Annotated in this window: 209 protein-coding genes, 5 tRNA genes and 1 pseudogene (1 of these 215 running past the window's edge); 100 read left to right on the top strand and 115 right to left on the bottom strand. The window is 64.2% G+C overall.

The window, feature by feature from the left end; translation table 11 throughout:
* The 3 genes in view from O9Z70_RS01075 to tcuB are tightly spaced (at most 15 nt apart) and all read left to right on the top strand, a layout consistent with a single transcriptional unit that may run on beyond the window.
* Positions 1-1,574, top strand: the 3' portion of a protein-coding gene (locus O9Z70_RS01075) for a class I adenylate-forming enzyme family protein (RefSeq protein WP_286020664.1). It extends 19 nt beyond the left edge of the window; only the last 1,574 of its 1,593 coding nucleotides appear in the window; the start codon falls outside the window, past its left edge; it ends in the stop codon at positions 1,572-1,574.
* A gap of 15 nt (positions 1,575-1,589) precedes the next feature.
* Positions 1,590-2,996, top strand: a complete 1,407-nt coding sequence (gene tcuA, locus O9Z70_RS01070) for an FAD-dependent tricarballylate dehydrogenase TcuA (protein WP_286020663.1) — start codon at positions 1,590-1,592, stop codon at positions 2,994-2,996.
* Positions 2,986-4,101 carry a tricarballylate utilization 4Fe-4S protein TcuB gene (gene tcuB / locus O9Z70_RS01065; protein ID WP_286020662.1) on the top strand — a complete coding sequence of 372 codons (1,116 nt, stop codon included), beginning with the start codon at positions 2,986-2,988 and terminating at the stop codon, positions 4,099-4,101. The genes tcuA and tcuB overlap by 11 nt, the downstream gene beginning before the upstream one ends.
* Before the next feature lie 130 nt (positions 4,102-4,231).
* On the opposite strand, the gene O9Z70_RS01060 is transcribed toward tcuB, so the two are convergent.
* The 7 genes from O9Z70_RS01060 to O9Z70_RS01030 all read right to left on the bottom strand — a co-directional run bounded on the left by O9Z70_RS01060 (position 4,232) and on the right by O9Z70_RS01030 (position 12,438).
* On the bottom strand, positions 4,232-5,221 hold the full coding sequence (locus O9Z70_RS01060) for a fumarylacetoacetate hydrolase family protein (RefSeq protein ID WP_286020661.1): 990 nt from the start codon (positions 5,219-5,221) through the stop codon (positions 4,232-4,234).
* Positions 5,218-6,093, bottom strand: a complete 876-nt coding sequence (locus O9Z70_RS01055; protein ID WP_286020660.1) for a DUF6282 family protein — start codon at positions 6,091-6,093, stop codon at positions 5,218-5,220. Before O9Z70_RS01055 ends, O9Z70_RS01060 begins: the two co-directional genes overlap by 4 nt.
* Positions 6,094-6,437: 344 nt before the next feature.
* The gene (locus tag O9Z70_RS01050; protein WP_286020659.1) at positions 6,438-8,951 is read right to left on the bottom strand and encodes a methyl-accepting chemotaxis protein; all 2,514 of its coding nucleotides are present in this window, start codon (positions 8,949-8,951) and stop codon (positions 6,438-6,440) included.
* A 209-nt stretch (positions 8,952-9,160) separates the two neighbouring features.
* Positions 9,161-9,550 (bottom strand): response regulator, encoded by a 390-nt coding sequence (locus O9Z70_RS01045; RefSeq protein WP_286020658.1) that lies wholly within the window; start codon positions 9,548-9,550, stop codon positions 9,161-9,163.
* Positions 9,551-9,663: 113 nt separating this feature from the next.
* Positions 9,664-10,716 (bottom strand): protein-glutamate methylesterase/protein-glutamine glutaminase, encoded by a 1,053-nt coding sequence (locus O9Z70_RS01040; RefSeq protein WP_286020657.1) that lies wholly within the window; start codon positions 10,714-10,716, stop codon positions 9,664-9,666.
* Positions 10,713-11,561, bottom strand: a complete 849-nt coding sequence (locus O9Z70_RS01035) for a CheR family methyltransferase (protein WP_286020656.1) — start codon at positions 11,559-11,561, stop codon at positions 10,713-10,715. Before O9Z70_RS01035 ends, O9Z70_RS01040 begins: the two co-directional genes overlap by 4 nt.
* 286 nt (positions 11,562-11,847) lie before the next feature.
* Positions 11,848-12,438, bottom strand: coding sequence for a chemotaxis protein CheD (locus O9Z70_RS01030; protein ID WP_286020655.1), 591 nt, complete (start codon positions 12,436-12,438; stop codon positions 11,848-11,850).
* 168 nt (positions 12,439-12,606) lie between these two features.
* On the opposite strand from O9Z70_RS01030, the gene O9Z70_RS01025 reads away from it, so the two are divergent.
* Positions 12,607-12,960: a hypothetical protein gene (locus O9Z70_RS01025; RefSeq protein WP_286020654.1), complete on the top strand. Its 354-nt coding sequence runs from the start codon at positions 12,607-12,609 to the stop codon at positions 12,958-12,960.
* A 129-nt stretch (positions 12,961-13,089) separates the two neighbouring features.
* Here the strand turns inward: O9Z70_RS01025 and O9Z70_RS01020 are convergent, their stop codons facing one another.
* From O9Z70_RS01020 to O9Z70_RS01005, 4 genes are all read right to left on the bottom strand, one after another.
* The gene (locus O9Z70_RS01020) at positions 13,090-13,578 is read right to left on the bottom strand and encodes a chemotaxis protein CheW (RefSeq protein WP_286020653.1); all 489 of its coding nucleotides are present in this window, start codon (positions 13,576-13,578) and stop codon (positions 13,090-13,092) included.
* Between the two features lie 92 nt (positions 13,579-13,670).
* On the bottom strand, positions 13,671-15,986 hold the full coding sequence (locus tag O9Z70_RS01015; RefSeq protein ID WP_286020652.1) for a chemotaxis protein CheA: 2,316 nt from the start codon (positions 15,984-15,986) through the stop codon (positions 13,671-13,673).
* Positions 15,987-16,022: 36 nt separating this feature from the next.
* Entirely contained in the window at positions 16,023-16,388 is a 366-nt protein-coding gene (locus O9Z70_RS01010; protein ID WP_286020651.1) for a response regulator, read from the bottom strand.
* Positions 16,385-16,675, bottom strand: a complete 291-nt coding sequence (locus O9Z70_RS01005; protein WP_286020650.1) for an STAS domain-containing protein — start codon at positions 16,673-16,675, stop codon at positions 16,385-16,387. Before O9Z70_RS01005 ends, O9Z70_RS01010 begins: the two co-directional genes overlap by 4 nt.
* A 357-nt stretch (positions 16,676-17,032) precedes the next feature.
* Here O9Z70_RS01005 and O9Z70_RS01000 point away from each other — a divergent pair, with 357 nt between their 5' ends.
* Together O9Z70_RS01000 and O9Z70_RS00995 are read left to right on the top strand one after the other, a co-directional pair.
* Positions 17,033-18,346, top strand: a complete 1,314-nt coding sequence (locus O9Z70_RS01000) for an NAD(P)H-dependent oxidoreductase (protein WP_286020649.1) — start codon at positions 17,033-17,035, stop codon at positions 18,344-18,346.
* 137 nt (positions 18,347-18,483) lie between these two features.
* Positions 18,484-19,290, top strand: coding sequence for a siderophore-interacting protein (locus tag O9Z70_RS00995; RefSeq protein ID WP_286020648.1), 807 nt, complete (start codon positions 18,484-18,486; stop codon positions 19,288-19,290).
* A gap of 156 nt (positions 19,291-19,446) precedes the next feature.
* Here the strand turns inward: O9Z70_RS00995 and O9Z70_RS00990 are convergent, their stop codons facing one another.
* Positions 19,447-20,331, bottom strand: coding sequence for a carbohydrate kinase family protein (locus tag O9Z70_RS00990; protein ID WP_286020647.1), 885 nt, complete (start codon positions 20,329-20,331; stop codon positions 19,447-19,449).
* Positions 20,328-21,251: a pseudouridine-5'-phosphate glycosidase gene (locus O9Z70_RS00985; RefSeq protein ID WP_286020646.1), complete on the bottom strand. Its 924-nt coding sequence runs from the start codon at positions 21,249-21,251 to the stop codon at positions 20,328-20,330. The genes O9Z70_RS00990 and O9Z70_RS00985 overlap by 4 nt, the downstream gene beginning before the upstream one ends.
* 438 nt (positions 21,252-21,689) lie before the next feature.
* Here O9Z70_RS00985 and O9Z70_RS00980 point away from each other — a divergent pair, with 438 nt between their 5' ends.
* The 5 genes from O9Z70_RS00980 to purU all read left to right on the top strand — a co-directional run bounded on the left by O9Z70_RS00980 (position 21,690) and on the right by purU (position 27,406).
* Complete coding sequence (locus O9Z70_RS00980) at positions 21,690-22,772, top strand: polyamine ABC transporter substrate-binding protein (RefSeq protein WP_286020645.1); 1,083 nt, start codon at positions 21,690-21,692, stop codon at positions 22,770-22,772.
* Positions 22,773-22,901: 129 nt separating this feature from the next.
* The gene (locus O9Z70_RS00975) at positions 22,902-24,053 is read left to right on the top strand and encodes an ABC transporter ATP-binding protein (RefSeq protein WP_286020644.1); all 1,152 of its coding nucleotides are present in this window, start codon (positions 22,902-22,904) and stop codon (positions 24,051-24,053) included.
* 382 nt (positions 24,054-24,435) lie between these two features.
* Positions 24,436-25,290: an ABC transporter permease subunit gene (locus O9Z70_RS00970; RefSeq protein WP_286022049.1), complete on the top strand. Its 855-nt coding sequence runs from the start codon at positions 24,436-24,438 to the stop codon at positions 25,288-25,290.
* A 1-nt stretch (position 25,291) separates the two neighbouring features.
* Positions 25,292-26,104: an ABC transporter permease subunit gene (locus O9Z70_RS00965; RefSeq protein WP_286020643.1), complete on the top strand. Its 813-nt coding sequence runs from the start codon at positions 25,292-25,294 to the stop codon at positions 26,102-26,104.
* Between the two features lie 447 nt (positions 26,105-26,551).
* Positions 26,552-27,406 carry a formyltetrahydrofolate deformylase gene (gene purU, locus O9Z70_RS00960; RefSeq protein ID WP_286020642.1) on the top strand — a complete coding sequence of 285 codons (855 nt, stop codon included), beginning with the start codon at positions 26,552-26,554 and terminating at the stop codon, positions 27,404-27,406.
* A 131-nt stretch (positions 27,407-27,537) separates the two neighbouring features.
* Here the strand turns inward: purU and O9Z70_RS00955 are convergent, their stop codons facing one another.
* The 5 genes from O9Z70_RS00955 to O9Z70_RS00935 form a co-directional block, all read right to left on the bottom strand.
* Positions 27,538-27,978: an RrF2 family transcriptional regulator gene (locus tag O9Z70_RS00955; protein ID WP_286020641.1), complete on the bottom strand. Its 441-nt coding sequence runs from the start codon at positions 27,976-27,978 to the stop codon at positions 27,538-27,540.
* Positions 27,975-29,705 carry a cation:proton antiporter domain-containing protein gene (locus O9Z70_RS00950; protein ID WP_286020640.1) on the bottom strand — a complete coding sequence of 577 codons (1,731 nt, stop codon included), beginning with the start codon at positions 29,703-29,705 and terminating at the stop codon, positions 27,975-27,977. The genes O9Z70_RS00955 and O9Z70_RS00950 overlap by 4 nt, the downstream gene beginning before the upstream one ends.
* A gap of 310 nt (positions 29,706-30,015) precedes the next feature.
* Positions 30,016-31,107 carry an ATP-dependent DNA helicase gene (locus O9Z70_RS00945; protein WP_286020639.1) on the bottom strand — a complete coding sequence of 364 codons (1,092 nt, stop codon included), beginning with the start codon at positions 31,105-31,107 and terminating at the stop codon, positions 30,016-30,018.
* Positions 31,107-31,808, bottom strand: a complete 702-nt coding sequence (locus O9Z70_RS00940; RefSeq protein WP_502870147.1) for a fumarylacetoacetate hydrolase family protein — start codon at positions 31,806-31,808, stop codon at positions 31,107-31,109. Before O9Z70_RS00940 ends, O9Z70_RS00945 begins: the two co-directional genes overlap by 1 nt.
* A complete protein-coding gene (locus O9Z70_RS00935) occupies positions 31,783-32,844 on the bottom strand; it encodes an aldo/keto reductase (RefSeq protein WP_286020638.1) in 1,062 nt (353 codons plus the stop codon). Before O9Z70_RS00935 ends, O9Z70_RS00940 begins: the two co-directional genes overlap by 26 nt.
* Before the next feature lie 176 nt (positions 32,845-33,020).
* Here O9Z70_RS00935 and O9Z70_RS00930 point away from each other — a divergent pair, with 176 nt between their 5' ends.
* Together O9Z70_RS00930 and O9Z70_RS00925 are read left to right on the top strand one after the other, a co-directional pair.
* Positions 33,021-33,887 (top strand): EamA family transporter, encoded by an 867-nt coding sequence (locus O9Z70_RS00930; protein ID WP_286020637.1) that lies wholly within the window; start codon positions 33,021-33,023, stop codon positions 33,885-33,887.
* A 43-nt stretch (positions 33,888-33,930) separates the two neighbouring features.
* Positions 33,931-34,308 carry a YciI family protein gene (locus tag O9Z70_RS00925; RefSeq protein WP_286020636.1) on the top strand — a complete coding sequence of 126 codons (378 nt, stop codon included), beginning with the start codon at positions 33,931-33,933 and terminating at the stop codon, positions 34,306-34,308.
* A 3-nt stretch (positions 34,309-34,311) separates the two neighbouring features.
* On the opposite strand, the gene panC is transcribed toward O9Z70_RS00925, so the two are convergent.
* The 7 genes from panC to O9Z70_RS00890 all read right to left on the bottom strand — a co-directional run bounded on the left by panC (position 34,312) and on the right by O9Z70_RS00890 (position 40,872).
* A complete protein-coding gene (gene panC, locus O9Z70_RS00920) occupies positions 34,312-35,196 on the bottom strand; it encodes a pantoate--beta-alanine ligase (protein ID WP_286020635.1) in 885 nt (294 codons plus the stop codon).
* On the bottom strand, positions 35,193-36,401 hold the full coding sequence (gene coaBC, locus O9Z70_RS00915; protein ID WP_286020634.1) for a bifunctional phosphopantothenoylcysteine decarboxylase/phosphopantothenate--cysteine ligase CoaBC: 1,209 nt from the start codon (positions 36,399-36,401) through the stop codon (positions 35,193-35,195). The genes panC and coaBC overlap by 4 nt, the downstream gene beginning before the upstream one ends.
* Complete coding sequence (gene panB, locus O9Z70_RS00910; protein ID WP_286020633.1) at positions 36,401-37,219, bottom strand: 3-methyl-2-oxobutanoate hydroxymethyltransferase; 819 nt, start codon at positions 37,217-37,219, stop codon at positions 36,401-36,403. Before panB ends, coaBC begins: the two co-directional genes overlap by 1 nt.
* A gap of 181 nt (positions 37,220-37,400) precedes the next feature.
* Positions 37,401-38,147 (bottom strand): SDR family NAD(P)-dependent oxidoreductase, encoded by a 747-nt coding sequence (locus O9Z70_RS00905; RefSeq protein WP_286020632.1) that lies wholly within the window; start codon positions 38,145-38,147, stop codon positions 37,401-37,403.
* A gap of 60 nt (positions 38,148-38,207) precedes the next feature.
* The gene (locus O9Z70_RS00900; protein ID WP_286020631.1) at positions 38,208-39,059 is read right to left on the bottom strand and encodes an ABC transporter ATP-binding protein; all 852 of its coding nucleotides are present in this window, start codon (positions 39,057-39,059) and stop codon (positions 38,208-38,210) included.
* Positions 39,056-40,084 carry an ABC transporter substrate-binding protein gene (locus tag O9Z70_RS00895; RefSeq protein WP_286020630.1) on the bottom strand — a complete coding sequence of 343 codons (1,029 nt, stop codon included), beginning with the start codon at positions 40,082-40,084 and terminating at the stop codon, positions 39,056-39,058. Before O9Z70_RS00895 ends, O9Z70_RS00900 begins: the two co-directional genes overlap by 4 nt.
* A 41-nt stretch (positions 40,085-40,125) precedes the next feature.
* Positions 40,126-40,872 (bottom strand): ABC transporter permease, encoded by a 747-nt coding sequence (locus O9Z70_RS00890; RefSeq protein WP_286020629.1) that lies wholly within the window; start codon positions 40,870-40,872, stop codon positions 40,126-40,128.
* A 253-nt stretch (positions 40,873-41,125) separates the two neighbouring features.
* Between O9Z70_RS00890 and O9Z70_RS00885 the strand changes: the two genes are divergently transcribed.
* From O9Z70_RS00885 to proX, 4 genes are all read left to right on the top strand, one after another.
* The gene (locus tag O9Z70_RS00885; protein ID WP_286020628.1) at positions 41,126-42,022 is read left to right on the top strand and encodes an NAD-dependent epimerase/dehydratase family protein; all 897 of its coding nucleotides are present in this window, start codon (positions 41,126-41,128) and stop codon (positions 42,020-42,022) included.
* A 567-nt stretch (positions 42,023-42,589) separates the two neighbouring features.
* On the top strand, positions 42,590-43,741 hold the full coding sequence (locus O9Z70_RS00880; protein WP_502870146.1) for a quaternary amine ABC transporter ATP-binding protein: 1,152 nt from the start codon (positions 42,590-42,592) through the stop codon (positions 43,739-43,741).
* Complete coding sequence (locus tag O9Z70_RS00875; protein WP_286020626.1) at positions 43,734-44,669, top strand: ABC transporter permease; 936 nt, start codon at positions 43,734-43,736, stop codon at positions 44,667-44,669. The genes O9Z70_RS00880 and O9Z70_RS00875 overlap by 8 nt, the downstream gene beginning before the upstream one ends.
* Before the next feature lie 133 nt (positions 44,670-44,802).
* Positions 44,803-45,825: a glycine betaine/L-proline ABC transporter substrate-binding protein ProX gene (gene proX / locus O9Z70_RS00870; protein ID WP_286020625.1), complete on the top strand. Its 1,023-nt coding sequence runs from the start codon at positions 44,803-44,805 to the stop codon at positions 45,823-45,825.
* Between the two features lie 103 nt (positions 45,826-45,928).
* Here the strand turns inward: proX and O9Z70_RS00865 are convergent, their stop codons facing one another.
* The gene (locus O9Z70_RS00865; protein ID WP_286020624.1) at positions 45,929-47,737 is read right to left on the bottom strand and encodes an ABC-F family ATP-binding cassette domain-containing protein; all 1,809 of its coding nucleotides are present in this window, start codon (positions 47,735-47,737) and stop codon (positions 45,929-45,931) included.
* A 243-nt stretch (positions 47,738-47,980) separates the two neighbouring features.
* Positions 47,981-48,457: an iron-responsive transcriptional regulator RirA gene (gene rirA / locus O9Z70_RS00860; RefSeq protein WP_286020623.1), complete on the bottom strand. Its 477-nt coding sequence runs from the start codon at positions 48,455-48,457 to the stop codon at positions 47,981-47,983.
* Positions 48,458-48,646: 189 nt separating this feature from the next.
* Here rirA and O9Z70_RS00855 point away from each other — a divergent pair, with 189 nt between their 5' ends.
* On the top strand, positions 48,647-48,961 hold the full coding sequence (locus tag O9Z70_RS00855; protein WP_286020622.1) for an HU family DNA-binding protein: 315 nt from the start codon (positions 48,647-48,649) through the stop codon (positions 48,959-48,961).
* A 100-nt stretch (positions 48,962-49,061) separates the two neighbouring features.
* Here O9Z70_RS00855 and O9Z70_RS00850 read toward each other — a convergent pair whose 3' ends face one another.
* Entirely contained in the window at positions 49,062-50,000 is a 939-nt protein-coding gene (locus tag O9Z70_RS00850) for an aldo/keto reductase (RefSeq protein ID WP_353057829.1), read from the bottom strand.
* Positions 50,001-50,338: 338 nt separating this feature from the next.
* On the opposite strand from O9Z70_RS00850, the gene O9Z70_RS00845 reads away from it, so the two are divergent.
* The 12 genes and pseudogenes from O9Z70_RS00845 to O9Z70_RS00790 all read left to right on the top strand — a co-directional run bounded on the left by O9Z70_RS00845 (position 50,339) and on the right by O9Z70_RS00790 (position 59,942).
* A complete protein-coding gene (locus O9Z70_RS00845) occupies positions 50,339-51,916 on the top strand; it encodes an ABC transporter substrate-binding protein (protein ID WP_286020620.1) in 1,578 nt (525 codons plus the stop codon).
* Positions 51,917-51,991: 75 nt separating this feature from the next.
* Positions 51,992-52,972 carry an ABC transporter permease gene (locus O9Z70_RS00840; protein ID WP_286020619.1) on the top strand — a complete coding sequence of 327 codons (981 nt, stop codon included), beginning with the start codon at positions 51,992-51,994 and terminating at the stop codon, positions 52,970-52,972.
* A gap of 42 nt (positions 52,973-53,014) precedes the next feature.
* The gene (locus O9Z70_RS00835; RefSeq protein ID WP_286022047.1) at positions 53,015-53,938 is read left to right on the top strand and encodes an ABC transporter permease; all 924 of its coding nucleotides are present in this window, start codon (positions 53,015-53,017) and stop codon (positions 53,936-53,938) included.
* Positions 53,938-55,578, top strand: coding sequence for an ABC transporter ATP-binding protein (locus O9Z70_RS00830; protein WP_286020618.1), 1,641 nt, complete (start codon positions 53,938-53,940; stop codon positions 55,576-55,578). Before O9Z70_RS00835 ends, O9Z70_RS00830 begins: the two co-directional genes overlap by 1 nt.
* A gap of 147 nt (positions 55,579-55,725) precedes the next feature.
* Positions 55,726-56,157, top strand: coding sequence for a DUF2948 family protein (locus O9Z70_RS00825; protein WP_286020617.1), 432 nt, complete (start codon positions 55,726-55,728; stop codon positions 56,155-56,157).
* An 89-nt stretch (positions 56,158-56,246) separates the two neighbouring features.
* Positions 56,247-57,539: a histidinol dehydrogenase gene (hisD, locus tag O9Z70_RS00820; protein WP_286020616.1), complete on the top strand. Its 1,293-nt coding sequence runs from the start codon at positions 56,247-56,249 to the stop codon at positions 57,537-57,539.
* Positions 57,540-57,547: 8 nt separating this feature from the next.
* Positions 57,548-58,021 (top strand): annotated as a pseudogene (locus O9Z70_RS00815) (UPF0262 family protein); the annotation flags it as partial.
* Positions 58,022-58,096: 75 nt separating this feature from the next.
* Positions 58,097-58,489: an arsenate reductase/protein-tyrosine-phosphatase family protein gene (locus O9Z70_RS00810; protein WP_502870210.1), complete on the top strand. Its 393-nt coding sequence runs from the start codon at positions 58,097-58,099 to the stop codon at positions 58,487-58,489.
* A gap of 198 nt (positions 58,490-58,687) precedes the next feature.
* Positions 58,688-58,906 carry a translation initiation factor IF-1 gene (gene infA, locus O9Z70_RS00805; protein ID WP_046103343.1) on the top strand — a complete coding sequence of 73 codons (219 nt, stop codon included), beginning with the start codon at positions 58,688-58,690 and terminating at the stop codon, positions 58,904-58,906.
* An 11-nt stretch (positions 58,907-58,917) separates the two neighbouring features.
* The gene (locus O9Z70_RS00800) at positions 58,918-59,556 is read left to right on the top strand and encodes a Maf-like protein (protein WP_286020615.1); all 639 of its coding nucleotides are present in this window, start codon (positions 58,918-58,920) and stop codon (positions 59,554-59,556) included.
* Positions 59,556-59,732, top strand: a complete 177-nt coding sequence (yacG, locus tag O9Z70_RS00795) for a DNA gyrase inhibitor YacG (RefSeq protein WP_286020614.1) — start codon at positions 59,556-59,558, stop codon at positions 59,730-59,732. The genes O9Z70_RS00800 and yacG overlap by 1 nt, the downstream gene beginning before the upstream one ends.
* Positions 59,733-59,866: 134 nt before the next feature.
* A tRNA-Phe gene (locus O9Z70_RS00790) sits at positions 59,867-59,942 on the top strand.
* A 225-nt stretch (positions 59,943-60,167) separates the two neighbouring features.
* Here O9Z70_RS00790 and O9Z70_RS00785 read toward each other — a convergent pair.
* On the bottom strand, positions 60,168-60,335 hold the full coding sequence (locus O9Z70_RS00785) for a hypothetical protein (RefSeq protein ID WP_286020613.1): 168 nt from the start codon (positions 60,333-60,335) through the stop codon (positions 60,168-60,170).
* Between the two features lie 218 nt (positions 60,336-60,553).
* Between O9Z70_RS00785 and uxaC the strand changes: the two genes are divergently transcribed.
* On the top strand, positions 60,554-61,972 hold the full coding sequence (uxaC, locus tag O9Z70_RS00780) for a glucuronate isomerase (protein ID WP_286020612.1): 1,419 nt from the start codon (positions 60,554-60,556) through the stop codon (positions 61,970-61,972).
* A 397-nt stretch (positions 61,973-62,369) separates the two neighbouring features.
* Entirely contained in the window at positions 62,370-62,723 is a 354-nt protein-coding gene (locus tag O9Z70_RS00775) for a septal ring lytic transglycosylase RlpA family protein (protein ID WP_286020611.1), read from the top strand.
* A gap of 83 nt (positions 62,724-62,806) precedes the next feature.
* On the opposite strand, the gene O9Z70_RS00770 is transcribed toward O9Z70_RS00775, so the two are convergent.
* From O9Z70_RS00770 to O9Z70_RS00745, 6 genes are all read right to left on the bottom strand, one after another.
* The gene (locus tag O9Z70_RS00770; RefSeq protein ID WP_286020610.1) at positions 62,807-63,862 is read right to left on the bottom strand and encodes an ABC transporter ATP-binding protein; all 1,056 of its coding nucleotides are present in this window, start codon (positions 63,860-63,862) and stop codon (positions 62,807-62,809) included.
* Positions 63,863-63,881: 19 nt separating this feature from the next.
* Positions 63,882-64,961: a Gfo/Idh/MocA family protein gene (locus O9Z70_RS00765; RefSeq protein WP_286020609.1), complete on the bottom strand. Its 1,080-nt coding sequence runs from the start codon at positions 64,959-64,961 to the stop codon at positions 63,882-63,884.
* Complete coding sequence (locus tag O9Z70_RS00760; RefSeq protein ID WP_286020608.1) at positions 64,958-65,974, bottom strand: Gfo/Idh/MocA family protein; 1,017 nt, start codon at positions 65,972-65,974, stop codon at positions 64,958-64,960. The genes O9Z70_RS00765 and O9Z70_RS00760 overlap by 4 nt, the downstream gene beginning before the upstream one ends.
* A 67-nt stretch (positions 65,975-66,041) precedes the next feature.
* Positions 66,042-66,929 (bottom strand): carbohydrate ABC transporter permease, encoded by an 888-nt coding sequence (locus tag O9Z70_RS00755; protein ID WP_502870145.1) that lies wholly within the window; start codon positions 66,927-66,929, stop codon positions 66,042-66,044.
* On the bottom strand, positions 66,922-67,869 hold the full coding sequence (locus O9Z70_RS00750) for a carbohydrate ABC transporter permease (RefSeq protein WP_286020607.1): 948 nt from the start codon (positions 67,867-67,869) through the stop codon (positions 66,922-66,924). The genes O9Z70_RS00755 and O9Z70_RS00750 overlap by 8 nt, the downstream gene beginning before the upstream one ends.
* Positions 67,870-67,871: 2 nt before the next feature.
* A complete protein-coding gene (locus tag O9Z70_RS00745) occupies positions 67,872-69,164 on the bottom strand; it encodes an ABC transporter substrate-binding protein (protein WP_286020606.1) in 1,293 nt (430 codons plus the stop codon).
* Positions 69,165-69,574: 410 nt separating this feature from the next.
* Here O9Z70_RS00745 and O9Z70_RS00740 point away from each other — a divergent pair, with 410 nt between their 5' ends.
* Both O9Z70_RS00740 and O9Z70_RS00735 read left to right on the top strand, forming a co-directional pair.
* Positions 69,575-70,498 carry a LysR family transcriptional regulator gene (locus tag O9Z70_RS00740; RefSeq protein WP_286020605.1) on the top strand — a complete coding sequence of 308 codons (924 nt, stop codon included), beginning with the start codon at positions 69,575-69,577 and terminating at the stop codon, positions 70,496-70,498.
* 69 nt (positions 70,499-70,567) lie between these two features.
* The gene (locus O9Z70_RS00735; RefSeq protein ID WP_286020604.1) at positions 70,568-73,483 is read left to right on the top strand and encodes an FAD-binding and (Fe-S)-binding domain-containing protein; all 2,916 of its coding nucleotides are present in this window, start codon (positions 70,568-70,570) and stop codon (positions 73,481-73,483) included.
* Positions 73,484-73,495: 12 nt separating this feature from the next.
* On the opposite strand, the gene O9Z70_RS00730 is transcribed toward O9Z70_RS00735, so the two are convergent.
* Positions 73,496-74,044, bottom strand: coding sequence for an SH3 domain-containing protein (locus O9Z70_RS00730; protein ID WP_286020603.1), 549 nt, complete (start codon positions 74,042-74,044; stop codon positions 73,496-73,498).
* A gap of 111 nt (positions 74,045-74,155) precedes the next feature.
* Here O9Z70_RS00730 and O9Z70_RS00725 point away from each other — a divergent pair, with 111 nt between their 5' ends.
* The 4 genes from O9Z70_RS00725 (at position 74,156) to truB (ending at position 77,363) form a co-directional block, all read left to right on the top strand.
* Positions 74,156-75,175, top strand: a complete 1,020-nt coding sequence (locus O9Z70_RS00725) for a 2-hydroxyacid dehydrogenase (protein ID WP_286020602.1) — start codon at positions 74,156-74,158, stop codon at positions 75,173-75,175.
* Between the two features lie 168 nt (positions 75,176-75,343).
* A complete protein-coding gene (locus O9Z70_RS00720; protein ID WP_286020601.1) occupies positions 75,344-76,006 on the top strand; it encodes a hypothetical protein in 663 nt (220 codons plus the stop codon).
* A gap of 32 nt (positions 76,007-76,038) precedes the next feature.
* Positions 76,039-76,452, top strand: coding sequence for a 30S ribosome-binding factor RbfA (gene rbfA / locus O9Z70_RS00715; protein ID WP_286020600.1), 414 nt, complete (start codon positions 76,039-76,041; stop codon positions 76,450-76,452).
* Positions 76,453-76,454: 2 nt separating this feature from the next.
* Complete coding sequence (truB, locus tag O9Z70_RS00710) at positions 76,455-77,363, top strand: tRNA pseudouridine(55) synthase TruB (RefSeq protein ID WP_286020599.1); 909 nt, start codon at positions 76,455-76,457, stop codon at positions 77,361-77,363.
* A gap of 10 nt (positions 77,364-77,373) precedes the next feature.
* Here the strand turns inward: truB and O9Z70_RS00705 are convergent, their stop codons facing one another.
* The 5 genes from O9Z70_RS00705 to O9Z70_RS00685 all read right to left on the bottom strand — a co-directional run bounded on the left by O9Z70_RS00705 (position 77,374) and on the right by O9Z70_RS00685 (position 82,204).
* A complete protein-coding gene (locus tag O9Z70_RS00705) occupies positions 77,374-77,838 on the bottom strand; it encodes an MmcB family DNA repair protein (protein WP_286020598.1) in 465 nt (154 codons plus the stop codon).
* The gene (locus O9Z70_RS00700) at positions 77,831-79,021 is read right to left on the bottom strand and encodes an MFS transporter (protein WP_286020597.1); all 1,191 of its coding nucleotides are present in this window, start codon (positions 79,019-79,021) and stop codon (positions 77,831-77,833) included. Before O9Z70_RS00700 ends, O9Z70_RS00705 begins: the two co-directional genes overlap by 8 nt.
* Complete coding sequence (locus O9Z70_RS00695; protein ID WP_286020596.1) at positions 79,018-80,190, bottom strand: MFS transporter; 1,173 nt, start codon at positions 80,188-80,190, stop codon at positions 79,018-79,020. The genes O9Z70_RS00700 and O9Z70_RS00695 overlap by 4 nt, the downstream gene beginning before the upstream one ends.
* A 167-nt stretch (positions 80,191-80,357) precedes the next feature.
* Positions 80,358-81,065, bottom strand: coding sequence for a helix-turn-helix transcriptional regulator (locus tag O9Z70_RS00690; RefSeq protein ID WP_286020595.1), 708 nt, complete (start codon positions 81,063-81,065; stop codon positions 80,358-80,360).
* Between the two features lie 128 nt (positions 81,066-81,193).
* Positions 81,194-82,204, bottom strand: coding sequence for an aldose epimerase family protein (locus O9Z70_RS00685; protein ID WP_286020594.1), 1,011 nt, complete (start codon positions 82,202-82,204; stop codon positions 81,194-81,196).
* A gap of 123 nt (positions 82,205-82,327) precedes the next feature.
* On the opposite strand from O9Z70_RS00685, the gene O9Z70_RS00680 reads away from it, so the two are divergent.
* The 13 genes from O9Z70_RS00680 to O9Z70_RS00620 all read left to right on the top strand — a co-directional run bounded on the left by O9Z70_RS00680 (position 82,328) and on the right by O9Z70_RS00620 (position 100,708).
* Complete coding sequence (locus tag O9Z70_RS00680) at positions 82,328-83,371, top strand: LacI family DNA-binding transcriptional regulator (protein ID WP_286020593.1); 1,044 nt, start codon at positions 82,328-82,330, stop codon at positions 83,369-83,371.
* 160 nt (positions 83,372-83,531) lie between these two features.
* The gene (gene xylB / locus O9Z70_RS00675) at positions 83,532-84,995 is read left to right on the top strand and encodes a xylulokinase (RefSeq protein ID WP_286020592.1); all 1,464 of its coding nucleotides are present in this window, start codon (positions 83,532-83,534) and stop codon (positions 84,993-84,995) included.
* Positions 84,992-86,299, top strand: a complete 1,308-nt coding sequence (gene xylA, locus O9Z70_RS00670) for a xylose isomerase (protein ID WP_286020591.1) — start codon at positions 84,992-84,994, stop codon at positions 86,297-86,299. Before xylB ends, xylA begins: the two co-directional genes overlap by 4 nt.
* 125 nt (positions 86,300-86,424) lie before the next feature.
* Entirely contained in the window at positions 86,425-88,047 is a 1,623-nt protein-coding gene (locus tag O9Z70_RS00665) for a glycoside hydrolase family 43 protein (protein WP_286020590.1), read from the top strand.
* Positions 88,048-88,156: 109 nt separating this feature from the next.
* Positions 88,157-89,428 (top strand): O-acetylhomoserine aminocarboxypropyltransferase/cysteine synthase family protein, encoded by a 1,272-nt coding sequence (locus O9Z70_RS00660; RefSeq protein ID WP_286020589.1) that lies wholly within the window; start codon positions 88,157-88,159, stop codon positions 89,426-89,428.
* A 138-nt stretch (positions 89,429-89,566) separates the two neighbouring features.
* Positions 89,567-90,382 (top strand): DUF2189 domain-containing protein, encoded by an 816-nt coding sequence (locus O9Z70_RS00655; protein WP_286020588.1) that lies wholly within the window; start codon positions 89,567-89,569, stop codon positions 90,380-90,382.
* A gap of 190 nt (positions 90,383-90,572) precedes the next feature.
* A complete protein-coding gene (gene mutS, locus O9Z70_RS00650; protein ID WP_286020587.1) occupies positions 90,573-93,287 on the top strand; it encodes a DNA mismatch repair protein MutS in 2,715 nt (904 codons plus the stop codon).
* The gene (locus tag O9Z70_RS00645) at positions 93,268-96,063 is read left to right on the top strand and encodes a [protein-PII] uridylyltransferase (protein WP_286020586.1); all 2,796 of its coding nucleotides are present in this window, start codon (positions 93,268-93,270) and stop codon (positions 96,061-96,063) included. Before mutS ends, O9Z70_RS00645 begins: the two co-directional genes overlap by 20 nt.
* 136 nt (positions 96,064-96,199) lie before the next feature.
* A complete protein-coding gene (murJ, locus tag O9Z70_RS00640) occupies positions 96,200-97,759 on the top strand; it encodes a murein biosynthesis integral membrane protein MurJ (RefSeq protein WP_286020585.1) in 1,560 nt (519 codons plus the stop codon).
* A 70-nt stretch (positions 97,760-97,829) separates the two neighbouring features.
* Entirely contained in the window at positions 97,830-98,867 is a 1,038-nt protein-coding gene (gene trpS, locus O9Z70_RS00635; protein ID WP_286020584.1) for a tryptophan--tRNA ligase, read from the top strand.
* A gap of 18 nt (positions 98,868-98,885) precedes the next feature.
* Positions 98,886-99,359 (top strand): universal stress protein, encoded by a 474-nt coding sequence (locus tag O9Z70_RS00630; RefSeq protein WP_286020583.1) that lies wholly within the window; start codon positions 98,886-98,888, stop codon positions 99,357-99,359.
* A 258-nt stretch (positions 99,360-99,617) separates the two neighbouring features.
* Entirely contained in the window at positions 99,618-100,193 is a 576-nt protein-coding gene (gene hpf / locus O9Z70_RS00625) for a ribosome hibernation-promoting factor, HPF/YfiA family (protein ID WP_286020582.1), read from the top strand.
* A gap of 47 nt (positions 100,194-100,240) precedes the next feature.
* The gene (locus O9Z70_RS00620; protein WP_286020581.1) at positions 100,241-100,708 is read left to right on the top strand and encodes a PTS sugar transporter subunit IIA; all 468 of its coding nucleotides are present in this window, start codon (positions 100,241-100,243) and stop codon (positions 100,706-100,708) included.
* Positions 100,709-100,842: 134 nt separating this feature from the next.
* On the opposite strand, the gene O9Z70_RS00615 is transcribed toward O9Z70_RS00620, so the two are convergent.
* From O9Z70_RS00615 to O9Z70_RS00575, 9 genes are all read right to left on the bottom strand, one after another.
* Complete coding sequence (locus tag O9Z70_RS00615; protein ID WP_286020580.1) at positions 100,843-102,132, bottom strand: bifunctional folylpolyglutamate synthase/dihydrofolate synthase; 1,290 nt, start codon at positions 102,130-102,132, stop codon at positions 100,843-100,845.
* Positions 102,133-102,302: 170 nt separating this feature from the next.
* Positions 102,303-104,726 (bottom strand): phenylalanine--tRNA ligase subunit beta, encoded by a 2,424-nt coding sequence (gene pheT / locus O9Z70_RS00610; RefSeq protein WP_286020579.1) that lies wholly within the window; start codon positions 104,724-104,726, stop codon positions 102,303-102,305.
* 11 nt (positions 104,727-104,737) lie between these two features.
* Positions 104,738-105,781 (bottom strand): ASCH domain-containing protein, encoded by a 1,044-nt coding sequence (locus O9Z70_RS16235; protein WP_353057803.1) that lies wholly within the window; start codon positions 105,779-105,781, stop codon positions 104,738-104,740.
* A 112-nt stretch (positions 105,782-105,893) separates the two neighbouring features.
* On the bottom strand, positions 105,894-106,157 hold the full coding sequence (locus O9Z70_RS00600; protein ID WP_286020578.1) for a DUF2442 domain-containing protein: 264 nt from the start codon (positions 106,155-106,157) through the stop codon (positions 105,894-105,896).
* Positions 106,138-106,374 (bottom strand): DUF4160 domain-containing protein, encoded by a 237-nt coding sequence (locus O9Z70_RS00595; RefSeq protein WP_286020577.1) that lies wholly within the window; start codon positions 106,372-106,374, stop codon positions 106,138-106,140. Before O9Z70_RS00595 ends, O9Z70_RS00600 begins: the two co-directional genes overlap by 20 nt.
* A gap of 2 nt (positions 106,375-106,376) precedes the next feature.
* Positions 106,377-107,507: a phenylalanine--tRNA ligase subunit alpha gene (gene pheS / locus O9Z70_RS00590; RefSeq protein ID WP_286020576.1), complete on the bottom strand. Its 1,131-nt coding sequence runs from the start codon at positions 107,505-107,507 to the stop codon at positions 106,377-106,379.
* A 198-nt stretch (positions 107,508-107,705) separates the two neighbouring features.
* Positions 107,706-108,107 (bottom strand): 50S ribosomal protein L20, encoded by a 402-nt coding sequence (rplT, locus tag O9Z70_RS00585; protein WP_286020575.1) that lies wholly within the window; start codon positions 108,105-108,107, stop codon positions 107,706-107,708.
* A gap of 20 nt (positions 108,108-108,127) precedes the next feature.
* Positions 108,128-108,328: a 50S ribosomal protein L35 gene (rpmI, locus tag O9Z70_RS00580; protein WP_046105910.1), complete on the bottom strand. Its 201-nt coding sequence runs from the start codon at positions 108,326-108,328 to the stop codon at positions 108,128-108,130.
* Positions 108,329-108,632: 304 nt separating this feature from the next.
* On the bottom strand, positions 108,633-109,469 hold the full coding sequence (locus O9Z70_RS00575) for a glycosyltransferase family 2 protein (RefSeq protein WP_286020574.1): 837 nt from the start codon (positions 109,467-109,469) through the stop codon (positions 108,633-108,635).
* Between the two features lie 105 nt (positions 109,470-109,574).
* Here O9Z70_RS00575 and O9Z70_RS00570 point away from each other — a divergent pair, with 105 nt between their 5' ends.
* The 4 genes from O9Z70_RS00570 (at position 109,575) to O9Z70_RS00555 (ending at position 111,879) form a co-directional block, all read left to right on the top strand.
* On the top strand, positions 109,575-109,994 hold the full coding sequence (locus tag O9Z70_RS00570) for an Hsp20 family protein (protein ID WP_286020573.1): 420 nt from the start codon (positions 109,575-109,577) through the stop codon (positions 109,992-109,994).
* Between the two features lie 26 nt (positions 109,995-110,020).
* Entirely contained in the window at positions 110,021-110,305 is a 285-nt protein-coding gene (locus O9Z70_RS00565; protein ID WP_286020572.1) for a DUF1150 family protein, read from the top strand.
* An 89-nt stretch (positions 110,306-110,394) separates the two neighbouring features.
* Positions 110,395-110,961 (top strand): NifU family protein, encoded by a 567-nt coding sequence (locus tag O9Z70_RS00560; protein ID WP_286020571.1) that lies wholly within the window; start codon positions 110,395-110,397, stop codon positions 110,959-110,961.
* Positions 110,962-111,171: 210 nt separating this feature from the next.
* Entirely contained in the window at positions 111,172-111,879 is a 708-nt protein-coding gene (locus tag O9Z70_RS00555) for a helix-turn-helix transcriptional regulator (protein WP_286020570.1), read from the top strand.
* 371 nt (positions 111,880-112,250) lie between these two features.
* On the opposite strand, the gene O9Z70_RS00550 is transcribed toward O9Z70_RS00555, so the two are convergent.
* The 4 genes from O9Z70_RS00550 to O9Z70_RS00535 form a co-directional block, all read right to left on the bottom strand.
* Complete coding sequence (locus O9Z70_RS00550; RefSeq protein WP_286020569.1) at positions 112,251-112,934, bottom strand: TetR/AcrR family transcriptional regulator; 684 nt, start codon at positions 112,932-112,934, stop codon at positions 112,251-112,253.
* Entirely contained in the window at positions 112,888-114,408 is a 1,521-nt protein-coding gene (locus O9Z70_RS00545) for a tripartite tricarboxylate transporter permease (RefSeq protein WP_286020568.1), read from the bottom strand. The genes O9Z70_RS00550 and O9Z70_RS00545 overlap by 47 nt, the downstream gene beginning before the upstream one ends.
* Positions 114,409-114,420: 12 nt before the next feature.
* Positions 114,421-114,954: a tripartite tricarboxylate transporter TctB family protein gene (locus O9Z70_RS00540; RefSeq protein ID WP_286020567.1), complete on the bottom strand. Its 534-nt coding sequence runs from the start codon at positions 114,952-114,954 to the stop codon at positions 114,421-114,423.
* A 61-nt stretch (positions 114,955-115,015) separates the two neighbouring features.
* Entirely contained in the window at positions 115,016-116,053 is a 1,038-nt protein-coding gene (locus tag O9Z70_RS00535) for a Bug family tripartite tricarboxylate transporter substrate binding protein (protein ID WP_286020566.1), read from the bottom strand.
* 214 nt (positions 116,054-116,267) lie between these two features.
* Between O9Z70_RS00535 and O9Z70_RS00530 the strand changes: the two genes are divergently transcribed.
* The 4 genes from O9Z70_RS00530 to O9Z70_RS00515 all read left to right on the top strand — a co-directional run bounded on the left by O9Z70_RS00530 (position 116,268) and on the right by O9Z70_RS00515 (position 120,472).
* Positions 116,268-117,014, top strand: a complete 747-nt coding sequence (locus tag O9Z70_RS00530) for a sulfite exporter TauE/SafE family protein (RefSeq protein ID WP_286020565.1) — start codon at positions 116,268-116,270, stop codon at positions 117,012-117,014.
* 121 nt (positions 117,015-117,135) lie between these two features.
* A complete protein-coding gene (locus O9Z70_RS00525; protein ID WP_286020564.1) occupies positions 117,136-118,287 on the top strand; it encodes a Gfo/Idh/MocA family protein in 1,152 nt (383 codons plus the stop codon).
* A 144-nt stretch (positions 118,288-118,431) separates the two neighbouring features.
* Positions 118,432-119,601: a dihydrodipicolinate synthase family protein gene (locus O9Z70_RS00520; protein ID WP_286020563.1), complete on the top strand. Its 1,170-nt coding sequence runs from the start codon at positions 118,432-118,434 to the stop codon at positions 119,599-119,601.
* 49 nt (positions 119,602-119,650) lie between these two features.
* On the top strand, positions 119,651-120,472 hold the full coding sequence (locus O9Z70_RS00515; protein ID WP_286020562.1) for a sugar phosphate isomerase/epimerase family protein: 822 nt from the start codon (positions 119,651-119,653) through the stop codon (positions 120,470-120,472).
* 156 nt (positions 120,473-120,628) lie between these two features.
* Here O9Z70_RS00515 and O9Z70_RS00510 read toward each other — a convergent pair whose 3' ends face one another.
* From O9Z70_RS00510 to O9Z70_RS00500, 3 genes are all read right to left on the bottom strand, one after another.
* Positions 120,629-121,015 (bottom strand): DUF2147 domain-containing protein, encoded by a 387-nt coding sequence (locus O9Z70_RS00510; RefSeq protein ID WP_286020561.1) that lies wholly within the window; start codon positions 121,013-121,015, stop codon positions 120,629-120,631.
* Between the two features lie 322 nt (positions 121,016-121,337).
* A complete protein-coding gene (locus O9Z70_RS00505; RefSeq protein WP_286020560.1) occupies positions 121,338-122,531 on the bottom strand; it encodes a class I SAM-dependent RNA methyltransferase in 1,194 nt (397 codons plus the stop codon).
* 73 nt (positions 122,532-122,604) lie between these two features.
* Positions 122,605-123,651, bottom strand: a complete 1,047-nt coding sequence (locus O9Z70_RS00500) for a LacI family transcriptional regulator (protein WP_286020559.1) — start codon at positions 123,649-123,651, stop codon at positions 122,605-122,607.
* A 508-nt stretch (positions 123,652-124,159) separates the two neighbouring features.
* On the opposite strand from O9Z70_RS00500, the gene O9Z70_RS00495 reads away from it, so the two are divergent.
* Entirely contained in the window at positions 124,160-124,375 is a 216-nt protein-coding gene (locus O9Z70_RS00495; RefSeq protein WP_286020558.1) for a hypothetical protein, read from the top strand.
* A gap of 23 nt (positions 124,376-124,398) precedes the next feature.
* Here the strand turns inward: O9Z70_RS00495 and O9Z70_RS00490 are convergent, their stop codons facing one another.
* From O9Z70_RS00490 to O9Z70_RS00470, 5 genes are read right to left on the bottom strand one after another with little or no spacing between them, the layout of a single operon-like run.
* Positions 124,399-124,602, bottom strand: coding sequence for a hypothetical protein (locus O9Z70_RS00490; protein WP_286020557.1), 204 nt, complete (start codon positions 124,600-124,602; stop codon positions 124,399-124,401).
* Complete coding sequence (locus O9Z70_RS00485) at positions 124,589-124,738, bottom strand: hypothetical protein (RefSeq protein ID WP_286020556.1); 150 nt, start codon at positions 124,736-124,738, stop codon at positions 124,589-124,591. The genes O9Z70_RS00490 and O9Z70_RS00485 overlap by 14 nt, the downstream gene beginning before the upstream one ends.
* A 60-nt stretch (positions 124,739-124,798) precedes the next feature.
* Positions 124,799-125,365: a phosphonate metabolism protein/1,5-bisphosphokinase (PRPP-forming) PhnN gene (gene phnN / locus O9Z70_RS00480; RefSeq protein WP_286020555.1), complete on the bottom strand. Its 567-nt coding sequence runs from the start codon at positions 125,363-125,365 to the stop codon at positions 124,799-124,801.
* Positions 125,362-126,507: an alpha-D-ribose 1-methylphosphonate 5-triphosphate diphosphatase gene (locus tag O9Z70_RS00475; RefSeq protein WP_286020554.1), complete on the bottom strand. Its 1,146-nt coding sequence runs from the start codon at positions 126,505-126,507 to the stop codon at positions 125,362-125,364. The genes phnN and O9Z70_RS00475 overlap by 4 nt, the downstream gene beginning before the upstream one ends.
* Positions 126,504-127,193, bottom strand: a complete 690-nt coding sequence (locus O9Z70_RS00470) for a DUF1045 domain-containing protein (protein WP_286020553.1) — start codon at positions 127,191-127,193, stop codon at positions 126,504-126,506. Before O9Z70_RS00470 ends, O9Z70_RS00475 begins: the two co-directional genes overlap by 4 nt.
* A gap of 159 nt (positions 127,194-127,352) precedes the next feature.
* On the opposite strand from O9Z70_RS00470, the gene O9Z70_RS00465 reads away from it, so the two are divergent.
* From O9Z70_RS00465 to O9Z70_RS00430, 8 genes are all read left to right on the top strand, one after another.
* Positions 127,353-128,606, top strand: a complete 1,254-nt coding sequence (locus tag O9Z70_RS00465) for a glycerate kinase type-2 family protein (protein ID WP_286020552.1) — start codon at positions 127,353-127,355, stop codon at positions 128,604-128,606.
* 73 nt (positions 128,607-128,679) lie between these two features.
* On the top strand, positions 128,680-129,618 hold the full coding sequence (locus tag O9Z70_RS00460) for a Gfo/Idh/MocA family protein (RefSeq protein ID WP_286020551.1): 939 nt from the start codon (positions 128,680-128,682) through the stop codon (positions 129,616-129,618).
* Positions 129,619-129,788: 170 nt separating this feature from the next.
* Positions 129,789-130,613, top strand: coding sequence for an amidohydrolase family protein (locus tag O9Z70_RS00455; RefSeq protein ID WP_286020550.1), 825 nt, complete (start codon positions 129,789-129,791; stop codon positions 130,611-130,613).
* 66 nt (positions 130,614-130,679) lie between these two features.
* On the top strand, positions 130,680-130,889 hold the full coding sequence (locus O9Z70_RS00450; RefSeq protein ID WP_286020549.1) for a hypervirulence associated TUDOR domain-containing protein: 210 nt from the start codon (positions 130,680-130,682) through the stop codon (positions 130,887-130,889).
* Entirely contained in the window at positions 130,889-131,428 is a 540-nt protein-coding gene (locus tag O9Z70_RS00445) for a DUF488 domain-containing protein (RefSeq protein WP_286020548.1), read from the top strand. The genes O9Z70_RS00450 and O9Z70_RS00445 overlap by 1 nt, the downstream gene beginning before the upstream one ends.
* Positions 131,419-131,679, top strand: coding sequence for a hypothetical protein (locus tag O9Z70_RS00440; RefSeq protein WP_286020547.1), 261 nt, complete (start codon positions 131,419-131,421; stop codon positions 131,677-131,679). Before O9Z70_RS00445 ends, O9Z70_RS00440 begins: the two co-directional genes overlap by 10 nt.
* A 167-nt stretch (positions 131,680-131,846) precedes the next feature.
* Entirely contained in the window at positions 131,847-133,070 is a 1,224-nt protein-coding gene (locus O9Z70_RS00435) for a sugar transferase (RefSeq protein WP_286020546.1), read from the top strand.
* A 288-nt stretch (positions 133,071-133,358) separates the two neighbouring features.
* Positions 133,359-133,538, top strand: a complete 180-nt coding sequence (locus tag O9Z70_RS00430; protein WP_286020545.1) for a hypothetical protein — start codon at positions 133,359-133,361, stop codon at positions 133,536-133,538.
* Between the two features lie 4 nt (positions 133,539-133,542).
* On the opposite strand, the gene O9Z70_RS00425 is transcribed toward O9Z70_RS00430, so the two are convergent.
* The 5 genes from O9Z70_RS00425 to O9Z70_RS00405 are packed head-to-tail and all read right to left on the bottom strand — an operon-like array spanning position 133,543 to position 138,689.
* Complete coding sequence (locus O9Z70_RS00425; RefSeq protein ID WP_286020544.1) at positions 133,543-134,634, bottom strand: ABC transporter ATP-binding protein; 1,092 nt, start codon at positions 134,632-134,634, stop codon at positions 133,543-133,545.
* 3 nt (positions 134,635-134,637) lie between these two features.
* Positions 134,638-135,474 (bottom strand): ABC transporter permease, encoded by an 837-nt coding sequence (locus O9Z70_RS00420; protein WP_286020543.1) that lies wholly within the window; start codon positions 135,472-135,474, stop codon positions 134,638-134,640.
* Complete coding sequence (locus tag O9Z70_RS00415; RefSeq protein WP_286020542.1) at positions 135,471-136,400, bottom strand: ABC transporter permease; 930 nt, start codon at positions 136,398-136,400, stop codon at positions 135,471-135,473. The genes O9Z70_RS00420 and O9Z70_RS00415 overlap by 4 nt, the downstream gene beginning before the upstream one ends.
* A 27-nt stretch (positions 136,401-136,427) precedes the next feature.
* The gene (locus O9Z70_RS00410) at positions 136,428-137,546 is read right to left on the bottom strand and encodes an ABC transporter substrate-binding protein (RefSeq protein ID WP_286020541.1); all 1,119 of its coding nucleotides are present in this window, start codon (positions 137,544-137,546) and stop codon (positions 136,428-136,430) included.
* A 54-nt stretch (positions 137,547-137,600) separates the two neighbouring features.
* The gene (locus O9Z70_RS00405; RefSeq protein ID WP_286020540.1) at positions 137,601-138,689 is read right to left on the bottom strand and encodes a mandelate racemase/muconate lactonizing enzyme family protein; all 1,089 of its coding nucleotides are present in this window, start codon (positions 138,687-138,689) and stop codon (positions 137,601-137,603) included.
* 249 nt (positions 138,690-138,938) lie between these two features.
* On the opposite strand from O9Z70_RS00405, the gene O9Z70_RS00400 reads away from it, so the two are divergent.
* Positions 138,939-139,898, top strand: coding sequence for a LysR family transcriptional regulator (locus O9Z70_RS00400; protein ID WP_286020539.1), 960 nt, complete (start codon positions 138,939-138,941; stop codon positions 139,896-139,898).
* Here the strand turns inward: O9Z70_RS00400 and pncB are convergent.
* From pncB to O9Z70_RS00330, 14 genes are all read right to left on the bottom strand, one after another.
* Complete coding sequence (gene pncB / locus O9Z70_RS00395; RefSeq protein ID WP_286020538.1) at positions 139,895-141,202, bottom strand: nicotinate phosphoribosyltransferase; 1,308 nt, start codon at positions 141,200-141,202, stop codon at positions 139,895-139,897. The two genes, O9Z70_RS00400 and pncB, sit on opposite strands and share 4 nt — an antisense overlap.
* A gap of 512 nt (positions 141,203-141,714) precedes the next feature.
* Positions 141,715-142,038 carry a thioredoxin gene (gene trxA / locus O9Z70_RS00390; RefSeq protein WP_286020537.1) on the bottom strand — a complete coding sequence of 108 codons (324 nt, stop codon included), beginning with the start codon at positions 142,036-142,038 and terminating at the stop codon, positions 141,715-141,717.
* Positions 142,039-142,154: 116 nt separating this feature from the next.
* The gene (gene addA / locus O9Z70_RS00385; RefSeq protein WP_286020536.1) at positions 142,155-145,631 is read right to left on the bottom strand and encodes a double-strand break repair helicase AddA; all 3,477 of its coding nucleotides are present in this window, start codon (positions 145,629-145,631) and stop codon (positions 142,155-142,157) included.
* Complete coding sequence (addB, locus tag O9Z70_RS00380) at positions 145,628-148,645, bottom strand: double-strand break repair protein AddB (protein WP_286020535.1); 3,018 nt, start codon at positions 148,643-148,645, stop codon at positions 145,628-145,630. Before addB ends, addA begins: the two co-directional genes overlap by 4 nt.
* Complete coding sequence (locus O9Z70_RS00375; protein ID WP_286020534.1) at positions 148,642-149,304, bottom strand: NTP transferase domain-containing protein; 663 nt, start codon at positions 149,302-149,304, stop codon at positions 148,642-148,644. The genes addB and O9Z70_RS00375 overlap by 4 nt, the downstream gene beginning before the upstream one ends.
* A gap of 78 nt (positions 149,305-149,382) precedes the next feature.
* Entirely contained in the window at positions 149,383-150,366 is a 984-nt protein-coding gene (accD, locus tag O9Z70_RS00370; RefSeq protein ID WP_286020533.1) for an acetyl-CoA carboxylase, carboxyltransferase subunit beta, read from the bottom strand.
* A gap of 96 nt (positions 150,367-150,462) precedes the next feature.
* The gene (gene trpA / locus O9Z70_RS00365; protein ID WP_286020532.1) at positions 150,463-151,287 is read right to left on the bottom strand and encodes a tryptophan synthase subunit alpha; all 825 of its coding nucleotides are present in this window, start codon (positions 151,285-151,287) and stop codon (positions 150,463-150,465) included.
* Positions 151,287-152,501, bottom strand: a complete 1,215-nt coding sequence (trpB, locus tag O9Z70_RS00360; protein ID WP_286020531.1) for a tryptophan synthase subunit beta — start codon at positions 152,499-152,501, stop codon at positions 151,287-151,289. The genes trpA and trpB overlap by 1 nt, the downstream gene beginning before the upstream one ends.
* Before the next feature lie 99 nt (positions 152,502-152,600).
* Entirely contained in the window at positions 152,601-153,251 is a 651-nt protein-coding gene (locus O9Z70_RS00355) for a phosphoribosylanthranilate isomerase (RefSeq protein WP_286020530.1), read from the bottom strand.
* 50 nt (positions 153,252-153,301) lie between these two features.
* The gene (locus O9Z70_RS00350; RefSeq protein WP_286020529.1) at positions 153,302-153,664 is read right to left on the bottom strand and encodes a lipopolysaccharide assembly protein LapA domain-containing protein; all 363 of its coding nucleotides are present in this window, start codon (positions 153,662-153,664) and stop codon (positions 153,302-153,304) included.
* A 37-nt stretch (positions 153,665-153,701) separates the two neighbouring features.
* The gene (locus tag O9Z70_RS00345; protein ID WP_035099264.1) at positions 153,702-153,983 is read right to left on the bottom strand and encodes an integration host factor subunit beta; all 282 of its coding nucleotides are present in this window, start codon (positions 153,981-153,983) and stop codon (positions 153,702-153,704) included.
* A gap of 103 nt (positions 153,984-154,086) precedes the next feature.
* Positions 154,087-154,590 (bottom strand): GNAT family N-acetyltransferase, encoded by a 504-nt coding sequence (locus O9Z70_RS00340; RefSeq protein ID WP_286020528.1) that lies wholly within the window; start codon positions 154,588-154,590, stop codon positions 154,087-154,089.
* A 75-nt stretch (positions 154,591-154,665) separates the two neighbouring features.
* A complete protein-coding gene (gene rpsA / locus O9Z70_RS00335) occupies positions 154,666-156,333 on the bottom strand; it encodes a 30S ribosomal protein S1 (RefSeq protein ID WP_502870209.1) in 1,668 nt (555 codons plus the stop codon).
* Positions 156,334-156,551: 218 nt separating this feature from the next.
* A complete protein-coding gene (locus O9Z70_RS00330) occupies positions 156,552-157,202 on the bottom strand; it encodes a (d)CMP kinase (RefSeq protein WP_286020526.1) in 651 nt (216 codons plus the stop codon).
* Between the two features lie 181 nt (positions 157,203-157,383).
* On the opposite strand from O9Z70_RS00330, the gene O9Z70_RS00325 reads away from it, so the two are divergent.
* Together O9Z70_RS00325 and O9Z70_RS00320 are read left to right on the top strand one after the other, a co-directional pair.
* Entirely contained in the window at positions 157,384-157,779 is a 396-nt protein-coding gene (locus tag O9Z70_RS00325) for a TIGR02300 family protein (RefSeq protein ID WP_286020525.1), read from the top strand.
* 140 nt (positions 157,780-157,919) lie between these two features.
* Positions 157,920-157,995 (top strand) — tRNA-Ala (locus tag O9Z70_RS00320).
* Positions 157,996-158,207: 212 nt separating this feature from the next.
* Here O9Z70_RS00320 and O9Z70_RS00315 read toward each other — a convergent pair.
* A tRNA-Thr gene (locus O9Z70_RS00315) sits at positions 158,208-158,282 on the bottom strand.
* Positions 158,283-158,410: 128 nt separating this feature from the next.
* Between O9Z70_RS00315 and O9Z70_RS00310 the strand changes: the two genes are divergently transcribed.
* Positions 158,411-158,584, top strand: coding sequence for a hypothetical protein (locus O9Z70_RS00310; RefSeq protein ID WP_286020524.1), 174 nt, complete (start codon positions 158,411-158,413; stop codon positions 158,582-158,584).
* Between the two features lie 131 nt (positions 158,585-158,715).
* The gene (gene murA, locus O9Z70_RS00305; protein ID WP_286020523.1) at positions 158,716-160,008 is read left to right on the top strand and encodes a UDP-N-acetylglucosamine 1-carboxyvinyltransferase; all 1,293 of its coding nucleotides are present in this window, start codon (positions 158,716-158,718) and stop codon (positions 160,006-160,008) included.
* A 70-nt stretch (positions 160,009-160,078) separates the two neighbouring features.
* Here murA and O9Z70_RS00300 read toward each other — a convergent pair whose 3' ends face one another.
* Positions 160,079-161,113 carry a Gfo/Idh/MocA family protein gene (locus O9Z70_RS00300; protein ID WP_286020522.1) on the bottom strand — a complete coding sequence of 345 codons (1,035 nt, stop codon included), beginning with the start codon at positions 161,111-161,113 and terminating at the stop codon, positions 160,079-160,081.
* 81 nt (positions 161,114-161,194) lie between these two features.
* Between O9Z70_RS00300 and O9Z70_RS00295 the strand changes: the two genes are divergently transcribed.
* Positions 161,195-161,920, top strand: a complete 726-nt coding sequence (locus O9Z70_RS00295) for an SIMPL domain-containing protein (RefSeq protein ID WP_286020521.1) — start codon at positions 161,195-161,197, stop codon at positions 161,918-161,920.
* Between the two features lie 15 nt (positions 161,921-161,935).
* Here the strand turns inward: O9Z70_RS00295 and O9Z70_RS00290 are convergent, their stop codons facing one another.
* From O9Z70_RS00290 to O9Z70_RS00270, 5 genes are all read right to left on the bottom strand, one after another.
* Positions 161,936-164,593, bottom strand: coding sequence for a bifunctional diguanylate cyclase/phosphodiesterase (locus O9Z70_RS00290; RefSeq protein WP_286020520.1), 2,658 nt, complete (start codon positions 164,591-164,593; stop codon positions 161,936-161,938).
* Positions 164,594-164,721: 128 nt separating this feature from the next.
* Positions 164,722-165,132, bottom strand: a complete 411-nt coding sequence (mce, locus tag O9Z70_RS00285; RefSeq protein ID WP_286020519.1) for a methylmalonyl-CoA epimerase — start codon at positions 165,130-165,132, stop codon at positions 164,722-164,724.
* Positions 165,129-167,243, bottom strand: coding sequence for a methylmalonyl-CoA mutase (gene scpA, locus O9Z70_RS00280; protein ID WP_286020518.1), 2,115 nt, complete (start codon positions 167,241-167,243; stop codon positions 165,129-165,131). The genes mce and scpA overlap by 4 nt, the downstream gene beginning before the upstream one ends.
* 54 nt (positions 167,244-167,297) lie before the next feature.
* The gene (locus tag O9Z70_RS00275) at positions 167,298-169,280 is read right to left on the bottom strand and encodes an acetyl-CoA carboxylase biotin carboxylase subunit (RefSeq protein WP_286020517.1); all 1,983 of its coding nucleotides are present in this window, start codon (positions 169,278-169,280) and stop codon (positions 167,298-167,300) included.
* Between the two features lie 249 nt (positions 169,281-169,529).
* Positions 169,530-171,062, bottom strand: a complete 1,533-nt coding sequence (locus O9Z70_RS00270; RefSeq protein ID WP_286020516.1) for an acyl-CoA carboxylase subunit beta — start codon at positions 171,060-171,062, stop codon at positions 169,530-169,532.
* 123 nt (positions 171,063-171,185) lie between these two features.
* Here O9Z70_RS00270 and O9Z70_RS00265 point away from each other — a divergent pair, with 123 nt between their 5' ends.
* A complete protein-coding gene (locus O9Z70_RS00265) occupies positions 171,186-172,598 on the top strand; it encodes a helix-turn-helix domain-containing protein (RefSeq protein ID WP_286020515.1) in 1,413 nt (470 codons plus the stop codon).
* 43 nt (positions 172,599-172,641) lie between these two features.
* On the opposite strand, the gene O9Z70_RS00260 is transcribed toward O9Z70_RS00265, so the two are convergent.
* Together O9Z70_RS00260 and O9Z70_RS00255 are read right to left on the bottom strand one after the other, a co-directional pair.
* Positions 172,642-173,196: a gamma carbonic anhydrase family protein gene (locus O9Z70_RS00260; RefSeq protein ID WP_286020514.1), complete on the bottom strand. Its 555-nt coding sequence runs from the start codon at positions 173,194-173,196 to the stop codon at positions 172,642-172,644.
* A 47-nt stretch (positions 173,197-173,243) separates the two neighbouring features.
* Complete coding sequence (locus O9Z70_RS00255) at positions 173,244-174,653, bottom strand: protein adenylyltransferase SelO (RefSeq protein WP_286020513.1); 1,410 nt, start codon at positions 174,651-174,653, stop codon at positions 173,244-173,246.
* 104 nt (positions 174,654-174,757) lie between these two features.
* On the opposite strand from O9Z70_RS00255, the gene O9Z70_RS00250 reads away from it, so the two are divergent.
* Both O9Z70_RS00250 and O9Z70_RS00245 read left to right on the top strand, forming a co-directional pair.
* Positions 174,758-175,441: an HAD family hydrolase gene (locus tag O9Z70_RS00250; RefSeq protein WP_286020512.1), complete on the top strand. Its 684-nt coding sequence runs from the start codon at positions 174,758-174,760 to the stop codon at positions 175,439-175,441.
* Between the two features lie 286 nt (positions 175,442-175,727).
* Positions 175,728-176,618 (top strand): cell wall hydrolase, encoded by an 891-nt coding sequence (locus O9Z70_RS00245; protein ID WP_286020511.1) that lies wholly within the window; start codon positions 175,728-175,730, stop codon positions 176,616-176,618.
* Positions 176,619-176,681: 63 nt separating this feature from the next.
* Here O9Z70_RS00245 and pckA read toward each other — a convergent pair whose 3' ends face one another.
* Positions 176,682-178,274 (bottom strand): phosphoenolpyruvate carboxykinase (ATP), encoded by a 1,593-nt coding sequence (pckA, locus tag O9Z70_RS00240; RefSeq protein WP_286020510.1) that lies wholly within the window; start codon positions 178,272-178,274, stop codon positions 176,682-176,684.
* A 252-nt stretch (positions 178,275-178,526) separates the two neighbouring features.
* On the opposite strand from pckA, the gene O9Z70_RS00235 reads away from it, so the two are divergent.
* The 9 genes from O9Z70_RS00235 to tsaE all read left to right on the top strand — a co-directional run bounded on the left by O9Z70_RS00235 (position 178,527) and on the right by tsaE (position 188,075).
* Entirely contained in the window at positions 178,527-179,243 is a 717-nt protein-coding gene (locus tag O9Z70_RS00235) for a response regulator transcription factor (protein ID WP_286020509.1), read from the top strand.
* Between the two features lie 8 nt (positions 179,244-179,251).
* Complete coding sequence (locus O9Z70_RS00230; protein ID WP_286020508.1) at positions 179,252-181,036, top strand: sensor histidine kinase; 1,785 nt, start codon at positions 179,252-179,254, stop codon at positions 181,034-181,036.
* Positions 181,037-181,045: 9 nt separating this feature from the next.
* Complete coding sequence (locus tag O9Z70_RS00225; RefSeq protein WP_286020507.1) at positions 181,046-181,513, top strand: HPr kinase/phosphorylase; 468 nt, start codon at positions 181,046-181,048, stop codon at positions 181,511-181,513.
* Positions 181,514-181,655: 142 nt separating this feature from the next.
* On the top strand, positions 181,656-182,057 hold the full coding sequence (locus O9Z70_RS00220) for a PTS sugar transporter subunit IIA (RefSeq protein ID WP_286020506.1): 402 nt from the start codon (positions 181,656-181,658) through the stop codon (positions 182,055-182,057).
* Positions 182,058-182,060: 3 nt separating this feature from the next.
* Positions 182,061-182,363, top strand: a complete 303-nt coding sequence (locus O9Z70_RS00215; protein ID WP_286020505.1) for an HPr family phosphocarrier protein — start codon at positions 182,061-182,063, stop codon at positions 182,361-182,363.
* A gap of 1 nt (position 182,364) precedes the next feature.
* On the top strand, positions 182,365-182,874 hold the full coding sequence (locus O9Z70_RS00210; protein WP_286020504.1) for a DUF2937 family protein: 510 nt from the start codon (positions 182,365-182,367) through the stop codon (positions 182,872-182,874).
* A gap of 124 nt (positions 182,875-182,998) precedes the next feature.
* On the top strand, positions 182,999-184,402 hold the full coding sequence (ahcY, locus tag O9Z70_RS00205) for an adenosylhomocysteinase (protein ID WP_286020503.1): 1,404 nt from the start codon (positions 182,999-183,001) through the stop codon (positions 184,400-184,402).
* Between the two features lie 347 nt (positions 184,403-184,749).
* Entirely contained in the window at positions 184,750-187,149 is a 2,400-nt protein-coding gene (locus O9Z70_RS00200; RefSeq protein ID WP_286020502.1) for a sensor histidine kinase, read from the top strand.
* Positions 187,150-187,649: 500 nt separating this feature from the next.
* Positions 187,650-188,075, top strand: a complete 426-nt coding sequence (gene tsaE, locus O9Z70_RS00195) for a tRNA (adenosine(37)-N6)-threonylcarbamoyltransferase complex ATPase subunit type 1 TsaE (protein ID WP_286020501.1) — start codon at positions 187,650-187,652, stop codon at positions 188,073-188,075.
* Between the two features lie 17 nt (positions 188,076-188,092).
* Here the strand turns inward: tsaE and O9Z70_RS00190 are convergent, their stop codons facing one another.
* A complete protein-coding gene (locus O9Z70_RS00190) occupies positions 188,093-188,353 on the bottom strand; it encodes a hypothetical protein (RefSeq protein WP_286020500.1) in 261 nt (86 codons plus the stop codon).
* Positions 188,354-188,484: 131 nt separating this feature from the next.
* Here O9Z70_RS00190 and O9Z70_RS00185 point away from each other — a divergent pair, with 131 nt between their 5' ends.
* The gene (locus O9Z70_RS00185) at positions 188,485-188,694 is read left to right on the top strand and encodes a hypothetical protein (RefSeq protein WP_286020499.1); all 210 of its coding nucleotides are present in this window, start codon (positions 188,485-188,487) and stop codon (positions 188,692-188,694) included.
* Positions 188,695-188,720: 26 nt separating this feature from the next.
* Here O9Z70_RS00185 and polA read toward each other — a convergent pair whose 3' ends face one another.
* On the bottom strand, positions 188,721-191,642 hold the full coding sequence (gene polA / locus O9Z70_RS00180; RefSeq protein WP_286020498.1) for a DNA polymerase I: 2,922 nt from the start codon (positions 191,640-191,642) through the stop codon (positions 188,721-188,723).
* Between the two features lie 330 nt (positions 191,643-191,972).
* On the opposite strand from polA, the gene O9Z70_RS00175 reads away from it, so the two are divergent.
* Positions 191,973-192,359 (top strand): response regulator, encoded by a 387-nt coding sequence (locus O9Z70_RS00175; RefSeq protein ID WP_286020497.1) that lies wholly within the window; start codon positions 191,973-191,975, stop codon positions 192,357-192,359.
* 203 nt (positions 192,360-192,562) lie between these two features.
* On the opposite strand, the gene O9Z70_RS16295 is transcribed toward O9Z70_RS00175, so the two are convergent.
* Positions 192,563-193,138 carry a transglycosylase SLT domain-containing protein gene (locus O9Z70_RS16295; protein WP_502870143.1) on the bottom strand — a complete coding sequence of 192 codons (576 nt, stop codon included), beginning with the start codon at positions 193,136-193,138 and terminating at the stop codon, positions 192,563-192,565.
* 308 nt (positions 193,139-193,446) lie between these two features.
* Between O9Z70_RS16295 and O9Z70_RS00165 the strand changes: the two genes are divergently transcribed.
* Positions 193,447-193,884: an FKBP-type peptidyl-prolyl cis-trans isomerase gene (locus O9Z70_RS00165; protein WP_286020496.1), complete on the top strand. Its 438-nt coding sequence runs from the start codon at positions 193,447-193,449 to the stop codon at positions 193,882-193,884.
* Positions 193,885-193,907: 23 nt separating this feature from the next.
* On the opposite strand, the gene O9Z70_RS00160 is transcribed toward O9Z70_RS00165, so the two are convergent.
* Positions 193,908-194,510 (bottom strand): DNA-3-methyladenine glycosylase I, encoded by a 603-nt coding sequence (locus O9Z70_RS00160; RefSeq protein WP_286020495.1) that lies wholly within the window; start codon positions 194,508-194,510, stop codon positions 193,908-193,910.
* Between the two features lie 182 nt (positions 194,511-194,692).
* Here O9Z70_RS00160 and O9Z70_RS00155 point away from each other — a divergent pair.
* Positions 194,693-194,769, top strand: a tRNA-Arg gene (locus O9Z70_RS00155).
* A gap of 174 nt (positions 194,770-194,943) precedes the next feature.
* Positions 194,944-195,201, top strand: a complete 258-nt coding sequence (locus O9Z70_RS00150) for a hypothetical protein (RefSeq protein ID WP_286020494.1) — start codon at positions 194,944-194,946, stop codon at positions 195,199-195,201.
* A gap of 5 nt (positions 195,202-195,206) precedes the next feature.
* On the opposite strand, the gene O9Z70_RS00145 is transcribed toward O9Z70_RS00150, so the two are convergent.
* The 4 genes from O9Z70_RS00145 to tsaB all read right to left on the bottom strand — a co-directional run bounded on the left by O9Z70_RS00145 (position 195,207) and on the right by tsaB (position 197,596).
* Positions 195,207-196,025 carry a lysophospholipid acyltransferase family protein gene (locus tag O9Z70_RS00145; protein WP_286020493.1) on the bottom strand — a complete coding sequence of 273 codons (819 nt, stop codon included), beginning with the start codon at positions 196,023-196,025 and terminating at the stop codon, positions 195,207-195,209.
* Positions 196,026-196,037: 12 nt separating this feature from the next.
* On the bottom strand, positions 196,038-196,418 hold the full coding sequence (locus tag O9Z70_RS00140) for a Fur family transcriptional regulator (protein WP_286022044.1): 381 nt from the start codon (positions 196,416-196,418) through the stop codon (positions 196,038-196,040).
* A 90-nt stretch (positions 196,419-196,508) separates the two neighbouring features.
* Complete coding sequence (rimI, locus tag O9Z70_RS00135) at positions 196,509-196,988, bottom strand: ribosomal protein S18-alanine N-acetyltransferase (protein ID WP_286020492.1); 480 nt, start codon at positions 196,986-196,988, stop codon at positions 196,509-196,511.
* The gene (tsaB, locus tag O9Z70_RS00130) at positions 196,985-197,596 is read right to left on the bottom strand and encodes a tRNA (adenosine(37)-N6)-threonylcarbamoyltransferase complex dimerization subunit type 1 TsaB (RefSeq protein WP_286020491.1); all 612 of its coding nucleotides are present in this window, start codon (positions 197,594-197,596) and stop codon (positions 196,985-196,987) included. Before tsaB ends, rimI begins: the two co-directional genes overlap by 4 nt.
* Positions 197,597-197,858: 262 nt before the next feature.
* Between tsaB and lnt the strand changes: the two genes are divergently transcribed.
* Positions 197,859-199,466, top strand: a complete 1,608-nt coding sequence (gene lnt / locus O9Z70_RS00125; RefSeq protein ID WP_286020490.1) for an apolipoprotein N-acyltransferase — start codon at positions 197,859-197,861, stop codon at positions 199,464-199,466.
* Positions 199,467-199,646: 180 nt separating this feature from the next.
* Here the strand turns inward: lnt and O9Z70_RS00120 are convergent.
* Together O9Z70_RS00120 and O9Z70_RS00115 are read right to left on the bottom strand one after the other, a co-directional pair.
* Positions 199,647-199,731, bottom strand: a tRNA-Leu gene (locus O9Z70_RS00120).
* Positions 199,732-199,788: 57 nt separating this feature from the next.
* Positions 199,789-200,142: a GFA family protein gene (locus O9Z70_RS00115; RefSeq protein ID WP_286022043.1), complete on the bottom strand. Its 354-nt coding sequence runs from the start codon at positions 200,140-200,142 to the stop codon at positions 199,789-199,791.
* A gap of 159 nt (positions 200,143-200,301) precedes the next feature.
* On the opposite strand from O9Z70_RS00115, the gene O9Z70_RS00110 reads away from it, so the two are divergent.
* Complete coding sequence (locus O9Z70_RS00110; RefSeq protein ID WP_286020489.1) at positions 200,302-201,300, top strand: complex I NDUFA9 subunit family protein; 999 nt, start codon at positions 200,302-200,304, stop codon at positions 201,298-201,300.
* Positions 201,301-201,338: 38 nt separating this feature from the next.
* Here the strand turns inward: O9Z70_RS00110 and lepA are convergent, their stop codons facing one another.
* Positions 201,339-203,144 carry a translation elongation factor 4 gene (lepA, locus tag O9Z70_RS00105; RefSeq protein ID WP_286020488.1) on the bottom strand — a complete coding sequence of 602 codons (1,806 nt, stop codon included), beginning with the start codon at positions 203,142-203,144 and terminating at the stop codon, positions 201,339-201,341.
* Between the two features lie 238 nt (positions 203,145-203,382).
* Between lepA and O9Z70_RS00100 the strand changes: the two genes are divergently transcribed.
* Entirely contained in the window at positions 203,383-204,636 is a 1,254-nt protein-coding gene (locus O9Z70_RS00100; protein WP_286020487.1) for an NAD(P)/FAD-dependent oxidoreductase, read from the top strand.
* Between the two features lie 112 nt (positions 204,637-204,748).
* Here the strand turns inward: O9Z70_RS00100 and O9Z70_RS00095 are convergent, their stop codons facing one another.
* Positions 204,749-205,297 carry a copper chaperone PCu(A)C gene (locus O9Z70_RS00095; RefSeq protein WP_286020486.1) on the bottom strand — a complete coding sequence of 183 codons (549 nt, stop codon included), beginning with the start codon at positions 205,295-205,297 and terminating at the stop codon, positions 204,749-204,751.
* A gap of 61 nt (positions 205,298-205,358) precedes the next feature.
* On the bottom strand, positions 205,359-205,790 hold the full coding sequence (locus O9Z70_RS00090; protein ID WP_286020485.1) for a hypothetical protein: 432 nt from the start codon (positions 205,788-205,790) through the stop codon (positions 205,359-205,361).
* A gap of 114 nt (positions 205,791-205,904) precedes the next feature.
* On the opposite strand from O9Z70_RS00090, the gene mbfA reads away from it, so the two are divergent.
* Positions 205,905-206,885, top strand: coding sequence for an iron exporter MbfA (mbfA, locus tag O9Z70_RS00085; protein ID WP_286020484.1), 981 nt, complete (start codon positions 205,905-205,907; stop codon positions 206,883-206,885).
* A gap of 2 nt (positions 206,886-206,887) precedes the next feature.
* Here the strand turns inward: mbfA and trhO are convergent, their stop codons facing one another.
* Positions 206,888-207,925, bottom strand: coding sequence for an oxygen-dependent tRNA uridine(34) hydroxylase TrhO (gene trhO / locus O9Z70_RS00080; RefSeq protein ID WP_286020483.1), 1,038 nt, complete (start codon positions 207,923-207,925; stop codon positions 206,888-206,890).
* A gap of 71 nt (positions 207,926-207,996) precedes the next feature.
* Between trhO and O9Z70_RS00075 the strand changes: the two genes are divergently transcribed.
* Positions 207,997-209,037, top strand: coding sequence for an aldo/keto reductase (locus tag O9Z70_RS00075; protein WP_286020482.1), 1,041 nt, complete (start codon positions 207,997-207,999; stop codon positions 209,035-209,037).
* Positions 209,038-209,073: 36 nt separating this feature from the next.
* Complete coding sequence (locus O9Z70_RS00070; protein ID WP_286020481.1) at positions 209,074-209,679, top strand: hypothetical protein; 606 nt, start codon at positions 209,074-209,076, stop codon at positions 209,677-209,679.
* Between the two features lie 15 nt (positions 209,680-209,694).
* On the opposite strand, the gene O9Z70_RS00065 is transcribed toward O9Z70_RS00070, so the two are convergent.
* From O9Z70_RS00065 to O9Z70_RS00040, 6 genes are all read right to left on the bottom strand, one after another.
* Positions 209,695-210,852 (bottom strand): iron-containing alcohol dehydrogenase, encoded by a 1,158-nt coding sequence (locus tag O9Z70_RS00065; RefSeq protein ID WP_286020480.1) that lies wholly within the window; start codon positions 210,850-210,852, stop codon positions 209,695-209,697.
* On the bottom strand, positions 210,849-212,990 hold the full coding sequence (locus O9Z70_RS00060; RefSeq protein ID WP_286020479.1) for a N,N-dimethylformamidase beta subunit family domain-containing protein: 2,142 nt from the start codon (positions 212,988-212,990) through the stop codon (positions 210,849-210,851). Before O9Z70_RS00060 ends, O9Z70_RS00065 begins: the two co-directional genes overlap by 4 nt.
* 13 nt (positions 212,991-213,003) lie before the next feature.
* Positions 213,004-213,996: an ABC transporter permease gene (locus O9Z70_RS00055; RefSeq protein WP_286020478.1), complete on the bottom strand. Its 993-nt coding sequence runs from the start codon at positions 213,994-213,996 to the stop codon at positions 213,004-213,006.
* A complete protein-coding gene (locus O9Z70_RS00050) occupies positions 213,993-215,510 on the bottom strand; it encodes a sugar ABC transporter ATP-binding protein (protein ID WP_286022042.1) in 1,518 nt (505 codons plus the stop codon). The genes O9Z70_RS00055 and O9Z70_RS00050 overlap by 4 nt, the downstream gene beginning before the upstream one ends.
* On the bottom strand, positions 215,510-216,487 hold the full coding sequence (locus O9Z70_RS00045) for a sugar ABC transporter substrate-binding protein (RefSeq protein ID WP_286020477.1): 978 nt from the start codon (positions 216,485-216,487) through the stop codon (positions 215,510-215,512). Before O9Z70_RS00045 ends, O9Z70_RS00050 begins: the two co-directional genes overlap by 1 nt.
* A 67-nt stretch (positions 216,488-216,554) precedes the next feature.
* Positions 216,555-217,817: an acyl-CoA dehydrogenase family protein gene (locus O9Z70_RS00040; protein WP_286020476.1), complete on the bottom strand. Its 1,263-nt coding sequence runs from the start codon at positions 217,815-217,817 to the stop codon at positions 216,555-216,557.
* Positions 217,818-218,026: 209 nt separating this feature from the next.
* Between O9Z70_RS00040 and O9Z70_RS00035 the strand changes: the two genes are divergently transcribed.
* The 3 genes from O9Z70_RS00035 (at position 218,027) to O9Z70_RS00025 (ending at position 219,710) form a co-directional block, all read left to right on the top strand.
* The gene (locus O9Z70_RS00035) at positions 218,027-218,725 is read left to right on the top strand and encodes a helix-turn-helix transcriptional regulator (RefSeq protein ID WP_286020475.1); all 699 of its coding nucleotides are present in this window, start codon (positions 218,027-218,029) and stop codon (positions 218,723-218,725) included.
* Between the two features lie 89 nt (positions 218,726-218,814).
* Positions 218,815-219,171 carry a RedY/HapK family protein gene (locus O9Z70_RS00030; protein WP_286020474.1) on the top strand — a complete coding sequence of 119 codons (357 nt, stop codon included), beginning with the start codon at positions 218,815-218,817 and terminating at the stop codon, positions 219,169-219,171.
* A 29-nt stretch (positions 219,172-219,200) separates the two neighbouring features.
* Positions 219,201-219,710 (top strand): flavin reductase family protein, encoded by a 510-nt coding sequence (locus O9Z70_RS00025; protein WP_286020473.1) that lies wholly within the window; start codon positions 219,201-219,203, stop codon positions 219,708-219,710.
* 169 nt (positions 219,711-219,879) lie between these two features.
* Here the strand turns inward: O9Z70_RS00025 and gyrB are convergent, their stop codons facing one another.
* The 4 genes from gyrB to dnaA form a co-directional block, all read right to left on the bottom strand.
* Positions 219,880-222,306 carry a DNA topoisomerase (ATP-hydrolyzing) subunit B gene (gene gyrB, locus O9Z70_RS00020; protein WP_286020472.1) on the bottom strand — a complete coding sequence of 809 codons (2,427 nt, stop codon included), beginning with the start codon at positions 222,304-222,306 and terminating at the stop codon, positions 219,880-219,882.
* A 157-nt stretch (positions 222,307-222,463) separates the two neighbouring features.
* Complete coding sequence (recF, locus tag O9Z70_RS00015; RefSeq protein WP_286020471.1) at positions 222,464-223,576, bottom strand: DNA replication/repair protein RecF; 1,113 nt, start codon at positions 223,574-223,576, stop codon at positions 222,464-222,466.
* Between the two features lie 66 nt (positions 223,577-223,642).
* Positions 223,643-224,767, bottom strand: coding sequence for a DNA polymerase III subunit beta (dnaN, locus tag O9Z70_RS00010; RefSeq protein WP_286020470.1), 1,125 nt, complete (start codon positions 224,765-224,767; stop codon positions 223,643-223,645).
* A 196-nt stretch (positions 224,768-224,963) separates the two neighbouring features.
* Positions 224,964-226,418 carry a chromosomal replication initiator protein DnaA gene (dnaA, locus tag O9Z70_RS00005; RefSeq protein WP_286020469.1) on the bottom strand — a complete coding sequence of 485 codons (1,455 nt, stop codon included), beginning with the start codon at positions 226,416-226,418 and terminating at the stop codon, positions 224,964-224,966.

Raw genomic sequence — 226,418 nt, 5'->3', positions numbered from 1 at the left:
TTTCGCGGCCTTATGCCGACCATTGCCACACGCTGGGCGGGCTCTTTGACAGCCGCGCCCAAGCCGATCCGGACCGACCGTTCCTTAGCTTCGACGACCGGCGCTACACGTGGCGGCAGTTCGCAGCCGAGATCGAGCGCGTCGCGGCGGTGTTGCACGGCCGGAACGTGCGCAAGGGCGACCGTGTGGCCATCTGCTCCACCAATAGCGACGCCCATGTGATCTTGCTGCTGGCCCTCGCCAGGATCGGCGCGGCGATGGTGCCGCTCAATCCCGCTTTTGGCGTCGAGGAGATGCGCTACATCCTTGCAGATGCAGACGTTTCCGGCGTCATCGGCTCGCTGGCGGTGCTGCCGATCGTGCGCCGGGCACTTCAATTGGCCGGCATGGATCGCTGGCTGATGCAGATCGATGGAGAGGCCGATGACGCGCCCGGCTTCTTTTCCGCCTCCGCCGCGAGGCCCGCACCGGCCAGCGGCGCAGCTGGCGACACCTGCGTCATTATCTATACTTCAGGCACGACGGGGATGCCCAAAGGCGTGATGCACAGCCAAAAGAACTTCGTGCTGTGCGCCGAGGTGGTGGCGGCGCGGGTGGGCCTGCGGCCGGATGACAAGGTACTGATCATCCTGCCGTTCTTTCATGTAAACGCATTGTTTTATTCGCTCGCTTCGATGCTGGCGGCGGGGGCCAGCGGCACGGTTCTGCCGCGCTTTTCGGCTGGCACGTTCTGGGACAGCGTCGTGCAATCGGAAGCCACGCAGGTCAACCTCATCGAGGCGGTCGGCAACATTCTGCAAAAACGCCCCCGCACGGAGTTCCGGCCCGAACACCGGCTTCGCGTAGTCTATGGCGTACGGCAGGCATTCGTCGAAACCTTCCACAAGACGTTCGGAATTCCCCTGCTCGTCGCCGGCTATGGCCTGACCGAATGTCCCGGCGCGTTGTGCAACCCGCTCGGCGGGCCGGAGAAGCCCGGCAGCATCGGAGTGACCGGCCGCCATCCCGATCCCGCGCAATCCTGGACGCAGGCGCGGGTCGTGGACGAGGCGGGCAACGAGGTGGCCGACGGTGAAGCGGGGGAACTCCTGCTCAAATCTCCCGCTCTCATGCAGGGCTACTTCCGCGATCCGGAGCAGACCGCCGCCGCCTTTCGCGATGGCTGGTTCGCCACCGGCGATCTCGTCCGGCGGGATCGCGATGGCTATTATTTTTTCCTCTCGCGCAAGAAGGACATCATCCGCCGCCGCGGCGAAAACATCTCGGGCGCGGAACTCGACCGCGTCATCGGCGAACACCCGGCCGTCCACGAAGCCGCGGCAATCGCCGTCCCCGCCGAACTGGGCGAGGATGACATTCTGGTGGCGATCGTGCTCAGGCCCGGCCTCACGCTCCGTGCCGAGGACGTCGCGGCTTGGTGTGTCGAACGGCTCGCGGCGATGAAGGTGCCGCGCTTCGTCACTTTCGTGGAGAAGCTTCCCCATACCCCCACGCATAAGATCGCCAAGGCGGTGCTGCGCGCCGATTCATCGCTCCTGGAGCAGGCGACCGATCTTGAACGAAAACGGATGTGAACCGGAGGCAAGAGAATGGCGCAGGCACCGGCTGAATTATCCGCCCCTTTCTGGGACCTCATCGTCGTCGGCGGCGGGAACGCGGCATTATGCGCGGCCATCGAGGCGGCCGAGGCCGGCGCGCGGGTGCTGGTGCTCGAAGGCGCCCCCAAGCCCTATCGTGGAGGAAATTCCCGGCATACGCGCAACTTTCGCTGCATGCATCAGGGTCCGATTTCGGTTCTGACCGGTGCTTATGGGGAAGAAGAATATTTCCACGACCTGATGCTGGTGACCAAGGGCAAGACCGACGAGCATCTGGCCCGCATGGCCATCCGTACGTCCGAATCCTGCCTGCCCTGGATGGAGAAGCACGGCGTGCGTTTCCAGCCCTCGCTCTCGGGAACGCTGTCGCTGTCGCGGACCAACGCGTTTTTTCTCGGCGGGGGCAAGGCGCTGGTCAATGCCTATTACAATACCGCCACCGATCTCGGCATTACTGTCGCCTACGAGGCCAAGGTCTCCCATATCCTTATCGAAGACGATACTTTTCGCGCTCTCCGCGTCACCTTCGGAGGAAAAGAACTGGAGATTTCCGGCAAGGCCGTCGTTCTCGCCTCCGGTGGCTTCCAGGCCGACCTCGAATGGCTGGCCCGCGCCTGGGGACCGGCAGCCAGAAATTTCCTCATTCGCGGCACGCCCTACAATCGGGGCGAAGTGCTCAAAAACATGCTCGATAACGGCGCCCTGAGCGTCGGCGATCCGACCCAATGCCATGCCGTGGCCATTGACGGACGCGCGCCCAAATATGATGGCGGCATCGCCACCCGGCTCGATTGCGTGCCGTTCTCAGTGGTCGTCAACAAGCATGGGCAGCGCTTCTATAATGAAGGCGAGGATGTCTGGCCCAAGCGCTATGCCATTTGGGGACGACTGGTTGCCGCCCAGCCCGACCAGGTCGCCTACGCGCTCATCGACGCCAAGAGCGCCGATCTCTTCATGCCGTCGGTTTTTCCGGCCGTCAAAGCCGATTCCATATCGGAACTCGCGCAAAAGATGGAATTGCCGGTTGAGGCGGTAGAAAGAACCGTGGCCGAATTCAACAGGGCTTGCCGCCCCGGGAATTTCCATCCGACCGAGCTCGACAGCTTGGCCACCGAGGGCCTCGAACCGGCCAAGACCAATTGGGCGCGCCCGCTCGATACGGCCCCCTATTACGGCTATTCGCTGCGCCCCGGCGTCACCTTCACCTATCTCGGCCTCAAGGTCGATGACACCGCCCGCGTCAGCGGCGCCAATGGCCGCTACACCAATGTCTGGGCAGCGGGAGAAATGATGGCCGGATCAATCCTGGGGCAAGGCTATCTCGCCGGCTTCGGCATGACCATCGGAACAGTTTTCGGACGCACAGCCGGCAGGGAGGCCGCCGCTCATGTCAATTGACGCTCTTGCAACCCTCAGCAATCGCACCGCGGTCGATTTCGATACCGACGCCACCATCGATGAGGCGCGACGACAGCTCGAAATCTGCAATGCGTGCCGGTATTGCGAAGGCTATTGCTCGGTCTTTCCGGCAATGACCCTGCACCGCGCCTTTTCGGATGGCGAGATCACCCAATTAGCCAATCTCTGCCACAATTGCCGCGGCTGTTATTACGCCTGCCAATATACCGCCCCGCATGAATTCGATCACAACCTGCCGCGCGCGCTCGCAGAAGTGCGGGTGGAAAGCTGGGAACGTTTCATCTGGCCGAGAGGCGTCGCCACGCTCTTCCAGAAGAGCGGCGTGGCGCTGGCGGGCGCCCTGGCCGCCGGCATCGTCGTCATTCTCGTCATGGCCTATGCATTACGCCCTGAAAGCGGCGAGGGCTTTTACGCCGTCATCTCCCATACCGTCATGGCTACGCTCTTTACGCTTACCTCGTTCCTGCCCCTCGCCATCATCTCGGTCGGCGTCTGGCGCTATTGGCGGCATGTGGGGGGCGATCGGGTCACGCTCAAACATTTGAGCGATGCTCTTGTCGATGCGGGCCGGCTCAAAAATCTGTCGGGCGGGGCGGCCGAAGGCTGCAATTACGAAAAGGAAGACCGCTATACGATGGCTCGCCGCTGGGCGCATCAGGCCGTCATGTGGGGCTTCGTTCTCTGTTTTGCCGCCACGGTTTCCGGAACGGTTCTGCATTATGGCTTTGGCATCGAGGCCCCTTATGGGCCGCTCACGCTGCCCAAGATTTTTGGCATACCCGGCGGCATCCTGATGACCATTGGCGGCATCGGCCTTATCGGCCTGAAGCTTCGCGCGGAAAAATCCTTGGGCGCCCCCGCCGTGTGGGGGGGAGAGATGGCTTTCGTCCTGCTGCTCACCGCCACAGCGGCCACCGGCCTTGCGCTTTATGGAGCGACAGGAACCGCCGGCGTCCGCCCCCTGCTCATCGCCCATCTGGGCGCCGTCTTCGCGCTCTACCTGACGCTGCCCTATACCAAGATGGTCCATGTCCCCTTCCGGTTCGCCGCTCTCGTGAGGGATGCCCAGACGCGGAAGGCGTAATTCGGCCGGCTCGCGAATTTCCAGGCATGGACATCACTGATCGCGCTGGACGACAGAGAACCAAAGTTTAGGGCACGGGCCGTTGAACCGGCCCGTGCCCTATAATTTTACGCCAGCGTGATGCGGTCGGTCAGGCCTCGGCGTTGCGGAAGCTGAAGACCACCTTTTCCCCGCTGGGCTCGATACGCTCGATCGGATTGCGCAATCTGCCGATCCCTTCGATCTCCGAGACCAGGTGGCCGCCGGCAAGATTGGTCTTGGCCATGGTCCAGGGGTCCACATAGGGACACGTGCCCGAAGAGATGATGTCACCGGGGGTCAGGGTATGGGCTTGCGACAGATAGGCGATAACTTCGGCGAACTTGAAGATATAATCATTCGAGTTGCCTTGCTGGATCATGTCGTCGTTGAGAAACGCCTTCATTTCCAGGGACTCGGGATCGAAGTCCGGGCTGGCGAGCCTGATATAGGGCCCCATGGGCGAAAAGGTGTCGAAGTTCTTGTAGCGGCCCGGATAGGTGAGACGCTCGCTGCTGCCGTCTTTTCTGTTGGACTGTATCCACTCGCTCTTCTTGCGCAGTGCGTGTGCGGTAATGTCGTTGTGGACGGTATAGCCAAAGACGTGGTCCATCGCCTGGCTCACCGGAATGTTCTTTCCGCCTTTGCCGATGATGATCGCGAGCTCGACTTCGCAGCCGACATCACCGATGTCGGGGATGATGATGGGGTCGTAGGGCCCAGTGATGGCCGTCTGGATCTTGATGAAATAGAGCGGAACCGGCTGTTCGGGCTTGGTTGCCCGGCGCCAGCCCTCGCCCTGGTTGATGGCCAGTGAGAAAAACTTCGGCGGATTGTGCAGAGGCGCCTTAATCCGGGTCTTTTCAGGGTCGAGCCGATATTTCCGCGCCATTTCCGGATCGGCTGCAACCAGCCGTTCGACGCCGGCAAGGGCTTCCAAGCCCTCCTCGCCCTGCTCGATCAGGTCCAGCATCAGGTTCGGCACGGCGGGCGTTCCGGGGCGTTCCTGGGTGATGAGGGCCGAGACGTTCACCAGTGTCTCGTCATCGAGCACCAGTGCCAGCAATTCCCCGCCATCGTAGTGGCATTGACAAAGTCTCATATCGTTTTCTTCCCTTCTTGCGTAAGTCCGGCGAGGCGCGCCGCATTCGAGCCGATGAGCTTTCTGATGTCGTCTTCGGCATATCCCAGCTCCCGGCACATCCGGATCACCGCCCTGAAGCCATCGATGGGGTGTGGATTTTTCTTCTGGCCCATATCCGAACTCAGGATCGTGCTGTCGATCCCGCCCGCATCGATCACCGCCTTGAGAAAGGACGGCTCGTATTGGCGGGAGGGGCAGTCGATGAACATGCAGATCGAGTGCTCGAGGACGGCGCCGAGGCCGGCAAGTTCCTTGATGTCCGCGAGGTCGGCGCCGATCACATAGGTCGGATGGGCCACCACGAGGCGCTGCACCCCCCTGCTCTTGGCTTCCTCGAAGAGCGGCCAGATTTCGGAAATATGGAGATGGCCGGCGGAGAGCACGGCATCCGCGCGTGCGATCAGATCGAGCACCTGCTTCACGTCGTCCCGGATCCGGCCGCGGCTGTCCAGCACATCGAGCCCTTCCGGCGGCAGCATTGGGGTTGCCGTCTGCAAGCGCTTTTTGCGGTGACTCTGGCGGATATGGTTGGCCGCCGAGGCAGTGGGCATCCACACGACCCGGGCGCCGAGCTTCAAGGCAATGTCCAGGGCATAAGGATTGAACCCGCCGGCGGCGTTGTTGAGAACGATACTTCCCAGCAGCGCCACGTCATCTTGGGGAAACTCGGCCTGGATCAACTTAACGGCCGGGGCGGTCGTATAATAATGATCCTTGAAGCACAGCGCCCGCATCCCGACTTCCCGGGCGGCGCGCATCATGTCGATATGACTGACGCCCCGCTCCATGACCGACGGTCCGCTATGGCAGTGCAGGTCGACGGCGCCCACCAGCAAGCTTTCGACATCAGTTTGGCTGACACCGACATTTTGGTCGGGTTCCATGAGCTTCTCCGTAGTTCGATTGACGAATGGCACTTGATGCGGTGTTAGCTCAGGGGCGCGAGCCGTGCACAGAAAAGCTGGCGCTGTTTCAGACTACGAAACAGGCCGCTCGAAAGCGGCACGCGCAGCCACTGCGACCGCCGCCGGCGCCTCTCGACCACGAACAAAAAAACCCGCCGAAATCTCGGCGGGTTCTCTTGGCAGGCCTAAGGCCCATATCGGTACTGGTCTTGTGGCGGCGCCCGCCATTCCAGGCGTCGATGAAGTCCTGAAGGTGCTGCGCTAGCGGTTCAGAACTCGCTCCAATCCGCTTCCAGGGCGGCATTGCCTTTGCTGAGATAGGACTTTGCCGCCTGGGTCAGCTTGCTCTGGAGCCCGCGCGCGCCCTCGGCAATGGCTTTGACCGGATTCTCCGGGCGTTCCGGCCGGGGCGGCGTGGCAGCCTGGCGTTCTTCCAGCGCGAAGATATCGACGATCCGGTCGAGCTGGGTCGCCTGCGCCTCGGTCTGTTCGATGGAGGCGTTCATTTCCTCCACCAGGGCGGCATTGTGCTGGGTCATCTCGTCCATGGTGCGGACGGCCATATTGACCTCCTCGATGGAGGCGGCCTGCTCGCGACTCTCCTGGGCGATGCCATTCATCAATTCGCTGGACGAGCGGGCCGATGTCAGGATTTCCTCAAGCCGCGCCGCCGCATCGGCGACGAGCCGCGAGCCGCCCTTGACCTCGTCGGCGCTCTGCTCGATCAGCGCCTTGACGTCGCTGGAGGCCTGCGCCGCCGACTGGGCCAGCCTTCGCACTTCCACCGCGACCACGGCAAAGCCCTTGCCCGCCTCGCCGGCCCGCGCCGCTTCCACCGAAGCGTTGAGCGCCAAGAGGTTGGTCTGGAAGGCGATATCGTCGATCAGCCCGATAATATTGGAAATCTTGGCCGAGGACTGGGTGATCCGGTCCATGGCCTGATTGGCATTGGCCATGACCTGCCCGCCTTCCTCGGCCGTATGGGTCACCCCGCTGGCCACGGTGCTGGCCTGCCTGGCGCGTTCGGCATTGGCCATGACGGTGGAGGCCAATTGCTCCATGGCCGCCGAGGTTTCCTCGATGGTTGCCGCCTGCTTGGTGGTGCGCTCGCTGAGGTCATTGGCGCCCGAGAGGATTTCACCGGTGGCGGTTTTCAGCGTCCGCGACGTATCGCGCAGCTGGCCGACGATTTCGGTCAGTTTCTCGGCCACGGCATTGGTGTCGGTCTTGAGCCGGGCGAAGGAGCCCTGATAGTCGCCCTGCATGCGCCGGGTCAGGTCGGTATTGGCCAGCGAGGACAGCACCGAGCCGGTTTCCGAAAGCCCCCGATCCACCGTTTCCACCAGCCCGTTGACGGAACGGGCCAGGGCATTGAGTTCGTCGTCGGGAAATTCGGCATCGACGCGCCGCGAGAAATCCCCGGCAATGGCCGCGTCCACCACCTGGCCGAAGGCGCGCTGCAGGTCCTGCATCATCGCGGCGCGTTCGGCCTGCGCCGCCACGATCCGCGCCGCTTCCGCCTCGGTCATCTCATGAACCTTGAGCGCGTTTTCGCGGAACACTTCCACCGTGCGGGCCATTGCCCCGATCTCGTCATGGCGGGCGCCGCCCTGGACCTCGACCGACAGATCGCCATCGGCCAGCGTTTCCATCATATGGGTCAGCCGCGTGATCGGCCGGCTGATCGTGCGGGCGAACAGCACCCCGACCAGGGCGGCGATGGCCAGCAATCCGCCGCCGATCAGCAGCGTCATGTTCCGCATCTGCACCACGGCGGCATAGGCTTCGTCTTCCGGCTGCACGGCGGCCACGGCCCAGGTGACATCGCCGACGCTGACCGGCTCGGCCCGCACCACCATATTCGCCCCGCGATAATCGGTGCTGATGCCTTCGCCCGCAATGCCGGCAAAGGCATTGGCGATCACCTCGCTGGTCAGCGGCGTGACCAGCACGTCCGCTTCCTCGGTGCGCGGCGATTCGGTGCGCAGCAGGCCGTCGCTGCCCACCACCACCACTTCCCCGCTCCGTCCCAGCCCCGACAGGCCGGCGACGCGGGTGCTCACCGCGTCGGGCGCGATGGACAGCACCATGACGCCGGTATTCTCGTCCTTGTCATAGACCGGCATGGCCATGAAGCTCTGCGGCTGGCCCACCGGGCCATAGACGGAGAAATCGACAAAGGCCGCTTCGCCGTCCGCCAGGTCCTTGGCGGCCGCGAAGGCCCGGCCCAGCCCCGAGGCTTCCCCGGCAATATTGGTGGCGAAATCTTTGTTTTTGGCCACCGAATAGACCACGTCTCCCGCGGCGCTGATCAGCAGCACATCGGCATAATCCCGTTCCAGCATCAGCGTGCGGAAACCGGGATGGAAACGCTTATGCGGGGCGTCATAGCTGGCGCCCTTGCCATTGGCGCTGTCCAGCGCCGAGCGGTCCGCGGGGTCGGGATTTTCGGTGATATAGGCGGTCTGGAGCTGCGGCCCGGCGCGCTCCTTGAGACCCATGCGCAATTCGTCCAGCGCCCGGGTCAGGTTCTTCATGGCCGTCACCGTGTCGGAACGCTGCACGAAGAGCCGGAGGTCGACCTCGACGCCGCTATAATAATCGCTGACCAGGGCGGCGGCGGTATTGAGCGAGGCCTGCATGGACTGTTCGCGCTGCTCCTGCACCGTGCCCAGCCCGATCATGTAACTGGCAATGCCGACGCCGGCGCTGACGACAAGGGCAGACCCGACCAGCGCCAGCGGCAATTTCTGCGCAAGCTTCAGACTTGGAAACAGTTTCATCGACGATTGTTCTCCCCCAATGGCGCCGGCCCGCATTGCCCAGGCGCCCAGCGACACAAATCCCCCGGCCGGCTGATTGGAAACGATACATTCGTGAGATTAACCACTCCTTACGGACAAATCCCGAGGCGGGATCGTCGCCCGGAACCGCAAAGCAAAGCGCCCCCGCCTGATGGCGGGGGCGCTCATATCCCTTGGGGGATCGGCGATCAGGTCAGCGCGCCGATCACCGCCTCGATGCGCTTTTTCATCGTCATCGCATCAAAGGGCTTGATGATGTAATTGTTGACGCCGAAGGAGATGGCCTCCTTGACCTGCTCCTTGTCCGAGCGCCCCGTGGCCATGATAAAGGGCATGGATTGGGTTCTGGGATGCTTGCGGATGACCTTGAGCAGCGTCAGTCCGTCGATATCGTCCATATTCCAGTCGGAAATGATCAGGTCGACATTGGATTTTTCGAGCTTGCCCAGCGCATCGCGCCCGGACTTGGCCTCGATAATGTCCTTAAAGCCCAATTGGGTGAGAATGTATTTGGCGATGCCGCGCATCGATTGCTGGTCGTCAACGATCAGGACGCTGACAGCGCTTGCTTTTGGCATGGTTGTTCTTACCTCTACGCGCCGGGGGCCGTTCTGCCCCATACTTGCGCCGAACTCTAGGAGCCAAGCGTTACAAATCTCTCAACCGCGGCAGGCGCATTGTTGCGTCCCGTTCAGGCGGCCGACCGGAGTTTCGACAGCGCGTGGGCGAGTTTGGCGGCGATCTGCTCCACGGCCGCCTGCTCGATCACCGCGCCCTCCTCGAAGGCGACGCGCGGCATGCCATAGACCAGGGCCGAGGCCTGGTTCTGGCCCAATGTATAGGCGCCGGCCTCGCGCATCAGCTTGAGCCCGCGCGCGCCGTCGCGTCCCATGCCGGTCAGGATGACGCCCACCGCCATCGGGCCGACGCTTTTCGCCACCGATGCGAACAACACGTCGACGCTGGGCCGATGGCCGCTTTCCGGCCCCTCCTGGCCCAGCCGGCATTTGAGCTGCCCTGAGGAGCGCTCGACCCGCAGGTGATAATCGCCCCGCGCCACATAGGCATGGCCGGGCTGCACCGGCATCCGGTCCTCTGCCTCCACCACTTTGAGGGCGCATAATTCGTCCAGCCGCATCGCGAAGCGCCCAGTAAAGCCGGCGGGCATGTGCTGGGCGATCAAGACCGGCGGGCAATCGGCGGGCAATTGCGACAGCACGGTGCGGATCGCCTCTACCCCGCCGGTCGAGGCGCCGATGGCGATGAGGGCCCCTTCCGGGGCGGCGGCGGTGCGCAGCGGCGTCTTCTGCACCTCGGTGCGGCTCACGGCGCGGCCGCGCACATCCGACTTGGCGGCGGCGCGAATCTTGTCGCGCAGCGCCACGCCGAACGCCTCCAGCCCGCCGGCAAATTCGGCGCTGGGCTTGGCGACGAAATCCACGGCGCCCAGTTCCAGCGCCAGCAGGGTCTCGCTCGCCCCCTTCTTGGTCAGCGTCGACACCATCACCACCGGGGTCGGCCGCAGCCGCATGAGTTTTTCGAGGAAGGCCAGCCCGTTCATATTGGGCATTTCGATATCCAGCGTCACCACGTCCGGGTCGAGCGCCTTGATCTTCTCGCGCGCCTCGATGGGATCGACGGCCGTGCCCACGACCTCGATGTCTCCATCGCGCGTCAGCATGCGGCCCAGCACCTCGCGGATAAGCGCCGAATCGTCGACGACAAGAACCTTGATGCTCATCATGCAGCTCGCTTGTTCAGTTTCTCACGGCTTTGATAGATGGTCTTGCCCACAAGGCGGAAACCTTCGCCGCCCGAGCCCAGATTTTCCGAATGGCCGATATAGAGAAAGCCTTCCGGCGCCAGCATCTGGGAGAAACGCCCGAACATCTCGCCCTGGGTGGGCTTGTCGAAATAGATGGCGACGTTGCGGCAGAAAATGGCGTCGAACGGTCCCCGCATCGGCCAGGCCCCGATCAGGTTGAGCGGCTTGAACGACACCAGGTCGCGCTCCGCCGCCGGGATGCGGATCGAGCCGTCGCCGCCCTTGGCGAACAGGCGCGCCCGCTCGGAACTGAGGCCGGCCAGCTCGCTTTCCGGATAGACGCCCGCCGCCGCCTTGGCGATTACCGCCGTGTCGATATCGGTCGCCAGAATCTTGAAGTCCCAGCGCCTGAGATCGGGAAAGGCGGCCAGCAGATCGAGCGCGATCGTATAGGGCTCCTGCCCCGTCGAGCAGCCCGCCGACCAGATGCGCAGCCGGCTGCCGCGCGGCCGCTCGGCCATCAGCGCCCGGACATGGGAGCGCAGATGCTCGAAATGATGGTCCTCGCGATAGAAGCGGGTAAGGTTGGTGGTCAGCGCATTGATGAAATCCTGCCCGTCCTCGGCCGAGCCGCCGCGCTCCAGATAATCCACATAGGCGTTAAAGCTCGGCAGCTCCAGGGCCCGCAGGATCTTCGACAGCCGCGATATCACCAGGGTGCGCTTGGCGTCCGAAAGAGAAATGCCGGCGACCGAATAGACCCTGGCCTTGATCCGCGCGAATTCCCCGGCGCTGAGGGAGAATTCCCCCTGTTCCATACCCATTCCTTATCCGCCGGCCGCTCCGGCTAGAGAGTGATCGGAAACAGTCGCGGATTGTTCCCGACCGCCCGACCAAACAAAGACGGCCTGCCGACCGCCACTATTATTCGCTGCGCCTGGAGAGAAAATCGGCTTCGATAAAGCCGTTTCTTCTTTCCGTTCGCGGGCAATACTGGAACTATCATTGCTTAGATTGCGTAAACTCTCTTGGGAGAGACGGTAATGATTTTTGCCGGCTCTCGGCCGCGATCGGGCCGCGCCCTTCGCCCCGGCCCGGACCGCTGCGGCCTCAGAACAATTCGATATCGTCCAGCCGCGCCGGCACCACCACGCGGCGGCGGGCGATGGCCAGTTCTTCCCGCGCCACATTGGCGCCGACTTCGCTGTCGAGACGCCTGACAAAGGCGCGGCCGGAATAGGGCTTGAACAGGACCCGCCTGGCATAGGCGCCGCCCAGATCCTGGCTGGTGGCCTCATAGCCTTCGTCGCGGAGGAATTGACGGACGAATTCGATATTCTTGGCCCCGACATCGTCCAGCGCCGAATTGATCTTGCCGCCGCCGAAAAGCTTGATTTCGAGATTGGCTTTCCTGCCCGTGCCCTGACTCAGCACCTTGTTGATCAATTGCTCCATGGCAAAGGCGCCATAGCGGGCCGAGGCGCCGTAGCGGTCCCTGGCGGCGCCCGATTGTTCGGCCAGCAGGAAATGGTTCATGCCGCCCACATTGGCGGCGCGGTCGCGGATACAGGCGGAAATGCAGGACCCCAACACGGTGGAGAAGGTGATATCGGGGGCATTCGACACATGGCAGTCGCCCTGATGGACATTGGTTACCACCCCGCGATCGAATTCGGGTGGCAGGGAAGTATTGAGGGCCATATGTCGCTGCTTGAACCTTTGCGGGCGAATTGACCGGATCGTAGCGACAAACTCGTTAGCCAATTGCTAACCAAAACGGGCGAGCGGGCTGGCCCACCTCGCGCCGGCAAGGAGAGCTTTAGAAATGGCGGGCTAGGGTGGCGGCAACGGGACTAGGGTAACGACAGAATGTCACTGCAGAAACTCGCACGGGAACTCGACGAGACGGCGCGCCAGACCGCTTCCATGCTGGAAGGCATTACCGAAGCGATCGAATTGCTCGCCGATGCGCCGATCGGCAAGGACAGTAGTGTGCAGCAGGCTGTTCACCTCATCGTCACCGCCTTGCAGGGCCAGGACCGCATCGAGCAGCGCTGCCACAACATGGCGCTGGCCGTGCGCCAGTTCGCCCTCCTGCCCCCTACCGCGCCCGACAGCGTCTATGACGAGATCTGGGCCAGCCTCACGCTCGACGAATTGCGCGTCCCCGCGCTGTCCGGCATCGCCGCCCATCAGGCGCATGGCGACGCCGAATTGTTCTAGCGGCCCATTTCCGTATTACGGGTGTCCCAGGCGCTGCGCCGCTCTGGGCGCGACCATGCTCAAGTCCGGTAACGCACAAACAAAAGGCCGCCGCGGCGCCCTTCCTTCATGCAATAGGCCGGCCCGAGCCTAGCCGTCCATCTTCGCCCCGGTCACCACCGCATGCAGGTCGATCAGCCCGACCATGCGATTTTCGTGGGTGACGATGCCATTGAGCAATTCGGTGTCGATGGCATTGCCCTCGGGCACATTGTGGATGTCGTCGCGATTGACGGTAAGGATGTCGCTGACCGCATCGACCAGAATGCCGACCCATTTGTCGCCGACGCTCATCACCACCACGACATGGTTCTTGGTGGGCGAGGTCTGGCCGTCGCCGAAACGGGCGCGCAGGTCGAAGATCGGCACGATGGTGCCGCGCAGATTGATGACGCCGCGTACGAATTCGCGGGTATTTGGCAAGGGAGTGGCGCCGTTCCAGGCGCGGATTTCGCGCACCGTGGTGATTTCCACGCCATAGGTCTGCTCGCCGATGGAAAAGGCGATCAATTGCAGACTGTTCTGCGCGGCCAGGGCCGTCTTGTCGCTCATGTCGTCGCGAAGGCTAAGCGCTTCCATTTCTCTGCCTTTCAAACGCCCTTCCTGGGCTTTGACATCATTCTAGCGCGCCAGATGACGCCAATTCCTTAACGGCCCGGTCGGGACCGGCTCTAGGCCGCGTTCTGGTGGATATGGGTGGTCCGCAGGCCCTGCACGTCCACGATCAGCGCCACATTGCCGTCGCCCAATATGGTGCCGCCGGCAATGCCCTCCACCCGCTCGAAATTCTCTTCGAGGCTCTTGATGACCACCTGCTGCTGGCCGATGATGTCGTCCACGACCAGCGCCACTTTCTGGCTGCCCTCGGTCTCGCACAAGACCACGAATTGATCGCCCGGCGCATTGGCCATCGCCATTTCGAAGCGCTGGCCCAGATCGATGACCTGCACATATTCCCCGCGCACCTGCAGCACCCGCCCGCCCGATGGCACGCGCTCGAAATTGGCCCGGCTGCATTGCATGGTTTCGACGATCGAGGAGAGCGGCACCACATAGGGGCTGTCCCCGACCTTGACCAGCATGACGTCCAGCACGGCCAGGGTCAGCGGCAGGCGCAGCGTCATGCGCGTGCCCTTGCCGGTCCAGCTGCGCACATGCACCGAGCCGCCGATCTTCTTGATATTGGACAGAACCACGTCCATGCCGACGCCGCGCCCGGAAATATCGCTCACCGCATCGGCGGTGGAAAAGCCGGGGGCGAAGATCAACTGGTCGATCTGCTCGTCGGTCGGGGTGATGTCGGGGGCGACGATGCCCTTGTCGCGCGCCAGTTTCAGCACGCGCTCGCGGTCGATGCCGCCGCCATCGTCCTCGACGATTATCAGGATATTGCCGCCGGCCTGTTCGGCGCTGAGCCGGATCGTGCCGGTTTCCGGCTTGCCGGCGCCGCGGCGCGATTGCGGCCCCTCGATGCCGTGATCCGCCGAATTGCGGATCATATGGGTCAGCGGATCGGACAATTGCTCGATCACCGTCTTGTCGATTTCGGTATTCTCGCCGATGGTTTCGAGCTTGATCTTCTTGCCGGTCTTGGCTGCCAGCTCGCGCACCAGGCGCGGCATGCGGCTGAACACCGATTTCACCGGCTGGGCGCGGATCGCCATCACCGAATCCTGCAAGCCCCGCGTCGTCTGGGCCAGCACTTCCAGCCCGCGCACCAGCTCGGTATAGCGGGCGCGCAAGGTCTCATCCATCTGCTGGGTCAGCATGGACTGGGTGATGACCAGTTCCCCGACCATATTGACCACGCGATCCACCTTATCGAGATCGACGCGGATCGATTGCACCCCGACGCTGCGATGCCCGTCCTCGGCCTCGGTGGCGGCCGGCAATCCCCGTGCCGCCGGCGGCACGCTCGGTTTGGCGGGCGGTGGCGGCGCGCTGGGCCTGATCTCCTCGGCCAGCGCCGCAAAGGACAGGCCCGGCGGCTCCTCGAAACTGTCCTGCTCCCCGACCGGGGCGGCGGGCGGCTCGGGCGCGAAGCTCTCGACCGATGCCAGCGGCCCGGCCGTCTCGGCCATTTCGTCCTCGGTCAGCGCCAAGAGGCTCGACAGGTCCGGCTCATCCGTTTCGGGCGGATCGGCTTCGGCGGCCATTTCCGGCTTGTCGAACGCCGCCAGCGGCGTGGATCCGGCCTGGGCGATGAGGATGTCGCAATCGCCATCGACGAATTCGAACACTTCCCTGATCGCCGCCTCGCTCAGTTCCGGCGCCGAAAGGGTGATTTCCCAGGAGCAATAGACGGCGAAGGGATCGAAATCGGCCAGCGGCGGCACCTGGCCGAGCCGGGGCACGACCCGCATTTCGCCCAGGGCCGCCAGTTCGCGGAACAGCAAGAGCGGATCGTTGGCGCGGGCATAGAGCGCCCGGTGCGGGGTGAAGCGGATTTCCCACTGCCCCTCCGCCGGCGCCATCGGCGCCGCCTCGAACACGTCGTCCACCAGCGCCTCGCCGGAAGCCGCGCCGTCGAGATCGACCATGACCGGGGTGAAGTCGATATCGAATTCCTCGACGATACCGCCGCCGAGCTCGTCTTCGATTTCGCCGCGCGCCAGCGCGTCGAAGCGCGTCTTTTCCTCGATGCCGTAATCGGAGGCCAGCGCCTCGCCCGACTGGGCGGCGTTGACATGGTCGGCGACGATGTCATTGGCGCGGATGCACAGGCTCACCACCTCGTCGGTGAGTTCCACCCGTCCATCGCGCACGTAGTCGAGCAGCGTTTCATAGGCATGGGCGAAGCCCACCAGCGCCGAGAACCCGAAAGCGCCGGCCCCGCCCTTGATCGAGTGAATGGCGCGGAACACCGCATTGAGCCGGTCGCTGTCGCGCTCGCCGGCCTCGATGGCCGCGAACTGCTCTTCGAGCTCGGTCAACAGCTCCGAACATTCATCGAAATAGGTCGCCTTGAAATCGTCGAGATCGCTCATTTACGGCTCATCCAACCCTTCTGGGCCCGGTTCTGGTCAATGCACGACGCGGTGGATCACCGAGATCAGCTTTTCGGGGTCGAACGGCTTGACGATCCAGCCCGTCCCGCCCGCCGCCTTGCCCTGGTCACGCTTGTCCTGACTGGTTTCGGTCGTCAAAATGAGGATGGGCAGGGAATTGTGCTGGCCGGTGGCGCGCACATTCTTGATGAACTCGATCCCGTCCATCACCGGCATGTTGATATCGGTGATCACCACATCCACCGGCTGGGCCTTGAGCATGTCCAGACCCTGCTTGCCGTCTTCGGCCTGCAGCACTTCGAACCCCGCATTGGACAGGGTATGGTGCAGCATGGCCAGGATGGTTCGCGAATCGTCGACCGTGAGTACACGCAGCGTCATTGTTTCATCATCCCCGAAAACTGGGCTCCCAAGCCCAGCCGCTCGATCGCGGCAATCATCGCCGCGCTCGGCGTTGCAATGGCAAAGTCAAAATGGTGCCTCCTTGCCGTCTCGGCGGCGCTGACCAGCAGCAGTAGGCCATTGGTCGACACCCGTTCGACGCCTCCCGCCTCGACGATGATCGGCCCTTCTTCGAGGGCGGCGGCGAGCTGGTCGCGGATGGCGTCTACGGCGTCGAGGTCGATGATCGCTGGCAGCTCGAAAGCTGTTCTGGTCTGCTTGGCCATCCCTGGCGTGCCCCCCGGGGTCTTCTCCAGCGGGCATATTCCAGCGCAACGGTTTAAGAAGTGCTAACTATGAGCCGCCCCGCAGGGCTGAGCGCGCCAGTGGGGCGATCAGCGGGGCAGAGGCCACGAGACCTATGGTCGAGTGGCTGGACGACGGAGCCGGCCCCGCCAATGGCGTGATCGGAGGCGAATAGGCCTTGAGAGCCATGCTCGAAAGGCTGGGCCGCCGCAGACCCGAACCCGCCAGGGACCAAACGTCCCAGTCGGACCGAAACGGCCCCGATCCCGCGCCTCCCCTCTTGCCGGGGAGGTTGGGAGGGGGGTATCGCAGGCAAGACTAGCTGATTGGAACATGCCATGCCCCCCAAAATCGCCCTGACCGGGCTCGCCCGTGATCTCGCCGCCCGCGCTGCTTCGGGCAAGACCATCCGTGTCGGCGTCATCGGCTCGGGGGAAATGGGCACCGACCTGGTCACCCAGATGAGCCTGATGCCCGGGCTCGACATGGCCGCCATCGCCACGCGCCGCCCCCATACCGCCTTCGATGCCATCAAGATCGCCTATGGCGAGGATTCCATGGGCCGGATTGCCGATAGCCCGGCCCAGGCCATTGCCGCCATCGAACAGGGCAAGATCGCCATCACCAGCGCCGAAACCCTGGTCACCACGCCCAATATCGACGTGGTCATCGACGCCACCGGCAAGCCCGGCGTCGCCGCCGATTACGATCTGCTGGCCATGGAGCACGGCAAGCATCTGGTGATGATGAATGTCGAGGCCGACGTCACCATCGGCCCCTATTTGAAGGCCCAGGCCGACAAGCTCGGCGTCGTCTATTCGGTCGGCGCCGGGGACGAGCCCTCGTCCTGCATGGAATTGATCGAATTCGTTTCGGCGCTCGGCCTCGATATCGTCGCCGCCGGCAAGGGCAAGAACAATCCGCTCAAGCACGACGCCGTCCCCGACGATTATCGGGAAGAGGCGGCCCGCCGCAACATGAACCCGCGCATGCTGGTCGAGTTCGTCGATGGCAGCAAGACCGCCGTGGAAATGACCGCCATCGCCAATGCCACCGGGCTGCTGCCCGACATTCCCGGCATGCATGGCCCGGCCACCAATCGCGAGGACATGGCCAAGGTGCTCATCCCCAAGGAAGATGGCGGCATCCTCAATTCCTCCGGCGTCGTCGATTTCACCATCGGCAAGGGCGTGGCCCCCGGCGTCTTCGTCATCGTCAAGGCCGAGCATCCCCGCATCATCGAGCGCATGGACGATCTGCATATCGGCCGGGGGCCCTATTACGCCTTCTTCCGGCCCTATCACCTGACCAGCCTGGAAGTGCCGCTCACCTGCGCCCGCATCATGATCCATGGCAAGCCCGACATGGTGCCGCTGCCCCGCCCGGTGGCCGAAGTCTGCGCCGTGGCCAAGCGCGATCTGCGGCCCGGCGACAACCTCGATGCCATCGGCGAGACTTGCTACCGCTCCTTCGCCATGACGGTGAAAGACGCGCGCGCCCAGGGCGCCGTTCCCGTCGGCCTGCTCGAAGGCGGCAAGGTCACCGCGCCGATCAAAATGGGCGAATTGCTCACTTCGGCCAATGCCCAGCCCGATACCGGCACCCGCCTCTATGCCCTGCGCCAGGCGCAGGACCGCATGCTGGGCTATTAAGAACAGTTCAGATGGGCTTCGGGAGCGATCCCGGATGAATGAAAAACCGTCCAGTTCGTCATGGCCGGCGCCGGTCCCGCCTTGCCTTCCGCCGGCCCATGGCTTATTTGCTGACTAAATCATTCAGGATTTATTGCATGTCTGAAACCGTCGATCCCCGCGCCCCGCAGCGCATCCGTCATGACACCCGCATGCGGCTGCTGACCGTCACCGCCATCACCGATATCACCCCGCTCATGCGCCGCTTCCGGCTAGAGGGCGATCTGGATGGTTTCGTCTCCCCCAGCCATGCCGATCACATCAAGGCATTCTTCTTTCCCGCCGGCACCACGCCGCTGCTGCCGGTCATCGGCCCGAAAGGCGCCGAGTTCCCGCCGGGCACGCGCCCGGAAATGCGCGATTATACGCCGCGCTATTGGGACAATGCCGCCGGCTGGATCGAGCTCGACTTCGTGCTGCATGGCGACGGCCCGGCCGCCGGCTGGGCGGCGCAGGCCACTATCGGCTCATCCCTGGCGATCGGCGGTCCGCGCGGTTCCGTCGTCGTACCCATGGCCTATGACTGGTATCTGCTTGCCGGCGATGAAACCGCCCTCCCGGCCATTGGCCGGCGCATCGAGGAATTGCCGCCAGGCGCCAAGGTGCTCGCGGTGATCGAGGTCGAGAACGCTGCCGAGGAACAAAGTTTCAAGACCCCCGCCGACCTCATTCTCACCTATGTCCATCGCAATGGCGCGCCCGCCGGCACCACCAGCCTCATCCTCGATGCCGTGGCCCGGGCCGAGTTTCCCGCTGGTGTCGCCTATGCCTATATTGCCGGGGAGGTCAGCATGGCCAAATCGGTGCGCGCCCACCTCACCGGCCAGCGCGGTTTCAATGTCGAATATGTCAAGGCCGCCGGCTATTGGCGCCTCGGCGTCGCCGACGCGAAAGAGGACCACTAGAGCGTTTCCGGCTTTGACGGACCTGCCGCAAGAGCCCTCGCGTCAAGCGCGAGGGTGACGATCCGGGAAAGCCATAGGCGATAGTCCTGCGAGGGAGAGGGCGCGAACGTCACCGCGTCCATGAAAAGCTGAAACACCCTAGCCGGGCGATCCGGCCTATTGCGGCTGGCCGCCCACCGATTGCACCGCCTTGACCCCGCCCTCAACGCCGCGTTGCAGGCAGGCTTCCGGGCTTTCGCCCCGGAGCAGCGCGGCGATGAAATGGGCGGCGAAGGCGTCGCCCGCCCCGGTCGTGTCCACCACCTTGACCAAGGGAGCCGGGTGACTATAGGCAATGCCGCCCTGGCCGCCTAGCGCGGCACCGAACTGGCCGCGCTTGATCACCACGTGCCGGAATTGCGTGCCCAGCGCGCGCATCTGCGCCTCGAAATCGGCCAGGCCGCTCAGCATTTCGGCCTCGCTCTCATTGGCGAAGATCCAGTCGGCCTTCCCCACCCATTCGCGGAAGATCTGCGGCCCCACCTCGTCGAGAAAACCGGTTGAGGCCGGATCGATGGCGATGGCGATGCCCAGCCGCCGCGCCGCCCGGAGCAGCGATTGCACCGCCTCACGCGGGCCGGCGGCGAAGAAGCTATAGCCCGAAATCACCACTATCCCGACCCCGTCGAGCAAGGTGTCGGGCAGATCGGTGGCCGCGAGCCGCAGATTGGCGCCCCGGTCGGTGAGAAAGCTGCGCTCGCCATTGGGTTCGAGCAGCGTCACCAATACGCCCGAGGGCAGGTCCGGGTCGGCGGCCAGCGCCGGCGTCACGCCACGATCGCGAAAGTAAGTCTCATACATGGCCTTGTCGGCGGCCCCGACCCGGGCCGCGAACAGCACGTCGGCGCCGGTCGCGCCCAGCCACACCGCCTGATTGGCCCCGGAGCCGCCCGGGCGGTTGCGGATTTCCGCCCGCCGGTCCGAGCCGACCACGATCGGGCCTTCGGGCCGCACGATGATGTCGGTCATCACGTCCCCGACGACCAGAACCCGAGATTTCATGCGCGCCTTCCGGCCAAGGCCACGGCGATTTCGGCGGCGACCCGGGCATTGTTGTTGACCAGGGCGATATTGGATTCCAGCGACTTGCCGCCGGTCAGTTCGAAGATGCGCTGCAACAGGAACGGCGTCGTCGCCTTGCCGGCAATGCCCCTGTCCTCCGCATCGGCCAGCGCCTGGGCGATGAAGCCTTCGATGGCGGCGGCCTCCCAGGCATCTGCCTCGGGAATGGGATTGGCGATCAGCACGCCGCCCATGCCCAGATCGGACTGGATGGCCAGCACCCGGGCGATGCTTGCCGCATCGTCGAACCGCTGGTCGAGCTTGTAGCCGCTTTCCCGCGCCCAGAAGGCGGGAAATTCGTCGGTGCCGAAACCGAGCACCGGCACCCCATTGGTTTCCAGCACTTCCAGGGTCTTGGCGATATCGAGGATCGACTTGGCCCCGGCGCAGATCACGCTGACCGGCGTACGGCCCAGCTCTTCGAGATCGGCGGAGATATCGAAGCTGGATTCGGCGCCGCGATGCACTCCGCCAATGCCGCCAGTGGCGAAAATCCTGATGCCGGCCAGGGCCGCGATCTGCATGGTGGTGGCCACAGTGGTCCCGGCCATGACGCCGCTCGCCAACAGGGCCGCCATGTCGCGCCGGCTGGCCTTGGCCGCCTTGTGGCCGTCACGGGCCAGCATTTCCAGGTCATCCCCGGAGACGCCGACCTTGAGCTGGCCGTCCATGATGGCGATGGTCGCCGGCACAGCGCCATTGGCCCGCACCACTTCCTCGACCGCCCGCGCCATGCTGAGATTTTGCGGATAGGGCATGCCATGGGTGATGATGGTCGATTCCAGCGCCACTACCGGCCGGCCATCGGCCAGTGCGGCGGCAACCTCCGGGGAGACGGACAGATAGGCTTGTGCACTCATGACATTTCGCTCCGAAAACCGCCCCGGCCCACCTTTGGCGGCCCAGGGCTCGCCTCGTTTGTGCGCCGCTGCGGCAATAGGGTCAAGTCTTGCCGGAAGATGTGCAACAATCGCTTGTCGCCCCTCATTTTTGGGGATAATTTGCCCGCCATCGAGCGGGAAAGGGCACTTCGCTGACCACGACCATTGTTGACGGCGCGTCTTCGGCGCCTCGATATGCGCCCGGCTCCGGGCAGATCGCAGCGAAGTACCCGGCCGCCTGCGGGCGCGGCGCCGTGACCCCGATCCAGATTCCGTTTTTCCCCTATCCGGGTTCTCTCAGATGAGCCCCCGGGGCTGAGCCGCGGCTCTTTCCGCGGAAGGCGCGATCGCGTCGAACCGGCCGTCCCCCGAGGACGCCAATTGCTCCACCACGGTCCCCATAGGAGACAATCCAACATGAAGAAGTCGCTCGCCATTGCCCTGGGCGCCCTGCTGGCCGCCAGCCCCGCCATCGCCCAGGAAGAACCGGTTCTCAACGTCTATAACTGGTCCGATTACATCGCCGAGGACACGATCGCCAATTTCGAGGCGGAGACCGGCATCAAGGTCAATTACGACGTCTATGACAGCAATGAAATTGTCGATGCCAAGCTGCTGGCCGGCAATTCGGGCTATGACATTGTCGTGCCCTCGGGCAATTTCGTCGAACGCCAGATCAAGTTCGGCCTGATCGCGCCGCTCGACAAGTCCAAATTGCCCAATCTGTCCAATCTCGATCCGGCGGTCATGGAGACCGCCACCGCCCAGGACCCGGACAATGCCCATGCCGTGCCCTATATGATCAACACAATCGGGCTGGGCTATAATCAGGCCAAGGTCGAGGCGGCGCTGGGCGCCGATGCCCCGATCGACAGCTGGGACCTGCTGTTCAAGCCCGAAGTGGTGGAAAAGCTCGCCTCCTGCGGCGTCTCGGTGCTCGACAGCGCCTCCGAGGTCATGGGCATCGCCCTGCATTACCTCGGCCTCGACCCCAATTCGGAAAGCCCCGAGGACCTGGCCCAGGCCGAGGAATTGCTCAATTCCATCAAGCCCTCGATCCGTTATTTCCACTCGTCCCAATATATCGACGATCTGGGCAATGGCGAAATCTGCCTGGCCCTGGGCTATTCGGGCGACGTGTTCATCGCCGCCGACAATGCCGCCGAGGGCGTCGAGGTCAATTACCTGATCCCCAAGGAAGGCGCCGCTACCCTGTTCGACTTCCTGGCCATTCCCGCCGATGCCCCGCATCCGGAAAATGCCCATAGGTTCATCAATTACATCCTCGAACCCGAAGTCGTGGCCGCCATCACCAATTACGTCTATTACGCCAATCCCAACCTGCCGGCGCTGGACTTCGTGGACGAGGAGGTCAAGTCCAATCCGGGCATCTATCCGCCCGCCGAAACCCTTGAAAAGGCCTTCGTGATGCAGGCCCATACGCCCGATTACGAAGAAATCCTGACCCGCACCTGGACCCGCATCAAAACGGGGCGTTAATTCAAGACCAGGGGGCGGCTCCAAAGCCGCCCCTTTCGAACTTTCAACACCTCTGGCTCGGAGGCATCCGTGCTTCGACCGGCCAGGACGACGTCTACTGGGATGGCGGTGATCGCCCCGGGATTTTAAATGGCTAAAAAACCGCAGCTTGCCGTCGATACCCGCCCCTGGCGCGACACGGCCAACAACACGCCCTTTGTGCGCATCAAGAACGTCACCAAGAAATTCGGCGACGTCGCGGCGGTGCAGGATGTCTCGCTCGACATCTACCGCTCCGAGCTGTTCTGCCTGCTCGGCGGCTCGGGTTCGGGCAAGTCGACGCTGCTGCGCATGCTGGCCGGCTTCGAGACCCCCAGTTCGGGCAGTATCGAGATCGACGGCCAGGACATGACCGATGTGCCGCCCTATCACCGGCCCATCAATATGATGTTCCAGTCCTATGCGCTCTTTCCGCATATGAGTGTCGAGCAGAACATTGCCTATGGCCTCAAGCGCGATCACCTGCCCAAGCCTGAAATCGCCACTCGCGTCGCCGAATTGCTGGCACTGGTGAAATTGCAGGATTATGGCAAGCGCAAGCCGCATCAGCTCTCGGGCGGCCAGCGCCAGCGCGTCGCTCTGGCCCGGGCCCTGGCCAAGCGCCCCAAACTGCTGCTGCTCGACGAGCCGCTCGGCGCGCTCGACAAGAAGCTGCGCGAGGAAACCCAGTTCGAACTGGTCAAGATCCAGGAACAGCTCGGCGTCACCTTCATCGTCGTCACCCACGACCAGGAAGAGGCCATGACGCTGGCCACCCGCATCGGGGTGATGAACCAGGGCGAGATCGCCATGATCGGCGAGCCTGCCGACATTTATGAATTCCCCAATTCTCGCTTCGTCGCCAGCTTCATCGGCTCGGTCAACATGGTGGAAGGCAGCGTCACCGAGGACGAGCCCGACCATGTCCGCATCCGCTCGGCCGAGCTGGGCTGCGACATCTATGTTGGCCACGGCGTCGATTGCGCCCCGGACCAGATCCTGTGGTGGGCCATCCGCCCCGAAAAGATGATGCTGAGCCGCGACCGGCCCGACGGCATCCAGGGCGCCAATGTCGTGCAGGGCGTGGTCGAGGAAATCGCCTATCTCGGCGACATCTCGCTCTATCAGGTGGCCCTGGAAAGCGGCAAACGCATCCGCGTCAGCCAGACCAATTCCATGCGCGGCAATCCCGACGCCATCACCTGGGAAGAACAGGTCTATGTCACCTGGCACGACAATGCCGGCTCGGTGCTGACGGTATGAGCGCGCTTGAGATCATGGCCGCAGGCCACCTCTCCGTCTCGGGGAGAGGTCGGCGCGCAGCGCCGGGTGAGGGGGGCATTCCCTCAGCCCGGCACGGCATTGTCGGCTTCTGCACTTTCCTCCCTCTCAAGGGCACGGTCGCCATGCCGGACCATGGCGTCATTCCCGCGAAAGCGGGAATCTCTGTTAACAAAACGGAGGTTCCCGCATCCGCGGGGGCGACCTCGAGGAAAAATGCAGCGGCAGCACACGCAAAAAACCGCGCTGCCAGCGACGGGGCAATTCCATGACCAGCCACGACCCCACCTATCCCCCGCCCCGGCGTCTCAAGCCCTGGAACGCCGTCGAGCGCGGCCTGGCCAAGGTCGGCATAACCGGGCGCATGCTGGTGCTGGCCGCGCCTCTGGTCTGGCTTTTCGTCTTCTTTCTCATTCCGCTCTTCGTGGTCTTCGGCATTTCGCTGACCACCAAGCAGTTCGGCCGCCCGCCCTATTCGCCGCTGCTCACCAGCGAGGAAGGCATGGTGCAGCTCACGCTGCATCTGAACAATTACATCCGCCTGTTCACCGACAATCTCTATGTCGCGGCCTATCTCTCCTCGATCCGCATCGCCTTCATCGCCACCATCATCACCCTGCTGATCGGCTATCCGATGGCCTATGCCATTGCCCGGGCGCCCGATCCCTGGCGCAATGTGCTGTTGATGCTGGTCATCCTGCCCTTCTTCACCTCGCTCCTGCTGCGCGTCTATGCGCTGACCGGCTTCATGCGCGGCAATGGCGTCATCAACCAGTTTCTTGGCCTGTTCGGCATCGAGCCCCTGGTGATGATGCAGACCGATTTCGCCGTCTATGTCGGCCTCGTCTATACCTATCTGCCCTTTATGATCCTGCCGCTCTACACGACGCTGGTGAAGCTGGATTCCTCGCTGCTCGAAGCCTCGGCCGATCTCGGCGCCAAGCCGCTGCGCACCTTCCTCACCATCACCCTGCCGCTGTCGCTGCCGGGCATCGTCGCCGGCTCCATGCTGGTCTTCATTCCCGCCATCGGCGAATTCGTCATTCCCTCGCTGCTCGGCGGCCCCGAAACCCTGATGATCGGCCGCGTGCTGTGGGATGAATTCTTCAGCGCCGCCAATTGGCCGCGCGCCGCCGCCGTCGCCGTCGCCATGCTGGTCGTGGTCGTCGTGCCGATCATGCTGTTGCAGCGCGCCCAGAGCGCCGTGGTGGAGAAGTAGCATGTTCTCTCGACGCTGGTTCCTGCCCATCGCCGCCGCCCTGGGCTTTTCCTTCCTCTATGCCCCCATTGTCAGCCTCGTCATCTTCTCGTTCAACGAGAACCGGCTGGTGACCGTGTGGTCCGGCTTCTCGTTCAAATGGTATGGCGAGCTGTTCCGCGATCCGCAAATGCTCAACGCCGCCTGGCTCAGCCTGCAAATCGCCGCGCTCAGCGCCAGTATCGCCCTGGTGCTGGGCACGCTGGCCGCCGTGGCCCTGGTGCGCTTCCGCCGCTTCCGCGGACGGACGCTGTTCGCCGGCATGGTCTCGGCGCCGCTGGTCATGCCCGATGTCATTACCGGCCTGTCGCTGCTGCTGCTCTTCGTGGCCATGGAGAGCCTGTTGGGCTGGCCGCAGGGACGGGGCATCCTCACCATCGTCATCGCCCATGCCACCTTCTGCACCGCCTATGTCGCGGTCGTGGTGCAATCGCGCCTCGCCGATTTCGACCGGAGTCTCGAGGAAGCCGCCATGGATCTCGGCGCCAGCCCGGTCCGCACCTTTTTCGACGTCACCCTGCCCATCATCGCCCCGGCTTTGGTATCGGGCTGGCTGCTCGGCTTCACCTTGTCGCTCGACGACCTGGTCATTGCCAGCTTCGTCTCCGGCCCCGGCTCCTCCACCCTGCCCATGGTGATCTTCTCCAAGGTCCGCCTCGGCGTCTCCCCCGACGTCAATGCCCTGGCCACCATCATCATCGGCATCGTCGCCCTGGGCGTCCTGGCCGCCACCATCATCCAGCTCCGAAGCCGGCCGAAGAGGGCGCGGGCATAGGTCCATGAGATCTATGAAAATGCAGCGCTCGCGTGCGGCCGCATCCTCAGCCTGTCGAAGGACGGGGCCGGAGCATCGGCCCCCGCTATCTTTCGTGGCTGGACAGTCCGGCCAAACCGGGGCACACTCCTCTCATGTTCAACCAATGCAAAGGAGGTGGTCCAGTGTCTTATGAGATTATGGCTCTTGAAGAAGGTCTGGGTTTTCGCGTGTTGACTGGGAGTGATTTCGGCTAACACACGCCTCCTGGCCCTCAAGGCCGATAACTCAGGGAAGGGCTGCCCGTCAGGGTGGCCCTTTTCTGTTTTCAGCCGCCCGTCCCCGTCATTGCCGGACCGGTTCCGCGACAATCCGCTTCCCCCTGGCGGCGCGATCCGCCGGCTCCAGGCTTGACGGAACGACCTGCGCCATTGATACCGCTGCCAAACGTTTTACAGGGAGGCTTGCGTGTCTTCGGCCAATTTCGTCCTCACCCTCAGCTGCGCCGACCGCCCCGGCATCGTCGCGGCCATCACTACCGAGCTGGCGGCGCTCAATGCCAATATCGCCGAAAGCAACCAGTTCTGGGACCGGGAGACCGGCCGCTTCTTCATGCGCCTGGCCTTCGCCGCCCCCGAACAGGTCAGCCGCGACCACATCGAGACAGCGCTGAAATCGCCCATTGCCCGCTTCGACATGCAGACGGCCCTGACCGACCGCAGCCGCAAGAAGCGCCTGGTCATCATGGTCTCCAAATTCGATCATACGCTGCTGCACCTGCTCTACCAGATTCGCGTCGGCTGGCTCGACGCCGAGGTCGCCGCCGTGATCTCCAATCATGAGGATGCCCGCAGGATCGCCGAGGATGCCGGCATTCCCTATCATTACCTGCCGGTCACCAAGGACACCAAGGCCGCCCAGGAAGCGCAGGTCCTCGACCTGGTCAAATCCAGCGGCGCCGATCTGGTGGTCCTGGCCCGTTACATGCAGGTGCTGTCGGACAATCTCTCCACCCGGCTGTTCGGCCAGGTGATCAATATCCACCATTCGTTCCTGCCCAGCTTCAAGGGCGCCAAGCCCTATCACCAGGCCCATGAGCGCGGCGTCAAGATCATCGGCGCCACCGCCCATTACGTCACGCCCGACCTCGACGAAGGCCCGATCATCGAGCAGGAAACCGCCCGCGTCACCCATGCGATGAGCCCCGAAGACCTGGTCGCCGCCGGCCGCGACATCGAAAGCCGCGTCCTCGCCCGCGCCGTCAAGCTCCACCTGGAAAGCCGCGTCATGCTCAATGGCAAGAAGACCGTGGTGTTCGGCTGACCTCCGGGGCGCGGGAGGTCTGCTTATTTACGGAATCGGCGGCTCCTTCCCGCCCTCCCCCTTGATGGGAGGGTGGCGGAGCGAGGACTGGTGCCGATTATGCAGGAATTGTAGCCGGCCGCGGCCGCCCCTCACGCCACCTCGTCGACCGGCAGGTCCTCGAGGTTCAGCGAATCGGCCAGGCTGGTGCGGTCGAGCACCGCCCGCGTGGCCAGCGTCACCCGTTCGAAGACGTGACGGATTTCGCAGGAGCTCTCGTCCTGGCAATCCTCGCATTTGCGATAGGCGATCTTGGACAGGCAGGGCAGCGGCGCGATCGGGCCGTCGATCAGCCGCAGCACTTCGCCATACGTGATGTCCTCGGGGGCCATGAGCAGCCCATAGCCGCCCATGCGGCCGCGGCGGCTGGCGACGAAGCCGGCGCGTTTCAGCTCCAAAAGAATCTGCTCGAGAAATTTCTTGGGGATCGCCTGTTCGCGCGAAATCTCACCGATCATGCGATTTTCCCCGCGCCCCGCCCGCGCCAGCGACACCAGGGCGCGCAGGGCATATTTTGCCTTCTGCGAAATCATTTCTTCCTCTTGCCGCGCCGTCCCCTTGGCTCCGGCTCAACCGGCGGCACGACGACCTCTACAGCTTCGGGCGCGTCGGCGCCATCCCCGGAGGCCGCTTCCGCACTCTCGTCGGGGACGGCCGGCGGCGCTGCGTCCGCCGCCACCGCCGGCTCCCCAACATCGCCGGCATCCTCTTCCGGCGCAACCGGCGTAACCTCGATCGGCGTCAGCTCAGCCGGCGGCACGGCCGGGGCCGGCTCCTGGTCTTCCGGCGGATCGGCCGGCGCCGCTTCCACGATTTCGGCCTCCACCACCTCGATCTCCGCCGGTTTCACCTCGATCTCCGCCGCAATCTCCGGCTCGGGCTCGGCCTCGACCGCTTTTGCCGGCTCGGATGGCGCCGCCGCGCCCACCAGCACATTTTCTCCCGGCGGCAATTGCGGCTCGACAGGGGCCGGCTCCGACGCCGCCATGCCCGGCTCGACCGGCGCCGGGATTGGCGAGGGGCCGAACCGCGCCTCCATGGCCGGCCGCAGCCCCTCCGCCAGTCGGAACACCAGCGGATTGAGCATGATGGACAAGAGCGCCCCGGCCAGGATCAGGTCCCTGCCCTCGGCCGGCAAGATGGTCAAGGCGGCGCCCATGCCGGCGAGAATGAAGGAGAATTCGCCGATCTGCGCCAATGAGGCGGCAAGGGTCAGCGCCGTGTCCACCCCGCGCCGGAACAGCATGGCCAGGGCGAATGCCGCCACCGACTTGCCGATGATGATGATGAACAGCGTCGCCAGCACCGAGAGCGGCTGCTCCACCAGGATCATCGGGTCGAACACCATGCCCAGCGACAGGAAGAACAGAACCGGAAACGCTTCGCGCAGCGGCAGCGTCCCGATGGCGGCGCGGTGGCTGAACTCGTCTTCCGCCAGGATCATGCCGGCGAAAAAAGCGCCCAGCGCCAGCGACACCCCGAACAGCGCCGCCGAGCCCAGGGCCAGGCCGAGGGCCAGCGCCAGGACCGCCAGCCGGAACAATTCGCGGCTGCCGCCACGATCGGTGAAATGCAGCAGCCAGGGGATGATCCGCCGGCCCATGACCAGCATGAAGCCGGCAAAAGCCGCCAGCTTGACCACGAGCAGCGCCAGGACGCCCCCGATGCCGATCGGTGCGCCCACCAACCGCTCGACCAGCGACACGAAAGGATCGTGCAGGCCGCTGTCGATGCCGTACAGCCCGGCAAGGGAAGGCAGCAGCACCAGGGCCAGCACCAGAACGAAATTGCCGACGATCAGCCAGCCCATGGCGAGCCGGCCCGCCTCGCTCTCGGCCAATGGCCCGTCATGCAGCGTCGCCAGCAGCACCATGGCCGAGGCCATGGACAGCGCCAGCCCGAACAGCAGCGCCCCGCCCGGACTCCAGCCCAGCGACAGCCCCAGCCCCGTACCCAGCAGCGTGGCAAATCCGATCTGCGCCACCGCCCCGACAATGGCCGGCGCCCGCACCTTCATCAGGTCCTTCAGCGAGAAACGCAGGCCCAGTCCGAACATCAGCAGGATCAGGCCCAGCTCCGCCAATTGCGGCCCCGCTGCGGGATCGGCGCCGAAGCCGGACATGAGCGGCCCCACCAGAATGCCGGCCAGCAGATATCCCACCAGCGGCGGCCAGCGGAACCGCTTGGCCACCATCCCGAAAATGCAGGCCAGCACCAGCCCCGCGACGATCGTGGCGATCAATGGGCTGTCTTGATACATGCACGCCTCCATGGCCGGCTGGATGGCCGGAATTCAGGATGGAACAACCACCGGGCCGGCGCAAGCGCCAACCCCATTGATCAGGTCAAGTATGTCTGAACTTTGGCCGGGCGGGACGGCAAGGCGGTTCGTGCGTCGACAAGCTCAGCAAGGCTCCCCATGAGGTCTATCGCGCATCGAGCCCCGATCTTCCGCAGACCTCATCCTGAGCCTGTCGAAGGACGAGGTCGGTAACACCGTGGCCGCGACCCCATGGTTCGACAAGCTCACCATGAGGTCTATGGACCGTCGCCGGAGCAGACACCGCCCCTCAGCTCACAATAGTGATCCGCTCCGCCGCCCTGGTGATCCCCGTATAGAGCCAGCGTGCCCGCTCCTCGCGGAACACGAAGCTCTCGTCGAACAGATAGACATTGTCCCATTGGCTGCCCTGCGCCTTGTGCACGGTGAGGCAATAGCCGAAGGTGAATTCGTCGAATTGCCGTCTTTCGGCCCAGCCCATCGCCTCTTCCTCGCCCGAGAAGAAGGCCTTGTGGGTCAGCACCCGCGTTTCGCCCTTGCCCTCGTCATCGGCCAGCAGCAGCGAATATTTGCCATTGGCGCGCCGCGTCACCTCGGTGACGATCCAGATCTGCCCGTTGAGCAGGCGTTTGCGCGGATTGTTCCTGAGGCACACCATGCGGTCGCCCACGACCGGCTCGTGAAAGGGCAGGCCCTTGAGCTCCCGCAGCCGGTCATTATAGGTCAGCCGCGTCTTGTTGCGCCCCACCAGCACCTGATCGGCCTCCAGCACGGCATTGCGGTCCACCGCGTCGCGCCCGACGACCAGGCTTTCCCCATAACGCCCGTGATCGAGCACGCCGCCCTCGCGCACCGCCATCGAGAGCTGGATGATCGGATTATCCGCCGCCTGGCGGTGGATTTCGGTCAGCATGATGTCGGGTTCCTCATTGATGAAGAACCCGGCCCCCTGCACCGGCGGCAATTGGAACGGATCGCCCAGCACCAGCACCTTGACCCCGAAGGACAGGAGGTCGGCGCCCAATTGCTCGTCCACCATCGACACCTCGTCGATGACGATGAGATCGGCATCGGCGGCCGGGCTTTCCGGGTCGAGCACGAAGCGCGGCTCGCCCTCCTTCTCGCTGACCAGCGTATAGATCAGGCTATGGATGGTCTGCGCGCCCTTGCAGCCGCGCTTGCGCATCACCATTGCCGCCTTGCCGGTGAAGGCGGCGTATTTGACCACCCGCACGTCCTGCGCCAGATGCACGGCCAGCGTCGATTTGCCGGTCCCCGCCCAGCCGAACAGGCGGAAGACCTGCGGCCCGTTCCTGTCCTTGAGCCATTGGGAAACGGCGATCAGGGCCGCGTCCTGCTGTGCGGACCAGACCGGCGTCATCAGGCGATGACCGTCGAGACCGTTCCGACATTGTCGATCCGGCCCTCCAACACGTCGCCGCGCACCACCGCGCCGACGCCGGCCGGCGTGCCGGTCATGATCAGGTCGCCGGCCTTGAGCGCCACGAAGCGGCTGAGAAAGGCGATGGTTTCCTTAACCGTCCAGATCTGGTCGGCCAGGTCGCCGCGCTGCCTTTCCACGCCATTGACCGCAAGCGTGATCGCGCCTTTTTCCGGATGCCCGATCTCGCTGGCGCGCGCTAATTCCCCCAGCGGCGCCGATTGATCGAAGCCCTTGGCAAAGGTCCAGGGCCGCCCGGCCTTCTTGGCCTGGGCCTGCAAGTCGCGCCGTGTCATGTCGAGGCCGGCGCCATAGCCGAACACATGGTCCGGCGCCGCCGCTGCTTCAATGTCGCTGCCGTCCCGGCCGATGGCCACCACCAGCTCGATTTCATGATGCAGGTCGGCGGTTTCGGGCGGATAGGCCATCGGCGCGCCGCCGATGACGATCGCATCGGCGGGCTTGTCGAAGAAGAATGGCGGCTCGCGCACGTCATTGCCCATTTCCCGGATATGCTCTTCATAATTCCGCCCGACGCAATAGATGCGCCGCACCGGAAAGAAACCGCCGCCGCGCACCGGCACCAGCACGGGCCGCGGCCCGGGAATAACCAGATCAGCCACGCTTGAATTCCTCCGCATAGGGTCCGATGAGATCGAGATCGATCCGGCTCAGCCGATCCTGCGCCGTGAACGATTGGTGCCAATAGGGATAGAGCAGCGGCGGCCGGCTGACGGCGTCGAGCCGCGCCCGCTCCTCGGCGCTGAGCGCGAACTGCGCCGCCGCGATATTGTCGGCGAACTGGCTTTCATTGCGCCCGCCGATAATCACCGAGGTGACGCCCGGCCGCCCCAGGAGCCAGCTCAGCGCCACCTGCGCCCCCGAGACGCCGCGCGTTTCGGCGATGGCGACAATGGTGTCGATGACGTCATAGAGCTTTTCCCGGTCATAGACCGGCGGCTCGCGGAACCCGCCGACATGCCGTCCGCTTTCCGGCCCGCCATCGCGGCGATATTTGCCCGAGAGCAGCCCGCCGGCCAGCGGCGACCACACCAGGATGCCCAGCCCCTGGTCCTGGGAAATCGGCACCAGCTCATATTCGGCGTCGCGACTATGCAGCGAATAGTGAATCTGCTGGGAAACGAAGCGCGCCGCATGGCGCCGGTCGGCAGCCATCAGCGCCTTGCTGATATGCCAGCCCGAATAATTCGAGCAGCCGATATAGCGCACCTTGCCCTGCCGCACCAAGGCGTCGAGCGCCTCCATCGTTTCCTCGATAGGCGTCAGCCCGTCCCATTCATGCACCTGATAGAGATCGATGACATCGGTCTTGAGCCGTTTCAGGCTGGCCTCGGCCTGCTGCATGATGTGGTGGCGCGACAGCCCGATCTCGTTCGGCCCGTCCCCCATCTTGAACCGCACCTTGGTGGCGATCAGCGCCCGCTGCCGCCGCCCGTTCTCGGCCAGCACCGCGCCCAGGATTTCTTCGGAAACCCCTGCATTATAGACATTGGCGCTGTCATAGAGATTGATCCCGGCTTCCAGGCACATATCCACCTGCCGGCTGGCCCCGGCCAGATCGGTATTGCCGATCTTCTCGCTGCCGCCAAACGTCATGGTTCCCATGGTCAGGACCGAGACCTTGAGCCCCGAACGGCCGAGCTGACGATATTCCATGAGATTCCTCCTTTGTTCCGGCGCCCAAGGGCTAAAGCGTTCGCGGGAGCGGGTCAATCTCATCCTGGGCTGTCGATAGACCGCGCTTGTCGAACCACGAGGTCGCTGACAGCCCCAATGACGCGGCGCTTTAACCCTGTTAAACCCGGGGCACATCATTGCTGAAAGCCGGTTCCGTGCGGCCAGATTCCGTCGTTTTTCCCGTCCTTCTCGTCACCCTCGGCATGGCCTTCACCCAGACCGGGGCCAGCTTCGCCAAAATGCTGTTTCCGCTGGTCGGCGCCAATGGCGCCACGGCGCTGCGCCTGACACTGGCCGCTTTCGTCCTGGTCGCCGTCTTCCGGCCCTGGCGCCACCGGCTCGACCGCCGGCACTGGCGCGCCGTTCTGCTCTATGGCGGCGCCATGGGGGCGATGAACCTGTTCTTCTACGCCGCGCTCGAACATATCCCGCTCGGCATCGCCGTGGCCCTCGAATTTACCGGCCCGCTGGCCGTCGCCCTGTTCGGGGCCCGCAAGCCGCTCGATTTCCTGTGGATCGTGCTGGCGCTGGCCGGCTTCGGCCTGCTCCTGCCCTGGGGCGACACGCAGGGGGACATTTCTGCCATCGGCGTGGTCTTCGCCCTGTGTGCCGGCGCCTGCTGGGCCGGCTATATCATTTTCGGCCAGCGCGCCGGCACCGGCGGCGGCCCGCATATCGCCGCCCTCGGCGTCGCCACGGCGGCTATCATCGCCCTGCCCTTCGGCGCCGCCAGCGCCGGCGCCGCCCTGCTCGATCCGGCCATCCTGCCGCTGGGCCTCGCCGTCGCCCTGCTCTCCAGCGCCATTCCCTATGCGCTCGACATGGTCGCCCTGCCCCATATCCCGGCGCGCCTTTTCGGCATATTGATGAGCGGCCAGCCCGCCTTGGCCGCGCTGTCGGGCCTCGTTATCCTGCACGAAGTCCTGGCGCCGGCCCAGCTCGCCGGCATTGCCGCCATCATCGCCGCCTCGATCGGCGCCACGATCACGATTGCCCGCCGCCAATCACCGCCGATTGCCTGAAGCGCGATCCGGTCACATAGTCTGCCCAGAAGAGGAGATGCCCATGCTCTATGCAATCCTGTGCTATAATGACGAGAACGAAGTGTCCCGCTGGACCGAGGAGGAAGACGCCGCCTGCATGGAGCGACTCGGCGCGGTCCAGGCCGGCATGAGCGCCAGGGGCAAGCTCGGCCCGGTCGTCCGGCTGTGGAATACCGACGAGGCGCGGACGCTGAAAAAGTCCTCCGGCGATCCCGTCATCGTCGATGGCCCCTTTGCCGAGACCAAGGAACAATTTCTCGGCTTCTATGTCGCCGATTGCGACTCGATGGATGAGGCGATGGAGTTTGCCAAGCAATTGGCCGTCGCCAATCCGGGCACTGGCTCCTATGAGATCAGACCGCTGCGTTATTTTGGCGATAACAAGCTGGCGTCAGCCTGAAGGTTAACAGTCTGCTAACCGATCCGCCGATGCGGCAATGGCCGGGACAAGCAAAAGATTGTCGATAAGTCTGGTCGTCCCCAATTGCGCCGCGACCGCCAGCAGCGCCCCGCGCGATCCCACCTTGGCGATGACGCCAAGGCTTTCGGGGTCCCGCACTTCCCAATATTGCGGCACGATCCGCTCCGACTTCGCCAGCTCCGCCAGCCCCAGCGCGGCCAGCTTTTCCGCATCGTGCTCGCCCGCCCGATAAGCCGCCTCGACCGCTCTAAGGCTTTGATAAATAAGCGGCGCCTCGGCCCGGTCCGCGGGCGACAGATAGATATTCCGCGAGCTCAGCGCCAGGCCATCGGCCTCGCGCACGATGGCGCCGCGCCGGATTTCCACCGGCACGTCGAGGTCCCGCACCATGCGCTCGATGACCGCACATTGCTGCGCATCCTTCTGCCCGAACAGCGCCACATGCGGCTGCACGAGATTGAACAGCTTCAGCACCACCGTCGCCACGCCGCGAAAATGCCCGGGCCGCTCCGCCCCGCACAATGGCAGCGAAACCATTGATTCATCAACGAAAGTCGACGCGCCTTCGGGATACATGTCCGCCACCGAAGGCAGGAAAAGCGCATCCACCCCCGCCGCTTCGAGCCGCGCCAGATCGGCCTCGAGCGGTCGCGGATAGCGCGACAAATCCTCGTTCGGCCCGAATTGCAGCGGGTTGACGAAGATCGAAACGATCACCAGGTCCGCCGCCTGCCGCGCCTGTTCCATCAGGCTGACATGCCCGGCATGCAGCGCCCCCATGGTCGCCACGAAAGCCAGTTTCTGTCCCGCCGGCAAAGCCGCGCGCCAGGCCCGCAGCGCCGCTTTGTCCTTTAAAATCAAAGTCATGCAATCAGGTCCCAGATTTGCCGGGCAATCTCGGCCTTGCTGCCCAGCGCCAGTTCATGCCGCTCGCCCCTGGCCGAGAACAGCAATCCGGCATTGGTGTTCACGGCAAATCCCGTCTGCCCCGCACTGCCCAGCCTGGCCACTTCATTGGCAAAGAGAAAATCCAGCCCCTTGGCTTCCAGCTTGCCCTTGCCATGCGCCTCGACATCGTCGGTCTCGGCGGCAAAGCCCAGGAACCATTGGCCTTTCGCCGCTTTCCGCAAGCTGCCCAGCACATCCACGGACGGCACGAGATCGAGCGCGATGGCTTCCGAAGCCCGCTTCAGCTTGCTCGCCGAGGGCGCGGCGACCGCATAATCCATCACCGCCGCCGTCGCCACAATTCCTTGAACCAGCGGCAGTTTTTCCAGCGCTGCCGCCGCCATCTCCTCGGCTGTCCGCACTTCGACCAGCTTAAGCCGGCCCTCGGCCCCGCGCGGCGCCACCGGCCGCACCACGCCCTTGTCGGTGCCCAATATGTAATCGACCACGGCCCCGCGCCGCAGCGCTTCCTCTGCCATGGCCGCGCCCATCCGGCCGGTCGAATGATTGGTGATATAACGCACCGCGTCGATGGCCGTCGTCGTCGGCCCGGCGGTGATGAGAATGCGCTGCCCCGCAAGGTCTGGTTTCGCCGGCGTGATCGCCCGCTCGATCGCCGTCAGGATTTCGGCGATTGGGGCCAGCTTGCCCATGCCGATTTCACCACAGGCCAGCAGGCCCGATGCCGGCTGCACCACCTGCGCGCCGCGCTGCACCAGGGTCGCAAGATGTTGCTGCACAATGGGTTTTTCCCACATCACCGTATTCATCGCCGGCGCGATCAACATTGGCGCTTCGCTGGCCAGGGCGACGGTGGATGGCAGATCGTCGGCCAGGCCCAGTGCCAGCCGCGCCAGCATATTGGCGCTGGCCGGGGCAAAAACCAGCAAATCCGCCCAGCGCGCCAGCTCGATATGCTCGGTGCCCGAGACATCGGGCCCGAATATTTCCGAGCGCGCCGGCCGTCCGCTCAGGGTTTCCAATACCAGCGGACTGACGAATTCCCTGGCGCTTGCGGTCAGCAGGCATTGCGCCTGATGCCCGGCCTTGCCGAGTTCGGACACCAGATCGGCGATCTTATAGGCCGAGATCGACCCCGAAACGGCAATGAGGATATTGGCCATTATTCGGCCCGTCGCGGCAGCGGGATCGGTTGCCGCTCCGCCTTGGTTTCGGCGACATAATCGCCCACTGCCGCCCGGATGATCGCGGCGACATCGGCGCGCGGCTTGGCAAAACTCGGCGGCGGGCTGGTATTGAGCCCGATCAGGTCGTTGATCACCAGCACCTGGCCGGCGCAATCCTTGCCCGAGCCGATGCCGATAGTGGGAATGGTCAGCGCGTGCGTGATCTCGGCCGCCAGGGCGGGGGTCACGCATTCGAGCACGATGGCGAAGGCGCCCGCCGCTTCCAGCGCCTTGGCCTCCTGGCGCAAGCGCGCCGCCGAGGCCTCGTCCTTGCCATGCATGTAATAGCCGCCCATCTGGTGCACCGCTTGCGGCGTCAAGCCGATATGGGCGATCACGGCGATGCCATGGGCCACCAGCCGCTCGACGACCGGCACCATGACCAATCCGCCTTCGACCTTCACGGCCTCGACGCCGGTTTCCTTCATCACCCGGACGGCATTGGCCAGCGCCGCATCCGGACCGGAAACCGAGCCGAAGGGCAGGTCGCAGACCAGCAAGGCCCGCGACGAGCCGCGCTTTACCGCCGCGGCATGCCGGATCATGTCGTCCAGCGTCACCGGCAGGGTGGTTTCGTGTCCCAGCACCACATTGCCGAGGCTGTCGCCGATCAGGATCATGTCCGTCCCGGCCATTTCGACCAGCCTGGCCATGGTGGCGTCATAGGCGGTGAGCATGGCGATGGCTTCGCCGCGCTGCCGCATGGCGGCGATGTCGCGGATGGTGAGACGCCTGGTGGGGGTGTGGGCCGACATTGCAAGTCCTCCAACCCGCCGGGTCCGACAGCGCCCGGCTCTTGCCGGGGAGATAGGGCATCACACCGCGCCGCGCCAGCCCTTCATTGGTGCTATGCGCTCGACGTATCGGTCCGGCCCCCTCAAAGGACGAGGGCGACAGGATAGCCTTTACGTCGAGCGGGCGTGGATTATTGCATGGCTAATATGTCGTGCGTCCGCCGGACAGGTCGAACACCGACGCGGTGGTGAAGCTATTGTCCTTGCTGACCAGCCAGGCCACCATGGCCGCAGCCTCGTCGACTTCGAGGAAGCGGCCGCGCGGGATGCGCACCAGCATGTACTGGATGAATTCCTCGGTGAGGGAATCGAGAATGCGGGTCTTGGCGGTGGCGGGCGTGATGGCATTGACGGCAATGTCATATTTGGCCAGCTCTTTGCCCAGGGACTTGGTGAGCCCGATCACCCCGGCCTTGGCGGCGGAATAGGCGGACAGGTTTGGATTGCCTTCCTTGCCGGCCACCGAGGAGATATTGACGATGCGGCCGTAATTACGGGCCTTCATCGTCGGAACCACCACCTTGTTGACGTAGAAAGTGCCGTTGAGATTGATCTCGACCACTTTGCGCCATTCCTCGGGATCGTATTCTTCCAGCGACACATTGCTGCCGGCAATGCCCGCCGAATTGACCAGGATTGAGACCGGTCCCGTTTCGGCTTCCACCTCGGCATGCGCCTGGGTGAGGCCGGCAAGATCGGCGATATCGACGGTCTTGCTCGACGCGCCGTCGCCCAAAGCCGCAATTGCCATGGCCAGGGCGTCGCTATCGCGATCCCACAGACTGACCTTGGCGCCCGATGCCAGAAGGCGCTGGGCTATGGCGAATCCCAGTCCCTGGGCGCCGCCGGTCACCACTGCGACCTGGCCGTTCAAATCAATTGCATTCATTCTTTCTGGTTCCTGATCTTGCTTTTTTGGCGACGTCCGGGCCGGGCGGCCGAGACGGTCTTAGGAGATGATATCACGCCCGAAAAATTCGGAAGCGGGATCGGCCAGGACCAATTCACGCAGGCGCTGCGAGAGATAGCTGCGCAATTCCGCATAACGCTTGCCGGCGCGGACGTCATAGGCCCAGCGCGGACGCTCGAGCCCGACCTCGACGACTTCGACCACCCGACCGGGGCGCGGGCTCATCAGCACGATCGTGTCGGACAAGACAATGGCCTCGTCGACGCTATGGGTTACGAACAGCGCCACCGAGCGCCGGCGGCTCCATAGGCGCATCAATTCAAGCTGCATCAGTTCGCGCGTCTGCGCATCGATGCTGGCAAAAGGCTCGTCCATCAGCAGGAGCCGCGGCTCGGTGGCGAAGGCACGGGCCAGTGCCACACGCTGCTTCATGCCGCCGGATAATTCGCCCGGATAGGCCCTGGCCACGCGCGACAGGCCGACCAGATCCAAGTGATGGCTGGCGCGCTCCCGGCGTTCGGCGCGGGACAAGGGCAGGCTGAGCAGCGCAAATTCGACATTGTCGATGACGCTGGCCCATGGGATCAGCCGGAACGACTGGAAGACGAATCCCACATCCGGCCCCGGACGGGGCCTGCCGCCAAAGACCGAGATGGACCCGGCATCGGGCGGGATCAGGCCATCCACCAGCCGGAGCACCGTGGTCTTGCCGCAGCCGGAAGGCCCCAGGAGCGTCACGAAGGCCTCCGGCTGCACGGCAAGCGACATAGCCTCGATGGCCAGGGTCGGCGTGCCGGCGCCCGCCGAGGGAAAGGATTTGCTGACAGCGTCGATGACGATCGCCGGCGGGACCTGGCCCGCTTCGCCGGAAGGGGGTGCGGCAGCATTCATCGGCTTGGCTGATCCGCGTTCGGATCGATGCCGATCTCGGCCAGCACCTTGTCGACGATGGAAAAATCCGTCCAGTCCGATACCTGGACCGGCGCCGCGCCAACGAAATCCTCGGTTCGGTACAGCCAATCCTGGGTATATTGCAGCTCCTGCGCATTCATGCCGCCATTGACGCTCCAGGTGCCCGTGAACCGGTCCGCCAGGGCGGCGAGTTCGTCTGGGGAGACGCTGGGGGTCAGCGCCGCCATGGCCTCGGCCCAGGCGGCGGGATTGGCGGAGAAATCGCGCGAGATATTGATCAGGGCGCGCACGACCTTCTCGACCTCGTCGCCGCGCTCGGCCAGAACCTGGTCGGAAACTACATTGACCTTGCTGACCACCGGAGCCGCCGCATAATAATCGGCCTGGTCGATCATTACGGCCAGCCCATCCTTGTCCGGCAGCGCCAGCCAGACGCCGATGGAGATGGTGGTGGCGTCGACCTGGCCGGCCGCCAGTGCCTGGGCGCGGACATTGGGCTGCCCGAGCGTGAGAATGTCGAGGCTATCCATATCCACCCCGGCGGCTTCGAGCACTTTCGCGCTGAGCGAATGGTCGAGGCTGCCGACGCGGCCGACGCCGAAACTGTGGCCGGCCAGATCGGCCGGACTGGCCAGCTCGCTGCTGGCGGCAATCAGGAATGGCAGGGATTTGTTCGGCGAGGTGACGGCCTTGAGGTCGGTGACGCCCTGGCCGCGCAGCAGCAAGAGCGCGTCGACGCCGATATTGGCCATTTCGCCTTCGCCGGCCCGCAGCGCGGCAAGCGCCGATGGCGTCTGCTGCACCCGCACCAATTCGACATCGACGCCTTCGCGCTCGAAATAGCCGAGCTCGACCGCCAGATCCATGACCGAATTGGGCACCAATGGCGGCTCCAGATGGGTGACAATCAGCCGGAACGGCGCGGCCATGGCAAAGGCGGTCGAGACCGGCAGGAGGGACGCCGCGGCCATGAAGCCGAATATGGTTCTGGATAATGCTGTCATGCTCTGCCCCGATGCTTCCCCGCCGGGGAAGCTTTATGCTGCTATGAAACGGCGCGCCACCGGCCGAGGCGGTGCTCGACATATCGCAGGATTTCCGTGACGAGGACGCCGATAAGCGCCAGCGTCAGCACGATGACGAAATATTCCGCCATGCGGAAGGTATTGCCATAGACGGCAAGCAGGCCCCCCAGCCCCTTCACGGCGGTATAGAGTTCGGCGACAACCGTATTGATGAGGCCGATCGTCGCTCCGATGCGCAGGCCGACGATGATATAGGGCACGGCGCTCGGCAAGGTGATGCGCGCGAAGATGCGCCCGGGCCCGGCACCGGACGAACGCGCCATCTCGACCAGTTCGTCATCGACCGCCAGCACGCCGGCATAGGTGTTGATGATGATCGGCATGACGGCGCCCAGGAACACGATGAAGACCTTGGCCGGCAATCCCAGTCCGAGCAGCACGATGATCAGCGGAATGAAAGCCACCCGCGGGGTCGCGGCCAGCGCATAGACGAAGATATCGATGGTCCTGCCGATCGGTTTGACGCCGCCCATCAGCACGCCGAGCGGAATGGCGGCCGCGATGGCCAGCAGATAGCCGCTCAGATAGACCGTAAGGCTGTCACCCAGGGCGATGAGCAGCCGCCCCTCCTGCACCAGCCGAATGGCGGCCTCGGCGGTCGCCATGGGGGTCGGCACCAGATTGCGGCCGGCGCCCTCGGCGGCGACACTCCACAACGCCACCAAAGCGACCAGGAAGCCGATGCGGTAGAGAGCAATCAAGGGCACAGGCCGCTCAACGACATCGAACTACATCCTTTTCCACATGCCTCTGCGACCTGGCCAGACACGACAAGCCTGGCGCCGAGTCAAATTTGTCCAATGCCGAAGACAGATAGAGGCTTGGCAAGGTTCACGCTAGCGTTTCGTCTCGGACATGCCGGGCTTTTGCTTCCGCCGCGCTCTCCGGCTACATCATCGGCCGGGAAATCGCGGCAATGCCGGCCAAGTGCCGTCGCTATCGCAATCACAAGGAGCATCCATGAGCAAGCGCATCATCTTCACCGGCGGCAGCGGCAAGGCGGGGCGCCACGCCGTGGCCTATCTGCGGGCGCAGGGCCACGCCGTTCTCAATCTTGACCTCAAACCGCTGGACCTGGATGGCGTCAACACGCTGATTACCGATCTCACCGATAGCGGCCAGGTGTTCAATGCCCTGTCCATGCATTTCGACTTCGATGGCTTCACCACCGGCAGCGGCCCGGCCCCGGTCGATGCCGTCGTGCATTTCGCCGCCGTGCCCCGCGTGCTGATCCAGCCGGACAACGAGACCTTCAAGGCCAATGTGGTCTCCACCTATAATGTGATCGAGGCGGCGACCAAGCTGGCCATTGGCAAGATCGTCATCGCTTCCAGCGAAACCACCTATGGCGTCTGTTTCGCCGAGGGTGACAAGGACTACCACGCCTTTCCGCTGGAAGAGGATTACGACATCGATCCGATGGACAGCTATGGCCTGTCCAAGCTGGTCAATGAGAAGACCGCCAGGGCCTTCGCCATGCGCAGCGGCGCCGATATCTACGCCTTGCGCATCGGCAATGTCATCGAGCCCGAAGATTATGCGAACTTCCCCGCCTTCCTTGCCGATCCGCCGTCGCGCAAGCGCAATGCCTGGAGCTATATCGATGCGCGCGATCTGGGACAGATCGTCGATCTGTGCATCGGCAAGGACGGGCTTGGCTTCCAGGTGTTCAACGCCGTCAATGACGAGATCACCGCCCGGGAACCGACCGAAGCCTTCCTGAAACAATGGGCGCCCAATTCCCCCCTCAGCCGCGCCATGGGCGAGCGGGAAGCGCCGCTTTCCAACCGCAAGATTCGTGAAGTCCTCGGCTTCAAGGAACAGCACAATTGGCGTCAATACGTGCCCGAGGCCTGATTCCGGCGGAATTGCCCCGGCTCCGGCAGATATGAGCCGCAAGGGCAATTCAAACCTGGCCCGGCGGGGCGCCGCCCCGCCAGACCCTTCTTGTTTTCCTCCAATATGCCTATCCCGCTGCGCGCGCTTCCCTGCGCCCGTCCAGCGCATCCCGGCCTTGCAAATTCTGATGAATCGCAGTCATTTCCGCACCACTGGAAATTCTTCTATCTTGGCTGTGAATTACCATCGACCGGTTTGCAGCATGGAAAAAACCCGCTGCCGGTTGATCTGCCCGGCATAACGCGGTAACATCTTCTGTTACACACCAATGATCCTATTTCGAACTAGGCTCGACTCGCGTAAATCTGCGGCATTGCCTTTTTGTGCTATCAAGAAAAGCGCGAATACATATGAATGCCTATAGTTCACTGGGAGAAATTACCAAGAAAGAGGCTCATGCCTGCCAAGTTAACAGTGCGGAACGTCTTTAAAATCTTCGGCGAGAAACCGGACGCCGCACTTCAACTGCTCGCCCAAGGACAAACCAAAGATGAAATCCTCCAAGCCACAGGCGCCACGATAGGGGTGCAGGATACGAGCTTCGATGTCGGTGAAGGTGAGATCTTCGTCGTCATGGGACTCTCGGGATCCGGCAAATCCACCCTGGTGCGGATGCTCAACGGGCTCATCGCCCCGACAGCGGGCTCCATTCTCGTCGATGGCGAGGACGTGGCCACCTGCGGCCGCAAGCAGCTCCGTGACATCAGGCGCGACAAGATCGCCATGGTGTTTCAGCATTTTGCCTTGTTTCCGCATTGGACCGTTGCCGAAAATGCCGCCTATGGGCTGCGCATCAAGGGCGTGAAACCGGACGAGCGGCGGGAAAAGGCGCTCAAGGCCCTCGATCAGGTGGGGCTGGGGGCCTGGGCGGACAGCCTGCCTTCCGAGCTGTCCGGCGGAATGCAGCAGCGCGTCGGGCTGGCCCGCGGCCTGGCCACCGAGCCGGAAGTGCTGCTCATGGACGAGCCTTTCGGCGCCCTGGACCCGCTGATCCGGCGCGAGATGCAGGACGAATTGCTCGTGCTGCAGAAATCGCTGAAGAAAACCATCGTCTTCATCACGCATGACCTCAACGAGGCCCTGCTGCTGGGCGACAAGATCGCCATCATGAAGGATGGCCGTTTCGTGCAGATCGGCACCGCCCAGGAAATCGTCTCCAATCCGGCCGACGATTACGTCGCCGCCTTCGTCGCCGATATCGACCGGGGACGCGTCTTCACCGCTGAAGACGTTTCCAACGACCCCGCCGCCATGAAGCTGGGCACTGACAATGCGGACGACGCCATGCGCGCCATGGAAGATCTCAACCGCAATGCGCTCTATGTCGTGGACGAGAAGGACAACATAGCCGGCGTGGTCACCTATCAGGACCTGGCCGCCGCCACGCTCGACCGGGCCACGCCGAATCCCGTCCTCGAAGAGGCGATGATCACCGAATATCCGACCGTCGACGCGGACACGCAGCTCCACGCCCTTTACGGCGCGGCAAGCGGCGGATTGCCCATCGCGGTGACCGATGCGCGTGACCGGCTGATCGGCGTCATCGAGCCCGAAGCGGTATTTGCCCAATTGTCCGGCGACGGCGAGGAGGCGGAGCAGGCGGCCGACGACGGCCCGCCGGCAGAAGCCGCTCAAACCGACGAAACCATTACAGCCAAGGAGAGCGCCGATGCTTAGTCCTGGTGACCTTCTCATTATCCCCTTCGATGACTGGATCAACGATTTCGTGCGTGGTTGGCTGGTGCCCAATTTCCGACCCGCCTTCCGCGCCGCGCAGGTTCCGGTCACCTTCGTTCTCAATTGGCTGGATAGTTTCTTCAACGTCCTGCCCATGCTTTTGACGACTGCGGCGTTTGCGCTGGCGGCCTGGAAATGGTCCGGCCGCACCATCGCGATCTTTACCCTGGTCGGCTTCATCTTCATCGACATGATCGGGCTGTGGCCGCAGACGATGACCACGCTGGCCATGATCATCACCTCGGTGCTGTTCTGCGCCGTGATCGGCATACCGGCGGGCATCGTGGCGGCGCGCAGCGATCTGGTCTGGAAAGTGCTGCGTCCGATTCTCGACGTCATGCAGACCATCCCCTCCTTCGTCTATCTGGTGCCGATCGTGATGCTGTTCGGGATTGGCATGGCGCCGGGAATCATCGCGACGATCATCTTCGCCCTGCCCCCGATCATCCGGCTGACCAATCTGGGCATCCGCAATGTCCGCGGCGATCTGATCGAAGCGGCCCAGGCTTTCGGCTCGACCGGCTGGCAGATGCTGATCGACCTGCAGATCCCGCTGGCCATGCGCACCATCATGGCCGGGCTGAACCAGACGCTCATGCTGGCGCTCTCGATGGTGGTGATCACCGCGCTGATCGGCGCGGGAGGGCTTGGGCTGGTGGTCAATACCGGGCTGGGCCGGCTCGATGTCGGCGGCGCCACCGCCGGCGGCGTGGGCATCGTGATCCTGGCCATCGTGCTCGACCGCATCACCCAGGGACTGGGAGAGCAGAATCAGGCCGAAACGGTCTCGCTGCGCGCCGTGGTCCTCAATCTCCTCCGGCTCAGGGGCAGCCAGCAATCCGTCGGCGAAATCCGCAAGGCAGGCTGATCCCCGCCACCACCAATGACGCGGCGGCACTCAAGCCGCCGCTTCTGTCGCCCGCGCATCATCGCGCCGGCCCTTCGCATGGCGGGCCTTGCCCGTCCATCTGAGAACCAAAAGAAAAGGAGACAAAAACATCATGTTCCGTCTCAAAAATATCCTTGCCACCCTCTCGGCCGCCGCTCTGATGAGCACCGCGCCAATCGCCGCCTTGGCCCAGGACAATCCGGGCGATGGCGTCTCGATCGTCATGGCGCAGCCGACCTGGGACACCGGATGGTTCCATACCGAAATCTACCGTCAGCTTTTCCAGGAATTGGGCTATGATGTCGCGCCGGCTATCACGCTCGACAACCCGCCCTTCTACCAGTCGGTCGCCCAGGGCGACGTGACGCTGTGGGTCGATGGCTGGTTCCCGCTGCACAACACCTATGAACCGATCTTCAGCGAAGGGGCCGAGATCGTCGGCGCGGTCGCCCGCGGCGGCGCGCTGGAAGGCTATCTCGTCGACAAGGCGGCCGTCGAGGAATTCGGCATCACCTCGCTTGAGGATTTCAAGCGCGACGACGTCAAGGCCGCCTTCGACCGCAATGGCGACGGGCTCGCCGACATGGTCGCCTGCCCGCCGGGCTGGGGCTGCGAGATCAATATCGACCACCACATGGACGCCTACGATCTGCACGACCACGTCAACCTGATCAAGGCCGGCTATTCCGCCGCAATGGCCGATGCCGTCGCCGCCTATGAGGCGGGCGAGCATATCCTGTTCTACACCTGGACCCCGAACTGGACCGTCAACGAACTGGTTCCGGGCGAGGACGTGATGTGGATCGAGGTGCCCGAGGTCGACCTGCCCGAGGACCTGATGGATCTGGCCGACGCGGCGACGCTTGAAGGCGTCGAAGGCTGCGTCAACGATCCATGCATGCTCGGCTTTCCGGCCAATGACATCGTTCCGGTGATCAATTCGGACTTCCTCAACGATAACCCGGCAGTCGGGGCGCTGCTCGAAGCCGTCGAAATCCCGCTCACCGACATCTACGCGCAGAACGCGGCGATGAACGAGGGCGACGACGATATCGAGGCCCAGGCCGCTCAGTGGATCGAGGACAACCGCGAGGCTGTCGACGCCTGGCTCGACACCGCCCGCGCCGCCTCCTGACCGGCTCTATGCACCAACGGAAAGGCCGGGCGAGTGCCCGGCCTTTCCGCCTTGACGATCCGTGAGGATGCGCCCTGGACCAGCGCGCATCACCGACACCGCGCTATGTCTCCAATTCCTCGCGCAGCATTTCCAGTTCCAGCCATTGCTCCTCGGCCGCGGATTTTTTGGCTTCGGTCGCCACCAGGATTGCGGATTTGGCGGCAAAGCCCTCGGGGTCCCTGGTGTAGAAGCCCGGATCGGACAAGGCGGCATTGAGCGCCTCGATCTCGGCGGCGAACCGGTCGATGTCCCTGGGCAGGGTTTCGAGCGCGTGCTTTTGCTTGAAGCTCAGCTTGCGCCTGGCGGGTGGCGCCGAGGCCGGTTCTGTTCTGGGCCTGCTCGCCTTGGGCGCCTTGTCGGTGGTGCGGGCGGTGACGCCCTGGCCGCGCTGGGCCACCATATCAGTATAGCCGCCGGCATATTCGGTCCAGCGTCCGTCCCCTTCCGCCATGATCACCGACGTGGCCACCCGGTCGAGGAAATCGCGGTCATGGCTGACCACGACTACCGTGCCGGCATAATCGGCGACCATTTCCTCGAGCAGGTCGAGGGTTTCGAGGTCGAGATCGTTGGTCGGCTCGTCCAGCACCAGGAAATTGGAGGGCAAGGCCAGGGCCCGGGCCAGGCCGACGCGGGCGCGTTCACCGCCGGACAGCTTGCCGATGGGCGTATTGGCCTGGTCGGGGGTGAACAGGAAATCCTGCATATAGCCGATGACGTGCTTGGGCGCGCCATTGATGTGGATCGTGTCGCTGCCGCCGCCGGTCAGCGCGTCGCGCAGCCGCGTTTCCGGTTCGAGCCGGGCGCGGCCCTGGTCGAGCATGGCCAATTCGATCGCCGAGCCGAGCTTGACCGTGCCGCTATCGGGCTCGAGCAGGCCGGTCAGCAATTTGATCAGCGTGGTCTTGCCGGCGCCATTGGGGCCGACAATGCCGACCCGGTCGCCGCGCAGCACCCGGGTGGAGAAATCGCTGACGATGGCGCGGGGCCCGAAGCTCTTGGAGACGTTTTCCGCTTCCACCACCAGCGCCCCGGAAGTGCGGCCTTCGCTCACCGCCAGGCTGACCGAGCCGGTGACGCGCCGCTGTTCGCGCCGGTCCTGACGCAGATTGGCGAGCTTTTCGAGCCGGCCGACATTGCGCTTGCGGCGGGCGGTGACGCCGTAGCGCAGCCAGTGCTCCTCGCGCAGGATCTGCCGGTCGAGCTTGTGACGGTCCCGCTCCTCCTGCTCCAGCACCTCGTCGCGCCAGGCCTCGAAGGCGGAAAAGCCCTTTTCGATGCGGCGGGTGACGCCGCGGTCGAGCCAGACGGTGGACCGCGAAAGATCGGAGAGGAAGCGCCGATCATGGCTGATCAGCACCATGGCCGAGCGCATCTGGTTGAGTTCGTCCTGCAGCCATTCGATGACCGGCAGGTCGAGATGGTTGGTGGGCTCGTCCAGGAGCAGGATGTCGGGCTGCGGCGCCAGCACCCGGGCCAGGGCGGCGCGGCGGCCCTCGCCACCCGATAGCGATAGCGGGTTCTCCTGGCCGGTAAGGCCCAGGGCATGGAGCAGATATTGGGCGCGATAAGGGTCGTCGCCCGGCGCCAATCCGGCCTCTACATAGGCCAGGATCGTGGCAAAGCCTGAAAGGTCCGGCTCCTGCGGCAGGTAGCGAATGGTGGCATTGGGCTCGGCGAAACGCCGGCCGCTGTCATGCTGCACCAGGCCGGCGGCGATCTTGAGCAGGGTGGACTTGCCCGAGCCGTTGCGACCCACCAGGGCAATGCGCTGGCCGGGCGAGACGATCAGTTCGGCCGCTTCGAGCAATTGCGCGCCGCCGAAAGTGAGCTGGATGTCCTGAAGGGAGAGAAGCGGTGGAGCGGCCATGTGAAACCCGGAAAATCTGGTCCGGATAGAGCATAGGGCGTCCGGCAGATCAATTGCGCCGGCTGATGAAAAGACCGGCCAGGACGTTGAGGATCCTGACCGGCCCGGGGAGACGGTAGCAGCAAGCCCCGTCGTTACGGCGCGGACCCACAGGCCCCAAGGGGTCGCAGCGCCATGCCCTTTATCAATCACGCCTTAACATGATTGTCAAACTCATATTTGAGTTTGCCGGTCAGATTTTAATCAGGCGACGGAGATGGCGGCGACGCTTTCGTTCACCGCCTCGGCGGCGGTGATGCCCAGCCGTTCGCGGATCGAGCGCTTCTTGCTGGCCAGATCGGCGATCGTGTGCTTCTGGAGCACGTCGAAAAAGGCGCCCAGGGCCTCGCGCAGCGCGCCATTGAGGTCGCATTCCCCGATCAGCGGGCAATCGGCGCCGTCCTCGAAACATTCGGCCAGCGCGAAACTTTCTTCGGTGAGCCGAATGGTATCGAGCAGGGTGATCTGCTCGGCCGGCTTGCCCAGTTTAATGCCGCCATGACGGCCGCGCACCGTCTGCAACAGCCCGTTTTCCACCAGCGGCTTGATCAGCTTGAACAGGAACAGCTCGGAAATGCCATAGGCCCGGGCAATTTCGGCAACCCGGCTGAGCTGCGATTCGTTAACGGCGCAATAGACCAGCGTGCGAATGGCATAATTGGATTGGCGGGTCAGTCTCACGGCGGTCTTTCCTTCACATCAAGGGCAGGCCGTAGCGGCCGTGCACTTCATATTGCACCGTCCAGCTTATAACCATTCTAAAAAATGTCAAATAATCTTGAAGTCACAAGTCATGTTTGATCCTGCAGCAGGACACTGGACAGCAATTTATGTTCCTTGTTAAGAATCTGACATCTGGAGGAAGCCCCGATGGATAAAACCGTCACGCGTGCCATGCTTTCAGAACAAGCGGCCGAGGCGAACAAGCTGGCGCGCGCCGATGTGACTGCGATCGGCCAGAGGATGTTCGAATTGATCGGTGCGGCGCTGGCGGCGGGCGAAACCGTCAAGCTGACCGGCTTCGGCTCCCTGCAAGTGCGCTCCCGCGCCGAGCGCATCGGCCGCAATCCCCGCACCGGCGAGGAACATGCCATCGCCCCGCACCAGGCGGTGATCTTCATTCCCGGCATCCGGCTGCGCACCGCGCTCCAACAGCGTTCAAACCCGGGAAAGCCTCGGAAATAACGCTTGAGGTCGCCAAGGCTTATCGAGCAGACCTCACCCCGAACTGGTCTAAGGATCGGCCCGGGACGCTCCTGCGAGTGGCAAATGCCCGGCGGCGGGCTCAGGCGCCCGCTTCGGTCAGCAGGGTCTGAAGATTTTCCGGCAGGGTCAGGCGGACGCCGCGCGCCAGACTGCGCACTTGCTCCACCGAACTGGCCGAGGCGATCGGGGCGCTTACGCCCTCCTGGGCCACGAGCCATGCCAGCGAGATTTCGGCGGGGCTGGCCTCCAGTTCCTCGGCTGCCCGGTCCAGGGCGGCGAGAATATTCTTCCCCCGCTCGTCGAGATAGCGGCCGACGCCACCGCCGCGCGGCGATTGGCCGAGATCGGCTTCGCGGCGATATTTGCCGGTGAGAAAGCCCGAGGCCAGACTGCGATAAACGATGGCGCCGACATCGTTCTCCATCAGATAGGGCCGCAACGCGTCGAATTCCGCCCGGTCATACAGATTGTAGCAGGGCTGCGTCACCTCGTAGCGCGGCAGCGATTTGATGATGGCGGTCTGCTGGGCCGCCTCCATCATCTCCCTGGAATAATTGGAAGCGCCGATACTGCGCACCTTGCCGGCCCGGATCAGCGTGTCATAGGCGGTCAGGGTTTCCTCGTGCTCGGATTCCGGATCCGGCCAATGGCTGAAATAGAGATCGATATAATCGGTCTGCAAGCGCCTGAGCGAGGCTTCGACGCTCTCGCGGATGGCGTCGGCCTTGAGCCCGCCGCCCTGCTTGGCCGAATTGACCTTGGTGATGACATGCACCTTGTCGCGATTGCCGCGCGCCTTGAGCCATTTGCCGATAATGGTCTCGCTCATGCCGGGAGGATTGTCCGGCACCCAATTGGGATAGCCTTCCGCCGTGTCGATGGCGGTGAAGCCGGCATCGATGAAGGCATCGAGAATATCGAACCCGGCCTCTTCGTCCACGGTCCAGCCAAAGACATTGCCCCCCAGAACGAGGGGTTCGATCACCAGTTCACTGCGTCCGAGGGGCCGGCGGTTCATCATTTCTCTCCTTGATCGTCCAGTTCTTCGATCGTCCGGGTCTTCGGTCATCCAGGCCTTCAACGCCCGGGCCGGTATTTTGTTCGGCGATTTTGCTGTTTGGGGCAGGATGGCACAGGCCTGGCAACCTGGCCATCGCGGTCAGCGGCAATGGCCGGCACCGAACGGATTGGTAAAAAACCGTCCATTCTTGTGGATAGCCATTAGGGAGCTCCGCCAATTGACCAAACGGTCAACGATTCTCGTTGCGCTCCCTTCCATTCTAGGCTTTTGTGTGACCAAGCCCCCGGCAAGTATCAATCGTCGAGGGGATGTAATTAAGGAACGGGAGAAACTCCATGCATTCATCACTGACCCGCATCGCGGCGGTTCTTATTGCCTCGACGATGCTCGCCGGTGTTGCTCAGGCCGAAACGATCCGTTGGGCGCGCGCATCGGACGCGCTGACCCTGGATCCGCATTCGCAGAACCAGGGCGTTACTCATACGATGTCTCACCACATCTATGAAACGCTGCTCGACCGTGACACGGACGGCAACCTGGTGCCGCGTCTGGCCACCGAATGGCACATCAAGGAAGACGATCCGACCGTGTGGGTGTTCAAGCTCCGCGAGGGCGTGAAGTTCCACAATGGCGAAGATTTCACCGCCGAAGACGTGGTGTTCTCCTTCGACCGCGCGCGTTCGGACAGCTCCAATCTCCGGCAGCTGCACGCCGAAGTGGCCGAAATCCGCGCTGTGGACGACTATACCGTCGAAGTACAGATGATCGGCCCGAGCCCGCTCTATCCCAACAACATCACCAATACTTTCGTGATGGACAAGGGCTGGTCGGAAGAGCACGACCTGCAGGATGTGCAGGACTTTGCCGCCGGCGAAAGCAATTACGCGGTATTGAACACCAATGGCACCGGCCCCTATACGCTGGTCTCGCGCGAAGTCGACGTGCGCACCGTGCTGAACGCCTTCGAGGACCATTGGGACGGCACTCCCGCCGTGACCGAGATCATCTATCTACCGATCACCGATGCGGCCACCCGTATCGCCGCGCTGCTCTCGGGCGACGTCGACATCGTCCAGGACGTTCCGGTCCAGGATATCGAGCGCCTGCGCAATTCGGCCGGCTTCAAGGTCGAGACCGGCCCGGAAAACCGCTTCATCTATTTCGGTTACCGCTTTGGCGACGAGCCGCTGAAATCCTCCAACATCACCGATTCCAACCCGATCAACGATCCGAGGGTTCGTGAGGCCATGGAGCTGGCGCTCGATCGCGATGCGATCCAGCAGGTGGTGATGCGCGGCAATTCCATCCCGACCGGCATTGCCAACCCGCCCTTCGTGAACGGCTGGACCCCCGAACTCGACGCCTATCCGGCGCCCGACGTGGAAAAGGCCAAGGCCCTGCTCGCCGAGGCCGGCTATCCGGACGGCTTCAGCATCACCCTCGACACGCCGAACGACCGCTATGTCAATGACGAAGCCATCTCGCAGGCCTATGTCGGCATGCTCGGCCAGATCGGCATCAATGTGACGCTGGCCTCGCGGCCCGTGGCCCAGCACTCCCCGATGATCCTGAACAACGAGACCGACTTCTACCTGCTCGGCTGGGGTGTGCCGACCTTCGACTCCGCCTATGTGTTCAACGATCTGGTCCATACCAAGACGTCGAGCCACGGCACCTACAATATCGGGCTCTATACCAACCCGGAACTGGACGAGAAGATCATCTCGCTGGGCACCGAAACCGATCTCGACAAGCGTGACGCGACCATCGCGGAAATCTGGGATGTGGTGAAGACCGACCGCGTCTTGCTGCCGATCCACAACCAGGTGCTGTCCTATGCCATGCGCGACGGCATCACCCTGCCGGTGCATCCGGAAGACCAGCCGCGCATGACCACGGTTGTCTTCGAGTAAAAGTCCCTTAGCCCGGAACCGCCGCGCGGAGCCTGATCAAGCTCTCGCGGCGGTTCTGCATTCTGGAGGGCGCCTATGCTGGCCTTCATTGCCCGCCGCCTGCTGCAATCGATCATCGTCATGCTCGTCGTGGCCTTCATCGCATTCCTGGTCTTTCGCTATGTGGGCGACCCCGTCTCCTCGATGCTGGGCCAGGATTCCACCATGGCCGACCATGAGGCCCTGCGCGAAAGGCTGGGCCTGAACGAGCCGTTCTACGTCCAATTCTATCATTTCATCATCAATGCCCTGCAAGGGCAGTTCGGCATCTCCTACCGCCTGCAGCAACCGGTCAGCCAACTGATCCTGGACCGCCTGCCGGCGACGATCGAACTCGCCGTCGCCTCGGTCACCGTCGCAGTGACCGTCGGGGTGTTCCTGGGCATCTACACCGCTTTGCGGCCGCGCGCTTTCTCGTCCGGCGTCATCATGACCGCCTCGCTGATCGGCGTGTCGCTGCCCACCTTTCTCATCGGCATCGGCCTGATCTACATCTTTGCGGTCGAATTGAAATGGCTGCCCTCGTTCGGGCGCGGGCAAGTGGTCGATCTGGGCTGGTGGCGCACCGGGCTGCTCACCGAATCGGGCCTGCGCTCGCTGATCCTGCCGGCCATCACCCTGTCGCTGTTCCAGCTGACCCTGATCATGCGCCTGGTGCGGGCGGAAATGCTCGAAGTGCTGCGCACCGATTACATCCGCTTCGCCAAGGCCAGGGGTCTCAGCCAGCGGGCGATCAATTTCGGCCACGCGCTCAAGAACACTATGGTGCCGGTCATTACCATAACCGGGCTGCAACTGGGTTCGGTCATCGCCTTCGCCATCATCACCGAAACGGTGTTCCAATGGCCGGGCGTCGGTTCGCTCTTCGTCAATTCCGTCGCCGTCGTCGACGTTCCGGTCATGGCCGCCTATCTCGTCTTCGTGGCGCTGGTCTTCGTGGTCATCAACCTCATCGTCGACATCCTCTATTTCATCGTCGATCCGCGCCTGCGCGACGGCGCCAAGTCCGGGAGGTAAGATCTGGTGACCGATCTGCCCCATTCGCCCGAGCAGCCAGTAATCGCCGCCAAAACCTCGCGGTGGAAGACGTTTATCGGGTCCGACATCCTGTGGTCCTACCGGCACTCGCCGGTCACCATCGTCGCCTCCATCGTGGCGGCGGTGCTGATCCTGATGGCAGTCCTGGCCCCCTGGATCGCCCCCTATAATCCGTTCAATCCGGCAACGCTGAACCTGATGGACGGCTTCACGCCACCCAATTCGTCCTCCTTCTCCGGCAAATATTTCCTGATGGGCACCGACAATCAGGGACGCGACGTGTTCTCGACCATCATGTATGGCAGCCGCGTCTCGCTTTTCGTCGGCGTGATGGCGACGCTCTTCGCCATGGTGATGGGGGTCGGCCTCGGCCTGGTCGCCGGCTATGTGGGCGGCGTGATCGATGCCGTCATCATGCGCGTCGCCGACGTGCAGCTCTCCTTCCCGGCCATTCTCATCGCCCTGCTGATCTTCGGGGTGGCGCGCGGCCTCATTCCGCCCAACCAGCAGGAAGGCGCGGCCATGTGGGTGCTGATCCTGGCCATCGGCCTGGCCAATTGGGCGCAATTCGCCCGTACCGTGCGCGGCGCCACCATGGTCGAGCGGCAGAAGGATTATGTGGCGGCCGCCCGCATCCTGGGGGTCAATCCGTTCATCATCCTGTTGCGCCACGTGCTGCCCAATGTGATGGGCCCGGTCCTGGTCATCGGCACGATCGGGCTGGCGCTGGCCATTATCGAGGAAGCCACGCTGTCCTATCTCGGCGTCGGCGTGCCCCCGACCCAGCCCTCGCTCGGCACGCTGATCCGCATCGGCCAGCAATTCCTGTTCTCGGGCGAGTGGTGGATCCTGCTCTTCCCGGCCATCACCCTTGTCCTGCTCGCCCTGTCGGTCAACCTGCTCGGTGACTGGCTCCGCGATGCCCTCAACCCGAAGTTGCGCTGATGACCGAGCCGGTTCTTTCCATCAGGGACCTCGTCGTCGAGTTCCCCTTCCGCAAAGACGTCTTCCGCGCCGTCAACGGCGTTTCCTTCGACATCATGCCCGGCGAAGTCGTCGGCGTGGTGGGGGAATCGGGCGCCGGCAAATCGATGACCGGCTCGGCCGTCATCGGCCTGATCGAGCCGCCCGGCCATATTGCCAGCGGCGAAATCCGCCTCAAGGGCGAGCGCATCGACAATCTGTCCGAGGAGCAGAAGGCGCGGCTGCGCGGCAAGCGCATCGGCATGGTGTTCCAGGACCCGCTGACCAGCCTCAATCCGCTCTATACGGTGGGCGAGCAATTGGTGGAGACCATCCGCACGCATTTGCCGCTCTCGGAGGCTGAAGCGCGCCAGAAGGCCATCGACCTGCTGGTCGAGGCCGGCATTCCCAAGGCGGCCGAGCGCATCGATTCCTATCCGCACCAGTTTTCGGGCGGCATGCGCCAGCGCGTGGTGATCGCCCTGGCCATCGCCGCCGGGCCGGAACTGATCATCGCCGACGAGCCGACCTCGGCGCTCGACGTCTCGGTGCAGGCCCAGATCATCAAGGTGCTGAAGAAGCTCTGCTCCAGCCATGGCGCGGCGGTCATGCTGATCACCCACGATATGGGCGTCATCGCCCAGACGGCCGACCGCATGGTGGTGATGCATCAGGGTACGGTGGTGGAGACCGGCACGGTGGGGGATATCATCCGCCGCCCGCGCGAGCCCTATACGATCAAGCTGATCGAATCCATTCCCACCATCCAGCGCCAGGACAATGCGCTTGCCCCCAGCGAGACCGCCAATGACGACGGCGCCTATGTGCAGGTGAAGAACCTGGTCCGCGATTTCGAGATCGGCGCGGGCAGCTTCACCAAATTGCTGCCGGGCAAGACCGAGATCTTCCGGGCCGTCAACGATGTCAGCTTCACCATTCCCCGGGGCGAGACCTTCGGCCTGGTGGGTGAATCGGGCTCGGGCAAGTCCACCTGCGCCAAGATGATCGTCGGCTTGCTGCGTCCCACTTCCGGGCACATCCTGGTCGATGGCCACGATATCTGGGCCGGCGGCAAGGGCCATCAGGAGCGCCGCAAGCGCGTGCAGATGATCTTCCAGGACCCCTATGCCAGCCTCAATCCGCGCTGGCGCGTGGCCGATATCGTCGCCGAGCCGATGCGGACCCTGGGCATTGCCCGCGGGCGCGCCGAAGTCGAGGACCGCGTGGCCGAATTGCTGCGCCGCGTGCGCCTCGATCCATCGGTCATGCGCAAGTTCCCGCATGAATTTTCCGGCGGCCAGCGCCAGCGCATCGCCATTGCGCGGGCCCTGTCCAGCCAGCCCGAATTCATCGTCTGCGACGAGCCCACCTCGGCGCTCGACGTTTCGGTGCAGGCGCAGGTGCTGGACCTGATGAGCGAATTGCAGGCCGAATTCGGGCTGACCTATCTGCTGATCAGCCATAACCTGGCGGTGGTGCGGCAGATGTCCACCGCTGTCGGCGTGCTGCACAACGGCATCCTGGTGGAAAAGGGTCCCACCGATGCCATCTTCGACAATCCGCAGGCGGATTACACCAGGATGCTGCTCGACGCCGTGCCGGACATTTCCAAAGTGGCGTGAGGGACCGCCAGCGGCGCCGATCGGCCGGTGGCGCTGGCCCATCCGGCTCCCCTTAATCACACGCGGCGCATTGCCCCGCTGCCAGCAACCTTGTAGATCGGGATCGGCTTGACCAGATAGGCTGCAATCACCAATAGGGCCTCCGCCATGACCGATCTCAAGCTCATCGCGCTTGACAGTGAAGACCTCGAAGTTGTGTCCGCCCATGTGCAGGATGCCGTCATCCGCGTGGCCGATATGGGCTATGCCCGCGGCGACCGCCGCTTCGCGCTGCTGATGAACCGCTTCGACTGGACCAGCGACAAACCCCGCACCAAGGCGCTGCGCAAGCGCGCCGCCCTGCATTTCGACGGCGTCAGCCATGTGGCCTATGCCGGTTTCGATCCGGCGGCGCCCGAAGGCGTGCTGGAACTGCTCGCCATCCATTTCGACCAAGAGGACCCGCCCGCCGGCCTGGTCGAGCTGCGCTTTGCCGGTGGCGGCACGGTGCGGCTCAGCGTCGATTATCTCGAAGCCCGCCTCGCCGATCTCGGCGCCGCCTGGGCCGCCTCCGGCAAGCCGGTGCATGCGCTGGATTAGCAATGGCCGCCCGGACGGCCTCTGCCTCCATGCCCCGGCCAGATGCCGGCCTTGTGCCCCGCTCTCCTCCCCTCGCTAGAAAGCTTTCCATGCCTCTTCGCCTCGATAGCGCCGCCGCCGATTTCGAACGGCAATTCTCCCTGCTCCTCGACGGCAAGCGCGAGGCGAGCAAGGATGTCGGCGACATCGTCGCCACCATCATCGAGGATGTGCGGACGCGCGGCGACGCGGCGCTGGTGGAGCTGACCAACAAGTTCGACAAGGCCGGGATCAGTGCCTCGACCCTCGCCTTCACCGAACAGGACATCGCCGCCGCTGCCCGGCAGGTGCCGGACCGGGTCCGCGCGGCGCTGCAAACGGCGCATGACCGCATCAAGGCGCATCACCAGAAGCAGAAGCCGGAAGATCAGCTCTATACCGATGCCCTTGGCGTCACCCTGGGCACCCGCTGGACCGCCGTGGATGCGGTCGGCATCTATGTGCCCGGCGGGCTGGCCTCCTATCCCTCCTCGGTGCTCATGAACGCCGTGCCGGCGCGCGTGGCGGGTGTGGAGCGCATCGCCATGGTCGTGCCGACGCCCAATGGCGAGATCGCTCCCGCCATTCTCGCCGCCGCCGAGATTGCCGGCGTCACCGAAATCTACCGCATTGGCGGGGCTCAGGCCGTGGCCGCCCTCGCCTATGGCACGGCGAGCATAGCGCGGGTCGACAAGGTGGTCGGTCCCGGCAATGCCTATGTGGCCAGCGCCAAGCGCCAGGTTTTCGGCCAGGTGGGCATCGACATGATCGCCGGCCCCTCCGAAATCCTGGTCATCGCCGATGGCACCGCCAATCCGGCCTGGATCGCCGCCGACCTCATCGCCCAGGCCGAGCACGGGGCCGGGGCCCAGTCCATTCTCGTCACTGTGGATGCCGGGCTGGCCGATGCCGTCGAGGCGGAAATGGACCGGCAGCTGGCGCTGCTGCCCAAGCAGGACATTGCCCGCCAGGGCTGGGAGGAATTCGGCGCCGTCATCACGGTCGGCTCGCTCGACGAAGCCGCCATGCTCGCCAACCGCATCGCTTCCGAACATGTCGAACTGGCGCTGGACGATCCGCAGGTTCTATTGCCCTCCATCCGCCATGCCGGCGCAATCTTTCTCGGCCATCACACGCCCGAGGCCATCGGCGATTATGTCGGCGGCTCCAACCACGTCCTGCCCACTGCCCGCTCGGCGCGCTTCGCTTCGGGGCTGGGCGTCTTGGACTTCATGAAGCGCACCTCGCTGCTGGGCTGCACGCCTGCGGCGCTGGCGGCCCTGGCCGAGCCGGCGGTGACCATAGCCGAGGTCGAGGGCCTCGATGGCCATGGCCGGTCGATTTCCATCCGGTTGAACGCTTGAGCATCTCGATGGGCAATGGGCAGGCCGCCGCCAGCAAGGACCGGCTGGTCATTGTCACGCTCGATCCCAATACCATCACCTCGATCGACCCCGACGAGGTGCATGAATGGCGCATCGCCATCTATGACCTGCTGGAGGACAATAGCTTCAAGCCGGCGCGGGTCGCGGCCGAAGGCCCCTATGCGCTGCACGTATCCATTGTCGGCAATTATATCCTGCTCGATGTGCGCAATCCCGAGACCTTCCAGCCCATCGCCGCCCATTATCTGTCGCTGACCCCGTTCCGCCGGCTGATCCGCGATTATTTCCGCATCCGCGACGCCTATTACGAGGCGATCCGCTCGGCCCAGCCCTTCCAGATCGAGACCGTCGACATGGCCAGGCGCGGCATGCACAACGAGGCGGCCGAATTGCTGCGCACCCGCCTCACCAACAAGATCATCATCGATCTCAACACGGCGCGGCGGCTGTTCACCCTGATCTGCGCGGTGCAGCCCTATGCCAGCCGCATCGACGAGGCGACCAGCAAATTGCCCAGCGTGCTGTTTGTCTGCTCGATGAATTCGGTGCGCTCGCCCATCGCCGCCGCCCTGGCGCGCCAGGCCTTTCCCGGCCGGCTCATCGCCCGCTCGGTCGGCGTCGATGGCGGCAAGGCCGATCAATTCGTCTATGAGGTCATGGAGGAGATCGGCATTGATATGTCGGTGCATACACCCCATATCCTGGACGAACTGGTCGCCAACCATTTCGACCTCGTCATTACCCTGTCCGAAGACGCCCCCGAGGCGGTCAGGAAGAAGGGTCTGGAGGCCGGGGCGGTCGAGCACTGGACGGTGGATGACCCATCTCTGGTGGAAGGCAGCCGCGAACTGGTGCTCAATGCCTATCGCGAACTCCGGGATTCTCTGCGCCGCCGGGTGCGCGAGCGCCTGGAGCCACTGGTTTCCTGAACGGCTACGGCTGGGGCGGACGCTGCTTGGCGGTCTGGAAACGCGACAAAACAACCACTTGTGCCCGTCCATCGCCTCCAGAAGACGGCAAATGGGGCAAGTGGTTCACAAAACAATTGATTTGAAGTAGGTTCCGCCCGATTTTGCGGCCTCAGCCAGCCAACAATGGCGCATGGCGGGGCCTTCTCAGGAGAAAGTATGGCCAAGGAAGAAGTGCTCGAATTTCCGGGCGTGGTCACCGAATTGCTTCCCAACGCGACCTTTCGCGTGAAGCTGGAAAACGACCACGAAATCATCGCCCACACTGCCGGGCGCATGCGCAAGAACCGCATCCGCGTTCTCGCCGGCGACAAGGTGCTGTGCGAAATGACCCCCTACGACCTCACCAAGGGTCGCATCACCTACCGCTTCAAGTGATCTGAGCCCCGATGGCCAGCCGCCCCGACCTGATCCTGGCTTCTGCCTCGCCGCGCCGGCTGGCTCTGCTCAACCAGATCGGCATCGAGCCGGAGCATCTGGTGCCGGCCCATGTCGACGAGACGCCCGAAAAAGGCGAATTGCCGCGCAAGCTGGCCCAGCGCCTGGCCGAGCTGAAGGCGGTCACCGCCCAGCACAAGGCGCGGGTCGCCGGTTTCGGCGCCAATTCGCTGGTGCTGGCCGCCGATACTGTGGTGGCCGTCGGCCGGCGCATCCTGCCCAAGGCCGAGACCATGGAAGAGGCGAGCGATTGCCTGCGGCTGCTCTCGGGCCGCGCCCATCGCGTCTATACCGGCCTGACGCTGATCAATCCCGCCGGCGCCAGGCGTCATCGCGTCGTCGAGACCCGCATCCGCTTCAAGCGTCTGTCGTCGCGGGAAATGGAAGCCTATCTCGCCAGCGCCGAATGGCGCGACAAGGCCGGCGGCTACGCCATCCAGGGCATTGCCGGCGCCTTCGTGGTCAAGCTGGTCGGCTCCTATTCCGGCGTTGTCGGCCTGCCGCTGCACGAAACCGCCCAATTGCTCGCCGGCGAGAATTATCCTGTCCACTTCAACTGGCTCAACCAGTCGAGCCTGTCGAGCGTCTGATGAGCCGGTCCCAGGAAAAGAAATGCCCGATCTGCGGCAAGCCGGCCGATGAGAAGCTCAAGCCCTTCTGCTCGAAACGCTGCGCCGATGTCGATCTCAATCGCTGGCTTTCGGGCAGCTATGTCATTCCCGCCCGCGACGACGAGCCGATTGCCGATACCGGTGACGATGAATGAGCGATAGGGGCGTTCAACGCTAACAATCCGTTAACCGATCGCCCTGTGTGCGAACACTGCGTTTTCGCGCTTGCGCGGCAAAAACCGATCTCCTATAAGGCCGGTGGCTCGCGGCTCACGCCATTAGGCCCGATGCCCAGATAGCTCAGTTGGTAGAGCAGCGGATTGAAAATCCGCGTGTCGCTGGTTCGATTCCGGCTCTGGGCACCACCACTTCCGGGAAATGAAAAAAGCCCGGACGCCGTGGAGGGAACGGCATCCGGGCTCGCGCTGCGACGGGAGCATTTGGCAACCGGGAGGGCGGCGCCAACGCATCGACCATGTCGAGCTTGCGGGACGGGCAATGGGGGCCTGCCGCGTCCTTATCCGGTTAGATAGTCCTGCCGCCCAGAGGTTCAAGGCCCAGAGGCGCAGCCCGCGGCAATTATTCATTTCCTATAACAGGTTTGCCAATATCGCCCCGGCAACCGACAGAATGCCCAGCGCTGCCAGGCCCGCTGCCGCCAGCATGAATTGGGCCTGTTGTAGATGGCCGCTGCGCCGCACCCGGCGACGTATGGTTGGCAGGTCGGCGGGACCATGGTTCAGATCGAGATTGGCCATATCGACCTCCGCGCAGGCCCGGCCTTTCCGCCGGTCCATCCTTGGGGCAGCCGCCTTGACCAGGGCCGTTTCTCACCCTCTCGACCGCACGATACGCGGCTCCGGCCCCGGCCTGAACCTCAGCCTGCAAAAGCGGTTAATTTGTTTCAAATGCGCTTGATTGCTATCTTGTATGGTAGACATTGAAACACCCCGATGAACGTGGCAGAACAAGCGTCATGACCCAGCCAGCCCATCTGCATCCGGACCGTCTTTTTCCCGCCTGGGAGCCGGCGCAATCCATTGCGCGCGATCTTTATCCGGCGGTGAAGGACCTGCCCATCGTCAGTCCGCACGGCCATACGGACCCCTCCTGGTTTGCGGATAATGGCCGGTTCACCACCCCCACCGCTTTGTTCCTGACGCCGGATCATTATGTGCTGCGCATGCTGCGGAGCCGCGGCATTTCCTATGATGCCCTGGGCATCCCGCGCAAGGACGGCAAGCCCGTCGAAAGCGATGGCCGCCGGGCCTGGCGGCTATTCGCCGAAAATTACCATCTCTTTGCCGGGACGCCCTCGAAAACCTGGGTGGATCATTCGCTGCATGCGGTTTTTGGCATTGGCGAGGAGCTTTCCGGCGCCACGGCCGACGGCATTTACGATGCTATCGATGCCCGGCTCGGCGCGCCCGACCTCCTGCCGCGCGCCATTCTCGACCGCTTCGACGTCGAAGTCATCGCGACCACCGAATTCGCGCTCGATCCCCTGACGCATCACCGGAAGATGGAAGGCGAGGGCTATATCGGCCGGGTCCGCACCACCTACCGGCCCGACGACGTGACCGATGCCAGCCGCCCGGCCATCGCCGAAAACCTGCACAGGTTCGGCGAGTTGACGGGCGAGGACATCGCCAGATGGGACGGGCTGATCAACGCCCATCGCCGGCGGCGCGAATATTTCCGCCGCTTCGGCGCCGTGGCCACCGATCACGGTGTGCCGACGGCCAATACCGCCGACCTGCCGGCGGTGGAGAAGCAGGCCCTGCTCGACAGAATATTGGCTGGCCGTCACGACGCCGATGATGCCGAAATGTTCCGGGCCCAGATGCTGACCGAGATGGCCCTGCTCTCGGTCGAGGACGGCATGGTCATGCAGATCCATGCCGGTTCGCGCCGCAATACCGACCCGCTGCTTTTTGCCGAGCGTGGCGCCGATCTCGGCGCCGACATTCCGGGACCCAGTGATTATGTCGGCGGGCTCCGGGCGCTGCTGTCGCGCTGCGGCAATGAGCCGAACTTGCGGCTCATCATGTTCGTGCTCGACGAAACCACCTATGCGCGCGAACTGGCGCCCATGGCCGGCTATTGGCCCAGCCTGATGATCGGGCCGCCCTGGTGGTTCCACGACAGCCCGCAGGGCATCCGCCGCTATCTCGACCAGGTGGTCGAAACCGCCGGCTTCTACAATCTCGCCGGGTTCAACGACGATACCCGGGCCCTGCTCTCCATTCCGGCCCGCCACGACGTCTGGCGCCGGGAGGTCTGCGGCTTCCTGGCGCGCTGGGTCAGCGAGAACCGGCTTGGCCGGGCCAGCGCAGAAGAGATTGCCAGGCATTTGAGCTATCAGGCCGCCAAGGATGCCTACCGCATCCCCTGACCGGCCGCGGCTTGGGCGCCAACGGCGCATTTCCTGCCACATTGCCGCCTGAAACCGGTCGCCAGGGCCGCATTTCCTGCATGTTTCTCCAGCGGAACCGAAAAATACCGGCCTGCCCGGCAAGTTTGTGGAAACCGTTGCCAATCGGCCACAATGGGCAAATCAATTCCTCGAATCCGCCCAGGGCGGCGGATATGCGGTGCTGATTCGTTCTCCTCGTGGATTCGGTTTCTACGTTTTCAAGACTCCGTCGCCGATGGTTAACAACCTGCATGCCGCCCCCCGCGGCAAAACCGCAACATCGGGCGGGCCGGGCGCAAAGTGCCGGATTTGCTCACATTGTGGCCCCGCCGCCCCCTTACTCAGCCGCCATCTACAATTACAGCGAGCTGAACTATTGACTAAGAAAGCCGTTATCGCCGCCATCTGCGCTGCATGTGTCTTGAGTTTTTCCAGTGCAGCCTATGCCCAATGCGGCGGCGCTTCCTGGTACGGTCCCGGCTTCCACGGGAAGAAGGCCGCATCGGGGGAAACCTTCAACGAGAACGCCATGACGGCGGCGCATCGTACCCTGCCCTTCGGCACCAAGGTCGAGGTTGTCGACCAGCGGACCGGCAATGCCGTGGAAGTCACCATCAATGATCGTGGCCCCTTCCATGGCAAGCGCATCATCGATCTCTCCAAAGCCGCCGCCACCGCGCTCGGCTTCCGCAATCGCGGCACCACCACGGTCTGCCTCGCCGGGAACTGAACTCCGTCTCCTCCCGAGACATGAAGGGGGCTGTCCGGATCGCCGGACAGCCCCCTTCATTCTGGCGCGCCTAAATTAATCGCCTAACGAATGACCGATCCATCGGAGTCGAAAAGGTGGGCCTTGGCCGGGTCGAGATAGGCCGGGACCATGGAGCCCAGATCGACATTGCGCTGCCCCTCGAGCACGATGGTCAGGGCCTGGCCATCGCTGGTCGTGGCATAGACCACCGTCTGGCCGCCCAGATTTTCGACCAGATCGACGCGGACATCGGCAAATTTGACGCCGGAGCCCTCGGCAATGGTGATGTGTTCGGGCCGGATGCCCAGGATCATGGCGCCGGCCACGTCGCGATCCAGCGACAAGACCGTTCCGGCGGCCTTGAGCGCGCCGTTCTCGACGCTGGCATTGAGGAAATTCATCTTGGGCGAGCCGATAAAGCCGGCGACGAAGAGATTGCGCGGATTGTTGTAGAGCTCCAGCGGCGCACCGGCCTGTTCGATGATGCCGCTGCGCAGAACCACGATCTTGTCGGCCATGGTCATGGCTTCCACCTGATCGTGGGTCACATAGATCATGGTATTTCCCAGATCGTTATGCAGCTTGGCGATCTCGACGCGCATGGCGACGCGCAATTCCGCATCGAGATTGGAGAGCGGCTCGTCGAACAGGAAAATCTTGGGTTCGCGCACGATGGCGCGGCCAATGGCGACGCGCTGGCGCTGGCCGCCGGAGAGCTGCTTGGGCTTGCGCTTCAGCAATGGCTCGATCTTGAGGATTTCCGCCGCCCGCTGCACCCGGGGCTCGATTTCCGCCTTGGGCATGCGGGCGGTTTCGAGGCCGAAAGCCAGGTTCTGATAGACGCTCATATGCGGGTAAAGCGCGTAGGACTGGAAGACCATGGCGATGCCGCGCTTGGCCGCCGGGACGTCGTTCATGCGCTGTCCATCGATGAGCAGGTCGCCGCCGGTGATCGGTTCGAGGCCGGCGATCATCCGCAAGAGCGTGGACTTGCCGCAGCCTGAGGGGCCGACAAAGACGGTGAAATCGCCCGGCTCGATGGTCAGGTCCACCCCGTGGATGACCGGCACGTCGCCATAGGCCTTCTGGATCTGCTTGAGTTCGATGCTGGTTGCCATGCGGCCTGTCTCCTCCTGCCTATCGGTATGCGGCGGGCACCCAGCTCCCATAGAGCGGGTGGTCCGGGCCGAGCGGCAGTTCAACTTCGGAATGGGTGGCGGAAGAGTGATAGAAGGCCGTCACCAATTCCAATGCCCGGCGGGAATCGGCGCTGGTGACCGGCAGCTTGCCCTTGCCGGAAATGGCGTCGTGGAAACGCGCCATCTGGGTCTGGAAGCGCGACGGCACATGCTGCCAATTGGCGAGGAGCTGGTCGATCCGGGCTTTGACCTCGTCATTGCGCGGCAGAATCTTCCAGAGTTTGCCGCCGGGATTATAGGGCGCGTGGTCGCTTTCAAAGGTGACGTTTTCGAATTGCAGGCGGATGCGGGTGATCTCGTCGACCGAACCCAGAGTGGCGGTGAAGCTGGCCAGCGCCCCGCTCCGCATTTCGAGCGATGCGGAAATGACGTCCTCGACCTCGATCGGGTTCACGCGGGTGGCGACGCGGCCGAATATGCGGGCAATGTCGCCCATGAGATAGGTGAAGATATCGTGGGGATGGATGGCGTGTCCCATGAGGACGCCGCCCAGTTCCGTCTGCCACTTGCCGCGCCAGGGCACCGCATAATAGGGCGCTTCCCGGCGCCACATGGTTTCGACCGTGCCGCAATAGGCCTTGCCGGCAATGCCGGCATCGATAATGGTCTTGGCCTGTTCGATGCCGTCGCCGAAACGATATTGGAAGACCGGCATCAACAGGCCCTTGGTGCGCTGTTCGAGCGCCATGATGGCGTCGACATCCTTGAGCGATCCGACCAGCGGTTTCTCGCAGACCACGTGCTTGCCGGCCGTCAGCGCCTCGGTGACCATGGACAGATGCACGCCGGGCGGGGTGCAGACGTCGATGATGTCGATATCGTCCATGGCCAGCAGGTCGGTGAAATTGGTCAGGCGCCGCTCGACGCCGAATTCCTCGCCGATGGCGTCGAGGCGCTCCGCGTTGAGATCGCAGAGCGCCAGCACCCTGAACTTGTCGGCATTGGGCAGATAGCCCTCGACGATATGGCTGCGGCCGATGCCGCAGCCGACCACGGCAACGTTGAGAACGCGGCTCATTGCTGCCATTCCGTGCCCCGCTCGGCCAGGGCCTGGGCGGTCAGCGCCATCTTCATGGCGTTATAGCACCGTTGCTGGGGCATGGCGGTTTCGGTGCGATTGCGCACGTCATCGAGGAATTGCCGGCCGAACGGCATGTCGACATCGGAACAGTCGATATGCCTGGTGCCCTGCTTGTCCACGAGGAACAGGTGATTTTCGCCGGGGCGGCCGGCAATGTCGACATATTTGCGTAGCTCGATATAGCCTTCGGTACCCAGAATGGTCAGGCGTCCGTCACCCCAGGTGGGCAGGCCCTCGGGCGTGAACCAATCGACGCGGATATAGCCCGTGGTCCTGTCGGTGCGGATATGGGCGTCGCCGACATCCTGGAAACCGGGGCGCTGCGGATGGTTGCGGTTATGGACATTGGCGGAAATCACCTCGCCATCCATGGCGCCGGAAAAGAACAGGAATTGTTCGAACTGGTGGCTGGCAATATCGCAGAGAATGCCGCCATAGCGATTGCGGGTGAAGAACCAGTCGGGACGCTTGTTGAGCCGCAGGGAATGGGGGCCGAGGCCCACCGTGTTGACCACCTCGCCGATGGCGCCGCTGGCGATGAGATTGCCGGCCTCGACCGCGGCCGGCACTTCGAAATGCTCCGAATAGAGCACCGAGAAGATGCGGCCGGTTTGCTGCTGCACCCGCTGCACCTCGGCCAATTGCTCGAACGAGGTCATGCCGGGCTTGTCGGTCAGCACGTCTTTGCCGTGCTGCATGGCGCTGATGCAGATGGCGGCGCGATCGCCCGGAATGGCGGCGGTGGTGACGACCGCGATCGAGCTGTCCTCGAGAATGGCGCGGGGATCGACGACGCGCCGGGTCTCGGGATATTTTTCACCGAAACTGGCGGCCAGATCGTCCTCCACCGCATGGAAGGCGACGAATTCGGCGCCGGCGCGCTTGAGGCAATCCACCTGGCCATAGATGTGGGCGTGATTGATGCCGATGGCGGCAAATTTGATAGTCATGTCAACAATGGTCCTGGTCGCATGAAACAGGGGCGCGGCATCGGCCCGGCAATATCGCGAAGGTCGGTCACCGTTTCATCCCCGTCGTGGCAATGCCTTCGATCAGCAGGCGCTGGAAGAACAGGAAGAACAGGAAGATCGGCACGAGGCTGAGTACGCTCATGGCGAAAAGCCCGCCATAATCGGACATGCCGGTGCTGTCGGTGAAGGTGCGCAGGCCGAGCATCACCGTGTAGGTGCGCATTTCGCTGAGATAGATCAGCGGCCCGAAGAAATCGTCCCAGGTCCAGATGAAGGTGAAGATGGCGGCCGTCGCCAGAACCGGCATGGAGAGCGGCAGGATGATCTTCCAATAGATGCGCCAGGGCGAGCAGCCATCCATCTGCGCCGCCTCGTCCAGCTCCTTGGGCAGGCCGCGGAAGAACTGCACCATGAGGAAGATGAAGAAGCCGTCGGCGGCGAGGAATTTGGGCACGACCAGCGGCAGGAAGGAATTGACCCAGCCGAGCTGGCGGAACAGCACATATTGGGGGATGAGCGTCACCTGATAGGGCAGCATCAGGGTCAGCAGCATCAGCGCGAACCAGAATTTCTTGCCGCGGAATTCCAGCCGGGCAAAGGCGAAGGCGGCCATGGAGCAGGCCATGACATTGCCGATGACGCTGAGGATGGAGATGATGAAGCTATTGGTGAAGAACACGCCGAAGCTGGTGCGCAATCCATGCCAGCCGCGAATATAGGCGTCCAGGCTCCAGGCCGAGGGAATGATGCTGGTCGAGCTGAAAATCTCGTTTTCCGGCCGGAAGGAAGCGGCCAGCATCCACAAGAGCGGATAGAGCATCAGCACCGAAGCGCCGAGCAGGGCGGCATGGGTCAGCACCGACAAAAAGCGGCGCTGGGCGGGCGAGAGCCGGCGCAGCCCGACGACGGTGAGCTTGTTGGGCGCGTCAGTCATCGTAGTGGACCCAGTATTTCGAGGTCAGGAAGGAGAAGGCGGTGAACAGGCCCACCAGCGCCAGCAGCACCCAGGCCAGGGCGGAGGCATAGCCCATGCGGAAGAAGCCGAAGGCCTCCTGATAGAGATAGAGCGTATAGAACAGGGTGGAATTGATCGGATTGCCGGTGCCCCCGGAAATGATGAAAGCCGGGGTGAAGCTCTTGAACGCCTCGATGGTCTGGATGATGGCGTTGAAGAACACCACCGGCGTCAGCAGCGGTAGGGTGATCTTCCAGAATTGCCGCCATTTGCTGGCCCCATCGAGGCTGGCCGCCTCATACATGTCCTGCGGAATCTGGCGCAGGCCCGCCAGGAAGATGATCATCGGCGAGCCGAACTGCCACACCGACAGGATGATCAGCGTCCAGAGCGAATATTGCGGATTGGAAATCCAGCTCGGTCCGATAATGCCGAACATGGCGAGGAATTTGTTGACCAGGCCGTCGCCGGCGAAAATCTGCCGCCACAGAATGGCGATGGCGACCGAGGCGCCGAGCAGGCTCGGCAGATAGAACAGGGCGCGATAAAGCGGCAGGCCGCGAATGCCGCGATTGAGCAGCAGGGCGACGCCCAGCGCGAAAGCCAGCTTGAGCGGCACCGAAAAGATGACGAAAAACATGGTCACCCGCATCGACGCCGCGAATTTGGGGTCGTTGGTGAACATGCGCATGTAGTTATCGATACCGGTCCAACGCGGCGCGGTGAGCAGGTCGAAATGGGTGAAGCTGAGATAGAGCGAGGTGATCATCGGGCCGACGGTGAGGCCGAAAAAGCCGATGAACCAGGGCAGCAGGAACAGATAGCCGGGGGCATCATTCTGCCAGATCCGAGCCCAGATGGACGGGCGAACCGCGCGCTCCCCTACGGAAGCGTCCGATTCAAGAGAGCGCGCGGTCATGCTTAGCTCGCCCGTTCCAGAATGGCCGTAGCCTCGGCGACGAAATAGGCGCCGGCATCTTCGGGCGTCCGGGCGCCGAAGGCCACTTCCTGGCTCAGCGTCCGCAACAGCGAGATGTCGATTTCACCGGCGGCGGCCGGCGGCGGCGGCGGCAAGGGACCCAGCAGGTCGCCCAGATTGGCCACGAAGTTCAGCGCGATCTGGTTCTGCTCGTCCAGGGTCGGCGATACGACATCGCGCACGGCAGCCGAGCAGGGCACGCCGCGTTCGACGCCGAGAATCTTGCCGGCATCGGGATCGTTGACGAAGAAGCTGAGCAGGGCCGCCGTTGCTTCCTTGTCGGCCGAGGAGCCGGCCACCGAGAAGAACATCGAAGGCTTGCGATAATGGCCGCCGCCCACGCCCGGAGCGAGACGGGGATAGCCGACCATATCGAGCCGGTCGGGAACGATGGCTTGATAGCCGACCAATTGGTTGGAATTGGACGGCATCATCGCCGACTTGCCACGGACTAGCGGCGTAGTTTCCAGCGCGCCGGTATCGATGGCCTGCTCATCGGGCGAGATGATGACGCCAGCGTCGCGGAACTTGTTCCACATGGTGAACCATTCCACCATGGCATCGGCGTCGAAGCCCAGTGTGCCCTCGGCGGTATAGAGCGCCAGGCCCTTCTGGCGCAGCCAATTGTCCAGCATGGGCTCGGTGCCCGAGGAATCGTTCATCATCTTCATGCCGCCACGGATATTGGCGGCGGCGAAAGCCTCGCCCTTTTCCATGATGTCGTCATAAATCCAGTCGTTGGTCGGCGCCTCGATGCCGGCTTCCTCGAACGCGGCGGTGTTGACCAGGGTGGCGACGGTGTTGGCGCCCAGCGAAATGCCGTAAAGCTGGCCGTCGACCTTGCCGCCTTCGAGCTGGTCTTCGTCGAAATCGTCGAGCTTGAGTACATTGCCGACAAATTCGTCGAGGGGCGCAATGGCGTTGCGCTTGGCGTATTCGACGATGAAGCGATAATCCATCTGGATCAGGTCGGGGGCATTGCCGCCGGCGGTCTGGGTGGCCAGTTTGGGCCAATAATCGTTCCAGGCCAGGAACTCACCCTCGACCGAGCCGCCATTGCGGCTGGTATAAAGATCGGTCACCCCATAAGTGCGGTCGGCGCGGTCCTGGCCACCCCAGAAGGTCAGGCGCAGATTGGCACCCTGGGCCCAGGCGGGGCCTGCGCCGAAAGCCGCCGCAGCAGCCAAAGCCGAAGATCCCATCAGAAACTGACGGCGTCCTAGTCGAATGCTCATGTGTCTTCCTCCCATGAAGCTTACCGTTCCGAAGCCCGGAACCGGATAATGCCCTAGCGGCCTCCCCGCCGCTAAATCACCAACTGGTTACTAAATATTCGCAAAATCGATTCTGTTAAACGCTGCTCTATCAAGCCGTTAGCGGCTGACACTCAGCGCGTGAACAGATCGCGCAAATAACCAGTCAGTTACGGCTTAACATAGAAAACTCGGCCGGGGCAACCGTCTTGTATGGAAGTTGCACGGCCGATAAACCACTTCGAATTCCCTCCCTGTCCGCCGCCGGCGCGTGAATGGGCTCCAAGCCTGACGCGCCAACTCTCCCAGCATAATGTGGCCCAAAAAACCGGACTGGAAAACTACGAAATCGCCGGCTTATTATAGATAAAATCTATAGTCGGGGGCGTTTCATGGATAAGTTGCTCATTCAATTTCTGGCGGCGGCCGATGCCGGCACCTTGAGCGGAGCCGCGTCGGCGCTGCTCATCACCCAGCCGACGCTGACCTTCAATATGCGCAAATTGGAGGAAAGTGTCGGCGCGCCGCTGTTTGAAAGATCATCGCGCGGCGTGCGTCTGACCCGCTACGGCGAAACGCTGTATGAAAATGCCCGCCTGATGCAGCGCCTCTACGACAATACGCTCGAAAATATCGCCGAGCAGAAGCGCGGCATCGAGCGGGGCCTGGCGATCGGCACCGGCTATTCGTGGTGGACGCTGTTCCTCAAGGACATGATCCTCGATTATCAGCGCGAATTTCCCGGCTCACCGGTGCAGGTCAGCCTGGGGCACCAGTTCCGCCTGCTCGATCAATTGCTCTCGGGCGATATCGCCCTGTTTCTCGGCCATGAAACCAAGGATCTCAATCCGGCGGTGACGACCGACTTCATCCCGCTGACCAGCGTCAGCAACGGTTACTTCGTCCGTGCGGGACATCCCTTGCTCGACCGTCCGCATAGCCGCGAGGAAATCGAGCGTTATCCGATGGTCACCAGCACCCCGCCGGAAAGCCGGCATGAGCGCTTTTTCGACCCCAATCGCTGGCGGGCGCGCATGAAGGCGCTGTTCGAGCAGGCCGATTTCACCTTCGGCTCGAATTCCCTGGCCGCCTGCATCGATTATACTTTGGCCACCGACGCCGTGCTGCCGCACTCCCATGTCCTGCGCGACCATCTGGAGGCCCAGGGCCTGCTGCAATTGCAGGTCGAGGCGGAGATGTCCCATTTCGTGGTCGGTGTGCATGTGCTCAAGGAACGACGCGAGGCGGACCGGCTGGAAGCGCTGATCGAACGCATCAAGGCGGCGGCTGAACAGGTCCTGCCGCCAGCGGAATGAGGTGCGCCCCGGCGATCGCCGGCAAGAGCACTCTTCGCAGCGCCAGACTAACATGTTAGTTTGCCGCTCATGCAGCAAACCTCTTCCTTCTCCGTCCAGCCCCGGGCTCCCGAACCAGATCGTCTCGCCGCCGGTGAGCGCGCCGCCGCGCGTCTGCGCCAATTTCTGCGCGGCAATATCTATACCGACCCGCTGATGACCTATGCCTGGAGCGGCGACGCCAGCTCCTATCGGCTGATCCCCGCCTTGGTCGCCTTCGTCAATACCGAGGACGAGGTACGGGCCGTATTCGAGACTGCCCGGGCCGAGGGCCTACCCGTCACCTTCCGCGCCGCCGGCACCTCGCTATCGGGCCAGGCGGTGACCGACGGGGTGCTGGCGGTACTGGGGGACGGCTGGCGCAAATTGGAGATTGGCGCCGGCGCGGAGCAGATTACGCTCGGCCCCGCCATCATCGTGGCGGAGGCCAATAGGGCCTTGAAGCGCTTCGACAAGAAGATCGGCCCCGACCCGGCGAGCCAGGCCACCTGCAAGATCGGCGGCGTGGTCAATAATAATTCCTCGGGCATGTGCTGCGGGGTAACGCAGAACACCTATCACACCATGGCGCGGCTGCGGATCGTGCTGACGGATGGCACCGCGCTGGATTCGGGCGACCCGGCCAGTCGCGATGCCTTTCGCATCACCCATGCCGACATGCTGGACCAGTTGCACCGGCTGCATCGCGAGGTGATGGCGGATGCCGACCTTGTCGCCCTGATCCGCAAGAAATACCGGATCAAGAATACGGTCGGCTATTCGCTCAATGCCCTGGTCGACTACCACGATCCGCTCGACATCCTCATCCACCTGATGGTGGGGTCGGAAGGCACGCTCGGCTTCGTGTCCGAGGTGACCTATAACACGGTGCCGGAGCACCCGTTCAAGTCGACGGCGCTGATCCCCTTCCCCGATCCGCAAGCGGCGGGCCGCGCCATCATCGAAATGGCCAATGGCGGGGTGCAGGTGACCACCGGCATCACCGCCGCCGAATATATCGAGCGCCGGGCGCTGGCGACGGTCGAGCATCTGCCGCCGATGGCGCCGCTCCTACCTTGGCTCACCGAGAATTCGCCGGCCGTTTTGATCGATGTCACGGCGCCCGATGCCGAAACGCTCGACGCCGAGGTGGAAAAAGCCGTGGACCTGCTGGCGCGGCATGGTGCGACCCATATCGATTTTTCGACCGACGAGCAGCGCAGCCACGCTCTATGGGATATCCGCAAGGGCTTTTTCGCCTCCGGCGGCGCGGCGCGGCCCCGGGGCACCACCATGCTGACCGAGGACGTGGCCGCTCCGATCGACCGCCTGGCCGATTTCGTCGTCGACATGCGCCAATTGCTCGACGACCATGGCTATGAGGACGCCATCATTTTCGGGCACGCGCTGGCCGGAAACCTGCACTTCCAGATGAGCGGCGATTTTTCTCAGCCTGATTCGGCAGCCAAGTTCGACGCCTTCTCCATGGCGCTGTCCGACCTGGTCTCGGTTCGCTATGACGGCTCGCTCAAGGCCGAGCATGGCACCGGCCGCGCCATCGCCGCTTTCGTCGAAACCGAATGGGGCGGCAAGGCCTATGCGATCATGCATCGCATCAAGGCCATTTTCGATCCCGAGGCGCTGCTCAATCCCGGCGTCTTGCTCAATGACGACGACAAGGTTCATGTCAAGAACCTCAAGGTCATGCCGCTGGCCGACGATTTGGTCGATATGTGCATTGAATGCGGTTTTTGCGAACCGGCTTGCCCCAGCCATCACCTGACGTTAACGCCTCGTCAACGAATAGCGGTGACACGCGAACGCGCCCGCATGCGCCAGAGCGGAGAAGATCCGGCCCGGCTGGCGCGCTTCGAGGCTGATTTCCAATATGCCGGCCTGGATACCTGCGCGGCCTGCAACCTTTGTTCGCTGCGCTGTCCGGTCGGCATCGAAACCGGCACGATGATCATCGGCGAGCGGGCGCGGCGGCGCGGCGATACGGCCCGCTCGCTGGCCGGCTTCGCCGCCGATCATCGCGGAGCCGTGGAAACCATGATGCGCAGCGGCGTCGCCGCCGCCGATGCGGCGCGGGCCGTAATTCCTGCCTCCGCCGTGGAGATGGTGACCGAGGCGGCCAGGCGGTTGACCGGCAAGCGGGTGCCGCGCGTGTCCCGCGCCCTCAGCCATGGACCGGGCGCGCCGAAGGCCGGCGATAGCCGGCAGGACCCGAGAAAGGCGGGCTTTCCCGTGCCCATCGCCCAGACCGGGCGGCCATCCGTGGTCTATTTCCCCGCCTGTCCCAGCCGTCTGTTCGGCGCGCCCAGGACCGGGCACAATCTGCTGCCGACGCCTCAGGCCATGGTCGCCCTGCTCGAACGGGCCGGTTATGACGTCATCATTCCCGAACAGGTAAACGGCCAATGCTGCGGCCAACCCTTCCAATCCAAGGGTTTCCCGGAACAGGCGGCCGAGGTGGGCGGGGCGCTGAAACAGGAACTTTCCATCCTGTCCGATGCCGGCCGTCTGCCGGTGGTGACCGATGCGTCCACCTGCGCCAAGCATTTCAAAGAATTTCCCGGCGACGCGCCTGTGGCCGATTCGGCGCAATTCCTCCTCAGCCACGTTCTACCGAAGCTGACAATCACGCAGAAATTGCCGGTATTGGCAGTGCACCACAATTGCTCGGCGCAACGCCTTGCCGAACAGCCGATGACCGAGGCACTGGCCCAGGCCTGCGCCGACAGCGTTGCGGTGCTCTCGTCCGTCACCTGCTGCGGCTATGCCGGCGACAAGGGCTTGTTCATCCCCGAGCTCAACGCGCATGCGACGCGGCGGGTGAGCAGCGATATTCCCGAGAAATGCGAACTGGGAGTCTCGACGGTGTCCACCTGTGCCTCGGGCCTCACCGAGCATGCCGGCATCCCCTTTGTCAGCCTGGCGAGCCTTTTGGAATGGGCGAGCCGCTAGAGAGCTGCCGGGTCAGTCGAATTTTTCATCCGGATAGACGCCCCAAAGTTCTTCCTGGCGCACCCAACCGGAATAGGCCGAGCGCTCGCCCGGCTGGCCGGCCGAAACGCGGCACCAGGAACCGGTGCATTCGCTGATCGACACCCTGACGCCGCCGGCAAGGCGGGCGCGCAGCGCCGCGTCTTCGGCGGGATTGGCGTGCATCGCCACTTCCCCATTGGCGAGCAAGGGGATCGCATAGCCGACGCGATTGCCGACAAGCAGGCTTTGATGGACCCAGCCCTCGTCGCCATCCATGTCGCGGATCTTCCGCCAGGTATCGAATTCCTGGATGATCTCAACCGGTACGCCCGAGACCAGGAAATTCCAGGCGATTTCATAACGCGTGCCCGGACCGACCCGGACATTGATCGGATTGGAGCGGGTGCTGACGAAACGCGGCAGCGGCAGGCCGCTCGGATTGTCCTGCGCCAGAATTGTCGGCGGCGCCACCGGGACCAAGATGGCCAGGGCGATCAACAGCAACAGAATAGGGCGCAAACGGCCCGGAAAAGCGGGCAAACGGAACATCACTTTGCAGACGGAATGGAATTGCCCTATCACTAGACCATGATCCTTAATGGTCGCTGAAGGGCTGGCAAGAGCCCGCCCGGCTGTCCTCATCTGGTGCGCATGACATCCAGCAAACCCAAGATCCTGGTGACCAGGCGCCTGCCTGACAGCATCGAAGCTCGCATGGCGACCCTGTTCGAGACCGATGTCAACGAGGCCGACCTGGCGCTGGCCCCGGACGACATCCTGTCCGGGCTCGACGGCAAGGATGTGCTGGTTTCCACCATTACCGACCGGATCGATGCCGAGCTGATTTCCCGCCTGCCCGACAGCGTGCGGCTGATCGCCCAATTCGGCAATGGGGTGGACAATATCGATCTCGACGCCGCCTGGTCGGCGGGCCTCACCGTGACCAATACGCCGTCGGTATTGACCGAAGACACCGCCGACATGGCCACGGCCCTGATGCTGACGCTGCCAAGGCGGCTGGTCGAGGGCACGCAGATGCTGGTGCGCGACCGGGCCTGGGCCGGCTGGTCGCCGACTTCGATGCTGGGCCATCGGCTGCGCGGCAAGGCGCTGGGCATTGTGGGCATGGGCCGCATCGGCACCGCCGTGGCGAGCCGCGCCCGCGCTTTCGGGCTTGCCATCCATTATTATTCGCGCAATCGGCGCCCGCCCGGCGTCGAAGCGCCGCTCGAAGCCACCTATTGGGACGATCTCGATGCCATGCTGGCAGCGGTCGATATCGTCTCGCTGCATACGCCGCTGACCCGCGAGACGCATCGTATTCTCTCGGCCGAGCGCCTCGCCGCCATGAAGCTGGGCGCCTATGTGGTCAATGTCAGCCGGCCGGAACTGGTCGATGAAACGGCGCTGATCGAGCAGTTGGAAATCTGCCATCTGGCAGGCGCGGCCCTGGATGTGTTCGAAAACCGGCACGGCATCAATGCGCGGCTGCTGGCGCTGGCCGAAGCCGGCCGGGTGGTGCTCACCGCCCATATGGCCTCGGCGACGCTCGAGGCGCGAGTGGAGATGGGCGAGGCGGTCATCGTCAATATCCGCACATTCATGGACGGTCATCAGCCGCCGCATCGCCTGCTGCCGGAAACGCCGACGCCGCGTACGGCGCGGGGCTGACTGTTGCAGCAATTCCGCAACGACGTGTCCTTCACCACAAGCCGGCCCCTCTGCCCTTGCGCGCGGGCGGTTTCATCCCTAATCGTCGCCGCGCCCGGTCTGACGCATGGAGGTGGGCGGACGGGCGTGACGAGGCGGATGCCACAGTACCGGGTTTAGGAGAGCCCCTTGCCAAAAACGATGTTCGCTACGGCCATTCTGGCGACCGCCATGCTGGCGCTGCCCGCCCTGGCCCAGCAGACCCCGGCCGTGCCGTTGACGGCGGAAGCCGAGCATCTGGTGCTGGAGGCGCTGGACCAGATGCTCGCCCTGCCGCTGCCGGATTGGGCCGAGCTGGACGGGGCCGCCTCCACGGAAATGCTCGATCTGCTATCGGTCTATTTCCGGGAAGACGATGGCGAGGCACGGCTCGAAATCTATCCGCGCGGCGAAGGCGAGGCATTGTGGAGCCGGCTCTATGGTGCCCGGATCTTCGACCAGCCGGGGCTGACGCTCGCCAATCTGCGCTCGGTGATCATCGATGTCTATGCGCGGGCCTGCCGGCCGGAGAGCGTGGCGCTGTTCCAGCTCGAGCCCGACGATGGCGATAATATTCCCCCGCTCGGCTTCGTCTGCGGCGCCTATCATGACCTGCCCGGCTATGCCGGCCAGGGCGAGGTGATGATCATGGGCTTTTACAAATCGGCCGCCGGGGTGGCCATGGTCTATCAGGAATGGCGCGGCGCCGCATTCGATCCCGAAGATTCGGGCACCTGGCCGGTGACGGCGGAGCAGATCGAACGGCGCGTGGCCCAGTTCAAGGCACAGGCGGCGCTGACCCCGGTGGATTGACGGCGCGGCCGGGAGGGCCTAAGGCGCTGCCCATGAAAAAGGACCACAAGCCTGCGGGCCCCAGCCAGCGTATGCTGCGCGTCGGCGAATTGGTGCGCCATGCCCTGGCGGCCCTGTTCGCGCGCGGCGAAATCGAGGATGAGGCCCTGCGCGGCGCGGTCGTGACCGTGCCCGAAGTGCGCATGACGCCCGACCTGAAGATCGCCAATGCCTATGTGATGCCATTGGGCGGGGCGCATGCCGACGAGATCGCCGCCGCGCTCAACCGGCACCGCAAATTCGTCCGGGGCCGGATCGCGCCGCAGATCGATCTGAAATTCGCCCCCGAAATCCGCTTCTTCGTGGACGAGACCTTCGAGGAAGCCGGCCGCATCGATGCGCTTTTGCGCTCGGACCGGGTGAAGCGCGACCTCGAAGACGATTCCGAAGATCCAAACGAAGGCTGACCTTGACGCAAGCCAAGTCGAAAAAGCGCGCCATCTCCGGATGGATCGTGCTCAACAAGCCCTATGACATGACCTCGACCCAGGCGGTCGGCAAGGTGCGCTGGCTGCTGTCCGCCGCCAAGGCGGGCCATGCCGGAACGCTCGATCCGCTGGCCACGGGCATCCTGCCCATTGCCCTGGGCGAAGCCACCAAGGCAGTGCCGCAGGTGCAGGACGGAATTAAGGTCTATCGCTTCGCCATCGGCTGGGGCCGCGCCACCTCGACCGATGATGCCGAAGGCGAGGTGGTCGCCACGTCCGACAACCGGCCGGACCGGGAAGCGGTGGAGGCCGTGCTGCCGCGCTTCATCGGCACGATCCTGCAACGGCCGCCGGCCTTTTCCGCCATCAAGGTGGACGGCGAGCGGGCCTATGATCTGGCCCGGGCGGGCGAGATCGTCGAACTGGCTGCCCGTCCCGTCGATATCGACGCCATTTCGCTTATCGAGCACGGGGCCGATTCCAGCATATTGGAAGTCACCTGCGGCAAAGGCACCTATGTGCGGGCCCTGGCGCGGGACATTGCCGCAGCCCTGGGAACATTTGGCCACGTGACCAGCCTGCACCGCGCCGGGGTCGGCCCGTTCAGCGATGCCGAGGCCATCACCATCGAGGCGCTGGAGGCCGCCGAGGCGGGTCCGGAACGGGATCGGCTGATCGCTCCCGTTGCCAGTGGCCTTCTCGAGCTGCCGGAAATCCGTCTCGATGCCGGCCAGGCTGGCGCCGTGGGCCATGGCAATGCGATACTGCTGACCGGCGCCGGCGCGCCGGTGGCGCTGGAGGAATGCTGGGTCAGCTTCAAGGGCAAGGTGCTGGCCACCGGCTCGGTGGAATTCGGCCAGTTCAAGCCGCGCCGGGTGTTCAACCTCTAGATTGCCGTAGTCAGCGCGGGCCGGGATCCATCAGGATATGGATACGGTCGGCGCCCATGCGGGCGAGCTTGAGCATCAAGGTCTTGCGCCGGGCCGGCGCCAGGGGCGTATCGGGGCTATCGCGCACAATGGCGCCATCATGCCCGTCGGCGACGATCAGCCCTTCGCTGTCGGGGAAGATTTCCGCGTCGAGCTCCGGCGGCTTGGCGAAGAAGAATTTATCGGAGAATTCCCGGTATTCGGGCCATTTGCGGTCGACCTGGAAATCGATCAGGCTCGACTTGATTTCAACGATCCAGATCTCGCCCTTGGGTCCCACCGCCAGGATATCGGCGCGGCGGCCATTGGCGAGCGGCACTTCCGCATAGCAGGCCATGTCGTGCCGCTCGCGCAACATGCGCATGGTCCCGCGCTGTACCCGCAGCGCGGTGGCCGATTGGCGCAGATCGACAATGGGCGGCAGTTCCTCAGCCATTGGGGCCCAGCGGCTCCGGGGCCATGCCGGCCGGCGGCTCCACCTTTCCGGTGCCCAGGGCGAAGCTCGAAGCCCAGAGGCCGGCCACCAGCAGCGGCAGGCAGACCAGGTAGGATGCCCGGATGTCGATGAATTCCGCCACGAAGCCCAGGAGAGGCGGGGCGAGGAAGAAGACGACGAAGCTGACCTGACCCAGCGCCGCGACGTTGACGGCAGCGGGCCGATCGGTCCGCTGGGCGGCGGCGGAGACTGCCAGCGGATAGACCGCCGAACAGCCCGCGCCCATCAGCGCGAAGCCGAGCAGCGCCAGTTCCGGCAGCGGCGCCAAGCCGACCAGCAAGGCGCCGAGGCTGGCGAAGCTCAGCATGACCATGGCGACATTGCGCGGACCGTAGCGGGAGACGATGGGATCGGCGGTGAGGCGCATGACCGCCATGAAGAAGGCGAAGAGCGTCAGCCCCATGCCGCCGATAAAGGGTTCCACCTCGAAGACATTGCGCATGTAGATGGCCGACCAGTCGATGCCGGCGCCCTCGACGAGGAAAGCGGCAAAGCCGATGAGGCAAAGCGGCAGCAGGCCGATATTGGGGAAGGCGAAGCCGTGCCCGCCGGCTTCATCGCCGGCGCGCCGGGGTTTGGGCGCATTGGTCGCGCCAAGGATGAGATAGCCGCCGACGAGCAAGACGATGATGGCGAGCAAGCCCATGTGCCAGGCGGCCGAAATGCCGGATTGCCGGATCATGGCGCCGAACAGGGCGGTGACGAAAAAGCCGACGCTCCAGAAACCATGAGCCCGGTTCATGAAGCGCTTGCCGGTCTGGGCCTCGAGGCGGTCGATCTCGACATTGAGGTTGATCTCCAGCGCCCCTGCCAACAGGCCGACGGCGAAGAGCACGGCGAACATGGCCGGCGCCGCCGGCAGCCAGGGAATGATGGCGAAGAGCACGGCGGGGCCGAGCGTGGTGAAAAAGGCCGTGGTCCGGAAACCGAGCTTGTCGATGATCGGCGTTCCGAAGGTCAGCGAAATCAGCGAGCCCAGGGACATGCCGATCATGGTGAGGCCCAATTGCCCCTCGCTGACCCCCAGATGGGTCTGGATGTCGGGCAGCCGCGCCATCAGCGCGCCGGTCGTGGCCGCGAAGAAGAAGAAACAGGCATAGATGCGATGCTGTGCGGCGATCATGGCGTGATAACTTGCTTGATGGGTTTGGGACCCAGGGCATGGGCGACGAAGAAGCCCATGACGACCAGAGGGAAGCCGAGACCGAAGGTCCAGCGAATGCCGAAATGTTCAGCGACGAAACCGAGCAATGGCGGGCCGAGCAGGAAGGCGGTGAAGGAAATCTGCGCGAGCGAGGCGACGTTGAGCGCCGCCGGCCGGTCGGTGAGCTGGGCGGCGGCCGACATGGCCAGCGGGAACAGCGCGCTGGAGCCGATGCCGATAAGGGCGAAGCCGAGATAGGCCGACCAGGCATGGGGGGCCAGGAAGCTCAGGAGCGAGCCGGCCGCCAGGATAGCCAGCAGCGCGCGCGCCACGATAACCGGGCTATAGCGCTCGACGAAGCCATCGGCGAAGAACCGGGTGACGGCCATGGAGCCGGCTACGGTAGCGACGGCGAAGCCGGACCAGAACGGCTCGGCGGCGAAGATGTCGCGCATATAGATGGCCGACCAGTCGATGCCGGCCCCTTCCAGCACCATGGCTGAAATACACACCCCAACCAGCGCCAGAATGGGCAGGGTGGGCCGGGCGAAACGCGGCGCCTGCTCGGCCTTGGCCTGGATGCGGTGTCCGGCGGGCTGGAACTGGCCGAGCAGCAGGGCGGTAGCGGCCAGGATGATGGGGATCATCAGCATGAGGTGCCAATGCGGCTCGAGGCCGGTCTGGGCGATGAACGCCCCGATCATGCCGGCGGCGAAAAAGCCCAGGCTCCAGAAGGCATGGGCCCGGCTCATGATGCGGCGGCCAATGGCGTGTTCAACCCGATCGGCCTCGATATTGATGATGATCTCGATGGCGCCGATGAGAAGGCCAACCGGCACGAGCAGCAGGAACAGGGCCAGCGGCGTCTGCGCCCAGACGGCGATGGCATAGCCGATCGAGAGCAGTGGAATGGCGGTGAGCAGAGTGCGGCGATAGCCGATGGCCTCGATGATCGGCCCGGCAAAGGTGAGCGAAATCAACGTGCCGACGGCGGAGCCGATCAGCGCCAGGCCCAGCGCCCCTTCGCCGACGCCCAGCGCCTCCTGGATCGCCGGCAGGCGGGGAAACAGGCTCCCCATGCAGAACGAGTAGATGAAGAACGCCCCGAAGACCTTGATCTGGGGCGGCAAGGCAAGGCCGAATCGCATGTCAGGAGATGCTCAAAGAAGATCAGTCGCCGGCAAGCTAGGACATTTCCGGCGGCGTGAGAATGGCCAAGTTATAACGTTGCCGAAAGCCGCTGGACGCGGGCTGCGGCAAGCGGCTGGCCGGGCGGCGAAGACGGGACGCGGGCACATCGACGGAGAGCCCCGAATTAGTCCTCGCCCGCGCTATTGCGGCGGTCACGAGCCCAGCTTTCGCGCCATTCGCGTTCGAGAATGGCGCGGCGCTTGCCATAGCGCTCGTCGAGAATCATCAGGCTGGCAATGCGGTCGGTGCGGAAATTACGGAAGTCCTGTCGCAGCAGGCACCAGGCCGCAATCGTTTGTTTTCCTTCATAAAATGCCAGTCCAACCGGCCAGATGACGCGGTTGGTCGGGCGGCCTTCGACGTCTTCGTAGTCGATGCGGACCGCCTTTTCATGACGCATGGCGAGGCGGATATCGCCCAGAACCGGAATCGGCTGGCGCGGCCCCCAAATCGCCACCGGCCAGAGGGCGGTATCGCTGATGCGGTCGCGCAGATCTTCCGGCGAGGCGGTGGCGATCTTGGCCAGGGCATTGCGGGCGGCGGCGCCCAGGCCATCGTCGGGCTGGGTCTCCACCCAGCGCGCGCCCAGCACCAGGGCCTCCAGCTCTTCGGGGGTAAACATCAGTGGCGGCAGGAAAAATCCGGGCTTCAGCATATAGCCGATCCCCGCTTCGCCATCGATCGGCGCGCCCAGCCCGATAAGGGTCTGGATGTCGCGGTACAGGGTGCGCACCGAGACGCCCTGCTCTTCGGCGAGCGCCGCGGCGGTGATCGGCCGGCGGTGGCGGCGCAGCGCATCCATGATGGAGAACAGCCGCTCGGTCTTGTCCATGAACCTGTCTCCATCGCTCCCTCCGCTCTTTGGTAGCGGGAGGAGCATCCGGGTCGCAAATGACGGAATCCGTCAGCAGATTGTTAACGTCACGCCCGGCAGCACGTCGATTTCTTATCGCAAATCGCTCACGCGATCTCAAACTCGCACCAATGGCTATAGGGCCGGTCGGGCGAATGGATGACATTGGGGAAATGCGGATTATGCACGGCGTCGGCCAGGTTCTGGTCTTCGAGGCAGAAGCCGGAATGCTTGCCATAGGCGCGGCCATTCAGCCCGGGGACCGGCACATCGGTCCAGACGCCATTATAGACCTGGAGACCGGGACGGTCGCTCCACAAACTTAGCGTCAGATCCCGCTCAGGGGATATCACCGTGGCAATCGGATCGGCCAGCTTGCGGCCGGTATCGAGCACCATGCCGATATCGTAATCGATTGGCGCGCCCTTGGCGTCGCGCATGGTGCGGGGCTGGCGGAGGTCGTAATCCGTGCCCTTGCTGGGCAGAATGGCGCCGGTGGGGGCCAGGTCGGCACCCAGCTCGGTATAGGCGCTGGAATTGACCTGGATCGTGTGGTCGAGAACCGTGTCACTGGTGCCGAGGTTGAAATATTGGTGCTGGACCAGGCTGATCGGCGTCGGCCGGTCGGTGGTCGCCGTCAGTTCGAGCCGCAGGCGCTTGCCGGACAGCGTATAGGTGGCGGCGAAATTGACATTGCCGGGATAGCCCATGGCGCCGTCGGGCGAGAACAGGGTGAAGCGCACGGCATTGTTGGCGCTGTCGGCCTGGCCGGTCCAGACCTGCCGGCCCAGGCCTTCCTCGCCGCCATGCAATTGCAGATCGCCGGCATTGGCGGGCAGCTTGTAGGTGACGCCGTCGAGCTCGAAGCTGGCATGCTTGATGCGATTGGCGACCCGGCCGGCCAGCGAGCCGAAATGCGGGCTATGGGCGGGATAGGCGTCGAATTGCTCGAAGCCCAGCACCACCGAGCGCTCGCCGCCCGGGACCGGAACGCGCCAATCGCGCACCGCCACGCCATAGGAGATGATGTCGACGCCGACGCCCTCGTCGCTGGTCAGGCGGAACTGGTCCACGCGGCTGCCACGATATTCCCCGAAGCTCGAAACGCTGATCGCCATGTCCTGTCTCCCTCTTTTCGGCGCGGAGCTGTAGCCCTATTAACCCGGCGCCGCAACGCCGCACTTGACCTTTTCGGAGCGGGAAACAAGTGTGCCGTCCAGTGCGAGGCAGAGGGCACAGGCTTGAAGGAAGACAATCACAGGCGCCGGGCGACCGTTCACGACGTGGCGCGGGCGGCGGGCGTGTCGCTGGCGACGGTCGACCGCGTGCTCAATGGCCGGCCCGGCGTACGGGCGGCCACGGCGGAAAAAGTGGAAAAAGCCATTGCCGGCCTCGGCTTTTCCCGCGACCTCAATGCCTCGCTGATGGCGCGGGCGCGCGATCTGAGCGTGATCTTCTTCATTCCGGACGGGGCCAATGAATTCATGGACAGCCTGGCCGAGGCGGTGGCGCGCCGGTTCGGCCCGGCCCTGGCCGACCGCATGCATCTGGAAACCCGCCGCATCAAGGCGCTGGACAGCGCCGGGCTGGCAAGGAGCCTGGCGGCGCTGGACGCCCAGAGCTGCGATTGCGCCGTCATCGTCACCGGCGAGGAGCCCAGGGTGATCGCCGCCGTGGAGGCGGCGCATCGGCGCGGCATCGCGGTGATGACGCTGGTTTCGGACCTGCCGGGATCGGCCCGCCGCAATTTCATCGGCATCGACAATGTCGCGGCGGGCCGCACCGCCGCTTCGCTGCTCGGCCGCTTCCTGCCGCAGGGCGGCACGGTGGCGGTGATCGCCGGCTCGCTGCATCTGCGCGACCATGCCGAACGGCTGGAAGGCTTTCGCACGGCCCTGGCGGCGGAATTTCCCGCCCTGTCGCTGGTCGGGCCGCTGGAGGGCCATGACGAGCCCAGCCAGACCGCTGGGATCGTCGCCGGGCTGCTCAAGGCGCATCCCCAGCTTTCCGGGCTCTACAATCTGGGCGCCGGCAATGCCGGCCTGGTGCAGGCGCTGGACGCATCGGGCCGTGCCGGTCGGCTGCGGGTGATCGCCCATGAACTGACGGCGCCGACCCGCGCCGGCCTGCTGAGCGGCGCCATCGACGTGGTGCTGGACCAGAACCCGGATGGCGAAATCCGCGAAGCCATCGCCGCCGCCCGGTCGCTGGCGCTGGGCAATGGACGCGGCGCCGTCACCGACCCCATTGAAATTGGAATTTTCCTGCGCGACAATCTTCGCTAGCGCCCGGCAATGCGCGGCAAAGAACGAGGGTGAGTTGCCGCCGCGCCGGTTTCAATTGTAAAGACTCTATTGTAAGCATTCTGGGGCGCAGCTGCGCCGCGAGGAACAGCCGGGGAGGCCTATGGATGAGTATGGCGATCAGAATTGAGGTACGTGCCTCATGACCTATCTGGGTATCGATATCGGCACGTCCGGCGTCAAGGCCCTGCTGATCGACGCCGATGGCAAGGCGCTGGGCGACGCCTCGGCGCCGGCGGTCGAGCCGGTGCGGCCGCAACCGGGCTGGTCCGAGCAGAATCCCGCCGATTGGTGGGAGGCGACGCTGGGCGCGGTGGACAGGCTGAAGCAGAGCCATCCGGCCGAACTGGCCGCGGTCAAGGGGATCGGGCTGTCCGGCCATATGCATGGCGCGACCGTGCTGGGGGAAAACGACGCGGTCCTGCGGCCTTGCATTCTCTGGAATGACGGGCGTTCCGTCGCCGAATGCGGCGAGATGGAAGCAGCGCTGCCCAGCCTGCGCCAGCTTGCGGGCAATATCGCCATGCCCGGCTTTACCGCGCCCAAGATCGCTTGGATACGCAAGCATGAGCCGGAGATTTACCGGCAGATAAAAAAGGTGCTGCTGCCCAAGGCCTATATCCGCCTGCTGCTGACCGGCGAGCATGTGGAAGAGATGTCCGACGCCGCCGGCACGCTGTGGCTGGATGTGGCCCGGCGCGACTGGTCCGATGACTTGCTGGGCGTGACCGGGCTCAATCGCGGGCACATGCCCCGCCTGGTGGAAGGCTCGGCGCCGGCGGCGCAGCTCAAGCCGGACCTGGCGGCCCGCTGGGGCATGGATGGCGCGGTGATCGTGGCGGGCGGGGCCGGCGACAATGCCGCTGCCGCCTGTGGCATCGGCGCCATCAGGCCGGGCGAAGGCTTCGTGTCGCTCGGCACGTCCGGCGTGCTCTTCGTGTCCAACGAGAAGTTCAGCCCCAATACGGCGGGGGCGGTGCACGCCTTCTGCCACGCTATCCCCGATACCTGGCACCAGATGGGCGTCAGCCTGTCGGCCACCGATTCGCTCAATTGGCTGAGCCGCATCACCGGCAGGAAGCAGGCCGAACTGGCCGGCGAAGCCGAGGCGCGGTTCCAGGGGCCGGGCGAAGCTATCTTCCTGCCCTATCTCTCGGGCGAGCGCACCCCGCACAACAATGCCCTGGCGCGCGGCTCGTTCACCGGGCTCAGCCAATCCACCGACATCGCGCAATTGGCGCAGGCGGTGATGGAGGGCGTGACCTTCGCCATGCGCGATTGCCAGCGCGTCCTGGCCGATGCCGGCACCAGGATCGATCACCTGCTGGCGGTGGGCGGCGGCTCCAAGTCGCTGCTCTGGCTCAAAATGCTGGCCACCAATCTCGACATGGAAATCGCCCTGCCCGAAGACGGCGATTTCGGCGGTGCCCTGGGCGCCGCCCGGCTGGGCCTCTGCGCCGCCACCGGCGCCGACCCGCTCCAGGTGATGTCCAGACCGCCGATCAAGGCCATAATCGCGCCCGACACCAAGCTGTCGGCCGCCTATAGCGATCAATATGCGCGTTATCGCGCCCTTTACCCTGCCATCGAGGAGGCACGTTCGTGACCGATTTTTTCAAAGGTTTGAGCCAGGTCAAGTTTGAAGGACCGCAGAGCCGGAACCCGCTGGCCTATCGCCATTACAACAAGGACGAGATCGTCGCCGGCAAGACGATGGAAGAGCATATCCGCCCGGCCGTCGCCTATTGGCACACCTTTGCCCAGGAAGGCGGCGACCCGTTCGGCGGCCGCAGCTTCGACCGGCCCTGGTTCGACAAGGGCATGGACGGCGCCCGGCTCAAGGCCGATGTGGCATTCGAGTTCTTCGAGCTGCTCGACGTGCCGTTCTTCTGCTTCCACGACGCCGACATCGCCCCGGAAGGCGAGACGCTGGCCGAGAGCAATAAGAATGTCCGCGCCATCGGCGAGATTTTCGCCCGCAAGATGGAACAGAGCCGCACCAAGCTGCTCTGGGGCACGGCCAATCTGTTCTCCAACCGCCGCTATATGGCCGGCGCCGCCACCAATCCCGATCCGGAAGTCTTCGCCTATGCCGCCGGCCAGGTGAAGAACGTGCTGGAGCTGACCCATGAACTGGGTGGCGAGAATTATGTGCTCTGGGGCGGCCGCGAGGGCTACGAAACCCTGCTCAACACCAAGTTCGGCCAGGAACAGGACCAGATGGCCCGCTTCCTGACCCTGGTGATCGAGCATGCCAAGAAGATCGGCTTTACCGGCCAGATCCTGCTCGAACCCAAGCCGCAGGAGCCGAGCAAGCACCAATATGATTACGACGTCGCCACCGTCTATGGCTTCCTGCAGCGCTATGGCCTGGAACAGGACGTCAAGTGCAATATCGAGGTCGGCCATGCCTTCCTCGCCCGCCATTCCTTCGAGCACGAACTGGCCGTGGCCTCGACGCTGGGCATGCTGGGCTCGGTCGACGCCAACCGCAACGATCTGCAATCGGGCTGGGACACCGACCATTTCCCCAATAATGCCGGCGAAATGGCCCTGGCCTTCTACTACATCCTCAAGCAGGGCGGATTGGGCAAAGGCGGCTTCAACTTCGACGCCAAGGTGCGGCGTCAATCCTTGGATGCGGCCGACCTGCTCCATGGTCATGTCGGCGGCCTCGACACGCTGGCCCGCGGCCTCAAGGGCGCGGCGGCGCTGATCGAGGACGGCGAGTTCGACCGGCTGCTCGACGAGCGCTATGCCGGCTGGGACAATGGCCTGGGCAAGGACATTCTGGCCGGCAAGCTGAGCCTGTCCGACATCGCCGAGAAGGTGCATGCGGAAGGGATCAACCCGCAGCCGAAATCCGGCCGTCAGGAATATCTCGAAAACCTGGTCAATCATTTCGTTTGACCCCTGCCCTCCCATCGTCACCCTCGGGCTTGACCCGAGGGTGTTCGCAGCACCCCGAAGAACCCTCGGGTCAGGCCCGCGGGTGACGAGGCGGGTGCGGACCACGTTCAACGCCGAGACCCGCCATGCCTCAATTGACCAATCCCATTCTCCCCGGCTTCAATCCGGACCCCTCCATCCTGCGGGTGGGCGAGGATTATTACATCGCCACCTCCACTTTCGAGTGGTATCCGGGCGTGCAGATTCATCATTCCCGGGACCTGGCCAATTGGGAGCTGGTGACCCGCCCGCTGAACCGCAAAAGCCAGCTCGACATGCGCGGCGATCCCGATAGCTGCGGCGTCTGGGCCCCCTGCCTCACCCATGACGGGGAAAAGTTCTGGCTGGTCTATACCGACGTCAAGCGCAAGGACGGCTCGTTCAAGGACGCGCATAATTACATCGTCTGGGCCGACAGCATCGAAGGGCCGTGGTCCGATCCGATCTATGCCAATTCCTCGGGCTTCGATCCCAGCCTGTTCCATGACGACGACGGGCGGAAATATTTCGTCAACATGATTTGGGACCATCGCGTCCGGCCGCTGCTCTTTGCCGGCATCGCCTTGCAGGAATTCGATCCCGGGGCCGGCAAGCTGGTGGGGCCGATAAAGAATATCTACCAGGGCACCGACCTCAAACTGGTCGAAGGCCCGCATCTCTACAAGCGCAACGGCTATTATTACCTGCTGACGGCGGAAGGCGGCACCGCCTATGACCATGCCTGCACCTTTGCCCGCTCGCGCCATATCGAGGGGCCCTACGAGACCCATCCCGACAAGCATATCCTGACCGCCAAGGACGCGCCGCTGGCGGCGCTGCAACGCGCCGGCCATGGCGACCTGGTCGAGACGCCGGAAGGCAAGACCTATCTGGTGCATCTGGCCGGCCGCCCGACCACCCAGGAGCGCCGCTGCGTTCTGGGCCGCGAGACCTCGATCCAGGAAGCCTATTGGGGCGAGGACGACTGGCTCTATGTCAAGAACGGGCCGGTGCCCTCGCTGCATGTGGAGGTTCCGGGCCTTCGCGACGAGGCGAAATATTGGGCCGAGCGGCGCTATACGTTCGAAAACGGCCTGCCCAAGGATTTCCAATGGCTGCGCACGCCGGAAACCGAGCGCATCTTTTCCACCGAAAGCGGCAAGCTGCGCCTGTTCGGGCGCGAATCCATCGGCTCCTGGTTCGAACAGGCCCTGGTGGCGCGGCGGCAGACGCATTTTTCCTACGACGCCGAGACCCTGGTGGACTTCCAGGCCCGGGACGAACGGACCATGGCGGGGCTGACCGCCTATTATAGCCGCTACAATTTCTTCTATCTGGCGGTGACGGCCCATGCGGACGGGCAGCGCGAATTGCTGCTGATGAGTTCGGAAATGAGCTGGCCGGACGGCAAGCTGACCTTCCCCGCCGATCCGGTGCAGATTCCCGATAATGGCAAGGTCAGGCTGGCGCTGAGCATTCGCGGCCGCCAGCTGCAATTCTTCTATGCGCTGGAGGGTCGGGACCTGCAACCGATCGGCCCGGTACTGGACGCCTCGCTGCTCTCGGACGAATGCGGCGGCCACCAGGCCCATGGCAGCTTTACCGGCGCGTTCGTCGGCATGGCGGCCCATGATCTCAACGGCACGGCCAGCCCGGCGGATTTCGACTATTTTATCTATGCCCCGCGGCACGACCCCTCGGATCGCTACGAGATCGACGTCCTGCGATAAGCCATTCCAAAACCGGGGCGCGGGAGAGGACGGCTTGCCTCTCCCGCGCCTTGTCATTTCCGGGTCGAGCGGAGAAGGTGGCGCCCAAAGGAACAATCGGAGACATTCCATGAAGCTCGAATCGATCGCCCTGCATCACGGCTATGAATCGGAGGCCACCACCAAGGCGGCGGCGGTGCCGATCTACCAGACGACATCCTATACATTCGACGACACCCAGCACGGCGCCGACCTGTTCGACCTCAAAGTGGCGGGCAATATCTATACCCGCATCATGAACCCGACCACCGCCGTGCTCGAAGCGCGCGTCGCCGAGATGGAAGGCGGCATCGGGGCGCTGGCGCTGGCCTCGGGTATGTCCGCCATCACCTATGCGATCCAGACCATCGCCCAGGCCGGCGACAATATCGTCTCGGTGTCCCAGCTCTATGGCGGCACCTATAATCTGTTCGTCCATACATTTCCGCGCCAGGGCATCGAGACGCGGCTGGTCAGCCACGACGATTATGACGGCTTCGAAAAGGCCATCGACGGCAAGACCAAGGCGGTTTTCCTCGAAACCATCGGCAATCCGGCCGGCAATGTCGTCGACATCCAGCGCATCGCCGAAATCGCCCATCGCCATGGCGTGCCGGTCATCGTCGACAATACGGTGGCCACCCCCTATCTGACCCGCGCCTTCGATTTCGGCGCCGACATCGTCGTTCATGCCCTGACCAAATATATCGGCGGCCACGGCAATTCCATCGGCGGCATCATCGTCGATAGCGGCAAATTCGACTGGAAGGCCAATGCGGCCCGCTTCCCCATGCTCAACGAGCCCGATCCCTCCTATCACGGCGTCGTCTATACCGAGGCGCTGGGGCCGGCGGCCTTTATCGGCCGCGCCCGGGTGGTGCCGCTGCGCAATACCGGGGCCGCGCTCTCGCCCTTCAATGCTTTCCTGATCCTGCAAGGGCTCGAAACGCTGGGCCTGCGCATGGAGCGCCATTGCGACAATGCGCTCAAGGTGGCCGAATATCTCAAGGGACACGACAAGGTCGCCTGGGTCAATTATGCCGGTCTGGCCGACAGCCCCTACCACGACGTGGCCCAGAAAATCTCCAAGGGCAGCGGCTCGGGCATTCTGTCCTTCGGCATCAAGGGCGGCAAGGAGGCCGGCGCCCGCTTCATCGATGCACTGCAGATGATCCTGCGGCTGGTCAATATCGGCGACGCCAAGTCGCTGGCCTGCCATCCGGCCTCGACCACCCATCGCCAGCTTTCGCCCGAAGAACTGGCCAAGGCCGGTGCCTCGGAGGACCTGGTGCGCATTTCGGTGGGCATCGAGCATATCGACGACATCATCGCCGATATCGCACAGGCTCTGGACAAGGCCTGATCACAAAGCGCCGATCCGGGGGCGACAGCCCCCGGCTTCGGGCGTAAACTCCGGTTTGAGCGGTCGCAGGATCTGCGTCTCGCGTCGGGGCACGCCGGTCCGATCCTCGCGACCTCCGTTTTCGGAGGAGTGAACATTATGGCCCGAATGCATGTCATGGCCGGCAGCGGCGAAAAGTTCGACCTGCCGGTGATCCGCACCATCCGTCTCGCCGATCTCGGCGAGGCCCTGCGGCGCGGCGCCGAGGATTTCTGGGCCAAGCCCAGCCATTACATCCTGCTGATGCTGATTTATCCGATCATCGGCATCGTGCTGACCGTATGGATGAACGGCTACCAGACCTGGCCGCTGCTCTATCCGCTGGTCGGCGGCTTCGCCCTGATCGGCCCCATCGCCGCCCTGCCGCTCTACGAAATCTCCCGCCGCCGCGAAGCCGGGCTCGAGGCCAGTTGGCGCGACGCGCTCAACGTGCTGCGCTCGCCCGCCCTTTACAGCATATTGGCGGTCGGCATCATGCTGCTGGCGCTCTTCACCCTCTGGCTCAGCGCCGCCCAGGCGCTGTATGAAAGCCTGTTCGGCTCCGTCCCGCCCCATACGCTGACCGGTCTGATCGCGCAGGTGACCGGAACGCCGGGCGGCACGACGCTGATCCTGGTCGGAACCGGGCTGGGGGCGCTGTTCGCGCTGGTCGTGCTGTGCACCAGCGTCATCGCCTTCCCGCTTTTGCTCGACCGCGATGTCGGCGCCTATGTCGCGGTCGAAACCTCGCTGCGGGCGGTGCTGCACAATCCGGTGCCGATGCTGGCCTGGGGCATCATCGTCGGAGCCGGGCTGTTCATCGGCGCGCTGCCGGTCTTTGTCGGCCTGGCCGTGGTGCTGCCCATTTTCGGCCACGCCACCTGGCATCTCTATCGCAAGCTGGTCGAGCCCGCCTCGCTTATCCGCGGGGGGTAGCGAGGGCGAAACTGCCGTCCCGAGACAATTTGCCTCGAAGTGCCCGAGGCGGCCTCCAAGCGCGAGGGTGACGGGCCGCGAGGCCGACGCCCGCGGCGAAAAGCCGAGACAAGGCGGCGCGGGAGGTTGGCAGCGCGGCGTGAATTGCCTAAAGTCGGCGCTTCCGTTCGAGCGCTGACTGCCCCTGCCCATGGACCAGACCCCCTTCGAGGCCGATCCCGGCGCCGCCCCGGCGGGGCTGACGCCGATGATGGCGCAATATTTCGAGATCAAGGCAGTCAATCCCGGCTATCTGCTCTTCTATCGGATGGGCGATTTCTACGAGCTGTTCTTCGAGGACGCCGAGATCGCCAGCGCCGCATTGGGCATCGTGCTCACCAAGCGCGGCAAGCATCTGGGCGAGGATATCGGCATGTGCGGCGTGCCCATCCACGCCGCCAACGATTATCTCAACAAGCTGATAAAACTGGGCCATCGCGTCGCCATCTGCGAGCAGATGGAAGACCCCGCCGAGGCCAGGAAACGCGGCAGCAAATCGGTGGTGCGGCGCGACGTGGTGCGCCTGGTCACCCCCGGCACCCTGACCGAGGACGACCATCTCGACGCCCGCTCGTCCAATTACCTGGCAGCGCTGGCCATGGTACGGCATGGCGAGACCGATTTCGCCCTGGCCTGGGCCGATATTTCCACCGGCGAGAGCTTTGTCGCCGATCTGGCCGCCGAGCAGCTTGCCGACGAAATGGCCCGTATCGACCCAGCCGAATTGCTGCTGACCGAGGCCACCCGCGCGGCCCTGGCCGACATGCACCTGCTGGCCCCCGCCTGGGCCAATATCGCCTCCATCATCCGCCCGGAGGCGGCGGACAGCGAAATGGCCATGCCGGCGCTGCGCCGCATCTTTCCGGCGGAAAGGTTCGACCCCACGGCCCTGTCGCGGGCCGGGCGGGGGGCGCTGGGGGCGCTGATATCCTATGTGGGGGAAAGCCAGAAAGGCCGCCACGCCCCGCTGCGGCCTCCGGTTCTGGGCGCTGCCGACAGCGCCATGGCCATCGATGCGGCCACCCGGTCCAGCCTGGAAATCCTCACCACCCAGCGTGGCCAGGCCCGGGGCTCGCTGCGCCACGCCATCGACCAGACGGTGACGGCGCCGGGCGCCAGGCTGCTGGCGGCCCGGCTGGCGGCGCCCTTGCGCGATGCCGCAGCCATCAATGCGCGGCTCGATGCGGTGGAGCGGCTGGTCGGGGACAGCCTGTTGCGGACGCGGCTTCGTCAGGACCTGAAGGCGGCTCCCGATCTGGCGCGGGCCCTGTCGCGCCTGTCGCTCGAACGCGGCGGGCCGCGCGATCTGGCGGCCATCGGCAAGGCGGTGGCGGCGGCGCTGGACCTGGCCGGGCATCTGGGCGCGCAACCGGACCTGCCCGACAGGCTGGCCCGGCTCGCCGAAACCCTCGATGCCGCGCCCCGGGAGCTGGCCTCCGAGCTGGCGCTGGCGCTGGATGACGACTTGCCGCTGCTCGCCCGCGATGGCGGGTTCGTGCGCGCCGCCTATGACGGCAAGCTGGACGAGGAACGGGTGCTGGGCCGCGAGACCCGCGCCGTGGTGGCGGCATTGCAGGCGCGGCTGATGGACGAGACCGATATCCGCGCCCTCAAGATCAAGCATAACGGCGTATTGGGCTTTTTCGTCGAAGTGCCGGCCGGCCATGGGCAGAAATTGCTGGAGCCGCCGCATCGCGAAACCTTCATCCACCGGCAGACGCTGGCCAATGCCATGCGCTTCACCACCACCGAACTGGCGGAATTGGCGGGCCGCATCGCCAAGGCGCAGGATGCGGCCCTGGCGCTCGAACTGGCGATTTTCGCCCGGCTGCGCGAGCAGGTGCTGTCCCGCACGGCGCCCTTGCAGGGCCTTGCCGACGCCCTGGCCGAACTGGATGTCAGCGCCGCTCTCGCCGAAGTGTCCGCCACCCGCGCCTATAAAAGACCCAGGATCGACGACAGCCTCGCTTTCGCCATTGTCGGGGGGCGTCATCCGGTGGTGGAATTGATGGTTGCCGCCGAAGGCCACAGCTTCGTCGCCAATGATGCCGATCTATCCGGGGAAGCGGAGAGCGGCGGGGGCGCGCTATGGCTGGTGACCGGGCCGAATATGGGCGGTAAATCCACCTTTCTGCGCCAGAACGCGCTGATCGCCATCATGGCGCAGATGGGCTGCTACGTGCCGGCCGAAAGCGCCCATATCGGGGTGGTGGACCGGCTGTTCTCGCGCGTCGGCGCCAGCGACGACATTGCCCATGGCCGCTCCACCTTCATGGTCGAAATGGTGGAAACCGCCGCCATCCTCAACCGCGCCACCAAGAGGTCGCTGGTGGTGCTGGACGAGATCGGCCGCGGCACCGCCACCTTCGACGGACTCTCCATCGCCTGGGCCGCCGTGGAAGCCCTGCACGAAACCACCGGTTGCCGGGCCTTGTTCGCCACCCATTTCCACGAATTGACCAGCCTCGCCAAGTCCCTGTCGCGGGTCGCCAATGTCACCATGAAGGTGCGCGAATGGGAGGGCGAGGTGGTGTTCCTGCACGAGGTCGGCCCCGGCGCCGCCGACCGCTCCTATGGCATTCAGGTGGCGCGGCTGGCCGGCCTGCCCGAGCCGGTCATCGCCCGGGCCAAGCAGGTCCTGGAGGTGCTGGAGCAGCGCTCCACCGGCACCGCATCTTCCCGCCAGAAGGCCGGCGTGCTAGACGATCTACCGCTCTTCGCCCATCAGCCGGCCCCGGCGCCCCAGGGCCGGGATTCCGTTCACGAAGCGCTCGATGCCGTCCGGCCGGACGAATTGACCCCGCGCCAGGCCATCGAGACGCTCTACGAGTTGAAGAAAATCCGCGATGACGCTCGCCGCAGCTGAGGCCAGGCCCAGAAAGCCATTGTTCGCGCTGAGGAATGCCGATGCCATCATGGCCGAGCTGGACGCCGCCATTGGCGGCGAGCCGGCCAAATCCCCCGCGGCCCGCGCGGCGGTGCTGGGCCATTTCCGCCAGATCCTGGCCGATGCCAGGGCCAGCGCCGAGGCCGAGCTGCTGGCCAATAATCGCGGCACCCGCTGCGCGCAGAACCTGGCCGCCGCCCAGGACGAGATCGTCACCGCCATCCACCGTTTCGCGGTGAGCCGGGTCTATCCGGTGGACAATCCTTCCGGTGCCGAGGCCATCGCGCTGTCGGCGGTGGGCGGCTATGGGCGCGGCACCCTGGCGCCGGGCAGCGATATCGACCTGTTGTTCATCCTGCCCTACAAGCAGACCCCCTGGGGCGAGCAGGTCACCGAATATATCCTCTATATGTTGTGGGATTTGGGCCAGAAGGTCGGCCATGCGGTGCGCTCGGTGGATGAATGCATCCGCATGGCCCGCGCCGACATGACGGTGCGCACGGCGACGCTCGAAGCCCGCTATCTCACCGGAGACAAGGCGCTTTACGACAATCTCGTCCATCGCTTCGAAACCGAGATCATGCCGGGGACCGGGCCGGAATTCATCGCCGCCAAGATGGAAGAGCGCGACGAGCGCCACCGGCAGATGGGCAATACCCGCTATGTGGTCGAGCCCAATATCAAGGATGGCAAGGGCGGGCTGCGCGACCTCAACACGCTGTTCTGGATCGGCAAATATTTCTACCAGGTCAAATCCAGCCAGGAATTGGTGAATCGGGGCGTGCTCAGCGCCGCCGAATATCGCCTGTTCTCCCGCGCCGAGGATTTTCTCTGGGCGGTGCGGTGCCACCTGCATTTCATCACCGGCCGCGCCGACGAGAAGCTGACCTTCGACATGCAGCCCGATATCGCCAGCCGCATGGGCTATGCGCAGCGGCTGGGCCTGCTCGGGGTCGAGCGCTTCATGAAGCGCTATTTCCTCGTCGCCAAGGATGTGGGGGACCTCACTCGCATCATTTCGGCCAGTCTCGAATTCCACCATGTCAAGGATATGGGCCTGGTGGGCGACGCCCTGGCGCCATTTCGCTCCGGCCAGAGCAAGATCAAGGGCGAAACCGCCTTCATCCTCGACAATGGCCGGCTCAATATCGCGGCGGAAGAGGTGTTCGAGCAGGACCCGGTCAATCTCATCCGCATGTTCATGGTGGCCGGGCGGGAGCGCTTGCTGTTCCATCCCGACGCCATCAAGCATATCCGCGACAGTCTGCGCCTGATCGACAACCGGCTGCGCAACGATGCCCGCGCCAATGCCTGTTTCCTGACCATTCTCACCAGCCCGCTCTATGTCGAACGCATGTTGCGGCAGATGAACGAAAGCGGGGTATTGGGCAAGTTCGTGCCCGAATTCGGCCGGATCGTCGCGCTGATGCAGTTCAATATGTACCACCATTATACGGTGGACGAGCACCTGATCCGCGCCGTGGGCGTCATGGCCGAGATCGCCACGGGCGGGCTGCGCGAGGAATTGCCGCTGACCCACGAATTGCTGCCGCAGCTCAACGATACGCGGCTGCTCTATGTGGCCTTGTTCCTGCACGATATCGCCAAGGGCCGGCCGGAGGACCATTCCCTTGCCGGGGCGCGCATCGCCCGCAAGCTCTGCCCCCGCTTCGGGCTCAATCCCGCCGAGACCGACAGCGTGGCCTGGCTGATCGGGCATCATCTGCTGATGAGCGAGATCGCCCAGGCCCGCGACATCCAGGACCCGGAAACCGCCAGGGCCTTTGCCGAACAGGTGCAATCGCCGCAGCGGCTGGCCCTGCTGATGATCCTGACCGCCTGCGATATCCGCGCCGTCGGGCCCGGCACCTGGACCGGCTGGAAAGGCTCGCTGCTGCGCGCGCTCTATTATGCCACCGAACCGCTGCTCTCGGGCGGCCATAGCCAGGTCAGCCATTCCGAGCGCGTCAATGCGGCCAAGCGGGCGCTGGAAACGGCGCTGGAGTGGCCGGGCGCGGATGTGGAAGCCTATTGCGCCCGCCAATACGACCATTACTGGCTGCGGGCCGAACCGGAATTGCAGATCGTCCATGCCAAGATGATCCGGCAGGCCGATAATTGCGGCCAGGCTTTCGCCGGCTCGATCCGGGTGCGGGCCTTTGAAGGCATCACCGAAATCTCGTTCTATACGCCGGACCATCCGCGGCTGCTGTCGCTGATCGCCGGCGCCTGCACCATGCAGGACGCCTCCATCATCGGCGCGCAGATTTTCTCCACCCGCGATGGCCGCGCCATCGACACTTTCCGTCTCAGACGCTCCTTCACCTCCGATGAGGACGAGAAGGTCCGGGCGACGCGGATCATCGACAATGTCCGCCAGCTCCTGCAGGGCCAGCGGCAGGTGCTGATCGATCTGGGCAAGCAGAGCCGCTACAACAAGCGCCTCCGGCCCTTCGCGGTGCCGGCACAGGTGGTGGTGTCCAATGCCATTTCGGAGAAATTCACCGTCATCGAAGTGTCCGGCCTCGACCGCATCGGCCTGCTCTATGCACTGACCCGCGAGATTTCCGATCTCAGCCTCACCATCGGCTCGGCCCATATCGGCACCTATGGCGAAAAGGCGGTCGACGTCTTCTATGTCACCGACCTTACCGGGCAGAAGATTCACCTGAAGGCGCGACAGCAAAAGATCCACGACGCGCTGATGGGCGTATTCGAGCGGCCGGTCGAGGAGAAAAGAGTAGGCCATGGGTAGGGGCCTTCTTTTCCTCTCCTCCTCGGGGAAAGGGTGGATCGGCCATAGGCCGAGACGGGTGAGCGCCAAGTTCGTTGCCGACATCTCCCTCATCCGGCGCGGCGCGCCACCTTCTCCCCGAGGGGGAGAAGAATAAGTGAGTCTGTTCCGCAATTTCGTCTCGGTCGGTTCGCTGACGCTGGTGTCCCGCATTGCCGGCTTTGCGCGCGATGCGCTGATGGCGGCGGTGCTGGGGACGGGACCGGCGGCCGACGCCTTCTTCGCCGCCTTCCGCTTTCCCAACCTGTTCCGCCGGCTGTTCGCCGAAGGCGCCTTCAACACCGCCTTCGTGCCGATGTTCTCGGGCGCCCTGGAGCGCGAGGGCGAGGCGGGCGCCCGGCTATTGGCCGGGCGGATCATGAGCTGGCTCGTCGCCATGCTGGTCCTGGTGACGATCCTGGTCGAAATCTTCATGCCCCAGATCATGGTCGCCTTCGTGCCCGGCTTTGTCGACGACAAGGAAAAGTTCGACCTCACCGTGCTGCTGACGCGGATCATGTTCCCCTATCTGGCCTGCATGTCGCTGATGGCGGCCTATGGGGCGATCCTCAATACGCTGGGTCGGTTCTTCGCGGCGGCCTTCGCGCCGGTCCTGCTCAACCTGGTCAATATCGCCATGCTGGTGCCGCTGGCGACCTTCTGGGTGCAGGACCCGGCCAGCGCCACGATCTGGGTCGCCATCGCCAGCATGGGCGGCGGCATCGCCCAATTGGTGTTGGTGTGGCTGGCGATCGAGCGCAGCGGTTTCCGCCCGGTGCTGCGGCTGCCGCAATTCGATGCGGAAGTGCGGCGCTTCTGGGTGCTGGCCCTGCCGGCGATCCTGGCCGGCGGCATTACCCAGATCAATATCTTCATCGGCACGATCATCGCCTCGGGCGCCGACAATGCCATTTCCGTGCTCTCCTATGCCGACCGGCTCTATCAATTGCCGCTGGGCATTATCGGCATCGCCATCGGCACGGTGCTGCTGCCCGAACTGTCCCGGCACCTGAAAGGCGGGCGCGAGAGCGCGGCGCGGGCCAGCCAGGACCAGGCGCTGTTCGTCGCCATGCTGCTGACCATGCCGGCGGCGTTCGCCCTGATGGCTTTGGCCGAGCCCATCGTGCGGGTGCTGTTCGAGCGCGGCGCTTTCGACGCAATGGCGACGATGCAGACCGCCGAGACGCTGGTGGCCTTTTCGGCCGGCCTGCCCGCCTATGTGCTGATCCGCATCTTGCAGCCGGGCTTTTTCGCCCGCGAGGATACGCTGACCCCGACCGTGTTCGCCGGGGCGAGCGTCGGCGCCAATATCGCCATCTCGCTCTGGCTGTTCCCCAGCCTGCTGCATGTCGGCATCGCCATCGCCACGGCGGCTGCGGCCTGGCTCAACGTGTTGCTGCTGGGCGGAACCCTGGCGCTGCGCGGCCATTTCCGGCCCAGCGGGGCGCAATGGCGGGGCCAGTTCGCCATTCTGCTGATCGCCCTGATCATGGGCGGCGCCTTATGGGCCCTGGCCGATCGGGGCGCCGCGCATCTGCTGCCCGGCATACCGCTCTGGCGGCAGGCGGGGGTGCTGGCGGCCTTGATGCTGTTCGGCGTCGCGACCTATTTCACCCTCATCCACATTTCCGGCACCCAGCGCCTCGGGCAATTGCTGGCCCGCTTGCGCCGCCGCTAAGCGCATTGTTCCCCAGCCCCTTGCCGTGCTAACAGCCTCTCCGCCCTATTAAGAACTGCCAGGCCCCTTCATGACTTTCACCCAGCGCGTCTTTTCCGGCATCCAGCCTTCCGGCGACCTGCATCTGGGCAATTATCTCGGCGCCATCCGCCGCTTCGTGCCGTTGCAGGATACCCATGAGACCATCTATTGCGTGGTCGACATGCATGCCATCACCGTCTGGCAGGAACCCAATGCGCTGCGCCGCGCCACGCGCGAAGTCGCCGCCGCCTTCATCGCCGCCGGCATCGATCCGAAGCGCTCGATCATTTTCAACCAGTCCCAGGTCGTGCAGCACGCCGAACTGGCCTGGGTGTTCAATTGCATCGCGCGCATGGGCTGGATGGCCCGCATGACCCAGTTCAAGGACAAGGCCGGCAAGAACAGCGAGAATGTCTCGCTGGGGCTGTTCGCCTATCCCTCGCTGATGGCCGCCGACATCCTGCTCTATAAGGGCACCCATGTGCCGGTGGGCGACGACCAGAAGCAGCATCTGGAACTGACGCGCGACATCGCCGCCAAGTTCAACAATGATTATGCCGCCGCCATTGCCGAGCAAGGTCTGGGCGTCGACGGGGAATTCTTTCCGATCACCGAGCCGCTGATCGCCGGGCCGGCCACGCGCATCATGAGCCTGCGCGACGGCACCAAGAAGATGAGCAAGTCGGACCCGTCCGAGCAGTCGCGCATTTCCCTGCTGGACGATGCCGACGCCATCGCCAAAAAGATTCGGAAGGCGACCACCGATCCGGCCGAACTGCCCCTGATGGTGGACGGGCTCAAGGACCGTCCGGAGGCCGACAACTTGGTCGGCATCTATGCGGCGCTTTCCGACAAGACCAAGCCGGAGGTCCTGGCCGAATTCGGCGGCCAGGGCTGGGGCCGGTTCAAGCCGGCTCTGGCCGATCTCGCCGTGTCGGTGCTGGCGCCGATGAGCGAGCAGATGCGCCGCCTGCTGGACGATCCGGAAACCATCGACGCCGTCTTGCGCGACGGCGCCGCCCGCGCGAGCGTCATTGCCGAACAGACAATGGCCGAAGTTCGCTCTATCATCGGCTTCATCCGCTGATTGCCCTGAGGAGGACCCATGGTCTCCGAGGTTGAATATAAGCGCAAATTCCTGGTGATCATCGACGAGACCGAGGAATGCGACCGCGCCCTGACCTTTGCCGCCTATCGGACCAGGCGCACCGGCGGCACCGTGGTGCTGCTCAGCGTCATCCCCACGCCGGAATTCATCGGCATGGGCGTCGAGGAAGTGCTGCGGGCCGAGGCGGTGGAGGAGGCCGAGCGCAATCTCGACATGCGCCTGGCCCGGATTCGGGAAATCGGCGATGTCCGCGCCGAATCGGTGATTCGCGAGGGCAATGGCCCCGAGCAGATCGAAGAGGTCATCGCCCATGACGCCGATATCGCCATCCTGGTGCTGGCCGCTTCCAAATCCACCGAGGGACCGGGGCCGCTGGTCAATCACTTCGCCGCCCGCGCCCATGCGCTGCCGATTCCGCTGACCATCGTGCCGGGCCGCATGAGCGACGAGGAAATCATCGCGATCTGCTGAGCGTTCCCCGGGGAAATCCCGAAAACAGGCGATGAGAGCCGGGCGCGAATGGCTGGGCATCAGCTCGGGGCAAATGCTGTTGTCCGGCGAATTGATGGTGAGAACGGCTTTGCGCATGGACAGGCGCGACAAAGCAGGGCTAGCATCCGGGATGTCGCCACCCCATGTCAGGGGTGTCGGCAGACGTGATCCCGTAAAGCCGGGAAGCGGCTTTTGGGAACTCTCGCGTCGAGCCAAACGACCGAAAGGAAAAAAGCCATGACCTTGCGCGTTTCGGGAAAGAACATGGATGTCGGCGATGCCCTCCGCGGCAAGGCGGAAGAACATTTCGCCAATGTCGTGGGGAAATATTTCGACGGCGGCTATGACGGCCACCTGACCCTGTCGCCCGACGGAATGGGATATCGCGCCGATTGCGTGGTGCATCTGGATAGCGGCGCCACGCTCCAGGCCAGCGCCCAGGCGGCGGACGCCACCGGCGCCTATGAGGTCATGGCGCTCAATATCGAAAAGCGCCTGCGCCGCTATAACCGCAAGCTGCGCAGCCACCGCAAGGGCAATGGCAGCGCCGCCGAGGCCATATTGGCGCAATATACCGTTCTGGGCGCCGCCGACGCCCATGAGGAGCTCGAAGAGGATTACGCGCCGCCGGTGGTGGCCGAAAGCACCAAGAGCCTGCGGGCCCTGAGCGTGGAGGAGGCCGTGATGGAACTCGATCTCGCCGGTCAGCAGTTTGTGATCTTTCGTCACGCTGGACATGGTGGTCTAAATGTGGTCTACCGCCGCGCGGACGGCAATATTGGCTGGATCGATCCGGCCCTGGGCGCCAACTGACCGGCGCGTTTGCTCGAATTTGGATAAATAGTTCCCAAGGCAGATTAATGGAATTGGCCAATATTCTGGCGGAAGACTCCGTGCTGACTTGCACGGGGATCACCGACAAACGCCAGCTCTTTGAAATCCTTGCGCAACAGGCAGCCGAACGAACCGGCCTCTCCAAGGGCGAGATCGTCGAGGCGCTGGTGGCGCGTGAAGAACTGGGGTCCACCGGGCTGGGCAATGGCATCGCCATTCCCCATGGCAAGCTCAAGGGACTCAAGGGCGTCTATGCCGCCTTTGCCCGGCTCGATTCGCCCATCGAATTCGATTCGATGGACGACCAGCCGGTGGACCTGGTCATGCTGCTGCTGGCCCCGGTCGGGGCGGGCGCCGATCACCTCAAGGCGCTGTCGCGCGTGGCGCGCCTGCTACGCACCGAAGCCGTGGTGGACGTGCTGCGCAATGAAGCCGACCCGGCCAAGCTCCGCGCCGTGCTGATCGCGCCGCAGGAATCGGACTGCGCCGCCTGATCCATTATTGCCCGAATCGTCACCCTCGCGCCTGACGCGAGGGTTTTTGTTTGTGGGGCCTGTCGCCATAGCCCTCGCGTCGAGCGCGAGGGTGACGGGCGGTGATTTTGGCGCCTTTGTAAGCCCGCCTTTGCCTAATCCGGCGGCGTGCCGTTTTGGTCCAGCACATCGCCTGCCAGATAGAGCGAGCCGCAGATCAGCACCCGGGCTGCCTCCACCCGGGCCGCCTCGGCCAGGGCGGCGGAGAGAGAGGGCAGCGCCTGCGCCGCGAAGCCCATGGCGCGGGCGCGGGCGGCGATTTCGGCCCCTTGATGGGCATTGGGCTCGCCCGGAATGGTCAGCGTCATGATATCCCGGGGCGCCAGATCGCGGAACGGGGCGAGCACATCCTCGGGCGCGCGTGTATTCATCATGCCCAGGATCAGGATCAACGGCTTTTCGGGCATGGCGGCGATGGTGCGGGCCATGGCGGCGGCGCCATGGGCATTGTGGCCGCCATCGAGCCAGAGTTCGTGGCCGGGCGGCAGCATGTCGCGCAGCCTGCCCCGGCGGATCGGCTGCATCCGCGCCGGCCAGGAGACGCGGCGCAGCCCGGCGGCCAGGGCCTGCTCATCGACGGGCAGGCCGAAATGGCGGGTGGCGGCGATGGCCAAGGCGGCATTGTCGTATTGATGCAGCCCCGCCAGAGCCGGCGGCGGCAGGTCGAGCAGGCCGTGCTCGTCCTGATAGGTCAGCCGTCCATCGGCGCCGGCGCCGTGGAAATCCTCGCCCTGCCAGAACGGGCGGATGGCCAGGCGATGGGCGGCCCGCTCCAGCACCCGGCGCGCCTCGTCCTGTTGCAGGCCGATGACGGCGCCGGCGCCGCGCTTGAAGATGCCGGCCTTGTTGGCGGCGATGTCGGCAAGGTTATTGCCCAGAAAGCCCTGATGGTCGAAGTCGATGGGCGTGATGATGGTGCCCAGCGGATGCTTGACCACATTGGTGGTGTCGTAAGTGCCGCCCATGCCGGTTTCGAGCAGCAGATAATCCGCGGCGCTTTCGGCAAAAAGCTCGAAGGCGGTGACGGTGGTGATCTCGAAAAAGGTGATCGGGTCACCCTTATTGGCCCGCTCCACCGCTTCGAGCGCGGCGTTGAGCCGCTCTGTCTCCACCAGCGTGCCGGCCAGGCGGATGCGTTCGTTGAAGCGCACGAGATGGGGGGAATTATAGACATGCACGCGCTGGCCCGCCGCTTCGAGAAAGGCGCGCAGAAAGGCGATAGTGGAACCCTTGCCATTGGTGCCGGCGACATGGATGACCGGCGGCAGGCGATCCTGCGGATTGCCCAGCCGGTCCAGGAGCGGCAGCATGCGGTCGAGGCTGAGATCGATCAGCTTGGGATGCAGCCGGCTGAGGCGGGCGAGAATGGCGTCGGTGCGGGACATGGCGAACTCCGGTGACTTTCCTTCTCCCCTCGCGGGAGACGGTGCCCGAAGGGCGGATGAGGGGGTCTCTCAAAAACCTCACCAGCGCGCCGTGAGAAACCCCTCACCCGTCCCGCGCCGGGCGCGACCCGCCCTCTCCCACAAGGGGAGAGGGGAGACCGTGCTTGCCGTTATTTCCGCAACTCGCCGCCACTGGCCTTGGTCACCGCCGCGACCACGGCGGCCGAGACCTTGTCGATGTCCTCGTCGGTCAGCGTCCGGTCGCGGGGCTGCAAGGTCACTTCGATGGCGACCGATTTCTTGCCTTCGCCGACATGGGCGCCTTCGAACACGTCGAAAATGCCGACATCGCTGATCAGCGCCTTGTCGGCGCCGCGCGCCGCCTTGAGCACGGCGGCGGCGGTGACAGCGCGGTCCATGACGAAGGCGAAGTCGCGGCTGACCGCCTGGAACGGCGACAGTTCCAGTGCCGGCTTGGTGCGAGTGGCTTTCCGGCGCGGCTCGGGAATGGCGTCGACATCGAGTTCGAAAGCGACAACGGGGCCGTCGATGTCGAGCTCGGCCGCCAGGGCCGGATGCAGTTCGCCGAACCAGCCCAGGGTGATCTTGGGGCCGAGCGCCACGCGGCCGCCACGGCCCGGATGGCTCCAGCTCGCCGCCTCCGGCAGCACCTGCGCCTTGTCCATGTCGACACCCAGAACATCGAGCGCGGCGGCGAGGTCGGCCTTGGCGTCCCATACGGAAACCGCTTCGGCGCGGCCCGACCAGTGCCGGCCGGCGCCGCTGATCCTGGCCGTTCCGGTGCGCACACCCGAGGCATAGGTGCGCTGGCCTTCGGGCCGGTCGGACAGGAAGACCTGGCCGACTTCGAACAGCGCGATATCGTCAAAGCCGCGATTGGCGTTGCGGCGGGCGCCGGCGAGCAGGCCCGGCAGCAGCGAGGGGCGCATATCGGTCATGTCGGAGGCGATGGCATTGGCCAATTGCCGGTCCTGGGTGCCGCCGCCGAAACGAGTGGCGTCATCGTGGGAAATGAAGCTCCAGGTGACGGCTTCGTCGAGCCCCCGGGCCGCCAGGGCGCGGCGGACGATGCGGCGGCGATTCTGGATATTGGTCAGCATGCGCGGGGCGACATGGTCGAGTCGCGCCAAGGGCTCGACCGGCACATTGTCGACGCCCACCATGCGCATGACTTCCTCGACGAGGTCGGCCTTTTGCGTGACATCGGGGCGCCAGGACGGCACCTGCACATTCCGCACCGGCCCGCTGCCAGAGACGACAAAGCCGAGGGAGGCAAGGATCGCCTCGATACGTTCGGGCGAGACCTCGAGCCCGGTCAGCCGTTTGACTTCCGAGAGCGGGAATTCGACCACGGTTTCGGGGAAAATGTCCGCGCCGGAAATGGCCGGCTGCATCGGCTCGCCGCCGCACAGCTCGAGCACCAGCCGCGTGGCCAGTTCCATGCCCGGCTCGGTCAGGGCTGGATCGACCGAGCGTTCCAGGCGATAGCGGGCATCGGAGACGATGCCGGTCTTGCGCCCGGTCTGGGCGATGAGATCGGGATCCCAGCTGGCGCATTCCATGAAGACATTGACCGTCTCCTCGGTGACGCCGGAGCGGATGCCGCCCATGACGCCGCCCAGGCAGAGCGGCCCCTTGTCGTCGGCGATGACGGTCATGGTCTCGTCGAGCTGGTAAACCTTGTTGTCGAGCGCATCGAAGGCTTCGCCCCGCGCATTGCGCAGCAGGATCGTGCCCTCGATCTTGTCGGCATCATAGGCATGCAGCGGCCGGCCCCAGCCGAGCGAGACCAGATTGGTGATATCGACGATGGCATTGATGGGGCGCAGGCCGACGGCACGCAGGCGCGCCTGCAGCCAGTCGGGCGAGGGGCCGTTTTTCACCTTGGCGATATAGCGCCCGGCGAATTTGCGGATCGCCTTGGGCTCGCCCTCGGCAAATTGCTGGGGCAAGGGCGCGATCGGGCTCGGCCCCTTGGAGGGCACGGGCGACATATCGGTCTGTTTCAGCGTGCCGATGCCGAAGGCGGCGAGATCGCGGGCCACGCCATAGACGCCGGTGGCGTCGCCCCGATTGGGGGTGATGGAAATATCGAAGACCACGCCGTCGAGACCGGCATAATCGACATATTTGGCGCCCACCGGCGCATCGTCGGGCAATTCGATAATGCCTTCGTGATCCTCGGAGAGCTCGAGCTCGGCGGCCGAGCACAACATGCCATTGGACGGGGCACCGCGAATGACCACGCCGGCCTTCAACTCGAAATCCTTGCCCGGAATATAGGTGCCGGGCGCGGCGAAGACCGATTTCATGCCGGTGCGCGCATTGGGAGCGCCGCAGACCACGTCGATCACCTCGCCGGTGCCGGCATCGACCTTGCAGATCTGGAGATGGTCGGAATTGGGGTGCGGCTCGGCCGAAACCACCCGGGCGACGACGAATTTCTCCAGCGCCCTGCCCCGGCTTTCCATGCCTTCCACTTCCAGACCGATCATGGTCAGGGCCTTGCCGATATCTTCGGGCGAGGCATTGGTCTCCAGGTGTTCCTTGAGCCAGTCGAGGGTGAATTTCATCTTGTCAGCCTTTAGCGGAAGTCACTGGCGCTGCCGGTAATGGGCGGCAGGGCAGCGGAAAGTTTGAACAATTCGACCAGCACATGGGCAAAGCCGCGCGCATCGTCGATAGCCTTGTGCGTATGGGCGATATGGCCGTAGAACTCGGCCGGCAGCTTGCTCATGCCCCAGTCGAGATAGGGCGCGCCGCGCAGCGTTCCGGCCATGGTATAGAGGCAGATGCCACCGCCGCGGAAGATCTGGCGGCCGGTAAAGGGACCGGACAGCGCGCGGGTGCCGGCATATTCGTCCAGATAATGGTCCATCCACAGCCCGTCGAAAATCATCGGCGCGGCGACGAAGACTTTCGGGCCCGGCAGGTTTTCCACCCAATCGGCGAAGCGCGGCATCACCAGTGCCGGGTCCTCGGCGCCTTCGGTGGCCGCCGCCCAGGCTTCGGGCTGGGTCGCCCACCAATCCATGGTGGTTTCATGCGGTTTCCGGTCGGAGCGGGGCACCAGCACCGCTTCAAACTCGCCATGGCGGGTGCCATCGGCCTCGATAGCCACCGAAGCGAAGCTCAGCATGGAATTGTGCAGCGGCGTCGGGCCGTCGCTCTCGATATCGGTGACGATGAAGATCGGCCGGGCCACCCGATTGTAGAGCGCGCGGCCGGCCGGCAGCACGCTCACCAGCCGGAAGGTTTCGCAGACGATCTCCATATCCGGCGAGAAGCCGCCATTGCGGGAGAAATAGGCTTCGTGGCTGGCGCGCCAGCTCGCATAGGGGCCTTCGCCTTCCCGGTCGGTGAAGGACGGGTCGATGGCATCGAAACGCCTGGTCTCGACCGAGAGCGTCTCGATCAGGCAGGCCTCCTCGCCGGCGCCATTGAGCACGATGTCACGACGGCCGATTTCGGGCAGGGGCTCGCCGTCCTGGCCGCCGAAATCGCGCAACGCCCCACAGGTCGCGGTCTTTTTGCCCGCCAGCACCAAGGCAAGCAGATTGTCGGCCAGCTCCGGCGAATCGCCGAAGCTGAACCTTATCTGTTTGCCGTTGTCCGTTGTGGACGACACCCCGGTCACCTTCCCTATGTCATCCCGCGAGCGGGGATCTCTGTTTATCTGTCAGCATCCCGCAATGGGGATTCCCGCCTGCGCGGGAATGACCCGGCGAGTGGTTGGGTTTTTACGGGGCGACTGCCCCCGGGGCCTTCTCGCCGCGCAGCATGCTGGCAATCGAGATGTCTTCGTCAATCGCCGGCCAGTGCAGCCCCATGGGCATCAGTTCAATTTCGCCGCGGTCGGCCGGACTGGCGGCGGCGAGTCGAGGATACCACCAGATTGGCGTGGCGACCGCGCGGCCATCCGCGAGGCGAACATGCAGTTGCGAGTCATCGCAATGGGCTGCAACGGGTCGGCTATCTTCGATCTCAAGCACCAAAGTAGTCATTCCATGCCTCCAGAAAGGCGCTTCTGTGTTCACGAACTGCACCGATGATCTCGTTGAGATCACGCGCGGAGAAGCCGAAATTGACCGCAACATTGAGGTTGCGCAGCCATATTTTGGCTTCTCGTCCATCCTTTATAATATGGACATGTGGCGGCTCCCAGCCATCGGCCGAGTAGAAGAAGAACCGATATCCCTTCCACCGCAACAAGGTCGGCATTTTTAAGAGCTCAACCCCCCGAACAGCGTCGGCAGGTCCAGCGGCCTGAATCCGTAATGGTCGATCCAGCGCTGGTCGGCGTCGAAGAAGGCGCGCAGGTCCGGCATGCCATATTTGAGCATGGCGATGCGGTCGATGCCGATGCCCCAGGCGAAACCCTGATAGATGTCGGGGTCGAGCCCGGCATTGCGGATGACATTGGGATGGACCATGCCGCAACCGAGGATTTCCAGCCAGTCGTCGCCCTCGCCGATCTTCACCTCCGAGCCGGAGCGGTCGCATTGCACGTCCACTTCCATGCTCGGCTCGGTGAAGGGGAAGAAGCTGGGCCGGAAGCGCAGCGTGACGCTGGGCACCTCGAAAAAGGCCTTGAGGAATTCTTCGAGCACCCAGCGCAATTGGCCGATATGGCTTTCCTTGTCGATGACCAGGCCTTCGACCTGGTGGAACATCGGCGTATGGGTCTGGTCTGAATCATTGCGATAGGTGCGGCCGGGCATGACCACGCGAATCGGCGGGTCCATGGCCGGGGTGATATAGGCGGCGGCCGGCTTTTCATTGGTCTTTTGCATGACCCGCATCTGCACCGGCGACGTATGGGTGCGCAGCACCCTCTTCACCCCGTCGGGACCGGGCTTCATGAAGAAGGTGTCGTGCATTTCGCGCGCCGGATGGCCTTCGGGGAAGTTCAGCGCGGTGAAGTTGAAATAATCGGTCTCGATATCGGGGCCCTCGGCGATGGAGAAGCCCATATCCGAGAAGATGGCGGTGATCTCGTCGATGGTCTGGCTGATCGGGTGGATGCGGCCCCTGGCGGTCGGCGCCGGCGGCAGCGGCAGGGTGACGTCGACCGTCTCCGCCTGGAGCCGGGCGTCGAGCGCGGCGGCTTTGAGATCGCCGCTGCGGGCTTCGATCAGCGCAGCAATCTCGGTCTTGAGGCCGTTGATGGCGGGGCCGGCGGATTTGCGGTCTTCCGGCGCCATGGCGCCGAGCGTGGCGAGCAGGGCGGAAACGCTTCCCTTCTTGCCCAGGGCCGAGACGCGCACGGCATCGAGGGCGGCTTCGCTCCCGGCATCGGCTATGGAGGCGGACAATTCGGTGCGCAGGGTTTCGATCTGGCTTGATAGGGACATGCGAAACTCTCGGTAGACCTCGTCCCGAGCGTGTCGAAGGGCGGGGTCGTGACAGAAGCGGTGTAACCGACCTCGTGGTTCGACGGACTCGCCAGGAGGTCTATGAATTTCAGTGGCGGTTAGAGCAAACAAAAACGCCCCGCGCCAGCCCTTTCGGGGCGGCGCAAGGCGCAATTTCGACCTCAGCGAGGCGGGTGCTTAGCCGGTGACGCGGGCGTGGGTGGTGTCGTCCACGCCTTCCAGATACGCCAGGGCTGCCTTGGCCTTGGCGACCAGGGCGGCGAACGCTTCGGGCTGGGTGATCGCCAGATCGCTCAGCACCTTGCGGTCGACGGCAATTTCAGCCTTGCTGAGGCCGTCGATAAATCGGTTATAGGTCAGGCCGTGATCGCGGACAGCGGCATTGATGCGCTGGATCCACAGGGCGCGGAAATTGCGCTTCTTGACGCGACGGTCGCGATACGCATATTGCGCGGCCTTTTCGACGGCCTGCTTGGCGATGCGGATCGTGGATTTACGACGGCCATAATAGCCCTCGGCGGCCTTCAAGACCTTCTTGTGGCGAGCGTGGGCGGTAACGCCTCTTTTTACGCGTGACATGTGTCAGCTTCCCTTCAGCGTTAGCGGTTGTACGGCATGTACCACTTGACCAGACCCTCGTCGCCCTTGCTGAGGATCTTGGTGCCGCGGTTGGTGCGGATGTACTTGGCATTGTGGCTGATCAGGCGGTGGCGCTTGCCGGCGACGCCGGCCTTCACCTTGCCCGTGGCGGTGAAGCTGAACCGCTTCTTGGCGCCGGACTTGGTCTTCATTTTGGGCATTTTGCGGGTCCTTGATAAAGTCTTGGATGGATTGAGGCCCATCGCATTCGAGAACCGCCACGGCATGCCTTTTGGCCGGGCGGTCCGGAGAAGTGGGCTCTATAGGGATAAAACGAGGGGAAGGCAAGAGGCGCGGGGCCATGTCTAGAGCCATTACGGCTTTGACGGGATCGACGGCTCACCCCTCCGTTCGTCACCCTCGCGCTTGACGCGAGGGTGACGATCCGGAAAAGAGAGGCCATATACGGTACCCAGACGAGGCGGGGACACGAACGTCGCCATTTCCATGAAAAGCTGAAACACCCTAGGCGATGAGCCGGGCTTCCAGATGATCCTCGAACAACAAGCCCGGCCGGGCGGCCAAGGCGGCGCTATAGGCGGTTTCGGCCGCCAGCGATATCCGCAGGAAGGCGGCGATGCCGGCCGCCTCCGCCTCGGCGAGCCGGTAATGGCCATTTTCCAGGCGGCGGAGGATTTCGGTTTTCGAGGCGATCATCCCGGCCGCCACCTCCCGACCATTGCTCATCGAGCCCTCGCGCTTGACGTAATCGTGGAGCGGCGTGCCCAGATGATAGCTTTGCGGGATGGTCCGGTAGAGCTGCAGCAGGAATTCCAGATCGGTCATATTGCTCATGTCCGGATCGTAGCGGCCATCGCCGCGCCGGCGATCCCAGACGATCATCGAATCCATGGACAGGTTCACCCATTTGTGCTCGCCCGGCGTCAGGACCCGGTCGGGACCGGTGCCGACATGGCGCAGATGGGTGAAATCGGTCGTCATGACGTCGAGCGCGGTGGTGACGATGCCATATCGCCCCAGCGCCGCCACCGCCCGTTCGAGCTTTGGCGGTTTCAAACGGTCATCGGCATCGAGAATGGCGGCATAAGGCGTTGCGATGCGCTCCAGCGCCACATTGCGGGTGCGTGAAGCGCCCTGCCCGATCCCGCCGCTGGTCAGGAAAACCTGTCTCGGATCGGCCAGGCCCCGCTCCTCCAGGAGGCCGCGATAATCGAAGCCGTCATCGGCGATGATCCAATGCTGCCAATCCTTGTGACTCTGCCCGAGCACGCTGCGCACCGTATCGGGCAGGGTGTCCCGGGCCTTGTAGGCCGGGGTGATGATGGCGACGGTTTCAACCATATCTTGAACCTTTCGAGTCCCTGACCCATATCTGGCGCAGGTTTCCGATGCCACTCCCATCGGGTCGGAACCGTAAACGTTGCTTGATGATCAAGGACGATTGCCATGTCGCGCATTTCGGTGTTCTCCGCGCCCTTCCTCCTCGGCTTCGACGCCTTCGAGGAGCGCATCGACCGGCTGGCCCGGTCGGCGGATGGCTATCCCCCGTACAATATCGAGCGGAACCTGGGCGAAGACGGCGTCGAGCGCTTTCTGATCTCCATCGCCGTGGCCGGGTTTTCGCAAGCTGAACTCGATGTGCTGGTGGAAGACAACCAATTGCAGGTGCGCGGCAGGCAGAAGGACGAGCCGGGCAAGGACTATCTGCATCGCGGTATCGCCGCCCGCCAGTTCCAGCGCAGCTTTCTCCTTGCCGACGGCATGGAGGTCAAAGATGCAACTTTGGGGCATGGCATGCTCGTTATAGAACTGGAGCGGCCCCGCGCCGCCAAGATCGCCCGGAAAATCGACATTCGCTCATTGTGAGGAAAAAGAACAGGAAAGGGCCGACCATGATGGACAAACGCAATTCCGACACCACCATCGAGACCGCCAACCCGCTCAAGACCCTGACGCGCGCCCAGTTCGCCGCTTTGGGCGGCGATGCCGTCGCCTATGTCAAGCCGGTCTCGGGCCTGGTGCTCTCAACCATGATCAGCGACGCCGAATTCGACGCCGGCGCCCAATATCAACTGGTCATGTCCGCCGACGGCACCCCGCTGATGGTCGCCGACACCGCCGAGGCGGTGACCGAATGGCTGGGCGACCAAAGCATCGGCCTCGCCACGCTGCATTAGCGGCGCGAGGACCAAACGAAGTGGGCTTGCTTTTCCGCCGCAAAAGCCTATTTTAGAAACGTTCTAATCGTAAACGGCAGGGATTTCTCATGTTCATCCAGACCGAAGCCACGCCCAATCCGGCGACGCTGAAATTCCTGCCGGGCCGCGACGTCATTGCCGGCGAACCGCGCGATTTCCGTTCGCCCGAAACGGCGGCAATTTCGCCGCTGGCCACGGGATTGTTCGCCATTTCCGGGGTGTCCGGCGTGTTCCTGGGTTCCGATTTCATCTCGGTGACCAAGGAGGACACCGATTGGGCGCATATCAAGCCGGCCATACTCGGCGTGATCATGGATCATTTCCTGTCCGGCAAGCCGGTGATTCTCGACAATGGCGCCGCCAGCGACGATCTCGACGCTGTCGAGGAATTCTTCGAGGAAGAAGACAAGGAAATGGTGGAGGTGATCAAGGAATTGCTGGCCACCCGCGTCCGTCCGGCCGTCGCCATGGATGGCGGCGACATCATCTTCCGGGGCTTCAAGGAAGGCGTGGTTTTCCTGCAAATGCAGGGCGCCTGTTCGGGCTGCCCCTCCTCCACCGCCACGCTCAAGAGCGGCATCGAAAACCTGCTCCGCCATTTCGTACCCGGCGTCGAGACCGTACAACAGGTTTGATCGCCGCGCGCAGAGCGGCGTCACACATCAGTCAAGCAGCAAGCCGGGGCCCGATGAGCAATCGTCGGGCCCCAGTTTTTGGCGGCGCATTCTCGCCCCCGTCCTTTGTGGTCCGATGGCGTCGAAACTTACGGGATATATCTTGAAACTGTGCCGTACCGTCCCGATCTTCAGCGGGAAGGGCTTTTAAGATATATCTGGAGATACATCATGAGCTATTGGAAAGACGGCGAGCCGAACTGGCGCAAGTTCGAGCAGATGGCGCGGCGCGGCTGGGGCCGCATGCAGCGCATGGCCGATGACGAATTCGGCAATATGGGCGGCAATTTCCGCGTCGGCCGTATGCTGGCCTCGGGCGACCTCCGGCTGGTGGCGCTCTATTTCATCGAACAGCAGCCGCGCCACGGCTATGACCTGATCAAGGCGGTGGAAGAGCGCTCCAACGGCGTCTATTCGCCCAGCCCGGGCATCGTCTATCCGGCGCTGACTTTTCTGGAAGAGGCCGGCCACGTGACCTCCTCGGCCGATGGCAACAAGAAGCTTTACACCATCACCGACCAGGGCAAGACGCATCTGGAGGAAAACCGCGAGGCGGTGGCCTCGACGCTGGATTTCCTCGCCCGTACCGGCGAGCAGATGAACCGGTTCCGCGAATTCGTCCGCGCCGACTGGCCATCGAGCGGCGAGGGCGATGCGGAGCGGGGCAATGTGCCGCCCCATTGGGGCGAGCGGCCCGAGCAGCGCGACCGGCCGATGCACGACGCCGTTCCGGAGCTGGAAGCGGCGCGCAAAGCGCTCAAAGAGGCGCTCAAGCGAGCCCGCAAGGGCAGCGACGAGCAGCAGCGCCGCGCCGCCGACATTCTCCGCCGCGCCGCCGCCGAGGTGAGCGGGCTGGGCGATGACGAGGTCGATATCTAGCCTGGTTCGCTCCGTCCCGGCGTCATTCCGCGACAGCGGGAACCCCGGTTACAAAAAACCGAGGCCCCCGCCTGCGCGGGGGTGACACCGGAGTGGATGCTGGTCCAGGTGATTGCCCCAAAAACACCACTCATCACCCAAAACACCACTCGTCACCCTCGCGCTCGACGCGAGGGCGACGATTCGGGAAGGGCCGGGGCAAGACCGCCATACTCCCCCGGTGTCATTCCCGCGAAAGCGGGAACCTCCGTTAACAAACCGAGGCCCCCGCTTTCGCGGGGGTGACACCGAGTAATGGACTGCTGGTCCAGCTGATTGCCCCCAAAACCCCACTCGGGAAGGGTGCACCTGCGGGGCAGGACCTGCCCTTCTCACATCCCCGGCTTGGTCTTGAGGAAATCCAGCACCATCTGCACCGCATGGGCTTCGCGTTCCTGCACCATGCCGACGCTGGTGAGGTCGCGCTCGAAGATCACCGAGAGCGTCGCGGTGTTGGACACGTAGAAAAAGCCGAGCGCGGCCACCGAGATATAGAGCTGCACCGGATCGACGTCGCGGCGGAAAATGCCGTTATCGGCGCCGCGTTCGAGCAGGGCGGCGATCTGCCCGACCAGCGGGGAATGCAGCGCCTTGATGTCGGGCAGGGTCTTGAGGAAGCGCGCATTCTCGATGTTCTCGGTGCCGAGCAGCCGCGGAAACCACGGATTGGCGAGGAAATGCCGGAAGGTGAAGCGCACCAGCCGGTCCATGGCCTGTACCGGATCGTATTGATCCAGCGACAGCGCCCGCTCGCCCCGCCTGATCTCCTGATAGGCGTCGAGCAGAACCGCCTGGTAGAGTTCCTCCTTATTGCCGAAATAGTGATAGAGCAGGCGCTTATTGGCGCCGGCCCGCTCGGCAATGGCGTCCACCCGCGCCCCTTCGAAGCCCCGATCGGCGAATTCCACCCGCGCCGCGGCGAGAATGGAGGCCTTGGTCTTGGCTGAATTGCGGGGGCGCTTGCTCGTCTCAGCTTTGGGCTTCGATGCGACCGCGGGTGAAAAGGGCTCGGACACGTCGACTTACCGCCGGGATGGACATGAGAATGGTGAGAGCGATGACGAAGCAGATAACAGCGCTGATCGGCCGGGTAAAGAAGGGCGTCGGATCGCCATTGGTCAGCGCCAGCCCGCGCCTGAGATTGAGATCGAGCAGATCGCCCAGCACGATGCCCAGCACCAGCGGCGCCATGGGATATTTCATCTCGCGCAGGATGAAGCCGACAATGCCGAAGAACAGCATGACATAAACGTCGAACATGCGCTGGGTGATGGCGAAGGAGCCGACCACGCACAGCACATAGATGACCGCCATCAGCCGTTCGCGCGGCACCGACAGCACCTTGATGAAGACCTTGGTGAGCGACAGGCCGAAGATCAGATTGGCGAAGGTGGCCAGCAGCAGCATGGCCACGACCTGATAGAGGAAGGGCGCGTTCTCCACCATCAGCATCGGGCCGGGACGGATGCCGTGGATCATCATGGCGGCGATCAGCACTGCGGCGGCGGCCGAGCCGGGCAAGGCCAGCGTCAGCGTCGGGATCATGGCGGCCGAGACCACGGCATTGTCGCCGGTTTCGGCCGCGATCAGCCCCTCCTGGCTGCCCTTGCCGAATTCCTCGGGATGCTTGGTGAATTTCTTGGCGGCGGCATAGGACGACCAGGCACCCACATCCTCGCCGACCCCGGGGATGATGCCGACAAAGGTGCCGATAATGCCCGAGCGGATGATGGTCTTCCAATATTGGAAGATTTCCTTGAGGCGCGGGATCACCCGGTCGTTGACCGGGGCGATCCGGCCGAAGGCGGTGCGCTTCATGGTGGAGAGGATTTCCGCCAGGCCGAAGGCCCCGACCATTGCCGGGATGAGGTCGACGCCGCCGCCCAAGGCGGGAATGCCGAAGGTGAAGCGCTGATAGGCATGCAGCGTCTCCATGCCGATCATGGCGACCAGCAGGCCCAGAATGCCGGCAATATAGCCCTTGAGCGGCGTGTCCGAACCGGTCATCTGCCCGGAAATGACGACGCCGAACAAAGCCAGCCAGAAAAATTCATACGAGCCGAAGCGGAGCGCCGCCTCGGCCAGCACCGGCGCGATGATGGCGAGAAAGAAGATGCCGACCAGCGTGCCCAGGGTGGAAGAGGTGGTGGCCAGGCCCATGGCCAGTCCCGCCTTGCCCTGCATGGCCAGCGGATGGCCGTCCAGCGTGGCGGCGGCATTGGCCGGGGTGCCGGGAATATTGAGCAGGATGGCGGTGCGGCTGCCGCCATAGATGGCGCCGAGATAGACGCACATCAGCGTCAGGATGGCCTGGTCCGGCGCCATTTTATAGGTGAGCGTCACCAATAGAGCCACGCCCATAGTGGCGGTGAGGCCCGGCAATATGCCGATGGCGAGGCCCAGCAGCGTCGCCCAGGCCACGTTGAACAGGCCCGCCGGCGTCATGAAATGGGCAATGCCCTGGCCCAGGAGAATGAGACCGTCAAACATGGATGATGTTCCCTAGGGCAGCCGCACGAGAAAGACCTGTCCGAAGACATAATGGATGCCGATGCCGGCGCCGAGCGCCACGACCAGGCCCCAGATCAGCGTACGCGGCAGCGAGGCCGGTCTGTCGGCCAGCATGGTTTCGAACAGCAGCACGAAGCTGAAAATGAACAGCGACGAGGCCAGCCAGAAGGGCATGCGACCCACCAGGCCCAGCGTATAGACCAGGGCCAGGCCGAGCACGGCGAGCACACGCAGCGCCGGCCACGACACGAGGGTGCGGAGCAGCGCGGCGCCGCCTTGCTTGCTATCCAGCCGCGCCGAGCGCCAGGCCAGCAGGCCGCCGCACAAGGTCAGCGCCACGCCCAGAAAGAGCGGCACCAGGCCCGGAATGGTGGACGGATGGATGCGGCGCATTTCCAGCCGGTCCATGCTCCAGGAGAGATAGGTGATCAGCAGGCCCAGGCCGACCAGGACGATGGCGGTGATCAGATCGGCACGAATGCGGGCCGCCTCTTCGGCGGAGGGAGCGGGATTGGGAATGGTCATGAACCGTTCGGCTCCGGTGTTGGCGTTGGGGCCGCCGCGCTCGCGGCGGCCCCCGCTGGCGCTATTGCGCGCTCACTTCGCTGCGGGTCGCGCAATCGACGCCGATCTCGATGGGATCGATCACGGCCTCGCCGCGCTGGACCGCCGCGCAGGCCTTGTCGATGACGATCGGCATGGCTGCCGCCCGCGCCTCGTCGCCATAGGAGGGGTCGAAGACGGCGCCGTAATTCTCGGCATAGTCCCGCAGGCTCTGCGAATTCTCGACCTCGTCGTCCCAGATCGCGTTCACTGTCTGGACGATCTCGTCGGGAATGCCGGCCGGCAGGAAGATGCCGAAATAGTTCATGGCCAGCGGCATGTCCGGCAGCCAGTCGGTGATCGGCGGAATCGGATCGACGCCGGCGACCACCAGCGGCTCGCTGGCCAGCACGGCCAGGCCGCGCAGACGGCCGCCGCGGATCATCTCGACCTGCTCCACCGCCAATTGGGTGGTGACCATCGCCTCGCCCGAAGCCGTGGCGATCACCGCCGGATTGCCGCCGTCATAGGTGATCATATTGTAGTCGAAACCGGCCTGTTCGGCGAGCGCGGCGATGGCCGTTCCCCCCGATGACCCAACCCCGGCCGTGGCTACGGTAATGGCATTGCCGCGCTCGGCGAGCGCCTCGAGCAATTGGCCGAAATCTTCGAACTCGCTGTCTGCCGCCACGCCGACAACGGCGACATTGGCGACGGAGAGATAGACATGCCAGTCATCGATGCCGGTATCGGGGATCAATCCGGTCACCGCATAGGTGGCGTTGTCGCCGATGGCGCCGGCGCCCCAGGTATAGCCGTCGCGCGGGGCGTTGAGCACTTCCTGGGTGCCGATGGCACCGGAGGCGCCCGGCTGGTTGACGACCACGACATCGACGCCCAGCGCCTCGGCGACAATGGGCGCGGTGACGCGGATGACCTGGTCGGTCGAGCCGCCGGCACCCCAGGGCACGATCAGATTGATCGGCCGGTCGGGTTTCCATTCCTGAGCGAACGACATGGCCGCACCCAGCGTCAAAAGGGCCGTGCCCGACGCCAGGACGATTCGCAGCGAATGCTTCATCGTCTAAATCCTCCCAATGGTTCGGGGCCGGTTATTTTGGCCCTCGGGGAGGAATTTGCGGCTGATCCCCAACCCTGTCAAGCAAGAAGTAACCAGCCGGTGATGTCGTGATGTCCGGAATTTCCGCGATAAGCGATTGCCGAAAAACGAATCTTGGACATATTTGAGCGGGGGCAGCCCGGTCGCTGCGCCGCAGGTCTATCGGGGGGCTGGCGTGGATTTCGAGCTTGAGCGAATGGCGATCATGGGGCTGGCGCTGGCCGCCGGCGCGCTGGTCAAGGGGGCGACCGGCATGGGCCTGCCGCTGATCGCCCTGCCGGTGCTGGCGACATTTTTCGGCCTGCACCACGCCGTGGGCATCATGGCCATCACCCAGATCGTGACCAATGGCATGCAGATCTGGCAATTCCGCGCCGCCCGGCGCGAGGACAGCATGAATTTCCTGCCGCTGTTTCTCGCCACCGGCGCCGTCGGGGTGGTCCTGGGCACCTGGCTGCTCCGCAATCTGCCGGAGCGGGTGCTGATCTTTTCGCTGGGCGTGCTGCTCCTGGCCTATTTCGGGCTCAAGGTCAGCCGCCCGCATCTGGCGGTCAGCGCGGCAATGGCGCGGCGGGCCGGGCCGGCGGCGGGTTTCGGCAGCGGCGTCTTGCAGGGCGCCACCGGCATTTCCGCGCCGGTGGGCGTGACCTTCATCCACGCCATGGGCCTGGACCGCGCCGCCCATGTCTATGCGGTTTCGGCCATGTTCCTGACATTGGGCCTGGTGCAATTGCCGTCGCTGATCGTGGGCGGCATCATGCAGCCGCAATGGGTGATCGAGGCGCTGCTGGCCATGATCCCGATCCTGATATTCATGCCGGTGGGACAGGCGCTGGCCGGCAAGCTCAGCCGCCGCGCCTTCGACCTGATGATCCTGATCTTCCTGGGGCTGATGGGCCTGAAAATGGTGCTGGGGATCTAGGGGCGGCTGGGCGGTTTTGCCACCATGTCCGGCCGGGCCGGACGCCGCTTGACGAGGTCCGCATTCCTCAGGTAAGTAACTAAACAGTTACACAAGTCCGGGCGGGCCGGGGAGGGATTGAATGGCGGAACAACGCGTTGGCATCATCATGCATGGCGTCACCGGGCGCATGGGCTATAACCAGCATCTGGTGCGCTCGATCCTGGCGATCCGCGACCAGGGCGGCATAGCGCTGAAAAACGGCGATCGCCTGGTGGTCGACCCGATCATTGTCGGCCGCGATAGCGGCAAGATCGAAGCCCTCGCCAGGAAGCACAATATCGCCCGCTGGGGCACCGATCTCGACGCGGCCCTGGCCAATCCCGACGACACCATCTTTTTCGATGCCGGCACCACGCTGATGCGCGCCGGCCTGCTGGAGCGGGCGCTGGCCGCCGGCAAGCATGTCTATTGCGAAAAGCCGACCTCCGACGATCTTGAAGTCGCGGTCAACCTCGCCAAGACCGCCCGCGCCTCCGGTCTGAAACATGGCGTGGTGCAGGACAAGCTGTTCCTGCCCGGGCTGATGAAGCTCAAAATGCTGCGCGATAGCGGCTTTTTCGGCAAGATGCTCTCGGTGCGCGGCGAGTTCGGCTATTGGGTCTTCGAGGGCGATTGGCAGCAATCGCAGCGCCCGAGCTGGAATTACCGCAAGAACGATGGCGGCGGCATCATCCTCGATATGCTGTGCCATTGGCGCTATGTGATGGACAATCTGTTCGGCGAGGTGCAGGCGGTATCGTGCCTCGGCGCCACCCATATTCCCGAGCGCGTCGACGAGCGGGGCAATAGCTTCCAATGCGACACCGACGACGCCGCCTATGCCACGTTCGAGCTGGAAGGCGGGGTGATCGCCCAGATCAATTCGAGCTGGACCACCAGGGTGCGCCGCGACGATCTGGTGACCTTCCATGTCGATGGCACCCATGGCTCGGCAGTGGCCGGCCTGCACAAATGCTGGACCCAGCATCGGGTTAATACCCCCAAGCCGGTGTGGAATCCCGATCAGCCGCAGACGATGAATTTCTTCGCCGATTGGGAAGAGGTCCCAGACAATTGGCCGGCCGATAACGGCTTCAAGGCGCAATGGGAAATGTTCCTGCGCCATGTCGCCGAGGACGCGCCCTGGCCCTATGGGCTGGAAGCCGGCGCCAAGGGCGTGCAATTGGCCGAACTGGGTCTCAAAAGCTGGGAAGAGCGCCGCTGGCTCGACGTGCCCAAGCTGGAATTTTGATTTTAAACGGTCCTCCTCACCCGCCCTTCGGGCACCCTCTCCCACGAGGGGAAAGGGGGACACCGCGTTTGAACAGGCGCCGGACCATTTTTCTCCCCCTCGGGGAGAAGGTGGCGCGCAGCGCCGGATGAGGGGGAAGCCCGAATGCCGATCATCAACCTGCCCAATCCCGACCGCTCCGTCACGCCCTATAGGCTGACGGGCGACCCGATCCCCTTCGTCAAGTTCAAGGCGGCCGATTTCCCCCGCGTGGCTTTCGCGGCGGCCCATGTGGTGGCCGATCCGCTGGCGGAGAACGATCCCTGGCTCACTCCCGCCATCGATTGGGAGGCGACGCTGAAATTCCGCCACCGGCTCTGGGACCTCGGCCTCGGCGTCGCCGAGGCCATGGATACGGCCCAGCGCGGCATGGGGCTCGGCTGGAGCGAGGCCAAGGAACTGATCCGCCGCGCCCAGGTCGAAGCCCGCAGCCGCGATGACAGCCTCATCGCCTATGGCGCCGGCACCGATCATCTGGCGCCCGGCCCCGATGTCACCATCGACCAGATCATCGCCGCCTATGAGGAGCAGATCGGCTTTGTCGAGGGCGAGGGCGGCCGCGTCATCCTGATGGCCAGCCGGGCGCTGGCGGCGGCGGCCAGGTCGCCGGACGATTATGCCCGCGTCTATGGCCATGTGCTGAGCCAGGTCAAGCAGCCGGTGATCATGCATTGGCTGGGCGAGATGTTCGACCCGGCCTTGCAGAACTATTGGGGCTCGATCGACCATGACGCCGCCATGGATACCTGCCTCGACGTCATCGCCGCCCATGCCGACAAGGTCGACGGCATCAAGATTTCCCTGCTCTCGGCGGACAAGGAAATCGCCATGCGCCGCCGGCTGCCGGCTGCGGTGAAGATGTATACCGGCGACGATTTCAACTATGCCGAGCTGATCGCCGGCGACGATCAGGGCTATTCCCATGCCCTGCTCGGCATTTTCGACGCCATCGCGCCGGCCGCCTCGGCGGGGCTGGCGGCTTTGGGGCGCGGCAATGACAATGAATTCTTCGATATCCTCGAACCCACCGTGCCGCTTTCGCGCCATATCTTCGCGGCGCCGACCCGCTTCTACAAGACCGGCGTGGTGTTCCTGGCCTATCTCAACGGCTTGCAGGACCATTTCGCCATGATCGGCGGGCAGCAATCGACGCGCTCGCTGCAACATCTGGCCGAGCTGTTCCGCTTGGCCGACAAGGCGCGGGTGCTGGCCGATCCGGACCTGGCGGTCAGGCGCATGCAGCAGGTTCTGGCCGTGCATGGGGTGGCGGGATGAGCAATCCTTTTCTCACCCCAGCGTCATTCCCGGTGAAGGGCAGGCAAATATGAGCCGCGGCATTTCCCTCAATCTCGCCACCACCCGCCAGCAATGGGGTTTTGCCGAGGCGGTGGATGGATGCCTGCGCGCCGGCATCAATGCCATCTCGCCCTGGCGCGACCAGATCGCCGCTATCGGGCTCGATGAAGCCGCCCGCATCGTGCGCGCGAACGGCTTGCAGGTGACCGGCCTGTGCCGCGGCGGCATGTTCCCCGCGGCGAGTGCGGCAGGCCGCCAGGCCAATATCGACGACAATCTGCGCGCCATCGACGAAGCCGCCGCGCTCAATGCCGATTGCCTGGTGCTGGTCGTGGGCGGCCTGTCCGAAGGCAGCCGCGATATCGGCGCGGCGCGGCAGATGGTGGCCGACGGCATCGCCGCCATGCTGGGCCATGCCCGGGCCGCGGGGGTGAAAATCGCCATCGAGCCGCTGCATCCCATGTATGCCGCCGACCGCGCCTGCGTGAACACCATCGATCAGGCGCTCGATATCTGCGAGATACTGGGCGAGAATGTGGGCGTGGCCGTCGACGTCTATCATGTCTGGTGGGACCCCAACCTCGCCCGCGCCATTGCCCGGGCCGGCCGCATGAAGCGCATCTTCGCCCATCACATCTGCGACTGGCTGGTGCCGACAAGGGACCTGCTGCTCGATCGCGGCATGATGGGCGATGGCGTCATCGACCTGCCCGGCATCCGTAAGATGATCGAGGATGCCGGCTTTTCCGGGCCGCAGGAGGTGGAAATCTTCTCGTCCGAGAACTGGTGGAAGCGGCCGGGCGACGAGGTGCTGGCGGTGATCAAGGAGCGGGTGGCGACGGTCTGCTGAACGCAAACCGGCGTCCTGCATCCGCTTATGAAATCACCGCCCGTCACCCCATTAAACCACCGCTCGTCACCCTCGCGCTCGACGCGAGGGTTCTGTGTTTGCGGGGCCGGTCGCAAGAGCCCTCGCGTCAAGCGCGAGGGTGACGAGCCAGAGGGCTCAGCTCGCCTTATAAAAGGTGATGGTCTCGCACAGGATCAGCAATTGGCAGCCGGTGATCTCGATGGCGTCTTCGGCCACGAGGGCGACCTTGGCGGCAGCCTGGCGGCCGCCATAATTGATCGTGCCTTCCCATAAATTGGGCGCCGTCTGCTCGGCCTGCACCACTTCGGTGTTCACGAAAGCCATGTTTTCCTCGGTACGCGAGGCGCCCTGAATGTCGTTCAGCACGCCGCATAGAGCAGTGCCGTCGCCACAGAGCGAGAAGGTGAAGGACGTGCCTTCCGCATCGATCCAGGTGCCTTCGGGCGACAGGCCCTCATCCTGGGCGAAGACCGGCGTGGCCAGAAGGAGCAAAGCGGTGGATAAAGCGGCAAATGTGCGCATGGCGTTCTCACATGGGCTCTAGCCCATTCCATCAAATTGAAGCTGTTTTGATAGCCTTAAACGCCCATGACGGGGCATGGTTGCCGGATTTTCTGCCACAATCGACAATATGAACCGGCGCCGGCGCCGGCCGTGTCGGGGCACCGGGATTTAGCTTTTCATGGAAGCGGTGGCGTTCGTGTCCTCTCACTCGCAAGGCTATCGTCACCCTCGCGCTTGACGCGAGGGCTCTTGCGATAGATCCACAAACAAAGAACCCTCGCGTCAAGCGCGAGGGTGACGCGAGGGGTGAGATGCCGATTCCGTCAAGGCCAGAGCCGCTCTAGCGGCGGAAGCTGGCGGCGACCTCGATATGGGTGGACCAGGCGAATTGATCGACCGCCACCAGGTCCTCCATGACGAAGCCGGCCCCGGCCAGGATCGCCGCGTCGCGGGCAAAGGTTCGCGGGTCGCAGGCCACCATGACCACATTGCGGACTTTGGAAACGGCGATTTCCCTGACCTGGGCCTGGGCTCCGGCGCGCGGCGGGTCGAGCACGACGCAGTCGAAATCGAGTTCGAACCGGGTCAGGCAATCACGGAACAGGTCGCGGGTCTGGCTCCTGATGGCTTTGAGCCCCTTGCTGTGCCGCGCCGCCTTGTCCAGCGCCTGGATCGCCGGCTTGTCGCTATCGGCCGCATAGACCGGCGCATTTTCCGCCAGCCGCAGCGCGAACGGACCGAGGCCGCAGAACAGGTCGGCCACCGATTTCGCCTTGCCCACGGCGGCGACGACATAATCGGCCAGCACCTGTTCGGCTTCGGCGGTGGCCTGAAGAAAACTGCCGATGGGCAGGTCGACCTCGGCGCGGCCCATGCTGATCGTGGGCTGCTGGCGGAGAAAGACCATCTCGTTATCCAGCGCCAGCCGGGCCAGGCCCAGCCGATTGGCCAGCGGCGCCAGCTTTTCCCGATTGATGCCCTTGGGGGCCTTGCGGATGCCGACATCGATCCCGGCATTGGTGGCGGTGAAGGCCAGGTCGCATTCGCCGATTTCCTTCCCCAAAGCCCTGGCAATGGCCGGCGCGCGAGAGAGAGCAGGCGTCAGAATGGGGCAGGTATCGAGATCGAGCAGGTCGTGACTTCTCAGGCGCATATAGCCGGCGCCATTCCGGCGCGCATGCAGTGTCGCGCGGCGGCGGCCGGCGCCATGCGCCTCGATGAAGCGGGAAACCTTGCTGTCGAGCCCGGCCTGGCGCAATGGATTTTCCACCAGACCGGTCTTGAATGCCCGGTAGCCGGCTTCGTCCAGATGCTGCAATTGGCAACCGCCGCACACGGAGAAATGCGGGCAGAAGGGTATCGCTCGCTGCGGCGCCGGCGACACGATGCCGGTCAGTACGCCGCGTTCGCCGGCAATGGTCAGTTCCACAATCTCCCCCGGCAGGGCGAAGGGCACGGAGACGCGCCGGCCATCGATCGTGGCAATGCCCTCGCCCCTGTGGCCGAGGCTGTCGATAATGGCGGTGATGGTCATGGCGGTCCGGGGGCTTGCTGCCCCGGGAGGTAACGGGTTTGGCCCGCCGGAGCAAGATGGCGGCGAAGCGCCCTCAATCCTTCCAGTCGAAATGCGGCTGCGCCAGCGATTGCAGCCCTTCGGTCCCGCCGGCGATCCGGCGCAGCACGATGCGGCCCAGATTGCGGCCGGCCTCGGCGAAATCTTCCGGGACGGTTTCCGCCTCGGTCTGGAACTGCATGAACATCGAGCTCGATTGCTTGGTCACCACATGGGCGGTTTCGCCCAGGACGTGGCCGGCCTCGGCCAGCGCGCCCACCACGGCCAGCGCCGAGATTTCCGAGGCGCAGACATAGCCGTCCGGCCCGTCCGGGCGCCGCGAGCGCTTGATGACGTAATTGCGGATGGCGTCGGTCGGGCTGCCCAGATTCACGTCGGCGGCGAATTCATGGGCAATCCCGGCCTCCCCGGCCGCCCGCGCCATGCCGGTCTTGAGATGTTCGGTATAGGTCAGGGCGCTGTCGGGCAGGATGATCGAGACCTTGCGGCAGCCCTTTTCGGCCAGGCGCCTGGTGGCGCCATAGGCATAGCTTTCATTGTCGAAATCGACATAGGGATGGGCTTCGGGCCATTGGCTGCGGCCGTGGCTGACAAAGGGAAAATCGCTGTCGAGCAGGAAGCGGATGCGCTCGTCGAAGGTCTCGGCCTTGGAAAAGATCACCCCATCGGCAATGCGGTTGCGCACGATATGGCGGATGGGCTCGATCGGCGGCACATTGCGGAACAGCGGCGTGATGACCAGGTGATAGGGGGTGTCGCGCAGCGCCTCGGTGATCCCGGTAACCAGGCTGGTGCCGAAGCCGTAGATTTGCTCGTCCGGTTCGAGCAGCAGGGTGATGACATTGGTGCGCCCGGTCTTGAGGCGCAAGGCGGCGCGGTCGGGCAGATAACCGATCTCGGCGGCGATCTTCTGCACCCGGTCGCGGGTTTCCTGGGCCAGTTCGGGCGCATTGTTGAGGGCGCGCGAAATGGTGGTGACGGCAAGACCCGTCATCTGCGCGATGGTTTTGAGCGTGGGCTTGCCCGACGGCTTTGCCCCCCGCTTGCCGCGCGATGCGGGCGGTACCGATTCCTCAGACACGAATATCCCCTTCCACCCGCCGCCGGCGGAGACGCTTACAAGGCGGAAAGAACACCAGATTGCGGACCATTGCGCAAGCGGACATGCAAGGACCGGCGATGACGGGCCTCATCATTTTATTGCCGCTAGACGAAAGTTGGGGAGGGTTTTCCGCTTTTCGGGCATTTTACGCATGCGGCCATACTGGAAAAATCACTTTGGCTCGCTTATCTTGCCTTTGCCGCGCCGTAATCGCGTGGTGAAACCCGATCCGTCCAACACCCGCAAGGAAAGGAATGACGATGCCGACATCGACGACCTTCACTCTCCATGCCGCGTGTTCGACCCTCGTACTCCGCAAGCCCGGCGCCAAACGCTGGCAAGGATGCTGTCGATCGAAACGAATGTGATCTTCCGTCACATCCCCGTCTCACCGAATCGATAGAATCCGCGTCGCCGACCCAGTGTGCAGCCTCCCCCCGGGAGATGCATCCGTCGATGATCCGACGCGCAAGTGGAGTTGCCACCCATGCAGGAAAACAGTTTGAACCGGGCCGACAGATTGCGGCCCATCGTCATCGAAGTGGCTGGCGAGCCACAGGGCGTCGTCGTACCGGAAGCGGAAGGCTATCGGTTCCTCGCCGTCAAGCTGCCCGCCTTCTCGATTGACGGCCAGCACTTTCCCAATATCGAAACCGCGCATCTGGCCGTGCGCCAGGCCGTCGAGAACGGCGAAGCCGCCTGACCGGCTGACACGCCCCGCACCGCTCAATCGTCGTTGGTCGCGTTCAGCTCCGAGGGGCGCTTGCCCGTCGCCGCGACCGGGTCGGGCTCCAGCGCCTCATCCGCTGCCTCGGCCAGGGCGCCGACATCGATGCGCGAGGCGCCGCTTCGGGCCTGTCGCTCGATTTCGGCGCTCAAGGCCTCGGCGATCCGGTGCCGGCGGGCCCGGCTGTCCTCAGCCGTTTCCATCGATCGAAATTCCTGATTCATCGACGCGCACCTCGATGCCGGGGCGGGCCTGTTCCTGCTGATAGGTATAGATGCCAAAGGCAACGAGCGCGATGACCAGAATGGCGACCACGGCGTAAAGACCGTTACGGGACACGAGGAAACTCCTGACGCTTTTGATTCCTGAGCCCACCAACGCGCCGGGAGCGGAAAAGGTTCATTCCCCGGCGATTTGCCGCAGCGCCATGACGAAGGCGGCGACGCCGATGCCGGCCGAACTCGAATTGTCGATGACCAACGGGCTGACATCCGCCGGCAGAACGGCGCCCTCGCGGGCCAGCCGGGACAGGATCTGGTCGCGGTTTTCCCGGCCTCTCCGGGCCAGCCGCTCGGCCCGCAGCGAAATTTCGGCGGAGACCTGCACCACCCGGCAATGCGGATATCTGGCGAGGGCCCGGGGCACGGCATGGCGGGAGATATTGGCGATGACCACCCGGCCCAAAGCCAGATCGGTATCGACGCCGATGGACAAGGCGTAATCGAGGCCATGGGCCTGCCAGGTCAGGGCGAAGCGTCCGGCCCGGGCGGCCCGGGCGAATTCGGCCCGGTCGAGGCTGACATGATCCTCGACATCGATATCGGCGGGCCGGGTCACCAGCCGCCGCGCAAAGCTGAAGCGGCTATCGCCCTCCAGCGCCTGGCGGGCGCCGTCGATCAGCGTGTCCTTGCCGGCCCCGGACGGGCCGACCACCAGCACCAATATACCCGGCTTTTTCTCGCTCAACTCACCCGCTGCCCCGCGCGCCACACCGCCCGCACCGCCGGCAGCGGCGCTTCCGCCGCGACCCGCACCAGATCGGCGCGCTTGCCCGGCGCGATCTCGCCCCGGTCGTCGAGCCCGGCGGCGCGCGCCGGATTGAGCGTCACGGTCGCCAGGGCCTGGCAGAGGTCGAGCCCCTCCACCCGTTGCGGCAACAGGAAAGCGGCCTGCAACAGCGCGAAGGGCACATAATCGGAGCTGAGGATATCAAGCAGTCCGGCCGCCACCAGGTCGGTCGCCGAAATATTGCCCGAATGGGATTTGCCGCGCACCACATTGGGCGCGCCCATGAGGATGGCGAGGCCGGCATCATGGGCCGCCGCCGCCGCTTCCAGCGTCGTGGGAAATTCGGCAATGGCGATGCCGTCGGCTTCGGCCTCCTCGATATGTGCCAGGGTAGCGTCGTCATGGCTGGCCAGGGCGAGGCCCAGTTCATGGGCCCGGGCGACGATGGCCTGGCGGTTCCTGGCCGAATAGCGCTCGTGCTCCTGTTGCCTGGCATCGACGAAAGCCTGCAATTGCTCGGCGGAGCCACCCAATTGCTTGGCGTAGAAGCGCTTGTAATCGGCCAGCGAACGGAATTGCCGCTGGCCCGGCGTATGATCCATCACCGAAGCCAGGCGCGTGGCGGGATGATCGGCCAGCGCCTCGAAATGCGCGACCACGTCGTGGCTGGGCAATTCGCAGCGCAGATGGATGAAATGGTCGGCGCGCAGCCAATTGCCCTCGCGCCCGGCGCGGACCGCCTGCACCAGCTTTTCGGCGTGTTCCAGCATGTCGGGCAGGTCGGCATCGGAGCCGATGCGCACCGCGTCGAACACGGTGGTGATGCCCGAGCCGGCGATCTGGACGTCATGGGCATGCAGCGCCGCCAGCGGCTCCCAGAACACCCCGGGTCGGGGCCGGTAATGGTTCTCCAGGTGATCGGTGTGCAATTCGATCAGCCCGGCAATGAGATAATCGCCGCCCATATCCTCGCCATGGCGCGTCGCGCCCGCATCCACGGCGACGATCAGCCCGTCCCTGACCTGGACGCTGCCGGTAATGGTTTCGCCGGCAAGGACGATCCTGGCATTGCTTAAGATTGTCTCGGCCAAGACGTTCATCCCCTGAGCATGAAATCGGCGATGCGCCGGAAGCGCAAGCCGCCTTCCGGTTCGTGATAGAGCGCCAGCCGGTCCAGCGTGAACTCTTCGTCCAGAACCGGCCCGAACCAGGTCCGGGCGGCGTCCAGCAGTTCCCGGTGGTCCTCGTCGTTCAGCCGGTCGGTCAGCGTCATATGGAACTGGAACTGTTCGAGCACATAAGGATAGCCATAGGCATCGAGCAGCTCCAATTGCCGCTCGCTCAGCCCATTGGCCGCCCTGGCGGCGCGGCTGCGGGAATCGAGGGGCGCCCGGAAAGGCTCGAAGCGCTCTACCACCAGGGCGGCGAAATCCTGCAGGGCCGCATTGCCCGGTTGCGGCAGGAGCGCCAGAAAGCCGTCGAGGCTGGCAATATGCAAGGGGCCGAGCGTCACCGGCGCGGTGGCGGCGGCGAAGTCTTCCAGCGCCGCATGCAGCTCCGCTTCGGTCCGGCCCGTCGCCAGCGCCATGGGCGGCTTGATCGTGGCATGAAAGCCGTAGCGCCCCGCCGATTGGGTGAGATTGAGCAGGCGGGTCCGCTCGATCCCGGCCACGCCGCCTTCGATCAGCGCCGAATTGGCCGGATCGCTGCCCAGCCAGATCGTGGCGCGATCCCACAGCACGTCATTGGCGTCCGGGGCGTAATAGATGGCGAATCTTTGCGGCATGAAATCTCCTGGGCGGGTCGCTAGTGGAACGATGTGACCCGCGTTTGACAAGGTGCTTTGCGCCGCAAGGTTCCGGCAGCGCCATTGCGCTCTGGACAAACCGGTCCCCGCTCGCCACAAAAGCGGCGCCTTCCCCTGACCAGCCGAACATATTCGCCCATGGACCGCTCCCTGCTCGAAAATCTCTTCCACGAGGCCGTGGCGCAAGCTCAGCCGGCCCTGGCCGTCAAGCGGCACCTGCCGCCGCCGCCCCGCGGCCGCACATTGGTCATCGGCGCCGGCAAGGCCTCGGCCCAGATGGCGCGGGCCTTCGAACAGGCCTGGCCGGGCGAGCTGAGCGGCCTGGTGGTCACCCGCTACGGCTATGGGGAAAAATGCGAGCGCATCGACATCGTCGAGGCGGCCCATCCGGTGCCCGACGCCGCCGGACGCGATGCCGCCCGGCGGCTGATGCAAATAGTTTCGGGCCTCACCGCGGACGATCTGGTGGTGGCGCTGATTTCGGGCGGCGGCTCCTCCCTATTGCCGGCGCCGGCGCCCGGCCTGACGCTGGCGGACGAGCAGGCGGTTAATCGCGCCCTCCTGGCCTCCGGCGCGCCCATCGGGGTGATGAACCTCATCCGCAACCAGTTTTCCATCGTCAAGGGCGGACGCCTGGCCGCAGCCGCCGCGCCGGCGCGGGTCGCGACCCTGGTGGTGTCCGATGTGCCTGGCGACGATCCGGCCCTGGTCGCCTCCGGCCCGACCCTGCCGCTTCCCGGAGGCCGCGCCGAGGCCCGCCGTCTGGCCGGACTCTATCGGCTCGACCTGCCCGAGGCCGCCGCCACGCTGCTGGCCGGTGAAGACAACCTGCCGCCCGACGCCGCCGATCCCGTCTTTGCCGGCAACAGCACCGCCATCATCGCCTCGGCCAGCCTGTCGCTGGAAGCCGCCGCCGCCCTGGCCCGCAGCCACAACATCGAGGCCGCCATCCTCTCCGATGCCATCGAGGGCGAGGCGCGCGACGTGGCCCTGGTCCATGCGGCCATGGCCCGCGAAGTGGCCGAGCGCAACCGGCCCTTCGGCAAGCCGGTCGTGCTGCTCTCGGGCGGGGAAACCACCGTCACCCTGCGCGGCAAGGGCCGTGGCGGACGCAATGGCGAATTCCTGCTGTCGCTGGCGATCGCGCTCGACAATGTCGGCAATGTGTCGGCCCTGGCCGGGGACAGCGACGGCATTGACGGCTCGGAAGACAATGCCGGCGCCTATGTCGATGGCAGCTCGGCCCGCCGCATGCGCGAGGCTGGCATCGATCCGCAGGCGGCGCTGGCCAATAATGACGCCTATACCGCCTTCGCCGCCATCGGCGATCTGTTCTTCACCGGCCCGACCGGCACCAATGTCAATGATTTCAGGGCGATACTCATCCGCTAAAAGTCATACTTTTTTCTTGGCCTTTATCGGCGGACCGCTCTATAACCCGCATCGGATTTGAGGGAGTTCCGGCATGGCCAAGCGCAAAATCGCGGTGATCGGCGTGGGCAAGATCGCCCAGGACCAGCATTTGCCGGTCATCGACGCCTCCGACGATTTCGAGCTGGCCGCCACCGTCTCCACCCGCGGCGTCGGCCATGGCGACGTCCCGGTCTTCCGCTCGCCGGCCGAGCTCTACAATGCCATGCCCGAGGTCAATCTGGTCTCCATCTGCACGCCGCCCGGCGTGCGCCATGCCTATGTCCGCGAGGCGCTGGATGCCGGCAGGGACGTGATGATGGAAAAGCCGCCCACCACCACGATTTCCGAGCTGGACGATCTCATCGCCCATGCGGCGCGGCTCGACCGCGTGCTGTTCCAGACCTGGCACAGCCAGTATAATGCCGCCGTCGACCGCACCAGGACGCTGCTGGCCGAGGAAGGGGTGCAATCGGCCCGCATCGACTGGCGCGAAAGCGTGCGCAAATGGCATCCGGGCCAGGACTGGGTCTGGGAGCCCGGCGGCTTCGGCGTTTGCGATCCGGGCATCAATGCCTTTTCCATTTTCACCAAGGTCATGCCGTTCCCGGTCTTCGTCGAGCGGGCGAAACTGACCTTCCCGGCCAATCGCCAGACGCCCGTCGATGTCGAAGTGGCCTTCAAGTCCGGCCAGCCGCATCGCCCCGAAATGTCCTCGGCCTTCAACTGGCTGGAGGAGAGCGGGGAAATCTGGACCATCGCCTTCGTCACCGGCGCCGGCAATGAAGTGAAGCTCGAACGCGGCGGTCGCACCCTGCGGGTCAATGGCGCGGTGGTGCTCGAACATGGCGACGCCGAATATGCCGGCATCTATGACCGGTTCGCCGACCTGCTGGACCGGCGCCAGAGCGAAGTTGACGCCGCTCCGCTGCGGCTGATGAGCGATGTGTTCCTGATGGGTGCCCGCGAGACCGGCCCGGATTTCGACTGGTAGGCATCAAGCGCCGGCTGCCGATCGCCGCTCATGGCGGAATGTCGGGCTTTGTCGTCCATTGCGGCGCGAGGCGACGGCGAAACGTTAACAATCCGCTAACCGATAGCGGGTCGATGTTAAGAAGAAACATGCCGGCCCCGGCATGAATTCTCTCAGCGAACGGAGGCCATATGATCCCGATTCTCGACACCCACCTGCACCTGATCTATCCCGACCGTTTCAGCTATCCCTGGCTCGGCGGCGCCCCGGCGATCAACAGGCCCTGGAGTGTCGAGGCCTATTGGGCCGAGGCCCGGGCACTGGGCATCGAGGCCGCGCTGCATATGGAAGTGGATGCCGCCGAACCCGATATCGAGCCGGAAACCGCCTTCGTGCTCACCCTGCCCGGCATTGTCGGCGCCATTGCCGCCTGCCGGCCGGAAGCGATTGATTTTCCAGCGCAAATCGAGCGCCTGGCGGCCAATCCCGGGGTCAGGGGCGTCAGGCGAATCCTGCATGAAGCGCCCGACGAACTCAGCCAGTCGGCCCTGTTCGCGCAGAATATCCGGCGCCTCGCCGACCACGATCTCAGCTTCGATCTGTGCGTCCGCCACGACCAATTGCCCATCGGCCAGGCCCTCGCCGAACAGGCCCCGGATGTGCGCTTCATCCTCGACCATTGCGGCGTTCCCGATGTCATTGGAGCGGGCCTCGATCCCTGGCGCGAGAATATCCGCGCCATTGCCCGCCTGCCCAATGTCAACGCCAAGATTTCCGGCATCGTCGCCTATTCCGGCTCCGACTGGACCACCGACACCATCCGCCCCTATATCGAGCACGTCATCGATTGTTTCGGTTGGGACCGCGTCGTCTGGGGCTCGGACCATCCCGTGGTGACGCTCACCGGCTCGCTGACGCGATGGGTCGAGGCGACGCGCGAGGTCATCAAACACGCACCTGCCGAACAGCAGAACAAGCTTCTGCATGCCAATGCTAGGCGAATTTACCGACTCTGACGCCGCCCGCGACCGGCAGTGGGAACGAATGCGGAAACCAAGCATTCTGCCGGCAGGAGGTGGGTTATGGCAAAGTTTTCCAAAGGCGACCATGTTGGCTGGAATTCCGAGGCCGGCCAGGTGAGCGGCACGATCATCGAAGTGCACGAACAGGACTTTGACTATAAAGGCCACAAGCATCGCGCCTCGCGGGACCATCCGCAATACGAGATCAAAAGCGACAAAACCGACCATATCGCCGCGCATAGACAGGAAGCGCTGAAAAAGCTGGATTGATGGCGACGGGCTTCACCACTATCGGCCATTCCAGTCGAACACTGGATGAATTTATGGACATGCTGCGCGCCGCCCGGATCGATCTGCTGATCGACGTGCGCGCCTTTCCTCGATCACGAACCAATCCCGTCTTCAATATAGACAGCCTGCCGGCGGAGCTTGCCAGGTTCCAGATAGGCTATCGGCATTTTGCCGCCCTGGGCGGCCGCCGACCCCGGCAGCCCGGAATCGAAGACCATTTAAACGCCATGTGGCGCGTGCGCAGTTTTCACAATTACGCCGATTACGCCTTGGGCCCCGAATTTGTCGCCGCCTTCAGCGACATGGTCAATCTAGGTCGCCACCACCGGCTGGCCTTGATGTGCTCGGAAGCGGTCTGGTGGCGCTGTCATCGCCGGATCATCACCGATTACCTGCTCTCGAACGGCTTCGAGGTCGATCATTTGCTGGCGATCGGACATTCGGACCCAGCGGCACTAACGCCCGGCGCACAACGCACCAGGGATGGAAAGCTGATCTATCCTGCTATTTGCGCCTGATCGAAAACAATAAACCGGTGGATTATATCCTGCCGGATCCGCCCATCGCGGAGCGAATACTTGCCATGGCTTACATAGATCGCCTGGCCGCTACCGTACAACATGCGCAATTCAGCAACGCTCTGACAGCGGTGTTATCGATTGCTCATGACGTGCCTGGGCGCATCGCAGCTGAATCCAGCGTAAAAAGGCGTATCGGCACCTTGCTGCGCGCCATGGAACCCCCGGAAGAATTTTCTCCGTTGCGATAAAGCACGTGCCATTCGCAGAAGGCCTTGTTATAGCAGGCACGTCCGTCCTTGAGAGACTCTGGCAAGAAATATTAATGCGGAAAACAACGCGCTCACTAAAGCAGCGGCCCCCCAGGGACTTGTCCTTTGTTACGTCTCTTGGCGGACATACCAGGCCGCACAGATATTTGACGCATCTGCGTTCGTTTTTATGGTTGTCACTGGCCTCGGCTCTTCTGCAGGTCGCTGTCTACTTGATGTCGGTATACCCGTTCAACAGAATATCGGCCGAGTCATTCTTCATTGCCGTCATTGCCTTGGGGACGCCGGTCATCATCAGCGCCATGATACTCGCCGCGTTCCGCCGACATGATTCACCGATCATTTCGGCCCTTGTGGTGTTCGGCGCCTTGTTTTGCGCCATGGTCACCGTGATATCGGCGGCCCGAACCTCGATCAGCTATCAGGCGCTCGTGCTCTGCGGATGTATTGGGCTGTTCCTGGCCTGCGCCGCGAATTATCGTTTTCATACATTGAGCGGAGAAAAGGTCCGGATCATGCCCTTCGATGGCGCGCCCGATCTTGTGGCCCGCATCCCCGGGGCGCAGATTCTGACCCCCGAAGAGTTGGAAAACTCGCCGGCAGAGATCAATTTCGACGTTCTTCTGATCGATGAACATTCCTACAAGACCGCTGAAGGGGCCGAGTTCATCTCGCGCATGCATGTTCTGGGGATCGATGTCCTGAGCTATGAGAGTTTTCTCGAACGCGTCGTGGGCCGCGTCAATATCGAGAAGTTCGAGCTATTCCATATCGTCTATTCGCCCAGCCAATTGCTATATGCGCGGGTAAAGCGATATTTCGACCTTGCCTTTGTGCTCGTATTCTCGCCGTTCCTGATCTTGATCTCGGCGCTGACCGCCGCATACATTTTCGTCCGTGATCCCGGCCCGGTATTGTTCGTCCAGATCAGGCGCGGATACGGAAATCGGCCGTTCCGCATGTATAAGTTCAGAACCATGTTCCAAGGCACATCGGGCGGCACCACCTCCACCGGGGATTCTCGAATCATCCCCGGATGTGGCATTCTGCGCAAGCTGCGCATCGACGAAATCCCGCAATGTTTCAATATCTTAACAGGAGAAATGAGCCTGATCGGGCCACGGCCGGTAGCCGAATATGTGGCAAAATCCAGTATCAAGGCAGAGCCGAAATATGCCTATCGATGCGTGGTTCCACCCGGCATTACGGGATGGGCGCAAGTCACCTCTGGCTATGCCTCCGATCTGAATGAAGAAATTGCGAAACTCTCCTACGATTTATTTTATATAAAACGAATTTCTGTCGATATGGATATTGTTATCCTGGCAAAGACAGTAAAAACTGTGCTTTTCGGAGTTGGCGCAAAATAGTTCGCGAAGGCTTTCGGGAAAAATCAGCATCGAGCCCTCCCGCCATTCGTAAGCGTGCAGCCAAAGCCATTACCGGCTGAAGCCCCTAGGCGTCTTCGCACATTGCCGCCTGGTCAATCTCGTCGTCCGAGAGGCGCAGCATTGGCTGATTATTCTTGCGATATTTGTTGAAGGCCCACAGCCGTTTTGCAGCGCGATCGCCATTTCCCAACGCCGGGCAAGGCATGGTTCGGAAAGCTCGACATTGGGTGGCGACGACATGGACGCCGGCGCTTCCAACCCAATGCCATGATCATCCAGCAATTGCAGCAGATGGCTCAGGTCGAATTGCAGGCTTGTGGCGGCGTCCAGCTGGCCCCGCAATTGCTTGACGGGGCCATGCGGTTGGAGGAACGGATGAAAAACCCGTCATTGTGGCGAGTGATGCTGCTTCTGGCGATGATCCGTTTCCGCGTTCCGCTGGCCTAACGCGTCAACGCGTTACGATATGGGAATGATCGAAGAACACGCTCACAGGAATGCCCAGCGGCAGATTGCCAAGTTCCGATGCCGGGCGCTCCACTCGCATCAGCCCGAGCCCGGCAACCTCGATATCAACGAGGATCGTCGTCCCCTGGTAGATTTTGTCCTTAACGGTTGCGGTCAGACCCGTATCCGGGCTTGAAGCACCGGTCTGGATAGCCACATGCTCCGGCCGGACACAGAACCAGACCGGGGCGCCGCTGCGCTCGATTCCCGGTCCGCGGGTGGTCACCGGCAAAACCCTGTCCAAGCCAGCAACCCGCACACCCCAATGGCCGCTGCTATCATCGAATTCGCCGGAGATGAGATTGTTGGCACCGACGAAGCGGGCGCCAAACTCGGTTGTGGGTGTAGCGTAGAGCTCATAGGGCGTCCCCACCTGCTCGACGCTTCCCTTGTTCATCAGAACGATACGGTCGCTCATGACCAGTGCTTCGACCTGATCATGGGTGACGAATATGGTGGTCTGCGCTGCTTTGCGCTGGATATCGCGCAGGTCGAGGCGGACTTGCTCCCGCAGCTTGGCATCGAGATTGGACAGGGGCTCGTCCAGAAGCACCAGATCGGGATTGAAGGCGAGAGCCCGGGCCACGGCGACGCGCTGCTGCTGACCGCCACTGAGTTGTTCCGGCTTGCGCTCTCCCAGTCCATCAAGGCGCACTAGCGTCAGCAGTTCCTCGACCCGACGCGCCTGATCGCCCCGGCTCCAGCCGCGCATGCGCAGGCCGAAGGCCACATTTTCCGCCACGCTCATATGCGGGAACAGCGCGTAATTCTGGAACACCAGGCCGATATTGCGCTTGTTGGGCGGCAGCATGTCGATGCGCTTTTTGCCAAAGCGAATTTCACCGCTGTCCTGGGGCAATAATCCGGCGATCATTTTCAGCGTCGTCGATTTCCCGCAACCGCTGGGACCAAGAAAGGTGACGAACTCCCCTGCCTCGATATCGAGGCTCAACTCGTGCACGGCGACAAAATCGCCAAACACCTTGCGAACACGCTCGATATGGACCGGCTGGGCGGCATTGTTGGTTTTGCTCATGATTTAACCTTTGCGGCTCATGACGGAGCCGGCCATGTATTTGGGTCCGAGGGCCACGGCGACCAGGGTGTAAAACGCCATGGCGACATAGACGAGGATGCCGGCCATCGCGACGGCATAGGGCACGATGCCCCGATCGATGATGTCGCTGAACAGCCGAATGGAGATCGGCGTGGCATTGGGCCCGGAGATGAAGAACAGCAGCTCGAAGGTGATGAGATTTTGCATGAAGATGAAGAGGGCGGCGATGGCGACGCCGGGTGCCACGAGCGGCAGGACCACCAGCCGGAACGTGGTGAGCTTGCCGGCGCCCAGCGAATGGGCCGCGTGTTCGTATTCTTCTGGCAGCCCTTCGAGCAGCGCTTCGGTGAAACGCAGTCCTGTCGACAGGCTCAGCGCCACCAGGGCCAGCATCACGCCGACAAAGCTGTTGGACAGTTTGAGCGGGATAAACACCGTCAGCAGGGCAATGCCCAGGATGAGCTGCGGCACCACATCGGGGATGAGGACGAGATTGCTCATCACGCGACGGCCGGCCAGCTTGCCGCGAACCATCGCCCATGCGGCCGGTATGGCCACGAGCAGGGCGATAATGGTCGCGACCAGCGCCGCGCGGATGGTCAGCCAGAACGCCTCCCAATAGGAAGCAGGAATAGCCTGGTAGGCATCGAGCTTCATCTCGCCGGGAAAGCTGACCTCCAATGAGCCCTGGAACGAGGCCAGAATGATCAGCAGCACCGGAAAGGTGAGCCAAAGCAGCATAAAAACCAGATAGAGGCCAAGCGCGGCGCGCCCGAAAATGGCTCCCGGCGTCAGGCGGGACAAGGCGATACGGCTCATTGATTGCCTCCACGTTGCCCATAGCGGGATAGGACGATCTGGCCCGTGGCGGTGACGCCGATGGCCAGAACGGAAACAATGATCGCCTGCGCATAAGCCAGGTTCTGCTGCTGCAGCGTCAGCAGATTGGCTGAGATCAGCAGAGAAATCATGTAGGGAACGCGGCCATTGAGCATGACCGGGATGGCATAGGCGGTGACGACCGAAGTGAAGATCAGGGCGCTGGCCGCGATGATCCCCGGGATAGCCAAGGGCACGGTGACGGCGAAAAATGCGCGCAAGCGATTGGCGCCCATACTGACGGCCGCGTCCTCGAGTTGCGGATCGACCGACATCAATACGCCGGTGAGCACCGCAGTCGCAACGACCACGCCGTTATAGCCGAAAGCAATGGCCTGGCCGGGCCAGTCGAAAAGGATGAAGGCCGGCTGGTCCAGGATACCCAAGCTCATCAGAACGCGATTGGCCACGCCGGTCATCGGGGCCAGCAGCAGGATCATGGCATAGCCGATTACCACGAAGGGCAGCATGCGCGGGACCGTGATAATCGGCATGATGATATTGCGCAGCATGGTCCGGCGCGCCAGCAGGTAGGCCAATGGCAAGGCCATGAAGATGGAGACGATGGTAACGCCGCCAGCCATGGCAATGGTGGTGGCCAGCGTGCGCATGAAGAAGCCATTGCCCAGCGTGTTGAGATAATTGTCGAGAGTGAACGCTCCCGACCGCTGCTCACGCAGGCTGCCGACCAGAAGCAGCAGCATGGGCACAATGGCGACCAATGAGATAATGCCCAGCGCCGGCACGGTCAGCAGCCGGTAGAACAGCTTTTCCCGGCCGAGGCGGCGGCGCGCCGTGCGCCGCCCCTCATTGTCGTCTTCAGGCGCGGAAAGGCCTGGCGAATGCGATGTGATCATGTCGTTCATTAGCTAAAATCCGCGCCCGACTTGAAGTTACTGCCCTTGGATGACGACACGGTTGTAGAGGTCGAGCACCTCGACATTGTAGGCAGGGTCAAGCATCGTCGCCCGGAACTCATCCATGTAGAGGAAGTTGGCGCGCGCAGCGAATTCGGCCCATTCCGGCGATGCTTCTTCGTTGCTGCGCGGTACGCGATTGTAATAGTTGAGCGTCTTGGCAGCTTCCGTCGCCACGGACGATTGATAGAATTTGACCCATTCAATGGCTGCGACCGGATTGCGCGAGGCGGAGGAAATCACCGGGCTCGCTTGAACCACGGAGACGACGCCCTCGCTGGGCTCGACCGCATGAATGGGCGTGCCGGCGGCGACTTCCGCCATGACATTGTGCCACCACCAGGCCGAGACGAGCGCCTCGCCGCGCCGCAATAGCGGCGATATCGAGCCCGATCCCTGGGTCAAGGTCAGGGCATTGTCGGCCCAGCTCGCCACCAGCTCGAATGTGGGGCGGGCCGCCGCTTCATCAAACTTGCCGTCAACGAACCAGCTGCGCCAGTCATCGCCACGAATGGCGGCCGCCGAGGCGATGGCGTTATATCCGCTGGCGACAGAAAGCGCGGAGTCGAAGGTGACGCGGCCAGCAAATTCGGGCTTGGCAAGATCGGCGACGGAGGTCACAGCGCCGGCGTCGAGCGAATTTTGCACGGCAAGGACCCAGGCCGAGATATCCATCGGCACGGCATAGCCTTCAAGGTCCATGGCCGCCAATGCGTCAGCGTCAAAGGTTGACCATTCCTCGGCAGAATACTGGTCCTGGAGATTGACCCAGTAACCCAGGCCGATTCCCTCTTTCACATTCTGATTGTAGAGCAGATAGACGTCGCCCGTCGGATTGGGCCATTCGGTCTGCAGCGTCAGCCAGGACTGCGGAATCGCGCCGGGCACGGTGCGTACGTTGACCGGCACGCCATAGGTCTCATCCATGTAATCGGCAAAGGGCTGTACCAGCGCATCGGCGAGGTCAGTCGGCAGCCCGGTGCCGGTATAGACGATCAGCTCGGGACCGATTTCGGGTGTGGAATCTTGCGCCAATGCTGAGGCGGAAAGGCCCAGGGTCAGGGTTAGGGCAGCCAGGATGTAAGGATATTTCATGATGCTCCTCCAGGATAAGGAGCCAGCGCCATCGAGAAATGGCGCCGGCTGATGTTAGTCTTGAACGCGGAACTTCTCGAGCGCTGCGTGATTGAGGTCGAAACCGAGGCCGGGCCTGGTTGGCGCGGAGATCGAGCCGTCCGCATTGAGTTCAAGCTGCTGCTTGAACATGACGTCCTTCAGGGAATTGAGACCGTTGTCGTAATATTCCACGACGAGGCCATTGGGCACGGCCGCTACCAGGTGAACATGGATTTCCTGGTCACCGTGAGGCGCCACGGGGATGTGGTTGGCGTCGGCATAGTGCACGCATTTCTGCCATTCGGTGATGCCGCCGAGAATCTGCGCATCGGCATTGAGCACGTCGGCGGCACCGGCATCGACCAATTCACGGAAGCCGGTAATGGTATATTCGTTTTCGCCGAGCGCGATGGGCACATCCGTACGCTTGACCAGATCGGCGGCGCCTTGATTGTCCTCCGGCGACAACGGCTCCTCGAACCAGAAAATGTTTCTCTCTTCCAGGTGACGAGCCATCTTGAGCGCGTCGAGGCGCGAATAGGCATTGTTGGCGTCCACCAGCACATCGACGCCGGGGCCGACGGCTTCGCGCACGGCATCGATGCGCGCGACATCCTCGGCGATCGAAACGGCGCCGATCTTCATCTTGATTGCCTTGGCTCCGGTCGAAACCTTGCCGCTGACTTCCTGCTGCAGCCCGTCCAGCCCCTTGCCTTTGCCATAATAGCCGCCAGCCACATAAGCCGGAACACTGTCGCGGTAGCCACCCAGCATCTGGTGCACCGAGCGGCCGGTTTCCTTGCCGATGGCGTCCCACACCGCGATATCAACCGCGCTGATGGCACGCGTAGCCAGTCCGCGGCGACCAAAGATCTTGGGCCGATAGATCATCTTCCAGATGCGTTCGGTGTTCAGCGGCTGGCCGACGACAACGGCTGCCACTTCCTTGGCCGCCTCATAGACGATCCTGCCGCCATGGGTCCAGCCAAGTCCGGTGACGCCGGACGCCAGCTCCAGCTCGACCACCACCATCTCGGTATGCGTATAGGTATAAAGCCCATTGGTGATGGGTTCGTCATAGGGTGCGGAGTAAGCGGTTACCCGCGCCGATTTAATCGTCATTATGGGCCTCTTTGCTTGCCGTGGGCGTCACATCACGAAGCCGCCGCCAGAATTTCTGGCGACCGGTGCAAATCTTGAAGTGCGGAAAGGACCGACGAAGCCCGGTGCCTGTACCAACCGGATATACGCCTACCGACGCAACGAACCGGCTGGACGGGACTTTCCTCCGACTTCGCACCTTGGCGATTTCTTGCCACGTCTGCGACTGCCCCCTACTATCTGGGCGACCATGGCAATGGCCAATGCCGATTGCCGATACAATTATGCAGGCTAGGCTTAGTCATGGATCTTACTTGGCTTTCGGACTTCGCAGCCCTGGCGAAAACCGGAAACTTCTCCCGTGCGGCAGAAACCCGCAACGTTACCCAGCCGGCCTTTAGTCGTCGCATCAGGCTGCTGGAAGAATGGATCGGCCAGCCGCTGGTGGATCGCCGGTCCCACCCGATTGTCCTTACTCCGGCGGGGCAGGCTTTCCGGACCTATGCGGAGGAATTGCCGCGCCGCGTCGAGGAAGGCCGGCAGGCCGCGCGCATGGCCGGCCAGCAGCAGCACCAGACCCTGCGCTTTGCCACCACGCAGGTCCTTTCGCTTAGCTTTTTTCCGATCTGGCTGCGCTCGATTGCCACCCAAACGGCGCTCGGAGCCGTTAATCTGATCTCGAACAGCGTGCAGGCATGTGAACAGAGCATGCTGCAGGGCGAGGCCCAGTTCCTGCTGTGCCATTACCTGGAAGGCATGCCCTGGCGGCTCACGGACGACGCTTTCATGTCCACCTGCATCCGCACGGACCGCCTGATACCGGTTTCCGCGCTGGGTCCCGATGGCAAGCCGCTCTATTCTATGGACGCCTCATCGAACCAAACCATTCCCTTGCTGGCCTATGATGGGCCCGCCGGCCTCGGGCGCATCTTCCGCTCGGTTTTCGATATCGCCACTGTGCGCCCCCGCCTCGAGCCGATCGCTGAATCTCATCTGGCGCTGCTGCTCGGCCTGGCATTGGAGGGGCGTGGCGTTGCCTGGGTGCCCGAAGGGGTGGTGCGGGCCGAACTGGATCAGAAGCTATTAGGCGAGGCCGGTGGACCGAAATGGTCCATTCCCATGGAGGTGCGGCTGTTCAGGCCCCGCTCCCCCCTGGGACAGGTCGCCGAGGAGTTCTGGAAATTTGTCCTGGACACCCAGGATCCGGTTGCGCCGCCTAGCAGCGTCTAGACCTTGACCGCATATTCCACTCTCCCGGTATCGCCGAAAACCCGCAGATAGCGTTCGATTTCCGCGTCGTCGCCGGTGGCCTTGGCCGGATTGTCGGAGAGCTTGACCGCCGCGCGGCCATTGGCCTCGGAGACTTTGGCGACGATGGAAATCGGCTTGAGCCCCGGATTGGGATCGGGGGCACAATCCTCGAAGTCATTGGTCAGATTGGTGCCCCAGCCGAAGCTCATCCGCACCTTGCCGTCGAAATGCAGATAGGCTTCCTCGATCATGTCGACATCCAGGCCGTCGGAAAAGATCAGCAATTTCTCCGCCGGGTCGCGGCCGCGCGCCTTCCAGAAGTCGATGATCTTCTCGCCGCCCTCGATGGCCGGGGCGCTGTCGGGGCGGAAGCCGGTCCAGTCGGCCACCCAGTCGGGCGCATCGCGCAGGAAGGCGTCGGTACCGAAAGCATCGGGCAGAACGATCAGCAGATTGCCGCCATAATAACTCTTCCAGTCCTGCAGGACCCGATAGGGCGCCTCGCGCAATTCCTCGTCGGAGCGAGCCAGGGCCGCCAGCACCATGGGCAATTCATGCGCATTGGTGCCCAGGGCCTCGAGGTCGTTGTCCATTGCCAGCTTGACATTGGAGGTGCCGGTCATATTGGCGCCGATGCCTTCCTTGAGCGCCTCGACGCACCAGCGCTGCCAGAGGAAGGAATGGCGGCGTCTTGTGCCGAAATCGGAAATCTTGAGGTCCGGCAGCTTTTGCAGCCGCTCGACCTTTTCCCACATCCGCGCCTTGGCCCGGGCATAGAGCACGTCGAGCGTGAACGGGCCATAGCGCTTCATCGCCGCCCGCGAGCGCATTTCGTTGATGATGGCGAGCGCCGGGATTTCCCACATCGTGGTCTCGACCCAGAGCCCTGGAAATTCCAGCACGAATTGCCCGTCGCGCTGCTCCAGCCGATATTCGGGCAGCTGGAAATTTTCCAGCCAGCGCAGGAAGCCGGGCTGGAAAATCTGCTTGGAGCCGTAAAAGGTATTGCCCGCCAGCCAGATCATTTCCTTCTTGGACAGGCGCAGGGTGCGGCAATGATCGAGCTGGGCCCGCAATTCCTCGATATCGATCTCCTCGGCCAGCCGCACCGAGCGGGTGCGGTTGATCAGGCTGAACGTCGCCTCGACCTGGGGATAGAGCCCCCAGATCATCTGCATCATCAAGAGCTTGTAGAAATCCGTATCGAGCAGCGAGCGCACGATCGGATCGAGCTTCCAGGTATGATTGTAAACCCGGCGGGCAATATCGGTGAAAGTAGCCATTGTCGTCCCATTTCGTGACCGGCTTTGTAGCCCGGCGATGACAGGATTGAAAAGGCCAGCGGCGAAGCGAGCGGTTTCCGGGCGGCACCGTGGCCGCGACCTCATGGTTCGACAAGCTCACCATGAAGTTTGAGGGGCGTCGGAGCATGAAGCCTTGCGGGGTTAGTGGATGATGCCTCCGAGTGGTAATATTGGGCCAGAGCCGCACATATTTCTCGTAGACCTCACCCTGAGCTTGTCGAAGGGCGAGGTCGGTGGCTCCGTGGCCGCGACGCCATGACGTCTGAGGATGGCGAGCGCGGGGAAAGAGCCGGCGGCCCCTTCGCGTCCCTCCTCCTTGAGGGGAGGGATTGAGAATGGGGATGGCGGAGCGAGGGCGAGGCTCCCGGATGTGCAGGAACCGCAGCACCCACGCACCAAGAACGCCACTTCCCGCAACCTCTCCATACCCCCGAAGCAAAAACACCGCCGGGTTTCCCCGGCGGTGCCGAACATGCGAAACGTCCGTGCCCTCAGGCCGCGTGGCCTTCCAGCCATTTGCTCAGGCCGGCCTTGGGGGTGCCGGCGCCGATCTTCATGTCGGCCGCTTCCCCGCCCTTGAACAGGATCATGGTGGGAATGGAGCGGACGCCATATTGGGCAGCGATGCCGGGATTCTCATCGACATTGAGCTTGACGATCTTCACCTTGCCGGCAAGCTCAGTGGAGAGCTCCTCCAGCACCGGGGCGATGGCCCGGCAGGGGCCGCACCATTCGGCCCAGAAATCGACGAGGACGGGCTCGCTGGCATTGAGGACTTCCTGGCCGAAATTGGCGTCGGAAACGGCTTTGGTCATTTTTCGTGCCTTCTTGGTCGCGGCGTTTCCGGCAGAGGCCAGGGGCCTTTCCGCCGCCCGAAACGCGATAAATCTGGGTCCGGGACAAGTCCCGGAAAGCGGCGGTCTGTTTGCCCCTAAAGCTGGGGTGAGTCCAGCCCGGGTTCAAGCCTTGTTTGCCGCAGGGCAAAACCCGAACGGGCCTGTTGCAGCAGAACGGGCGGCAAATTCATCAAGGTTTCCAGTTCAGTCCACAGGATCGATGCGGAGACCGCCCGGCCCGGGAACAACTGACCTGCAACCAGCGCATAAAGCCCCAGCTGGGTCAGGTAATTCCCCGGCACGTCGGCAGGATGCCGGGGCGGCGCCGCATCGGACTTGTAATCGACCACCAGCACGCTTGAGTCGTCAACCACCAGGCAATCGATGCGGCCATGCAGGCGCACCGGTGCCCCCTGCCGCAAGGCCGGCACCAGGAAGGGCACTTCGGCCCGGCTGGTGGGCCCGAACAGATGCGCCAGTTCGGGCCGCGACAGGATCGACAGGGCCCGGCCCATCACCGCTTCGTGACGATCGGGATAATCGGGCAGCAGCGTTTCCAGCGCCCGCGGCGCCACCAGCGGCCAATCCGCCGGCCGCACCTTGCCCAGATGCTGGAGCAAGGCATGCAACGCCAGCCCCTGCTTGCGCGCGCCCTCGGCATCGCGGGCCTGTTCGGCGAGGCTCTGCAGGATGCGCGGCGCCCCTCCCGCCTCGCCGGCCCGCGAGGGCGAGACCAGCGGCGCCACGGCTGGCTCCGGCACCGGATCGGCGCTGATCGGGGCCATGGGCTTCTCGGCCGGCGCCGGCGCGCCGGCATGCAAGGCCATTTCCGGCGCTGGATAGACCAGGGCGGAAACGGCGCCCGCCGCGTCATGCAACGGCGTCAGGTCCGGCTGCAAGGCCTGCTCGATGGCCTGGTACCAGCTGCCGTCGAGCTGGGTCTCGGCCTTGCTGGCGGCGCTCAGCGTGCCGGTGACATAAAGCTCGTCCTCGGCCCGGGTCATGGCCACATAGAGCCGGCGCCAATATTCCTCGTCCAGGGTCGCGTCGGCCATTTCCTTGACCAACAAGGTCGCCGCATCGTGCTGGCCCTTGGCCGAGGCCTGGACCAGCAGCGGGCCCGGCGCTTCGTTGAGCACATAGACCGGCTTACCGGTCATCTGCGCCGAGGGCTTGGCGCTGGCATCGGCGAGAATGACGATCGGGGCCTCCAGCCCCTTGGCCCCATGCACGGTCATCACCCTGACCCCGCCGCCGCTTTCGGCCAGTTCGCGCTTGATATTCACCGAGCGGCGGCGCAATTCGACAGCAAAGCCCTGCAATGACGGCTGCCCGCTCTGCTCATGCGCCAAAGCCAGTTCCAGCAATTCGGACAGCACCTCGTCCACTTCGGTGCCCAGCCGGGCGTGGAAGCGGCGCAGCCCGCCTTCGGCATAGAGCAGCCCGGCCAGGAATTCGAATGGCCGCTCCAGGTCGAGCTGCCCGGCCCAGCGGGCCAATTGCCCGGAAGCCGCCTGCGCCACCGGCAGGGCCGAGGCGAAAAGCGCCGCATGCAGCGTCTCGCCGTTCGCCCGGCCATGGGCCAAATGGTAGAGATCGTCCTCGGAAATGTCGAAGAGCGGCGAGCGCAGCAGGGCGGCCAATTGCAAATCGTCGGCCGGATTGAGCAGCACATCGACCAGCGCCAGAAGGTCGAGCACGGCGATATGCCCGGTCACCGCCAGGCGGTCGGCGCCGGGGGTCGGCAGGTTCTCGGCGCGCAGGGCGCGGATGATTTCCTGGAAGAACGCCCCGCGTTTCTGCACCAGGATCAGCACGTCGTCGGCGATGATCGCCCGCCGGCGCTCGCCCAGCATCCGGCCGGAATCGATCCAGGCCCTGATTTCGCGGGCGATCCGCACCGCCACCTGCCGCGCCGCGCTCTGCTCGGCCTCGACCGGCTCCCTGGGCCATTGGCTGGTATCGCGCTCCGCCCGGGCTTCCTGCACCGGGGGCCACAGCGTCACGCGCCCCCCCTGCTGCACCCGCGCCGCCTGGTGGATGACCTTATCCAGCGACAGCAAGGCCAGCCTGATATCCTCGCGGTCGGTCACCCGGTCCACGGCGTCGAGAATGCCGCTCAGGGTGCGGAAACTGGTATGGAGCCTGACCTGCTCGAAGGGTCGGGCCGCCTCGCGCGCCCGCCGCGCCATTTCCCGCCCGGTCTGAGCGAACAGAACCGGCTGGGCGCCCTGGAAGGAATAGATCGACTGTTTCTGGTCGCCCACGGCGAAAATCGAGCGCGGGCGGTCCATCGCCCCGGCGCCGGAGAAGAATTCCTCGGCCAGCGCCTTCACCACCCGCCATTGCGGCGCATTGGTGTCCTGGCTTTCATCGACCAGGATATGGTCGATGCCGGCATCGAGCTTGTATTGCACCCAGGGAGCGATGGCGCGATTATCGAACAGATCGCCGAGCTTTTCGATCAGGTCGTCGAAATCGAGCAGAGCATGCCGGCGCTTCTCCGCGTCATAGCGCGCCCGGATGGCGGCGACGACATCCAGCACCGCCTCGCTGCGCTCGACCAGTCGCGCCCGGGTCAGTTCCGCATCGAGCCCGATCAGCCGCGCCTGCTCGGCCAGCAGCAGTTCGTGCAGGTCGGGATGAGCCTCGACCTCCTTCTTGGTCATCAGCGCCGCGCGCGGTTTTCCCTCGCCGGTAAAGAAGGCGGCGCGCAGTCCATCCACGGTCGGATGCTCGGGATCGAGCCGCGCCAGCAGGTCGGTGCAGCGCCGGTTTCCCCCCGGATCGCCATTGAGGCGCTCGATCAGCATCCGGGTGACGCCTGGGGTTAACAATCTGTTAGCAACAAGCCGCTCGCGGATAGAATCCGGTGGCTCCCCATCATAGCCCACCAGGTGCCGTAACCGCGCCTTGGCGGCTGGCACATCGGCCAGAACCGGCTTCAGCCGCGCCCCTTCGCCCAGCGCCGAATTGATGGATTTGGCGATGGCATCGTCGCTCATCAGCCCGAACAGCGTCTCGACCGCCTCGGCATGGGCGCCGCCCCTAAGTCCTTCCGCCAGAACACTTTCCCGCGCCGACAGCACCATCTGCACCTGCCGTTCGTCTTCGATGACGGCGAAGTCGAACGGCACCCCGGCCTCGATGGGAAAGCGGTGCAGCACCGCTTCGCAGAAGGCATGGATGGTCAGGATCCGCAGCCCCCCCGGCGTCTCCAGCGCCCGCGCGAACAGCGTCCGTGCATCCTCGAGCATTTCCGGGCTTGGCGCCGAACCCACCAAGTCCCTGATATCCTTGTGTAATATTGCCTCGTCGGCGACCGCCCATTGCGCCAGCCGCGCCCCGACGCGCTTGCGCATCTCCGCCGCCGCCGCCTTGGTATAGGTCAGGCAGAGGATCGATTGCGGCCGCACGCCGGCCAATAAAAGCCTTAAGACACGGTGGGTTAGCACATAGGTCTTGCCCGAACCGGCATTGGCCTCCACCCAGATCGAATAATCCGGATCGCTGGCCCGGCCCTGGCTGGTCCTGGTATCGAAGGGGATTTCGAGCAGGCCACGATCGCTCACGTCTCGTCCTCCCCATCCGTGGCGCTCCATTCGGCGACGCGGGCCAGATGGTCGTAAGGGCCTGAAAATCTTTGGGTTTTAAGTGGCAGCAATCGGGCAGGAAGCGGCGTTTCCCGCAGCAGGAAGAAATCGATATGCCCCTGCATGCGCCGCCAGATTTCGTCGGCTGCCGCCATGATATCGAGGCCCTCGGCAACCGCGAAGGCGCTGGGCTTGAAGGCCTCGGGGCCCAGTCCGATCTTGATATAGGTCAGCGCCGAGGATGGCGCCGGCGCGATTTTCTGCATCGCCCCGGCCTGCGCCATCAATGCCTCGACCGGCAATTGCGGCGCCTCGAACGCCTTCATGCCGGCCGGACTGGGCGGGGAGCCGGTCTTGAAATCGAGAATTTCCAGAGTGCCATCAATGAGTTCGTCGATACGGTCGGCCTCGCCGGTAATCAGGAAGCCGCCGCCCAGCCCCAGCTGCCATTCGCCCCTGATCTCGGCATGTCGGGCCCGGACCCGCACCGCCCGGCCCCGCTCGAATTCCAGGAATTGCGCCGCCGCCGTGGCAAAGCGCCGGAGCCAGATGTCACGGCGCTCGCCGATCATGTCGAGCCCGGCAAATTCCTGATTGGCAATGCCCATCAGCTGGTCAAGGGCGCTGTCGGCCAGCACATCGTGGCCTTCATTGACGAAGCGGGCGAAGATGGCATGGATGATATTGCCGCGCTCGCGCGCATCCGGGTCCTCACCCAGCGCATCAAGCGGGCGCAGGCCCAGCACGTGCTTGGCATAAAGGTCATAGGGCGACCGCATCAAGGTCTCGATCTCGGTAACCGAAAGCCGGCGCAGGCGCGGCGCAAAGGGCGGGTTCGGCACCGGCCGGCCGGCGGGCTTTACCGAAAGCGTGGCATCGAGCCGCCGCGCCCGCTCGACCCAGACAGTGCCGCGTTGCCGCAGGATTTCCGCGTGCGGCGCGCCGATAAAGGCATCGAGCCGCTGTACCAGCCGCGACGGCAGGGCCGGGCTGGACCCAATGCGGTCGGCATAGGCGACGATGACCTCGCCATTGCCCATGCCCTGCGCGAAATCGTGGGCGGCGAGGCCCTGCATGCGTTCGGGCGGCGCCATGCCGGCGGCCAGCCGCATGCCCCGGCTGAGCCAGGGGCCGGGATCGGCGGGACCGGGCCATTTGTCCTCATTGAGAGCGCTCAAGATCAGCAGGTCCGGGCTCATCAGGCGCGCTTCCAGCTGACCCCAGATGGCGATATCGTCGCGCCGCTGCTCGTGATTGCGCACTTCGAACCCGCTCATCAGCGCAAACAGCACCTCATCGAGCCCGAAGGGGCCGAAGCGGTGGCCCTGGCCGCCCAGACGCGCCATCTCCCCGGCCCAAAGGGAGAATTCCTCGCGGCCATGAAGGGGCGCGCCGGCGCTTACCGCCTCGACACTGCTCCACAGCGCGGTGGCGAGCTGGGCGGCGTGCATTTCCTTTTGCTGCAAAAGCGACAGCAATGGCGCGATGGCCGCTTCCAGCTGATCGAACAAGGCCGAAATCGCCGCGGCGTCCTCGGCGCCGATCGGCCTCCGCCGGCTCCTGGGATCATCCGCCATACGCAGCGCCAGCAAGGCGCGCAGCCCGGCCAGGCCCGGCCCCGGCCGCTGGCCACGCAGCAGGCGCAGGTCGAGTCGATTGGCCGCCTCGGTGATGGCCGCACGGTCGGCGCCGAAACGCGCGGCGCGATTGCGCAGCAGCGCCATCAGGTCGACAGGCGCGCAGCCATTGACCGCCAGGTTGAGCACCTGCCGCGCCAGCAGCCCGGCCGGGGCATGAAAGAGCGGCGAACCGGCAGCGTCATCGACATGGATGGCAAAGCGTTTGAGCTCGGCGGCGATGCGGCGAGCCAGATTGCGGTCGGGCGTGACAATGCCCACGGTCCGGCCTTCTTCCAGCGCCGCGCGACCGGCCAGGGCAATGGCTCGCGCCTCCTCATCCTGGTTGCGGGCCTGGATGATGGACACGCCCGCCAGGGCGGCGTCGAGCACCAGCGCATCGGGACGCTGCCCGGCCCAGAGCGCCGTTGCCCCTGTCGGCGCCAGCGCATGGTTGACCAGCATGGTGCGCGGATGCGGCATGGGGCAAAGTTCTTCGACCTCGTCGACACCGGCTCCCAGGACCCCGAGCAGATGCGCGAGGCCATATTGCGGATGGCCGTGCGGATTCTGATCGTCGTGGCGCAGCATGGCCAGCATTGCCGGGCTCATCGCCATATCGAGGCCGGGCAGCACCACCGCGCCGCGCGGCAATCCGGCAATCGCCGCCAGCAGCCGCGCCGTGGCCGGGATGGAACCGGTGGACCCGGCCGCGATCACCGGCTTGTCGCCATAAAGGTGCGGCGCGGCCAGGGCCTGCCGGTCGAGCCGGGCGCCGCGCAAACCGGCGGAATCCTGCAGGTTGAGGGAATGGAGCAGGTCCGGCCAGGCAGTCAGCGCGATATCGAGGAATTCCAGCGTCTGCTGCCAATAGGCGCCCAGCTCCTGGGCCAGCGCATCGCCGATGGCCCTGATGTCGGCGGGGCTGCGCTCCTCGATCAGCAGGTCATCGATCACCCGGCCGAGCGATTCGGCCATGGAGAAGATTTCGGCCGCGCTGGGCGGGGAGGAAAAGGCCAGGCGGCCGCGCTCGCTATGGGCCCATTGCGCCACCAGATGCGACAGGGTCAGGCGGCGCATCAGCCCGCTGGCCGGCTGCGGCAGGGGCGGCGCCTCGAAGGGCGGCAGGAACGGCTCCTCGTCGGCCTCCTCGCCGCCAAAGGTGCGGATATCGGGGAGCAGGCCGGTAAAATCGGCGCGGCCGGCGAAAGCCTCGGCCAGCTTCTGCCGGGCGCGCTGGGTGGGCACGATGATGGTGACATCGCTCAACCAGAACGGACCGTTCCGATCCCAATCGGCCAGCAAGGACCCATCCATCACCGCCCCGGCCAGGCAGGGCAGAAACGGCACCGAGGGCGCGATGGAAAAAAGCCTCATGGCGACAGCGCCTGTTCGGCCGCCGCCAGACCCGCCGGATCGCCGACATGGAACCAGGGGGCATCGAGCACCACGCCGGACAGCCGCTCCGCTTCCAGCGCCGCATCGAGCAGCAGGTTCAGCGAAAAGGCGCCGTCAGACGCATCATCGAACCATGACCGGCCCATAAGCGCCACCCCGCCATAGATGATCGGCGCACCGTAATCGCGGGTTACCAAACCGGAGGGATCGAGGCAGAAATCATGGCTGCGGCCAAAGCCGATGGCGCGGCGCGGCTGGACGCAGAGCAGCACGATATCGCGTTCGCCGCTATGGCGAGCCAGCATGCGCGTCAGCGGCCTGTCGGCCCCGGCGGGCCAGAACGCATCGCTGTTCATGACGAAGAATGGATCGGAATGCAGCATGGGCAGCGCCGCCTTGACCCCGCCGCCGGTGCCCAGCAATTCGGCCTCGCGATTGACTTTGAGCAGTCCGCCGAAATGGGCGAGCAATTGATCGGCGCGGTAATGGGCATTGGCGACGAAGCGCACCGCTCCCTCGGCCCGCGCATTGGCCATGACCCGCTCGATCAGCGGCGTGCCGGCGACGGGCAGCAGCGGCTTGGGCGTGATCTCGGTCAACGGCCTGAGCCGCAGGCCCAGGCCCGCGGCCAGCAGCATTACATCAGGGAATCGGGCTGTGCGTTCCATGAGCCGGATAAGAAAGGGCCCCGCCCCGCTTGTCCAGCAGGGGCAGGCTTATTCGGCATGGGCCGCGGCGGCGGGCGGCTCGATATCGTCGTCGTCGCCCTCGGCGGCCAAGGCGGCATCGCGCAGGCTCGCCTGCGCCGCGATGGCCCTGGTGCTGGTCGCGGTGATCGCATCGTTGGGCGGCGCCTTGGTGAGGATGGCAGCCAGCGAACCGATGGTGGAGCGCAGATTGTGCCGGTGCACCACCATGTCCACCATGCCGTGGCTGTAAAGATATTCGGAGCGCTGGAAGCCCTTGGGCAGCTTTTCGCGAATGGTCTGCTCGATGACGCGTTGGCCGGCAAAGCCGATCAGCGCGCCAGGCTCGGCCAGATGCACGTCGCCCAGCATGGCATAGGAAGCGGTGACGCCGCCGGTGGTGGGATTGGTCAGGACGACGAAGAAGGGCAGACCCGCCTCACGCAGGCGCAGCACCGCCACGGTGGTGCGCGGCATCTGCATGAGCGACAGCACGCCTTCCTGCATGCGCGCCCCGCCCGAGGAGACGAAAAGGATGAAGGGCGTTTTTAGCCGGATTGCCGTTTCGAGCCCGGTTATGATCCCCTGCCCCGCCGCCATGCCGAGCGAGCCGCCCATGAAGTCGAAATCCTGGATGGCCAGCGTCACGGCGCGCTCGAACAGGCTGCCGGTGGCCACGATCACCGAATCCTCATGGCCGGTCTTGGCGCGGTTTTCCTTGAGACGATCCGTATAGCGCTTCTGATCGCGGAATTTCAGCGGATCGACCGGCACGGAGGGCACCGGCACCAGCTCATATTTTCCCTCATCGAGGAAGGTGGCCAGCCGGTCGGCGGGCTTGATCTTCATGTGGTAGCCGGAATTGGGCACCACCCATTGATTGGCCTCGAGGTCGCGGTAAAACACCATTTCCCCGGATTCGGGGTCCTTCACCCAGAGATTTTCCGGCGTATCCCGCTTGTTGGACAGGAAAGAGCGGATTTTGGGGCGGACGAAATTGTCGATCCAGTTCATGGCACGGCCTTTGGCGATGATCCTTAAAGGATCCCGTAGTCGTCAATTGTGGCAATTCTTATCAGGGCGAGGCGTCAACGCAAAGGGCGCGACGCGCTATCCCCTGGCCCGGCGCACCCCGGCGGCGAGGTCGGTGACGAGATCGCGCACGGCTGAAACCGTCCGGTCCGTCGCCCGGCCATCGGCCAGGGAATTGGCCACCGCGTCGACCAGCACCGTGCCGACGACGATGCCATCGGCATGCCTGCCGATCTCGGCGGCGTCTTCCGCCGTCTTGATGCCGAAGCCCACGGCGACGGGCAGGTCGGTATGGGCCTTGATGCGCTCGACCGCTTCACCCACGGCGCCGCGCGACTTGATGGCCGAGCCGGTCACGCCGGTCATCGAGACGTAATAGACAAAGCCCGACGTATTGGCGAGTACGGCCGGCAGGCGCTTGTCGTCGGTGGTCGGGGTGGTGAGGCGGATGAAATTGATCCCGGCCCGCAGCGCGGGAAGGCACAATTCCGCATCTTCTTCGGGCGGCAGGTCGACCACGATCAGGCCATCGATGCCCGCTTCCTTGGCTGCCGCGAGGAATTTGTCGACGCCGAAATTGTAGATGGGATTGTAATAGCCCATCAGCACGATGGGCGTGGTCTCGTCCTTGCGGCGGAATTCCTCGACCATGCCGAGGACGCCGAGCAGCGTCTGTCCCGCCGCCAGGGCGCGCTGGCCGCCGAGCTGGATGGCGACGCCATCGGCCATCGGATCGGAAAAGGGCAGGCCCAGCTCGATAATGTCCGAGCCCGCCTGGGGTAGGGCATTGAGAATAGCCTGGCCGGTGGCGAGGTCTGGATCGCCGGCCATGATATAGGTCACGAGGGCGGGGCGGTTCTGGGCTTTGAGCTCGGCGAAACGCCGGTCGATGCGGGTGGTCATTATTTCAGCATCCCGAGATATTTGCCGACGCTTTCCACGTCCTTGTCGCCACGGCCCGAGAGACAGAGGACGATGGACTGGTCCTTGCCCATATTCGGCGCCACCTTCATCAATTGTGCCAGGCCATGCGCCGATTCCAGCGCCGGAATGATGCCCTCGAGGCGGGTCAACAGCTGGAAGGCGTCCAGGGCTTCATTGTCGGTCACCGGCGCATAGGTGACGCGCTTGCTGTCGTGCAGGAAGGAATGTTCGGGGCCGACGCCGGGATAATCGAGGCCGGCCGAGATGGAATGGCCTTCCAGAATCTGTCCGTCTTCATCCTGTAGCAGATAGGTGCGGTTGCCATGCAGCACGCCGGGGCGCCCGCCGGTCATCGACGCGGCGTGCCCGTTCTCGACGGCGATGCCGTGGCCGCCGGCCTCGGCGCCGTAAAGGGCGACGTCGCGGTCATCGAGGAAGGCATGGAAGGTGCCGATGGCGTTGGAGCCACCGCCCACGCAGGCGACCACCGCATCGGGCAGCTTGCCCTCCTGGGCTAGGAATTGCTCCTTGATCTCGGTGCCGATCACCGACTGAAAATCGCGCACCATTTCCGGATAGGGATGCGGTCCCGCCGCCGTGCCGATCAGATAATAGGTGCTGTCGACATTGGTGACCCAGTCGCGCAGCGCCTCGTTCATGGCGTCCTTGAGGGTGCCGGCGCCGGCGGTGACCGCCCGGACCTCGGCGCCCAGCATGCGCATGCGCAGCACATTGGGCATCTGCCGCTCGACATCGGTGGCGCCCATGAAGATGGTGCAGGGCAGGTCGAACTTGGCGCAGACCGTGGCGGTAGCGACGCCGTGCTGACCGGCGCCGGTCTCGGCAATGATGCGGGTCTTGCCCATGCGCTTGGCCAGCAGAATCTGGCCGAGGCAATTGTTGATCTTGTGCGAGCCCGTATGGTTGAGCTCTTCGCGCTTGAGGAACACTTTGGCGCCGCCCAGATGCTCGGTGACGCGCCGGGCGAAATAGAGCGGGCTGGGGCGGCCGGTATAGTGGACCGCCAGGTCCCCGAGCTCGGCCGCGTAGGCCGGATCGGCCTTGGCGGCGCGATATTCCTTTTCGAGGTCGAGGATCAGCGGCATCAGCGTCTCGGCGACAAAGCGCCCGCCATAAATGCCGAAACGCCCATGCTCGTCCGGGCCATTGCGCAGGGAATTGGTGCCGTCCATCAAGGAAAGTCCTAACTTGCTCGGCGTTCTCCGACGAGGTCTGTGCCCGCCGGCCTCGTGGTTCGACAAGCTCACCAAGAGGTCTCGCGATAATTCAGTTCAGCCGGCCGCCCGGGCGTTGCGGATGAACGCCTCGATCAGCTTCTTGTTCTTGACGCCCGGCGCGGTTTCCACACCCGAAGAGACATCCACCCCGAACGGCTGCACCGCCGCGATGGCCTCGGCCGCATTGTCCGGCGTCAGGCCTCCCGAAAGCATGAAGGGCACGGAGGGGTCAAGCGCCTTGAGGAGCGACCAGTCGAAGCGCTCGCCGAGACCGCCCGGCCTGTCGGCATGTTTGGGCGGCTTGGCGTCGACCAGGATACGGTCGGCTACCTCGGTGAAAGCGGCAATATGGGCGACGTCCTCGGCCGAGCCGATCGGCAGCGCCTTCATGATCTCGACGCCGGCCTCGGCGCGGATCGCCGCCACGCGATGCGGGGTTTCCGGGCCATGGAGCTGGATCCAGTCGGGACCGAGCGCCGCGACCTCCGCCACGCAGGAATTGTCGGGATTGACCAAAACCACGCAGCTTTGCACCTGGCCGCGCGCCGCCGAGATCAATCCGGCCAGATCCTCGATCGAGACATGGCGGGGCGAGCGCTGGAAATGCATGAAACCGACCATGTCGGCGCCCGCCTCGATGACGGCGTCGAGCAGGTCATAAGTCTTGATGCCACAGATTTTGATGATCACGGGTTCGCCCATCATGGGGCCTCGCAGAGATAGAGAAGAATAATCGGGCCACACGGCGCCGTTGATCACCGCGTTTCCAGCATGTCGTCGACATCGCTCATCGGCGAAGCCGGCGCCGGGCCAGCCTTGCGGCGCTGCGCCTCGAGTTCCTGGCTCAATTGCTGAGCCTCGCGTCGCCAATGGCGTTCGCGGCGGCGGTGATGGCCCTGTGCGAACCAGGAGGCGATGCCGCCCAGCAGCACCCCGATCAGCAGCACGACATAGAGCACGATGAACAGCGGGATGCCATAGCCCCCCGATCCGGCTTCGGCCGGCGCGAGGAACGGATTGAGATTGACGCTGACCAGATGGCGATTGGCCAGGGCAAAGGCGATCAGCAGCCCGCAAAACGGGACCAGTATCAGCCAGCCGACAATCCTGTTGACCATAAGGTCTCCCAGTTAAGGCCCCTGCCGGTGCCAGCGCCTACGAGCGGTTGAGCCGCTCGCGGATTTCCTTGCCGGCCTTGAACTGGGGCACGTATTTCTCGCCGACATCGACCTGTTCGCCGGTGCGCGGATTGCGGCCCACGCGGGCGGGACGGTTCTTGACCGAAAATGCCCCGAACCCCCTCAACTCCACGCGATCGCCGCGCGCCATGGCATCGCCGATCTCGTCCAGAATGGCGTTGACGATATTCTCGATGTCGCGCTGGAACAGATGCGGGTTCTCCGCAGCGAGCTTTTCGACAAGTTCGGACTTGATCATCAAAGGCTCCGGTCTTGGCCCCAACACCTTTTGCAGGGCAGCGCCAACCTGCCAAAGCCGGGGCAAACCGTCAAGCGGCGGTAACCGCGCAACGCCTGTGGCCTCAGACCAGGCGCTTGACCATATAGCGCGCCTCGCTTCCGTAGCCGCCCAGCTTTTCCGCCAGTTCCGGGCGCGTCTCCACCATGAAGCCTTGGCGGGTCCAGAAGGCGAGCGAATTGTTGACCGCCACCAGGCTCATGGTCGGAAATCCCATGGCCATTGCATGCTTGGTCAGGGCCGCGACGATGTGCCCGGCTGCGCCGATGCCGCGCGTCAGCGGCAACAAGGCCAGGTCGTGGATGTAAAACGTATCGGCATCGGCCGGCAGCGCGCCCAGCAGCGTATCGAGCGCCGGCAGGTCTCCCAGCCTCCAGGGATGGCTCAGCACGTAGCCGGCCGGCTTTTCGCCCACATCCAGCACATAGCAGCCATTACGGTAAAGCGTGAATTTTTCCGCCAGCACCGCCTCGGCCTCGAAGAAGCCGGGGTGAACCTGTCTGGCGATGGCGAAGACGGCGGCGCCGTCATAGCCGCTCATCGCCCGCCAGGCGACATCCTTGAGCACCTTTTGTGATCTCCAGAAACGAAAAAGACCCGCGCCGGATAGGCGCGGGTCAGAGGATTTACACAGCCAGAAGACTTACTTCTGCTCGCGGTCCTTGAGGGCGGCGCCCAGGATGTCGCCGAGCGAAGCACCCGAATCCGAGGAGCCGAAATTGGCCACGGCTTCGCGTTCTTCGGCAATTTCCAGCGCCTTGATCGAGAGCTGGATGCGGCCGGTCTTGCGGTCGTACTGGGTGACGCGGGCATCGACCTTGTCGCCCTTGGCGAAGCGCTCGGGGCGCTGGTCGTTGCGATCGCGGCTGAGATCGGCGCGGCGGATGAAGGCGGTCACGTCGCTGTCGGCAATGCGCACTTCGATGCCGCCATCGTTGACTTCCACCACTTCGGTGGTGACCACGGCGTTCTTGCGCAGGCCCGAACCGTCGGACGAGCCGGTATCGGCCAGTTCATCGGCAGCGAGCTGCTTGATGCCCAGGCTGATGCGTTCCTTGTCGACATCGATGTCGAGAACCTTGGCCTTGACCATGTCGCCACGATTGTAGTCGTCGAGCGCGATTTCGCCGGACTTCTGCCAGTCGAGGTCGGACAGGTGGACCATGCCGTCCACATCGCCTTCGAGGCCGATGAACAGGCCGAACTCGGTCTTGTTCTTGACTTCGCCTTCGATGGTGGAACCGATCGGGTTGGTCTCGGCAAAGGCTTCCCACGGATTCTGCAGGGTCTGCTTGAGGCCCAGCGAGATGCGGCGCTTGTCGGGATCGACTTCGAGCACCACCACGTCGACTTCCTGGGAGGTCGAGACGATCTTGCCCGGATGGACGTTCTTCTTGGTCCAGCTCATTTCCGAAACGTGGATCAGGCCTTCGATGCCCGGCTCCAATTCGACGAAAGCGCCGTAATCGGTGATATTGGTCACGCGGCCGGAGAACTTGGCGCCGATCGGGTACTTGGCTTCGATGCCTTCCCAGGGATCGGCCTGGAGCTGCTTCATGCCCAGCGAGATGCGGTGGCTCTCATGGTTGATGCGCACGATCTGGACCTTGATGGTCTCGCCGATGGTGAGCACTTCGGACGGGTGGTTGACGCGGCGCCAGGCGATATCGGTGACGTGCAGCAGGCCGTCAATGCCGCCCAGGTCGACGAAGGCACCATAATCGGTGATGTTCTTGACCACGCCGTCGACAACCTGGCCCTCTTCGAGCTGCTGGACGATTTCGGAGCGCTGTTCGGCGCGCGATTCCTCGAGAATGGCGCGACGCGAGACGACGATATTGCCGCGGCGCTTGTCCATCTTGAGGATCTGGAACGGCTGCGGCACGTTCATGAGCGGGGCGATATCGCGAATCGGGCGGATATCGACCTGCGAACGCGGCAGGAAGGCCACGGCGCCTTCCAGATCGACGGTGAAGCCACCCTTGACCTGGTTGAAGATGGTGCCTTCAACGCGCTCATTGGCGTTGTACTTCTCTTCGAGCTTGACCCAGCTCTCTTCGCGGCGAGCCTTTTCGCGGGAGAGGACGGCCTCGCCCATCGCGTTCTCGACGCGGTCGACATAAACTTCCACTTCCGAGCCGACGGCGATGGTGCCGTCGCGGCCGGCCTGGCCGAATTCCTTCAGCGGCACGCGGCCTTCGGTCTTCAGACCCACATCGATGATCGCGAGGTCCTTTTCGATGGCGACGACCTTGCCCTTGACGACGGTGCCTTCAGCGGCATCGTTGTCGACAAAGGAGTCGAGAAGCATCGATTCAAAATCGTCTTTCGTCACAGTCTGCTGTGCCAAATTCTTTCTCCGTTGCGCCGGTGGTTGGGGGTTTGCATCCTGCCCGAATACGGGTCCGCTTCGGCAATGCCGAAGCCGGCGCACGGAGCACCGCTTCTAAGAACAGGACGATAGATTTATGTCTGGTTCCGGGCCAGCGATTGAACCGATTGCAGCGGTGTCCGGCCCCAAGGAGGAAATTAGGAGGTTTGGCCCCCTGCCTTGAGCGCCATGGTCCGATCGACAATCTCGATGGCAGCGCGGAGTGCGGCCTCTATATCGAGAAGCGTCGTATCAAGCAAGTGCGCGTCGTCCGCTTTGTAAAAGCCGCCATGCGGATTGAGCATGTCGCGGGCATCGCGCTCTTCGATCTGGTGATAAAGCGCATAACGGTCGACCACGATGCCCCGTGCTTCCAATTGCTTGGCCCGCCGCTCCATCCGCGCCTTGCTGTCGGCCTGGATGAAGAGTTTCACGTCGGCGTCGGGGCAGATTTTCGTGCCGATATCACGGCCGTCCAGCACCGCCCCGTCCGGCTGCAGGGCGAAATTGCGCTGAAAGTCGAACAGGGCCGCCCGCACCTCGGCAATCACCGCCACTTTGGACGCCAGGACACCGGTTTCGGCGGCGGTCAGGGCATCCAGATCGGCGAGATGGGCGGCATCGAGCGTCCGGGCCGCCGCAATCGCCGCTTCTTCCAGGTCCGGCCGGTCTTCCTTGCCAGCCACCGCCAGGCCCACGGCGCGATAAAGCAGGCCGGTATCGAGATGGGGCAGGCGATAATGACGGGCGAGCCCCGAGGCCAGGGTGCCCTTGCCGGAAGCGGCGGGTCCGTCGACGGCGATGATCATGCTGGACCTCCTCGGCAATGCAATCCCGGCCCTAGGCGATAGCCGCAGCGGAGGCGGGGAGCAAGAGCGCGCATTTTGCGTTTGACACGTGCCGGCTTTGCTCATAACCGGACTGACCGAAACGGGGGGCGCAAGCGGCTTTCGACGCCCCCGCGCATTTTCCATTCGACGAGGCATGAAAATGGCCAGTTCCGACCGCGGCACCAAGCGGACCGATCCCGATACGGGCAAGAAATTCTACGACCTCAACATGGACCCGATCGTCTCGCCCTATACGGGCAAGTCCTATCCGCGGTCCTATTTCGATCAATTGCCCGGCAAGGTCAGCCCGATCACGGCGCGCAAGGTCGATGACGAGGACGAGGCGGACGAAGAAGACGAGGTCGAGGACGCGGCGGCGCCGGTGATCGTCAGCCTCGAAGAGGCCGATGCCGAAGAATCGGGCGACGAGATTCCCGATGTCGAGGATGTCGAGGTCGAAGAGGACCTGGGCGATGAGGAAGACGCGTTCCTCGAAGAAGACGAAGACGAGGACGATGGCCTCGGCTTCGAGGTCAGCGACGACGAAGATCGCTGATTTCATTGAGAATTTCCTGCCGGACGGAAATGCTGTCCGGCAGAACAAAAAAGTGTCATTTAGGCACTTGCAAGCGGCGGGATGATCCAATACGTTCCGCCTCGCTTCGGACGGGCAAAGCTCGCCGGAACCCACGGAATGGGGCCATAGCTCAGCTGGGAGAGCGCTTGCATGGCATGCAAGAGGTCAGCGGTTCGATCCCGCTTGGCTCCACCAAATCCTTCCGTTACCCAATTGCTTTCCTTCGGTTAAAATTCGAAGGCACTTAAACATCCCCATTTCTGGCCGGCGCTGAGCGATCGAGGGATTCTCCGCATCGATGCCGAGGCGATTTCTACCAACACGCAACGGGCGCGCATATAGTCCCTCCCGATTCTGCCGAGCACGGCGTGACGAACGGACCGAAGAGAGTCAGAAACTGGGAAAACTGGTGCTGCCGGTCAGGATTGAACTGACGGCCTCTCCCTTACCAAGGGAGTGCTCTACCACTGAGCTACGGCAGCAAACCGGGTGTGCGGCGCGGGCGGGGCCAGCGCGGCGACGGGGGCTCCTTTGCCATAGTGCCTGTCTCGACGCAAGGTCAAAAACAGCCTATCTAGCGCGCAAAGAGAATCGATGGGCCGAGAGCGGAATGGGCAAATCGGAACAGGCGGACTTGCGCGAGCAAAGATTGGCCGCAAAGTTGCGTGAGAACCTCAAGCGCCGCAAGGCGCAGGCGAAGGCGCGCGCCCAGGAGCTTAATCCCGGGCGCGATGCCGATTCTGCGGCTTCGGCCTCCGAAACGGACACGGACAAGAAACCGTAAACCATTTTCGGGCGAGATATCCATCGTCACCCTTTCTAGAGTGCGGCTGGTCTGGCTCACGCGGCAACGAAGACCTCGCCTTGGCTCCCCACCAGGTAGCAGGCCCTATGGGCTGCGTTTGAGGACTTTTCATGGATCGTATTCGTTTGGTCGGCGGCAATGAACTTAATGGCGAAATCGTCATTTCCGGCGCCAAGAACGCCGCCTTGCCGCTGATGATCGCTTCGCTGCTCACCGATGAGCCGCTGGTGCTGCATAATGTGCCGCGCCTTGCCGACGTCAAACAATTGGAACGCATTCTGGAGAATCACGGCGTCGATATCGCCGTGCATGGCCGCCGCCGCGGCGAGGAGGAGGGCGTGGGCCAGCGCATGACCTTCCATGCCGCCGACATCGTCGATACCACCGCACCCTATGCTCTGGTCTCCAAGATGCGCGCCAGCTTCTGGGTCATCGGCCCGCTGCTGGCCCGCTGCCACGAAGCGCGCGTTTCGCTGCCGGGCGGCTGCGCCATCGGCACCCGCCCGGTCGACCTCTTCCTCTATGGCCTCCAGCAATTTGGCGCCGACATCGATATCGACGAAGGCTATGTCGTCGCCCGCGCGCCCAAGGGCGGGCTGGTCGGCGCCACGATCAGCTTCCCCAAGGTCTCGGTCGGTGCCACCCATGCCATCCTGATGGCGGCGACGCTGGCGCGCGGCACCACAATTATCGAGAACGCCGCCCAGGAACCCGAGATCACCAATGTCGCCGAATGCCTCGTCGCCATGGGCGCCAGGATCTCCGGCATCGGCACCCGCACGCTGACCGTCGAAGGCGTCGAAAAGCTGCATGGCGCCGTTGTGGAGGTCATTCCCGACCGCATCGAGACCGGCACTTTCGCCATGGCCGCCGCCATGACCGGCGGCGACGTGCTGCTCAAGGGGGCGCGCCCGGAGCATCTGCAGGCGGCGCTCGACATTCTTTCCCGGACCGGCGCCGAGCTCACCCATGAAGCCAAGGGCCTGCGCATCCGCCGCAATGGCAATGGCATTCAGGCGGTCGATATGGAAACCGATCCCTTTCCCGGCTTCCCGACCGATCTGCAGGCCCAGTTCATGGCTTTGATGACCATGAGCGACGGCGTCAGCCAGATTCGCGAGACCATTTTCGAAAACCGCTACATGCATGTGGCCGAGTTGGCCCGCTTCGGCGCCGATATTTCGGTCAATGGCCAGATCGCCACCGTCAATGGCAAACCCCAGCTTAAGGGCGCCCAGGTCATGGCCACCGATTTGCGCGCCTCGGTGTCGCTGGTCATTGCCGGCCTCGCCGCCAAGGGCGAAACCGTGGTCAATCGCATCTACCACCTCGACCGCGGCTTCGAGCGGCTGGAAGACAAACTTTCCCGCTGCGGCGCCGAAATCGAACGGGTTGCTGGCTGACGCCCCGCCGCAGGCAAAATCGCTCCTGCGCCGGCAATGAGGCTCCGGCGCAGGATGGGTGGGAACGCGCCTAAACCTCGATCCGGCGCCCTTCCTTGCCCGACCGGATCAGCGCGTCGATCAGCCGGTGTACGGCCAGGGCCGTGTGGCCGGTCGAGACGGGCTGGCGGTCCTGCTGCACGGCATCGGCGAAATCGACGATCTGGGCCATGTGCCAGTCGAAGGGGAAGGCCATCGGATCGGCGCCGCCGCCGCCGCTGCTGGTCTCGCCGATGGTTTCGCTGCGGCCGTCCATCCAGTTAAGGGTCAGATTGCCGCCGGCCAGAATGGCGCTGGCCCGGTCGAAATTGAGCGTCATGGTCTCGGCGCCGCCGGGGAAATTGGCGGTCGTCGCCATCAGCCCGCCCACCGCGCCATTGGCGAATTCGAGGCCGCCGGCGACGAAATCTTCTGCTTCCATCCGGTGCAGGCCGGTGGTCGCCGCCAGGGCGGTAACCGCCTCGACCGGTCCGGCCAGGCTCAGCATCAGGTCCAGCGAATGAATCGCCTGGGTGATGAGTACGCCGCCGCCATCCTGAGCCAGGGTGCCGCGCCCGGGCCGGTCGTAATAGCCCTCTTGCGGGCGCCACCAGGGCACGACCAGATGCATGACATGCAGCCGGCCCAGCTCGCCGCTTCGGATCTTGGCCGCCAGGGCCTGGGAGGCGGCGCGAAAGCGGTGCTGGAAGATGATGCCCAGGGTCACGCCGGCCTGGTCGCAGAGGGTGACGATGCGCTCGGCCGCCTGGGTCGAGCGCTCCACCGGCTTTTCCATCAGCACATGCTTGCCCGCCCCGGCCGCCGCCGCCACGATGTCCTCGCGGGCATTGGGCGGGGTGAGCACGAGAATGGCGTCGATCGCCGGATCGGCCAGCAGCGCCTCGTAGCTCTCGGCGGCGGGGAAATCGTATTCGGCGCAGAAGCGCTGCAATTCCTGGCCATTGCGCCGCCAGACGCCGCGCACATCGATCCGGTCCCGCAATGCATCCAGCGCCTGTGCATGGGGCTTTGCCGCCATGCCCGCGCCGACCACGCCCAGTCCCAGCCTTGCCTGTTCATCCGCCATTCAGCCGCATCCTCCTATGCCATTATCGCGCCATGATCGCGGCGCTCCATCTCCCGAACCGGGCGTCATGAGGGAATTAGCATGAAATTCATCGGTGTTGTTGCAGCGCTTTTGGTGGCCGCGGGAATTGCCCTGGCCGGCTGGTTCGTCGGCACCTCCTTGGTCGAGAGCCGCCAGCCGCTGCGCACGGTGACCGTCAAGGGGCTTTCCGAGCGGGCCGTGCAGGCCGATCTGGGCTTCTGGCCCATCCGCTTCGTCGCCACCGGTCCGACCCTGGAAGCGGCCCGGGCCAGCCTTGAACGCTCCGAACAGGCGGTGCGCGACTTCCTCGCCGATCGCGGCTTCGCCGAAGGCGAAATCCAGGTGCAGAACGTACTCGTCGAGGATCGGGCGGCCGGCTACAACGCCTCGTCCATGAATGACGAATATCGCTTCGTGCTGACCGAGGACATGCTGGTGACCACCGACCGGGTCACCGACCTCGCCGATGCCAGCCGTTCGGTGGCGGACCTGTTGCGGCAGGGCGTGGTGTTCTCCTCGGATGCCTATAGCGCCGGGGCCTCCTTCGTCTTCACCGATATCAACGAGCACAAGAGTGCGATGCTGACCGAGGCAACCCAGCGTGCCCGCGAAACCGCCGAGCAATTCGCCACCGAATCCGGCGCGCTGGTGGGTGATATCCAGACGGCCAATCAGGGGGTGTTCGAAATCCTGCCCGCCGTCGACATTCCCAACGATCGCCCGGAAAAGCAGATCGACAAGAAGGTCCGCGTGGTGACGACCATCACCTATTTCCTGGTGGATTAGGCGACCAGCCGCGCCCTAACCGGCGCGGCGCCAGGCCTGCTCGGCCATGAAGATCTCGAACGCCATAGCGCTCATCGGCCGGGCAAAGGCATAGCCTTGCAGGATGTCGCAGCCCAGATCGCGCAGGATATGGGCATGCTCCATGGTTTCGACGCCCTCGGCGACGATCTCGATATCCATGGATTTGCCGATATCGACGATGGAGGCGACCAGCTGGCGCTGCGCCGGCTCGTTGATGATCGGATTGACCAATTGCCGGTCGATCTTGAGGCGACGCGGATGCAGCTTCTGCAATGACACGATGGAGGCATAGCCGGTGCCGAAATCGTCGATTTCCACGTCGATGCCCAATTCCTTGATCTGGTCGATATTCCAGGCGACCAGGCCATCGCTCTCGTCCAGATAGATCGATTCCACCAATTCGAAGGCCAGCCGTCCGGGCGGCAGGTCCAGCGCCTTGAGGCTGGCGATCAGCCCCTCGTCATGCAGGCGCCGCAGCGAGACATTCACCGAGGCGCGCGGCACGACGAGACCCTTGGCGTCCCATTGGCGCAGGTCAGCCAGCGTCCGTTCCAGGACGATCTGGTCGATCTGGGCCATGACATTGAGTTCCTCGGCAATCGCCATGAAGCTGTCCGGCGCCTTGAGGCCCTCGCCATGCCGCCAGCGCACCAGCGCCTCCACCCCGACCAGGTCGAGGCTATGGGCGTCGAATTGCGGCTGGTAATGGGCGATGAAGGCATCGGCGTCGAGCGCCGCCAATATCTCGTCGGCCACCCTCTTGGTATGGACGACCTCGGCCTGGAGCGCCTCGGAGAAGAATTCGTGCCGGTTCCGGCCCCGCCCCTTGGCGCGGTAGAGCGCAATATCGGCATTGATCAGCAATTGCTTGACGTCGATGCTCGCCGCCCGGCTCACCGCTACGCCGATGCTGACGCCGAAGCGGCATTCATGGCCCTCATGCACGGCAGGCTTGCGCATTTCCTTGACGATGCGATCGGCCATCAGGTGCAATTGCCGGTCGGCGGCGCCGGCGCTGGAGACGATGACGAATTCATCCCCGCCGATACGGGCGACGAAATCGGTCTTGAGGCAATTGGCGCGCAGCACCTTGCTGGCATGGATCAGCATGGCGTCGCCCGCCGCATGGCCCAGCGTGTCGTTGATCTGCTTGAAGCGGTCGAGGTCGATATGCAGCAGGGCGATGGAGCCACTGCCGAAATAGCCGTCCTCGGCATGGCGTTGCAGCACCTCGTCGAGATAGCGGCGATTGGGCAGGCCGGTCAGGCTGTCATGCAGCGCATTGTGCTCGATGCGGATGCGCGCCGCCTCCAATTCGCTGGCCCGGGCCTCGGCCTGGCGCTTGGCGAGCCGCAAATCCTCGTTCAGCAGGACGTCGGGCGTCATGTCCCAATTGACGCCGATCACCTTCTCGGCCTGGCCCGGCTCGGCGAACAGCGCCGCCACCGAACGCACATGGCGTATGGCGCCGTCCGGCAGCACGACGCGATAATCCGATTCATAGCGACCCTTGCCGATCATGCTGCGGAAATCGCTCTCGGCGCGGTCGCGGTCCTCGGGATGTACGGCGCCGCGCCAAAGCTCATGGCTGGGCGGCGCATTGCATTCGGGGAAGCCGTATAATTCCCTTGTGCGATGGTCCCAGGTCTCGATGCCGGTGGCCACATCCATCTCCCACACACCGACCTTGGAGACGTCGAGCGCCAGATTGAGCCGCCGCGTCAGCTTGGCCAGTTCCGCCTCGCGGGCGCCCAGGGTGCGGATATAATCATGCCGCTGGCTGACCATGCGGGCGGTGACCGCTATCGGGAACAGGATCAGCACCCCGGCGGCCAGGATCACGCCGCGCAGCGCCCAGATGCTGGCGGAATTGGGCGCCCAGCCTTCCAGGGGAATGGCGGCGATCTGCCAGGTGCCTGCGGGCAGGACCACATCGGCCAGCACAGGGCGGGCATCCGTGAGATCGGGGCCGAAAAAGCGCCGGCCATTGCCGCCGGTGCCGTCATGGCCGGTGATGGAAATCGTCAAGGCCTGGGCCGGATCGGTGAGACCGCTATCGGCATAGAGTTGCTCGGCATCGACCACGGCCGCGACCAGGCCCCAGAAATGCCGGGATGCGCCTTCCCCGACATGGACGGGAAAGCGACCGACAAAGCCCAGCCCGCCCTGGACCAGATCGACCGGCCCGGCAATGTTGAGCTGGTTGGTGACCAGCACCTGTTCGACCGCCGCCCATTGTTCGGGATTATTGCGGTAGTCGAGGCCGATCGCAGCCTCATTGCCGGCCAGCGGATAGGTCATGCGGATGACGAGGTCGGGCGCTGCGGCCACCGAGCGCAATTGGCTGCTTTTTTCGAAGAGATTGCGCGCCAGCGCATTGTAGCGGGCCTGATCCATGTCCGGCTCGGTGCTGATGGTGGCCACCAGCCCCCTGACCAATTGCACATTGCTGGCGAGATGGCCTTCCAGCTTGGCGCGGATCACCGAAATCTCCGCCAGCGTCTCGGCGCGCAGGCGGCTTTCGGCGATCTGCAGGTTCTGGCGGTCGAGCAGGATGCCAGCGATCAGGATGACGCCCAGCGCCAGAAGCACGGGCACCAGCATGGTGCGCCGCCAGTCCCCGCGATGTGTCTCGCTGCTGGCCTCGGTCATTCTGACGCCTGTTCGAGCGGATGCGCTCTGCTTATTCTCGAACAGATGCTAGCGGCCAGGAATTGACGAGAGCCTTATCGGCGCGGCCAAGTGGCTTTGTGGTAAACGCCAAGCAAATGCCGCACGCATTATTCTCCGACTTCTTCCAGCTCGATCAGCGTGCCGTCGAAATCCTTGGGATGCAGGAAGACGACGGGCCGGCCATGCGCCCCGATTTTCGGTGCGCCATCGCCCAGCACCCGAGCGCCGCTGGCCCGCAATTGCGCCACGCTGGCGGCGAGATCGGGTACCTCAAAACAGACATGATGCATCCCGCCGCTCGGATTCTTCTCGAGGAACGGGGCGATAGGCGAATTCTCGCCCAGAATTTCGAGCAGCTCGATCTTGGTATTGCCGGTATCGATGAACACCACGGTCACCCCATGCTCGGGCAGGGGCTGTGGCACGCCCACTTGCGCGCCCAGCTGGTCGCGATATTTCGCGGTGGCGGCGGCCAGGTCGGGCACGGCGATGGCGATGTGGTTGAGACGCCCGATCATCGATTGGAAAGCCTTCCCTCGATCTCGTTCAGCACCGAAAAAGCGGCGTCGAGCACATTGGTTCCCGGCCCAAAAATGGCGGCAATGCCGGCTTCGTAGAGGAAATCATAATCGGGCTCGGGGATCACCCCGCCCACCACCACGGTGACGTCGCCCAGCCCGCGCGCCCTGAGCGCCTCGATCAATTCGGGCACCAGCGTCTTATGCCCCGCCGCCAGCGAGGACACGCCAACCGCATCGACCTTGAATTCATCGGCATGGGCGGCGACTTCCGGGGCGGTCTCGAACAGATCGCCCATATGCACGGCAAAGCCGAGATCGGCGAAAGCCGAAGCGATGATCTTGGCGCCCCGATCATGACCATCCTGGCCCATCTTGGCGATGAAGATGGCCGGCGCCCGGCCGCGCGCCGCCTTGAAGGCAGCGATGCGGTCGGAAACGGATTTGAGTTGCGGATCATCGCCATAACCGCCCGAATAGACGCCGGAAATGACCCTGGTGACGGCGCGGTGGCGGCCGAATACATCTTCCAGGGCCTGACTGATCTCGCCCAGGCTGGCCCGGGCCCGCGCCGCCTCAATGGCGGCTTCGAGCAGATTGCCCTCGTCCTTGGCGGCGAATTCGCGCAAGGCCGCCAGCATGGACTGGCATTTGGCCTCGTCGCGCGTCGCCCTTATGCGTTCGAGCTGGGCGATCTGCTCGGCGCGAACCTTCGCATTGTCGATCTGGCGCACCTCGATACCGTCTTCGGCATCGAGCCGGTAGCGATTGACGCCGACAATGACATCCTCGCCGCGATCGATGCGAGCCTGCCGCAGGGCAGCGGCTTCCTCGATGGCCATTTTCGGCCCGCCGGACTGCACGAAGGCGGTCATCCCGCCTTCTGCCTCGGCTTCCGCGATCAGCGCCCTGGCGCCGTCGACCAGCTCGGCGGTCAGCGCTTCGACGAAATAGGAGCCGCCCAGCGGATCGACCACATCGGTGATGCGGCTTTCATGCTGGAGGATCAACTGGGTATTGCGGGCGATGCGACTGGAAAACTCGGTGGGCAGCGCAATGGCTTCATCGAAGCTGTTGGTATGCAGGCTCTGCGTGCCGCCCAGCGTGGCGGCCAGGGCCTCGATAGTGGTGCGCACGATATTGTTGTGCGGGTCCTGCTCGGTCAGCGACACGCCCGAGGTCTGGCAATGGGTGCGCAGCATCTTGGAGCGCGCATCCCTGGCGCCGAGATCGGTCATGATCTCGCTCCACAATTTCCGGGCGGCGCGCAGCTTGGCGACTTCGAGGAAGAAGTTCATGCCGATGCCGAAAAAGAACGAGAGGCGGCCGGCAAAAGTGTCGATATCGAGGCCCCGGCGCTGGGCGGCGCGGACATAATCCATGCCGTCGGCCAAGGTATAGGCCAGCTCCTGCACCGCCGTCGCCCCGGCCTCGTGCATATGATAGCCCGAGATCGAGATCGAATTGAATTTCGGCATGTGGCGCGCCGTATGGGCGATGATGTCGCCGACAATGCGCATCGAGGGCTCGGGCGGATAGATATAGGTATTGCGGACCATGAACTCTTTGAGGATGTCGTTCTGGATGGTCCCTTCCAACTGGTCCTGGCGGACGCCCTGCTCCTCGGCGGCGACGATGAACATGGCCAGCACCGGAATAACCGCCCCGTTCATGGTCATCGACACGCTCATCTTGTCGAGCGGAATGGTATCGAACAGCACCTTCATGTCTTCCACCGAATCGATGGCGACACCGGCCTTGCCGACATCGCCCATCACGCGCGGATGGTCGCTGTCATAGCCGCGATGGGTGGCGAGGTCGAAGGCGACCGACAGGCCCTTTTGGCCCTTTTCCAGCGCCTGCCGGTAAAATTCATTGGATTCGCGCGCGGTGGAGAAGCCGGCATATTGGCGGATGGTCCAGGGGCGATTGGCGTACATGGTGGCCCGCACGCCGCGGGTGAACGGTTCGATGCCGGGGATTTCGCCATCACCGCCGAGATAGACCGGGCTGACTTTGATGCCGCCATAATCGCGGTCGAGCGCCGATAGCGGCGTGTCGCGGAGTTCCTTCTGGGCGAGGGCGGCCCAGGCGGCAAAATCAGCGGGCATGGGCCATCCCCTCACTCGGTGTCGTCAAGGCGCAAAACTTCGGTTCAAAACCCATTACGCCGCCTCGAATTCGATCATCACCTGGTCCACCGCCAGCACCGCGCCGGGCACGACATGCACCTTGGTGACCCGGGCCCGTTTTTCCGCCTTGAGGACGTTTTCCATCTTCATGGCTTCGACCACCGCCAGGGTCTGTCCGTCCTCGACCACATCGCCCTCGGCGACGTCGATCCGCACCACCTGGCCCGGCATGGGGCAGAGCAGGAAGCGGCTCATGTCCGGCGGCACCTTGACCGGCATATGCTTGAGATATTGCGCGATATGGGGCCGCAGCACCACGATTGTGAGATCGGCGCCGCGATAGCGGATGCGGAAGCCGGACGTGGTAGGGTTGACCTTGAGCACCGCATGGCGGCCGCCGGACCAATCGATGCGGGCCAGATTATCGCCGGGCTGCCAGTGCAGATGCGCCGCCTCGCTGCGCCAGCCCAGATCGACGACGCTTTCGAGCCCCTTCTGGTGGAGCACGACCGTTTCGGCCCTGTCGCCCACCTGCACATGCCATCGGCTTTCCGCCTCGGTGCCGCCGCGGCGCTGCTCGCGGCGCGCCATCAGCAAAGCGGCGGCGGCGCTGACGTCGAAATGGTGCATGTCGTTGAGTTCGGCGCCCGCAAAGCCCTCGGGGAATTCCTCGGCGATATAGCCGGTGGTCAGGCGCCCGTCGCGAAACCGCTGCTGTTCCATCACCGTGGAGAGGAACGGCAAATTGTTGCCGACGCCTTCGACCTCGAAAGAATCCAGCGCCAGTCCCATGGCGTCGATGGCCGCCAGCCGCGTCGGCGCCCAGATGCACAGCTTGGCGATCATCGGATCGTAGAAGGTGGAAATCTCGCCGCCCTCGAACACGCCGGTATCGTTGCGCACCACCAGATCGTCGCCGGCGCTTTCCTCGGGCGGGCGATAGCGGGTCAGCCGGCCCGTCGAGGGCAGGAAATTGCGATAGGGATCCTCGGCATAGAGCCGACTCTCGATGGCCCAGCCATGGCGCTGCACCTGGCTCTGGTTCAGCGGCAGCTGTTCGCCATTGGCGACGCGCAGCATCAATTCCACCAGGTCCAGCCCGGTGATCAGTTCGGTCACGGGATGTTCGACCTGGAGGCGGGTATTCATTTCGAGGAAATAGAACTTCTTGTCCCTGTCGACGATGAATTCCACCGTCCCGGCGCTGCGATAGCCGACCGCCCTGGCCAGCGCCACCGCTTGCTCGCCCATGGCCTTGCGCGTCGCCTCGTCGAGGAAAGGCGAGGGCGCTTCCTCGATCACCTTCTGGTTGCGGCGCTGGATCGAGCATTCGCGCTCATGCAGATAGAACACATTGCCATGGGCGTCGGCGATCAGCTGGATTTCGATATGGCGCGGCTCGGTGACGAATTTCTCGATGAAGATGTGATCGTCGCCAAAGGAGGAAGCCGCCTCGGATTTGGAGCGCTCGAAGCCCTCGCGCGCCTCGGCATCGTTCCAGGCAATGCGCATGCCCTTGCCGCCGCCGCCGGCCGAAGCCTTGATCATCACCGGATAGCCGACTGATCTGGCAATTTTGACGGCGTGTTCGGCGTCTTCGATCAGGCCCATATGGCCGGGCACCGTGGAAACGCCGGCCTCGGCGGCAAGTTTTTTACTGGTGATCTTGTCGCCCATGGCCTCGATGGCTTTGGGCGGCGGGCCGACAAAGATGATACCCTCCTGCTCCAGAGCCGCGGCAAAGGGGGCGTTTTCGGAGAGGAAACCATAGCCGGGATGCACGGCCTCGGCGCCGGTCTGCTTACAAGCGGCGATGATCCTGTCGATCCGGAGATAGGAATCCTTGACCGGCGAGGCGCCGATATGCACCGCCTCGTCGGCCATGCGCACATGCAGCGCTTCCTTATCGGCATCGGAATAGACCGCCACCGTGGCCATGCCCATGCGCTTGGCGGTCTTGATGACCCGGCAGGCAATTTCGCCGCGATTGGCGATGAGAAGTTTGGTGATGGTCATATGGTCCTGCCCGACGAGAATGTCGCGCCACAATGGCCGCAACCTGCCATATCCGCATGTCCGGTCATCACAGCGCGCCGGCTGGCGGTCTCGCCGTCATCGTAAGGCCCATGCCATTTTCCGTTCCTTTCTCCCGTACCAGCCTGATGCCCGCGGCCATGATTGCAGAACGAGCAATGGGCCAGATGAACCCGCGCCCGCTTATGCGTCCAGTTTTCATAGACCCAGAACTCACCCATACCTGCCCTCTCACAGCGGAATATTGTTATGCTTCTTCTTCGGACCCTGCACGGATTTGTGCCTGAGGGTCGAGAAGGCGCGGATGACGCGGCGTCTGGTGCCGTGGGGCATGATGACGTCGTCGATGAAGCCGCGCTCGGCGGCGACGAAGGGATTGGCGAAGCGCGCTTCGTAATCGGCGGTGCGCTGGGCGATCTTCTCCTTGTCGCCCAGTTCCGAGCGATAGAGGATTTCCGTCGCGCCCTTGGCCCCCATGACGGCGATTTCGGCCGATGGCCAGGCATAGTTCACATCGGCCTTGATGTGCTTGCTCGCCATGACGTCATAGGCCCCGCCATAGGCTTTCCGCGTGATGACGGTGACCAGCGGTACGCTGGCCTCGGAATAGGCGAACAAGAGCTTGGCACCATGCTTGATGATGCCGCCATATTCCTGGGCCACGCCGGGCAGGAAGCCGGGCACGTCGACAAAGGTCAGGATGGGGATGTCGAAAGCATCGCAGAAGCGGATGAAGCGCGCCGCCTTTTTTGAGGCATTGATGTCGAGACACCCCGCCAGCATCAGCGGCTGATTGGCGACGACGCCGACGCTATGGCCGTCGAGCCGGATGAAGCCGACCAGGATATTGCCGGCATGATCCTTCTGGATTTCGAGGAACTCGCTTTCGTCGGCGACGGTCTCGATGACCTCGCGCATGTCATAGGGCTTGTTGGCGCTATCGGGAATGATGGTGTCGAGCTTGTCGTCGCGCCTGTCGACGGGATCGTGGGTGGGAAGGCGCGGCGATTTTTGGCCGGCGGCGGGCGGTAGATAGGAGAACAGCCGCCGCACTTCCAGCAGCGTCTCGATGTCATTGGCGAAGGCCGCATCGGCCACCGAGGAGATTTTGGTATGGGTGGACGCGCCGCCCAATTCTTCCTGGGTGACGCTTTCATTGGTGACGGTCTTGACCACATCCGGTCCGGTGACGAACATATAGCTCGAATCCTCGACCATATAGATGAAGTCGGTCATGGCTGGCGAATAGACCGCGCCGCCGGCGCAGGGACCCATGATCACCGAAATCTGCGGCACCGCGCCCGAGGCCTGCACATTGCGCCAGAACACATCGGCATAACCGCCCAGCGACGCGACGCCTTCCTGGATGCGGGCGCCGCCGCTATCGTTGAGCCCGATTACCGGCGCGCCGTTCTGCATGGCCAGGTCCATGATCTTGCAGATCTTCTTGGCGTGGGTTTCGCTGAGCGAACCGCCGAAAACGGTGAAGTCCTGCGAAAACACATAGACCAGCCGCCCGTCGATCGTGCCCCAGCCGGTGACCACGCCATCGCCGGGAATGATCGTCTCGGCCATGCCGAAATCGGTGGCCCGATGGGTGACGAACATGTCGTATTCTTCGAAAGAACCGGGATCGAGCAGCACGTCGAGCCGCTCGCGCGCGGTGAGCTTGCCCTTGCCATGCTGAATATCGATGCGCCGCTGCCCGCCGCCTAGCCGCGCTTCGGCGCGCTTGTTCTCGAGGGCGGAAATGATGTCCTGCATGGGCGGCCTCCCGGTTCTGCGTCCTTGCAGACTAGCGTTCCTTGCCCGATGGCCCAAGACAGGAAAGGGCGAGTCTGTTACAATCACACAGCGGCATTGTTGTAATTTTGTGGATTTGTAATCTTGGCTCCCAGAAAGGTCTTTGCCGGCGCGCGGCTGCGGGCGCTGCGCGCGCTGCATAAATTGACCCAGGCGGAACTGGCGGCGCGGCTGGATATTTCCGCCTCCTATGTCAACCAGCTCGAATCCAATCAGCGGCCGCTGACCGCCTCGGTGATGCTGGCGCTGGCCGAAAACTTCAATCTCGATCTCACCAACCTCGCTACCGATGCCTCGGACCGGCTGGCGGTCGATCTGCGCGAGGCTCTGGCCGATCCGGTCTTCGGGGAGGCAGTGCCCAATCTGCAGGAATTGAAAAGCGTCGCCAGCAATGCGCCGGACATGGCCCGGGCGGTGCTGGCGCTCTATGAAGCCTATCGAAAAACCAATGAGCGTCTCGCCGGCATGGATGCCGCCCTGTCACGCGACCCGCAGAGCGGGGTGACGACGGCCTATGAGGAAGTGCGCGACTTCTTCCACTATGCCGACAATTACATCGACCCGCTGGACCGCGCCGCCGAGACCATGGCGGACGAATTGGGGGCGTTCGGGCCTTATCGGCTGCGGCGGCTGATCGATTATTGTGCGGAAATGCACAATATCCGCGTCGTCATGAGCCCGCCGGCCAGCGGCGAAAGGCTGGTGGAATTCGACCGGGTCAACCGCACGCTGTGGGTCAACGAGCATCTCGAACCCTCCAGCCAGTTCTTCCGCATCGCCAATGTGCTGGGCGGGCTCGAACAGGCGACCCTGCTCGACAGCTTGCTGGACGGCGCCAGCTTCAAGGCGCAAGAGGCCCGCGCCATTGCCCGCATGGGCCTCACCAATTATTTCGCCGGGGCGCTACAAATGCCCTATGGCGCCTTTCTCAGGGCCGCCGATGGCTACCGCTTCGACATCGAGGAACTGGCCCGTGTCTTCGGCGCCAGTCTCGAACAGGTGGCGCATCGCCTCTCCACCATGCAACGCCCGCGCGAGCGCGGCGTGCCCTTCTTCTTCGCGCGGGTCGACGCGGCGGGCACCATCACCAAGCGCCATTCGGCCACGGCCTTGCAATTCGCCCGTTTCGGCGGCGCCTGCCCGCTATGGAACGTTCACCGCGCCTTCGAGGCGCATGGGCAGATCATCCGGCAATTGGCCGAGACGCCGGATGGCAAGAGCTATCTCTGCCTGGCCTGGTCGAGTGAAAAGCGCATGGGCGGCTATCGCGGCACTACGCGCCGCTATGCCTATGCGCTGGGCTGCGAAATCAGCCATGCCGGCCGCCTGATCTATGCCGACGATCTCGATATCGGCAAAGCCAGCTTCGAGCCTATCGGCATATCCTGCCGCATCTGCGAGCGGCGCAATTGCCCGCAACGCGCCGTGCCGCCCCTGGCGGCGGCGATCTCGGTGCCGCCGGATCGGCGCAGTGTGGTGCCATACGAGATTGGCTAGAGTGTTTATGGTTTGATGGAAGCGGTCTATCACGTGAAACGGGTTAAGCCGGATCGAAAGCCGGTTCGCCGCCATCCACCGGCTTCATGCCTGCAGCGAAGCGCCGGGCGTTCTGGACATAGCGCTCGGCCGAAGCGGCCAGCGCCGTGACGCCGTCTTCGTCGATTTCCCGCACCACCTTGGCCGGCGCGCCCATGACCAAGCTATTGTCGGGGATGACCTTGTTCTCGGTTACCAGCGCATTGGCGCCGATCAGGCAGTTCCGGCCGATTTTTGCGCCATTGAGTACGGTGGCCCCCATGCCGATCAGGCTGTTGTCGCCAATGGTGCAGCCATGCACGATGGCGCCATGGCCGATGGTGACATTGTCCCCGATCACCAGCGGATAGCCTTTATCGGTGTGGAGCACGCAATTTTCCTGCACATTGGTGCGGGCGCCGATGGCGATGCGCTCGATATCGCCCCGCGCCACCACCCCGAACCAGATGCCGACTTCCGAGCCGATCACCACGTCGCCGACCAGCACGGCGTTGGGGGCGATGAAGCCCACTTCCGGATCGATCTGCGGCGCAACGCCATTGAGCGAATAGATCGGCATGTGTTCGGTCTCCGTTTCGCCATCACCGTCATCCGGCCAAGACAATGTCAGGGCAATATTCCATAGGCATGGCGCATTTGGGCGATTTCGGAAAGAGTGCTTTCGAACGAGGCCCAGTCATCGCTTTCGGCAATCGGCGCCCAGATGGCTTCCACCTCGTCGATCAGCATGGTGCGCGGGCGGGCGTGGGCGAAATAGGCATGGTCCAGATTGACGTCGCCTGACGGCGCATAGGCCTCCAGCAGATCGGCAACCGGACGGAAGGCTTCGCCGGCATAATGTTCGGCCGAGGGGCTGGCTGCCGCCCGTTCGGTGCTCAGCGCGCCGCCGCGCCAATCGAAGAAGAATTGCTCGTAAGGCGCCCGGCTGTGGGAGAGAAAGCCGAACAGGGCGGTGACGAAGGCGCTATCCTCCTCGACCCCGCGCGGCACCAAACCAAGCCGTCGCAGCATCTGGATCGGCAATTGCTCCCGGAAAGCCGGCCAGACAAGGTTGAGCGCCGGCTCCAGCTTCTCGATCGAGGAGAGCGGCAAAAGGCATTCGGCCAGCCGCGTCAGGTTCCAGGCGAGGGTGTCCGGTTGCCGGCCAAAGGCATAGAGCCCGGTCTCGTCGAAATAGGCGGCGGTAAAGCCGGGATCGTAATGCGGCAGGAACCGCCAGGGGCCGTAATCGAAGCTCTCGCCGGTAATGTTGATATTGTCGGTGTTGAGCACGCCATGCACGAAGCCCGCGGCGATCCACTGTGCGCCGAGCCGGGCGACATTGACGGTGACGGCCTCGAGGAACGCCGCGGCCCTGTCCTCGGCTGTCGCCAGTTCGGGATAATAATTGGCGATGCAATAATCGACCAGCAGCGCCAGATTGTCCTTGTCCTCCAGATAGGCCAGCCGCTGGAAGGTGCCGATGCGGATATGGCTGTGGCTCAGCCGCGTCAATACGGCGGAGCGGGTCGGCGAGGGTTCGTCGCCGCGCCAGAGCTGCTCGCCGGTCTCGACCAGCGCAAAGCTCTTGGACGTATAGACGCCCAGCGCCTCGAGCATCTCGGTGGCGAGGACTTCGCGCATCCCGCCCTTGAGCGTCAGCCGCCCGTCGCCGCCGCGCGACCATGGCGTCTTGCCGCTGCCCTTGGTGCCGAAATCGAGCAGACGACCATCTTCGGGGTCGATACATTGGGCAAAGAGAAACCCGCGTCCGTCGCCCAGATCGGCATTGTAGCTGCGGAATTGATGGCCGTGATAGCGCAGGGAAAGGGGCTGCGGCAGCGAGCCGGGCAGAGGTTCGAAACGGCCGAAATGGCTCAGCCATTGGCTGTCGCTGAGCGCGTCCAGGCCGAGGCGCTTCGCCCAGCGCCGGTCGCGGTGGCGGAGTATGGTTTTGGGGAAATCGGCCGGGGCGACGCGATCGAAGAAAGCGTTGCCCAGTTCCTCATGGCGGCTTGTGGGGCGAAAATCAGACATGATCGCTAAACGCTAGCACGAGGCCGCAGGTTCGTCGCCCTTGCAAGGCCGCCTTGCTCTGCCCGGTCTGGCGAATATCGCGGAACGGGCCTATATGTTCGAAAATGACTATTCTTTCCGACATTCTCCCCCTTCGCCCCTTCCAGGCCGCCATTTTCGATATGGATGGTACGCTGCTCGATACCGAGGCGGTGTTCCGCGACATCGTCTATGATGTCTGCACCGAGCTCGGCTTCGAGATGACCGACGATGTCCACCGCTCCATGGTCGGCTCCAGCCATGAACACACCAATCGGCTGCTGATCGAAGCCTATGGCGTCGCCTTTCCCTATTCGCTGTTCGACGAGAAATGCCGCGTCATCATGCGCGAGCGCAGCCATGCCGGCGTGCCCGTCAAGCCGGGGGCACGGGATTTCATCGTGGAATTGCGGGACCGCGGCATCCCCGTCGCCGTCGCCACCTCCTCGCGCAATCCGCACGCCGAACACCATTTGAACGCCGCCGGCCTGCTGGAGCTGTTCGAAACCGTGGTGACGCGGGACGATGTGGTTCATCCCAAGCCGCATCCCGAACCTTATCTCACCGCCGCCAAACGCCTCGGGATCGAGCCCGCCCTTTGCCTGGCGCTGGAAGACAGTCATGCCGGCGTGCACGCCGCCCATGCGGCGGGCATGCAGACCGTCATGGTGCCCGATCTGGTGAGCCCCAATGCCGAAATCGAGGCTTTGGGTATCCTCGTCACCCAGAGCCTGATGCATGTGCACCAGGCGGCTTTTCCGCGCCGCTGAGGACCCGATTAACCATCCGCGCTAATGGATAAAATCTTATCCAATCGGGCAAGGTTCGGTTCAGCACGTCTAAAATCCTTTGAAATCAAGGGTTTCTTCCAGAGCCCGCCTCCATTAACCCTGCCTTAAGTTGCTAAAGTTTATGGTTAACCAGCCGTAAATTCTGGCTTCCATCCTGGCCACGCCTTGGTTAGTGTGCCGCCGGGAAGCAACAGGGCGCCCTTGGCCCCTGGAAAAGAAGGTCCGCCGGATATGGCCGGCAGGACTCACGAGTAAGGACGGGGCATTGAGATCGGACCGGCAGCAGATTATCGCGCGCGCCCTTTCGCCAATATTGGCGCTGTGCGCCGCCGCCTTGGTGCTGTTCGTCACCCTTTCTCCGGCCCATGCCGACACCAATATCGCTCTACCCCTACCGGTGCCCGAAGCTGTCGCCGCATTGCGGGCGCAGCCGGCCCTCGGGCCGACCCTGGTGCCTTTGGCGCCAGAGGAGCTGGCGCTGACACCGGAACTGCTCGCCAATTACGCCCAGCGCCAGCAGGCCCTGCGCGCCGTCGACGTGACCTTGGCCGGACCGCGGCCCGAGCTCACGCAGGATCTGTTGATGGGCTATATCAGCCACGCCTCTTTCGGTGGCAATAACGCGCTTTCGGCCATTGCCAGCTTCACCGAGCCGGCCCCGCGCCCGCAGGCTTCGGTGACGTCCCACATGCTGGCTGCCTATGTCGAGACCGATTACCAGCCGATGGCCAAGCGCATCGAAACCGCCAATGCCGAGCGCGATTGCCTGGCCCAGGCCATCTATCACGAAGCCCGCGGGGAAAGCGCCAAGGGGCAATTGGCCGTCGCCAATGTGATCGTCAACCGCGCCCGGTCGAGCAAGTTCCCCGATTCGCTGTGCGGCGTCATTTATCAGAACGCCAATCGGGGCCTTTATCGCTGCCAGTTCACCTTTGCCTGCGACGGCCGTAACGATACGCCCGGCGAGCGCCGCGCCTGGGCCAGTTCGAAGGAATTGGCCAAGCAGGTCTATGCCGAATTCGCCACCGGCAAGGAGATCGGCGTGTTGCCCGGCTCGGCGCTGTATTATCACACGCGCGCCGTTGCTCCGTCCTGGTCCCACACCTATTCGCGCGTCGCGGCGGTGGATTCCCATATCTTCTATTCGCCGAACTGAGTGATTTTTCAGGCATGAAAAAGGGCGCCATAAGCGCCCTTTGTTCCATGACTGAGGAGCCAATCACTCCGCCGCCATTTGCAGGCGCGGGCCGGCCTCGGCATTGGCTTCGGGACCGAACTTATTGAAATTGCTGCGGAAAAGACCGACCAATTTTGCAGATTGAACGTCATATTCGTCGGCATTTTCCCAAGTCTGCCTTGGATCGAGCAGGCGCTCGTCGACGCCGGGCACGTTCAGCGGCACTTCGAAGCCGAATAGCGGGTCGAGACGCATATCGGCCTTGTCGAGCACCCCGTCGAGCGCGGCATTCAGCAGGCGCCGGGTCGAGGCGATGTCGATGCGCTTGCCGGTTCCGTAGCCGCCGCCGGTCCAGCCGGTATTGAGCAGCCAGGCCTGCGCACCGCTGGCGCGCAGCCGCTCGGCCAGCATCGCGCCGTAAACGCTTGGATGCAAAGGCATAAAGGGCGCGCCGAAACAGGCGGAGAATGTCGCTTGCGGCTCGGTGACGCCGCGTTCGGTGCCCGCGACCTTGGCCGTATAGCCCGACAGGAAGTGATAGACCGCCTGTTCCGGGGTCAGCCGGGCCAGCGGCGGCAGCACGCCGAACGCGTCGGCGGTGAGAAAGACGACGCTCTTCGGCACGCCGCCAATTCCGCCCCTGACGATGGAGGGAAGCACGTCGATCGGATAGGCGGCGCGTGTGTTTTCGGTTAGCGTTATGTCGTCGAACGCTGGCACATTGTTAGCATCGAGCACGACATTTTCCAGAACCGTGCCGAAACGGCGCGTTGCTGCGAAAATCTCCGGCTCGGCACTGGCCGAAAGCTTGACAGTCTTGGCGTAGCACCCCCCTTCGAGGTTGAAGACGCCATCCGCGCTCCAGCCGTGCTCGTCGTCGCCGATCAGCGGACGGGCGGGGTCGTTGGAGAGCGTGGTCTTGCCGGTGCCCGACAGCCCGAAGAACAAAGCCGTCTCGCCATCCGGCCCCAGATTGGCCGAGCAATGCATGGGCAGCACGTTTTGGGCGGGCGCGTGGAAATTGAACAGCGAGAACACCGATTTCTTGATCTCGCCGGCATAGAGCGTACCGGCGATGAGCACGATGTTGCGGCTCATGTCGAGCGCGATCGCCGTGCCGGTGCGGCAGCCATGGCGGGCGGGGTCGGCTTGCAGAAGCGGTGCATGCAGGATGGTGACCGCGGCCGTATCGGCGCCGGCCGGAACGGCTTCGCCGCGCCTTATGAGCAGGTTGCGGATGAACAGAGCGTGCCAGGCGCTGGGGGTGAACACGCTGACATCATATTGATGGCGCGGATCTGCCCCGGCGAGCAGATCCTGGCGGAACAGTTTCTGGCCGGCGAGATGGGTCTTGATATCGGCCAGCAGAAGGTCGAAATGGGCCGGGCTCATGGCACCGGAATTGTCCCACCATACCTGGTCCTCGGTCAGCGCATCGCGGACGATGAACTTGTCCCGGGGCGAGCGGCCCGTGAAGGCGCCGGTGGTGACGGAAAGCGCCCCATCCGCCGTCAGAACCCCGCCGCCCTGGCCGATAGCCGCCGCAACCAGAGCGGGGGCATTGGCGTTGGCGTCGAGCGGCGCGGCAGCGCCGGCAAGTCCGGTTCGAAGAATATGGTGATCGAACGCAGTCATAGTGACCTCCACTGCGCCGCCTCATCCCTGGGCGGCCAATGGCGGGCAAAATAGGAGCCGGCACCGGGCTCGAACCATCCCCAAATGGGTCTTAAGACAGAAGTTGCATCGCCTTTCGGCTAAGACGACCCCTGGCACAAGACTTGGCCCCGCCTTATTTAATGCGTAATTGTCGCTTGAACGTTCGCACCAATTGCGGCCCCGAGGGGATCGCCTCATTAAACGACAGCGTCACGAAGAGAAAGGCAGAACATGCCAAAGATCGCCCTGGTGGACGACGACCGCAATATTCTCACCTCCGTCTCCCTGACCCTGGAAGCCGAGGGTTATCAGGTAGCCACCTATACCGACGGCGCCTCCGGCCTCGAAGGCCTGACCACCGACAAGCCGGACCTAGCCATTCTCGACATCAAGATGCCGCGCATGGACGGCATGGAACTGCTCCGCCGCCTGCGGCAGAAATCCGATGTGCCGGTGATTTTCCTCACCTCCAAGGATGAAGAGATCGACGAATTGTTCGGGCTCAAAATGGGCGCCGACGATTTCATCACCAAGCCCTTCAGCCAGCGCCTGCTGGTGGAGCGGGTCAAGGCGATCCTGCGCCGCTCCGCCCCCCGCGATGGCGCCGGCAGCGGCAATGGCGGCGCCGAACCGACCCCCAGCAAGGCGCTGATCGAACGCGGGGCGCTGGTCATGGACGAGGAACGCCATACCTGCACCTGGAAAGGACAGCGCGTCACCCTGACCGTCACCGAATTCCTGATCCTGCAGGCTTTGGCGCTGCGCCCCGGCGTGGTCAAGTCGCGCAATGCGCTGATGGACGCCGCCTATGACGACCAGGTCTATGTCGACGACCGCACCATCGACAGCCACATCAAGCGGCTGCGCAAGAAGTTCAAGGCGACGGACGACGATTTCGAGATGATCGAAACGCTGTACGGCGTCGGCTATCGCTTCAAGGAGCAATAAGGCAGGCCTTGGCCACGCTCGATCCGCAGTTCGACGATCCCGGCCCCGTGGATGACGGGAAGCCGGCCGGAGCGCCCAAACCCTCCGGCCGGACCAAGCGCCGTCTGTTGCTGCGCCCCATCGCCAAGCTCTTCAGGTCGGTGAGGCGCTTTATCGATTTCGCCATCTTTTCCAGCCTGACCCGCCGCATCGTCGTGCTCAACATGGCGGGGCTGCTGGTGCTGGTCGTGGGCATCCTCTATCTCAATCAATGGCGGGCCGGCCTGATCGATGCGCGGGTGCAATCGCTGCGGGTGCAGGGCGAGATCATCGCCGCGGCCATCGCCGCCTCGGCCACGGTGGACAGCGACATCATCTCCATCAATCCCGACCGGCTGCTCGACACGCAGGGGGGCAATGTCTCTCCGCTATTCTACTACGATCCGACGCTGGAATTTCCCATCAATCCCGAACGGGTGGCGCCGCTGCTGCGCAACCTCATCACCCCTACCCGCACCCGCGCCCGCATCTATGACCAGGGCGGCCTGCTGATCCTGGACAGCGACAATATCTATGCCCGTGGCGAAGTGCTGCGGCAGGCCATCGACACGACGCGGCCGCGCTTCTTCCTCACCGATTGGTGGAACGCGCTGGTTTCGTGGGCGCCGGGCGATAATTATCCCACCTATCGGGAATATCAGGCCGATGAAGGCACCCGTTATCCCGAAGTTGCCTCGGCGCTTCAGGGCGCGCCGGCCGATTTCGTGCGGGTGGACAAGCAGGGGCAATTGGTGGTGTCGGTGGCGGTGCCGGTGCAGCGCCTGCGCGCCATTGTCGGGGCCATCCTGCTCTCGACCGCGCCGGGCGACATCGATTCGGTGGTGGCCCAGGAGCGCTGGGGCCTGCTGCGCATCGCGCTGATCGCCGCCGGCGTGCAGATCGTGCTGTCCCTCTTGCTGGCCGGCACCATTGCCGGGCCGATGCGGCGTCTTTCGGCGGCCGCTGAACGGGTACAGACGGGCGGCGATGCGCGGGCGGAAATTCCCGACCTGACCGACCGCCCCGACGAGATCGGGCATCTGTCCGGGGCGCTGCGCCGCATGACCGATGCGCTCTACAACCGGATCGAGGCTATCGAACGCTTCGCCGCCGATGTCGCCCATGAATTGAAGAACCCTCTGACCTCGCTGCGCTCGGCGGTGGAAACCCTGCCCCTGGCCAAAAAGGCCGAGGATCGCGAGCGGCTCAACGACATCATCCAGCACGATGTCAGGCGGCTCGACCGCCTGATCACCGATATTTCCAGCGCCAGCCGGCTCGATGCCGAACTGGCCCGCGAAAGCGTCGAACTGGTCGATGTGGAAAAGCTGGCCGAGGCCATGGTCGCCATCCAGAAGGACGTCGCCGCCGGGCGCGACGTGGCGGTGGCGATGGGCAAGCGGCTCGGGCGGGGCACCACCATGGTCAAGGGCCATGAAAGCCGCCTGGCCCAGGTCTTCGCCAATCTGATCGACAATGCGGTGTCCTTCTCGCCCGAAGGCGGCACGGTGACCGTCGCCGTCGCCACCGAGGGCGAGGCCATCACCGTCACCGTCAGCGACGAAGGCCCGGGCATTGCCGGCGACGCCGGCCGCATCTTCCAGCGCTTCTATACCGATAGGCCGGACAATGAGAGTTTCGGCAATCATTCCGGCCTGGGGCTGTCGATTTCCAAGCAGATCGTCGACGCCCATAAGGGCACGATCCGCGCCGACAACCGCACGGATCGTTCCGGGGCGGTTTTTACAATTGTGCTGCCGCGAGCCCGGAAATAAGCTCTGGTCATGAGCAAGCCAAAAAATGTGCACGGGACCGGCCTCGTCCTGGGTGAAATCGGTATTCTGTTGCGCGGCCCCTCCGGCGCCGGAAAATCCGTCCTGTCCATGGCGCTTCTGGACCGGTGGGAGGGCCGGGGCCAGCCCGCCTTCCTGGTCGCCGACGACCGGGTCGATATCAGCAATGACGGCGAATCGCTGACCATGCTGGCGCCGCCCAGTCTGGCCGGGCTGATCGAATTGCGGGGGCGCGGCATTGTCAGCCGCCCGCATCGGGAAAGCGCCAAGCTGCATCTGGTCATCGACCTGGTGCCGGAATTGATCCGGCTGGTGGAGGAAGAGGAGCTGCAAACCGAGCTGTTCGGCCATGTCCTGCCGCGCGCCCCGGTGCCCCGCGCCGGGGTGGTGAGCCTGGGCCACCAGGAATTGCTGGTGGTCGAGGCGGTGCGCGCCAGCCAGCAACCTTCCACAACGTGATAATTTATCGCTTGCAACGCGGCACCCTGGGGACAAGACTGGGCCCGGGTTACCTGCCGGCGCCCTGCGGCAGGAAGAACTGGGGGCTCATGAGCCGTCGCGCCAAGCAAGCGGGCTTGCGACGACCGCCTGGGGAATGTGCATGATCGGATTGGTTCTGGTGACCCATGGCGCGCTCGCCGACGAGTTCAAGCTCGCCATGGAACATGTGGTAGGTCCGCAGGACTATATCGAGGCCATCGCCATCGGCCCGGACGACAATGCGGAAGCCCGGCGCGAGGATATCCTCACGGCCATCGACCGCGCCGATAGCGGCTCGGGCGTCATCGTGCTCACCGACATGTTCGGCGGCACGCCGTCCAATCTTGCCATCTCGGTGATGCAGAACCGCAATGTGGAAGTCATTGCCGGGGTCAACCTGCCCATGCTGGTCAAGCTCGGCCGGGTCCGGGACGAGATGAGCATGGAAGAGGCGGTGACCGTCGCCCAGGAAGCGGGCAAGAAATACATCACCGTCGCCAATGCCGTGCTGGGCGGCGCCTGACCCATGGATGCGAGCAGGGCCGTGGCCCAGCAATTGACGATCCGCAACCGCAAGGGCCTGCATGCCCGCGCCTCGGCGCGCTTCGTGCGGACAGCGGAATGTTTCGACGCCAATATCCATGTCATCAAGGACGGCGTCTCGGTCGCCGGCAATTCGATCATGGGTTTGATGATGCTGGGTGCCGGACCGGGCGTCACCATCCTGGTGCAGGCCACCGGCAAGCAGGCCCGGGAAGCTCTGGAAGCCATTACCGAACTGGTCAATAACGGCTTCGACGAGGATGTGGAGGGAGCGCAGGAGGCTTGATTTGGCGCGGCGATTGATCGCGGGTGTGGGCGGGATCGCCTTGGCGGCGACGCTCAGCCAATTTCCCGAATATGCCCAGCAATATGTCCAGCGCCTGGGCGGCGCGGTGGACGAGCTGCGGGTCATCACCGAGGATTTCGACCGCGCCGCCGAAGCCGGCGGCATGGAACGGCAGGCGGCGCTGGACCGCTATGCCATTTCCAGCGACGACTTCCTGGCCGGACGCGGCGACAGCATGGCCCGCACCTTCTTGCGCTATGAGGACCTGAGCCGGACCCTGGCCCGCATCGAGGGCGCCGGCCCGCTGGAACGGCTGCAATCGCTTCCCGCCTATCTCGACAGCGATGTCGGGCGCCGGACGCTGGAAAATTACCGGCCGGCCATGCCGGTCACGATGGAAGGCGTGCTCTATGCCGGCGCCGGGTTTATGCTGGGCTATCTGGTCCTGTCCGCCCTGGTGCGGTTCTGCGCGCTGCCCTTCCGGCGGCGGGAGCGGCGCTACCGGGCGTGAGCTTGACTCTTCGCGCGGCGTTTCGGGCGCGAAGACATAAACGAACCTTTATATCCCTCATTGATCGGTAAGGTCTGCTCCCGTATAGGAAAGGCACGAGATGATCGCCTTTGTGGAGCCAGACATGACCAAGAGCCCGACCGATTACGCGGTCAAGGACATTGCCCTCGCCGATTTCGGCCGCAAGGAAATCAGCATCGCGGAAATCGAAATGCCGGGCCTGATGGCGATCCGCGAGGAATATGCCGCCGCCCAGCCGCTGAAAGGCGCGCGCATTGCCGGCAGCCTGCACATGACGGTCCAGACCGCCGTGCTGATCGAGACGCTGGCGGCGCTCGGCGCCGATCTGCGCTGGGTGAGCTGCAACATCTTCTCCACCCAGGACCATGCCGCCGCCGCCATCGCCGCCGCCGGCGTGCCGGTCTTCGCCCATAAGGGCGAGACGCTGGAGGAATATTGGGACTTCACCGACCGGATGATGCAATGGGGCGATGGCGGCACCCCCAACATGATCCTCGACGATGGCGGCGACGCCACCATGCTGGTGCTGACCGGCGCCAAGGCCGAGACCGATCCGGCCATTCTCGACAAGCCCGGTAATGAGGAAGAAGAAATCTTCTTCGCCACCATCAAGAAGCGGCTGGCGCAGAACCCGAATTTCTATTCGACCATCCGCGCCAATATCCGCGGCGTCTCCGAGGAGACCACCACCGGGGTGATGCGGCTCTATCAATTGCATGCGCGGGGCGAATTGCCGTTCCCGGCCATCAATGTCAACGACTCGGTGACCAAGTCCAAATTCGACAATAAATATGGCACCCGCGAATCGCTGGTCGACGCCATCCGCCGGGGCACCGACGTCATGCTGGCCGGCAAGGTCGCCATCGTCTGCGGCTATGGCGATGTCGGCAAGGGCTCGGCGGAAAGCCTGCGCGGCGCCGGCGCCCGCGTGCTGGTCACCGAAGTCGACCCGATCTGCGCCTTGCAGGCGGCCATGGAAGGCTTCGAGGTGGTGACCCTGGCCGAGGCCGCGCATCGCGCCGATATCGTGGTGACCGCCACCGGCAATCGCGACGTGCTGATGGTCGACGACATGCGCAATCTCAAGGACATGGCCATTGTCTGCAATATCGGCCATTTCGACAACGAGATCGACGTGCTGGGCCTGCGCAATTTCAAGTGGACCAATGTGAAGCCGCAGGTCGACCTGATCGAGCAGCCCAATGGCAAGCGCCTGATCCTGCTGTCCGAAGGGCGGCTGGTCAATCTGGGCAATGCCACCGGCCATCCCAGCTTCGTCATGTCGGCAAGCTTTGCCAACCAGACCCTGGCCCAGATCGAACTCTGGACCAATGGCGACAAGATCGAGAAGAAGGTGCATGTCCTGCCCAAGCATCTTGACGAAAAGGTCGCCGAACTGCACCTGGCCAAGCTCGGCGCCAAGCTGACCAAGCTGACCAAGGACCAGGCCGATTATATCGGCGTCACCGTCAATGGCCCGTTCAAATCGAGCGAATATCGCTATTAGCGGCGGAGAAATCCTGCGCAAAAGCCCGGCCATCGCGCCGGGCTTTTACTTTTTATAAAGGTTTCTGTTTCGTTCTCGGGTCAAGGGCCTTCCGTCGCATTTGCCCGCAACCCACAGCCATGAAGACTCTTTTTCCGGATTCGCGCGCCCGCTATGGTCTGAGTGATTCGGGTTGCGGGGGACAGGCAAGCCGTTTGGGGGCGGCCGGGATCGGTTTCGATCCGGCGTCGGCAGCCTGGTCTTGAGTGGCGTACCGGCCTGTGCCGGATTGGCAGCACCAGTTTGAGCGAGAGAGGGCAGTCATGGCGCCGGATCGGTTCCGGAAACAATTGGGATTCGCGGCTTCCATGGCCGCGCCCCTGACCCTGATCACGGCGGGCCCCGCCCTGGCGCAGGGCTTTGTTCCGGCAAATCTGGGCGGCATCGCCCCCCTGGCCATTGCGATAGGCGCCGGCGGCTTCGCGCTGCTCTCCATGGGCATCATCCGCAATACGCTGACCGATAACCGCGCCATGCGCCGCCGGGCCGCCGAGCAGATCGCCGCGCTGCGCGCGCTGGTCGACGAATATGAGAACCTGGTCTCGGGCAGCAGCGAGCTGACCATTCTGTGGAGCAACCAGGACGGCCCGCGCATTCTCGGCCAGGCCGATGCGGTGCTGCCGCCGGGCCGTCAGCCGCAAAGCGTACTCAACCTGCATTCCTGGCTCGGCCCCGCCGAAGCCAATCGCCTCGCCGCCCTGCTCGACGAATTGCGCCTGCAGGGCCGCGGCTTCGCGGTGAGCCTGCATACGCTCGGGGGCAAGCTGGTGCGCGCCACCGGCTGGACCATGGGGAGCGGTGCGGCCCTGCGCCTGCGTCCGGCCTTCGCCCAGCCCGACGACGAGGGCGCGCTGCTCGCCGATACCCGCGCCGAAATCGCCAATGGCGACTGGCAGAGCGTCCGCACCATATTGAGCCTTTTGTCCAAGCCGGCTTTCCAGCGCGATGGCGATGGCCGCCTGGTCTATGCCAATGGCCCCTATTGCGCTTTGGCCGGAGCCCTGGGCCGGAGCTGCGCCGAAACCAGTCCCGCCGAGATCGTCGATGCCGGCAAGGAAGCGGCCCGCGACGGCAATGGCGTCCTGATGCTGGACTTTGCCACCCATGGCCGGTTCGAACTGGTCGAATTCGACCTGCCGGGCGGCCGCGCCGGCTATCTGCGGCCGCTGGAGCCGATGCGCCCGCCCGCCGAAGCCGGCCTGGCCCATATCGGCGGCATCATCGATGCGCTGGGCACCCCGATCGCCATTTTCAATGCCAGGCGCGAACTCACCCAATTCAACGCCGCCTATGCGGCGCTGTGGAATCTCGATCCGAAATTCCTCGCTCTCGGTCTCGACGAACGCGCCATTCTCGACAAGCTGCGCACCGAAGGCATGCTGCCCAGCCAGGTCGATTATCACACCTGGCGGGCCAGGCACCTGGAAAGCTATGGCCGCAAGGAGCCTTTCGAAGCCGAGCCCTGGCACCTGCCGGACGGGCGCACCATCAAGGTGATTTCTGCCCCCGCCAGTCCCCATGGCGGCGTCATCTATGTGTTCGAGGACCTGACCGAGCGGCTGGAGCTGGAAAGCACCAACAGGTCCTTCACCAATGTGCTGCACGAAAGCATCAATGCGCTGTCCGAGGCGGTGGCGGTATTCGGCACCAATGGCCGGCTCACCCTGTCCAATCCGCAGCTTTCCAAGCTGTGGAAGCTGCCGATGAACGCGCTGGGCGCCAATCCCCATATCGACCGGCTGGCCGAAACCAGCGGCGAGGCCATTCCCGAGGATGGCGCCGCCATCTGGCGGGACCTCAAGCGCTCCATCGTCGATCTCAACCCCACGCGCACCGACCGCACCGGCCGCATCAACCGCTCAGACGGGCGGCTGATCGATTATGCCGTGACCCGCCTGCCCGACGGGCAGACGATGATGACCTTCCTCGACGTCACCGAAAGCGCCTCCTATTCCAAAGTGCTGAAGGAACGCAACGATGCCCTGGTCGCCGCCGACCGGCTCAAGGACGCCTTCGTGGAAAACGTCTCCTACGAACTGCGCTCGCCGCTGACCAATATCATTGGCTTCGCCGACCTGCTGGCCGACGCCGAAGGGGGCAGCCTCAACGACAGGCAGCGCGACTATATCGGCTATATCCGCGCCTCCTCGGTGACGCTGGGCGTGCTTATCGACAATATTCTCGACCTCGCTTCGGTCGATGCCGGCATTGCCGAGCTCAACCCCGAAACGCTCGATGTCGCGGGCCTGGTCGACAAGGCCAAGGCCGGCATCACCGCCACTTTCCCCGAAGTGGCCGGAGAGGCGCCGAATCTGGTCATCGAGATCGAGCCGGGCCTGCCCGCCTTCGTCGCCGATGGCACCCGCATCGTGCAGGTGCTTTACAACCTGCTCTCCAATGCCGCCCGCTTCTCGCCGCCGGGCGGGGAAATCCGCCTCTCGGTGTCCCATCGCGCCGACCGCATGCTATTCGTCATCGAGGATGAGGGGCCGGGCATTACCGACGAGATGAAGGCCGCCATTCTCACCCGGCTGGACGCGCCGCATGCGGGAGGACGCCAGCGCGGCGCCGGCCTGGCGCTTGCCATCGTACGCACTTTCGTCAACCTGCATGGCGGCACCATCTCGGCGGAAAAACGCGAACCGCGCGGCAGCCGCATCATCGTCAACCTGCCAATGAACAGCGCCCTGGCCGGAGTGGCGGAATAGCGAGAGCTATCGCATTGGGCGTGGATGGCGTTGGCTTCTTGGATCGTCAGCCATTTCGGGCGCCGAGGCGGCATTTTTCTCGGTGTCCAGGCGGGGTCGCCGTTTCGATAACGGAGGTTCCCGCTTTCACGGGAATGACGCAGTGCTCAAGCGAGGCTCTTGCGGCGGAAGTGGCAACAAAGCCCTCGCGTCGGGCGCGAGGGTGACGAGCGGGGGAGCGGGCGCGATTTTCTCGCAGACCTCATCCTGAGCCTGTCGAAGGACGAGGACAGTAGCTCGGTGGCCGCGACCCCATGGTTCGACAGGCTCACCATGAGGTCTGGGAGGCGTTGGTATGACGGTCCCCCTTCTCGAGCGCGAGGGTGACGAGTGGGGCTTTTGGAACCCGCAATCCAGGCCTTTGCGGGATGCGGCACCAACATCACCGCTTCCGTGAACGGTGGAAACGCTCTAGTGCTGTGCCCGTTGACGGTAGCGATGCAGGCAGGCCGATGTCCCTAATGACCCGAAGTGAGCGTTTTCTTGCCGATGATGCCGCCACCGCGCAATTCGGGGCAGAACTGGCGCTGACGCTGAAGCCCGGCGAGGTGGTGAGCCTCGAAGGCGATCTCGGGGCGGGCAAGACCGCCCTGGCCCGGGCGATCATCCGTACTCTGGCCGACGATCCGGCTCTGGAGGTGCCCTCGCCGACCTTTGCCCTCATCCAGCCCTATGAGACGCCGCGCGGCCCGGTGCTGCATGCCGATCTCTACCGGCTGGCCGATGCCGGCGAAGTTGAAGAACTGGGCCTGCTCGACGATCCCGAAGCCATCGTGCTGGTCGAATGGGCCGATCGCGCGCCGCAGGTCCTGGATGCGGTGACGCTCAGCGTGGCGCTGGACATGCCGCCTGGCGGCGCGGGGCGGCTGGCGCGGATGCGGCGTTAAGCACCTGCCCCGGCCGGCTAATGCTGCCGGCGCTTGCGGTGTTCGCTCTCCTGATTGGCGCCGCGCTGAATCGCCCGGTCGCCATGGGAAATCTCATATTCGCCGGCGGGCTGTTCCATATCTTCACGCGCCTCGGCCAACGATTTCTGGTGCGGATCGACCTCGGCGCCGTCGCTGCGCTCGCGCTTTTCGGCAATCGCCTTTTGCTGCTCGCGCGTCAGGGCGCCCTGCCCGGTCTTCTCGGTGCCGCGGGTCTGGTGATTGCTTTGCTGGGCCATGAATTTTCTCCTCTCGCCCTCGCTGAGGCAACGGGTGAGCCCGGCACTGGTTGCCAATCGTGATCGGACCGGGCGCAACCCATGCCCCGGCGCGGCGATTGACCGCCATGAGGGCCAAGATGGAGCGAGCCATGTCCACCAAACAACCGACGACCCGCCAGCCCAACGATCTCGATCTCAAGCGCAATCCCGGCATCGGCCAGACCACGCGCGGCGTCGACCAGCAGGAGACGATCTTCGAGGACGAGGAAGGCGAGAACACTGTCGAGGGCGACGTGCTGAACGATACCGCGCCCGATGGCAGCATCGATCCCAGACAGCGCGGCCGGACCAATAAATAATCGCCCGCCTGGTCGCGGCAGGATCGCTAATGCGCCTCGTCCCAGTTCCGGGCCGCCTTGGCGTCCACCCGGATCGGCACGCTGAGCCGCACCGCGGGCTCGGCGGCGCCTTCCATCACCTGCCTGATGACCGGGATCGCCCGATCTTCGGTGCCTTCGGGGACTTCGAAGATCAGTTCGTCATGGACCTGCAACAGCATGTCGGCCTCGATGCCGGCCTGGTTCAATTCGCTTTCCATGCGGATCATGGCGCGGCGGATGATATCGGCGGCGCTGCCCTGGATGGGGGCGTTGATCGAGGCGCGTTCGACGAAGGCGCGTTCGCTCGGATTGCCGGAATTGGCATTGGGGAACTGGATGCGGCGGCCGAAAATGGTCATCACATGGCCATCGGCTTTCACTTTCAGCTTCTGGGCGGCCATATAATCCTTGATGCCGGGGAAACGCTCGAAATAGGTCTTGATATAATCGCCGGCCTCGCTGCGGGCGATGCCGAGCTGGTTGGCGAGACCGAAGGCCGAAATGCCGTAGATGATGCCGAAATTGATCGCCTTGGCGCGGCGGCGCACTTCGCTGGGCATGCCCTCCACCGGCACGTTGAACATTTCGGAGGCGGTCATGGCGTGAATGTCCAGGCCTTCCTCGAAGGCATCCTTGAGCGCCTGTATATCGGCGATATGGGCGAGGACGCGCAATTCGATCTGGGAATAATCGGCGGAGATCAGCATCTTGCCCGGCGGGGCGATGAAGGCCCGGCGGATCTTGCGGCCATCCTCGGTGCGTATCGGGATATTCTGTAGATTGGGATCGTTGGAGGAGAGCCGCCCGGTCAGCACGCTGGCCTGGCTATAGGAGGTGTGCACGCGCCCGGTGCGCGGATTGATATAGGTGGGCAGGGCGTCGGTATAGGTGCCCTTGAGCTTGGTGAGCTGGCGCCAGTCGACAATGGTGCGGGCCAGCGGCACGCCTTTGAGCGCCAGATCTTCCAGCACATCGGCGCCGGTGGACCAGGCGCCGGTCTTGGTCTTGCTGCCGCCGTCCAGCCCCATCTTCTCGAACAGGATTTCACCCAATTGCTTGGGCGAGCCGAGATTGAAGCTCTGCCCGGCCAGCTCGAAGGCTTCCGCCTCGAAGGCGGCGGCGCGCTGGGCGAAATCGCCCGAGAGCCGGGCGAGAATCTGCCGGTCGACCATGATGCCACGCGCTTCCATGCGGGCCAGAACCGGGGCCAGCGGGCGCTCGATGGTCTCGTAGAGCGTGGTGGCATTTTCGGCGGCGAGGCGCGGCTTCAGCACCTGCCAGAGCCGCAGGGTGATATCGGCATCCTCGGCGCCATAGCGGGCGGCGGCGGCGATGTCGAGCTGGTCGAAGCTCTTCTGCGCCTTGCCGGTGCCGGCCAGCGCGGCGAAGGTGATGGTCTTGTGATCCAGCCAATGCTCGGCCAGCACGTCGAGCCCGTTATAGCGCGGGCCGTCCAGCGCATAGGAGATGAGCATGGTGTCGTCGATCGGCGCCATGGCGATGCCGTAGCGGCTCAACACTTCCATGTCGTATTTGGTGTTCTGTCCGATCTTGAGGATGGACTTGTCCTGCAGCACCGGCTTGAGGCTGTCGAGCACGAAGCCGACGGGCAATTGCCCCTCGACCAGTCCGCCTCCGCTCAGCAGATCGCCCGGCTTGGCATGGCCCACCGGGATATAGCAGCCCTCGCCGATCTCGGTGGCGAGGCAGATGCCGACGAGATCGGCCTGCTGCGGATCGAGGCTCGTGGTCTCGATGTCGATGGCGCAATAGCCCTTCGACATGATCTTCTCGATCCAGCGGGCGAGCTGGTCGGGCGTGGTCACCACCTCATAGGCATCGTGATCGACCGGGATGGCCTTGATGCGCGCATGCTCTTGGGCGGCGTGGCGGGCCGGCCCGGTGCCGGGCACCACATTGGCGGCGAGCTTGGCCTTGGCCACCGACAGCGAGGTGGATTTTTGCGGCGCTCCGGGAATTTGCTCGGTGCCGCCGGCCTTGAGCGCCGGATCGGGCTCGAAATCGTCCGGATTGGCTTCGAGCAGCGCCCCGAGACGCTTGGTGATGCTGGCGAATTCCATCGCCTTGAGAAAGGGGAACAACGCCGAGGGGCTGATCGGCTGGCGAAGCAGGCCGTCGAGATCAATCGTGACCGGCACCTGCTGCTCCAGCGTCACCAGGCGCTTGGAGATGCGCGCCAGTTCGGCATGGTCGAGCAGCCGCTGCCGCCGGGCGGGCTGCCTGATCTCATCGGCCCGCGCCAGCAGGGTTTCCAGATCGCCATAGAGATTGATCAGCTCGGCGGCGGTCTTGACGCCGATGCCCGGCACCCCCGGAACATTGTCGACGCTGTCGCCGCACAAGGCCTGCACGTCGACGACCTTGTCCGGTGTCACGCCGAACTTGGCCATCACCTCATCGGGCCCGATCCAGCGCAGCGGCGGCTGGCCGGGACGGGGAATGGTGTCGAGCAGGCGGATCGAGCCATCGGGCTCCACCAATTGCATCAGGTCCTTGTCGGAAGAGGCGATGGTCACCTTCCAGCCGGCATCCTTGGCCATGCAGGCATAGGTGGCCATGATGTCGTCGGCCTCCCAGCCCTCCATTTCGATGGAGGGAATGGAAAAGGCGCGGGTGGCCGAACGGGTGAGCGGAAATTGGGGGACGAGTTCTTCCGGCGCCGGGGGACGCTGGGCCTTGTATTGGGGATAGATGTCGTCGCGGAAGGTCTTGCCCTTGGCATCGAAAATGACCGCCATATGGGTGGGCGCCTCGTCGCCGTCCATGTCCTGGGTCAGCTTGAACAGCATGTTGCAGAAGCCTTGGACACAGCCCACCGGCAGACCGTCCGATTTGCGGCTGAGCGGCGGCAAAGCGTGGAAGGCGCGGAAGATATAGCCCGAGCCGTCAACGAGCAGCAGGTGCATAAGACGATTCCTCTTGGTTCTGGCGGCGAGACTAGCGCTTCGGGCGCAAGCATGGCAGCCATTTTTGTCCGGCCCTGTCAGCAGGACGACATGTCCGGGATTTTCTCACAGGCGCGGCCTCCGCCCCGGGGAAGCCGCCCGCTCCGCGCCCTCGCCGGCCGCGCTGTCCACGCCCGGCCGGCAATGGCGTTGACGCGGGAAGCCGGAGACGTTCGATCATGGGCCGCGCCAGACCCAACTTTGCCATTTTCATAGTCTAAAGCCCAAGGCGAAAGGAAGGGGATTGTCCCGCCTTCCGAAAACCGGTTGCCGCAGCCGAAAGGACATTTCGTGACATTGGGTCCGCCAAAGGGTCGCCGCGCCGTCATCCTGGTGGTCGACGATGACGCCTTGATCACGCTCAATATGGTGGATCAGCTCAGCGATCTGGGCCATGTGGCGCTGGAAGCCTATTCGGCCAGCGAGGCGCTCGCCATGCTCAGGGAGCGCGGCGATATCGATATGCTGGTGACCGATTTTTCCATGCCCGGCATGAACGGCGTGGAGCTGGCCGAGGCGGCGCTGGCGCATAATCCGGGCCTCATCGTATTGCTGACCAGCGGCTATGCCGATTTGCCCGAAGGCATTGCCTGCAAGTTCCCCCGACTGGAAAAGCCGTTCCGCGAGGATGAATTCCACGCCAAGATCGGCGAATTGCTGGCGGCGCCGGTCGAGTAGAGCGGATTTCCGTTTGAGCTGAGAGGCTATGGCGGCCATGCAGCGGGAATGACCGGTGGGAAACCGACCGAGCCGGCAAGAGAGTGAAATGCTGCGACCGGGTGCTTTGCCCGGACGATCACTACTCGTCACCCTCGCGCCTGACGCGAGAGTGACCAACCGGGAAGGACGCGCTATTTATCCGCGTGGAGCGGTGAACCGGTTCAGCGCAATCCGCTCTGGGCCAGCAGGCCCTGCCGCTTGGCGTCGTAATAATAGCCCTTGGCGTAAAATTGCACGGCGCGATCCTCATTGCCGCCGGCGGTGACATAGGCGCCGGCGAGATAGCGCACCGCATAACGCAGATTGGTTTCCGCATCGAGCAGGGCGGCGGGTTCGCCGGCAAAGCCCATGCCGCGCGCCGTGGCGTGGCTGATCTGCATCAGCCCGTAATAGGGGCCATTGCGAGCGGCGGAATTATAGCCGCTTTCGCGCAGGATGACGCGGCGCACCAAATGCTCGGGCACAGCGTATTGCCCGGAATAATGAGCGATGAGTCCATCGAGCTCGCCGCGATTGCCGTCGGCATAGGCCATGACGAAATCCTCGGCGGCACGGGGCACCGCATCGGCGGCGGGCACATGGCCCGCCGGGGTTTCGGGGATTGCCGGCGCGGCCGAGGCAATGGCGGCCGTGGCCGACTTGCCGCCGGGCAGCGGCGTGATGCCCGCGGCCGAGCAGCCGCCAAGCGTCAGCGCCAGGGCCAGGGCGCCGATCAGGGGGAACGGCCGAGCCATCATGAGCATTCCTTCATCCACCTTCGTCCCTCGTCTCAGGCGGCTAAACGCCAAACACGGCGGCTTGATGGCGGAAATACGACGGTGCGGCAAGCCTTGCCGGCCCCGGCAAGGCCCGAGAGGCCCGTGGCAAGGGGGCTGGCGGCATCAAGGTTTACAGCCATGTTTCAGGCCCTAGACTGAGGTTCCGCCGTCGCGCAGCGCTCAAAACTATGCTCGCCGATATCGGGCTGGCCCATGTCCGGCGCGGCGGAATGCAATGGCCCCGGCGCGATGCCGGGCCGCAAAAAAATTCATGAAAGGCTTGTCTCATGGCTATTGCCCAATCAGGCGATCTCGTGCGCATCAATTATTCCGGCCGCCTTCTGGACGGCACCAGTTTCGACTCTTCCGAGGGGCGGGCGCCGCTGGAATTCACCATTGGCCAGGGCCAGGTGATCAGCGGGCTGGAACAGCATCTGACCGGCATGGAAACCGGGCAGAAAAGCACGGTGACCATTCCCGCCGAAGCGGCCTATGGCCCGCGCCGCGAGGAGGCCATCCAGCAACTCGACCGCGCCAAGATGCCATCGGGCATCGACCCGCAGATCGGCACGCAATTGCAGGCCCGCACCGCCGATGGCGGCATGCTGCCCATCAGAATCGTCGGCGTGGACGAGCACAGCGTCACCGTCGACGCCAACCATCCCCTGGCCGGCCAGGACCTGGTATTCGAGGTGGAATTGGTCGAGGTGATCAAGGCGGCCTGACGGCGCCGGGACGGGGATGCCTCTCATCGCCCCGGCACCATGAAGCTGTCACGCATCGCCGCCGCCTTGTCGCGGCTGATGCAGCCTTCGGCGTGGTCATTGATCAGGCCCATGGCCTGCATGAAGGCGAAAACGGTCGTCGGCCCCAAAAAGCGCCAGCCGCGCTGTTTCAGCGCCCGGGACAGCGCCTCCGATTCCGGCGAGGTGCTGCGGCTTTGCGGTGGCGCGGCAATCCTGGCCTCGTAGCGCCAGACAAAGGCGGCGAGCGAGCCGGCTTCGGCAATCAATTCCTGGGCCCGCGCCGCATTGTTGATGACCGCCTCGATCTTGGCCCGATGCCGCACGATGCCGGGATCGGCGAGCAGGCGCGCGATATCCGCGCCGGTAAAGGCCGCCACCCTGTCGATATCGAAATCCGCGAAACCGGCGCGAAAGGCCGCCCGTTTGTTGAGAATGGTGCGCCAGCTCAAGCCGGACTGGAAGGCTTCTAGGCTGAGCTTTTCGAAGAGCCGCCTGTCGTCGCCGACCGGAAAGCCCCATTCCCGATCGTGATAGGGCAGCAATTCCGCCGCCCCGGCGCACCAGCGGCAGCGATGCAGGCCATCGGGCCCCTCGATCGTCGTCATCGATCCCCCTCTCCGATCCCGCCGGCCCGCCCCGATAGCGGGCCTCTCCATGTCCCTAACCCAACCGCCAATCCGCGTCAGCGTACCGGTTCTTCCGCCCATGCGGCACCATCCCCAACGCTCGCATTTGGCCAGTTGCACATTCCCCATGCTTGCACTAGGTTCACGCCCAATTCCGGTCCGCACCCGTAGCTCAGCTGGATAGAGCGCTGCCCTCCGAAGGCAGAGGTCACAGGTTCGAATCCTGTCGGGTGCGCCAATTTCAGTACAGAACTCTGAACGCCGAACGCCGCCGGTTTCCCGGGCTGGTGCGTTTCCGCAACAGGACTGGCGATCCTCGCACCTGTGGAGAACTTCCACCGGACCATCCACGTTAAGGCCGCGTGAACCAACGGCGGCCAGACAGGTCTCCGGGGGCTCCCACGGAGCCATTATGAGTCTTGAGTTAATCGATATCGCCCTGGCCGAGCGCCAACCTCATCCACGCCTGCAAGATCGTGTGACCGGCAAGGTCAAGGCGGTGCTGACCGAAACTATCGGCGGCCAGGAAATCCGGCACGAGCTATTGGTGCCGGTCTGGCTGGATGTGCGCGCGGGCATGAGCGAGGCCGATGTCGAGCTGGGCCTGATGGTCAAGGCCGCCGATATCGTCGGCAGGCTCAAGCAGCAATTGGCCTCGCCGGCCGGCTGAGCCGGTCAGTCATTCCCCGGAAGTGGGGCCTGCACCGGGAGTTTGCCGCCGCGATTGAGCGCCACCAGCATGGCGCGCACCTGGATTTCGGCCGCCTTGCTCACCGCCTTGCGGTTGTCGCTTTCGCTCAGCGGCATCGGCGTGCCGAAGGCGACGGTGACGTCCTTGACCGGGCCGGAGAGAATTTCGGCGATGTTCTGCCCGACCGATTTGGACTTGATCCAGGCGATCAACGAGCGCTCGTTGCGGCTGACCGGCAGGCCCTGCAACCTGGTATAGGCCACGGTCACCGGCTGGATGACCACATCCCTGGCGCCGGCATCGATCATGGCGTGCTGAGCCGCCCCGATCAGGGCCGAGCGGAACGGCAGCACATGGGTGCCGATATCGGACTGACCCTCGGCAAACAGCAAGACCGCATTGCCGCTGGCCATGTGCCGGCCCATGGCCCGGGCGGTGCGCCCGGTTGCCGAGCGGCGGCCGCGGTCGGCATAGATGGTGCGCTGCAAATTGGCCATCATGCCGACAAAGGGCCATTCGCCCACTTCGCGCTTGGCCACGAAAGTGACATCGGCCACCGAACCGATGGCGACGATATCGGTCCAGGAAATGTGGTTGGACACGAGCAGAGTCGGCCGGCCGGTGGAGGCGGCGCCGATGACCTGCACCCGCAGGCCCAGAAACACGCAGCCGAGCCGGTGAAAGAGCCGCGGTAGCACCGGCCAGAAGGGCAGGCGCAAGAGCAGGATCAGCGCCTGGAGCGGAATCACCACCACGAGGAACGGCACCAAGACGAAAATGAAGAACAGCGTCCTGAAAATCATGTGTCAGCCGCCTCAGGCTTTCTTATCGTCGATCGGCACGGCATAGAGTTCGAGCCGGTGATCGACCAGCTTGTAACCGAGCCGCTTGGCGATCACTTCCTGGATGGCCTCGATTTCCTCGTTGCGGAATTCGATCACCGTGCCGGAGCGAATATCGATGAGATGGTCGTGATGCTCGTCGGGGATCAGCTCGAACCGGGCGCGGCCATCCTTGAAATCGTGCTTGGTGACCAGCCCCGCCTCTTCGAACAGATTGACCGTGCGATAGACGGTGGACAGCGAAATGCGCGGGTCCAGCGCCGAGGCGCGGCGATAAAGCTCCTCGACATCGGGATGGTCGGAGGCGTCCTCGATGACGCGCGCGATGATGCGGCGCTGCTCGGTCATGCGCATGCCGCGCGCCACGCAGGCTTCTTCGAGGGTCGGCTCGGACGGGTTCTTGGTCACGCCAGCGCTCCCATGCGGGTGGTCGGTTCGACGGGGTTAGCCAAGATCGCGCGCCATGACAAGCGCGGTGGCCGCCGAGCCGTCGGGGCGCGGATAATAGCCTTTTCGCGACGAGATGGTGGCAAAGCCGAGCTTTTCATAAAGGCGGATGGCCGGCTGGTTCTGCTCGTCCACTTCGAGGAACATGCAGCGGGCCGGCGATAGCAGGAGATCGGCAAAGACCGCCTCCATCAGCGCGCGCCCCAGCCCCTTGCCGCGCCATTTCGGATCGACGGCGATGGTGAGCAATTCGGATTCGTCGGCAACATTGCGGATCAGCGCGAAACCGGCAATGCGGCGGCGCGCATCGCAGGCGATATAGACCGGACTGGCCTTGTCGGCGAGGAAGCGCTCGAATTCCTCGCTCGGCCAGCCGCGATAAAAGCTCTGGCCATGGATGCGCGCCAGATCCTTGGCGTCCCGGGTCTCGCCCGGCTCGATATGCAGCCCGCCCGGAGCCATCCAGAATTTCATCATGGCACACGTCTCGGAATGCGCGCCGCATCCTGCGGCTTGGCATCGGCGTCGCGGATATAGGCGGCATGGGGCGGGAAGGTCAGCGGATCGGCCCCGGCGGCGAAGCGCGCCATGGCGCCGATATCGGCAAAGGGCGTTTCGAGGAGCGTCGCATCGGCTGGGATGGCGGCGCGGGCGGTCTCGATGGGCAGCAGGCGGGGGCCGCTGCCGAGAATTCCCGGGCCCGGGAAGGTTTCGAAATAGGCCTCGCCGCGTCGCGCATCGAGCAAGACGGCGACCGGGCCGGAGGACGCGGCGAGCGAAACCGCCAGCAGGCTGGGAATGCCGAGAACCGGAACCTTTCGCGCCAGGCCCAGGCCGCGGGCCGCTGAAAGACCGATGCGCAAGCCGGTAAAGGAACCGGGGCCGGTGGTGACGGCGACGCGCTCGATATTTTCATAGGCGAGATCGTTGCGCGCCAAAAGGGTCGCCAGCCGGTCGAAAAGGATTTCGGCATGACCCTTGGCGATGTCTTCGACCAGGATATCGGTCCGGCCATCCGGCAGCACAACGGCCAATTGCAGGCGCGGCGCGGCGGTGTCGATGGCAAGGGTCACTGGCTGGGTCATACTGCCTCGCATCCCCCTCACCCGTCTCGACCTGCGGCCGATCCACCTCTCCCCGATGGGAGAGCAATAAGAGGGCGCAGCATTCCTGTTCTTCTCCCCCTAGGGGAGAAGCTGGCGCGAAGCGCCGGATGAGGGGGACGACGCTCGCCCGCACTCCTAGCGCCGGCCCTCTGCCGAGTCCACCGCCAAACCGGTGTCTTGACGGCCATCCCGGCTGCGACCACCTTGCCTTCATGCTCCCTGATTCGATCCTTTTCCGCGCATGACCTGGCTGGCCGAAACCGCCATGCTGAGTCAGGGCTGGCGCCGCTTCCTGCTGCTGCTGGCCGCCGGGGGGCTGGCCGGGTTGTCGGTGCCGCCGTTTTTCCTGCTGCCATTGCTGTTCCTGGCCATGCCGGTCTGGGTCTGGGCGCTGGACGGGGCCGAACGCCCCAAGGGCTGGCGGCGCCTGTTCGGGCCGGCCTTCGCCATCGGCTTCGCCTTTGGCTGGGGCTATTTCCTCGTTGCCTTCCACTGGCTGGCTGCCGCCTTCTTCGTCGATGGCGGCTGGGTGCTGGCGGCCATGCCCGTCGCCATCGCTGCCTTGGCGGCGCTGATCGCGCTGTTCTGGGGGCTGGCCAGCGCCCTGGCGCATCTGTTCTGGAGCCATGGCTGGACCCGCATTTTGACGCTTTCGGCCTGGCTGGCGGCGGCCGAATTCCTGCGTGGCCATGTGTTTACCGGCTTTCCCTTCGACCTGCTCGGCTACAGTCTCACCGGCACCGATGCGATGATGCAATTGGCCTCGGTGATCGGGGTCTATGGCCTGACCTTCCTCGCCCCGCTGCTGGCGATGAGTCCGGCGCTGATCTGGCCGCCCGACGACCGGCCCTGGTCGCGGCGGCTGGCGCCGCTATTCCTGGCGCTGCTGGTGATCGCCGCCCAGCTCGGCTATGGCTGGAACCGGCTGGCCGGCAATATTTCCACCGAGCGCCAGGACATGGCGATGCGGCTGGTGCAGCCGCTGGTCTATGAACACGCCGATTTCGGCAATGTCGATCCGGTGGCCTTGGTCGACCGGCTGATCATGCTGTCGGATATGCGCATGGACCCGGCCGATCAGGGACTGGCCGACATCACCCATCTGGTCTGGCCCGAATCGAGCCTGCCCTTTTTCCTCGAAACCTATCCCGAGGCGCTGGCCCGCATCGCCCGCATGCTGCCCGAGGGGGCGACGCTACTGGCGGGCGTGCCGCGCCGTCCCTATGCGCTCGATGGCGGCGGCGCCCGACCGCCCTATAATTCGGTATTGGCGATCAATGGCGACGGCGAAGTCGTCGCCTCCTATGACAAGGCGCATCTGGTGCCCTTCGGCGAATATCTGCCCTTCGCCGAATTTTTCGCGCAAATGGGCGTCACTCAATTCGTTCCCGGCGCCGAGGGCTGGTCGGCGGGCGACGTCAAAAGGCGGCTGATGGGCCTGCCCGGGGCGCCGGCGGCGCTGATCCTGGTCTGCTACGAGATCATTTTCTCCGGCGATCTGGGCGATGTCGAGGGCGCGCAATTCCTGCTCAACCTCACCAACGACGCCTGGTTCGACGCCTCGATCGGCCCGGCCCAGCACGCCCATCATGCGCGGCTGCGGGCGGTGGAGGAAGGCATGAGCCTGGTGCGCGCCGCCAATACCGGCCTGACCTTCGCCACCGACCCACTGGGCCGCATCACCGCGCAATTGCCACCCGGCGAAATGGCGGCGCTCGACCTGCGCCCGCACCAGAAACTCCCGGCTACGACCTTCGCGCAGATCCGGCACTGGCCGTTCCTGATCGCGGTGCTGGCCGGGATTTTCGTCGGATTCATCGCCTCGCGGCGGAGGCGGTTTCGGGGGTAGAGGCGCAGTGCGCCTTTCCTCCCTCCCCTTGAGGGAAATTGTTCCAAAATCACCATTCGTCACGCGCGCGGGTGACGATCTTGGGCGGCGGAGGAAGGCGCAGGGCCGGCGATTCGGTGGGGGAGGCGACATGCGGCCAATAAAAAACCCCGCAGCCTTGCGGCTACGGGGTTTTGAAATTGGTGCCCAGAAGAAGACTCGAACTTCCACGCCTTGCGGCACACGGACCTGAACCGTGCGCGTCTACCAATTCCGCCATCTGGGCGACGGGCGTGTAACTAGGGCGGCGTCACGCTAATGTCAATGCGCTTGCCACCCCTTTTCAGAAGTTCGCACCATCCCAGTGCTTGATCGCGCTGCGATCGATGGCTGGCGCCTCGTCGAAACAGTTCACATTGACCATGACCATCTCATTGCCCTTGCCGTCGCCGCCCCGGGCAAAGGACTCGATGCCGCAGGTCTTGCAGAACAGGTGATCGATCTTTTCGGTGTTGAACCGATAAAGGGTCAGATTGTCCTCGCCCGATTGCAGCGTGAACTGGCTGGCAGGCATGGATTGCATCACCCAGCCCAGGCGCCGGCAGCGCGAGCAATTGCAATCGCCCAGGCCCGAAAGGTCGGTATGGGCGGTGAAGCGGACGGCGCCGCAATGGCACCCGCCGTGAAAGTCCTGCATTGACGGCACGTGATTTCTCCTTCTCAGAACAAATAAAGAACGATAACCGCCGGAGTCAAGCGCCCGCTGTGGCGCGATGGGACGCGGCAAGGCTCGACAGGAGCAAGCCGCTTGCGCTAGAAGCGGCGGAAGACTTCCTGCCTGATCTGGAGCCAAGCCATGGATCGCACTGCCCCCAAGCTCGTCACCATTTTCGGTGGATCGGGATTTGTCGGCACGCATCTGGTGCAATTGCTGGCGCGCCAGGGCTATCGCATCCGCGTGGCGGTGCGCCGGCCCGACCTGGCGGGGGAAACCCGCATGTTCGGCGCTGTCGGCCAGGTGGTGCCGATCCAGGCCAATCTGCGCAATGAAGCCTCGGTGCAGCGCGCCGTCGCCGGCGCCGACATCGTCGTCAATCTGGTCGGGGTCGGCCATGAGAGCGGCAAGCAGCGGTTCGCCGCCGTGCATGTCGAAGGCGCCACCCTCATCGCCCGCGCCGCCAAGGCCACCGGGGCGGGCGCGCTGGTGCATATGTCGGCGCTGGGCGTCGACAAGGCGGCCGGAGTCAGCGCCTATGCCGCCTCCAAGCTGGCGGGCGAGGCCGCGGTGCTGGAGGCCTTCCCCCAGGCGGTGATCCTGCGCCCCTCGATCATGTTCGGCATGGGCGACGGCTTCTTCAACCTCATGGGCACCCTGGCCCGGCTGTTCCCGATCCTGCCGCTGATCTCGGGCAAGACGCTGTTCCAGCCGGTCTTTGTCGGCGATGTCGCCGAGGCGCTGGCCAAGGCGGCCGAGGGCGCGGTCAAGACCGGGCGCATCTATGAGCTGGGCGGGCCGGACGTGGAAAGCCACGAGGCGCTGATGCGGCGCATCCTGCGCGAGGCCGGCCGCAAGCGCCTGCTGCTGCCTATGCCCGCCGGGCTGGCCAAGTTCGGCGCGGCGCTGCTGGGCATCCTGCCCTTCAAGCCGCTGATCACCGGCGACCAGGTGAACCTGCTGGGCGTCGACAATGTAGTGTCCGAGGCGGCCAGGAAGGACAAGCGCACCTTTGCCGCCTTCGGAATCGAGCCGACCTCAATGGACCAGGTGCTGCCCACCTATATGTGGCGCTTCCGCCGCAATGGCGAATTCGACCGCCAGGACCAGGCCGACCCGAACGGCAGCGTCACCGCCTAGCTGCCGATGGCGGCCCGGCTGGCGTCCACACCAGCCGGTTAATCGTCGCCCATTTTCAGCGCCTTGATGAAGGCTTCCTGCGGAATTTCCACCGAGCCGAACTGACGCATGCGCTTCTTGCCGGCCTTCTGCTTTTCCAGCAGCTTGCGCTTGCGGGTCGCGTCGCCGCCATAGCATTTGGCGGTGACGTCCTTGCGCATGGCACGCACGGTTTCGCGGGCGACGATCTTGCCGCCGATCGCCGCCTGGATGGGGATGACGAACAGATGCGGCGGGATCAGCTCCTTGAGCTTCTCGCACATGACGCGGCCGCGCTGCTCGGCCACCGAGCGGTGCACCAGCATGGAGAGCGCGTCGACCGGCTCGGCATTGACCAGGATCGAGAGCTTGACCAGGTCGCCCTCGCGGTGCTCGACGAGCTGGTAGTCGAAGCTGGCATAGCCCTTGCTGATCGATTTCAGGCGGTCGTAGAAATCGAACACCACTTCATTGAGCGGCAATTCATATTCCACCAGGGCGCGCGCCCCGACATAGGAGAGATTTTGCTGGATGCCGCGTCGGTCCTGGCAGAGTTTCAGGATGGCGCCCAGATATTCGTCCGGGGTCAGGATGGTCGCCTTGATCCAGGGTTCGCGGATCTGCTCGATCTTCATCACGTCCGGCAGATCGGCCGGATTGTGCAGGGAGATGGTCTCGCCCGACGTCATCTCCACCTCGTAGACCACCGAAGGGGCGGTGGCGATGAGATCGAGATTGAACTCCCGGGACAGCCGTTCCTGGATGATTTCGAGATGCAGCAGGCCCAGGAAGCCGCAGCGGAAGCCGAAGCCGAGCGCCGCCGAGGTCTCCATCTCGAAGGAGAAGCTGGCATCGTTGAGCCGCAGCTTGCCCATGGCGGCGCGCAATTCGTCGAAATCGGACGCGTCGACCGGGAACAGCCCGCAGAACACCACCGGCTGGGCCGGGCGGAAGCCGGGCAGCGGCTCGGCGGTGGGCTTGCGGTCGTCGGTGATGGTGTCGCCGACATTGGTGTCGGCCACTTCCTTGATGCCGGCGGTGAAGACGCCCAATTCGCCCGGGCCCAGTTCCTTGACCTCGACCAGTTTGGGGGTGTTGACGCCGACGCGGTCGAGCTCATAGACGGCGCCCGAGGCCATCATGCGGATGCGCTGGCCCTTTCTCATCACCCCGTCGACGATGCGTACCAGGACGACGACGCCGAGATAGGTGTCGTACCAGGAATCCACCAGCAGCGCCTTGAGCGGCGCATCGAGCTCGCCCTTGGGGGCCGGCAGCCGGGTGACGATGGCTTCGAGCACGGTGTCGATGCCGATGCCGGTCTTGGCCGAGATTTCGAGCGCGTCGCTGGCATCGATGCCGATGACGTCCTCGATCTGGGTCTTGACCCGGGGGATATCGGCAGCCGGCAGGTCGACCTTGTTGAGGACCGGCACGATCTCGTGATTGGCGTCGAGCGCGTGGTAGACATTGGCCAGCGTCTGCGCCTCGACCCCCTGGGAGGCGTCGACCACCAGCAGCGAGCCCTCGACGGCGGCCATGGAGCGGGAGACTTCATAGGCGAAGTCGACATGGCCGGGCGTGTCGATGAGGTTGAGGATATAATCCTCGCCGTCCTCTGCCTTATAGCTCAGCCGAACGGTCTGCGCCTTGATGGTGATGCCGCGCTCGCGCTCGATATCCATGTTATCGAGCACCTGCGCCTTCATCTCGCGCGTGTCGAGCCCGCCCGTCATCTGGATCAGGCGGTCGGCGAGTGTCGATTTGCCATGGTCGATATGGGCGACGATGGAGAAATTGCGGATATTCTTGAGCGGCGTGGTCATGGGGCGCTGATAGCAGAAGCGCGGAGCGCGAGAAAGATGGTTTCCGCGCGGTTAAGGGCGGCGGTGGCGGAGGCGGAACCGCGCGCCGGCTTATCGCCGCCGGGACAGCGAGAGGATATTGCGCATTTTCCATGGCAACGCGCCAATTATTGCATGGCGGCCCCTCCTCTCCGTCGGATAGACGAAAAATGCCGCCTGTGCTTTGCTAGGTTCGGCCAGGACGATAAAGGGAACATGTATGAGCGACGTCATCATTCTGGGCGCGGGCATTGTCGGCGTCGCCACGGGCATCCACCTGTTGCGGCGCGGGCGCAGCGTGACGCTGGTGGACAAGAATGCACCGGGCCGGGAAACCTCCTTCGGCAATGCCGGCATCATCCAGCGCGAAGGCGTGCGGCCCCATGCCTTTCCGCGCGATCTGCAAACCCTGTTGCAGGTCGGGCTGCATCTTTCCACCTCCGCCCGTTATGAGCCGCTGGCTCTGCCCAAGCTGGCGCCGCCGCTGCTCAGATATTGGTGGGAATCCTCGCCCGAGCATTATCGCCGGGTGGTCGCGCAATATGCGCCGCTGATCGGACGCTCGATTCTCACCCATGCCGACCTGATCGCCGCAGCAGGGCCGGAGGCGGAAAAGCTGATTTCCCGCGATGGCTGGTACCTCGCCTTCCGCAGCCCCGACAGGCTGGAGGCCGATATCGGCAAGGCCCGGGCCGACCGCGAACAGTTCGGCATCGGCTTCGAAGTGCTGGACTGGCCGGCGCTCAAGGCTCTGGAGCCGCATCTGATCGGCGGGCTCAGCGGCGCCATTCACTGGACCGATCCCTGGACGGTGAGCGATCCGGGGGCTCTGGTCGGCGCCTATTTCAAGCTGTTCGAAACCCTGGGCGGCACCTTCGTCCACGGCGCGGCCGCCGGGCTCAGTCCCGAGGCGGATGGCTGGAGCACGCTGGTCAATGGCACGCGGCTGACCGCCAGGCAGGCGGTGATCGCGCTCGGCCCCTGGGCGCCCGATATCCTGGAGCCTTTGGGCTATCGCCTGCCGCTTTTCGTCAAGCGCGGCTATCACATGCATTACCGCCCCGCCGAGGGGGTGGAACTCAAGCACGTGCTGCTCGATCCGGAAGTGGGCTATGCCATGGCGCCGATGGCTGCCGGCATCCGCATCACCACCGGCGCCGAATTCGCCATGCGCGATGCCCGCCCGACGCCGATTCAGCTGGCCAAGGCGGAAAAGGCGGCGCGGGAATTGTTCCCGCTGGGCGAGCGCGTGGACCCGCAGCCCTGGAAGGGCGCCCGCCCCTGTACGCCGGACATGATGCCGATCATCGGCAAGGCGCCCAGGCATCAGGGGCTCTATGCCGGCATCGGCCACGCCCATCATGGCTTCACCCTCGGCCCGGCGACCGGCGAATTGCTGGCGCAGGCCATGACCGGCGAAGAAACGGCGATCGATATCCGCCCCTTCCGCATGGAGCGATTCCTCGGCGGGTGATTCGGGGAATTTGCCTGGGGGTCAAACGCGTGAAGCACGGCGTGGTCGCTGGCCTCCCCACGCACCGCTTCGTCACCCCCGCGCCAGGCGCGGGGGTGACGAGCTCAGAAGGTCAATGCCCCGAATGATCGTGTTCCAGCCCCTGGGCCGCCGTTCCGGCGACCGAGAGTTCGATCGTGACGGTTCCGGCCTTGGCGAAAGTCAGGGTTACCGGAACCTGCTCGCCTTCCACCAATGGCCCATTGAGGCCCATTAACATGATGTGAAAGCCGCCGGGCTTGAGCTCGACCGTTTCGCCCCCCGGCACGATGAGACCATCGGCGAGTTGGCGCATTTTCATGACATCACCCTCCATCGCCATTTCGTGGATCTGGGTTTCCCTGGCGATATCGGCACTGGCCGAGACCAGCACATCGTCTTCCCCGCCTTGATTGACAAGCGTGAGGAAACCGCCGGCCACCGGGGCATTGGGCAGGGTGGCCCGGGTAAAGGCGCCGGAAATGACCAGGTCGCCGAGATGGACCTCATGGTCGGTCGCGGCATGGTCATGGGCCGCGGCCTCGCCATGGCCGGCATGGCCATCATGGTCCTGGGCCAGGGAGGGGGAAAGCAGTAGCAGCGGCAAAAGTGCGGCGGCGGCGCGGATATAAGTACGGATCATGGAAAGTTCTCCAGTCAAGAATCGGGCTGATCGGCGGCGGCAAGCCGCCGGGTTGCTGGGATCAGGCCGTGACGGGAGGGGCGCGCGGCTGCCCCTTATGGGCGGGCAGGCGCGGCGAGAGCCTGTCGAAGGCGGCGGCAAGGCCGATGCTTTCCGAGCCTGCCGGCGGCGCGAAATCCGGCGCGGCCGGCAAGATGGGGGTGAAGTGCTGCTTGGCGATGCCGGTGACCGGGCAGGTCAGCGCCGCCGCGTCTACCGGCGCGTCGCCATCGCCCACGGTCTGCGGCTGGCACAATGACCAGGCGCTGAGCGTCGAATAGCCGATGGCATTGAGATCGCGCTGCAACCCGGCGGCCTGGTGCAGCGGCAGCAGCAGAATCAGCACATAGAGAGCCAATACCGCCAGCGCGGTGGCCATCTCGCGAAACATTCCGCGCCAGACATGCTGCATCGGGATCATGCTGCTGGCATAGCCCGGAGCCCTCCGCGTCACAAGCCTCATGGCCGGCGGGCGCGGCAAGCACGTTGTCGCAGCATAGCGCCCATTGCCTCAACATTAGAATGGTTCTAAAGATTGTTTAGAGCCATTCTAATCAACGAGGGTGTCATGCTTCGCCTCTGGCCCGACAATCGCCGCGCTTTCTCCAGCCTGTCCGAGCGCGAAATCCTCGCCCTCGCCATTGCCGCCGAGGAAGAAGATGGGCGCATCTATTCCGAATTCGCGGCGCGTCTGGGCGAGGCCTATCCGGGCAGCGCCGCCCTGTTCGAAGGCATGGCGGCGGAAGAGGATGAACACCGGCGGCGCCTGCTCGATCTTTATATCGCCCGCTTCGGCAAGCGGCTGGTGCCCATCCGCCGCGAACATGTGCGCGGCTTTCCGGCGCGCAGGCCGGTCTGGCTGCAAAAGACCCTCACCCTGGAACAGGCGCGCCAGCAGATCTGGGAGATGGAGGAAGGGTCTTGGCGCTTCTATCTCAGCGCCGCCCAGCAGGTCGCCGATGCCGGCAGCCGCAGGCTGCTGGGCGATCTCGCCCTTATCGAGAAAGGCCACGCCCGGCGCGCCGGCCAGATCGATGAGCAGGTGCTGGGCGAGAAGGGGCGCGAGAGCGAGCAAAAGGTGGCGCATCGCCAATTCGTGCTGACCTATGTGCAGCCGGGACTGGCCGGACTGATGGACGGCTCGATCTCCACCCTGGCGCCGGTCTTTGCCGCTGCCTTCGCCACCGGCGACACCCACCAGACCTTTCTGGTCGGCCTCGCCGCCGCCATCGGCGCCGGCATTTCCATGGGCTTTACCGAAGCCGCCGCGGACGATGGCAAGCTGACCGGACGCGGCTCGCCGCTCAAGCGGGGCCTTGCCGCCGGCATCATGACCGCCATTGGCGGGCTGGGCCACGCTTTGCCCTATCTCATCGGCAATTTCCGGCTGGCCACGACCATCGCCATCATCGTGGTGCTGTTCGAGCTCTGGGCCATCGCCTTCATCCAGCAGCGCTATATGCAGACCCCGTTCTGGCGGGCGGTGATGCAGGTGGTGCTGGGCGGATCGCTGGTTTTCGCCGCCGGCATCCTGATCGGCAATGCCTGATCCTAGTTCTTGTTGGCCAGGCGCGATTGCTCCGCACGGGCCTTTTTGAGCGCCCGGCGCCGGGCGGCGTCCTCGGCCGCCGCGTCGCCCAGATGCGCGCCGCCGCGCTGGCCGGCCAGGTCCATCTGGCGCTGGCGCTCGGCGGCGGCCTGGTGCTTGGCCTTGTCGCCGATGCAATGGGGGCAGGAAACGCCCTCGTGAAAATCGGGATGCCGCCGCTCGGCTTCGGTCAGCGGATGGCGGCAGGCGCGGCACAGGCTGGCCTTGCCCGGCTCCAGCCCATGGCCGACCGAAACGCGCTCGTCGAAGACGAAACATTCGCCGGCAAAGCGGCTGTCCTCGGGCGGGACGGTTTCGAGATATTTGAGAATGCCGCCTTTCAGGTGAAAGACTTCCTCGAAACCCTGGCTCAGCAGATAGCTCGACGCTTTCTCGCAGCGAATGCCACCGGTGCAGAACATGGCGACCTTGCGGTCGCGCTGCGGATCGAGGTTCTGCGCCACATAATCCTTGAACTCGACAAAGCTCTGCGTTTGGGGGTCGAGCGCCCGCTGAAACGTGCCTAGGCCCACTTCGTAATCGTTGCGGGTATCGACCAGCACCACGTCATTGCGCGCGATCAGCGCGTTCCAGTCCTCCGGCTCGACATAGGTGCCGACCTGCCGGTTCGGATCGGCTTCCGGCGCCCGCAGGGTGACGATTTCCGGCTTGAGACGCACTTTCATGCGCAGGAAGGGGGCGGTTTCGGCAGAGGAATATTTCACCTCGGCGCCGGTCAGCCGGGTGCCGAACGGGCCGGAAGCGAACAGGTAATCCGCCAATTGGCCGATGGCCTCCGGCGTCCCGGCCAATGTGCCATTAATGCCCTCGGGCGCCAGGATCAGCGTGCCCTTGATGCCGCGCGCGCAGCAGAACGCCGCCAGCGGCGCCTTGAGGCGTTCGGCGTCGGGCAGCGCGGCGAATTTATAGAGCGCCATCACCTTGTATGGATGATTTTCCTGGGGCAGACTGGGCATGGAATAAGAGCTGTGCGCGGTCATCTGCCTCGCTCATATCACCGGTCGCGCCCGGCGTCACGGGTGACCGCAGCCAGGACATCGGGAGACAGAACATGACCTATCGGGCCGATACGGCGCGCTATGACAATATGCAATATCGCCGCTCCGGCCGTTCCGGCCTGAAACTGCCGGTGGTGAGCCTGGGCCTGTGGCAGAATTTCGGCGGCACCCGCGATTATCCCGGCGCGCTGGAAATCCTCTCCTATGCTTTCGACCAGGGCATTACCCATTTCGACCTCGCCAATAATTACGGGCCGCCGGCCGGCTCGTCGGAAGAATTGTTCGGCGCGGTGCTGGCGCGCGATTTCCGCCCCTATCGCGACGAGATGATCGTTTCCACCAAGGCCGGCTACAATATGTGGCCCGGTCCCTATGGCGAATGGGGGAGCCGCAAATATCTGCTGGCCAGCCTCGACCAGAGCCTGAAACGGCTGGGGCTCGACTATGTCGATATCTTCTATTCCCACCGCTTCGACCCCGACACGCCGCTGGAGGAAACCATGGGGGCGCTGGCCCATGCGGTGCATTCGGGCAAGGCGCTTTATGTCGGCATCTCCTCCTATCCCGAACAGCAGACGCGCGAGGCCCATCGCATCCTCAAGGAGATGGGCATTGCCACCACCATCCACCAGCCCAGCTATTCGATGATCAATCGCTGGATCGAGAACGACCGCACCATCGATGCCTGCGGCGAATTGGGCATCGGCGTCATCGCCTTCTCGCCGCTGGCCCAGGGCGTGCTGTCGGGCAAGTATAATAATGCCGGCGCCGCCGCCGGGACGCGGGGCGACAATCCCAATGGCACGCTGCGCGCCAGCCATATCGAGCCGCGCGTGCTGGCGGCGGTCGACAAGGTCGCCGACATCGCCAAGGCCCGCGGCCAGTCCATGGTGCAATTGGCGCTGGCCTGGGTGCTGCGCCGGCCGGAAATGACCTCGGCGCTGATCGGCGTGCGGACGCTCGACCAGCTCAAGGACAATCTGGGCGTGCTCAACAATCTGGAGCTCTCGCAAGAGGAAATCGCCGCCATCGACGCCGCGACCAGGGACGGGCAGATGGAACTGCAGCCCCGCCCGCAGGGCTGGCTGCGCTAGCGTCTCATCGCCTGCCCGTGCCGGGAAGGAATTGTCATGCGCCGCTTCATCGCCATTCTAGCTGTTCTCGGGGCCGGCATTGGTCCGGCCCTGGCCTATGATGCGGCCAGCCAGGCCATCATCGACCGCTTCAAGCCGGGAAAGCGCCTGCCCCTTGCCGAACTGGCCACGCTGATGCTGGGCGCCGAACGCTGGTGCTATAATCAGCAGGACGGCGAATGCGCCTGGTCCGACATCTATCTGTGGGCGGACGAGAGCGGCGCGGGCTATGAATTGTCCAATCCCTGGAGCGAGGCGGTGGACATTTCCCTCGTCGACCGGGGCGTGTTCCGCGACGACCGCTATTTCTGCGAGGCCGGCTTCGACTGGATCGCCTCGGTGCGCGCCTATTCACGCGAGGACGGCCTGGCCATCGAAGGCCGGGACCTGCACCGGCTGCGGGAGGACATCGCCGCCATGATGCAGATCGAGGGGGCCAACGATTGCTTCGACTATCTCTATAGCGGCCACGACGCCGAGGCGCAGACCATCACCTTGCTGCAGCGACAATTCGTGGACGGCGTCCACCAGGCAACCGAGGACGCGCAGGTGACGCTGCATTTCGACAAGCACACAGCCGATAATCTGGGCTGGTATCAGTAAGCAATAGCAGGGCGCCTATCGCGCCATCTCCAATATGGCGCGGACTTCCCGGGCGCCGATATCCCGGCTTTCTCCCAGCGGAAACTGGCCGGCCCTGGCGATGAGGCTCACCACCGCTTCGGGCTCGACGGCGATATCGGTGAAATCGGACAGTTTCGTCGGGCAATTCATCTGTTTGAAGAAGGCGGCGGTGCGGTCGATGGCCTGGGCGGCGACGACCTGGTCGTCGGCATGGTCAAGCTGCCACACCTTCCGGCCATAGCGGACCAGCATGGCCAGTTTGCCGGCGGACTTGAAACGCAGCAGCGACGGCATGACCGCCGAAAGCGTGCGCGCGTGGTCGATGCCATAGAGGGCCGTCAGGGCGTGGCCGATCATGTGGGTCGACCAGTCCTGCGGCACGCCGCTGCCGATGAGACCGTTGAGCGCCTGGTTGGCAGCCCACATGATCGCCGCCCGGCTCTCGTCCGAAGACGTCTCGATCAGCACCGGCCCCCAGTCGATCAAGGTCCGGAGCAGCGTCTCGCTATAGCCATGCTGCACCGGCGCATCGACCGGCAGGGTCAGATATTGCTCGATCACATGGGTGAAGGCATCGACGACGCCATTTTCAAGCTGCCGGCGGGAGAGCGATTTCATCGTATCGGGGTCCAGCACGGCGAAGGCGGGGCGGGCGCCGTCGGAGGCGAAGGGCAGCTTGAGGCCATAATCGGCCCGCGAAATCACCGATACGGCATTACTCTCCGAACCGGTGGCCGGCAGGGTCAGCACCGCGCCATTGGGCAAGGGCGCCGGCGGGTGGTCACCGGCCACCAGCGCGTCCCAGGGATCCATTGCCGCCATCGTGGCGATCCGCGCCAGGAATTTGGACGCGTCGATCACCGAGCCGCCGCCTACGCCGAGCACGAAGGTGCAATCGGCCTCGATCAGCGCCGCCCGCGCCGCCATGACGGTGTCATATTGCGGATTGGCCTCGACGCCGCCAAAGGGCAATACGAAGCGGTCACCGAGCCCCGTCATGACCCGGTCATAGACGCCGTTGTGCTTGATGCTGCCGCCGCCGAACAGCAGCAGGACACGTGCCGAGCGCGGCACGAGTTTGCCAAGATCGTCAATCCTGCCCTGGCCGAAGACGATGCGCGTGGGATTGCTGAGATCGAAATCCATCATCATTGCTCACCATTGGCCGCCCGGTCGCGGTCGAGAAAAACGCTCATGACATTGTCGATCATGGTAGCGATAGGATTGTCATAATCGTCCCAGGCCAGTGCGCCGGCAAAGCTGATCGAACCGGCTGAAAACACCTTGCCGCCGCCATCGAGATCGAAGGCGACGATGTCGGAACGGACCAGGTCATTGTCCGGTGCGGCAACGGCGCGGGTCGTGGCCAGCAAATCCTCATGCGTCAGCATGTATTTGCTGCTCAAGGGCGTCGAGGTGGCCAGATGCAGCGCATGGCTGGGCGTGCCCAGGGCGAAGTCGAGCCGGTCGATCTCGTCGCCCACGACGGCGCCCATCACATGGCCGAAATGCCCCAATTCCTCGGCATCGATATTGCGGAAATATCGGGCGCCCTCGCCGTCATAGCTCGCGGGCAGACGGCGATAGCCGGCGCCGCTCCCCCAGCCCTGCCCGGCCATGCCGACGCCCACCAGCGCCTGGGGCACGTAGCCACAATGGCGCCAGAGACCGCCGGATTGCAGCGTCGACGACAAACCGGCCTCGCCGGGACCCGAATTGGCGACCCGCGTGCCCACCATGCCCCGCCGCACCTCGATGCCGTCGCGGTCCGGTCCGGTGCAAGCGGTGACCCAATAAAAACCATTGCCGCCAAGATAGAGCAAGCGCCCGCCGCTTTGGAGATAGCCGCTGAGACCGTCCATCATCGGCCGCGTCCAATATTCGGGATGCGTTCCGGTCAGCACCACCTTGTAGCGCGACAGCAGCGCCGCGCCCTCGCGGTCGAGATCCTCGTCGGTGGCCAAGGCATAGTCGAAACCACGCTGCTCCAGATAGCCGATGGTCTGCAGGTCGGCCGCGAAATGGCGCGGACCGCCCACGACCCAACTCAGGTAATCGGCACGGAAATTGAGGATGGGCCGCCGGCGGGCCGAATAGAACACGCCCGAGCCATCGCTATGCATGTCGTAACTTGAAAGGCCCAGCGTCGGATCGGCAAAAATGGCGCGATCATAGGCATTGAGCACGGGCGAACCGACCCGCACTTCGGACCAGTCGATGGTCTCCGACTCGGCCATATGCTCGTTGGCATAGGCGAGATAGGTATTGGTAGGCGCGAGGAAAAGCACATCGTGCGACGCCGTGCCGGCCGTCACGAAGAACGGGATTTCATCGGCCTCCTCGCCATTGTCGACGCGCAGGCCATAGGCGCCGCTGCGCAGATCGTGGGGGATGGCCAGCGCGATATCGGGGGTCCATCCGGCATCGGCGAGATCGTCGTCGTGAAAGTGAATGGCACCATATTGCTCGGGTTTATGCGCCGCAATCTGAGTGGTGCCATCCCAGCCATGCCCGGTCATGGCCCGCGCCGGCCGGTGATGGAGCTTTCCTTCGAGGGCCTGCGGGCCGTGGTCGACCAGCACATCGCCGCTCATCCGGTCTTCGAACCGCCAATCGGCGACCGGGCGGGGCGCCTTGCCGTCATCGCGCAGCGCTGTGATATCAGCTTTATCCAAGGCCTCCGCAAAGAGGCGCAGACGCTCGATCTTGCCGTTGTAATGGGCCTGTCCCGGCCCGGAAGCCGCCAGGATCAGCGTGTTCTCGGCGCCGAACGCGATCTGGCCCCGCTGGGCCGCGCGGACCACGCTGTCGGGCGGCCGGCCAGGGCCGACGCGTTCGACATGGATATCCAGACCATCCGGCCCGATATTGCCGGCTACCAGATACCAGGCGCGATCCTCGACCGCGCCGCCATCGGCCCGCACATCGCCGGCCTCAAGGCCGATTCGGCCACCCTCGATGAACAGCGACCAGGCATCGGTATGAACGATGGTTTGGCGGCTTTTTAGCGCGCTGCGCGTCGGCCAGATCCAGAGCTGGAAGGCGCGAACGGGGCGCTGCGGCATTGGCAGGATGCCGTATGACCCCAATATGGTCTGCTGCCGCTGCGCGGTGAAGGCGCCGAGCCCGTCAATGGCGATGGGCTCGCGCTGGGCGGAGCGCTGGCCATGGGCCGCTCCGACATAGCGGACCAGGCCGGCCCGGCAATCGGCTTTGTCGCTGCTGACATGAAAGGTGATGGTTTCACCCGGCGCGACCGTCATCCGGTCGGCATATCCGATGATGTTCATTCTTGCGTATCCTTTAGCGCCGGGCGCCACGCTGGCTCAGGTGATCGAGCCCCGCCGCCGTGACCAGGGCCACGCCGGTGACCACCGAGGTCCAGGAAATCGGCACATTGAGCAGGGTCAGGCCGTTTTGCAGCACGCCCAGGAACCAGATTCCCAGCACCACGCCGAAAATGCGGCCGCGCCCGCCGGAAAAGGAGACGCCCCCGAGCAGGATCGCCGTCAGCACCGTCAATTCGAACCCGCTGCCCAGGCTTTCGGCCGGAGCGCTGTCGAGCCGGGCGGCCTGCAAGGCGCCCCCCAGGCCGGCGGCGGCCCCGGTCAGCACATAGAGCAGGAACACGGTCGAGCGGACGCGGATGCCCAATAGGAAGGCAGCGCGCGCATTGACGCCGATGGCGAAGATATGCCGGCCCAGCGGCGAGAACGCCGTGACGAAACCGCCGGCCAGGGCGACGGCAAGGGCGATGAGCACCAGATAGGGCACGCCGAACAACGTGCCGCGTCCCAATTGCGACATGGCTTCGGGAAAGCCGTAGATCGGCGAGGCGGCGATGACCATGGCGAGACCGCGCAACAGGGTCAACATGCCGAGGGTGACGATGACCGGCGAGAAACCGCGAATGGCGATGACATAGCCATTGACCGCCCCGGCGGCCGCGCCCGCGGCGATGCCGCAAAGCACCCCCACAGGCATGCCAAAACTCATCGAGGCCAGCCCCGCGCAAACACCGGATACCGCCAGGATGGAGCCGACCGAGAGATCGACATAGCCCGAGATGATCAGCAGGGCGCTGGGAATGGCGACGATCATGATGATCGAGGATTGCAGCGCGATATTGCGGATATTGCCACCGGTCAGGAACGCGCCGCTGGCCAGGGAAAAGCCGAGCATGACCAGAACGATGGCGATGAGCAGCATGTTCTGCGTGAAGACGGGCGAGCGCAGCAGCGCAAAGATATTGGTCTTGGCTGGCAAGGCCGATATCGTGCCGGAGGTTTGCGTCATGAGGCTTGTCTTTCGATTTCATGCACGAGGGCGACCAGCCCATCGGCGTCGATCTCGGCTATATTGCCGGCGGCGACGATACCGTCGCGGCCCAGCACGATGTAGCGGCTGGCCAGCAGCAGGATTTCATCGGCATCGGACGAGGTGAACAGCACGGCGCGCTCGCCGTCGGCGACGAAGCCGCGGACCAGGTCGTAAAGATCGGCGCGGGCACCGACATCGATGCCCTGTGTCGGCTCGTCCAGCATCAATAGGGCGCTATCGGCATATTGGCTGAGCCAGCGTCCGACCGCCACCTTCTGCGCATTGCCTCCCGAAAGCGCCCCCATGGCGATGCCCGGCAGCGGCGGGTTGATCTTGAGCCTTTGGGCGATGCGGGTGAATTCGGCGGCTTCGGCCTTGCCGCTGCGGCGGAAATGGCGGGCCATGCCGCCCAGATGCGGCATCAGCAGGTTTTCCAGCGCATTGAGGCCCATAAAGGCGCTTTGCCGGACGCGGTCGGAGGCGACGAGCGCGATGCCCGCGGCGATCGCCGCGCCGGGATCGGTGAAAGACGAGGGGGCGCCGCGAAAACGCATAATGCCGCCGATAGCGCCGCGCGATCCGAAAATGCCTTCAAGCAGATTGGTGCGGCCGCTGCCCAACAGGCCGAAGACGCCGACGATTTCGCCGGCGCGGACCGAAAAGGATATCGGCGGCGCGCGGCCGATCCGGGCCTGGTCGAGTTCGAGGATGGCGGGCGCATCGGCGGCGACCGGTGCCGCCGGATTTTCGGCGCGGAGATAGCCCGGACTGATCGCCTCGGCGATATTGGCCAGGGTCAGCTCGGACATGGCGCGGGAAAAACTCACGAGGCCGTCGCGCATCACCGTGACGCTATCGGCCACTTTGGGCAATTCCTGCAGGTGATGGGTGACATAGAGGATGGCCAGCCCCGAGGCGGCGAGCTGCCGCACCTGCGCCAGCAGGCGCTCGACATCCTCCTTGCCCAAAGCCGCCGTCGGCTCGTCGAGGATCAGAATGGAGGGGCGGCGCAGCAGCGCCCGGGCGATCTCCACCAATTGCCGGCCGCCCGGGGAAAGATCGGCCACCAGCGTGTCGGGCGACAATTGCCCGCCCAATCCGTCCAGCACCGCCTGGGCCTGCCGGCGCTGGGCGCGGCGGTCGATCAGACCGCCGCGCCCGATCTCGCGGCCCAGGAACATATTGTCGACCACCGAGAGGTTCTCGACCACGCTGGGATGCTGGTGGATGACGGCGATGCCGGCCTTGCCCGCCTTGAGCGGGTCGAGATCGTCGAAGACCCGGCCATCGATGGCCACCGTGCCGCCATCGTGCCGGTGATTGCCGGCCAGACAGCCGATCACGGTGGATTTCCCGGCGCCATTGGCGCCGAGAAGAGCGACGACCTCGCCCCGATGAACCGTCAGATCCACGCCCTTGACGACCTCGATGCCGGCGAAGCTCTTGCGCAGACCGGAAATTTCAAGGGCGGGTTGCGCTTCGGCCATCATCAGTCCCACTGCGAGATCAGGTCGTCCAATTGGGCCGGATCATCCATGCTGGCCAGAACCACGCCGACATTGAACACATCGGACTTGGCGGTGCCGGTCAACAGCTCGTAATTGAGGTCGACGACGCCGTGGCCGATGCTCTTGACCGGCAGGGCGGAGGACGCCTTGTAGAATCCGCCTTCGCGGATGCGTTGCAGCGCTTCGAGCGAGCCGTCCTGGCCGGCGATATAGCACTGGGCCGGGTCCTTGTCGGTGCCGGTAAAGGCCCGCAAGGCGCCCAGGGCGCCATCGTCGCTGAAGCCGATAACCACGTTGAGGCCGGGATTGGCCTGCAAGACGTTTTCGGTGACCTGGAGGCCCTTGGCGGCGTCCGAGGCGTCTTGGGCCGAGACGATGCGTGTGCCGTCCAGTGCCGACAGGATGCGCTGCGGTTCGTCTGTCCGGCCCTGGCCGCTCTGGATCGCCTTCAGCGTCAGCAGCAGCACTTCGCCGTCGATATCCTGCTCGCTCAGCCATTTGGCGCAATGCTCGCCGACCAGGCGTCCGCTTTCGTCATTGTCCCAGCCCAGCGTGCCGTCCGAGCCCTCCATCGGCATGGCATAGGTGGTCCAGATAATGCCCTTTTCCTGCGCGGCCTTTTGCAATCCGGCGATCGAAGACGGCGAGATGGGCGAGACGCAGATGGCGTCCACATTGGCCTCGATCCAGGTTTCGAGCGTCGACACCTGGCGATCGAGCTGCGAGCTGGTGGTGGAATCGTGCAGCACCTCGACCCCCAATTCGGCCCCGCGCTCGGTGGCGAAATTGCGGATGCGGGAGACGATGGGGGCTTCGGAAACCGGATGGCTGAACGCGATCTGGAATGGCTTGCCGGTTCGCGGCGAGATCGCGTTATGCTGGGCTCCGATATAGGGCATGGGCAGGGCGGTGACGAGACCGCCGGCAGCCAGGCCTTTCAATAGAGTTCTGCGTTTCATTCTTTCCCTCCGAGCGGACATGTAACGAGTACGGCGCAGGTCCGCGATGCGCGTGTGAAAACAGCGGCTAGTTCGGCCCCGGCCCAGCCAGGTGCACCTTGGCGAGTTCGGTGGCCATGATCTCGACGAATGAGCCCTGGGCGTGGCTGCGATAGACCGAGGCATCGCGCAGATAGCGCTCCATGCGCCGGCCATTGCGGACCGCATTGGACGACCCGCTCATCCGCACCAGCATCTCCACCACTTCATAGGAGAGTCGCGCTGACTGCGCCTGCAAGCCCTCGATCAGCAAATCCTCCTCCAGGCTGAATGGCTCCCCGCCATTCGAGCCGCGTTCGCTGACCTGCGCCAGCAAGCGGCTGCCGCCCAGGGCCGCTTCGCGGGCGGCGGCGGCCTGGCCCAGCGCGATGCCCAGGGGTCGCTGATAATCGGCGGCTTCGGCCTTGAAGCCCGGCGATAGCGGCGGCACGGTGCGGGTGAGGCGGATGATGGTATCGTATTCATCGATGGCGGCATGGGCGATGCCGCTCAATATGGCGGCAAACTCGCCGTGGAAGAAACCGAGATTGCGGCCATTGTAAAGCGCATTGCCATGCAGGTGGAAACCGGGCGTTCCAGCCTCGGTATCGACGGTTTCCAGCACGTCGCCGGCAACGACGAAATGTTCGGGAATGATGGCCTTGTCGACCTTGATCGAATGCGAGCCGCTGCCGCGCATGCCCAGAAGCCCGCGCCAATCGTCCATGAGCGTCCAGTCGGCGCGCGGGATCATTACCAGCCGGCGCTCGCCATCGGGATCGGGATTTCCCTGTGCATCCACCAGCTTGGCGACACCGATGAAATGGGTCGAATAGGGCGCGCCGGAGCAATAGTTCCAGGTGCCGGAAACCTCGTAGCCGCCGGCAACGGGACGGACCGTGCCGGCCGGCAGGTCGCGGGCGGCGGCGATGAATTCGCCCGAATCCCCGAAGGCTTCACGCTGCGCCTGCTCGCCGAAATGCGAGGCCAGTTGCAACACATGCGCCGATCCCAGACAGAAGCACCAGCCGGTGGACGGGCATCCGCGCGCGATTTCCATGACGACGCGATAGAAGGTCTCCACGCTCATCTCATAGCCACCGAACATTTTGGGCTGCATGATGCGGTAGAGGCCGAGCTGCTTGAACCGGTCGTGGATTTCTTCCGAATAGAAGCTGCGTTCCTCGGTCGCCTGCTGTTCGGCCCGCAGCAACTCGCGCATGGACGCAGCCCGCGCCACCATCTCGTCGGGGCTGGGGCTGGTTTCGCTCAACGGAGCGGCGGGTCGGGAAGAAACGGTCAGGCCGGGCATAGTCAATCTCGCTGTAAGGGCGCGGCGCCAGCATGGCCGGTCTCCGCTTGCTGCCAACATGACGACCCGATGACCAGCCGGGGAGCAATCAACCTTTCGGTTGAGAGGCCTTCGACCGGCGCCGACAAAGCCATTGACAAAGATTTCGGATGCCCGTCAGATTCCCGCCCATTGAGCAGGCGGAGGAGAAATCTGCTCATGGAGTGAGCATGAGACAGGGTGGAGTGGATAGTTCCGGCATGGACATGGTGCGCGAAACCGCGCGCTTCGTCTCGTCCATGCTCGATGCATCGGGCGCCGTTTTCTATTGGCTCGATGACAGCAATACCGTCAGCGATCCGGTGATTTTCGGCGTCAGCCAGACCTGTCTCACCGATTATGACAGCGATATCTGGCAATCGGACCCGCTATTGGCCCGCCGTCTCGTCGACCGCAATAAGCGGATCGGCCTGCTCAAAGAGGAAAGCGCCGCGGTGCCGGCCGATGCGCGCGACCGCTATCGCGGCTTTCTCAGCGCCTATGACATCGAGGATTGCATGGACATGCTGTTCTGGAAGGACGGGCGCGCTTTTGCCGGCCTGGGCGTGCTCAAGCTGCGTTCGGATTCGCCGCTTTCGGCCACGACGCTCGCCACTGCCCAGACTATGCAAAGCTATGTGGAAGTGGCCCTGCACAGCCATCCCAGCGTCACGGAGCGCCAGACCGTCAATCGCCTGCAACATCAATATGGGCTGACCCAGCGTGAAATTGACGTGGTCATGCTGGTCAGCAATGGCGCCACCAATGCCGATGTGGCGCAGCTTCTCGGCATCGGCCTTGCCACTGCCAAGACCCATATGATCAATATCTTCAATAAGATGGGGGTGGAGAACCGCGCCGCCATGGTCGCCCGCGTCGTTCGCCCCTGACATCGCCTCCACCTAACGGTTGATTGCCACTGCGCGGTTTCGCCTTCCATCATCCTGGCCAGGATCAACATTCATGCCAGGACTGCCCGATGCAGAAGATTTTCGTCACCTATAACCTCAAGCCGGGCGTGTCCCTCGAGCAATACAAGGCCTGGTCGCGCGAGATCGATCAGCGCATCGCGCCCGGCCAGCCCGGCGTCATCCGCTTCGAGGTCTATGTGATCGAGGGCGCCCTGGACGGGGAGCAGCGCTTTCAGATCATGGAGGATATCGAGGTGGAAAGCGTCGAAGCCTGGCAGAAGGCGCTGGCCGGCGAAGGCATGGCCTATGTCATGGAGACCTTCCCCATGTTCGTCGATACGTCCAGCGTCAATGCCTGTTACGGCACCCGCTTCATCGCCGACCTGCCGCATGGCGCGCGCCCGCCGCTGCCCGCGCAGGCCTAGTGGATATTCCCGGATTGAGCGAGGCCGGCATGCTTTCCAACGCCATCTCCACCGATAGTCCCACGACCTCGGACCATCTGCGCCTGGCCATGCGCAATCTGGCCGCCGGCGTCTGCCTGCTGACGGCGAATGAAGGCGGCGTCCGCCATGGCCTGCTGGTGAGTTCGTTCACCTCGGTCTCGCTGGCGCCGCCAATCGTGCTGGTCTGCGTCAACCGTACCGCGTCCAGTTGCGCGCCGATCCGCCGCCGCGGCAGCTTCTGCGTTTCCATTCTGGGCCATGCCGACCGTCCCATTGCCGACCGCTTCGCCGATCCCCATGCCCGGGAGCGCCGGTTCGAAGCCGGGCAATGGGTGGAGAGCGCCAATGGCAATCCGCTGCTGGCCAGCGCGCTGGCGACCCTCGACTGCACGATCTTCAATGCCATCGAGATGGGAAGTCACACCGTATTCTTCGCTGCGGTCGACAATGCCAGCGTCGCCGAGCAGGAAAAATGCCCATTGCTCTACTTTGACAGCGCTTTTCGCTCGATCGTCTGAAAGGCGGCTCTTTCTCTGATCGTCACCCTCGCGCCCGACGCGAGGGTGACGAGCGGGATTGCCCATAGTCCATTTCAGGCTGCTACCGCATTTTTCGCGGGAATGACGCCGTGGTTAGGCGACGCCGGAGAGCGCAGGGAGCAAAAGTGCTCCCTCAACGCAGTAACGCCTAAACGTCCAGATTGCTCACATTGAGCGCATTGTCCTGGATGAAGTCGCGGCGCGGCTCGACCAGGTCGCCCATGAGCGCGGTGAAGATCTGGTCGGCTTCATCGGTCTGGTCGATCTCGACGCGCAACAGGGTGCGCGCATTGGGATCGAGCGTGGTTTCCCAGAGCTGTTCGGCATTCATCTCGCCCAGGCCCTTATAGCGCTGCAACGACACGCCCTTGCGCCCGGCATCGGTCACCGCCTTGAACAGCGAGGACGGCCCGAAAATGTCGATGCTGTCGCCCTTGCGGGTCAGGGTCGGAACGCCGCCGAACAATTCGTCCAGCCGCTCGGCCAGGGCCCTGAGCTTGCGCGCATCGGCGCTTTGCAGCAAGGCCCGGTCGATCTGATGCGTCTCGGTGACGCCGCGCACCGTGCGGGAAAAGGCCAGAGCCTCGTCCTCGGTGATCTCGCCGGTCCAGCCGCGCTCCAGCTCGTTGGAAATGCGGTCCAGGCGATTGGCGACGCGTTCCAGCGTTTCCTGGCTCTTGGCCGGATCGGACATGCCATCGGGATCGAGGCCGCCGACAATGGCCGCCTGTTCCACCAGATTGCGGTTATAGCGGGTATTGAGATTGTCGATGGCCTTGGTGATGTCGCGGGCCTGTTGCAGGATACCGAGCAGATCGGGCCCGGCATGCACGATCCCGTCGCGGGTCTTGAACGCGGCGTCTTCCAGCCCGCCTTCCAGCAGGTAATCCTCCAGCGCTACCTCGTCCTTGAGATAAAGCTCGGAGCGGCCGCGCGTGGCTTTGTAGAGCGGCGGCTGGGCGATATAGACATGGCCGCGTTCGATCAGCTCGCGCGTCTGCCGGTAGAAGAAGGTCAGCAGGAGCGTGCGGATATGGGCGCCGTCCACGTCGGCGTCGGTCATGATGATGATCTTGTGGTAGCGCAGCTTGTCCGGGTTGAACTCTTCCCGGCCGATGCCGGTGCCCAGCGCGGTGATCAGCGTCCCGACCTGGTCGGACGAGATCATCCGGTCGAACCGGGCCCGTTCCACATTGAGGATCTTGCCGCGCAGCGGCAGCACCGCCTGGTTGGAGCGGTCGCGGCCCTGCTTGGCGGAGCCACCGGCCGAATCGCCCTCGACGATGAAGATTTCGGACTTTGCCGGATCGCGTTCCTGGCAATCGGCGAGCTTGCCGGGCAGCGAGGAGATTTCCAGCGCGCCCTTGCGGCGGGTCAGTTCGCGCGCCTTGCGGGCGGCCTCGCGGGCCGCGGCCGCCTCGGCCACCTTGCCGACGATGACCCGCGCCTCGTTGGGATGCTCCTCGAACCATTGGCCGAGTTTTTCATTGACGATGTTCTCGACCGCCGGGCGCACTTCGGAGGAGACCAGCTTGTCCTTGGTCTGCGACGAGAATTTGGGATCGGGCACCTTGACCGAGAGCACGCAGGTCAGTCCCTCGCGCGTATCGTCGCCGGTCAGGCTCACCTTTTCCTTCTTGGCGATGCCCGAGCTTTCGGCATAGCCGATCACTTGGCGCGTCAGCGCCCCGCGCAGGCCGGCCAGATGGGTGCCGCCATCGCGCTGGAAGATGTTGTTGGTGAAGCACAGCACGTTTTCGTGGTAGCTGTCATTCCATTGCAGCGCCACTTCCACGAAGATGCCGTCGCGCTCGCCGGCCATGGTGATCGGCTGGTCGATAACGCCGGTCTTGGACTTGTCGAGATAGCGCACAAAGGCTTCCAGCCCGCCCTCGTAATGCAGCTCGCTGCTGACCGGCTCGGGATGGCGCAGGTCGCTCAGCACGATGCGCACCCCCGAATTGAGGAAAGCCATTTCGCGCAGGCGGTGCTCGAGCGTCTTGAAATCGAACTCGACCATGGAAAAAGTCAGGGGACTGGGCAGGAAGGTCACTTCGGTGCCCGAGCGGCCCTCATAATCCCCCACCACTTTCAGCGGCGCGTCGGCGTCGCCATGGCTGAAGCTCATTTCATGAATCTGGCCCTTCTGGCGGATGCGCAGGCGCAGCCAGACCGAGAGCGCATTGACCACCGAGACGCCGACGCCATGCAGGCCCCCGGACACCTTGTAGGAATTCTGGTCGAATTTGCCGCCGGCATGCAGCTGGGTCATGATGACCTCGGCCGCCGAAACGCCCTCTTCCTTGTGCAGGCCGGTGGGAATGCCGCGGCCATTATCGGTCACCGTCACCGAGCCGTCGGCATTGAGCGCCACCGTCACCAGGTCGGCATGGCCGGCCAGGGCCTCGTCGATGGCATTGTCCACCACCTCATAGACCATGTGGTGCAGGCCCGAACCGTCATCGGTATCCCCGATATACATGCCCGGACGCTTGCGCACCGCATCGAGGCCTTTCAGGACCCTGATGCTGTCGGCGCCATATTCGGTGGGGATCGGGTTTTCGCTGTCGCTCATAGGGTCCGAATCAGTGGTTTATGCATGGATTCTGTTCTAGCGGAACGGGGTCGAAACCCCAAGGAAATTGGCCATTTCCGGTCATTTGCCGGGGATTTCCGGCTCTTGCGGAAGCGCCGCCGGCATCGCGGCCCGCCGGCCGCACCGAAAGGCGGTCTCAGGCGCCGGCCAGGCGCCCGTCGCGCACCGCGATATGCTGCGCCCGGTCGCCAAGCGCTTCGAACAGAACCGGGTCGGTGCCGGTGAGGAAGCACTGGGTTTCGAGCCCGTCCAAGGCCTGAAACAGCGCCTTTCTGCGGTCGGGATCGAGATGGGCGCCGATCTCGTCGAGCAGCAGGAAAGGCACGATGCCGGTCCGCAGACGCACGAGCCGGGCATGGGCGAGAATCAGGCCGATCAGCAGCGCCTTCTGCTCGCCGGTCGAGCCCAGGGAAGCCGGCATGGCCTTTTGCGCATGGGTGACCTCGAGATCGACCCGGTGCGGTCCATATGTGGTGCGTCCCGCCGCCCGATCAAGGCCGCGCAGGTCATGCCAGCGCTGCGCCAGGAGGGTTTCCAGCGCCGCCGAGGTGGCGGGTTCCTGCTCATGCTCGACCAGCGGGGTCAGCGACAACAGGGCGGCGGGGAAATTGCCGTCTTCCAGGCTCTGGACGATCAGCGCCTGCAAATGGGCCAGGCTGTCGGCGCGGTTGAGGTGGATGGCGGCGCCCAGTTCGGCCATCTGCGCCTCGAGTGCCGTGAGCCAGCGCCGGTCGCCGTCCTCCTCCAGCAACCGGTTGCGCTGGCGCATGACTTTCTCGAAATCCGACACTGCGGCGGAATGGGCCGGGATCAGCGTGGTCACCAGCCGGTCGAGAAAGCGCCGCCGCTCGCCGGCCGGCCCGGAAAACAGTCCGTCCATGGCAGGGGTCAGCCACAGCAGCCGCAGATAATCGCTCATCGCCTCGATGGAACGGGCATTGGCGCCATTGATGCGCACCCGCCGCCCGCCATCGGGCTGGGCGCCGGTGCCGATATCGGCGGGGCCATCCGCGGTCTCGACCGTCGCCGCCACCGCCCAGGCAATGTCCGAACCCTGGGCCTGGAGCGTATCGAAGCTGGCGCCGCGCAGCCCGCGTCCCGGCGACAGCACCGACACCGCTTCGAGCAGATTGGTCTTGCCCGAGCCATTGGGCCCGGTCAGCACCACGTGGCGCGCGTCCAGATCGAGCGCGGCCGAGGCATAATTGCGGAAGGCGGTGAGGCGCAGGCGGGAAATGTGGCGGATCAAGTGACAGGCCCCCTCACCCGGCTCTCTGGGCCGATAGGGGCCTTCGTGGCAGCCAGGAATTCGATGCTAAACCCGCATCGGCATCAGCACATAAAGCGCGCTGGCCTCGCTGCCTTCCTCGCGCACCAGGGTCGGCGAATTGGCGTCGTTGAACAGGAATACCGCATTGTCGCTGCGGATCTGGGTGATGATGTCGAGCAGATAGCGGGCATTGAAGCCGATCTCGAAGCCGTCGGTGTCGAAATCCACCGCCACTTCCTCGCTGGCCGTGCCATGGTCCGGATTGGTGACCGAAAGCTCGAGCAGGCCGTTGCGAGCCGAGAGCTTGACCGCCTTGCCGCCGCGATCCGAGGCGATGGTGGAGACGCGGTCCACGGCAATGGCAAAGCCCTGCTTGTCGACCAACATCTGCTTGTCATTGTTCTTGGGCGTCACCCGGTCGTAATCGGGGAAAGTACCTTCGATGAGCTTGGACAGCAGCACCACCGTGCCCACTGTGAAGCGGATCTTGGTGTCCGACACTTCCACATGCACATCGCCATCGACGCCATCGAGGAGCTTTTGCACTTCGCCCACGGTCTTTTTCGGCACGATGATGCCGTTCATGCCGCCGGCGCCCTCGGGGGCGGCGATCTCGGCGCGGGCCATGCGGTGACCATCGGTGGCCACGGCGCGGAACAGGTTGCCGGACGCCGAATTTTCCACGGCATGGAAATAGATGCCGTTCAGATAATAGCGCGTCTCCTCGTTGGAGATGGCGAATTGCGTGCGCTCGATCAGCTCGCGCAGCGAGGCGGCGCCGATGTCGAATTCATGGGCGAAAGCGCCCGATTTCAGGTCGGGGAACGAATCGGGCGACAGGCAGGCCAGGTTGAAGCGCGACCGGCCGGAGGTGAGCACCATGTTCTCGCCGCCATCGGTCTCCAGCCGCACTTCGGCGCCATCGCTGAGCTTGCGGATGATTTCATAGAGCGTATGGGCCGGCACCGTGGTGGCGCCTGGCGTCGACACCATGGCCGGCACGCTTTCGGTCACCTCGATATCGAGGTCGGTGGCGCGCAATTCGACGCGGTCGTCGCTGGCCTTGAACAGCACATTGGCCAGGATCGGATAGGTGTTGCGGCGCTCGACCACCCGGTGCACATGGCTCAGCGACTTGAGCAGATGATTGCGTTCGAGCGTGACTTTCATTCGACGATTTCCTGACGGTACGCGGACAGCAAAAACCCCAGCGAACCGGGGCTTGGACATTTACAATTTGCGCAGGAATTAGCAAGGGCGGCGGGCAGAAACCGGCGCGGAATTCGCCGATTTCACCACCTCGTCATCGCCCGGCGGCGGTCCCGGGACGGATCGCCGGGACCAGGTCGGCGCTGAACAGCCGCTGCTAGTCCTCCAGCATGCGCTTGAGCAGTTCGATTTCCTGGCCGAGCTCGACATCGTCCTTGATCATCTGCTCCACCTTGCGCACCGAATGCAGCACCGTGGTGTGGTCGCGGCCGCCGAAGCGCCGGCCGATTTCGGGCAGCGAGCGGGCCGTGAGGGCCTTGGCCAGATACATGGCGATCTGGCGGGGACGCACCACGTCGCGGGAGCGGCGGGCCGAGAGCAGCTCGTTGCGCGGCACTTTGTAATGGCGGGAAACGGCCTTGAGGATATCCTCGATGCGGACGCGCTTGGCGTCGCGGAACCGGATCAGGTCGGCCAGGGTCTTTTCGGCCAGCGGCACGGTGATCAGTTCGCCGGTCAGCTGGTTGGCGGCGACCAGGCGGTTGACGGCGCCGTCAAGATCGCGGCCATGGCTGACCACGGCGCGGGCGATATATTCGATCACGGCATTGGGGAATTGCATGCCGAAGCGCGCATTCACCTGTTCGGCGCGGCGCTGCACGATATCGCGGCGCAATTCGAGGTCGAAGGTCGAAATCGGCACGACCAGCCCGCCGGAAAGGCGCGAGCGCACGCGCTCATCGAGCATTTCGAGATCGCGCGGCGGCGCGTCGCCGGCCACCACCACCTGCTTGGCGCCGGTCAGCAGCGTGCCCAGCGTATGGCCGAATTCGGTGGCCGACTTGCCCTGGAGAAATTGCATGTCGTCGATCAGCAGCAGGTCGACGCGGCGCAGCCATTCCTTGAAGCCGAGCGCCGACTGGCGCTGCACGGCGGTGATGAAATGGTACATGAAATGATCGGCGGTCAGATAGACGATGTTCTTGGACGGATCGGCCTGCGACACCGAATGGGCGATGGCATTGAGCAGGTGCGACTTGCCCAGGCCGACAGTGGAATGGATATAGACCGGGTTGAAGGTCACCGCATTGTTGATGGCGGCATTGGCGATCTGCTTGGCGACGCCGAAGGCCATTTCATTGGCGCTGCCGGCGACGAAGCTGTCAAAGGTCATGCGTGGGTCGATGGCGCTGCCCGACAGCGCGTCGCCCCTGGCGCCGTCGCGCACCAGGCGCGGCATGGCGGGCGCGGCCACCGCCATCGCGGCGGGCGCGGCGGAATTGGCGGTCTGGGAAGCCGCCTCGGGCGCGGCCTCGGCGGCAGGGCTCAGGCGGGGCCGGGCCTGGCCATTGATCCGCATGGTGACCTGCAGGCGCGCTATTTCGGGCAGATCGTTGCGGAAGGCTTCCAGGATGCGATCGGCGTAATGCGATTGCACCCAGGAGCACAGAAAGCGGGTCGGCGCCGACAGATGCACCAGATCGTCGACCAATTCCTCCAGCTCCAGCCGCGCGAACCAGGAGGCGAAAACATCCTCGCCCACCGCCGTCTTGAGGCGGGCGCGCACGCGGGTCCAGAGATCGCGCTGGGTTTCGGAAGAGCTATCGGACAT

Origin of the sequence: Devosia sp. YIM 151766, assembly GCF_030285925.1 — a bacterium.
Lineage (GTDB): Bacteria > Pseudomonadota > Alphaproteobacteria > Rhizobiales > Devosiaceae > Devosia.
This window is presented reverse-complemented; position numbering and strand designations above follow the sequence as displayed.

Excerpts from the sequence above, each read along its gene's own strand:
- O9Z70_RS00115 (WP_286022043.1), bottom strand. The coding sequence starts at position 200,142 with ATGCAGGACTTTCACGGCGGGTGCCATTGCGGCGCCGTCCGCTTCACC.
- O9Z70_RS00510 (WP_286020561.1), bottom strand. The coding sequence starts at position 121,015 with ATGCGCACATTTGCCGCTTTATCCACCGCTTTGCTCCTTCTGGCCACG.
- O9Z70_RS00990 (WP_286020647.1), bottom strand. The coding sequence starts at position 20,331 with ATGAAATCTCGGGTTCTGGTCGTCGGGGACGTGATGACCGACATCATC.
- O9Z70_RS00215 (WP_286020505.1), top strand. The coding sequence starts at position 182,061 with ATGGATGCGAGCAGGGCCGTGGCCCAGCAATTGACGATCCGCAACCGC.
- O9Z70_RS00405 (WP_286020540.1), bottom strand. The coding sequence starts at position 138,689 with ATGACGATTAAATCGGCGCGGGTAACCGCTTACTCCGCACCCTATGAC.
- O9Z70_RS00450 (WP_286020549.1), top strand. The coding sequence starts at position 130,680 with ATGGCAAAGTTTTCCAAAGGCGACCATGTTGGCTGGAATTCCGAGGCC.
- O9Z70_RS00825 (WP_286020617.1), top strand. The coding sequence starts at position 55,726 with ATGACCGATCTCAAGCTCATCGCGCTTGACAGTGAAGACCTCGAAGTT.
- O9Z70_RS01030 (WP_286020655.1), bottom strand. The coding sequence starts at position 12,438 with ATGGCCCTCAATACTTCCCTGCCACCCGAATTCGATCGCGGGGTGGTA.
- O9Z70_RS00025 (WP_286020473.1), top strand. The coding sequence starts at position 219,201 with ATGCTTTCCAACGCCATCTCCACCGATAGTCCCACGACCTCGGACCAT.
- O9Z70_RS00515 (WP_286020562.1), top strand. The coding sequence starts at position 119,651 with ATGAGCCGCGGCATTTCCCTCAATCTCGCCACCACCCGCCAGCAATGG.
- mutS (WP_286020587.1), top strand. The coding sequence starts at position 90,573 with ATGGACCAGACCCCCTTCGAGGCCGATCCCGGCGCCGCCCCGGCGGGG.
- O9Z70_RS00310 (WP_286020524.1), top strand. The coding sequence starts at position 158,411 with ATGGGCAAATCGGAACAGGCGGACTTGCGCGAGCAAAGATTGGCCGCA.
- O9Z70_RS00955 (WP_286020641.1), bottom strand. The coding sequence starts at position 27,978 with ATGATTTCGCAGAAGGCAAAATATGCCCTGCGCGCCCTGGTGTCGCTG.
- O9Z70_RS00190 (WP_286020500.1), bottom strand. The coding sequence starts at position 188,353 with ATGGCCCAGCAAAGCAATCACCAGACCCGCGGCACCGAGAAGACCGGG.
- O9Z70_RS00700 (WP_286020597.1), bottom strand. The coding sequence starts at position 79,021 with ATGATCGCCGCACAGCATCGCATCTATGCCTGTTTCTTCTTCTTCGCG.
- O9Z70_RS00545 (WP_286020568.1), bottom strand. The coding sequence starts at position 114,408 with ATGTTTGACGGTCTCATTCTCCTGGGCCAGGGCATTGCCCATTTCATG.
- mce (WP_286020519.1), bottom strand. The coding sequence starts at position 165,132 with ATGATCGGGCGTCTCAACCACATCGCCATCGCCGTGCCCGACCTGGCC.
- O9Z70_RS00970 (WP_286022049.1), top strand. The coding sequence starts at position 24,436 with ATGCTGGTGCTGGCCGCGCCTCTGGTCTGGCTTTTCGTCTTCTTTCTC.
- infA (WP_046103343.1), top strand. The coding sequence starts at position 58,688 with ATGGCCAAGGAAGAAGTGCTCGAATTTCCGGGCGTGGTCACCGAATTG.
- O9Z70_RS00330 (WP_286020526.1), bottom strand. The coding sequence starts at position 157,202 with ATGATCATCGCCGTCGACGGACCCGCCGCTTCCGGCAAGGGCACCCTG.
- O9Z70_RS00030 (WP_286020474.1), top strand. The coding sequence starts at position 218,815 with ATGCAGAAGATTTTCGTCACCTATAACCTCAAGCCGGGCGTGTCCCTC.
- O9Z70_RS00770 (WP_286020610.1), bottom strand. The coding sequence starts at position 63,862 with ATGGCAACCAGCATCGAACTCAAGCAGATCCAGAAGGCCTATGGCGAC.
- O9Z70_RS00250 (WP_286020512.1), top strand. The coding sequence starts at position 174,758 with ATGACTATTCTTTCCGACATTCTCCCCCTTCGCCCCTTCCAGGCCGCC.
- proX (WP_286020625.1), top strand. The coding sequence starts at position 44,803 with ATGTTCCGTCTCAAAAATATCCTTGCCACCCTCTCGGCCGCCGCTCTG.
- O9Z70_RS00255 (WP_286020513.1), bottom strand. The coding sequence starts at position 174,653 with ATGTCTGATTTTCGCCCCACAAGCCGCCATGAGGAACTGGGCAACGCT.
- O9Z70_RS00900 (WP_286020631.1), bottom strand. The coding sequence starts at position 39,059 with ATGAATGCTGCCGCACCCCCTTCCGGCGAAGCGGGCCAGGTCCCGCCG.
- O9Z70_RS00290 (WP_286020520.1), bottom strand. The coding sequence starts at position 164,593 with ATGACCGAGGCCAGCAGCGAGACACATCGCGGGGACTGGCGGCGCACC.
- O9Z70_RS00840 (WP_286020619.1), top strand. The coding sequence starts at position 51,992 with ATGCTGGCCTTCATTGCCCGCCGCCTGCTGCAATCGATCATCGTCATG.
- O9Z70_RS00325 (WP_286020525.1), top strand. The coding sequence starts at position 157,384 with ATGGCCAGTTCCGACCGCGGCACCAAGCGGACCGATCCCGATACGGGC.
- O9Z70_RS00065 (WP_286020480.1), bottom strand. The coding sequence starts at position 210,852 with ATGATGATGGATTTCGATCTCAGCAATCCCACGCGCATCGTCTTCGGC.
- O9Z70_RS00745 (WP_286020606.1), bottom strand. The coding sequence starts at position 69,164 with ATGAGCATTCGACTAGGACGCCGTCAGTTTCTGATGGGATCTTCGGCT.
- O9Z70_RS00350 (WP_286020529.1), bottom strand. The coding sequence starts at position 153,664 with ATGGTCAACAGGATTGTCGGCTGGCTGATACTGGTCCCGTTTTGCGGG.
- O9Z70_RS00475 (WP_286020554.1), bottom strand. The coding sequence starts at position 126,507 with ATGAACGTCTTGGCCGAGACAATCTTAAGCAATGCCAGGATCGTCCTT.
- O9Z70_RS00345 (WP_035099264.1), bottom strand. The coding sequence starts at position 153,983 with ATGATCAAGTCCGAACTTGTCGAAAAGCTCGCTGCGGAGAACCCGCAT.
- O9Z70_RS01000 (WP_286020649.1), top strand. The coding sequence starts at position 17,033 with ATGCCCCCCAAAATCGCCCTGACCGGGCTCGCCCGTGATCTCGCCGCC.
- tsaE (WP_286020501.1), top strand. The coding sequence starts at position 187,650 with ATGACCCGAAGTGAGCGTTTTCTTGCCGATGATGCCGCCACCGCGCAA.
- O9Z70_RS00445 (WP_286020548.1), top strand. The coding sequence starts at position 130,889 with ATGGCGACGGGCTTCACCACTATCGGCCATTCCAGTCGAACACTGGAT.
- O9Z70_RS00785 (WP_286020613.1), bottom strand. The coding sequence starts at position 60,335 with ATGGCCAATCTCGATCTGAACCATGGTCCCGCCGACCTGCCAACCATA.
- O9Z70_RS01020 (WP_286020653.1), bottom strand. The coding sequence starts at position 13,578 with ATGGAAGCGCTTAGCCTTCGCGACGACATGAGCGACAAGACGGCCCTG.
- O9Z70_RS00460 (WP_286020551.1), top strand. The coding sequence starts at position 128,680 with ATGGCCAAGCGCAAAATCGCGGTGATCGGCGTGGGCAAGATCGCCCAG.
- addB (WP_286020535.1), bottom strand. The coding sequence starts at position 148,645 with ATGAGGCTTTTTTCCATCGCGCCCTCGGTGCCGTTTCTGCCCTGCCTG.
- dnaN (WP_286020470.1), bottom strand. The coding sequence starts at position 224,767 with ATGAAAGTCACGCTCGAACGCAATCATCTGCTCAAGTCGCTGAGCCAT.
- dnaA (WP_286020469.1), bottom strand. The coding sequence starts at position 226,418 with ATGTCCGATAGCTCTTCCGAAACCCAGCGCGATCTCTGGACCCGCGTG.
- O9Z70_RS00425 (WP_286020544.1), bottom strand. The coding sequence starts at position 134,634 with ATGAGCAAAACCAACAATGCCGCCCAGCCGGTCCATATCGAGCGTGTT.
- O9Z70_RS00975 (WP_286020644.1), top strand. The coding sequence starts at position 22,902 with ATGGCTAAAAAACCGCAGCTTGCCGTCGATACCCGCCCCTGGCGCGAC.
- O9Z70_RS00885 (WP_286020628.1), top strand. The coding sequence starts at position 41,126 with ATGAGCAAGCGCATCATCTTCACCGGCGGCAGCGGCAAGGCGGGGCGC.
- O9Z70_RS00665 (WP_286020590.1), top strand. The coding sequence starts at position 86,425 with ATGCCTCAATTGACCAATCCCATTCTCCCCGGCTTCAATCCGGACCCC.
- O9Z70_RS00560 (WP_286020571.1), top strand. The coding sequence starts at position 110,395 with ATGTTCATCCAGACCGAAGCCACGCCCAATCCGGCGACGCTGAAATTC.
- yacG (WP_286020614.1), top strand. The coding sequence starts at position 59,556 with ATGAGCCGGTCCCAGGAAAAGAAATGCCCGATCTGCGGCAAGCCGGCC.
- O9Z70_RS00355 (WP_286020530.1), bottom strand. The coding sequence starts at position 153,251 with ATGATGGGCGAACCCGTGATCATCAAAATCTGTGGCATCAAGACTTAT.
- O9Z70_RS00740 (WP_286020605.1), top strand. The coding sequence starts at position 69,575 with ATGGATAAGTTGCTCATTCAATTTCTGGCGGCGGCCGATGCCGGCACC.
- tcuB (WP_286020662.1), top strand. The coding sequence starts at position 2,986 with ATGTCAATTGACGCTCTTGCAACCCTCAGCAATCGCACCGCGGTCGAT.
- O9Z70_RS01035 (WP_286020656.1), bottom strand. The coding sequence starts at position 11,561 with ATGGGTATGGAACAGGGGGAATTCTCCCTCAGCGCCGGGGAATTCGCG.
- O9Z70_RS00725 (WP_286020602.1), top strand. The coding sequence starts at position 74,156 with ATGACATCCAGCAAACCCAAGATCCTGGTGACCAGGCGCCTGCCTGAC.
- accD (WP_286020533.1), bottom strand. The coding sequence starts at position 150,366 with ATGAACTGGATCGACAATTTCGTCCGCCCCAAAATCCGCTCTTTCCTG.
- trpA (WP_286020532.1), bottom strand. The coding sequence starts at position 151,287 with ATGACCACCCGCATCGACCGGCGTTTCGCCGAGCTCAAAGCCCAGAAC.
- murA (WP_286020523.1), top strand. The coding sequence starts at position 158,716 with ATGGATCGTATTCGTTTGGTCGGCGGCAATGAACTTAATGGCGAAATC.
- O9Z70_RS00070 (WP_286020481.1), top strand. The coding sequence starts at position 209,074 with ATGCGCCGCTTCATCGCCATTCTAGCTGTTCTCGGGGCCGGCATTGGT.
- O9Z70_RS00410 (WP_286020541.1), bottom strand. The coding sequence starts at position 137,546 with ATGAAATATCCTTACATCCTGGCTGCCCTAACCCTGACCCTGGGCCTT.
- O9Z70_RS00765 (WP_286020609.1), bottom strand. The coding sequence starts at position 64,961 with ATGAGCCGCGTTCTCAACGTTGCCGTGGTCGGCTGCGGCATCGGCCGC.
- O9Z70_RS00430 (WP_286020545.1), top strand. The coding sequence starts at position 133,359 with ATGATCATCCAGCAATTGCAGCAGATGGCTCAGGTCGAATTGCAGGCT.
- O9Z70_RS00055 (WP_286020478.1), bottom strand. The coding sequence starts at position 213,996 with ATGACGCAAACCTCCGGCACGATATCGGCCTTGCCAGCCAAGACCAAT.
- O9Z70_RS00375 (WP_286020534.1), bottom strand. The coding sequence starts at position 149,304 with ATGCTGCTGGCCGCGGGCCTGGGCCTGCGGCTCAGGCCGTTGACCGAG.
- O9Z70_RS00985 (WP_286020646.1), bottom strand. The coding sequence starts at position 21,251 with ATGAGTGCACAAGCCTATCTGTCCGTCTCCCCGGAGGTTGCCGCCGCA.
- pheS (WP_286020576.1), bottom strand. The coding sequence starts at position 107,507 with ATGTCCCTATCAAGCCAGATCGAAACCCTGCGCACCGAATTGTCCGCC.
- O9Z70_RS00300 (WP_286020522.1), bottom strand. The coding sequence starts at position 161,113 with ATGGCGGATGAACAGGCAAGGCTGGGACTGGGCGTGGTCGGCGCGGGC.
- lnt (WP_286020490.1), top strand. The coding sequence starts at position 197,859 with ATGACCTGGCTGGCCGAAACCGCCATGCTGAGTCAGGGCTGGCGCCGC.
- O9Z70_RS00945 (WP_286020639.1), bottom strand. The coding sequence starts at position 31,107 with ATGACGCCGGTCTGGTCCGCACAGCAGGACGCGGCCCTGATCGCCGTT.
- O9Z70_RS00220 (WP_286020506.1), top strand. The coding sequence starts at position 181,656 with ATGATCGGATTGGTTCTGGTGACCCATGGCGCGCTCGCCGACGAGTTC.
- O9Z70_RS00495 (WP_286020558.1), top strand. The coding sequence starts at position 124,160 with ATGCAGGAAAACAGTTTGAACCGGGCCGACAGATTGCGGCCCATCGTC.
- O9Z70_RS00455 (WP_286020550.1), top strand. The coding sequence starts at position 129,789 with ATGATCCCGATTCTCGACACCCACCTGCACCTGATCTATCCCGACCGT.
- O9Z70_RS00950 (WP_286020640.1), bottom strand. The coding sequence starts at position 29,705 with ATGTATCAAGACAGCCCATTGATCGCCACGATCGTCGCGGGGCTGGTG.
- lepA (WP_286020488.1), bottom strand. The coding sequence starts at position 203,144 with ATGACCACGCCGCTCAAGAATATCCGCAATTTCTCCATCGTCGCCCAT.
- O9Z70_RS01015 (WP_286020652.1), bottom strand. The coding sequence starts at position 15,986 with ATGAGCGATCTCGACGATTTCAAGGCGACCTATTTCGATGAATGTTCG.
- rimI (WP_286020492.1), bottom strand. The coding sequence starts at position 196,988 with ATGATGAAATTCTGGATGGCTCCGGGCGGGCTGCATATCGAGCCGGGC.
- O9Z70_RS00260 (WP_286020514.1), bottom strand. The coding sequence starts at position 173,196 with ATGCCGATCTATTCGCTCAATGGCGTTGCGCCGCAGATCGATCCGGAA.
- O9Z70_RS00735 (WP_286020604.1), top strand. The coding sequence starts at position 70,568 with ATGCAGCAAACCTCTTCCTTCTCCGTCCAGCCCCGGGCTCCCGAACCA.
- tsaB (WP_286020491.1), bottom strand. The coding sequence starts at position 197,596 with ATGACCCAGCCAGTGACCCTTGCCATCGACACCGCCGCGCCGCGCCTG.
- O9Z70_RS00865 (WP_286020624.1), bottom strand. The coding sequence starts at position 47,737 with ATGGCCGCTCCACCGCTTCTCTCCCTTCAGGACATCCAGCTCACTTTC.
- pncB (WP_286020538.1), bottom strand. The coding sequence starts at position 141,202 with ATGGCTACTTTCACCGATATTGCCCGCCGGGTTTACAATCATACCTGG.
- O9Z70_RS00165 (WP_286020496.1), top strand. The coding sequence starts at position 193,447 with ATGGCTATTGCCCAATCAGGCGATCTCGTGCGCATCAATTATTCCGGC.
- O9Z70_RS00295 (WP_286020521.1), top strand. The coding sequence starts at position 161,195 with ATGAAATTCATCGGTGTTGTTGCAGCGCTTTTGGTGGCCGCGGGAATT.
- O9Z70_RS00470 (WP_286020553.1), bottom strand. The coding sequence starts at position 127,193 with ATGCCGCAAAGATTCGCCATCTATTACGCCCCGGACGCCAATGACGTG.
- O9Z70_RS00655 (WP_286020588.1), top strand. The coding sequence starts at position 89,567 with ATGGCCCGAATGCATGTCATGGCCGGCAGCGGCGAAAAGTTCGACCTG.
- O9Z70_RS00200 (WP_286020502.1), top strand. The coding sequence starts at position 184,750 with ATGGCCGCGCCCCTGACCCTGATCACGGCGGGCCCCGCCCTGGCGCAG.
- O9Z70_RS00535 (WP_286020566.1), bottom strand. The coding sequence starts at position 116,053 with ATGAAGCATTCGCTGCGAATCGTCCTGGCGTCGGGCACGGCCCTTTTG.
- O9Z70_RS00570 (WP_286020573.1), top strand. The coding sequence starts at position 109,575 with ATGTCGCGCATTTCGGTGTTCTCCGCGCCCTTCCTCCTCGGCTTCGAC.
- O9Z70_RS00225 (WP_286020507.1), top strand. The coding sequence starts at position 181,046 with ATGAGCAAGCCAAAAAATGTGCACGGGACCGGCCTCGTCCTGGGTGAA.
- O9Z70_RS00525 (WP_286020564.1), top strand. The coding sequence starts at position 117,136 with ATGGCGGAACAACGCGTTGGCATCATCATGCATGGCGTCACCGGGCGC.
- uxaC (WP_286020612.1), top strand. The coding sequence starts at position 60,554 with ATGACCCAGCCAGCCCATCTGCATCCGGACCGTCTTTTTCCCGCCTGG.
- O9Z70_RS00415 (WP_286020542.1), bottom strand. The coding sequence starts at position 136,400 with ATGAACGACATGATCACATCGCATTCGCCAGGCCTTTCCGCGCCTGAA.
- O9Z70_RS00940 (WP_502870147.1), bottom strand. The coding sequence starts at position 31,808 with ATGCGGAGGAATTCAAGCGTGGCTGATCTGGTTATTCCCGGGCCGCGG.
- O9Z70_RS00060 (WP_286020479.1), bottom strand. The coding sequence starts at position 212,990 with ATGAACATCATCGGATATGCCGACCGGATGACGGTCGCGCCGGGTGAA.
- O9Z70_RS01050 (WP_286020659.1), bottom strand. The coding sequence starts at position 8,951 with ATGAAACTGTTTCCAAGTCTGAAGCTTGCGCAGAAATTGCCGCTGGCG.
- O9Z70_RS00095 (WP_286020486.1), bottom strand. The coding sequence starts at position 205,297 with ATGATCCGTACTTATATCCGCGCCGCCGCCGCACTTTTGCCGCTGCTA.
- pckA (WP_286020510.1), bottom strand. The coding sequence starts at position 178,274 with ATGACTGCGTTCGATCACCATATTCTTCGAACCGGACTTGCCGGCGCT.
- pheT (WP_286020579.1), bottom strand. The coding sequence starts at position 104,726 with ATGAAATTCACCCTCGACTGGCTCAAGGAACACCTGGAGACCAATGCC.
- O9Z70_RS00810 (WP_502870210.1), top strand. The coding sequence starts at position 58,097 with ATGAATTCGGTGCGCTCGCCCATCGCCGCCGCCCTGGCGCGCCAGGCC.
- O9Z70_RS00980 (WP_286020645.1), top strand. The coding sequence starts at position 21,690 with ATGAAGAAGTCGCTCGCCATTGCCCTGGGCGCCCTGCTGGCCGCCAGC.
- ahcY (WP_286020503.1), top strand. The coding sequence starts at position 182,999 with ATGACCAAGAGCCCGACCGATTACGCGGTCAAGGACATTGCCCTCGCC.
- O9Z70_RS00695 (WP_286020596.1), bottom strand. The coding sequence starts at position 80,190 with ATGCGATTCGGCCTTGCCTTGCCGCCCCAGATCAAGGTCTTCGGGGCG.
- O9Z70_RS00505 (WP_286020560.1), bottom strand. The coding sequence starts at position 122,531 with ATGACCATCACCGCCATTATCGACAGCCTCGGCCACAGGGGCGAGGGC.
- O9Z70_RS00075 (WP_286020482.1), top strand. The coding sequence starts at position 207,997 with ATGACCTATCGGGCCGATACGGCGCGCTATGACAATATGCAATATCGC.
- O9Z70_RS00465 (WP_286020552.1), top strand. The coding sequence starts at position 127,353 with ATGGACCGCTCCCTGCTCGAAAATCTCTTCCACGAGGCCGTGGCGCAA.
- O9Z70_RS01040 (WP_286020657.1), bottom strand. The coding sequence starts at position 10,716 with ATGATGAGCATCAAGGTTCTTGTCGTCGACGATTCGGCGCTTATCCGC.
- O9Z70_RS16295 (WP_502870143.1), bottom strand. The coding sequence starts at position 193,138 with ATGATGGCTCGGCCGTTCCCCCTGATCGGCGCCCTGGCCCTGGCGCTG.
- O9Z70_RS01005 (WP_286020650.1), bottom strand. The coding sequence starts at position 16,675 with ATGGCCAAGCAGACCAGAACAGCTTTCGAGCTGCCAGCGATCATCGAC.
- O9Z70_RS00540 (WP_286020567.1), bottom strand. The coding sequence starts at position 114,954 with ATGACCATTCCCAATCCCGCTCCCTCCGCCGAAGAGGCGGCCCGCATT.
- O9Z70_RS00615 (WP_286020580.1), bottom strand. The coding sequence starts at position 102,132 with ATGTCCCGCACCGACGCCATTCTCGCCCGCCTCAGCCGGCTGCATCCC.
- O9Z70_RS00555 (WP_286020570.1), top strand. The coding sequence starts at position 111,172 with ATGAGCTATTGGAAAGACGGCGAGCCGAACTGGCGCAAGTTCGAGCAG.
- O9Z70_RS00040 (WP_286020476.1), bottom strand. The coding sequence starts at position 217,817 with ATGCCCGGCCTGACCGTTTCTTCCCGACCCGCCGCTCCGTTGAGCGAA.
- coaBC (WP_286020634.1), bottom strand. The coding sequence starts at position 36,401 with ATGGCCAATATCCTCATTGCCGTTTCGGGGTCGATCTCGGCCTATAAG.
- O9Z70_RS01060 (WP_286020661.1), bottom strand. The coding sequence starts at position 5,221 with ATGAGACTTTGTCAATGCCACTACGATGGCGGGGAATTGCTGGCACTG.
- O9Z70_RS00490 (WP_286020557.1), bottom strand. The coding sequence starts at position 124,602 with ATGGAAACGGCTGAGGACAGCCGGGCCCGCCGGCACCGGATCGCCGAG.
- O9Z70_RS00600 (WP_286020578.1), bottom strand. The coding sequence starts at position 106,157 with ATGACTACTTTGGTGCTTGAGATCGAAGATAGCCGACCCGTTGCAGCC.
- O9Z70_RS00935 (WP_286020638.1), bottom strand. The coding sequence starts at position 32,844 with ATGGAATATCGTCAGCTCGGCCGTTCGGGGCTCAAGGTCTCGGTCCTG.
- O9Z70_RS00150 (WP_286020494.1), top strand. The coding sequence starts at position 194,944 with ATGAGTCTTGAGTTAATCGATATCGCCCTGGCCGAGCGCCAACCTCAT.
- O9Z70_RS00110 (WP_286020489.1), top strand. The coding sequence starts at position 200,302 with ATGGATCGCACTGCCCCCAAGCTCGTCACCATTTTCGGTGGATCGGGA.
- O9Z70_RS00270 (WP_286020516.1), bottom strand. The coding sequence starts at position 171,062 with ATGCAGGACATCATTTCCGCCCTCGAGAACAAGCGCGCCGAAGCGCGG.
- panB (WP_286020633.1), bottom strand. The coding sequence starts at position 37,219 with ATGTCGGCCCACACCCCCACCAGGCGTCTCACCATCCGCGACATCGCC.
- O9Z70_RS00645 (WP_286020586.1), top strand. The coding sequence starts at position 93,268 with ATGACGCTCGCCGCAGCTGAGGCCAGGCCCAGAAAGCCATTGTTCGCG.
- O9Z70_RS00100 (WP_286020487.1), top strand. The coding sequence starts at position 203,383 with ATGAGCGACGTCATCATTCTGGGCGCGGGCATTGTCGGCGTCGCCACG.
- tcuA (WP_286020663.1), top strand. The coding sequence starts at position 1,590 with ATGGCGCAGGCACCGGCTGAATTATCCGCCCCTTTCTGGGACCTCATC.
- O9Z70_RS00595 (WP_286020577.1), bottom strand. The coding sequence starts at position 106,374 with ATGCCGACCTTGTTGCGGTGGAAGGGATATCGGTTCTTCTTCTACTCG.
- O9Z70_RS00420 (WP_286020543.1), bottom strand. The coding sequence starts at position 135,474 with ATGAGCCGTATCGCCTTGTCCCGCCTGACGCCGGGAGCCATTTTCGGG.
- O9Z70_RS00565 (WP_286020572.1), top strand. The coding sequence starts at position 110,021 with ATGATGGACAAACGCAATTCCGACACCACCATCGAGACCGCCAACCCG.
- O9Z70_RS00045 (WP_286020477.1), bottom strand. The coding sequence starts at position 216,487 with ATGAAACGCAGAACTCTATTGAAAGGCCTGGCTGCCGGCGGTCTCGTC.
- O9Z70_RS00050 (WP_286022042.1), bottom strand. The coding sequence starts at position 215,510 with ATGATGGCCGAAGCGCAACCCGCCCTTGAAATTTCCGGTCTGCGCAAG.
- O9Z70_RS00145 (WP_286020493.1), bottom strand. The coding sequence starts at position 196,025 with ATGATTTTCAGGACGCTGTTCTTCATTTTCGTCTTGGTGCCGTTCCTC.
- O9Z70_RS00185 (WP_286020499.1), top strand. The coding sequence starts at position 188,485 with ATGTCCACCAAACAACCGACGACCCGCCAGCCCAACGATCTCGATCTC.
- trhO (WP_286020483.1), bottom strand. The coding sequence starts at position 207,925 with ATGACCGCGCACAGCTCTTATTCCATGCCCAGTCTGCCCCAGGAAAAT.
- O9Z70_RS00830 (WP_286020618.1), top strand. The coding sequence starts at position 53,938 with ATGACCGAGCCGGTTCTTTCCATCAGGGACCTCGTCGTCGAGTTCCCC.
- panC (WP_286020635.1), bottom strand. The coding sequence starts at position 35,196 with ATGACTTTGATTTTAAAGGACAAAGCGGCGCTGCGGGCCTGGCGCGCG.
- O9Z70_RS00575 (WP_286020574.1), bottom strand. The coding sequence starts at position 109,469 with ATGGTTGAAACCGTCGCCATCATCACCCCGGCCTACAAGGCCCGGGAC.
- O9Z70_RS00760 (WP_286020608.1), bottom strand. The coding sequence starts at position 65,974 with ATGACTATCAAATTTGCCGCCATCGGCATCAATCACGCCCACATCTAT.
- O9Z70_RS00755 (WP_502870145.1), bottom strand. The coding sequence starts at position 66,929 with ATGACTGACGCGCCCAACAAGCTCACCGTCGTCGGGCTGCGCCGGCTC.
- O9Z70_RS00520 (WP_286020563.1), top strand. The coding sequence starts at position 118,432 with ATGCCGATCATCAACCTGCCCAATCCCGACCGCTCCGTCACGCCCTAT.
- O9Z70_RS00895 (WP_286020630.1), bottom strand. The coding sequence starts at position 40,084 with ATGACAGCATTATCCAGAACCATATTCGGCTTCATGGCCGCGGCGTCC.
- gyrB (WP_286020472.1), bottom strand. The coding sequence starts at position 222,306 with ATGAGCGACAGCGAAAACCCGATCCCCACCGAATATGGCGCCGACAGC.
- hisD (WP_286020616.1), top strand. The coding sequence starts at position 56,247 with ATGCCTCTTCGCCTCGATAGCGCCGCCGCCGATTTCGAACGGCAATTC.
- O9Z70_RS00855 (WP_286020622.1), top strand. The coding sequence starts at position 48,647 with ATGGATAAAACCGTCACGCGTGCCATGCTTTCAGAACAAGCGGCCGAG.
- scpA (WP_286020518.1), bottom strand. The coding sequence starts at position 167,243 with ATGCCCGCTGATTTTGCCGCCTGGGCCGCCCTCGCCCAGAAGGAACTC.
- O9Z70_RS00235 (WP_286020509.1), top strand. The coding sequence starts at position 178,527 with ATGCCAAAGATCGCCCTGGTGGACGACGACCGCAATATTCTCACCTCC.
- O9Z70_RS01010 (WP_286020651.1), bottom strand. The coding sequence starts at position 16,388 with ATGACGCTGCGTGTACTCACGGTCGACGATTCGCGAACCATCCTGGCC.
- O9Z70_RS00905 (WP_286020632.1), bottom strand. The coding sequence starts at position 38,147 with ATGAATGCAATTGATTTGAACGGCCAGGTCGCAGTGGTGACCGGCGGC.
- O9Z70_RS00160 (WP_286020495.1), bottom strand. The coding sequence starts at position 194,510 with ATGACGACGATCGAGGGGCCCGATGGCCTGCATCGCTGCCGCTGGTGC.
- hpf (WP_286020582.1), top strand. The coding sequence starts at position 99,618 with ATGACCTTGCGCGTTTCGGGAAAGAACATGGATGTCGGCGATGCCCTC.
- mbfA (WP_286020484.1), top strand. The coding sequence starts at position 205,905 with ATGCTTCGCCTCTGGCCCGACAATCGCCGCGCTTTCTCCAGCCTGTCC.
- O9Z70_RS00875 (WP_286020626.1), top strand. The coding sequence starts at position 43,734 with ATGCTTAGTCCTGGTGACCTTCTCATTATCCCCTTCGATGACTGGATC.
- O9Z70_RS00660 (WP_286020589.1), top strand. The coding sequence starts at position 88,157 with ATGAAGCTCGAATCGATCGCCCTGCATCACGGCTATGAATCGGAGGCC.
- rplT (WP_286020575.1), bottom strand. The coding sequence starts at position 108,107 with ATGTCACGCGTAAAAAGAGGCGTTACCGCCCACGCTCGCCACAAGAAG.
- O9Z70_RS01025 (WP_286020654.1), top strand. The coding sequence starts at position 12,607 with ATGTCACTGCAGAAACTCGCACGGGAACTCGACGAGACGGCGCGCCAG.
- rpmI (WP_046105910.1), bottom strand. The coding sequence starts at position 108,328 with ATGCCCAAAATGAAGACCAAGTCCGGCGCCAAGAAGCGGTTCAGCTTC.
- rbfA (WP_286020600.1), top strand. The coding sequence starts at position 76,039 with ATGAAAAAGGACCACAAGCCTGCGGGCCCCAGCCAGCGTATGCTGCGC.
- O9Z70_RS01045 (WP_286020658.1), bottom strand. The coding sequence starts at position 9,550 with ATGCCAAAAGCAAGCGCTGTCAGCGTCCTGATCGTTGACGACCAGCAA.
- O9Z70_RS00035 (WP_286020475.1), top strand. The coding sequence starts at position 218,027 with ATGAGACAGGGTGGAGTGGATAGTTCCGGCATGGACATGGTGCGCGAA.
- O9Z70_RS00690 (WP_286020595.1), bottom strand. The coding sequence starts at position 81,065 with ATGGACAAGACCGAGCGGCTGTTCTCCATCATGGATGCGCTGCGCCGC.
- polA (WP_286020498.1), bottom strand. The coding sequence starts at position 191,642 with ATGCACCTGCTGCTCGTTGACGGCTCGGGCTATATCTTCCGCGCCTTC.
- O9Z70_RS00800 (WP_286020615.1), top strand. The coding sequence starts at position 58,918 with ATGGCCAGCCGCCCCGACCTGATCCTGGCTTCTGCCTCGCCGCGCCGG.
- trxA (WP_286020537.1), bottom strand. The coding sequence starts at position 142,038 with ATGACCAAAGCCGTTTCCGACGCCAATTTCGGCCAGGAAGTCCTCAAT.
- O9Z70_RS00620 (WP_286020581.1), top strand. The coding sequence starts at position 100,241 with ATGGAATTGGCCAATATTCTGGCGGAAGACTCCGTGCTGACTTGCACG.
- O9Z70_RS00925 (WP_286020636.1), top strand. The coding sequence starts at position 33,931 with ATGCTCTATGCAATCCTGTGCTATAATGACGAGAACGAAGTGTCCCGC.
- xylB (WP_286020592.1), top strand. The coding sequence starts at position 83,532 with ATGACCTATCTGGGTATCGATATCGGCACGTCCGGCGTCAAGGCCCTG.
- O9Z70_RS00965 (WP_286020643.1), top strand. The coding sequence starts at position 25,292 with ATGTTCTCTCGACGCTGGTTCCTGCCCATCGCCGCCGCCCTGGGCTTT.
- O9Z70_RS00140 (WP_286022044.1), bottom strand. The coding sequence starts at position 196,418 with ATGCGCATGACCGAGCAGCGCCGCATCATCGCGCGCGTCATCGAGGAC.
- O9Z70_RS00850 (WP_353057829.1), bottom strand. The coding sequence starts at position 50,000 with ATGAACCGCCGGCCCCTCGGACGCAGTGAACTGGTGATCGAACCCCTC.
- O9Z70_RS00750 (WP_286020607.1), bottom strand. The coding sequence starts at position 67,869 with ATGACCGCGCGCTCTCTTGAATCGGACGCTTCCGTAGGGGAGCGCGCG.
- O9Z70_RS00630 (WP_286020583.1), top strand. The coding sequence starts at position 98,886 with ATGGTCTCCGAGGTTGAATATAAGCGCAAATTCCTGGTGATCATCGAC.
- rpsA (WP_502870209.1), bottom strand. The coding sequence starts at position 156,333 with ATGCTTCTCGACTCCTTTGTCGACAACGATGCCGCTGAAGGCACCGTC.
- O9Z70_RS00995 (WP_286020648.1), top strand. The coding sequence starts at position 18,484 with ATGTCTGAAACCGTCGATCCCCGCGCCCCGCAGCGCATCCGTCATGAC.
- O9Z70_RS00705 (WP_286020598.1), bottom strand. The coding sequence starts at position 77,838 with ATGGCTGAGGAACTGCCGCCCATTGTCGATCTGCGCCAATCGGCCACC.
- O9Z70_RS00275 (WP_286020517.1), bottom strand. The coding sequence starts at position 169,280 with ATGACCATCACCAAACTTCTCATCGCCAATCGCGGCGAAATTGCCTGC.
- trpB (WP_286020531.1), bottom strand. The coding sequence starts at position 152,501 with ATGGACGGCACCAATTCCCTGCGCAATGGCCCGGACGAGCATGGGCGT.
- O9Z70_RS00685 (WP_286020594.1), bottom strand. The coding sequence starts at position 82,204 with ATGGCGATCAGCGTTTCGAGCTTCGGGGAATATCGTGGCAGCCGCGTG.
- trpS (WP_286020584.1), top strand. The coding sequence starts at position 97,830 with ATGACTTTCACCCAGCGCGTCTTTTCCGGCATCCAGCCTTCCGGCGAC.
- O9Z70_RS00845 (WP_286020620.1), top strand. The coding sequence starts at position 50,339 with ATGCATTCATCACTGACCCGCATCGCGGCGGTTCTTATTGCCTCGACG.